Raw genomic sequence first — 225,136 nt, 5'->3', positions numbered from 1 at the left:
GTGCCGCAGGATGCGCGCGTCGCGACCGAGGAAACCTTCGGCCCGCTCGCCCCGATCTTCCGCTTCGAGACGGAGGCGGAAGTCGTCAGCCTCGCCAATGCCACGGAATACGGCCTCGCCGCCTATTTCTACACGCGCGATCTCGCCCGGGCCTTCCGCGTTTCGGAAGCGCTGAAATACGGGATGGTCGGTGTGAACGAGGGACTGATCACCACCGAGGTCGCACCCTTCGGCGGCGTGAAGGAAAGCGGCGTCGGCCGCGAGGGCTCCCGCCATGGCCTCGAGGATTATCTCGACATGAAGTATGTCTGCCTCGGCGGGATCGCCTGATGCGGGAGGAGACCGGGGCGCTGCCGGTCATCCGGCACGCGCTTTACGAAGACGCGCTGGCCATCGCCATGGCCACGCTCTTCGTCGCGGTCGGCATCGCCTTCTACGAGAAGGCGATGCTCGTCACCGGCGGGACGGCCGGCCTCGGCCTGCTGATCCACCATGCCACCGGCCTCGGCTTCTGGCTGGTCTTCTCGCTGCTGAACCTGCCCTTCTATGCGCTGGCGACCTGGCGGATGGGCTGGCGCTTCGCCGCCCGCACCTTCCTCGCGGTCACGCTTGTCTCGCTCTATGCCCGCTGGCTGCAGGACTGGATCGACTTCGCCCGGCTGGATCCGGTCTTTGCCACGATCCTTGGCGGCGGGCTGATGGGCAACGGGCTGCTGATGCTGTTCCGGCATCGTACGGCGCTAGGCGGGATCAACGTGCTCGCCATGTTCCTGCAGGAGCGTCTCGGCTGGCGTGCCGGCTATGTCCAGCTCGGCCTCGACATGATGATCCTCGCAGCCGCCTTTTTCGTGCTGAATCCCGCCGGGATCGCGCTCTCGATCCTCGGCGCCGTGGTCGTCAACCTGATCCTGGCAATCAACCACAAGCCCGGGCGTTATCTCGGCATGTCGTGAACCGGGAGCGGGCTGGCCCGCTCCCGGCCTTTTGCCTCAATCCGCGTAGACACCGGCTGTGTCGATGATCTTCTTCCACGCGGCGATCTCCGAAACGAGATGCTTGCCGAGGAAGGCCGGATCCGCCTGTGCCTCGGTGGCCGGATCGGTAGAGAGCTGTGCGAGCCGCTGCAGGATCACAGGGTCCTTCAGGGCTTCCCTGAGGGCCTTGTTGATCTGGCCGATCACCGGCGCCGGTGTCCCGGCCGGAGCATAGAGCCCGTGCCAGACCGTGGCGCGGAAGCCCGGCAGTCCGGAAGCCGCGAGGGTCGGCAGGTCGAGCCCCTTCACCTTTTCTGTCGAGGTGACAGCGTAGGCCTTGATCGCCTTGCCCTGGATTTGCGGCAGGGCGGAGGTGATCTGGTCGCATAGGACATCGACCTTGCCGGAGACGAGATCATTCATCGCCGGGCCGGTTCCACGATAGGGAATCTGCGTCATCTTGACGCCGAGCTGCCCCATCAGCATCAACCCGCAAAGATGGGATCCGGAGCCGACGCCCGCATGCGCGTAGGTGATCTTGTCCCCGTCAGCCTTCAGCCTCGCGAAGAGCTGCGGCAGCGTGTCGGTGCCGAAATCCTTGCGGCTGACAAGGACGAAGGCACCGTCGGTGACCATGCCGACAGGTGCGAAGGCCTTGATCGGATCATAGGACAGCTTCCGATAGAGCGTGGCGGTCGTTGCGTGGCTGATATGCGAGAGCAGCAGGGTATGCCCGTCAGGATCGGCCTTGGCCACCCGCCCGATGCCGACCGTCGAACCGGCACCGGCCACGTTCTCGACGATAACCTGACCGCCGATCTTCTGGCTCATCGATGCGGCGAATAGGCGCGCGATCGTGTCGCTGGGACCACCGGCGGCAAACGGTACCACGATGGTGATGGGCTTGGTCGGGAAGGCCTGGGCGGCGCCCTGAGCCACGATCCCACCGAAAAGCACCGCCATGATTCGCATGAGAGCGGGCCGAACACGCGTGAAAGCTGGTTTTCTATGCATCATTTCCTCCGATATCGCCGGCGGCCCGTTGCCTTTTCTGGTCTCTCGGATGGAGCGGGTCCGCGCTGAGACTTGAAGTTTCGGCAAAGCCGATGAAGCATGCAAGTGTTTCGTGCTTCAACTGTTCCGGGTCCCATGCGTCGCAACCTTCGTTTCATCTTCCGGGGTTCGCTGGTCGAACTGAATGAGATCGACCCAACGCGCATGCTGCTCGAGTGGCTGCGCGAGGCCCGCCACGCCACCGGCACCAAGGAAGGCTGCAACGAGGGCGATTGCGGGGCCTGCACAATCATCCTGGCCCGGTGGCAGGATGGCGCGGTGCGCTACCAGCCGGTCAATGCCTGCATCCTCCTGCTCGGCATGGTCGATGGCTGCGAGGTCCTCACGGTCGAGGACCTGGCCAAGGGCGGCGCGCTGCACCCGGTCCAGCAGGCCATGGTGCGGCATCACGGCGCGCAATGCGGCTTCTGCACGCCGGGCATCGTGATGAGCCTTGTCGCCGCCTATCTGGCCGAACCCCGCCCGGTCTCCCGCGAGACCATTGCCGAATGCCTCGCCGGCAATCTCTGCCGCTGCACCGGCTACCGCCCGATTTTCGATGCGGCGGCAGAGGCGCTGGCTGATCCTGTCCCCGACGACCCCGGCATCGGAGTTGCCGGCAAGGCAGCCGCCCTGCAGGTACTGGCTGACGGGAGGGATCTGATTCTCGGCCATGATGACCGGTTTTTTGCGGCCCCGGCCCAGCTCGATACCTTCGCGGAGATGGCGGCCAGCCATCCCGAAGCCACTTTGGTCAGCGGCGCCACCGATGTCGGTCTCTGGATCACCAAGAAGCTGCAAGACCTGCCAAAGGTCATCGCTCTCAACCGCATCGAGGCCCTGAAGACCATCGCCGAGGATGAGACGACCCTCTTCCTCGGCGCCGGCGTCACCCATACTGCGGCGATGCCCGCGCTCGCCCGGATCGACCCCGATCTCGATCAGCTGATGAAGCGCTTTGCCTCGCGGCAGGTGCGGGCCTCTGGCACAATCGGCGGGAACATCGCCAATGGCTCGCCGATCGGGGATCTCGCCCCCGCCCTGGTCGCCCTCGGCTGCACCCTCCATCTCCGGCACGGCGCCGAGAGCCGCGACCTGCCGCTCGAGGATTTCTTCATCGCCTACGGGAAACAGGACCGCCGGCCCGGCGAATGGATCAGCGGCCTCACGATCACCAGGCCGGGGCCCGGCAGCCATTTCCGCTGCTTCAAGATCTCGAAGCGCACCGACGAGGATATCTCCACCGTCATGGGCGCCTTCCGGATCGAACTGGATGCCGAGCGCCGCATCGTCTCGGCGCGCATTGCCTTCGGCGGCATGGCAGCGACACCGCGCCGCGCAGCGAAGGCTGAAGCCGCGCTGGTCGGCCTGCCGATCGCCGCCCCGGCCGAATGGGCGGTCGCGCTCCGGGCCCTTGCCGAGGATTACCAACCCATCAGCGACATGCGCGCCACGGCCGCCTACCGCTCCCGCGTGGCCCGCGCCCTGCTCGGCAAGGCCCTGACCGAAATCGGCGGCGCACGCAGCCTGACGCGGATCCAGCCACGCGGCCCCGTCACGGAGGCGGCCCATGTCTGAGACATCGCTCGACGGAACGCCGCAGGAGGGCACGCCCGCCCTGCTGGAAGTGGTGCACCAGCCGCTGCCGCATGACAGCGCGCTTCGGCATGTCCAGGGCAATGCGCCTTACATCGACGATATCCTCGAACCGGAGGGAACATTGCATCTCGCCATCGGCATGGCGCCGATCGCTGCGGGCGAGATCCTGTCGATCGATCTCTCGGCGGTGCAAGCGGCGCCGGGCATCGTCGCCGTGCTGACGGCGGAGGATATCCGGGGCAAGAACGATGTTTCGCCGGCTCTCGGCGACGAACCGATGCTGGCCGCGCGGGAGATCAGCTTCCATGGCCAGCCGGTCTTCCTCGTCGCGGCCACCTCCCGGAAGGCAGCCCGGCTGGCGAGCCGGCTGGCGCGCTACGAGACACGCGCCGAGTCCCCTGTCGTCTCTGTGGCGGATGCCCGGCAGTCCGGCGGCACGGTGCTGCCCGACTATGCGTGGCAGCGTGGCGATGCCGATGCCGCCCTCGCCGAGGCCCCGCACCGGCTCGAGGGCGAGCTGGAAATCGGCGGGCAGGAGCATTTCTACCTCGAGGGCCAGATCGCCTTTGCCATTCCCGGCGAGGATGGCGACATGTTCGTCCATTCCTCGACGCAGCATCCGAGCGAGGTCCAGCATATCGTCGCCCGCGTCATGGGCACGGCCGATCATGCGGTCACGGTGGAATGCCGGCGCATGGGCGGCGGCTTCGGCGGCAAGGAAAGCCAGGCCAGCCACTGGGCCGCCCTCGCCGCCTTCGCGGCACAGCTTACCGGCCGGCCGTGCAAGCTGCGGCTGGACCGTGACGATGATTTCGCCCTGACCGGCAAGCGGCATGACTTCCTCTCCGCCTATGCCGTCGGTTTCGATGAAACCGGCCTGATCCGCGCGCTCGATATCCGCCATGATGCCCGCTGCGGCTATTCGGCCGATCTCTCGCTCGGCGTCGTCGACCGGACCATGTTCCACACCGACAATGCCTATTTCATCCCGGCCTCGCGCATTGCCTCGCGCCGGCTGAAAACCAACACGGTTTCGAACACGGCCTTCCGTGGCTTTGGCGGGCCGCAGGGCATGCTCGCCATCGAGGCAATCATGGATGCGATCGCGCGCCGGCTCGGGCGCGACCCGCTCGATCTGCGCAAGGACAACCTCTACCGCCCCGGCCATCTCGTCACGCCCTATGGCATGGAGGTCTTTGATCACGCGACGATGCTGCCGCTGATCGAGACGCTGGAGACCACAAGCCGCTACCGCGAGCGCCGGCGCGAGGTGGCCGCCTTCAACGCCCAGTCGCCCATCCTCAAGCGCGGCCTCGCGCTGACGCCGGTCAAGTTCGGCATCTCCTTCACGCTCAAGCATCTCAACCAGGCCGGCGCGCTGGTCCATGTCTATTCCGATGGCTCGGTCATGCTGAATCATGGCGGCACGGAAATGGGTCAGGGCCTGTTCGTGAAGGTGGCGCAGGTCGTGGCGGATGAATTCGGCCTGCCGCTCGACCGGGTGAAGATCACCGCCACCAACACGGCCAAGGTGCCAAATACCGGCCCGACCGCCGCCTCCTCCGGTTCGGATCTCAATGCCATGGCGGCCCGGATCGCCGCCCGGACCATCCGCGACCGGATGGCCGGGGAAGCGGCGCGGCGCCTCGGTGACCGGCCCGAACGGGTCCGCTTCCGGCATGGCCGCGTCTTTGCCGGCGAGGCCTCGATGAGCTTCGCCGAACTGGCCAAGGCCTGCGTGCTCGAACGGATCTCGCTCTCCTCGACCGGCTATTACCGCACCCCCGGCATCACCTGGGACCGGGCCAGCAAGACCGGCCGCCCCTTCTTCTATTTCGCCTATGGCGCCGCCTGCTCGGAAGTGCTGGTCGACACCACCACCGGCGAGATGCGGCTCGAGGCGGTGGACATCCTCCATGATTGCGGCCGCTCGCTGAACCCGGCCATCGATATCGGCCAGATCGAGGGCGGCTTCGTGCAGGGCCTCGGCTGGCTGACAACCGAGGAACTCGTCTTCGACCGCGAGGGCCGCCTGCGCACCCATGCGCCCTCGACCTACAAGATCCCGGTCGCCTCGGACATCCCGGCCCGGTTCCGCGTCGATCTCTGGCAGGAGGAGAACCGCGAGGAGTCGATCTATCGCTCCAAGGCGGTGGGGGAGCCGCCGGTCATGCTGGCCATTTCCGCCTTCTCGGCCATTGCCGATGCAATCCATGCAGTGAAGCCCGGCCATCCGACTCAACTGCGCGCGCCGGCCACGCCCGAAGCGATCCTCGACGCGATCGACCATCAATGGAGCCAGCGCTGATGGCGGATTGGGCACGCATCGCCGCGACTTTGGCCCAAGACGGGCAACTGGCCCTCGTCACCATTGACGCTGTTCGCGGGTCAAGCCCGCGCGAGGCCGGGACCCGCATGATGGTGCGCGCCGATGGGCGCATCGCCGGCACGATCGGCGGCGGCACGCTGGAATGGCAGGCCATCGCGCTGGCGCAGCAGGCGATGCAGCGCCACCCTGAAGGCCACGCGCAGACCCGCGGCTTCGCCTTGGGTCCGGATATGGGCCAATGCTGCGGCGGCCATGTCACCCTGCGGATCGAGGTTCTTGCCCGCACCGATCTGGCCTGGCTCGAGCCGCTGGTGGCCGCATTCCGGCAGGACCCTGCAATGGTCATCGCAGCCCGGCCGGATGCGCGCGGCATCCTGCTGCGCGAGGGGCAGGACCCGGCCTTGCCTGTGCCGGCTGGTGCGGTTCTCGAAGCACCGGCGGAACCGGCGCAGCCGCTGCTGCTCTTCGGCGCCGGCCATGTCGGCCGCGCGCTGGTCCTCGCGCTGGCGCCTTTGCCCTTTGCCATCCGCTGGATCGATACACGGCCCGAACTCTTCCCCTCCCATCGCCCCGCCAATACCGTGGCGGTTGCGACGCCGACGCCCGTCGCCGAGATCGCCGCCGCGCCGCCCGGCGCCTTCATCCTCGTGATGACGCATAGCCACGCACTCGACCTTGACCTGATGGCGGCAGCCCTCGACCGGCCGGACCTGCCCTATTGCGGCGTGATCGGCAGCGCGACCAAACGCGCCCGTTTCACGAGCCAGCTCGGCCGGCTCGGACTGGAGCCTCAGGCCATTGCCCGGATGATCTGCCCCGTCGGACGCACCGATCTCGGCAGCAAGCATCCCGCCGTCATCGCGGCGGGCATCGCGGTGGAATTGCTGCAGCGGAAAGCCGCTCTTTCGCTCGCGCAGCCGAGCGATGCGTTCAGGCCGCAGGCCGGCCGGGCGTGAAGGCCGGCAGATCGTTGCCGAGCGCGATCACCTTGCCGGGATTGAGCAGGTTCTTCGGATCGAGCGCCCGCTTGAGCGTGGCCATCAGCGCGAGCGCCACCGGATCCTTGTATTGAGGCAGCTCGTCCCGTTTGATCAGCCCGACACCATGTTCCGCGGCAATAGAGCCCCCGCGCGCCGCCACGGCATCATGCACGAGGCGGTTGAAGCGGTGCCACGTGCCAAGAAAGGCCGTCTTGTCCATGCCCAAAGGCTGGCTCAGATTGAAATGGATATTGCCATCGCCGATATGGCCGAAGGCGCAGACGCGGATACCCGGCATCGCAGCCTCGCAGGCGGCACTGGTCTCGGTCAGGAAATCCGCAACCCGCGAGATCGGCACCGAGACATCATGCTTGATCGACCCGCCCTCATGGCGCTGGCATTCCGAGAGCTGCTCGCGCAGCCGCCAGAAATCCGCCGCCTGCGCCGCGCTGGCCGCGAGGGTCGCATCGAGCACCTCGCCCGCCTCCATGCCTGCCTCGAGCGTCTCGAGCAGGAGCGGTTCGAGCCCCGCTTCAACCTCCGGAGAGGTCAGCTCGACCAGCGCATAGAACGGATAGGCTGCGGCGAAGGGGTCACGCACATTCGGGGCATGACGGAGCACCACATCAAGCCCGAACCGCGGCAGGATCTCGAACGTGGTCAGCCGTTCCCCCGCCCGCCCGCGCAGGCGATGGAACAGCTTCACCACCGCGTCCGGATCGGGTGCGGCGAGGAAGGCCGTCGCGCGGGATTGCGGCGCCGGGAACAACTTGACAACCGCCGCGGTGACGATGCCGAGCGTGCCTTCGGACCCGATGAAGAGATGCTTCAGGTCATAGCCGGCATTGTCCTTGCGGAGGCCGCTGAGCCCGTTCCAGATCTCGCCATTCGGCAGCACGACCTCGAGCCCCAGAATGAGATCCCGCGTATTGCCATAGCGCAGGACAGCCGTCCCGCCGGCATTGGTGGCGATGTTGCCGCCGATCGTGCAGGACCCCTCCGAGGCCAGCGAAAGCGGGAAGAGCATGCCTGCCACCTGCGCCGCCTCCTGCACCGCCTGCAGCACGACGCCGGCCTCGACAATCATCGTCGCATTGACCGGATCGACGGCACGGATCGCCTTGAGGCGCGCCAGCGACAGCACGATCCCGCCGAAGGGCACGCCGCCGCCGACCAGCCCGGTATTGCCGCCCTGCGCCACAACCGGGATCCCGGCCGTATCGGCGAGTTGCATCACGCGGGAAACCTCGGCTGTCGAACCCGGACGGATGACGGCCAGCGCATGGCCCCTGTGCAGGCCGCGCAGTTCCGTCAGGGCCGGCTGCATCGCCGCCTCGTCGACGATGACATGCGCCTCGCCGACAACGGCGCGAAGCTGGTCGAGAAATGCTGACGGCATGGACAATCCTCTGGCAGCCCGGGCGGTTGGACCCGGTGGATGCCCTATCCTATTCCAGCGGGGCAACGCTTTGCCAAGGGTATCGCGGGTCGTGCCCTGTCAGCGCGTCCGCCCGCCGCGCATTCGTACGCCCGGGGCCCAGACCGTGGCCGCGCCCGGTGGAACATAGGGCTGCGTCCGCACCGGACGCGCCGGCGCGGCGGGCAGGCGTGCCCGTTCCTCGCTGTCGAGGATCTCGCCAAGGGTCGGCGAACGCGGGTCGGGGTCGATAGCGAAACCGGCCGCAAAGGCGGGGTGCAGCACAAGGAGGCCGAACAACCCTCCGGCCAGGGGCAAGCGAAGCAGACGCATGACAGAACTCACTCGCTCATGCCGGCCCTGAAACAGAAGGCCAGCCTTCACAAAATATGAGCGAAAAGGGTTCACAACCCGTGACTACGGCAAAGCCTGCACCGGAGTCCCTGCATGAAGCCCACCAACCTCGTCTTCGACATCGGCAATGTTCTGATCCGCTGGGATTCGGAAATCCCCTATCGCCGGCTGATTCCGGACCCGGAAGAGCGGCGCCACTTCCTGACGGAGATCCTGCCGCCGGAATGGAACCTGGAGCAGGATCGCGGCCGGCCGTGGCCGGATGCCGAGGCGGAACGGATTGCCGTGCATCCGGACAAGGCCGAGCTGATCCGCGCCTTCCGCCGCCACTGGCACGAAATGGTCCCCGGTCCGATCGATGCGAATGTCGCCGTACTGGAAGCGGCCTTGGCACGCGGAATTCCCTGCTACGCCATCACCAATTTCGCCGCCGATACCTTCGCCGAGGCGAAAGTGCGCTTCCCGTTCCTTGGCCGCTTCACCGGAACGATTGTCTCGGCTGAACTCGGCGTGCTGAAGCCGGATCCGGCCATCTACAGGGCCTTCCTTGCCACGCATGGGCTCGAAGCGCAGACCTGCCTCTTCATGGATGACAGCGCGAAGAACATTGCCGGAGCGGCAGCACTCGGCTTCGCCACGATCCATGTCACGGATGGTATCGATCTCGGAGCGGAAATCCGCCGCTTCGGACTCGTTCTGTAGCCGACAAAAGGGATGGCGCCCTCGGGCGCCATCCCAAGCAGCCTTCAGATCGTCTGGTTATAGGCCCCCACTTCCGGGTTCTCGCGCAGGATCGTGTCCATCGCCTTGAACATCTCGCGCATGCGCGCTTCCGAGACCGGGCTTTCGACCACGACCACCAGTTCCGGCTTGTTCGACGAAGCCCGCACGAGCCCCCAGGTGCCGTCCTCGGCCGTCACGCGGACGCCATTCACGGTCACGACATCGCGGATCGGCTGGCCGGTAATCGTCTCGCCTTTCGCGGCCATCGCCTGGATGCGCGCCACGACACGGTCGACAACGTCGTATTTGATCTCGTCGTCGCAATGCGGCGACATGGTCGGCGAGCCCCAGGTTTTCGGCACGGCGCGGTAGAGGTCGGCCATCGAGCGGCCGGGATTGCGATCGAGCATGTCGATCACGGCAATGGCCGTGACAATGCCGTCATCATAGCCACGCCCGACCGGCGCATTGAAGAAGAAATGGCCGGATTTCTCGAACCCTGCCAGAGCCTTGAGCTCGGTCACGCGCTTCTTGATATGCGAATGGCCGGTCTTCCAGTAATCAGTTTTCGCACCGAGGCGGATCAACTCCGGATCCGTGTGGAAAAGCCCGGTCGACTTCACATCGACCACGAAGGTCGAGCCGGGATGCAGCGTCGAGAGGTCGCGCGCCAGCATCACCCCGATCTTGTCGGCGAAGATCTCGTTGCCCTCGTTGTCGACCACGCCGCAGCGATCGCCATCGCCATCGAAGCCAAGGCCGACATCCGCGCCGTGCTCCTTCACCGCATGCGCGATGGCATGGAGCATCTCCATGTCCTCGGGGTTCGGGTTGTAGCGCGGGAACGTATGGTCGAGCTTCGTATCCAGCGGGATGACCTCGCAGCCCAGCGCTTCGAGCACCTGCGGTGCGAAGGCGCCGGCCGTCCCGTTGCCGCAGGCCGCAACGACCTTGAGCTTGCGGCCGATCTTCGGGCGGCTGGTGAGATCCTTGAAGTAGAGATCATAGAAATTGTCATGGAAGGTGTAGCTGCCGCCGCCATCAAGCGCGAACGCACCGGCCAGAACAATTTCCTTGAGCCGGCTCATTTCATCCGGGCCAAATGTGACGGGCCGGTTGCAGCCCATCTTCACGCCGGTCCAGCCATTGTCGTTATGCGAGGCCGTGACCATCGCCACAGCCGGCACGTCCAGCGCGAATTGCGCGAAATAGGCCATCGGCGAGAGGGCGAGGCCGATATCGACCACCTTGCAGCCCGAGGCCATCAGGCCGGCCACCAAGGCCAGCTTGATCGAGGCGGAATAGCCCCGGAAATCATGGCCGACAACGATGCGACGCTCGACACCGCGTTCCTTGAGAAAGGTTCCGATCCCCATCCCGAGAGCCTGGATGCCCATGAGGTTGATCTCCGGCGCCTTGGGCGAGGCCGGATGCCCGAACCACCAGCGTGCGTCATATTCCCGGAAACCGGTCGGCTTCACGAGCGGAGTCGATTCGAAGGCACGGGTGTTCGGCTCGATAGCCGTCAGCGGCTTGGGAAAGGAGAACATGCAAGATCCTGTTTGTGGCCTGGCCGTTCTCTACAGGAGAAATCCTGAATTTTCAGCAACGGCATAACCTTGATAACCAGCCTAACGATGAAGGGCTGCGGCGAACAACGTGCGGGTATACTCGGTGCGCGGGCGGGCGAAGAGTTCCGCAGCCGGCCCCTGCTCGACCACCTGCCCGTTCTGCATGACGATGACATGACTGGACAGGGCCCGCACCACCTTCAGGTCATGGCTGATGAAGAGATAGGCGAGCTTTCGCTTGACCTGCAATTCGCGCAGCAGATCGACGATCTGCGCCTGGACGCTCATGTCGAGCGCGGAGGTCGGCTCGTCGAGCACGACGAATTTCGGATCGAGCGCCATGGCACGGGCAATAGCGATGCGCTGGCGCTGGCCGCCGGAGAACTCGTGCGGATAACGGTCCATGGCAGCGGGATCGAGCCCGACATCATGCAGCGCCCGGGCCACGATGCCCCGCGCCGCCTCGTCACTCAGCCCCGGCTGCTGGATATGCAGCCCCTCGGCCACGATCTCCGCCACGGACATGCGGGGCGAGAGCGAACCATAAGGGTCCTGGAAAACAATCTGCATGTCGCGGCGCATCGGCCGCATCGCCTTGAAGCCGACACCCTGCACATCCCGGCCGAGCACACGGATGGCGCCCTCGGAGCGGATCAGGCGCAGGATCGCCTGTCCGAGCGTCGTCTTGCCCGACCCGGATTCGCCCACGATGCCCAAGGTCTCGCCGGCACGGATCGTGAGGTTAATCCCGTCCACCGCCTTCACATGGCCTGTCACGCGCTTCATCAGGCCGGTCCGGATCGGAAAATGGACCTTCAGATCGCGCACTTCGACAACAACCGGCGCCTCGCCATGGGGCATGGCCGGCTCGCCTTTCGGTTCGGCCGCCAGCAGGGCCTGCGTGTAGGGATGCTTCGGCCCCGAGAACACATCATCGACAACGCCCTGCTCGACGATCTGCCCGCGCCGCATGATGGCCACGCGATGGGCGATCCGGCGGACGATGCCGAGATCATGCGTGATGAACAGCATCGCCATACCGGTCTCGCGCTGCAGGTCGCGCAGCAGGTCGAGGATCTTGGCCTGCACGGTCACATCGAGAGCCGTGGTCGGCTCGTCCGCGATCAGCAGGTCCGGCTCGTTGGCGAGCGCCATCGCAATCATCACTCGCTGGCGCTGGCCACCGGAAAGCTCATGCGGATAGGCACCGAGCCGGCTTTCCGGATCGCGGATCCCGACCTTGTTGAGCAGATCGAGAATGCGCCGACGGGCAGCCTCGCCCGACAGGCCGCGATGCAGGCTCAGGATCTCGCCGATCTGCCGCTCGATCGTATGGAGCGGGTTGAGCGAGGTCATCGGCTCCTGGAAAACCATCGAGATGGCATTGCCGCGGATCTTCCGCAGCATGGCTTCCTCGGCCTTGAGGATATCGACCGGGCCCGGCTCACCCTCGAACAGGATCGACCCGCCGGGATGATGCGCCGCCGGGTAATTCAGCAGCCGCACCAGCGAGAGTGCAGTGACCGATTTGCCGGAACCGGATTCACCCACCAATGCGAGCGTTTCGCCGCGATGGATCTCGAAAGAAACGCGGTCGACAGCAAGGCTGTCCTTTCCGCCCTGCCGGAAGGCGACCGAGAGGTCCTGCACCGTGACGAGCCGCGCGCCGGTCATGCGAAACTCTTCCGCGGATCGAACGCATCGCGCACAGCCTCGCCGATGAAGATCAGCAGCGAGAGCATCAGCGCGATCACGGCGAAGCCGGACAGGCCGAGCCACGGCGCCTGCAGGTTGGCCTTGCCCTGCTGGAGCAGCTCGCCAAGGGAAGGCGAACCGGGCGGCAGGCCGAAGCCGAGAAAGTCCAGCGAGGTCAACGTGGTGATCGAGGCATTGAGCACGAAGGGCATGTAGGTCAGCGTGGCAACCATGGCATTGGGCAGCATGTGCCGCATCATGATCTGGCGGTCGGACAGGCCCAGAGCCCGCGCGGCCTTTACATATTCGAAATTCCGGGCCCGCAGGAACTCGGCCCGGACGACACCGACCAGTGAGGTCCATTTGAACAGCAGCAGGATGGTCAGCAGCACGAGGAAGCTGGGCGTGATCACGGCCGAAAGGATGATCAGCAGGAAGAGCAGCGGCATCGATGTCCAGATCTCGATGAACCGCTGGAAGAAGAGATCCACCTTGCCGCCGAAATAGCCCTGCACCGCGCCCGCCGCGATGCCGATCACCGAGGAGGCCAGTGTCAGGATCAGCCCGAACAGCACCGAGATGCGGAAGCCGTAGATCAGCCGGGCGACAACGTCACGGCCGCGATCATCCGTGCCGAGCCAGTTCCATTCGATATCCTTGCAGCCCGTGCCGCCGCGCTTTTTCGCCACCGTGGCACATTGGGCATCGGTGAGCATCCATGTCGGCGGCGCGGGGGCAGCCACCGGAAGGTCGCGCTGGATCGTGCGATGATGGAACCGGATCGGCGGGAACAGCATGAAGCCATGCGCGTTGATCTCATCGGCGATCACCGGATCGCGGTAATCCGTCACAGCCAGGAACCCGCCGAATTTCTCCTCCGGATAATCCACCAGGACAGGAAACAGCCATTCGCCCTTGTAGCGGGCGAGGACGGGCCGGTCATTCGCGATGAATTCCGCGAAAAGCGAAAGCACGAACAGGACCATGAAGATCCAGAACGACCAGTAGCCCCTGCGGTTGGCGCGGAAACTCTGCAACCGGCGCTGGTTCAGCGGCGAAAGTCGGATGAAGCCCCGCTGGGGCGGCAGCGGCGGCGCCTCGGGCGCCCGTGCCCCGGCCGCCAGGCCGTCATCCCGGAGCGCCTGCTCAGACATCACGCGCCTCGAAATCGATGCGCGGGTCGATCAGCGTGTAGGTCAGATCCGTGACCAGCGTGATGACAAGGCCCAGCAGCGAGAAGATATAGAGCGTGGCGAAGACCACCGGGTAATCGCGGTCGAGCGTGGCCGAAAAGGCCAGCAGGCCGAGCCCGTCCAGCGAGAAAATGTTCTCGATCAGCAGCGAGCCGGTGAAGAAGGCATGGATGAAAGCACCGGGGAAGCCGGCGATCACGATCAGCATCGCATTGCGGAAAACATGGCCATAGAGCACGCCGCGTTCCGACAGCCCCTTCATGCGGGCCGTCAGCACATATTGCTTCCGGATCTCGTCAAGGAAGGAATTCTTGGTCAGCAGCGTCAGCGTGGCAAATTGCGAGATCACCATCGCCGTCAGCGGCAGGGCGAGATGCCAGAAATAATCGAGGATCTTTCCGCCGAGGCTCAGTTCCTCGAAATTCGGCGAGGTCAGCCCGCGCAAGGGGAAGAACTGGAAGAACGAGCCGCCGGCAAACAGCACCACCAGCAGCACCGCGAACAGGAAGCTCGGAATGGCATATCCGATCACGATCACGCCGGAGGTCCAGACATCGAAAGCCGAGCCATCCTTCACCGCCTTGCGGATCCCGAGCGGGATGGAAATCGCATAGGCGATCAGGGTCATCCAGAGGCCGAGCGAGATCGAGACCGGCAGCTTCTCCTTGATCAGCTGGATGACCGAGGCATCACGGAAAAAGGACCGGCCGAAATCGAACCGGGCATAATCCCAGATCATCTTGGCGAAGCGCTCATGGGCCGGCTTGTCGAAGCCGAACTGCTTCTCCAGTTCCTTGATGAAGGCCGGGTCAAGGCCCTGCGCCCCGCGATAGGTCGAGCTGGCATCCGCCGCCGCGCTGGCCGCTCCGGAAATATCACCGCCCGTGCCGCCGCCGACCCGGCCGCTCGCGCCCGAATCCTGGCCCTGCAGCTGCGCGATGATCTTCTCGACCGGCCCGCCCGGCGCGAACTGGATGATGATGAAGGACAGCAGCATGATGCCGAGCAGGGTGGGCACCATCAGGGCAAGGCGTCGGAGGATATAGGCCGCCATTACTTGCCGATCCGCTTCGCCTTGTCGGCATCGTACCACCAGGTCGCCAGCGCGGTGGAAGAAGCCCCGCCCGCCAGCGGTGGAATCGGCCCGGGCGCGGAATACATGTCCCAATAGGCGAATTTGTGCTCGGCAGCATACCAGGCCGGCACCCAGTAGCGGCCGGCGCGCAGCAGCCGGTCGAGCGCGCGGGCGGCATGGGTGATATCGGCCTTCGATTTCGCCGCGATCACCTTGGCGATCATCGCATCGACTGACGGGTCGGCAATGCCCGAGAGGTTGCGCGAGGAGGGTGTCCGCGCCGCCTGCGAGCCGAACAGGGTGTTGAGCGTCTCGCCCGGCGTGAGCGACATGACGAACCGCGCCGAGACGACGTCGTAATCGTAATCCTGCACCCGCCGCTGGTATTGCGACGGATCGACCTGCCGGATGGAAAAGCCAATGCCGAGCAGGCGGAGATTCTTGCCGAATGCCTCGACATGCTTGGTCAGGCCGCCATCGAACTCCAGGAATTCCAGCGTCAGGCGTGTGCCGTCCGCAAGCCGCAGGATGCCGTCATCGCCGCGCTTCGCTCCGGCCTGCTGCAGCAACTGCTGCGCCTGCCGGAGAAGCGTACGGTCCTGCCCGGAACCATCCGAAACCGGCGGCACATGCGGCTCGCCGAACACCTCGTCCGGCACCTTGCCGCGGAAAGGTTCCAGCAGGGCCAGTTCCTCCGGCCCGGGCTTGCCGACGGCCTTGAGCGGTGAATTCTCGAAGAACGAAGTCGTCCGCTTGTAGAGCCCGTACATCAGGTTCTGGTTCATCCACTCGAAATCGAAGGCGAGCCCGATCGCCTCGCGGATGCGCGGATCCCGGAATTGCGGCCGGCGCGTATTGAGGAACCAGCCCTGCGTGCCCGAGGGGCGGCCATCGACGGCTGTATCCCGCTTCACGCGCCCCTCGCGGATGGCGGGGAAATCATAGCGCGTCGACCAGATCACCGAGGTGAACTCGTCCCGGAACGTGTAGACCCCGGCGGTGAAGGCCTGAAACGCCGCCTCGCGGTCACGGAAATACTCGTAGCGCACCGTATCGAAATTCGCCTGGCCCACGGCGACCGGCAGATCCTTGCCCCAGTAATCCGCCACACGGCGGAAACTTATCGCACGGCCCTGCTCGATCCGGTCGACCCGGTAGCTGCCGGAGCCAAGCGGGCTCTCCAGCGTGGCGGAGTCGAAATCGCGGTTGGCATAATAGGCTTTCGAGAAGATCGACAGGCCAGCCACGATCAGCGGCAATTCGCGCGAACGATCGGGGGTGAATCGGATCTCCACCTCCTGCGGCGAGAGGGCGGACGCGCCCGTCACCTTCTGCAGGATCAGCCGGTAGGTGGCATAGGCCTTGGCGCTCTTCAGCGTTTCCAGCGTGAACACGACATCCGCCGCCGTGATCGGCGAGCCGTCATGAAACCGCGCCTCGGGGCGCAGCTGGAACCGGTAGACCTGCCCGTCGGCCGAGCGGCGGACGCTGCGTGCCACAAGGCCGTACAGCGCATCTTCCTCGTCCGAGGAGCCGGCCATCAGGCTGTCGAAGATCAACCCCATCCCGGCGGCGCCGTCGCCACGTTGGGAATAGATGTTCAGCGTGTTGAAGGTCGTGAAATTCTGGTTGCCGGCGGTGGAGGAAACCTGCAGCGCGATCTCGCCGCCCTTTGGCGCCTGCGGGTTCACATAGGCGAAATGCTTGAAATCGGCCGGATATTTCAGATCGCCGAAAATCGACAGGCCATGGCTGGGGGGCCCGAGTTCCGCTGCTTCCTGCGCATTCAGCGGGCTGCGCGGCAGCAGCGTCGAGATCCCGGCAAAGGCCCCGAGCGCGAGGGCACCGCGTCGCGTCGGACGCGACAGGAACCGGAACTCATGCGTCATGCTCGTCTCCCCTTGTGATCGAATCACCCACCGAGCCCATGCCGGGAATATGACGCAGCGCGGCTGGAAGGCCAGCACCAAGCCCCGGATTCGGCGTGATTTTCAGGAAGACAGCAAAAAGGGGCCGAAATCCGGCCCCTTGCTCAGGCGGAATGCGCAAGGCTGTTCAGGGCAACGCGGCAGGCGTCTCGGCAAGGCTGCGCAGATAGAAGATGATGTTGGCGCGCTCATCAGCACGATTGATACCGGCAAAGCCCATCGAGGTCCCCGCGACATAGGCCTTCGGGTTGGTCAGGAAGGCATCGAGCGCTTCATAATCCCACTTGCCGCCCTTGGACGCCATGTCCTTCAGGCCGGCCGAGTAATTGAAGCCGGCCGCGGCACCCTTGGCCTTGTTGACGATGCCCCAGAGCGCGGGGCCCTGGCCGTTCTTGCCGTCTTTCTGGAACTGGTGGCAGCTCACGCATTTCTTGGCTGCCGTCTCGCCCTTGGCGAGGTCGGCCGTGGCGAGACGGGTGGCAATCGGCTCGGCCTGCGCGGCGGCCGGGGCGGCCGCGCTGCTCGCAGTGGCGCTGTTGTCCGGCAACTCGTAGCCCGCCTTCGCCGGCGGCTTCGGAGCCATCAGGCCGCTCGAGAGGAAGCCGATGCCCATGGCCAGCGTGAGCATGCCGAGAATGGCACCGGCTACCTTGTTGACTTCGTTCGCATCCATGCCTGCAACCTCTGGGTCTCTCCGGACGTTGCCACCGCGCGCGAGGCAGCGCCACCAAATTCACTGGCTGATTACCCGCTTTCAATAGGGAAAGGCAACCCGTATAAGTGCCTTCCGTTTGCTACTTTTTTTCCCGTCCTTCACAGCCGGTTAGCGCTTCAATGTCCGATCCCGTCGTCGTCATCCCTGCCCGCCTCGCTGCCACCCGCCTGCCCGGCAAGCCGCTCGCCATGATCGGCGATGCCCCGATGATCGTGCATGTCTGGCGCCGCGCCGAGGAGGCCGGCATTGGCCCAGTGGTGGTAGCGACGGATGCACCGGAAATCGCCGCCGCGATCGAGGGCGTCGGCGGCATTGCCATCATGACGCGCGCCGATCATCCCTCCGGATCCGACCGCATTTTCGAGGCCGTCGAGCTTTTCGACCCCGAGGGCCGGCACGATGCGGTGGTCAATGTCCAGGGCGACCTGCCAACCATTGATCCGCGCATCATCGCGGATTCGCTGATCCCCCTCTCCGATCCCGCTGTCGATATCGCCACCCTCGCCTCGGTCATCGTGCGCGAGGAAGAGAGGACGGCTACGCATGTGGTCAAGGCCATCGGCACGCCCGTAGCAGCCCGCCGGCTGCGGGCTCTCTATTTCACCCGCGCCACTGCCCCCTGGGGCGAGGGCGACCTGCTCCACCATATCGGCCTTTACGCGTATCGGCGCCGGGCGCTGGCACGCTTCGTCGCGATGCCGCCCTCGCCGCTCGAACAGCGCGAAAAACTGGAACAGCTTCGTGCGATCGAGGCGGGGATGCGGATCGACATCATCCGGGTTGACACGGTGCCTCTCGGGGTGGACACGCAGGAGGATCTGGAACGGGCCCGGGCCATGCTGGCCGGCGGCCATTGAACGGGCCTTGGGAGCAGCAGGAATGGCGAAGGTGATTTCCTTCCAGGGCGAGCGCGGAGCGAATTCCGAGATCGCCTGCAACGAGGTCTATCCCGATTGGGAGGCCCTGCCCTGCGCCACTTTCGAGGATGCCTTCGCCGCCCTCGCCGATGGCGCGGCTGATCTTGCGATGATCCCGATCGATAATTCGATCGCCGGCCGCGTGGGTGATATCCACCATCTGCTGCCGACCTCCGGCTTCCACATCATCGGCGAGCATTTCCTGCCCATCCATTTCCATCTCATGGCCATCGAAGGCGCGAGCCTCGCCACGCTGAAGGCCGCGCAGAGCCATGTCATGGCCCTCGGCCAATGCCGGCGGATGCTGAAAAAGCTCAACCTCAAGGCGATCGTCGCCGCCGATACCGCCGGCTCGGCCCGGCAGGTCGCGGAAATGCAGGACATTACCCGCGCCGCCATCGCACCGCGTCTCGCCGCGAAGGTCTATGGCCTGAATATTCTAGCCGAGGATATCCAGGACGAGGACCACAACACCACGCGCTTCATCATTCTCTCGCGCGAGGCCAAGGATGCCGCGCCGGATTCCGGCCCGGTCATGACCAGCTTTGTCTTCCGCGTACGCAACGTTCCCGCCGCGCTTTACAAGGCGATGGGTGGTTTCGCGACCAACGGCGTCAACATGGTGAAGCTCGAAAGCTACATGATGGAGGGCCAGTTCACGGCCACCCAGTTCTATGCCGATGTCGAGGGCCATCCCGAAGACCCGGCCCTCAAGCGCGCGCTGGAGGAACTCGAGTTCTTTTCCAAGGAACTGCGCATCCTCGGCACCTATCCCGCGCATCCCTACCGTGCCAAGGTCGTGCCGGCGGCGGAGTGAGCTTGCGCTGCCGGCCCTCAGGCGCCGGCGGCATCCTCCACAAAATGCCGGATCAGATGGCTGGCAATCGACATTTTCGCCGGCACGCCAAGCCCTTCGGGATGCGTTCCGGCGATCATCTGCCGTACCTCGTCGCGGTCGAACCAGCGGCAATCCTCCAGTTCGTCGAGATCGATGGCGATGGTTGTCGAGCGGGCCTCGACATAGGCGCCGATCATCAGGCTGGCCGGGAAGGGCCAGGGCTGGTTCGCCATGATCGTCACCCGACCGCCGAGAATGCCCGCCTCTTCAAAGGTTTCGCGGCGCACCGCATCCTCGATCGTCTCGCCTGGCTCGACAAAGCCGGCCAGCGTCGAATACCAGCCCGGCGGGAACCGGGCCGAGCGGCCGAGCAGGCAGCGGTCGCCATCCACCGTCAGCATGATCACCACCGGGTCCGTCCGCGGGAAATGTTCGGCCGAGCAGGCGGTGCAGATCCGCTTCCAGCCCTGCTCGGCAAGGGCGGAGGGCTGGCCGCATTTCGAACAGAAGCGATGGGTTGCGTGCCAGTGCAGCATCGCCTTGCCCTGCGCGATCGCGCCCATCTGATCAGCCGGGAGGCGCCCATCCAGCGCCAGCGCGCGCAGGCCGATCAGCAGGAATTCCGCTTTTTCCTTAAGGGCTTCCTCGGCATCGGGTGCGATCAGTACCGCGAAGCGGCCGGCCTCGCCCTCGCGGCCGAGAAACACCATCTCCTGATGTTGCCCCGGAAAGGGCAGTTCTTCCGAAGCGAAAAGCGCGATTCCGAGGTCGTTTTCGCGTCTCAGCACGGCATTATCGCCGCAAAAAACGTAAAATCGGGCCTCTGGCGTCTGCCTCAGCGCCTCGACAAGGTCGGGTCGGGTGCGCAATTGCGCCGACCGGTCGAGCGTACCATGCGCGAAGCCGAGCCCCGGCGGCGGCTTCAGCTCCATCAGCGGCGAGAACAGGGCCTCGATCTCCGGGCGACGCCCGGCCTTGCCATCACTCATCGGAATTATCCTTGAAAACCCAATGCTTTGGCGAGCCTGTCCATGAGTGGCCCGGCCATATGCGCCGGATAGGGCACCCGCTCGCCATGGCCCCAGATCGGCCCGGGCCAGGCCGGATCGGACGCGAACCGCGCGACGACATGCACATGCAACTGCGGAACGACATTCCCAAGCGCGCCGATATTCAGCTTGTCGGGCCGGAAATGCGCCCGGACGGCCTCCGAAACACGCAGGATTTCGTCAAATAATTTTTGACGATCAGCTTCGATCAGATCAAGAATTTCAACGATTCCGGCGCGCCGCGGCACCAGCATCAGCCACGGGAAGCGCGCATCATCGACAAGGAAGACGCGGCTCAGTGGCAGATCGCCGAGTACCAGCCCGGTGGCCTCGAGGCGGGGGTCGAGTGTGAAACCGGCTTCCGGCATGAAGGATCCTTTCGAACGTTGCCGCTTTTCTAGGACGAGTCGAACCTGAATGCATCCGCTTCGTTGCACGGCCCGCCTCCCCACAGCGCCCTTGTTTTCGGAAGCGAGATGTCCGATATAGCGAGCGGGAGGTTGGCGATGGACGCATCCCTCGCCAACCGGGTCAGGTCCGGAAGGAAGCAGCCCTAACGAGACCGGGCGGGTCATTGTTCCAGCCTCCCACCGACCACGCCGCGCGAGCACCGCACGGCCTTTCCATTGCGGGGCCAGAGGGAAGAGGCCGTTTTCGACATGGCTGTTCGACATGGCTGACAGCCCGGAACCCGCTTCCCCCGAGAGCCTGCTGCCCGACAGCGCCTATCGCGTCCTCGCCCGGAAATACCGGCCGCAGAGCTTCGCGGACCTGATCGGCCAGGAAGCGATGGTCCGGACGCTCTCGAACGCGTTCACGACGAAGCGCATCCATCAGGCTTATATCTTCACCGGGGTCCGCGGGGTCGGCAAGACGACCACCGCCCGAATTCTTGCGCGGGCGCTGAACTACGAGACAGACACGATCAAGGTGCCGACAATCGACATGCCGGAGCCGGGCATCCACTGCCAGGCGATCATCGAGAGCCGCCATGTCGACGTGATCGAGATGGATGCGGCCTCCAACACCTCGATCGACAATATCCGCGAGATCATCGAGGCCGCGCGCTACAAGCCCGTTTCCGCACGCACCAAGGTCTACATCATCGACGAAGTCCACATGCTGTCGAAGGCGGCCTTCAACGGCCTGCTCAAGACGCTGGAGGAGCCGCCGCCGCATGTGAAATTCCTCTTCGCGACAACCGAGATCCGCAAGGTGCCGGTGACGGTGCTCTCGCGCTGCCAGCGCTTTGATCTGCGCCGCATCGAGATCCCTGTGATGATGGAGTATCTCGAGACCATCATCGCGAAGGAAGGCGTCACCGTCGAGGACGAGGCGCTGATGCTGCTCGCCCGCGCCTCCGAAGGCTCGATGCGCGACGCGCTCTCCCTGCTCGACCAGGCCATTGCCCATGGCAGCGGCACGGTCCGGGCGGAGGAGGTCCGCGCCTCGCTCGGCCTGGCCGATCGCACGCGCGTGATCGACCTGTTCGAGGCGGTCATGTCCGGCGATATCTCGCGCGCGCTGGTTGAATTCGAGAGCCAGTTCAACGAAGGGGCCGAACCGCTCGCCATCCTCACCGATCTCGGCGAATTCGTGCATGTCGTCACCCGGCTGAAACTTGTGCCGGAAGCGGCGCGCGATCCGGCTCTCTCGGAAACCGAGCGGCAGCGCGGCCTCGCCTTCTCGAAGCAGGTGCCGATTCGCGCGCTGACCATGGCCTGGCAGATCATCCTGAAGGGCCTCGGCGAGGTGCAGGCCTCGTCCCGCCCCCGCATGGCGGCGGAAATGGTTTTGGTCCGCCTCGCCTATGCCGCAGACCTGCCGAGCCCGGGCGACATGATCCGCGACCTGCGCAATGGCACGATCGCAGCGGGCACCGTGCCGGCAGCACCGCCCTCGGGCAGTCCAGCCCCGTCCTCCGGCGGACCCGGTGCCAGCCTGCCGCGCCTCGTGGCCGACAATGCCGCCCCGGCTTTGCCGGTCGAGGCCGTCGCAGCCCCCGTGGCGGACGGACGGCCACTTCCGGCCAGCCTGACCGATCTCGTGGCTTTGGCTCGCCAGAACCGCGATATCCGGATGATGACAGCGCTGGAGCGCCATGTCCGGGTGACATATTTCGAACCGGGCAAGATCGATCTCGTCCTCCTGCCGCTGGCCGAGCCGGACCTGCCGAACCGGCTTCACAAGGTCCTGCTCGACTGGACCGGCCGCCGCTGGATGGTTTCGGTCGTCTCGGACATGCCGGCCGGCAACCTTCCGAAGACGTTGCACGAGGAAGCCGAGGCCGCCGAGGCCGAGACGCGGCAGGGCGTCATGGCGCTGCCGACAATCCGGGCCATCCTCAACCGCTTTCCGGGCACCGAGATCGTGGGCATCCGGGAGCCGGCCGAGGAAAGCCTGCCGCCGGCCGAACCCGATGCGCTTGATCGGGAAGCCGAAATCACCGATGACGATCTTTGAGTTATTCGTCCAATGGCCCAGCTCTGCTGGCAATCCCCCGATGACAGGACAGGGAGTTTTTCATGCGTGATCTTATGGGCATGATGAAGGAGATGGGCGGCCTCAAGGCCAAGATGGAGGCCATGCAGGCCGAACTCGAGGCGACCGAGATTACCGGCCGCGCCGGGGCCGGCCTCGTCGAGATCACGCTCAATGCCAAGGGCTCGATGAAGGGCATCGCCATCGATCCCTCGCTCCTCGTGCCGGGCGAGAAGGAAATCCTGGAAGATCTCGTCGTTGCCGCGCATCAGGATGCGCGCGCCAAGATGGAATCGGTGATCGCCGAGAAGACGCAGGGCCTGATGGGGGGCCTGCCGCTCCCGCCCGGCTTCAAGCTGCCCTTCTGACGAGATATCGATGGCGCAATCCCTCGCCGGGCCGGAAATCGAACGGCTGATCCAGCTTCTCGCGCGGATGCCCGGACTCGGGCCACGCTCGGCCCGCCGCGCCGTTCTGCATCTCATGCGCAAGCGCGAGGAATTGCTGGCCCCGCTCGCAGAGGCGATGCGCGTGGCGGCCGAGCGGATCGTGACCTGCACCACCTGCGGCAATCTCGATACGCAGGATCCCTGTACGATCTGCCGCGACCCCCGCCGCGACCGCTCGATCATCGTCGTGGTCGAGAGCGTGGCCGATCTCTGGGCGCTCGAACGGGCAGCGGCCATCCGCGCGAGCTACCATGTGCTTGGCGCCACGCTGTCGCCCTTCGATGGCATCGGCCCGGAGGATCTCGCCCTGCCACGCCTTGTCGAACGCGCCACCAGCGGCGAGGTGCGCGAAGTGATCCTCGCGCTCAACGCGACGGTCGAGGGCCAGACAACGGCGCATTACATCACCGACCTGCTTTCGGAGGCCGGTGTGAAGGTGACGCGGCTCGCCCATGGTGTGCCGGTGGGCGGCGAACTCGACTATCTCGACGAGGGCACGCTCTCCGCTGCCCTGCTCAGCCGGACCCTGGTGTGAGCACGAAGATGGACCGTCCGATGCAGGCTCTGGCGCGTTTCGAAGGGATCGACACCTGGATCTTCGATCTCGACAACACCCTCTACCCGCCTCATTCCGATCTCTGGCCCAAGGTGGACCAGAAGATCACCCAGTATATTTCGGAGTTGCTGGGCGTGGACGGGCTGACCGCCCGCGCGATCCAGAAATATTACTATCAGGTCCATGGCACCACGCTGAACGGGCTGATGAAGGAACATGCGATTGATCCGCATGCCTTCCTCGACTTCGTCCATGACATCGACCGCTCGAACCTGCCACCCGATGCGCGGCTGGCCGAGGCGATCGGCCTGCTGCCCGGGCGCCGCTTCATCTTCACCAATGGCTCGCGCCGACATGCCGAGGCGACGATCAACCAGCTCGGCATTGCCGGCCTGTTCGATGACGTGTTCGACATTGTCGAATCGGATTTCGTGCCCAAGCCCGCCCGCCAGCCCTACGAGAAATTCCTGGCCCGCCACGGAATCACGCCGGTGCGCGCGGCGATGTTCGAGGACATTCCGCGCAATCTCGAAATTCCGGCCGAACTCGGCATGCGCACCATCCTCGTCGTGCCCGATGGCCGCGGCGACCACAAGGATGAGTGGGAGCGGTTCGTCACCGAGGGGCCCGGTGCCATCGGTATCCGCTTCGACGCCGTCACCCCTGATCTGCCGGAATTCCTGACCCACCTCGTGCGGGAACTCGGCCGGGCACCCCCCCGCGCTTGACAAGGCCCCGTCGATCCCGGAACCAGACCAACCACGAACAGCCCCATGAACACAGGAAGAAGCCATGTCCCTCTCGTCGATCATCGATAAGGCCTGGGAAGACCGCGCCAGCATCAACAGCCAGACGCGCGGCGAGGTGCGTGACGCCGTGGAATCGGCCCTCGCCGAACTCGATGCCGGCCGCCTGCGCGTGGCCGAGCGGACACCCGGCAAGACGGGCCCGGAAGCCTGGACGGTGCACCAATGGCTCAAGAAAGCCGTGCTGCTTTCCTTCCGCCTGAGTGACAACGCGATCATGCCGGGCGGCCCGGGCGGCGCGAATTACTGGGACAAGGTCCCGCTGAAATTCGCCGGCATGGGCGCCGAGGATTTCACCGGAGCCGGGTTCCGTGCCGTGCCGGGCAGCATCGTCCGCCGTTCCGCCTTCATCGCCCGCAACGTCGTGCTGATGCCCTCTTTCGTGAATGTCGGCGCCTATGTCGACGAGGGCACCATGGTCGATACCTGGGCCGGCGTCGGCTCCTGCGCGCAGATCGGCAAGAACGTGCATCTCTCGGGCGGGGCCGGCATCGGCGGCGTGCTTGAGCCGCTCCAGGCCAACCCGACGATCATCGAGGATAATTGCTTCATCGGCGCCCGCTCGGAAGTGGTCGAGGGCGTGATCGTCGGCGAAGGCTCGGTCATCGCGATGGGCGTGTTCCTTGGCGCCTCGACCCGCATCATCGACCGCACGACCGGCGCCGTGCATGTGGGCTATGTGCCGCCCTATTCGGTCGTCGTCTCGGGCACGATGCCGGGCAAGCCGATCCCCGGCCAGAACTGGGCTCCGGCCACCTATTGCGCCGTGATCATGAAAACCGTCGATGCCCAGACGCGCTCGAAGACCGGCATCAACGAACTGCTGCGCGACTGATTGCCCGTCACGCAATTGCCACATCCCGTCCCCAGATCAGGGGGCGGAACCCCTGCAGGAGATCGGTGATGTTCGACGCGAAGAAGCTTCTTGATATGCTGGTGCAATCCGGCAGCAATGCCGCGCCGGGCGGCCAGAACCTCAACTCGGTGCTTGGCCAGGTCGGCAGCGTCGTCGGCGCCGTGCTGAACCAGGCTGGCGGCGGCGTGAAGCAGGCCGCCACGGAACTCGACACCCGCACCGGCGCCTCCACCCGCGCCAGCGAGATGGTGACCGGGGCCACCGGCCGCTCGCCGTCCGATTTCCTGGCCCAGGCGAAGGAACTGGCCTCGCGGAACCAGCTTGCCACCGGCGCGGCGCTCGGCGGCCTCGCTGCGGTGCTGCTCGGCACCAAGGCGGGCCGGTCGATCACCGGCTCCGCTGCGCAGATGGGCGGTCTCGCCCTGATCGGCGGGCTCGCCTACAAGGCGCTGCAGAACTATCAGGCCGGCAAGCCCCTGCTCGACCTCCAGGGCGCGGCCGGCTCGCTGACGGGCCAGACTCCGGCTTTGCCGGCCCCGACCGGCGAGCAGGAGCGCGCCTTGCGCCTCGTCCGTGCGATGATCGCCGCAGCCTCGGCCGACGGCATTGTCGATGCCACCGAGCGCGCCGCGATTGCCGGCAACCTCAAGGCCGCCGGGCTCGATGCCGAGGCCGCCAGCTTCCTTGAGCATGAATTCGCCAATCCCGCCGATATCAGCACATTGGCCAGCGGGCTGGCCACGCCGGAACAGGCCGCCGAAGTCTATGCCGCCGCCCGGCTGGCTATCGACCCTGACCTGCAGGAGGAACAGGATTTCCTCGCCGCCCTCGCCTCGGCGCTGAACCTCGAGCCTGGCCTCGTCGCCCATATCGATGCGGCCGCCTCCTCAGCCAAGGCCTGACGAGGCGTGCCGGAAGCGCCAGAACCGACGGCCGGGCCCCGCCGCTGGTACCAGCGGATCGACTGGGGCCTGGGCATCGTGGGGATCCTGTCTTTCGGCTCCGCTGCCTACGTTTTCTTCAAGGAGGGCCCGACCCTCTGGCTGCAGATCCTGATGGAGGATGCCTGGCTCTTCGCGAGCATCCTCCCCAAGGTGGCTTTGGGTTGCCTGATCGGCGCCTTCGTGCGGCTGCTCATTTCCCGCGAGATGATCGAGCGCTATGTCGGGCGTGGCTCGGGCCTGCCCGGCCTCGCCATTGCCGGGCTGATCGGCATGCTCTTCCCGGCCGGCCCCTTCACCATCTTCCCGCTGGCGGTAGTGCTGATGGCCAGCGGCGCGGATCGCGGCGCGGCCGTCACCTTCATCTCGGCCTGGCTGCTCATCGGCATCAACCGCGCGATCATCTGGGAAATGCCGTTTTTCGGCACGGATTTCGTGCTGTTCCGCTTTCTGCTGTCGATGCCCATGCCGATCCTGCTGGGCCTGATGGCGCGGGCGCCGGTCTTCGAACGGCTCTCGCCCACCCCGCCCCGCAGCGACGGGCCCGGAGGCGTGGCATGATCATCGCCTTTTTCACGGTCCTGCTTTTTGCCATCGCCGTGACGCTCGGGGGCGTGGCCTGGCGGCGCGGCCGGCCGCTCTTCGACAAGGGCCTCGCCGATGCCCGGGCGCAATTCCTTCATCTGCTGCCACGGCTTCTGATCGGGATTCTGGGTTCCGGCTTCCTCGCTCACCTGCTCCCGCGCGAGACCGTGCTGGCCTGGTTCGGTCCGAATTCCGGCTGGACGGGCACCCTGCTCGCCACGATTGCCGGCGCGCTGACGCCGGGCGGCCCGGTCGTCGGCTATGCGCTTGGCGCCGCCGCCCTCAAGGCCGGGGCCGATTTCGCGCAGGTCATCGCCTATGTCACCGCCTGGTCGCTGCTGACGCTGAACCGCATGCTGACATGGGAAATGCCCTCGATGCCGATGGGGCTCATTGCGGTCCGCGTGATCGTCTCGCTGCCGCTGCCCTTCCTCGCCGCCTGGCTGACCATGCTGGTGCGCTGACGCATCCGCCCGCAAAGTGGGAACCGGTTTGCGGAGAAAGCGGATGCGTTGAGAAAAGGACCATCCGCCCGCAAAGTGGGAACCGGTTTGCGGAGAAAGCGGATGCGTTGAGAAAAGGACCATCCGCCCGCAAAGTGGGAACCGGTTTGCGGAGAAAGCGGATGCGTTGAGAAAAGGACCATCCGCCCGCAAAGTGGGAACCGGTTTGCGGAGAAAGCGGATGCGTTGAGAAAAGGACCATCCGCCCGCAAAGTGGGAACCGGTTTGCGGATGAAGCGGATGCGTTGAGAAAAGGACCATCCGCCCGCAAAGGGAGAACCGGTTTGCGGATGCGCGACGGCGCTCTTCCCCCGCCGGTAAGCGGCTTGCCCGCCCTCAGGCGAGCCAGCGCTTCCGGCGCTTGTAGCTCTTCACCTCGCGGAAGGACTTCCGGTCGCCTTCGGAGACGCCCAGATAGAATTCCTTCACGTCCTCGTTCTCGCGCAGCGACTTGGCATCACCATCCATGACGATGCGGCCGGTTTCCATGATGTAGCCATAGGTGGCGTATTTCAGGGCCATGTTGGTATTCTGCTCGGCCAGCAGGAAGGACACGCCCTCCTTGGCGTTGAGATCCTTCACAATCTCGAAGATCTCCTCGACGATCTGCGGTGCAAGGCCCATCGACGGTTCGTCAAGCAGGATCATCTTCGGCCGCGACATCAGCGCCCGACCGATGGCGCACATCTGCTGCTCGCCGCCGGAGGTATAGCCTGACATGGATTTCATCCGCTGGCGCAGACGCGGGAAATAGGTGTAGACCATCTCCATATCGCGCTTGATCGCCGCGCCGCCATCGCGTCTGGTGAAGGCGCCGGTCAGCAAATTCTCCTCGATGGTGAGATGGCCGAAGCAATGCCGGCCCTCCATCACCTGGATGCAGCCGCGGCGGACGAGATCGGCCGGGCTCATCGCATCGACGCGCTCGCCCTCGAAAATGATCGAGCCTTTGGTGACATCGCCGCGTTCTGCCTTGAGCAAGTTCGACACCGCCTTGAGCGTGGTCGTCTTGCCGGCACCGTTGGCGCCCAGCAGGGCGACGATGCCGCCGCGCGGGACGGTCAGCGACACACCTTTGAGCACCAGGATCACGTGGTCATAGATGACCTCGATATTGTTGACCGACAGGATCGGTTCGGTCGTCTCGCTGGCAGGCTGCATCGCACGCTCCGGTTGAGGCGGGGAAGAGAAGGAGGGGGCGGACCAGCAGCCCGCCCCGTTTTCGGTCGCAGCCGTGCTTAGGCCGGCGCGTCGCAGGCTTCCGTGCGCTTCGGCCAGCCGGCATCCTTCGAGACATATTCCTTCGCTGCCTGTTCGATCAGCGGGCGGACGATGTTCTTCAGCGGCTCGATCCAGTCCGAGGCCTTCACATACTTGGTGCCATCCCATTGCGAGACGAACACCTTGTTATGGCCGTTATGGTCGGCACAGGTGACCTTGACCGGTGCGGCAAAGCCTTCCATCCCGATTTCCTTGAGGCGGGCCTCGGTGATGTTGAGCGCTTCGAGGCCGCGGCGCACATCGGCACCGTTCACGGCCTTCTTGCCCGTCAGGCGCTGGGCCGTGCGGACGGCCTCGGCGATCAGCATCGAGTTGTACACGCCACGATTATAGAGGTTCTCGCCCACCTGCTCACGCTTGGCCTGGCTGAGATTCTTGTCGAAGACGTGCTTCAGGATGTCCTGCATCACCGGGAACTGGGCCCCGGTATTGTGGAAGTTCAGCGTCTTGTAGCCCTTGGCGCCGGCTTCGCCCGCACGGGCATCGTCATCCCCGCCGGCCCACCAGACACCGACCAGCTTGTTGATCGGGAAGCCGTTCTTGACCGCTTCCTTCACGGCCGTCGGGTTCATGGCACCCCAGCCCTGGTTGTAGATCCAGTCCACGCGGTCGCGGCGGATCGACAGCCAGACCGAGCCCTGGTTCTGCATCTGTGCCGCGGGCACCGGATAGAGCTTCAGGTTGAAGCCGTATTCCTTGGCCAAAGCCTCGAGAACCGGGATCGGCTCCTTGCCGAACGGCGCGTCAAGATGGATCAGGCCGATCGTCTTGCCCTTGATGTTGCCGCCCTCGGCCTGCAGCACGTGGCGGATGAACACCGAAGCGCCATCCCAGTAGGTGACCGGCGGGTTGAACACCCACGGGAAGTTGTTGCCGTCGGCCGAGGCCGAGAGCCCATAGGCCATCGACAGCACGGGAACCTTGTCCACCGCCGCCTTGGGAATGAGCTGCAGGGTGATGCCGGTCGAATAGGGATTGTAGAGAACCGGATTCTTGCCCTTGGTCGATTCGTAGCATTCGACACCCTTCTTGGTGTCGTAGCCCGTCTCGCATTCCTCGATGATGATCTTCGCCCCGCCGATGCCGCCATCGCGTTGGTTCAGCATCTCGAGATAGTCGCGCATGCCGTTGGCGATATGGATGCCCGAACCCGCAAACGGCCCCGTGCGATAGGTCAGCAGCGGCACATAGACCGTGTCCTGCGCAACCGCCGGCGCGGCCAGCGAGGCAAAGCCCGCCGCCGCCAGCGCTGTGAGCGTGAGTTGACGTAACATGTGCACTTCCTCCTTTGCTCCGGCCCTTTCCGGGCCTCTTTCGCTTCCCGATGGCTGGTGCCGCCGGGCATTTCTCAAGGCTGCGCCCTCAATAGGGGAACGGCCAGGTTCTCAGTTTCTGCTTCGTGATCTGCCAGAGGCGCGCCAGTCCATGCGGCTCCACGATCAGGAAGAAGATGATCAACGACCCGACAAAGAGGTGGTTGATATGCTCGGCCGTGGCGCCGGCCAGCGGCAGGCCGATGGCCGGCAGGCCGAATTTCAGGATGATCGGCACGATGTTCAGCAAGGCAGCCCCGAAGAAGCAGCCGATCAGGCTGCCAAGGCCACCGATGATGACCATGAACAGGATGTTGAAACTCTGGTTGATGTTGAACGCATCCGAAGCCTCGCCGCCACCATACCAGAGGAACATCATGCAGGCGCCGGCCACGCCGCAATAGAAGGACGACATTGCGAAGGCCGTCAGCTTGGCCGGCAGCAGCCGGATACCCATCAGCTCGGCGGCAATATCCATGTCGCGGACGGCCATGAAGGTCCGGCCGATCCGGCCATGCAGGACGTTCGAGGCGACCCATGTCATCAGCACCACGATGCCGAGCAGCACCATGTAGCGCACGGTCGGTGTCGCATTCGCGCCGGTGATCGCGACACCGAACAGCGTCCGCTGCGGCACCTCGATCGCACCCGAGGCGTTGTAGTTGAACAGCCACGGTACACGCACGAAGCACCATTCGAGGAAGAACTGCGCCGCCAGCGTCGCCACCGCGAGGTAGAAGCCCTTGATCCGGAGCGAGGGCAGCCCGAACAACGCGCCGATCGCGGCCGAGAACACGCCGGAGGCGAGGATCCAGATGATGATGTTCACGTCCGGGAAATAGGTCGTCAGCTTGTAGCAGGCGAAGGCGCCCACGCCCATGAAGGCGCCGGTGCCGAGCGAGATCAGCCCCGTATAGCCGGTGACGATGTTCAGCCCCATCGCGCCGAGGCTGAAGACAAGGAACGGGATCATCACCGTCGAGATGAAGAAGTTCGATCCGAAGATCGGGATGATGATGGCGGCCGTAGCCAGGATCAGGCCGATGCCGATCCGGTCCTGCAGGATCGGGAACACCGCCATGTCGGCAGAGTAGGTCTTCTTGTACTGGCCCGCCTCGCGGTAGAACATGGGTCAGACTCCGTCTGGAAGGCAGAGGGGAAGGGGCAGTCGGCAGACAGACCTGCCGCCAACACCCGATTGCCGATTGTCGAGTGCCGAGTGCCGCATCGTCAGATCCTCTCGATGATCTTGTCGCCGAACAGCCCCTGCGGACGCACCATCAGGAAACCGAGCGCGATCACATAGGCGATCCAGTTCTCGATGCCGCCGCCCACCAGCGGCCCCCAGTAGAACTCGGCCAGCTTCTCGCCGATGCCGATGATCAGCCCGCCGACAATCGCGCCGGGGATCGAGGTGAAGCCGCCAAGGATCAGCACCGGCAGCGCCTTGAGCGCGATGGTCTGCAGCGCGAAGGACACATCCGAGCGCGCGCCCCACATGATGCCGGTGATCAGTGCCACGATGCCGGCGGCGAACCACACGATGGCCCAGATCTGGTTGAGCGAGATGCCGACCGAGAGCGCGGCCTTGTGGCTGTCGGCCACCGCGCGCAACGCCCGGCCGATCCGCGTGTACTGGAAGAAGACCGCCAGGGCCGCGATCATGATCGAGGCGATCACCGCCGCCGCGATATCGATCTTCTGGAAGGTCACGCGGCCACCCAGCATGGCGACATCGAACGCCCCGCGCGGCAGGCCGAGTTCCTCGGCGATCATCTGCTTCGGCTCGCCGCCGAAGATGAATTCACCGATGCCGATCAGCACATAGGTCAGGCCGAACGTCGCCATGAAGAGAATGATGTCGGGCTGGTTGACCAGCGGCCTCAGCACGACCCGTTCCACCGCCACCGCGAGCGCCAGCATCACCCCGAGGGTGAGCAGCACCGCCAGCCAGGCCGGCACGCCCTTCTCATGCAGGCCGACCAGCGTCAGCCCGGCGAACACCACCATGATGCCCTGCGCGAAATTGAACACGCCGGAGGCCTTGAAGATCAGCACGAAGCCCAGCGCGATCAGCGCATAGAGCACACCGGAGACGAGGCCTTCCCACAGGGTCTGCACCAGCAGGTCTGGCGCGCCGCCCATCTGGAGGAAGGGATCGATGAAAATCTTGAACAGAAGATCCATGCCCGCCCCCGTTTAATGCGCGACGCCCAGATAGGCATCGATGACCTTCTGGTTCTTCTTGACTTCATCCGGCGTGCCATCGGCGATCTTCTGGCCATATTCGAGCACGACCACCCGGTCGGACAGGTCCATCACAACGCCCATGTCATGCTCGATCAGCGCGATCGTGGTGCCGTATTGTTCCTTCGTGTCGAGAATGAAGCGGCACATATCCTCCTTCTCCTCGAGGTTCATGCCGGCCATGGGCTCGTCCAGCAGCAGCAATTCCGGCTGCATGGCCAGCGCGCGGCCCAGCTCTACCCGCTTCTGGAGGCCGTAGGGCAGCTTGCCCACCGGCACCTTGCGGATATGTTCGATCTCGAGGAAGTCGATGATTTCCTCCACGAATTTCCGGTGCTCGATCTCTTCCCGCATGGCCGGGCCATGCCGGAACAGGTGCCAGAAGAACGGCGTCCGCATCTTCAGGGTGCGGCCGACCATGATGTTGTCGAGCGTGGTCATCCCCTTGAAAAGCGCCACGTTCTGGAAGGTCCGCGCAATCCCCTGCGAGGCGGCCACATGCGGTCGCATCTTGCTCCGCGTCTGGCCGCGATAGGTAATCCGGCCTTCCTGCGGGTGGTAGAAGCCGTTGATGACATTGAGCATCGAGGTCTTGCCGGCACCGTTCGGCCCGATAATCGCGCGGACTTCGCCCTTGCGAATATCGAACGAGACATCGGTGATGGCCTTCACCCCGCCGAAGCGGAGCGTGACATTGTCCACCGCCAGCAAGGTCGCGCCAGGGGCGATATCCTGCCGGAACTCGGAATGGTTCATGGCGTTCATGGGGCCCTCCGGCGGTTTCAGGCGGCGCGCGCAGGCTGGGAAGCCGGCGTGGAGACCGGCACGACCTTCGCATCCATCACGCGCACCCGCGCCGAGATGACGCCCTTGCGGCCATCCTCGAAGGTCACTTCGGTCGAGATATCGGCCTCGGTCGATCCGTCATACAACGCCGTGACGAGGGGGCCGTAGCGATCGGCGATGAAGCTGCGCCGCACTTTCTGCGTGCGCGTCAGCTCGCCATCATCCGCATCCAGCTCCTTGTGCAGCACCAGGAAACGCCGGATCTGCGCATGGGCCATCATCGGTTCCTCGGAGAGCTGGCGGTTCACCTCGGCGACATGCCCGGCAATGATATCATAGACCTGCGGGTGTCCGGCCAGTTCCTGGTAGGAACCGTAGGAGACATTGTTCCGCTCGGCCCAGTTCCCTACCGCCGTCAGGTCGATATTGATGAAGCAGGTCACGAAATCCTCGCCCTGTCCGAAGGCAACGACCTCGCGGATATTCGGGAAGAACTTGAGCTTGTTCTCGAGATATTTCGGCGCGAACAGCGCGCCGCTGCGCAGCTTGCCGACATCCTTGGCCCGGTCGATGATGCGGAGCTGGCCGTCCTTCTCGAAGAAACCGGCATCGCCCGTACGCACATAACCGTCTTCGGTCATGGTCTCGGCGGTTTTTTCCGGCTCCTTGAAATAGCCGATGAACTGTCCGGGTGACTTGTAGAGCACCTCGCCATTCTCATCGATACGGATCTCGACATTCGGCGTGGCCGGGCCGACGCAATCCGCCCGCACGCCCCCGTCACTCTGCACCGTGACGTACAGGAACGCCTCGGTCTGCCCGTAGAGCTGCTTCAGGTTGAGCCCGATCGAGCGATAGAACGAGAACAGTTCCGGCCCGATCGCCTCGCCGGCGGTATAGGCGATGCGGATCGTCGTCATCCCGAGCACGTTCTTGAGCGGCCCGTAGACGAGCACCTCGCCCAGAGCGTAATTCAGGCGGGCGCCGATCGGCACCGGCTTGCCGTCAAGGATCTTCTCGCCCCATTTCTTGGCCACGCCGAGATAATAGTGGAACATCTTCCGCTTCAGCCAACCGGCATCCTCCATCCGGATCATGATGCGGGTCAGCATGCTTTCGTAGACGCGGGGCGGTGCGAAGGCGAAGGTCGTGCCGATCTCGCGCCGGTCCTCCACGGCCGTTTCCGGGCTTTCCGGGCAGTTGATCGTGAAGCCGGCCACCAGAGCCTGCGCGTAATTGAGATAATGGTCGCCCACCCAGGCCAGCGGCAGATAGGCGATCACGTTGTCCTGGTCGGTCAGCCCGTCGAATTCGACCGTATCCGTGGCCGCCTTCACGCAGCCTCCCGCCGAGAGCATCACGCCCTTCGAACGGCCGGTCGTGCCGGACGTGTAGAGGATCACCGAGGTATCGCTGCCTTTGCCGGACGCGATGGCATCATCCAGCCTTTTCACGGCGGCCGGGTCGCTCAGAAGGATGCCTTCGCCCTGCGCGATCACCTCGTCGATGGCCTGCAGGCGGGAATGGTCATAATCCCTCAGGCCGCGCGGCTCGTCATAGAAGACGATTTCGATCTTCGGCAGGCGGTCGGCAACGCCGAGGATCTTGTCGACCTGCTCCTGATCCTGCACGCAGGCAAAGCGCACCTCCGCATGGTCGAGCACATAGGCCATCTCGTCGGCCACGGCATCGGAATAGACCGGCACCGGAATCGCCCCGACCGATTGCGCCGCCATGATTGACCAGTAGAGCTTCGGACGGTTGGTGCCGATGATCGCCACCTTGTCGCCGCGCTGCAGGCCATGGGCCATCATCCCCAGGGCGTAGCAGCGCACCTGCCGTGCCACATCTCCCCAGCTCCATTCGCGCCAGATCCCGAGATCCTTGTGGCGCATGGCCGGGCGATGCGGCCGGACAGCCTCATTGCGGAGAAGCAGTTTCGGAAACGTGTCCAATTCGGCGGTGGCATTTGCCGTCACGCACACTCTCCCTTGATCCGTTTCGACCCCGATGCGAAATTTCGTTGAATTCCGCTTTTTCTTGTCTTCACGTTCGCAGCACAGGCCCGATTGCGCAAGATGGGCCTTGACAGACATGCAGGTCTTTTGGTCTTAAGCTATCAAGCCTGCGCGTCATTTTTGCTCAAGATGCCGGGAATTCCCGCAACATCATTGTTCTTGTGCGCTCCGCCTGTTCCGCGGCGCGGCGTTCGGTAGCGTCAGTCAGGCGCCGGAATTGCCGAACCGGACGAGATCCAGCCAGTCACGGATGGCAATGCCGCCACGCTCGACCTGCACCACCCTCGCATGCTCGAGCACTTTCAGCGACTGGTTCGTCACCTGCCGCGACAGGCCGGAGAGCAGGCCGATTTCCTCCTGCGTGATCGCGAGATGCGTGCCGACGCCCGGATTGACCCGGGGGTTGAAGATGCTCGCCAGCGCCCGCGCCACGCGGCCGGTCGCATCGAGCATGCGGTCATTCTCGACCTGGCCGATGAACTGCGCCAGCCGCTCGTTGAACTGGTGGACGAGAAAACGGTTGAACCCGACGCTGTGCTCGAACAGCCAGTTGAAGGTCGGCAGGTCCATCAGCATCAGCCGGGATTCGCGCAGGGCGACGAGATCATAGCGGCGGGGCTCGTTCTTCAGCAGGCTGCCCTCGCCGAACCAGGCCCCCGCCGCCAGCCCGGCGAGGCTGACCTGCTTGCCGGAATCCGACACGGTGGAGAGTTTGACGAGGCCCGACACGATGCCGCCCCAGCAATCGAAGCGGTCCCCCTGATGGCAGATGTAATTGCCCTTCCCATAGGTGCGTTCGACAATGCCGCGCCGCGCCTTCTCCGCCTCTTCCGGTGTCAGGTCACGGGCCCAGGCGGCCATCTGTCGAAGGGCATCGAGAGAAATCACGTGAGATCCCGTCCTCTGGCAAAGACAATTCCGTCCGGTGCCGGCGCCGCTTGACGACTATCGCGCCCGGCGCTCCGGGTGGCAACCACGCCGAAAGGCGCAGCCGATCATTCCGCCGCGAGCTGCGCCGGCATATGCGGGTTCCGGAAGCGGGCCAGCAGGGCCGCCTCGCGCCGGTCCGTCTCCGCTGCATTCCGCGCCCGGACATGGCCGAAACCGCGGATCTGCTGCGGCAAGCCGGCAATCTCGACCGCCAGCGCGTGATTGCCGGTATCGAGCACGGCCAGCAGCGCTTCCACGGTCTCGCGATACCGCCCGACTCGGGCGCGCTCATCCCGCCGCTCCGCCGTATAGCCGAACGGGTCGAGCCGGGTGCCGCGGAACCGCTTGAAGTGCTGCAGCAATCCGAACGCCTTCATCATCCACGGCCCGAAGCTCATCTTGCGGGGATGGCCTGTGGCAGGATCCGGTTTCGCAAGAAGCGGCGGCGCGAGATGGAAGGTCAGGCGCATGTCCTCGCCCTCGAAGGCTTCCTTCAGCTGGCGGCTGAATGCAGCGCCGGCATAGAGCCGGGCCACTTCGTATTCGTCCTTGTAGGCCATCAGCTTGAAGAGGCTCTTCGCCACCTGCTCGGTCAGGGCTGTCACCCCCGGCAGCGCCTTCGCTTCCGCTTCCTGCACCCGCGCCACGAACCGGCGATAGGATTCCGCATACGCCTTGTCCTGATAGGCGGTCAGGAATTCGGCACGCCGGGCGATCGCCTCGTCGAGCGTGGCCGCGAGGCCGGCGCCCGGCACGGCCTGCGCCTTGGCGACCAGCCCCTTCGCGAGTTCAGGGTCATGCGCCACCGCGCGGCCCCAACGGAAGGCCTCGCGGTTCATCGCCACGGCCTCGCCATTGAGTTCGATGGCCCGTTCCAGCGAATCCGCATGCAGCGGCACCGCTCCGCGCTGGAACGCATAGCCCAGCAGAAACATGTTCGCCGCGATCGACTGGCCGAACAGCGTTGTGGCGATCGTGGTCGCGTCGAGGAAATGCGCCAGCGGCTGGCCGGACGCATCCTTGCCTGCGGCGGACGTGATCCCCCGGCGGAGCCGCTCCGTCGGCAGCGAGTAATCCGGGTTGCGGGTGAAATCGCCCGGCAGCACCTCGGCCGTGTTGACGACGAAGAAGGTCTCGCCCGGCTTCACACTGGCCAGAACCTTCTTCGAGCCCGACACCACAAGGTCGCAGCCGAGGATGAGGTCCGCCATGCCGGCCGAAACGCGGATGGCGTGAATATCCTCCGGCGTCTTCGCGAGCCGGATATGCGAGAAGACCGCGCCGCCCTTCTGCGCAAGGCCCGCCATGTCGATCATGCCACAGCCGCGCCCCTCGAGATGGGCCGCCATGCCGAGGATCGCGCCGATCGTCACCACGCCGGTGCCGCCGACACCGGTGACAATGGCCGCCCAGGCGGCCTTGTCGAGATCGGGAATGGCCGGCTCCGGCAGCCGCGGCAGGGCCGTGCCCTTGCTCGACCCGGCGAGCTTGCGCGGCTTCGCGCCGGAAACCGTGACGAAGGACGGGCAGAATCCGTCGAGACAGGAGAAATCCTTGTTGCAGCTTGACTGGTCGATCCGGCGCTTGCGGCCGAATTCCGTATCGACCGCCTGCACCGACACGCAGTTCGAGGCCTTGCCGCAATCCCCGCAGCCCTCGCAGACCAGCTCGTTGATCAGCACGCGCTTGTCCGGATCCGGATAGAGCCCGCGCTTGCGGCGGCGGCGCTTCTCGGCGGCACAGGTCTGGTCATAGATCATGACCGTCACGCCCGGAATGCCGGCCAGTTCCTTCTGGACGGGCATCAGCTCGGAGCGGTGATGGAAGCTCACCCCCGCGGGCCAGGTATATTCCGGGCCGTATTTGTCGGGCTCGTCCGAGACAACGGCGATCCGCTCCACGCCTTCGGCGCGCACCTGCCGCGCGATCATGTCGGGTGTGAGATTGCCCTCATGATGCTGCCCGCCGGTCATCGCCACGGCATCGTTGAAGAGGATCTTGTAGGTGATGTTGGTCTTGGTCGCGATGGCCCAGCGCAGGGCCAGCACACCGGAATGGTTGTAGGTGCCGTCGCCGAGATTCTGGAAGACGTGATCGCGCGTCGAGAACGGCGCCTCGCCGATCCAGTTGGTGCCTTCACCGCCCATCTGGGTGAAGCCCTCGGTCTCGCGATCCATCCACTGGACCATGTAATGGCAACCGATGCCGGCATAGGCGCGGCTGCCCTCGGGCACCTTGGTCGAGCTGTTATGCGGGCAGCCCGAGCAGAAATACGGCGTGCGGGTGGCGAGATCGACCGTCTCGGACAACACGCCCTGCGCACGGCGGATCCGCTCGACGCGCTGCGCGAGATCGGCATCGTCCTGCCGCGCCAGCAGGCGCGATCCGACAGCGATGGCGATGTCATTCGGATCGAGCGCACCCTTGACCGGGAAGAGCCATTGGCCCTGTTCGTCCTTCTTGCCGACAACGACGGGCTGGTATTTCGACCCGTACAGCTCCTCGCGCACCTGCACCTCGATCAGCGAGCGCTTTTCCTCGACCACCATGCAGAGGTCGATATCCTGCACGAAATCCTTCAGCAGGTCCGGATCGACCGGCCAGGGCGAGGCCAGCTTGAGCAGCTTGAGGCCCAGCCTGTCGGCCTTCCCGGCATCGATGCCGAGAATGTCGAGCGCCTGCATCACGTCGAGATAGTTCTTGCCGACCGAGATGATGCCCATCCGGGGCTTCCGGCCGCCGGTATAGATCATCTTGTCGAGCTTGTTCGCCCGGAAATAAGCCAGCACGGCCGCACGCTTGTATTCGTGCAGCCGGGCTTCCTGCTCGAGGAAATTGTCGCGCGGGCGGATGTTGAGGCCGCCCGGCGGCATCTCGAAATCATTCGGGATGGCGATGGAGACGCGGTCGATCCGGCCATCGACGGAGGCGGTCGACTCGACATTGTCCTTCACGCCCTTCACCGCCACCCAGACGCCGGCATAGCGGCTGAGCGCGAAGGCATGGAGGCCGAAATCGAGGATTTCCTGCACCCCCGCCGGGTTCAGAATCGGGATCATCGTATCGACGAAATTGAACTCGGTCTGGTGGGCATTGGTCGAGCTTTCAGCCGTATGGTCGTCGCCCGACAGGCACACGACTCCGCCGAATTTCGACGAGCCCGCCATGTTGGCATGGCGGAACACATCGCCCGTCCGGTCAACGCCCGGCCCCTTGCCGTACCACAGCGCGAACACGCCCTGATATTTGCCCTCGCCGCGCATCTCCGCCTGCTGCGTGCCCCAGCAGGCCGTGGCGGCGAGATCCTCGTTGAGGCCCGGCTGGAAAACGATGTCGTGCCGCTTGAGCTGCTTGCCGGCCCGGAAAAGCTGCTGGTCGAGCCCGCCCAGCGGCGAACCGCGATAGCCGGAAACAAAACCCGCCGTGTTGAGGCCAGCGCGCCGGTCGCGCTCCTGCTGCATGAGCAGCATCCGGACCACCGCCTGCGTGCCCGACAGGAAAACCTGCTCGGCGGCAAGGTCGTACTTGTCGTCCAGCGTGACATCCTTCAGCGGAACAGGCTTGCCCATCCGGCATTCTCCCTTGCCAATCACGGCGCCTTCTTTCGCGACAATCGCGAGTGTGCGCGCTTCTTGTCCCTTCGTATACGTCAGTAATGCTGACCTTTTCAAGAGGGAGTTTCGAAAGGCTCGAAAGTGACCTATTTTTGCCGCAAAACGTGAGGAGACAGGAAAGCCGGCTGAATGGGTGGCCCGTGCGGCCCAGGCCGATTTCTGCTAGACCGATTCGCGAGGGTATGGGGGCTTCGCCTGATGTTCCGGCTACCGGCCATTCTTTTCTGCACTGCCTGCGCATTGGCTGGCGTCACCCTGCCTGCCGCGGCACATCCCCATGTGCTGGTGAGTGTGCGGACGGTGGTTGTGGCCGATGCCGGCGGCGCCATCACCGCCCTGCGCCATGCCTGGACCTTCGACGAGGCCTTCTCCGCCTTCTCGACCACCGGCCTCGACAAGAACAAGGACGGCAAGCTCGACCGCGAGGAACTGGCCGAACTGGCGCAGGTCAATGTCGAATCGCTCAACGAATACGAGTATTTCAGCTTCCTGAAGCAGGGCCGCGCCGCCACGAAATTCAGCACGGTGAGCGACTATTATCTCAGCCATGATGGCAAGGCCTTGACCCTGCATTTCACCCTGCCGGTCGACGGCGCGAAACCCAGCCTGACCGAGGCCCAACTCGAGGTCTATGACCCGACCTTCTTCGTCGCCTTCAATTTCCAGGAGGGCACGCCCGTGACGGTCGAGGGCACGGCCAAGCCCTGCGAAGCGAAGGTCAGCCCGCCCAGTCCCGGCGTGATGGCGCGCCTCTCGCAGATGGGCGAAGGCTTCTTCCAGAGCATGGGCCCCAACGCCAACCCGGATTGGGCGATCCCGGTCCGCTTTTCCTGCAAGTGATTCTTCGTCTGCAAGCGATGCTGCGAAAGCCACGCCATCGCAGCGGGACATTGCCCGGAAGCCGCCCTCTTGCGGCGCTGGTGATGCTGTTCGCGACCCTGCCCGCTCTCGGGCAGACCCGCTCGCCCTTCGGCGCCGGGCCGCCCGCGCCGGCGGCAGAAGTGGCAACCGGGCTTGGCGCCTGGCTTCTCGCCCAGCAGGCGGCTTTCCACAAAGCGCTGACGGCAGCCATCGGCGCGGTCGAGACCAGCCCGGCCGCCCTTGCCACCCTGCTCGGCCTCGCCTTCGCCTATGGCGTGCTCCATGCCGTGGGTCCCGGCCATGGCAAGGCCGTGATTGCCTCCTACCTGCTCGCCAACGAACGGGCGCTGAAGCGCGGCATCGGCCTCGCCTTCGCGGCAGCCGCGGTGCAGGCGATCATCGCGCTCGGCATTGTCGGCATCGTTGCCGGCCTCGCCGGAGGCACAGCCCGCACCATGAATGCCAGCATCGCCTGGATCGAGAAGGGCGGGTTCACGCTGATCGCGCTGATGGGCCTCTGGCTGGCCTGGCGCAAGGCCCGGCTCCTGTTCGCCGGCTTCACCCACGACCCCGCTTGCGCCGATCCGCTCTGCGGCCACCAGCATGGCGGCGATCCACGCCAGCTTGTCGCCGCCTCCCGCCGCGACCTCGCCCTGATGGCGATCGGCGCCGGCATCCGCCCCTGCACGGGCGCGATCATCCTGCTTGTCTTCGCGCTGTCGAAAGGGCTGTTCCTCGCCGGCGCCCTCTCGGTGATCGTGATGGCCATCGGCACCGCGCTCGGCACCAGCCTCTTCGCCCTTCTCGCGGTCAAGGCCAAGCTGCTGGCGCTGAACCTGATCTCGCGCGGCGGGACGAACTGGGCGCGGCTCGGCCTCGTCCTCGAGATGCTTGCCGGCCTCGCTCTCGCCGCCCTGGGCCTGCTGCTGGTCTGGGGCCTGATGATTGCGGGAACCTGATCAGAGCCCCTCGGCGGATCCGTCCGAACGCGGATCATGCCCCGCCTCGATCCGGCCCCGCGCATCCTGCACCAGAAGCCCGGCATGGCCGAACATATCGGCATAAGGCTTGTCGACCAGCTCGATCTGGTGCCCGGCCCGGTCGAGCTTTTCCAGCACGGCACCGTCGAACCGGTTCTCGACCTTGAGGGTCGCCGAGGGCTTGCCCCAGGTCTTGCCGAACAGGAAGCGCGGCCGGTCAAGCGCCTCGGCCACGCTCTGGCCGTAGGCAAAAGCGCGGAAGAACACCTGCGCCTGGAATTGCGGCTGGCCATCACCGCCCATCGCGCCATAACTCGCCACCCGGCCATCATCGAAGACCGCCAGCGGCGTGTTGAGCGTATGGAAGGGCCGGCGACCCGGCTGGAGCGGATTGAGTGAATCCGGGTCGAGCGAGAAGGCGATGCCGCGGTTCTGCCAGATCAGCCCGGTCTTCGGCAGCACCACGCCCGAACCATATTCCCAGTAGAGCGACTGGATGAAGGAGACCGCGATACCCTTGTCGTCGATGGCGCCCATCCAGATCGTGTCACCCTCGGCCGAGGGGATCGGCCAGCCGGCGGCACGGTCGCCCTTCACGGCGGCGGCTTCCTTCGCCAGCGCCCCCTCCGTCAGATAGCGGGCCGGGTCAACGGTGAGATGATCGAAATCGGTCACCACACGGTCGCGGATCGCATAGGCGCGCTTGGACGCTTCGATCAGCCCGTGCAGATGCTCGAAACTCTCCGGCCGTGCTTCCGGCAGGCGGGCGAAGACCCCGTGCAGGATCAGCGAGGCCAGCCCCTGAGCCGGCGGCGGAACATTGAACAGGCTGGCACCGGGAATGCGCGTCTGCAAAGGCTCGCGCCACCGCGCGTGATAGGCTTTCATATCTTCGCGCGTGACGGGCGAACCGGCCCGCTCGAGATCGGCGGCGATCTCGCGGCCGATATCGCCACGATAGAAATCGTCCAGCCCCGCATGGGCCATCTGCTCGAAAACACCGGCCAAAGCCGGCTGGAGCCGCGGTGTCCCGGCCTTCACCTGTCCGCCATCCTCGGCGAGGAAATGCGCCGCGAAGCCAGGGCACGGCCACGATTTCCGCCCGCTCCTTGACGATGTAGCGGCCCTCGCTCTGTGAAACCGGCACACCATCGGCAGCATGGCGGCGGGCATGGGCCAGAAGGTCCGGCACCGGAATCTTGCCGCCGAACGCTGCAGCGAGTTCGAGGGCAGCCTGCCACCCGCCGACAGCACCCGCCACGGTAAGCGCGGCATCGCCCCCGCGCACCGGGATCGCCTCATACCCCTTGGCGCGATACCGGCTGATCGTCGCCTTTGCCCCGGCAAAGCCGCAGGCCTCGATGCAGCGGACCTTCCCGTCCGGCGTGCGGATGGTCCAGAAGCCGTCACCTCCGAGGCCATTCATATGTGGATAGGCCACAGCCACCACGCCGGCCATCGCCACCATCGCCTCGATGGCATTGCCGCCCGCAGCGAGGATATCGCGGCCGGCCTCAGCGGCGAGAAAATGCGGCGCGGCTACTGCCGCGTGTCCGAAAATGGGGGTATCGGGCATGAGGGTCCTGCAGAAATTATGGATCGGCAATTGCGCCGGGTTGCCAAACGCTATACCGCTCCCCACCATCAGGAAAGACGCCTTGCACAAGGAAAAGCCGATGGCCGGAAAATCGCTGAACCGCCAGAACGCGCTGACCGTGATCTGCGCCACCATCCTCGTTGGAACCGAAATTCTCGCTGCTGCGCTCGCGCTCGGCTGGGCCGTCGGCGGCCTGACGGGCTGGGGCGAGGAAGTGACGATGGGACTGATCGGTCTGTCGCTCGCTCTGGGGATCTATCTCTGCTGGCTGTTCGTGAAAGCGGCCCTGAAGGCCGAACCCGTTTACGAATAACCGCGCAAGCCGGTTGCCCTCGTCAATCTGTTACATTATAACGCCAGGCATGTCGGAACCGACGCCCATCCTGGCAAGTCTTGCCACCCCTGCTCCTGCCCGTGATGCGGCGCCTGCACATGGCCACACGCATTCCCATGATCATGCCCATCCGCATGGTCATGCCCATGCCGGTCATCGCCATGCCCCGATCAAGATTCCGACCCTGCGGCGGGAGCGGGCCGATCCACCCCGCTTCTCGCTGATGGCGCTCTCGGCCGGCCAGCGCCTGCTGCTGGCAGTACCGCCGGTCGCGCTGCTCTGGGCGCTCACCCTCTGGGCCATGCGCGATGGCTGATCCGATTCTCGCCTTCGAGGACCTGACGCTCGGCTATGACCGGCACCCTGCCGTCCACCATCTCGACGGCCGCATCGCCCCGGGCACGCTGCTGGCGATTGTCGGGCCGAATGGCGGCGGCAAGTCGACCCTGCTGAAGGGAATTGCCGGACGGCTGGCGCCGCTGGCCGGGCGGATCGTCAACACCTTCCCGCATATGGCCTACATGCCGCAGGTCGGCGATCTCAGCCGCGATTTTCCGGTCACGGTTTTCGATCTCGCTTTGACGGGCCTCTGCGGTCGCCGCGGCATGTTCGGCCGGATATCGCGCTCCGAGCGTGACCGCGCCATCGAGGCCATCGGGCTGGTTGGGCTGGCCGGTTTCGAACAGCGCTCGATCCGCACCCTTTCCGGTGGTCAGTTGCAGCGGCTGCTCTTCGCACGGCTGATGCTGCAGGACGCCCCGCTGATCCTGCTCGACGAGCCCTTCACCGCCATCGACCAGCGCACCATCGATGACCTTCTGGAGATCGTGGCGCGCTGGCATGGCGAGGGTCGGACCATCCTCGCCGTCCTGCATGATCTCGAGCTTGTCCGCCGGCATTTCCCGGAAACCTTGCTGCTCGCCCGCGATCCACTCGGCTGGGGACCGACCCCGGCCGTCCTGACGCCTGACAGGCTGGAAACCGCACGGCAGATGGCGGAAGCCTTCGACCGCAGCGCAGCCGAGTGTCATCGGGCGGCCTGACATGCTGTACGACCTGCTGCTGGCCCCTTTCGTCGAATTCCCCTTCATGCGCCGGGCGCTGGTCGGCGGACTCGCCATCTCGCTTGCCGCGGCCCCGATCGGCGTGTTCCTGATGCTGCGCCGGATGAGCCTGATCGGCGATGCCATGGCCCATGCGATCCTGCCGGGGGCGGCACTGGGCTTCCTGATCGGCGGGCTGTCCCTGGGCATGATGACGCTCGGTGGCCTCGTGGCCGGCTTCGGCGTGGCCATCGCCTCGGGTTTCGTGTCGCGGACAACCCTCGTCAAGGAAGACATGGCCCTCGCGGCCTTCTACCTCGTCTCGCTGGCCCTCGGCGTGACCCTCATCTCCGCCAGCCGCTCGAACCTCGACCTGCTGGCGCTGCTTTTCGGCTCGATCCTTGCGCTGGATGATCCGACGCTCGTCCTGATCGTCTCCGTCGCTTCCGCCACTTTGATCGCCCTGGCCCTCGGCTATCGCGGCGTGGTGATGGAATGCCTCGATCCCGGCTTTGCCGCCGGTGTCACCCGGTTCGGCTGGGTCTTCCATTTCGGCTTCCTCACCTTCGTGGTGCTGAACCTCGTGGCCGGGTTCCACGCGCTTGGAACCCTGCTGGTTGTCGGCATCATGATGCTCCCCGCCGGCTCGGCGCGGCTCTGGACTGACGATGTCTCGACCATGATCGCGATTGCCATCCCCATGGCCATGGTCGCCAATCTCGTCGGCCTTCTGGGGTCCTATCATCTCGGCATGGCCTCCGGGCCTGCCATCATCCTTGTCGCCGGCCTCATCTATGGCGGCTCGCTTGCTCTCGGTCCGCACGGCATCGTGCGGCGTTATTTCCCCCGGCGTCATCTCGAAGCCTGAACAATGGAGGGCCTGCCATGGCCAAGCTCACCCCGCAATTTCGTGATGTTATAACCTGTCGACGGATGATCCTTGCCGGTGCCCTGATCCTCGCGATCGGGCCGGCGACAGCCCTCGCCCAGACCGCTCCAGCGAAGCCGCTGGAAGTCGTCACCTCCTTCTCCATCCTCGCCGACCTGACCCGTCAGGTGGCGAAGGATCGTGCCAATGTCGTGCCGCTGGTCGGGCCCAATGCCGATGCGCATGTCTACCAGGCGAGCCCTGCCGATGCCCGCAAGGTCAAGGATGCCGGGCTGATCGTCGTCAACGGCCTCGGCTTCGAGACCTTCATGCCGCGCCTGATCAAGAGCGCCGGCACCAAGGCTCCGGTCGTAACCGCAACCGCCGGCATCAAGCCGATCAAGACCGATAGCGGACATGGGCATGGCCATGGCCACAACCATGGCGCCGGTGATCCGCATGCCTGGCAGTCGGTGGAAGCCGTGCGGACCTATGTCGCCAATATCCGCGACGGGCTGATCAAGGCCGATCCCGCCGGCGAGGCGGCCTATCGGCGCAACGCCGAGGCCTATCTTGCCGAACTGGCCATGCTGAAGGCCGATCTCGAGGCCAGCTTCGCCGCCCTGCCAAAGGAGCACCGCGTGGCCGTAACGAGCCACGACGCCCTCGCCTATTTTGCGCGCGAATTCGGTTTCACCTTCGAAGCTGTGCAGGGCGTGTCGACCGAAGCCGAACCTTCTGCGAAGGACGTGGCCCGGATCATCCGACTGACGCGCCAGAAGAAGGCCCGCGCGATTTTCGTCGAGAACATGAACTCGCCCCGGATCGCCGAGCAGATCGCGCGGGAGACCGGGGCAAAAATCGGCGGAACGCTGTTTTCCGATGCCCTGTCCGATGAAAAAGGCCCGGCCCCTACCTACATCGCCATGATGCGTCACAATGCGAGGACGCTGCTCGAAGCCCTGAAGGCGGAATGACCTTCGGACTTGAAGCGCCTCGCGTTTCGTTTCAAACACGCGACAACAGAAGCGGCGATTGCGGCCGCGCGGAAGAGCCATGAGCACAACGATGACGGACAAGATCCCTGTAACAGTCCTGACGGGCTATCTCGGCGCCGGAAAGACCACCTTGCTCAACCGGATCCTCTCGGAACCGCATGGCAAGAAATATGCGGTGATCGTCAACGAGTTCGGCGAGATCGGAATCGACAATGACCTTGTGGTCGGTGCCGACGAGGAAGTCTTCGAGATGAACAACGGGTGCATCTGCTGCACCGTCCGCGGCGACCTGATCCGCATCATCGAAAACCTCATGAAGCGGAAGGGCCGCTTCGACGCGATTATCGTCGAGACGACTGGCCTCGCCGATCCCGCTCCCGTGGCGCAGACCTTCTTCGTCGATCAGGATGTCGGCGAGAAGGCCCGCCTCGATGCCGTTGTCACAGTGGCGGATGCGAAATGGCTGGCCGCCCGGCTCAAGGATGCGCCGGAAGCCAAGAACCAGATCGCCTTTGCGGATGTGATCCTGCTCAACAAGACCGATCTGGTCTCGCCGGAAGCACTGCGCGAGGTCGAGGCCCGCATCCGCGGCATCAACCCCTATGCCCGGCTGCACAAGACGCAGAAATGCCAGATCCCGCTGGCCGAAGTGCTCGATCGCGGCGCCTTCGATCTCGAGCGCATCCTCGAGATCGAGCCCGCGTTCCTCGAGGCGGATGACCACCATCACGATCATGACCATGACCATGACCATGACCATGATTGCGGGCCGGATTGCACGCATGACCACCATCATCATGGCCATCACCACCATGGCGGGCTGAAGCATTACCATGACGAGGAGATGCAATCGGTCTCGATCGCACATCCCGGCGATGTCGATCCGGAGAAATTCATGCCGTGGATCAATGATCTTGTGCAGGCCGAAGGACCGAACATCCTCCGCTCCAAGGGTATCCTCGCCTTTGCGAAGGAATCGAAGCGTTTCGTCTTCCAGGGCGTTCACATGATCCTGGACGGCGATCTCCAGCGCGAGTGGAAACCGGACGAGAAGCGCGTCTCGCGGATTGTCTTTATCGGCCGCAATCTCAATGAGGATGCCCTGCGTCAGGGCTTCCTGTCCTGCGTCGCCTGATGCCGGCCGCGCCTGTCCAGACGCTGGTTGACCGCGTCACCACCCTGGCCTTCGACCGGTTTGTCCTGAAGGCCGGCTTCCTCGGCGAAGAGCTGCTCTTCGTCTTTGCCGATGGCGGGATCCAGCTCGGCCGGGAGGCCGCGCCGCTGCGTCCGCATGCCGATGCCATTCTCGTGGCGGCCCATTCCGGCAAGCGGCTCGTCACCGGCGGCGATGACGGACGAGTCGTCGAGACCGGCCCGGATGGCCGCACGATCGAACTCGGCAACGAGAAGGGCCGCTGGATCGATGCCGTCGCGATCGGGCCGGATGGCAGCGCTGCCTGGTCGGCGGGGAAAACGGTCACCGTGCGGGACGGCAAGGGCAAGGTGAAAACGCTGACCGCGCCCTCGACGCCGCAGGGCCTCGCCTTTGCGCCCAAGGGATTCCGCCTCGCCATCGCTCATATCGATGGCGTCACGCTCTGGTTCCCGAATGCCGATGCCGAGCCGGAGCGGCTGACCTGGAAGGGGCCGCATCTCGATACGAGTTTCTCGCCCGACAACCGCTTCCTGATCACCTCGATGCAGGAGAACCAGCTTCATGGCTGGCGCCTCGCGGACAAGGGCCATATGCGCATGTCCGGCTATCCCGCCAAGACGCGCTCCTGGTCCTGGTCGCATGACGGGCTCTGGCTCGCGACCTCCGGCGCCGAGGCCGCGATCATCTGGCCCTTCGCGAAGGAAGGGCCTACGGGGAAGGCCCCCAGGGAATGCGGGATCCGGCCGGCCAAGGTGACCACCGTCGCCTTCCATCCGCGAGCGCTGGTTCTCGCTATCGGCTACGAGGATGGCTGGGTGCTGCTTGTCCGCCTGACCGATGCGTCCGAGCTGCTCGTCCGGGCCGGCGGGGACGGCACGCCGATTACCGCCCTCGGCTGGGACAAGGACGGCAAACGGCTGGCCTTCGGCTCGGAGAGCGGCGGCGCCGGGCTGCTGGCCCTGCCGGTGTGACATGGCTTTGTTCTCCGGCCCCTTCCGCAAGAAGCCGCCGCGGGATGCCGAGGCGCTGGAGCGGGTTCGGGGTTGGTGCCTGTCCGTACTCGGCGGCGCGGCCGATCTCACCATTTCCGAGGTCGAATGCGCAGACCCGGCATGCCCGGGCCTCGAGACCTTCATTCTGGTGATGCGCCCGGGCGAGGCCATGCAGGCCGCCAAGGTGCGGAAGCCCTTGGTCGAGATCGCGCAGGCCGATATTGATGAAGCGCTGCGATATTTGTGAGTGAGGAAACATCCATGGCAAGCGTGCGTCCTGTCACGATCCGCCGCCTGGGCAAGGCCGATGCCCCAGCCTTCCGGGCGGTGCGCCTGCGCGGCCTGACCGACCATCCCGATGCTTTCACCTCCACAGCGAAGGACTGGGATCTGCCGCTCGAGGCCTATATCGAACGGATCGAGGCGGGCCATGTCATCGGCGCTTTCGACCCGGAAACCGGCGCCCTGCTCGGCCATGTCTTCCTGCCGACGCATCTCGCAACCGGCGTGAAGACCTGCCACAAATGCGAGGTCTGGTCGGTCTATGTCGTGCCGGAGGGCCGGGGCCGAGGCATCTCTGAAGCCATGCTTTCCCACGCGATCGAGCTGGCCCGCAGCCTCGGCTTTTCCTGGCTCAAGCTTCAGGTCGGCGAGCACAATGCGCCGGCACGGCAGACCTACGAACGGCTCGGCTTCGAGGTCTATGGCCGGGAGGAGGATTATCTCCGCCTCCCGGATGGCCGCTCGATCACCGAATTGATGATGCAGCTCCGTTTATAAGCCAGCTCATTTGATGGCAAAGACACAAAAAAGGCGGGCTGATGCCCGCCTTTTCGTTACCGGACGAGAATGTTCCGGAACTGCCAGGGATCGGAATAATCCACATCCTCCGGGAACAGCTTCTCGCGCCCGTCGGTCGGCTTCCAATCGGTGTAGAAGCCGCGCACCGGGCCGAGATAAGGGAACTGCACTTCGAGGCAGCGCTTGTAATCCATCTCGTCGGCCTCGACGATCCCGGCATTCGGGTTCTCCAGCGCCCAGACCATGCCGGCCAGCACGGCCGAGGTCACCTGCATCCCGGTGGCATTCTGATAGGGCGCGAGGCGCCGCGTCTCCTCGACGGAAAGCTGCGAGCCATACCAATAGGCATTGCGCGAATGCCCGAACAGCAACACGCCGAGTTCGTCGATGCCGTCGACGATTTCGTGCTCGTCGAGAATATGGTGCTGCTCCTGGATGGTGCCGCCATTGCCGAACAATTCATGCAGCGAGAGGACAGCATCATTGGCCGGGTGATAGGCATAATGGCAGGTCGGACGGTAAATCGGCTTGCCGGCGTCATCCCGCAGCGTGAAGAAATCGGCGATCGAGATCGACTCGTTATGCGTCACGAGGAAGCCGTACTGCGCACCGAGCGTCGGGCACCAGCTGCGGACGCGGGTATTCGCGCCCGGCTGGAGCAGGTAGATCGCGGCGCCGCAGCCGCTCTCATGGGTGCGGCCATTCTCGGGCATCCACTTCTCGTGCGTGCCCCAGCCGAGTTCCGCCGGCTGCATGCCCTCTGACAGGAACCCCTCGACCGACCAGGTATTCACGAAGACATTTGCCGGCTTCGGGTTCTTCGCGCGCTGCGTATCGCGCTCGGCAATATGCACGCCCTTGACGCCGGCTTTGTGCATCAGCGCTGCCCAACCCTCGCGGGTTTTCGGCTCCTCGAAATCAAGGCCCATATCCGAGGCAACATTGACCAGCGCCTGCTTCACGAACCAGGAGACCATGCCCGGATTGGCGCCGCAGCAGGAAACCGCTGTCGTGCCACCGGGATTCCGGCGCTTCGCCGCCAGTACGGTTTCACGCAAGGCATAGTTCGAGCGCGCGGCGGCGCCACCGGAATTGTCCCAGTAGAAGCCCAGCCACGGCTCGACCACGGTATCGATGTAGAGCACACCGATTTCGCGGCAGAATTCCATGATGTCGAGCGACGAGGTATCGACCGAGAGATTGACGCAGAAGCCCTGGCCCTCGCCTTTGGTCAGCAGCGGCTTGAGCATGTCGCGGTAATTCTCGCGTGTCACCGCCGCCTGGATATAGGTGATCCCGCGCTCGTCCAGCAGGCGGCGGTCGGAATCATCCGGATCGATCACCACGAAGCGGGATCGGTCGAATTTGAAATGGCGCTCGATCAGCGGCAGCGTGCCGCGCCCGATGGAGCCGAAACCGATCATCACGATCGGGCCGGAAATGGTGCCGTGGACAGGCCAGTCGGTCATGGTCGCGGTCTTTCCTGATACAGGGTCAAGTGAAAGGAACGCTCCGCCTAATGCGGAGCGGGAACGCCCTCGTCAAGGGCTGAAACGCCGGCCTGCCGGTCAGGCGGCCCGTCGATGGGAAACCGCGCGCTCCGCCGCAACAAGCGGGATCGCACCGGTCGGGCGGACAAGGCCCCTGGCTCCCGCAAGGGCGCCGGGCTCAAGCTCGAGCCCGAGGAACCGTGCCGGATCGACCGGGCCGGGCATGTCCAGCGCCTCCGTGAGGGAGCGGCTGAACCCGAAACGCTGATAATAAGGCGCGTCCCCCACCAGGATCACGGCCTGATGGCCGATCTGCCGGGCCCGATCGAGGCCAAGCCTGATCATGTCTGCGCCAAGGCCCATGCTGCGGAAGAGCGGATCGACGGCGATCGGGCCAAGCATCAGCGCCGGCAGGCCGCCGGCACGGACATGCCAGAAGCGCAGGGTACCGATCAGGCGGTCATCCGCCCGTGCCACGAAGGACAGGCCGTCGGCTGCCAGACGCCCCTCGCGCAGGCGTTCACAGGTTTTCGCGCGCCGATTCGGCCCGAAAGCACGGTCAAGAAGCGCCTCGCGGGCGGGAATGTCGAAAAGTTTCTCGGTATCAATAAAGGCCATGGGATGGTCCTCCCTGGCGGAAGCTCCGCCATTTCAAGAGAGAACCCTCGCACCATGAGCGCAGAAACACCGCGCTCACGCCGAACGGGAGATGATGGAATAAGGTCAGATGACGATCTGGCGAAGGCCGGTCATGCCGTTGAAGTTCTGCGACGAGTAGGTCGTCGTATAGGCGCCAGTCCCCTCGATCAGCACCTTGTCGCCGATCTCGAGGCTGAAGGGCAGCAGATACGGCTCCTTCTCGTACATCACATCCGCCGAATCGCAGGTCGGTCCTGCGAGCACGCAGGGAATGAGGTCATCGCCATCCCGCGGGGTGCGGATCGGATAACGGATCGCCTCGTCCATGGTCTCGGCCAGCCCGTGGAACTTGCCGATATCCAGATAGACCCACCGGAGATCCGAGGGGTCATCGGACTTGTTCGAGACGAGAACGACCTCGGCCTCGATGATGCCGGCATTGCCCACCATGCCGCGGCCCGGCTCGATGATCGTTTCCGGGATGCGGTTGCCGAAATGCGCCCGCAGCGCGGCGAAGATCGCCTGGCCGTAGGCCTTCACGGCCGGAACGTCCTTCAGATACTTCGTCGGGAAACCACCGCCGAGATTGACCATCGACAGCACGATGCCGCGTTCCGCCATTTCGCGGAAGATCGACGCCGCCGAGGCAAGCGCGCGATTCCACATCAGCGGGTTGCGCTGCTGCGAGCCGACATGGAACGACACACCATGCGCCACGAGGCCGAGGCGATGAGCCAGCTCGAGAACGCGCGGCGCCATTTCCGGCACGCAGCCGAATTTCTTCGAAAGCGGCCATTCGGCGCCCTCGCCATCGCAGAGGATCCGGCAGAACACCTTCGAACCCGGAGCGGCGCGAGCGATCTTCTCGACTTCCGCTTCGCAATCCACGGCGAAGAGGCGCACGCCACGCTCATAGGCACGGGCGATATCGCGCTCCTTCTTGATCGTGTTGCCGAAGGAGATCCGGTCTGCCGTGGCACCCGCGGACAGGACCATCTCGATTTCGCCGATCGAGGCCGTGTCGAAGCACGAGCCAAGCTTGGTCAGCAGCTCGAGGATTTCCGGAGCCGGATTGGCCTTCACGGCATAGAACACGCGCGTATCCGGCAATGCGCCGGCAAAGGCGTTGTAATTGTCCCGAACGACGTCGAGATCGATGATGAGACGCGGACCTTCATCACGGCGGGTCCGGAGGAATTCGCGAATGCGATCAGTCATGGCAGCATCCCCTTCTTGCGGGACTCTCCCGCATGGGCGATGGACACTTGGGACGCATCTTCCCTGCATGCCGCACGGTGGAGACGCGGCAAGCGATTCCGATGAGTCCCGTGCCGTGCGGGAACCTGGGCGGTTCCGTTACGGCGGTGACGCTGCGCCGTTGGACGACCATGGGTAATGCCAGCCGCAAAGCCAGACATCACGTCAAGGAAGCCATCGTTTGGAAGGGGAGTACCCGACCGCACGCCCGGCAAGATGGACAAGCCTCTTCAGTTCGCCGGACTTGGAACCCGGCTGAGACCAAAAAAGCCCGCTCCGTCGTTGCTTTGAGCTGCGTCACCCGCTTCGGGCGGGGCCGCCGGTTCGCCTCCGGCTACTGGTCCGTTCTTCAGGGACCAGCGATTTCTCGCTGTCCCCAACGACTGGCGTTTTTCCGGCCTCTTGTCCGGAGATCCGCCGACCAGCACGCAACCACAGGCACGTGCGAAATTGGGCAAGCGCTGTATAGGTCCATCGATCCGGCGATGCAAGAAAAACCGGCACCCTGCGGAGAAAATTTTTCCGCCAGGCTTAACGGGTTCCGACAGGCCGCCAGCGGGCCAGCCGCAGGGCATTCAGCGCCACCGAAATCGAGGACAGGGCCATGGCGGCCCCGGCAATTGCCGGAGAGAGATGGCCGAGAACCGCGAGTGGAATCGCCACCGCGTTGAAAACGAATGCGAGGAACAGGTTTTCGCCGATTCCGCGCCGCACCCGCCGCGCCAGAGCCACGAATCGTCCGACAAGCCGCGGATCCGGCCGGGCGAGAATGACCGAGGCCGCGCCCTTGGCCACTTCGGTGCCGGTTCCCATTGCGAACCCCACCGCAACGGCCTGCAGCGCCGGTCCGTCATTCAGCCCGTCGCCAACGAAACCGATGACCCTGCCCTCGCCGATCCGCGCCTGCAGCCAGCCAAGCTTGTCCTCCGGCTTCATCCCGCCGAGCGCCAGATCGATCCCGAGTTGACCGGCAACCCGGTCGACCACGGCCTGCCGGTCGCCCGACAGCATCACGGTCTCCAGCCCCTCGGCCCGCAATGTGGCGATGGCCTCGCCTGATTCGGGGCGGATCGAATCCCCGGCCACGAAGATCGCGCGCGCCTCGCCATCGACGCCGAGGAAGCTGTTCGGCTGCGCCCTGTCCGCTTCCGGCATGGCGGCAAGCAACGCGTCGAAACGGCCGGTGCCCCCCTGCTGGACAAAGGCCAGCGAGCCGAGCCGGATTTCCATGCCGTTAATGTAACCGCTCAGGCCCCCGCCGGCTTCGGCCCGCCAGCCTTCGACAGCCGGCACCGCAAGCGGGCGTGCATCGGCGGCCTTCCGCAGCGCAAGATCGAGCGGATGGTCCGAACGTTCAGCCAATGCGGCAGCCAGCACCAGCGCGGAATCGGAGTCGCCCTTCGCATGGATAGCCAGCAATTCAGGTTGCCCGCGGGTCAGCGTGCCGGTCTTGTCGAACGCGATGGTATCGATCCGGGCTCCGGGATCGAAAGCGCCCTGATCGACGACGATCAGGCCCAGCCGCGCACCGGCGCGGCGCCCGGCCATCAGCGCGATCGGCGTGGCAAGGCCAAGGGCGCAGGGGCAGGCCACGACCAGCACGGAAGCGGCGATAATGGCGGCGCGCTCGAACCCGACCCCCTGCTGGAGCCAGAACACAAAGGCCGAAGCGGCGATGACCAGCACAGCCGGCACGAAGATACGCGTGACAAGGTCGATCAGCGGCACACGCCCCGAAGCGCCGGAGCCTGCATCCTCGATCAGCCGGGCCAGCCGCGCAATCCGCGTCTCGTCCTCCACGGCCTCGACCCGCAAGGCGAGAGCGCCCCCGCTGACGACCGCGCCGGCCTGGACCCGTTCGCCGGGTCCGCGCCGGATCGGCAGGCTCTCTCCGGTCAGGCTGGATTCATCGAGGAAGGCCACGCCCTCGACAATCTCGCCATCGACCGGCGACATGCCGCCCGGCCGGACCAGGATTACCATGCCCTGGCGAACCTCGCGCCGGGGAATCACCCGGGAGAGCTCGCCATCCCGGATCTCCACCTGTTCCGGAATCAGCGCCTCGAGCGCACCGAGGGCTGCTCCGGCCTCACGCTTGGCGCGCTGCTCCACCAGCTTCCCGGCCAGCACGAAGGCGATGACCGCGACGCTCCCCTCGAAATAGAGCGGCGCACCATGCCCGGCTGACCCGTCGAAGAGGTGCCAGAGGCTGAGCAGGAATGCCGCACCTGTGCCGAGGACAACCAGCACATCCATGGTTGCCGTTCGCCCGCGCACCGCATGCCAGGCCTGCCGGTAGAAGGGCCATGCGCCGAAGGTCTGCACCAGCGTGGCGAGGCCCAGCTGCCAGAAGGGTGGAATCCAGTGATGCCCGTCTGCCTGCAGCGTCTCCACCACCATGGCGATGCCGAACGGCAGGAAGGCGGCCAGGGAAACCGCTGCCCGGAGGAAAAGCCAGCGCGCCTCCGCCCGCGCCTCGGCTTCGCGAAGGGCCCGCGCGCGCCGCCGCTCCTCCAGCGAGCCGCCTCTTGAGAAAGCCCGGTATCCGGCAGCCTCGATCGCCGAGACAGCGCGCCGGCTCGCTTCTTCAATAGCCAGCGTTTCCTTCGGCGCCAGAACGACGCGGTCGGCGGCAAGATCGACCGCAATCGATGCAAAACCACCATCCCGCTCCAGCATCCGCTCGATGCGTTGCGCACAGGCAGCACAGGTCATTCCGCCGATATCAAGAGAAAAAGCCTGATTTGTCATCGTCCTGTCATCGAATTGTGTCGATCGGATGGGAAATCCTCTGGTATTTAGCCAGAGTATCGGAGAAACGAAAGCCAACGGCCTTGGGCTCGATCAAGGCCTTCGAAAAGGTTACGGGCGAACCGGACCGAGGGGGGCGTGGCATGAAGCATCCTGGACGCAAGTCGATCGGGTTCCAGCTTGTCCTGGCGGCACGGCTGCACCGGACGCGCATGGCGACGCTGCTCGGCGAGATTGGCCTCTTCCCCGGCCAGGAACAGGCCTTGCAGATCCTTGCACAATATCGTGACGGCATGTCGATGGGCGACCTTTCGCGCACGCTGCATGTTCGGCCGCCGACGGCGTCGAAAACCATCGCCCGGCTGGCGGCGCAGGGCCTCGTCGAACGCGACGCCAAATCGGCCGATGGCCGTGTCGTCCGCGTCCGGCTGACCGAGGCCGGGATCGACAAGCTCGAGAAGATCGACGCCGCGACGCTCCAGCTTGAGGGCGAGATCTCCGATATCTTCGACAGCAAGGAAGCCAAGCGGCTGCGCAAGTCCCTGCGGCGCATCACCCGGCAACTGGGTGACCAGCTTGATCCCGAGCAGGAGGCCGAAGCCCTTGCCGAGGACGAGGCGGACGACACCGACTAATCCTTCCGGCAAGGTGAAATCCTGCCGCGCCCGGTTGAATTGTCTTGTCCGTCAGGCTCTAGTGGAGCCAACGCCGCCAGAATGAAAGGCGGACAGAGCATTCAAGGGAGAATTCGGGTGTCCGATTTTGAAATCCTGATGACCGGCCCGGTCATGGCCTTGATCCGGGAAGGTCTTGAGGCGCGCTTTACCGTGCACAAGCTGCACGAGATTGCCGACAAGGAAGCCTTCTTCGACAGCCATCGCGACAGGATCCGCGGCATGGTCGGCGGTTCGGGCCATGGCAAGATCGACGGGGCGCTGATGCAGCGTTTTCCCAATCTCGGCATCGTCGGCAATTTCGGCGTCGGCTATGACAGCGTCGATGCGGCCTGGGCCGGGCAGAACGGCATTGTCGTCACCAACACGCCGGATGTCCTGACCGACGAGGTCGCTGACCTCGCCCTCGGCCTGCTGATCGCCACGATCCGCCGCCTGCCGCAGGCCGATCGCTATCTCCGTGACGGACGCTGGGTCAAGGAAGGCCCCTTCCCCCTCACAGCCTCGCTGCGCGAGAAGAAGATGGGTATCCTCGGCCTCGGCCGGATCGGCTCGGCCATCGCGCAGCGCGCCGCCGCTTTCGGGCTGAACCTGTCCTATCACAGCCGCAATCCGAAGGCGGACATCCCCTATCGCTATTACGGCGACCTGGTCGAAATGGCGCGCGATGTCGATATCCTGATGGTCATCGCCCCGGGCGGCCCGGGCACCAAGGGCATCGTCAGCCGCGCGGTGATGGAAGCCCTTGGCCCTGCCGGAACGCTGGTCAATGTCGCTCGTGGCACGCTTGTCGATGAGCCGGCCATGGTGGAACTGCTCGCCTCCGGCAAGCTGGGTGCCGCCGGTCTCGATGTCTTCGAGAACGAGCCGCATGTGCCCGAGGCCTTGTTCGGCATGGAGAATGTCGTGCTGCTGCCGCATGTCGGCTCGGGCTCGCATTACACCCGGAACAAGATGGGCCAGCTGGTTGTCGACAACATCATCAGCTTCTCGGAGGGCAAGGGCCCGCTGACTCCGGTCGCCGAGACACCCTGGCCGATCGGACGCTGACACAAAAAGGGGAGCCGACGGCTCCCCTTTTTGTCTCGTTCAGGCGATCTGGCCGCCGAGTTCGTCCTCGATATGCACCTTGAGGATCTCGTCGAATGTCGCTTCGGCCCGGAAGCCGAGGGCGGCTGCGCGCTTCGCATCGAAATTCCGCGGCCACCCCGCGACGATCTTCTCGATCACCGGATCGGGCTGGCGCCGGATGCGCGCGACGACCTTCTCTCCGCCGACGCGCCGCAAGGCCTCGATCTGATCGCCGACCGTGCAGGACAGACCCGGCATCGTCAGGTTGCGCCTCGGGCCGACCTTGGCCGTATCGATCGTCGCGGCATGGACGAGGAACCCGACCGCCGCGCGCGGCGAGGCATGCCAGTGCCGAACCTCCTCGGAGACCGGGAGCACCGCTTCCTTCCCCGCCAGCGGCTCGCGGCAGATATTGGAAAAGAAGCCCGAGGCCGCCTTGTTGGGCAGGCCGGGCCGAACGCAGATCGTCGGCAGGCGGATGCCGATGCCATCGAAAAATCCCTTGCGGCTGTAATCCGCCAGCAGCAGCTCGCCGATCGTCTTCTGCGTGCCGTAGCTGGTCAGCGGCGTGTTGAAGAACTCGTCGCCGATAGCCTCGGGGAACGGTGAGCCGAAAACCGCGATCGACGAGGTGAAGACGACGCGGGGGTGATATCCGTCGCCGATCCGCCGGATCGCATCAAAGAGCATCCGCGTACCATCGAGATTGATCCGGTAGCCCTTCTCGAAATCCGCTTCCGCCTCGCCCGAGACAATGGCGGCGAGATGGAAGATGACATCCGGCCGCGAGGCCACAAGGCGCTCGGCCCCGCCTGGCAGGGAAAAGTCGGAGGCGAGGCATTCCACCTGGAATGGTGCCCCCTTGGGCGCATGGGGCATGACGATATCATGCAGCACCACCCGGCTGACGGGGATGCCGCCAAGGCGCCCGTCCCGGGCGAGCCGTTCGACCAGCTTCCGTCCAACCATCCCGGCGCCGCCGAGGATCAGGATCTTCATAGCGCAAAGCCTCCATCTGCAAGGTGAATCTGGCCGGTCGTGTAGCTGGCTTCATCCGAGCCGAGATAAACCGCCAGCATGGCGATCTCTTCCGCCGTCCCGAGACGGCCCATCGGCTGGCGGTCGATGAAGGCCTGCCGCACCGCTTCGAGGCTCTGGCCGCTGGCCTTGGCCTGATCGGCGATGCGCTGATCGAGCGAGGGCGACTGGATCGTGCCCGGGCAGATCGCATTGGCGCGAATGCCCTTCTTGATGAAATCCGCCGCGACAGCCTTGGTCAGGCCGATGACCGCGGCCTTGGTCGCCCCGTAAACATAGCGGTTCGGGATGCCACGCACCGAGCCGGCGCCCGAAGCGATGTTGACGATCGAGCCCCGTCCCTTTTCCAGCATGCCCGGCAGGAAGGCCTTTGTCATGCGGTGCATCGACTTCACATTGAGGTTGAAAGAGAATTCCCAATCCTTGTCATCGCAGTCGAGGATGGTGCCGTGGTGCACGAAGCCGGCCGCGTTGACGAGGATATCGATCGGCCCAACCTTCTCCGCAAATCGCGCCACGGCCTTGTCGCTCAGCACGTCGAGCTTCATCTTCCGGGCCCGCGGGATTGCATCCAGCGCCGCCCGGTTGATGTCGGTGGCGAAAACCTGCGCGCCTTCAGCCACGAATGCCATGGCAATGGCTTGCCCGATTCCCGCCCCCGCCGCGGTGACGACCGCAACCTTACCTTTCAAACGCCGTGCCATGTGTCTTCCTCCTACCGGCCCCTGAAGAAGGACTCGAGGCGAGCCCTCTGTTGGCCGTTGCTGTCGAAATTACCGGGATCGAGCCAGGCCTCGTAGCCGGCGCGCAAGGCGGGCCATTCCGGGTCGATCATCGAAAACCAGGCGGTATCGCGGTTCTCGCCCTTGGCCACCATGTGCTGGCGGAACAGCCCCTCATAGGCAAATCCGAACCGCAACGCAGCGCGTTTCGAGGGCTCGTTGCGGTCATTGCATTTCCATTCGAACCGACGGTAGCCAAGCTCGTCAAACGCGTAGGCGGCAAACAGGAACAGCGCTTCGGTGGCTATCCGGCTGCGGGCCATGGCCGGCCCCCAGAGGATCGACCCGATCTCGATCACCCCATGGGCCGGGTCGATCCGCATCAGGGTCTGACGGCCCTCGACGCGGCCAGTGGCCTTGTCGATCACCACGAAGAACAGCGGATCCTGCGAGGCCGCACGCCCCTCGAGCCAGACCTGGAAAGGGGCCCGCTCCATCGGCGCCTCGAAGAGATAGCGGTGCCGCTCCTCGGCACCGGGCGCCATCGAGGCAGCGAAGAGCTGGTCGCCATGCCGGGCAGCATCAAGCGGCTCCAGCCGGCAATAGCGCCCCTCGAGGACGCGGCGCTCCGGCAGCGGGCGGGGTGTCCAGCGGGCAAGGTCGCTCATGATGTCAGCTCCGGTCCTTCAGGAAGAACGACCTCAAGCGTCTCGCCAGGTCGAAGTTCGGCCCGCAATGCGACGGCAATCGCCTCGCCCTCCTGGCGCCACGCGTCGAAATCGTCCCGGCTCGCAAAAGCGGAAGCCTTGGGATCATCCTCGTCGAAGATCGAATCGAACGCGTCCATCCAGTCCTCGATCCGGTCCGCCAGCGGCTCGCTGAACCCCGCCTCCTCCACGCTGACGGCGTCATACGCGCCATCCGCCGGATCGCGGACCCACAGGCCGGATTGCCCGAGCCATTCCGGCATCAGCCGGAACTGGCGCGGAAGCCTGTCGGACTTGCCCGCCATGGCTCAGTGATTGTCCCGTGGCGTGCCATGGGTGCGGACGATCCGCTTGTACTTGACTGCCGGCTTGAGAACCATGCCTTCGGCCAGCCCGCCCACCAGCTTGCGCTGGATGTCCTGCCATGGCGACTGGCTGCGCGGATATTTGTAGCCGCCATTGGCGGCCAGCTCGGCGCGGCGACGATCATATTCCTCCTTGGAAATCAGGATATCGGCCGACCGCTTGTTCAGATCGATCCGCACCCGGTCCCCCGAGCGGAGAATGGCGAGGCCGCCTCCGATCGCCGCTTCCGGCGTCGCATTGAGGATCGAGGGCGATCCCGATGTGCCGGATTGGCGGCCATCCCCGATGCAGGGCAAGGCGGTGATGCCCTTCTTGATGAGATAGGCCGGCGGCCGCATGTTCACGACTTCGGCCGCGCCGGGATAGCCGATCGGGCCCGTGCCGCGCATGAAAAGCACGGCATCCTCGCCCATCTTCAGGGCCGGATCGTCGATGCGGTGATGGTAATCCTCGGGCCCGTCGAACACGAAGGCCGTGCCCTCGAAGGCCATGGGGTCCTTCGGGTTCTCGAGATAGCGCTTGCGGAATTCCTCCGAGATCACGCTCGTCTTCATGATCGCACTGTCAAACAGGTTGCCGGACAGGTTGAGGAAGCCGGATTTCGCCCGGAGAGGCTGCTTGAACGGCCTGATCACGTTCCGGTCGGACGCGAACTTGCCCTTGTTGTTGGCGCCGAAGGTCTTGCCGTTGACCGTGAGCGCATCCTCGTGGATCAGCCCCTCGGCGATCAGCTCTGCCGCCACGGCCGGCACGCCGCCGGCACGGTGATATTCCTCGGCGAGATATTCGCCAGCCGGCTGCAGGTTGACGATCAGCGGAACCTCGTAGCCGATCTTCTCCCAGTCGCCATTATCCAGCGGGACGCCGAGATGACGGGCGATCGCGTTGAGATGGATCGGCGCATTGGTCGAGCCGCCAATGGCAGAATTGACCCGGATCGCATTTTCGAAAGCCTTGCGCGTCATGATCTTCGACGGCTTCAGATCTTCCCAGACCATCTCGACGATACGCTTGCCGGTCTCATACGCCACCTGCTGGCGCTCGCGATAGGGCGCCGGAATCGAGGCCGAGCCGGGTAGCGACATCCCAAGCGCCTCGGCGAGGCTGTTCATGGTCGAGGCGGTCCCCATCGTGTTGCAATGGCCGGTCGAGGGCGCCGAGGAGGCAACCAGCTCCACGAACTGCTCGTAGTTGATCTCCCCTGCCGCCATCATGTTGCGGGCCTTCCAGACGATCGTGCCAGAGCCGGTCCGCTCGCCCTTGAACCAGCCATTGAGCATCGGGCCGGCATTGATCGAGATGGCCGGGATATCGACCGTGGCCGCTGCCATCAGGCAGGCAGGGGTGGTCTTGTCACAGCCCGTCGTCAGCACGACGCCGTCGATCGGATAGCCGTAGAGGATTTCGACGAGGCCGAGATAGGCGAGGTTGCGGTCCAGCGTGGCCGACGGCCGTTTGCCGGTTTCCTGGATCGGGTGCACCGGAAATTCCAGCGCGATGCCGCCCGCCTCGCGGATGCCCTCGCGGATCCGCTCCGCCAGCACGATATGGTGCCGGTTGCAGGGCGAAAGATCCGAGCCGGTCTGCGCGATGCCGATGATCGGCTTACCCGATTGCAGCTCCTCGCGGGTCAGGCCGTAATTCAGGTAACGCTCGAGGTAGAGCGCCGTCATGTCGGGATTGGACGGGTTGTCGAACCAGTCGCGGGAGCGAAGCCGCGCGATCTTCGCCTTCGTGGGTTTCTTCGCCATCTCGTGCCTCCCTGGACGGCGGGTTGCCCCCGCCGCGTCGACGCGGCCGACAATCTCGCCGGCAGCTATCGTATGATGATTGATCTTGTCCGCAAGATCGCTCACGATGACGGCAAAAATCAAGCGCGTCCCGTCGGGATCGTGCAGATATTTTCAGGGGCCCGGAAACAGGAAACTGCCATGCTCGATATCGTGCCGTCCTTCGCCCGCATCGGCGAGGAAAATGCCTTCGCTGTGCTCGCCCGCGCCACCGAACTGGCGCGCCAGGGCCGCGACATCATCAATCTCGGGATCGGCCAGCCGGACTTCCCCACTCCGCCGCATATCGTCGAGGCTGCCATCAAGGCGCTGCGCGACGGCCATCACGGCTATACGCCGGCCACCGGCATCCTGCCCTGCCGCGAGGCCGTCGCCGCCGACCTGCATCGCCGCTTCGGCGCGACCGTCTCGCCCGACCGGGTGATGATCGTGCCCGGCGGCAAGGTGACGATGTATATGGCCATCACGATGTTCGGCGAGCCGGGCGTCGAGATCCTGTATCCCGATCCCGGCTTCCCGATCTATCGCTCGATGATCGAGTTCACCGGCGCCACTCCGGTTCCGGTGCCGATCCGCGAGGAAAACGGTTTCGCCTTCTCGGCCGAGGAAACGCTTGGCCTGATCACCCCGCGCACGCGCCTGCTGATCATCAACTCGCCCGCCAACCCGACCGGCGGCGTCACCCCGAAAGCCGAGATCGACAAGCTCATCGCCGGTCTCGCCCGGTTCCCCCGCGTGGCGATCATGTCGGACGAAATCTACGACCAGATGACCTATGATGGCGAGGAGCATGTCACCCTGCTCTCCTATCCGGAGATCCGGGACCGCCTGATCCTGCTGAATGGCTGGTCGAAGACCTATGCCATGACAGGCTGGCGCATGGGCTGGTCGGTCTGGCCGGAAGCCGCCTACGAGGCCGCGCGCAAACTCGCGGTCAATTCCTATTCCTGCGTCAACGCCCCGGCGCAATGGGCAGGCATCGCCGCACTCACAGGCCCGCAGGATGCCGTGGCCTCGATGCTGGCCGAATTCGACCGCCGCCGGAAGGCCGTCGTTGCCGGGCTCAATTCCCTGCCCAATGTCACTTGCCTGACACCGAAGGGGGCCTTCTATGCCTATCCTAATGTCAAGGCGACCGGCTGGAAGGCCAAGAAGCTCGCCGCGCAATTGCTGGAGGAAGCGGGGGTCGCCACGATTGGCGGGCCCGATTTCGGGGTGCATGGCGAGGGCTATATCCGGCTCTCCTACGCCAATTCGCTCGAGAATATCGAGCGTGCGCTTGCGCGGATGCAGCAATTCCTGGAAACCGTCCGGCCACCCGCCTGAAGGGATAACAAGGCTGTCGCGAGACCGACCGGAGGAACGATGAGCGAGTTTTTCGATTCGGTGGAGACCCGTGCCCCGGAGACTCGGGAACTCGGCCTCCTTGGAGATCTGCGCGATCTCCTCGCCTGGGCGCGGCCGGCCGCGCCGCATCTCGACCGCCAGCTCGCGGGGATCGATCTCGCAAGCCTGACCGAGAGGGCCGCCCTTGCACGGATTCCGGTGCTCAGGAAGGGCGACCTCCTCGGCATGCAGGCCGTTGCCCCGCCCTTCGCCGGGCTGACCACCACGCCGCCGGGCCAGTTGAAGCGGCTGCTCATGTCGCCGGGGCCGATCTTTGACCCCGAAGGCTATGCCGCCGATTGGTGGGGCGCCGGTCGCGCCCTTTTCGCGGCCGGATTCCGCAAGGGCGACATCGTGCTGAATACGTTCAGCTATCACTTCACGCCGGGTGCCCATATCATGGAATCCGGCGCCCATGCGGTCGGCTGCGCCGTGATTCCCGCCGGCCCGGGCCAGACCGAGATGCAGATTGAGGCCATCGCCGCGCTGAAGCCGAACGCCTATTGTGGCACGCCGGATTTCCTCAAGATCCTGCTCGAAAAGGCCGAGGAAGCCGGCAAGCCGGCGCTCTCGCTCCGCAAGGCGCTGGTTTCCGGCGCGGCCTTCCCGCCAAGCCTCCAGCAGGCCATCGCGGCGAAGGGCATCGAGGCCTATCAGGCCTATGCGACGGCCGATCTCGGAATCATTGCCTATGAAACCCCGGCCCGTGCCGGGCTTGTCATCAATGAGGGTATCCTGGTCGAGATCGTCCGCCCGGGCTCGAATGACCCCGTGCCCGATGGCGAGGTCGGCGAGATCGTCGTCACCCGCCTGAACCGGGACTACCCGCTGCTGCGCTTCGGCACGGGCGACCTCTCGAAAATCCTCGACGGCGCCTCGCCCTGCGGCCGCACCAACCGTCGTCTCGCCGGCTGGATGGGCCGGGCCGACCAGCGCACCAAGGTCAAGGGCATGTTCGTCGACCCGGCCCAGGTCGATGCCGTCGCGCGGAAGCATCCCGGCCTCGGCCGCATGCGGCTTGTCGTCCGGCGCGAGAACGAACAGGACGCGATGGTCTTGCGCGTGGAGACGGCACAATTCGGCGAGGACCTTGCCATCGCCATCGGCGAGGCACTGCGAGCCGCGACCAACCTGAAGGGCGATGTCGAATTGGTGCCGCTCGGCTCGCTTCCGAATGACGGCAAGGTGATCGCGGACGAACGCCCTGTCGGCTGAGCGGCCCGGGCCCGCCTTTCGACAAGAATCGACCGGGCAACGAGAAGCCCCTTAACAAATTCACGCATCGCGTTATGTGATGCGGGCATGAACAAGCCTGTGATCCTGCCTGCCGCCACGGCCAACGAGGCCGAGATGCGCCGCATCCGCCTTCCCGAAGGCCACCCGCCTGTCCGCAAGGGCAAGGTCGGAGTGCTCCTGCTCAATCTCGGAACGCCGGACGGGACCGATTACTGGTCGATGCGCCGCTATCTGAAGCAGTTCCTGTCCGATCGCCGCGTGATCGAGGTGCCGCGGCTGCTCTGGTGGCCGCTGCTGAACCTGATCATCCTGACGACGCGCCCCGGCCGCAAGGGCAAGGACTACGCCACGATCTGGAACAACGAGCGGAACGAAGGCCCGCTGAAGACGATCTCGCGCGAGCAGGCCGAGCAGCTGGCCGCCCGGTTCAGCGGCGAGGACAAAGTCATCGTCGATTTCGCGATGCGCTACCAGAACCCGAGCACCGAAAGCCGGATCCAGGCCCTGAAGGACCAGGGCTGCGATCGTATTCTCTTTGTGCCGCTCTACCCGCACTATGCCGCGGCGACCACGGCTACTGCCTGCGACGAGGCCTTCCGCGCCCTGATGAAGATGCGCTGGCAGCCGGCGGTTCGCGTGGCCCCGGCCTATGCCGACGAGCCGGTCTATATCGAGGCGCTGGCAAGGTCCGTGCGCGAGCATCTCGCCACGCTCGACTGGGAACCGGAAGTGCTGGTCGCGACCTTCCACGGCATGCCGCAGAAATATCTGGAGAAGGGCGATCCCTATCATTGCGAGTGCCAGAAGACCGGCCGTCTGCTGCGTGAGGCGCTGGGCTGGGAAAAGGACCGGTTCCGGATCACCTTCCAGTCACGCTTCGGCAATGATCCCTGGCTCCAGCCTTATACCGACGAGACGGTAAAGGCGCTTGCCGAATCCGGCGTGAAGAAGCTGGCCTTGGTCGCGCCGGGCTTCTCGGCCGATTGCCTCGAAACGCTTGAGGAACTCGACGGCGAGAACCGCGAGATCTTCGAGCATGCTGGCGGCGAACATTTCACCTATATCCCGGCGCTGAATGCCAGCGCGGGCGGGATCGACGTGATCGAGGCCGTCACACGGCGGGAACTGATGGGCTGGCTCTGAGCCAGCCCGCCGGCTTCAGGCTTCCCCCGAGGCCAGGAATCGCGCCGCAGCGCGTTGCACCGAAGGCGCCATCAGGATCCTGCGATGCCCGAAGCCGGGCACTGGCAGCAATTGCACCTGCGGCCCGGCCGAGGCCAGCTTCTCGGCATCCGAGAACGGAATTTCCCGATCATCCGGTGCGTGGATGACAAGGGTGGGAATCTGCGTCCCGGCGAGGTAGGCCCGGCCTGAAAAGCTGGCCATCGGCCGCCCTGCCAGTTCGAGTACGCGGTTCTCGAACGCATGATGCCCTTTCTGCGTCAGGCCGACAGCGCGGGAAAACGCCTCGCCATAATCCTGCATCGCATCCGGTGCCGCCACGGTCACGAGGCGTTCGCAGGGCAGGGCCGGAAAATTCTCGACGCCGCCTGCCACCGCCGCCATGGCGATCGCGCCGCCGAAAGAATGGCTGACAATGCCCGCCAACGGCAGGTGATCCCGCACGACCGCACTGACCGCCTCCACCGCCAGCGGCACATTGAGCTGCCGCCCGCCGGAGCCGCCATGAGCCGGAAGATCCAGCGCGAGCACGCGGAACCCCTCCGCCAGCAGCGGCTCGACGAAGCCGCCCATGAAGATCGCCTGCCCGGTCCAGCCATGGATCAGCAGCACCGTGCCGCGGGCGTCACCATCGGGCTCGAACGTGAAGCTGCGGACATAGCCCCGGCAATGGCCGACGATCCGCGTCTCTGCCCGCTCGAACAGCGTCAGGGCCTTGCGAATCGCCGGGCTGCCCGGGTCGACCCGGGCATGGCCGATCGGCGTGCAGAAAAGGCGGAAAGCGAGGCGTCCGGTCATGCGCGGCGAGAGCGCGCTCGACAGACGGATGACAGGACGGATGACCTTGAGCGCAGGGTATGCCATGGTGACGGCCTCAGCTTGTTTGTTCAATGTTGAACATTATTGTTCAACCCTGAACAAAGTCAAGCCACCTTTCCGTGCCTGCCGAACCGTTTTCCGAATCTGCCATGACAGAACCGCCGAAATCCGATCTCCCCTGGGACCGCCCGCGCTTCAGGAACTGGCTCGCCGTCGCCCGGGTGCATTCCCTCTGGGCGCAACGCATGGCACAGGCCCTGCAGCCGCTCGGCTTGCGCATGGCGCAGTTCGATATCATGGCGAACCTGCTCTACGAGCCGGGCATGACGCAACAGCGGCTGGCCGAGAAGCTCTTTGTCGGCCGCTCGAACCTTTCCATGGCCCTGCCGGATCTCGAGGCGAGCGGCTGGGTCCGCCGGGATGCGGATGCAGAGGATCGCCGCGTCCGCCGACTCTATCTCACCGCCGAGGGCGAGGCATTGGCGCGGCAGGCCCTTGCCGAGGAAACAACGCTGCTCGACGAGATGATGCAGGTCCTCACCGATGAAGAGTGCAATCTTGTCGGCACGCTGATGCGGCGCCTCGGCGACAGCCTCAAGCAGGGCGTCATCGTGAAGCCGTCATCGTAATGTGAGGAAACCCGCAGCGTGTGCCGGCGCACTTGTGTGATGTTCGACAAAAGGCGATCAGGGGCACGCTGAAGCTCTGGGCCAGCAAGGAGAGGTTCCGTCATGATTTTCGATACCGGGCAGATTGTGGCCCTGATCTTCCTCGTTTTCGCGATCATCACGCTGGCCGCGATGGTTCGTCAGGTGCCGCAGGGGCGGCATTACACGGTCGAGCGGTTCGGCCGCTACAGCCGGACGCTTACCCCCGGGCTCGGCCTCGTCATTCCCTATATCGAGACCGTCGGCGCCAAGGTCGTCATGATGGAGCAGGTGCTCGACGTGCCGACGCAGGAAGTCATCACCAAGGACAACGCGACCGTGCGCGCCGATGGCGTGCTCTTCTACCAGGTCGTGGATGCCGCGCGGGCCACCTACCAGGTCGCACAGCTCGATTATGCGCTCCTCAACCTCACGATGACCAATATCCGCACCGTGATGGGCGCGATGGACCTCGATTCGCTTCTCTCGCATCGCGATGAGATCAATGTCCGCCTGCTCTCCGTGGTCGATGCCGCGGCCTCGCCCTGGGGCGTCAAGGTCACCCGCATCGAGATCAAGGACATTGTCCCGCCGGCCGATCTGGTCGGCGCCATGGGCCGGCAGATGAAGGCCGAACGCGAGCGGCGGGCGGCCATCCTCGAGGCCGAGGGCGCCCGTCAATCGGCCATCCTCAAGGCCGAGGGCGAGAAGCAGGCCCAGATCCTCGCGGCGGAGGGCCGCAAGGAAGCCGCTTTCCGCGACGCAGAAGCGCGCGAACGTCAGGCCGAGGCGGAAGCCAATGCGACCCGCGCCGTCTCCGAGGCCATCGCCAAGGGCGACACGGCCGGCGTGAATTACCTGATCGCCGAGAAATATGTCGCGGCCTTCGCAAAACTGGCCACTGCGCCGAACCAGAAGGTCGTGATCATTCCTGCCGAGATGGGCGGGTTGGTCGGCACGTTGGGCGGCATCGCGGAACTGGCGAAATCCGCCCTCGGCAATGGCGGCGGCTCCGCCGGCGGCGAATCGCAGCGGCGGCCCTGGTCGGACAAGGGTAGCAAGGAGTAAGCCGCGATGCTCTATCTCGGTATCCCCGCGATCGCGGGCTGGCTCGGGCTCGGCATGATCCTCATCGCGGTGGAGATGCTTGTGGCCCCGGGCTCCTACCTGCTCTGGGTCGGGCTGGCAGCCCTCGCCATGGCGCTGGTTTCCATGCTGGCTTCGCTCGGCCCGGGCATGGAGATGGTGCTGTTCGGCATCCTCGCGCTTGCAGCGGCAATGGTCGGCGTGAAGGTCTATGGCTCCCGCCGGCGCAACACCGCCAATGCGGGGCTGGACGACCCCGCAGCCGGCATGGTCGGGCGCGAGCTTTCCCTTGTCAGCGCCATCGAGAACGGTATCGGCCAGGTCCGCTTCGGCGATTCGATCTGGCGCGTCTCGGGGCCGGACCTGCCGGCCGGGACGCTGGTGGAAGTGAAGGCGCTGGACGGGGCAACCCTTGTTGTGGTGCCGAAGGACGGGCCCACGCCTGAAGCCACCTGAGCATCGCCTTCAGGCGACGCCGATCCGCAGCAGGTCATGCACATGCACGATGCCGACCGGTTTCTGGCCGGCATCAACCACGAAGAGCGCAGTGATCTTGCTCTTGTTGAGCTGGTCGAGCGCCTCGACAGCCAGCATCTGCTCGCGCACGACACGCGGGTTGCGCGTCATCACCTCTGTCACAGGCACCGTCGTGAGATCCGGCCGCATATGACGGCGCAGGTCCCCGTCGGAGATCACCCCGGTCATCCGGCCTTCGCCGTCAACCACCGCCACGCAACCGAACCCGCGCGAGCTCATCTCGACAATGGCCTCGCCCATCCGCACGGTTTCGGCAATCCGCGGCACCGCCTCGCCCCTGTGCATGATGTCCCGGACATAGGCCAGCTTCGCCCCGAGCTTGCCGCCGGGATGGAAGGTGCGGAAATCCTCCGGCGTGAAGCCGCGTGCTTCCAGAAGCGCCACGGCAAGCGCATCGCCGAGAGTGATCTGCATGGTGGTGGAGGTCGTGGGCGCGAGGCCGTTCGGGCAGGCTTCCTCCACCTTCGGCAGGACGAGCGCGATATCCGCCTCGACGGCGAGGGTGGATTCAGGGTTCGACGTCAGTGCCACAAGGCCGACGCCGTAGCGCCGGGAATAGGCGATGATATCGGAGAGTTCCGCCGTCTCGCCGGACCAGGACAAGGCAAGGATGACATCCTCGTTGCGGATCATCCCGAGATCGCCATGACTTGCCTCGCCGGGATGGACGAAATGCGCGGCGGTACCGGTCGAGGCGAAAGTCGCCGCGATCTTGCGGCCGACATGCCCGGATTTCCCCATGCCGGTCACGATCACGCGGCCGGTTGCCGAGGAGATCAACCGGACCGCCTCGGAAAAGGCCTCGCCCATCCCGTTCTCGATCGAGGCGCGCAGCGCGTCCAGCCCGGCAATCTCGGTCCGGATGGTCCGCAAGGCGCTGGCGCGCGCGCCATCAAGCGGATGGGTCATGGTTATGCTCCCCGTCAGGCCTGAGTCCGGACGAGGCAGAAAGTGCCCAGACGGAAACCAAGCGTTAACCCTCTCTGTTTACTTCCTATCAAGGGTTGGACCGATGTCCGGACCCTGTCTTCGCTGGCCGCCCCCGGCCAGCTACCGGGGAAACTGCCTCTTGCCGCGCCGCTCTGATACGCGCTTCGGATCGTTCTGGATAGCCCGCACCCTCCCCGCGGTGTTGACCGGGCTTGCCTTGCTGGGCGCACTGCCCGATCCGGCAACGGCGCAGATCCTCGGCAACCAGACGCCCGGAACGCCCGGCGCCCTTGACGGCGAATTCCGCCCCGCCCGGCCGGCTGCCGCACCGCCCGCGCCGAACCCGGCCGGCCTGCGCGGCCCGGAACCGGATCTGGTCGGCCCGGCAGCCAGCGCGCGCTTCGGGCTCAGGCGCAATCCCAATCCTGCCGCGAAACGCCAGCTCGGTTCCGGCCAGACCCGCTCCGGCGGGTTTGCCGGCGCCTCGCCCAGCGGCAGCAACCCGGGCATTTCGGGCAACGCGGCACCCCGCTCCCCGCGGGACCTCACAGCCACCCGCCTCGGCACCTTGCCCGACCCGGCGGCCGCCGCACCGCCCCTTGGCCGCCCCGGCGTGCCCTACACGGTTGCACCCGGCCTCCCCGCCCCGGCAACGCCGGCTCCGCGCCGCGCCCCGCGCGAGGATGACCCGTATGCCCCGCTCGGGATCCGGGCCGGAGGCTTCATCCTGCGGCCAGCAATCGAGATTTCCGGCGGCTACGACACCAATGCCGCCCGGTCCGCCACCAGCGCGCGCGGCTCGCCGCTTTATCGCGCCGAAGGAGAGCTGGCCGCCACATCGGACTGGACGCGCCACCAGCTCGACCTCACCCTGCGCGGGGCCTACACGGGCTACACCGCGATCGACAATGCCAATCGTCCCGAAGGCGATGTCCGCGCGGCATTGCGCCTGGACGCCACCCGCGACCTCGCGCTCGAGGGCGCCCTGTCTGCGCGGGTCGATACCGAAAACCCGACCAATGTGAACCTGCCGGCCGGCACATCGACGCGGGTTCCCTATTACAATTTCGGCACCGCGCTCGGTGCAACGCAGCGTTTCGGCCGGCTCAGCATCGGCCTGCGCGGCACATTGGACCGGGCCCTTTATTCCGATGTCGAATCCGGCGGGGTTACCGTCTCGCAGGAAAGCCGCAACCTCGTGACCTATGGCCTTCGGCTCCGGGCCGGCTATGAGGTCACGCCCGGGATCACGCCCTTCGCCGAACTCGGTCTCGACAGCCGCGTGCATGACCTTGCCGTCGATGCCGGCGGGTTCCGCCGGGATTCGCGCGGGTTGACGCTGCGGGCCGGCTCGACCTTCGAACTGGCCCGGAACCTCACCGGCGAGGCCGGGGCCGGCTATACGTTCCGCCATTACGAGGATGCGCGCCTCGCCTATCTTCGGGCGCCGGTCGTCGATGCCGCGCTGACATGGTCGGCCTCGCCGCTGACGACGCTCAATCTCCGCGCACAGAGCGAGGTCGTCGAGACCACGCTGGCCAATTCGGCCGGCGGTATCGCCTATCGCGGCACCATGACGCTGACCCATGCCTTCCTGAGGAACTTCACGGCGACAGCCACTTTGGGCCTGTCACGCACCGACTACGAGGGCGTCAACCGTGTCGAGACGGGGCTCAATGCCGGGATGCGCCTCGAATACCGGTTCAACCGGCTCGTGGCCTTGCGCGGCTCGTATGCCTTCGAGCGGCTGAACGTCAACACGCCGGGCGAAAACTATCAGGCGCACACCTTCCTGCTGGGCATGCGCCTGACGCGGTAAGGCCCCGCGCGCCCTCAGAGGCCGAGGATTGCGGCGGCCTGCTTGCGGAATTCCGGGGCGATATCCTCACGGGCCATGGCGTAGGCCACATTTGCCGCCAGGAAGCCCAGCTTCGAGCCGGTATCATAGACCTGCCCGTCAAACCGGACGGCGTGGAAGACCTGGCTCTGGGCCAGCTTGAGCATGGAATCGGTGAGCTGGATCTCGCCGCCCGCGCCCCGTTCCTGCTTCTCGAGCAGGTCGAAGATTTCCGGTTGCAGGATGTAGCGGCCCGAAATCGCGAGATTGGACGGCGCTGTGCCACGCGGCGGCTTCTCGACCATCGCCTCGATCCGCGCGACCTTCTCGCGCGAACCACCGACATTGACGATGCCATATTGATGCGTCTCGTCATCGGCCACGGGATAGACGCCGATCAGGTTTCCACCCTGCCGGTCATGGGCCTCGATCATTTCGGCGAGGCAGGGCTTCGGGCCGAGATGCAACATGTCCGGCAAGAGCAAGGCGAACGGTTCGTTGCCGATCACATCTCGCGCACACCAGACCGCATGGCCGAGGCCGAGCGGCTCCTGCTGGCGGGTAAAACTGGTGGCGCCTGCCTTCGGCGTATCCTGCTCGAGCTTCGCGAGTTCCGCCGTTTTCCCCCGCTGGCGCAAGGTGGCCTCCAGCTCGTACTGGCGGTCGAAATGATCCTCGATCACCTGCTTGTTCCGGCCGGTCACGAAGACGAAATGCTCGATCCCCGCCGCCCTGGCCTCGTCGACGACATGCTGGATCACCGGACGGTCGACAACCGTCAGCATCTCCTTCGGGATTGCCTTCGTCGCCGGCAGAAATCGGGTACCAAGGCCGGCCACCGGAAACACGGCCTTTCGGATACGGTGGGACATCGGATCTTGCCTCATGATCACGACCCGGAGGTCAGGTCGACACATACGGGTGCTAGGGATTACTGCCTTAACGCTCCTTGAACAACAAGGCGCTACGCTCGTTATTCTTAATGCTGCAAAGGACTTGGCATGGCGATTCTGGTCACGGGTGGTGCGGGCTATATCGGCTCCCACATGGTTCTGGCACTGGTCGACCGCGGCGAGACCGTCGTTGTTGTCGACAATCTCTCGACCGGTCATCCCTGGGCCCTGCCGCCGGGAATCGTCCTCCGGGGGGGCGATATCGGCGATGCCGCGTTCCTGGAATCGGTGATCCGGGAATTCGCCATCACAGAGATCGCGCATTTCGCGGCCAAGATCGTCGTGCCGGAATCGGTCGCCAATCCGATGCTCTATTATGGCAACAACACAGCAAAGAGCCGTATGCTGATCGAGACCGCCATCCGCTGCGGAGTGGAACGGTTCATCTTTTCCTCGACGGCCGCAGTCTATGGCGATGTCTCGGGCGATCCGGTGGACGAGACCACCCCGCCCATGCCGGTCTCTCCCTATGGCCGATCGAAACTCATGACGGAATGGATGCTGCAGGATGCTGCGGCCGCCCATGGGCTCAAGTTCATCATCCTGCGCTATTTCAATGTCGCCGGCGCCGACCCGCAGGGGCGCACGGGCCAAAGCTTCCCCAATGCTACGCATCTGATCAAGGTTGCCGTCCAGACGGCCCTCGGCCAGCGCCCGCATCTCGACATTTTCGGCACCGACTATGCCACACGCGACGGCTCCTGCATCCGGGATTATATCCACGTCACGGATCTCGCGACCGCGCATGTCGATGCGCTGAACCATCTCCGCCGGGGCGGCGACAGCATGATCCTCAATTGCGGTTACGGCCGCGGCTTTTCGGTGCTCGAAGTGGTCGATGTCGTTCGGAAGGTGACGGGCGTCAATTTCGAGGCCCGGCTTGTTCCCCGCCGCCCGGGTGATCCGGCGACCATTGTCGCCAAGTCGGAAAAGATCCGTGCCGCGCTCGACTGGACGCCGAAACACGATGACCTCGAGGAAATCGTCTCGAGTGCCTTCCGGTGGGAGCGCAAGCTGGCCGGCCGCAATGGTTGATCCCGCGAGCCGCACGCCTACACTCTGCTGATTCTGTGACGAGGCCTCCCATGACCTTGCCTGACATGACGCTGCCTGCGATGCCTCGCCTGTTCCGGTCGCTGATCCTTGCCGGCAGCCTCGCCCTGCTATCTGCCCTGCCGGGCTCGGCCACGCAGCCGCGTGCATCGGCACCGGCAGCCCAGCCGGATAGAGCGGGCTTCCAGGCGTTCCTGAACCGGCTCTGGCCGGATGCGCAGAAGCAGGGCATCACCCGGCAGACCTTTGATCTGGCCTTCCGCGGTGTCACCCCGGACGGCTCGATTGTCGCGTTGACCCGCAAGCAGAGCGAGTTCGTGCGGCCGATCTGGTCCTATATCGATTCCGCGATTTCCGCCTCGCGCATGGAGCGGGGCCGGGCGGCAGCAGAGCAATATGCCGGAACGCTCGCGGCCCTGGAGCGCAAATACGGCGTCGACCGCCGCGTCGTCCTGGGCGTCTGGGGCATGGAGACCAATTTCGGCTCCTTCACGGGCGACAAGGATGTCATCCGCTCGCTCGCGACGCTCGCCTTCAAGCGCTACCGTGACGACTTCTTTCGCGATGAATTGCTGGTCGCGCTGCGCATCCTGCAGGATGGCCATGTCGAGCGCTCGGCCATGCGCGGCTCCTGGGCCGGCGCCATGGGGCAGACCCAGTTCATGCCCTCCAGCTTCATGAAATACGCCGTCGACGGCAATGGCGACGGTGCTCGGGACATCTGGGGCACGATCCCGGATGCGCTGGCTTCGACGGCCAACTACCTGGCGAGTTTCGGCTGGGAGAGCGGTGTCCCCTGGGGGGTCGAAGTGCGCCTGCCCGAGAGGTTCAATCTCGCCGGTGCGATGGGCATGCATGATTTCGGCAAATGGAGCGAGGCCGGGCTGACCCGCATCGGCGGCGGCGCCCTGCCACGCAAGGGCCAGGCCATGCTCTACCTGCCCGCGGGAATCCGCGGCCCGGCGCTGCTGGTCACCGAGAATTACCGGGTCATCAAGAAATACAATTCCTCGGATGCCTATGCGCTCGGTGTCGCCCATCTCGGTGACCGGCTGCTGGGCGGCGCGGCTTTCCAGGCCGGCTGGCCGCGCAACGAGAAGCGCCTGACGATGGATGAGGTCAAGCACGTGCAGCGCAAGCTGGTCGCCATGGGGCTGCCGGTCGGCAAGGTCGATGGCCGTATCGGCGAGATCTCGCGCGATTCGGTGCGCAAGGCGCAGGCCAAGCTCGGCCTCCCGGCCGATGGCTATCCCGATCACGCCTTGCTGGCCCGCCTGAAGAAGGCCCCCTGAGACCCGGGCATTCCCCTTGCCAGCGCGCCCGCCCCTCGCCAGAGTGCGGGCATGAACCGGATGACGCACGCCATCAGCCGCCTGCTGCTCGCATGGGCCTGCCTCGTTCTGGCCCCGGCGCCACCTTTGCGCGCGGAAGGTGATGCCTCGGTCCAGAGCTGGCGGATCATCCAGGCGGCGCCGCGCGTTGCCCCGGCCCAACCGGGCCAGACCTACCGCGCCCGCCGCCGCTACGATATGCCGCGCAATCTCTATCCCGACGACGCGACGCTCGGACTGATCCTGCCAGAGGTCACAGTGGCCCTGCCCGATCCCGCGGAGGGGACGCGGCCGCGCATTATCGTCATCGGGGATTCCATGGCCGATGCGCTGGCGGCTGGCATGAATGCCGACCCGGCGATCAAGGCGGATCTGGCGTTGTTTCCGAAGACAGTCAGTTCGTCCGGCCTCGTGCGTGAGGATTACCATGACTGGCCGAAGGCTTTTCGAGAGATGTTTTCCGCCGCCCCGGATGCGGCAGCCGCGATCGTGATGATCGGCCTGAACGACAGGCAGGCGATCCGCATCGGCGAGTCCAGCCTTGAACCCCTCGGCGACGCCTGGCTGGATGCCTATCGCCAGCGCGTCGACACGATCATCCGGCTGGCGCAGGAGGCCCGGGTTCCGCTGGTCTGGGTGGGGCTGCCCGTCATGCGCTCGCCTCGTCTTTCACAGGATATGGCGACGCTCAACGCTCTCATCCGCGACCGCGTGACCCAGGCCGGCGAGACCTTCGTGGAAACCTACGAGAGCTTCGCGGATGGCAGCGGGGGCTTCACGGCGACCGGTCCGGATATCATTGGCGATATCGTACGCCTGCGCGGGCCTGACGGCATCCATTTCACACCGGCCGGGCAGCGCAAGCTCGCGTTTTTCGTCGAGAAGCCGCTTCGCCTGCGCATCCAGGACCGGCTCAACGCTGCCTCGGCCGCGCTGGCATCCCCGCTCGCCGTACCGCCGCAACAGGCCCCGGCCGGTGAGGCCATCGCCTCGTTGCCCGCCGGCATCGTTCCGCCGCCGATCGAGCGCGCGATCACGCTTCCGGCGCCGGCAGCTGCTCCGCCTGCAGTGATCCGCCAGCGCCCGGAAATCGGCGAGATCCGCCAGCTCGCAGTTCAGAATGCGGCGCCGGCCCTCGCGGCAAGCCAGGCGCCGGCGATTGCCGACCCCGTCACCCGCGATCTCTTCGACCGTGGCCTCGCCCCCGAGCCCCGCACCGGCCGCGCCGACGATTTCCGCTGGCGCTAACTCTCTCGCCGGGCGAGAAATACGGCCTGCTCAGGCTGCGGCGGCCACGCCACCATCGGCAAGATGGCAGGCCACGATCCGCCCTTCGGACAGGACGGTCCGGCGCGGCGCCTCGACAGCGCAGCGCGGGCCGGCCAGCGGGCAGCGCGGATGGAAATGGCAGCCCGGAGGCGGGTTCAGCGGAGAGGGAATCTCGCCCTTGACGGTCGAAAAGCTGCGCTTGCGGGCATCGAGCCGGGGCACGTTGTCGAGCAGCGCCCGGGTATAGGGATGGGCCGGTTCGCGGAAAATCTCGTCCGTGCGCCCGCTTTCGATGACCCGGCCGAGATACATGATGAAGATGCGGTCGGAAATATGCCGCACCACGCCGAGATCATGACTGATGAACACATAGGCGAGGCCGAGCGCTTCGCGCAGGTCCATGAAGAGGTTGAGCACCTGCGCCTGGATCGAGACATCGAGCGCCGCGACCGATTCATCGCAGACCAGCAGCTTCGGCTTCACCGCCAGTGCGCGGGCAATGCCGATCCGGGCGCGCTGCCCTCCGGAGAACTGGTGTGGAAAACGCCGGCGATAATCCGGATCGAGCCCGACCTGCCGGAACAGGGTGGCGACATACTCTGCCTGCCCGGCCGCATCGACAAGGCCATGCACGCGCGGCGCCTCGCCCACGATCTCGCCGGCGCGGATGCGCGGATTGAGCGACGACATCGGGTCCTGGAAGATCATCTGCGCGCCGAGCGTGAAGGCCTGCCGGTGGGCGGAATCCATCATTGCGATGTCTTGCCCGCGCCAGAAAACGCGGCCTTCGGTCGGCTCGTGGATGCCGGCAATGACGCGGCCGAGCGTCGACTTGCCGCACCCCGATTCACCGACCAGAGCCACAACCTCGCCTTCGGCCACGCTGAGATCCACGCCGTCCACCGCATGGACAACGGCTTCCCGGTTGCTGGCGCCCATCATGTTGGCGATGCGGCCGGCCAGATCGACCGGTTTCACGAAGCGCTTCGAAATGCCTTCGATACGCAGGAGTTCTTGCGCGGCCATTACGCGGCCTCCTCGGCGGGAACAGGGTTGATGCAGCGATAGGCGCGGCCATGGCTGCCCTGCGCGAGGGGCGGCGCACCGGCCCTGCAGGTCTCGACCGCGCGGCTGCAGCGCGGTTCGAAGGCGCAGCCCGGCGGCAGCCGCCCGAGCGAAGGCGTCGAGCCGGGGATCTGCATGAGCCGCTTGCCCGGCATGGAATCGCCTGGAACCGATCCGATCAGGCCATGCGTATAGGGATGAAGCGGCCGGTCGAGCACATCATCGACAAGGCCCTGCTCGACAATGCGGCCCGCATACATCACGGCAACGCGGTCAGCGAGGCCGGCCACGACGGCAAGGTCATGCGTGATCCAGACCAGAGCCGTGCCGCTTTCGGCACAGAGCTTCTGCACCTCGGCGAGGATCTGGCTCTGGATCGTCACGTCGAGCGCGGTGGTGGGTTCATCCGCGATGATCAGCGCCGGCCGGTGGATCAGCGCAATGGCGATGGCAACGCGCTGCCGCATGCCGCCCGAGAACTGGTGCGGATAGGCCGAGAGCCGCTCTTCCGGCGAGGGAATGCCGACCTGCGCCAGCGCCTGCACGGCCCGGTCACGCGCGGCCTTCTCCGACACCTTTTCATGGGCGTGGACAGCCTCCATCATCTGCGTGTCAATGCGCAGGACAGGGTTGAGCGTCATCATCGGGTCCTGGAAGATCATGGCGAGCGAACGTCCGCGAACCGCCCGCATCTCGGCCTCTGTCCGTCCGACCAGCTCCTCGCCCTTCAGCCGGATCGAGCCCGAGACAATGCGTCCGGGCGGGTCAATCAGCCCCATGATCGAGAAGCCGGTCACCGATTTGCCGGAGCCGGATTCCCCGACAAGGCCAAGCACCTCGCCAGGCGCCACGGTGAAGGAGACGCCATCGACTGACTTCACCACGCCGTCACGCGTGAAGAAATGCGTGGCGAGATTGTCGACCGCAAGAACCGGTTCGGCCATGATCATTTCTCCAGCCGCGGGTTGAGCACGTCGCGCAGGCGGTCGCCGACGAGATTGATCGCGACGATGGTCAGCAGCAGCGCGAGGCCGGGGAAAAACGAGATCCAGTATTTGCCCGACAGCATGTACTGGAAGCCGTTGGCGATAAGCACGCCGAGCGAGGGTTCGGTCTGCGGCAGGCCGACACCGAGGAAGGACAATGTCGCCTCGAGGCTGATCGCATGCGCGGTCTGCACCGTGGCGATGACGATGACCGGCGCGAGGCAGTTCGGCAGGATGTGGCGGAACACCGTCCGGGCATGCGAAAGCCCGAGCGACCGTGCCGCCTCGACATATTCCTTGCGCCGCTCCACCAGTGCCGAGCCGCGCACCGTGCGGGCATAGTAGGCCCATTGCACGACGACGAGAGCGAGGATGATCTTGTCGATGCCCTTGCCGAGCAACGCGACAAGGATCAGCGCCACCAGCACCGAGGGGAGCGAGAGCTGGAGATCGACGACACGCATGATCAGCGTCTCGATGCGGCCACCGGCATAGGCGGCGATGAGCCCCAGCACGAGGCCGAGGGTTGCGGCAATCACGCCGCTGAGCACGCCCACGGTCAGCGAGATGCGCAGCCCGTAGAGAATGCTGGAGAACAGGTCACGCCCCATCCCGTCCGAGCCGAGCAGCATGTCGAAACCGTCACCCGCCTTGGCCCCGGGCGGCTGCCGCGAATCCATGATGTCGACCTTGCCGAGATCATAGGGGTTCTGCGGCGAGATGAAGGGCGCCAGCAGCGCCATCGCGACGATGACAAACAACAGGACCAGGCCGAACACGGCGACGCGGTCCTCGGCGAAGCGGGCGGCGAACCGGGCGAATTCGCCCTGCGCCGGAGCCGGGTTCGAAGTCGTTGCGCTCATGACTGGCTCCCCGTGAGGCGGACGCGCGGATCGAGCGCGGAATAGAGGATGTCGACGATCAGGTTGATCGTCACGAAGAGGAGCACCACCACCATCACGTAGCCGACGATGAGCGGGCGATCGAGGCGCTGGATCGCTTCCAGCAGGAGTTTGCCCATGCCCGGCCAGGCGAAGATGGTCTCGGTGACGACGGAGAAGGCCACCAGCGAACCGAATTCCAGCCCGAGCACGGTGACGATGGGGATCATGATATTCTTGAGGATGTGAACACCGATGATGCGGCGCGGAGACAGGCCCTTGGCCCGGGCGAATTTCACGTAATCCTGAAGGCTTGCCTCGCGGGCGCCAGAGCGCGTCAGCCGGATCACCAGGCTGATCTTGAGCAGGGCCAGGTTGAGCGCCGGCAGGAAGAGATGCCGCCAGCCCTCGAGGCTGAACAAGGAGGTCTCGATGCCGAGGATCGACATCACGGGACCTCGCCCCGTGGCGGGGAGCCAGCCCAGCATCACCGAGAACAGCATGATCAGCATCAGCCCGACCCAGAACGTGGGCAGCGAGAAACCGAGAATCGAGACAGCCATGATCCCGCGCGAGACCGGATGTTCCGGCTTCAGCCCGGCGAAGAGCCCGTGCGGAATGCCGATCACGATGGCGAGGATCAGGGCCGCGAGGGCCAGTTCAAGGGTTGCCGGCATCCGGTCGACGATGAGGCCGATGGCCGAGGACCCATGCACATAGGACCGGCCGAACTCGCCCCGCAGCACATCACCGAGGAAGGTCAGGAACTGGATATAGACCGGCTGGTCGAAGCCGAAGGTGCGGCGCACCTCCTCGACCTGCTCCTGCGTGGCATCGCCCGGCACCATCATCCAGACAGGGTCGCCGATCACATAGGTGCCGAAGAAGACGAGAACGACCATGGCGACGACGACGAAGAACGCCTGCGCAAGCCGCCGGATGACAAAAGCCAGCATGGAAAACTCCCCGGGGAGGCAATCGCGCCAGGACAGGTACACGCCTTGAGGAGCAGCGGAGCCGGACGGCCCCGCTGCTTCTTGGCGGTTACGGACGCACCGACATGGCGAGGGTGTATTCGTCGGTCCGCGGCGTGACTTTGAGGCCCTTCTTCGCCGCCCAGGTATTCTTCTGGTAGTGGATCGGGATCAGCCCGACATCGCCCATGACGATCTCGGCGGCTTCGGCCAGCAGCACGTTGCGCTTGTCAAAATCGACCGTGGAGAGCGCCTTGTCGAGCACGGTATCCATGGCCGGGTTCGAATAGCGGCCGCGATTGGCCGAACCGCGCCCGACCTTCGGATCGAACGTGCCGAGCAGGGCGCGCAGCGAGTCACTCGGCTCGCCGGTCCCTGCGGACCAGCCGGCCATTATCATCGAGAATTCCGGCTGCTTGTCCGGACCACCGCTTGAGGCGCGCGAGAAGAACACCGCCGGCGGCAGAGTCTCGACGCTGGCTTCGATGCCGACGCGGGTCAGCATCTGGGCCACGGCCTCGATGATCTTGGTATCGTTGGTATAGCGGCCATTCGGGCCGTGGATCGTCAGCTTGAAGCCGTTCGGGTAGCCAGCCTCGGCCAGCAGCTTGCGTGCGCCTTCGACATCATAGGCGACCGGCTTCAGCTTCTTCGACGTGCCGGCATAGGAATCCGGCAGCATCTGGCTGGCCGGCACGGCCTCGCCTTCCATGATCCGCTCGACGATGGCCGGGCGGTTGATGGCCTTGGTGATGGCCTGCCGCACCTTCAGATCATGGAATGGGTTCTTGATCTGGCTGCCATCCTTGCCCTTCACGAACGGGGTTTCGGCGCGGTAGCGATCCATGTGGAGATAGACGAGGCGGTTCGAGAGCGCACTCGCGACCGACACTTTCGGATCCTTGGCGAGGCGCTGGGCGTCCGCCGTCGGAACCGTCTCGATCACATCGACATCGCCCGAGAGGAGCGCCGCAACACGGGTCGGATCCGACTTGATGAAGCGGAACGTCACCTTTGCCCACGGCTCCTTGTTGCCCCAATAGGCATCGTTGCGCTTGAGGACGAGCCGGTCACCGGGCACGAACTCGACAAACTGGTACGGACCGGTGCCCACCGCGCCCTTGCCGGCATTGATATCCTCGGTCGTCGCATTGGCCGAAGCCTTGGCCGACATGATCTCGATATTCGCGAGATGGTTCAGCATCAGCGCCTCGACCTTGGGCGTCTTCACCCGGAAGGTCAGGTCATCGACCTTCTCGATCGTCTTGCCGCGAATATAGGAGGTCTTCGGCGCCGGGGACTTCGGCACGTTCGGCACGCGATTGAAAGTGAAGATCACGTCATCGACCGTCAGCGGCGAGCCGTCATGGAACTTGACATTGGCCCGGAGCTTGAACTCCCAGGTTGTGTCATCGATGATCTTCCAGCTCGAGGCAAGGCCCGGGCCGATCGCCTGGTACTGGTCCATGAAGACCAGCGTCTCATACATGTGCCGCGCAATCTGGTTGTTCGGCGTCAGGTTGTGGTAATGCGGGTCAGCCGAGCTGGGCTCGGAGGACATCGCGATCTTCAGCTCCTGCGCGGCGGCGGGCAGCGCCCAACCGCAACCGAGCACAACCGCCATCAGGGCGGGCTTAAACAGTGTTCGCATCATCGTCTCCCTGCGGACAGGCCGGGGCTCCTTGAGGACGTCTCCCGGCCGGCAATGCACCATTCTCACGTCAGCCCGGATGAATGTCCAAGCGTAAATTGCGAGGCCGGCACGATAACGTGACACTACTATTCAGTTCAGTTATTGTCACTGAAATTGATATAACTGAAAGGCATGGGTCTATGCAGGAACCCGCAAATCCCGGCCGACGGCCCACCCTCCGGGAACTGGAGGTTCTCCGTACGCTGATCCTTTTCGGCAAGGCCACAGCAGCAGCCAGGAAACTCGGGATCTCGCAGCCCGCCGTCTCGCGGGCGATCCACCAGCTCGAGGAACGGACGGGATTGACGCTGTTCCGGCGCGAGGGCGGGCGCCTCCTGCCGACCGCCGAGGCGCTCGCGCTGCATCAAGAGAGCGAGCCGATCTTCCTGACCTTCGAACGGCTGGAGCGCGTGCGCTGGCGGCCGGAAGATGCCAGCCCGGTCCTGCGGGTCGCAGCACCGCCGACTCTCGCCCATTGGTTCCTGCATCGCCTGCTGGGCGAGTTTTCGCGCTCCGAACCGGAAACGCGAATCTATGTCGAGATCGGATCCGGGCCCGAAGTCGTGACCATGATGGCCAATGGCAACATGGATCTCGGCCTCGTCGATTCCGGGCCTGATCATGCCGGGGTCCGCTATCTCACCTTCCGGTCCTCGGATGCGCATGCGATCCTCCCGCCGGGCTCCCCCCTTGCCGACCGGCCGTTCCTCACCCCGGAAGACCTGCATGACCAGCCCTTTATCGCGCTGGCCCGGCGCTTTCCGTCCCGCACCCAGTTGGAGCGCCTTTTTCTTGGAGCGGGCGTCGAGCCGCGCATCCTGATCGAGGTCTCGACGGCCGTCGCGGCCTATGAATTCGTTCGGGCCGGGGTGGGAATGACGATCATCAACCCCTTCCCGATGTCGTTGCGGCACGACCCGGATATCCGCTTCATCCCGTTCCGGCCCAGCATTCCCTACCAGACCTCCTTCGTGCTGCCCTCGATGATGCCGCCCTCTGCGGTGGCGCGCCGTTTCATCGATTTTGTTCGCAAGCATCAGCTGGAAGACGGATACTCGCTGCCGATTCGCTCTCTCTGAGCCTCCATGCCGGGATCCCTGCCGATGTCGCCCGATTACGAAGCCGAATACAACAACCGGGCCCGCGTGCCGGAACATCCCGGCATCATCGCCGGCTGGTCGTCAGATGCCGCCGCCTACCGCGCCGCCATGCCGCATGAGGCGGGACTCGCCTACGGGCCCGGCGAGCGGCACCGCTATGATCTCTTCCCCGCCGCCGGCGAAGGGCCGGTCCTGCTCTTCATCCATGGTGGCTACTGGCAGGCGCTCGACCGCAGCTTCTTCAGCCACATGGCCGCGGGCCCCAATGCCCGCGGGCTGACGGCCGCGATCATGGAATATGATCTCTGCCCGAACGTCCCGATGGCCGCGATCGTCGAACAGACGCGACAGGCGATCCTCGATCTCTGGCGCCGGACCGGCCGCCGCGTCGTGCCCTATGGCCACTCGGCCGGCGGCCATCTCACCGCGATGGCCCTGGCGGTCGACTGGAAGGCACTCGACCCCGCCGCACCGGGAGACCTTACACCCGCCGGCCTCGCCATTTCCGGGCTTTTCGATCTGCCGCCATTGGTCGGCACCTCGATCAACAAGGCTTTGGGCATGTCCGAGGCCGAGGCCCGGCGCCTCTCGCCGATCGTGCATATGCCGCCCGCAGGCCGCCGCCTCGTCGCTGCAGTGGGTGGCGCGGAAAGCGCCGAATATCTCCGCCAGAGCCGTGATATCTGCCGGGTCTGGCAGAGGCATGGCATCGACACGACCTGCCTCGAACTCGCCGGCGCCAACCATTTCACCGTGATCGCCGGATTGGCTGACCCTGACAGCGAATTAACCGGCCAACTGGTCAGTCTTTGCGGAGCCTGAGCGCAATCAGGCTCACGATCTCGAAAAGGATCTGCGCGCCGGCCTGCGCGGTATTGCTCGTGGCATCATATTGGGGCGCCACCTCGACAACATCGCCGCCGACAATATCGAGCCCCGCCGCGCCACGCAGCAAAGCCATCGCCTCGCGGGTCGAGAGCCCGCCGGCTTCCGGCGTCCCCGTTCCCGGCGCGAAGGCGGGATCGAGGCTATCCACGTCGAAGGACAGATAGACCGGCCCGTCGCCCACCACCTTGCGCATTCGGGCGATGGTCTCGTCCACGCCGAGACGGTGGAATTCCTCGGCATGGATCACCGTCATCCCGCTTTCATAGGAGAATTCCCAGAGATACTCGGCATTGCCGCGGATGCCGATCTGGATCACCCGTTCGGGATCGAGCACGCCTTCCAGCACCGCCTGCCGGAACGGCCCGCCATGATGGAAACGCGTGCCCTCATAGGGCGCACTCGTGTCGCAATGGGCATCGATATGGATCATCCCCACCGGCCGCCCGCGCCCCAGCGCCTTGAGGATCGGCAACGTGATGGAATGATCCCCGCCGACCGAGACCGGCCGGCAGCCCGCCGCGGCGATCGGGCCGTAGAAGGCTTCGATATCCTCGTGGCTCTCGGCAAGGTTGTAGCGGCTGCGGAACGGCACATCGCCGATATCGGCGATCCGGCATTCCGCCAGCGGCACGATGCGATGAACCTCGTGATAGGGCCCGATCCGCTCCACCTGCCGCACGGCCCTTGGCCCGAAACGCGAGCCGGGCCGATGCGTCACGCCGAGATCCATCGGCACGCCGATCAGCGGCACATCCAGCGCGGAAAACGCCTTGTCCGATGCAATCTCGGGCCGGTAAGGCGCATCGAGGAAGGTGGAGATGCCCTCATAGGGCTTGGCCCGGCGGTCCTTGCCGGTGAACAGCAGGTCAACGACCTTCCTGAATTCGGGGTCATGCACATCGGTGGCCCCAGCCCCGCTGTAGCGGGCGCGGAGGGCCTCGAGTTTCTTCGGATCCATGGTCAATCCTCGCGTTGCCGCGAAGAGTGGCAAGCCCGAGTGGCGAAGGCAAGCGCCGTTGGCCCGACCTCAGACCGTGACCTGCGCGCCGAGCTCGACCACACGCCCGGTCGGGATATGGAAGAAGTCCGTCGCATTCGCCGCCGTCCGGGACAGGAAGATGAAGAGATTGTCCTGCCAGAGCGGCATGCCGGACGTTGCCGCGGCCTTGATCGTCCGCTTTCCGAGGAAGAACGACGTCTGCATGATGTCGAAATCCAGCCCGCGGCGGCGCGCCAGCGCGAGGAAATGCGGCACGCGCGGCGTTTCCATATAGCCGATCCGGACGACGATCCGCTTCACATCCTCGCTGAGTTCCTCGATGAGGAGTTTCTCCGATTCCGGCACGCGCGGCATGTCCTCGGTGCGGATCGTCAGCATGATGTTGCGCTTGTGGAGCACCTTGTTGTGCTTGAGATTATGCAGCAAGGCACCGGGCGCGGTCTCCGGATCGGCGGTGAGGAACACCGCCGTCCCGGCCACGCGGACGGGTTTCGATTTCTCGAGCATCTTGATCAGGTCGACCAGCGGCACCGAATCCCTGCGCGACTTCTCGTTGATGATCCGCGTCCCGCGGACCCAGGTCCACATCATCAGGATCAGCACCGCGCCGAAGATCAGCGGCATGTAGGCGCCATCGGGGATCTTCAGGCAATTCGCGCCGAAGAAGATCAGGTCGATCGCAAGGAACGGGATGCCGAACAACGCCACGCGCCAGTTCGGCCATTGCCAGACATAGCGCGCGACGATGAAGAACAGCCCCGTATCCGCAAGCATGGCTCCCGTCACGGCGATGCCATAGGCCGAGGCAAGCGAGCTCGAGGTCTTGAACGACAGCACCAGCGCGAAGACGCCGAGCGCCAGCAGCCAATTGACCTGCGGGATATAGATCTGGCCGAGCGTGGTCTCGGAGGTATGGCGGATCTCGATGCGTGGCAGCAGGCCGAGCTGGACTGCCTGCTGGGTCAGGGAGAAGGCGCCGGTAATCACGGCTTGGCTGGCGATGATGGTCGCCACGCCCGACAGGATGACCAGCGGCAGCACGGCCCATTCCGGGGCGAGCAGGAAGAACGGGTTCTCGATCGCCTTGGGATCGGTGATGTTCTTGAGCACGAACGCGCCCTGGCCGAGATAGTTCAGCGTGAGGGCCGGGAAAACGAAGAGCAGCCAGGCGAGCCGGATCGGGCGGCGGCCGAAATGCCCCATATCGGCATAAAGCGCTTCGGCACCGGTCACAGCGAGGAAGACGGAGCCCAGCACCAGCAGCCCGATCACGCCATGGCCGGCCACGAATTCGGCCGCGTGATAGGGGTTGAACGCGGCGAGGATGCCGATGTCATCCTCGATATGCATGATGCCGAGCACAGCGATCACGGTGAACCAGATCACCATGATCGGGCCGAAAAACCGGGCGACGCTCTCGGTGCCCCGGCTCTGCACCAGGAAAAGCGCGAACAGGATGGCAATCGCCAGCATGATCACGTTCCACTGGTCGGTGAAGGCGGGGTGGACGAGCTTGAGCCCCTCCACGGCCGAGAGCACCGAGATCGCCGGGGTGATGATCGAATCACCGTAGAAAAGGGCTGCGCCCATCACGCCGAGCAGGAAGATGACCGGGCTGCGCCGGCCGAAAGCCTGCTGCGCCAGCGCCATCAGCGAGAGCGTGCCGCCCTCGCCCTTGTTGTCGGCACGCATGATGAAGATGACATATTTGATGGTGACGACGACAATCACCGCCCAGATGAGCAGCGAGACGATCCCGATCACTTCGGCGCGGGTAATCCCGTCCTTCGCGGCGTGATGGACAGATTCCTTCAGCGCATAGAGCGGCGAGGTGCCGATATCGCCGTAGACCACGCCGACGGAACCGACGGCCAGCGCGAAGGTGCGCATGGGGCCCGACAATCCGGCCCCGTGCCCGCCATGATCCTCATGCGGCCCGCCCGTCGACGAATGATCGCCCATGCCGGAATTCCCTTGTTCGATAGGCCGGCAGGACAAGCCGCGCCTGTCTCGTCCGTAACCCGTCCGGGCCTTGCTGCAGCGCAAGGCAAACCGGTCGGGGCGGCGCGCCTTATACACCCATCGCCCGACAGCGGATAGCCCGGTTTTGTCCGCAGGGCGGATAACCGCACCGCCCTTCCGCTTTGGAACCTTTCCCAAGAAGGGGCTGGAATCCGGGCGGCGATTGGCGTAAATCACGGCGCCGCGCGGCGGGAAGCTGCCGTGCCACGCCGCCGCCCTGCCCGGCGACGCGAAGGAGAGATGAGATGAGCACGCCGACCACCCTGTATGACAAGATCTTCGACGACCACGTGGTGGATCGCCAGCCGGATGGAACCTGCCTGCTCTACATTGACCGCCATCTCGTCCATGAGGTCACCTCGCCGCAGGCTTTCGAGGGCCTCCGCATGACGGGCCGCAAGGTCCGTGCCCCGGAAAAGACCCTCGCCGTGGTCGACCATAATGTCCCCACCTCCGACCGCTCGAAAGGCATCGAGGAAGAGGAAAGCCGCATCCAGGTCGAGACGCTGGCGCAGAACGCTGCCGATTTCGGCGTTGAATATTACTCCGAGCGCGACAAGCGCCAGGGCATCGTCCACGTGATCGGCCCGGAACAGGGCTTCACCCTGCCGGGCACGACCATCGTCTGCGGCGACAGCCACACCTCTACCCATGGCGCTTTCGGGGCCCTCGCCCATGGCATCGGCACGTCCGAGGTCGAGCATGTGCTCGCCACCCAGACGCTGATCCAGAAAAAGGCTAAGAACATGCGCGTGCAGGTGGATGGCACCCTGCAGGGCGGCGTCACCGCCAAGGATATCGTCCTTGCCATCATCGGCGAGATCGGCACCGCCGGCGGCACCGGCTCGGTGATCGAATATGCCGGCTCGGCCATCGAGGCGCTCTCGATGGAAGGCCGCATGACCGTCTGCAACATGTCGATCGAGGGCGGCGCCCGCGCCGGCCTGATCGCGCCGGACGAGAAGACCTATGCCTATCTCGAAGGCCGGCCGAAAGCGCCGAAGGGCGCCGCCTGGGATGCGGCCCGCCGCTACTGGGACACGTTGCGCACCGATGCCGGCGCACATTTCGACCGGGTGGTGACGCTGGATGCGAACAACCTGCCGCCCATCGTGTCCTGGGGCACCTCGCCGGAAGACGTCGTCTCGATCACCGGCGCCGTGCCGGATCCTTCCGTTATCCCGGACGAGACCAAGCGTGAATCGAAGATCCGCGCCCTCGCCTATATGGGCCTCGCCGCCGGCACGAAGATCACCGATATCGAGCTGGACGTGGTCTGGATCGGCTCCTGCACCAATGGCCGGATCGAGGATCTGCGCGCCGCCGCCAAGATCCTCGAGGGCAAGACGGTCTCCTCGCGCCTTGATTACGCGATGGTCGTGCCGGGCTCGGGCCTCGTCAAGGAACAGGCCGAGGCCGAAGGTCTCGACAAGATCTTCATCGCCGCCGGGTTCCAGTGGCGCGAGCCGGGCTGCTCCATGTGCCTTGGCATGAACCCGGACCAGCTCAAGCCGGGCCAGCGCTGCGCCTCGACCTCGAACCGCAATTTCGAGGGCCGCCAGGGCTTCAAGGGCCGCACGCATCTCGTCTCGCCGCAGATGGCGGCCGCTGCGGCCATTGCCGGCCGCTTCGTGGATATCCGCACGATCGGCTGAGGCCATAGCTTTTTCCGATCTGACGGAAGCCGGCAGATCGCAGAAAAGGCGTCCGGTCGACAGGGCCGGGCGGAAGACCCGGCCCGGGCACCCGCCTAACCGCAGATGCGCCGGCGCTCGACCCTCACCCCCCAGGGGGTGGGAACGGCATAGGACACCCAGCGGCAGCGATAGGGGCCCAGCCCCGCCCAGCCGGGCCGGATCGGGCGCATCGCCCCCGGGCCCCAGCCCGGCGCCCAGCGCGCGCAGGTGCCGCGCAGATCATGGTACCGGGAGATACAGACCCGGGCTTCGGCCTCGCGCGGGGCCGCGACCAGCCCCGCCGAGAAGGTTCCGCCCGCCAGAACGGCGAGCATCAGGAATGAGCGTTTCATCGGAGCGACCTCCTTTCGCGGCGGGATTGCCGCATGGGAGGAGAATGCCGCGCCGTGGCCTGGCCCGCCGTGTGATGCAGCACCGGCCGAAGGGGGTTGACCTCGGGCCCGGGAAGGCCAACATCGCCCCCATCACCCGAGGTGCCGCCCCATGACCGAAAAACGCCCCGACGATTCCGGCACGTTCCTCTCCTCCTCGCTCGCGCGGGCAGGCGAACATTTCGCGGCGAAGGATGCGGAAAAGGCCGATGGCATCGAGCGCTGGGCCACGCGGATCGGGCGCGGCCTGTCACTGATCGCGTTCATCGGCCTCGCCTGGTATTTCGGCTACCAGCTGAAATGGTGGTGAGCCGGCCCTTCCCCGCACGGGTGCAAAGGGCTAGATAGGGGATGTGCGGCGCAATATGCGCGGCTCCCTGTCGTGTATTATCTTAAAGCGTGCACCCGAAGACCATGGCAACGTCCCGCTTCCCCTCCGCCTCCTGGGCGCCGATGCAGGCCCCCACGCTCGAGGATTTCGAAGCGATGGCCGACGAGGCCTTCCGGCAATTGCCCGAATCCTTCCGCACCCTCTGCGGCACCGTCATCATCCGGATCGAGGATTTCCCGGATGACGAGGTGATCGAGGCGATGGAACTCGAGACCCCGTTTGACATTCTCGGCCTGTTTCACGGCCACGGGATGACGGAAGCCGGTGCCGTGCCGGAAACCGGGCAGGGCCCGAACATGGTCTGGCTCTATCGCCGGCCGATCCTCGATTACTGGGCCGAGAACGAGGAAACCCTCGGCGCCGTCATCACCCATGTCCTCGTGCACGAGATCGGCCATCATTTCGGCCTCTCCGATGCCGATATGGAAAAGATCGAGGCCGCCGCGGGCTGAGCGCGGCGCTTTCAGCCCATCAGGCGCCGCAATTCCCGGTCGAGCTGCTCGACGTCCGGCACGCCGAGCAAGTGGATCACCTTCTCGACCCGATCGCCGTCGTTGTCGCGGAACTGCCCCAGGGACAGGCTGAGCGTGCCGGTCCCTGCTGGCCCCGCCCGCCGGGTGATCTCGACAATGCGCGAGGGCGGCAGGCTCGTCAGGCTGATCGCTTCGCCGAGTTCCGCCGTGATGAGCCGCTTTTCGGTCAGCACATGCACGGTCCGGCGGGCCTTGCGGGCCTCGAGGAAGGGCTTCGCCAGCATCCACAGCCCGATCAGCACGAAAGGCAGGCCGAAAAGCGGGAAAATCCAGATGAGAACCGCCCCGACGCCTTCCGGCCTCTGCCCCGGCTCGGCGGAGAAGAACGCCGCCAGCGCAATCCCCTCCCAGGCCAGCGAGAAGGCCGTCCAGGGCACGGCAAAAAGCCAGAGCAGGGCCGCCCGCCAGAAGGCAAGCCCCGGCGCGGGCTGGCCCGCCCAGAGGATCGGCTCGCCCGCCAGCTCGCGCGTCAACCGCTGGAGTGCCTCCCGCGGAAGGGAATGCATGCCGTTCATCGGATCCAGCCCCCTGAAGGTATCCGCCCGGACCCTGCCAGAGGACCCTTAAGGACCGGCAAAGGCGATCATCGGATGTCCGGCTTCGCCCCGCATGCCCGGAGGCTTGAATCCGCTGCGGAATGCGGTATCACGCGCTGATCAGGAGTTCTGCCATGCAGCCGTTCAAGACGCTCACCTCCACCCCGGCCCCGATGAAGGTGGTCAATGTCGATACCGACATGATCATCCCCAAGCAGTTCCTGAAGACGATCAAGCGCACCGGCCTCGGCAAGTCGCTGTTCTTCGAGATGCGCTATCACGAGGATGGCACCGAGAACCCGGATTTCGTGCTGAACAAGGCGGCCTATCGCAAGAGCGAGATCCTGATCGCCGGCGACAATTTCGGCTGCGGCTCCAGCCGCGAGCATGCGCCCTGGGCGCTGCTCGATTTCGGCATCCGCTGCGTGATCTCCACCAGCTTCGCCGATATCTTCTACAATAACTGCTTCAAGAACGGCATCCTGCCGATCACTGTCTCGCCGGAAGATCTCGACAAGCTCTTCGACGATGCCGATCGCGGCTCGAATGCCACGCTCACGGTCGATCTCGAGGCGCAGGAAATCCGCGGCCCGGATGGCGGAACGGTAAAGTTCGAGATCGATCCGTTCCGCAAGAAATGTCTCATGGAAGGCCTCGACGATATCGGCCTGACCATGGAAAAGGCACCGAAGATCAACAGCTACGAAGCCAAGGCCAAGACCGAGCGCCCCTGGCTGTGAAACGCTGCGGCCCCGCGCCGCGCGGGGCGGAAAACGCCCTCATGGTGAATCTCCGTTAACGACGGCGCCTTATTTTGGCGCCGTTATCGTTGGAGACTGCCCGCATGAAGCGCTTCGGCCGCCTGCCCCTTATCGCCCTTGCTCTGGCTGCGGTCATCGGCCCGGCGCAGGCCGATTTTGCCAGCTGCGTCTCCGGCCTGCGCAGCCATGCCCTCGGGCAGGGCATCAGCGGCGCCACCTTCGACCGGATGATGTCCGGCGTGACGCCCGACATGAAGATCATCGAGGCGATGAGCGCGCAGCCGGAATTCCGCACGCCGATCTGGGATTATCTCGCCACCCTCGTCGATGACCAGAAAATTGCCGAGGGCCGAGCGATGCTGGCAAGGCATGCCTCTGTCCTTGCGCGCATCGAGCAGGCCTATGGCGTCGACCGGCATACCGTGGTCGCGGTCTGGGGCGTCGAGAGCGATTTCGGTCAGGTGCCCGGCCGCTGGTCACTGCCGCAGGCCCTCTCCACCGCCGCCTGCTTCGGCACGCGCAGGCGCGAGTTCTTCCGGACCGAACTCGTCTCGACGATGAAGATCGTGCAGCGCGGCGATCTCGATGCCGAGAAACTGCGCGGCTCCTGGGCCGGCGCCTTCGGGCACACCCAGTTCATCCCCTCGACCTATCTCCGCCTCGCGGTAGATTTCGATGGCGACGGACGCCGCGACCTCGTGGACTCGATCCCCGACGCCCTCGCGTCCACCGCCAATTACCTGAAGAGATCCGGCTGGATCACCGGCGCGAGCTGGGGCTACGAGGTGCGTCTCCCGGCCGGTTATGCCGGGCCCTCCGGCCGCACCGGCAAGCAGGATCTCGCCAGCTGGGCGGGCCGGGGCATCACCCGGATCGATGGCAGCGCGCTGTCAGGCCTGCCGGCGGCGGGTCTGCTTCTGCCGGCGGGACGCAACGGCCCGGCTTTCCTCGTCACGAAGAATTTCGACGCGGCCTATGCCTATAACGCCGCCGAGAGCTACGCTCTCGCCATCTCGATCCTGTCCGACCGGCTGCGCGGCCGCCCCGGCATCCGCACGCCCTGGCCGACCGATGATCGCGGCCTTTCCCGCGCCGAGCGCAAGGAATTGCAGGAACGGCTGGTCCGCGCCGGCTACGATGTCGGCAAGCCCGACGGCGCGATCGGCCCCCTGACCCGCGCCGCGATCAAGGATGTGGAGGCCAAACTCGGCATGCCGCAAACCGGTCGTGCCGGTGGCAAGGTGTTCGACTCCCTGCGCTAGGACCGGCCCTTGGCAGGCCGCCGGCGGTCAGAACTTGATGTAGCCGAAGCCCTGCCGCTGGAGATGGATCAGCTCGGCGACGCCGGCCTGGACCAGATCCGTCTCGCGCACGCCATGCAGCGTATCAAGCCCCACCCGATAGGCGTCGAGCGTATTGGCGCAGACGCGGAAGCGCACGCCACGCTCGCGGAGGGAATCGACCGATCGGGCAAGATTCGGGCTGCTGCTGGCCCGCCGGAGAATATCGATTCCGTCGCCCTGGAGGATCACCTGGATCTCGGCAGGATCCGGTTCGAGCGCCTGGAGGTGGTTGTTGAGCACCGCGATCAGCCGGCGGGCTTCGCTCTCGCGATCGCGCCAGGAGCCCCGGGTCGAGACATGATAAACCACCTTCTGCGGCCCGTAATCGACCATCGGCGCCCGGGAAACCGGCACTGCGGCAGCTTCCGGCGCGAAAGCGAGGACGGAAGGGCCGAAGACGATGGCAGCCCCGGCAAGGGTGACGAGCATCAGCGAGAACGCGGCGCCGGCCAGGAAGGCTCGAATCGGCATGGATCACCTCTTGCCCGCATGCAGCATCCTCTCCTTGTCACAGAGAGCCGGATCGAGCCAGCCAAAGGAAGAATTTACCTTAATCGAAAGGCGCTTGCGGCCAGCCCCGGGCTTCTGTAGTCAACCCGTGCCGCGCCGGGATGGCGCCACTCGGTTTCTGTCGGAAAGGGTTAGACCATGGCCTCCTTCAACCTCCTGCTGCTGCCCGGTGACGGGATCGGGCCCGAAGTGATGGCCGAGGTGAAGAAGGTCGCGGATGCGCTCGGCAAGGCCGGCCTCGGCACGTTCGAGACCGAGACCGATCTCGTCGGCGGTGCGGCCTATGATGCCCATGGCAAGGCCGTCGCCGACAGCACCATGCAACTCGCCCTTTCGGCCGATGCCGTGCTTTTCGGCGCCGTTGGCGGGCCGAAATGGGCAAAGGTCCCCTATGAGCATCGCCCGGAAGCCGGCCTGCTGCGCCTGCGCAAGGATCTCGCCCTCTTCGCCAACCTGCGGCCGGCAGTCTGCTATCCGGCCCTGGCCGAGGCCTCGTCCCTCAAGCGCGAGGTGATCGAGGGGCTCGACATCATGATCGTCCGCGAACTGACAGGCGGCGTCTATTTCGGCGAGCCGAAGGAAGTGGTGACGCTCGAGAACGGCCAGAAGCGCGCCGTCGATACGCAGGTCTACACCACCCATGAAATCGAGCGCATCGCCCGCGTCGCGTTCGATCTTGCCAAGGTGCGCCGTGGCAAGGTCACCTCGACCGAGAAGCACAACGTCATGCGCTCGGGCGTGCTCTGGAAGGAAGTCGTGACACGCATCGGCGCCGAGGAATATCCGGATATCGAGCTGGAACACCACCTCGCCGATGCCTGCGGCATGCAGCTCGTGCGCTGGCCCAAGCAATATGACGTCATCGTCTGCGACAATCTCTTCGGCGACATGCTCTCCGACGTGGCTGCCATGCTGACCGGCTCGCTGGGCATGCTGCCCTCGGCCTCGCTCGGCGCGCCGGATGCTGCAACCGGCAAGCGTAAGTCGCTTTACGAGCCGGTCCACGGCTCGGCGCCGGATATTGCCGGCCAGGGTCTCGCCAACCCGATCGCCATGATCGGCTCGTTCGGCATGGCCCTGCGCTATTCCCTCGGCCTTGGCGAGGCGGCGGATCTCGTTGATGCAGCGATTGCCGATGTTCTGGCTTCAGGCCTGCGCACGCGCGACATCGCGGCCAAGGGCGCCAACGCGGTCGGCACGGTCGAGATGGGCGATGCCATCGTCGCCGCCCTGCGCAAGCGCCTCTGACTGCGCCATTTTGCGCTGCCGGAACGATAAAGGGCGCCGCGAGGCGCCCTTTTTGCTGGAACCCGGTTTGTCGCGCCGCAGATCAGCGCCAGAAAATCGGTGATTCAAACGGGATGCCGCGGCCCGAGGAGAAGCGGTCCGGCAGGAGCGAGGGCGAGCTGCCGCGCGCGCCGAACCGGGCTGCATCGGAGGGGCCCTGCGTATCATAGACATAATTCTGCATGGAACCGACGGGCACCTGCCGGCCGGCATCGAGCCAGGAACGCGGCTTGACCTCGATGACGAGACGGTTCGAGCTCTGCGCGAATGCGGAGCCGGCCAGGAAAACGGTGAAGGCGGCAAGGGCAACGACGCGCATGGAACTCTCCTCGTATGGCTGGATTAACCATGACAAGCAGTGCTTAACACCTCGTTAGCGTAACGCAATTCTGAATCCTGCGCCGGCCGTTATCAAGGTCGCCGCTGTGATGTTTTCAGCGCAGGCAGGGGCGCCTCATGGTCAAGCCAGGTTATCTTCCGGCCCGGCTGGCGCTGGCTCTGGCACCCCTTCCGCTGGCGCTCGGCCTGCGCGAAGAGGCGGCGGAGGGGCTGGTCCTGCCCCGCGCCGACAAGATCGATCCGGTCGATGAAACAGACGAAGCTGACCCGGTCCGCCGGGCGGTCCTTCGTGCCGCAATACCAGCCGGCCAGAACCAGCCCGGACGTATCGTTCCGGCGGAAAGCAAGGCATGCCATGCGGCTGCTGTCCGAGGCGAGATGCGCCTCGGCAACCTCCATCGAGCCGAACTTGGTCATGACATCCTGCGCCGCCTGCAGGCGCTCGATCGAAACGCCGATTTCCGCGGCGCGACGCGCGAGGTCGGGAAACAATGGCCGGGCCGTCGGCAGCCCGTTCTCAAAGCGCTCGATGACGAGATGGATCGCGGGCCGCTGCAGCGAATTCGACTTCGGCTGGCTGTTGGTCCAGAGGAAGCTGTCCTGCCGGGTCTGCCGGTCCTTCGTTGCAACCCGATGGACGAGTTCCGCCTGCTCAATCTCCGGTGCCTCGACATGATAGACGGCGAAGGGCTTGCGGACGGGCATCCACACATCACGGGCCGGCGGTGCGAGCTGCACCCGGAAAGGCTCGGCCGCGGGCTGGGCAGAGAGGACCTGTTGGGACGGATCATTTGCAGCCAGATCCCGGGCAGGCTCGACAGCGGGGGCTGGCCCGGCCGCTGCCGCGTTCGAAGCGGCAGCCGTCGCGATCATGTCCGGCTCCCGCTCGGGAAGGACCATGGCGGCCAGCCACGCCGAGAAGACAAGCGACAGGATGACGGTGATGGTGGTGGCGGCCCGATGGTTCCGTGCCGCCCGGGCGAACATCAGCGAGAACCCGGCAGCCAGCGCGACCAGGGTCAGCCAGCAGGCCGAGGCCATGGCGGCAAGCCGGGAGGCGCGGCGACGTTGGCCCAGCGCCTGTTCGACGGTCATGCTGGGTACCGGCGGAAAATCGGCTACCTCTGCAAGCAGCCTTGCCATGCCCCTCATCTGTTCACGCCCCTTGCAGGCTTCGCCCGCTTTCCCATCCAGCGGCGAAGATGACGCGGAAATGCGAGCAGGGACTTACCGGCGGCGGAGAACCTGCGGGGATGGTAAACAGGCCGTTCCCGATGCGATATTGGAAGGTTGGATTGACTTTTCAGTCCTTTGCGTGTTTCTGCTGACGCATCGGCATTCCAGCCGGGGAAAGCGTTCGATGTCGGCCCTGATGACGAAAAAACCGACGACGAAAACCACGACCGCCAAAGGCGGCTTCGTGCACTAACGCTTGTCCTCGCTCTCGGGCCCTCCCCCGGCGGGGGAAAGGGCGAGACCCGGCCACCGGGTCCACCAACCCGGGGGAGATCTCGATCAGAACAGGAAGTCCATCATGGGTTACAAGGTCGCAATCGCGGGTGCCACCGGCAATGTGGGCCGGGAAATGCTCAACATTCTGGCAGAACGGGCCTTTCCGGTCTCGGAAGTCGTCGCGCTCGCCTCCAGCCGCTCGATCGGCAAGGAAGTCTCCTTCGGCGACCGGACGCTGAAGGTCCAGTCGCTCGAGCATTACGACTTCGCCGACACGGATATCTGCCTGATGTCCGCCGGCGGCGAGATCTCGAAGGCCTGGTCGCCCAAGATCGGCGCGCAGGGCTGTGTCGTGATCGATAATTCCTCGGCCTGGCGCTACGATTCAGACGTTCCGCTGGTCGTGCCGGAAGTGAATGCCGAGGCTGTTCGCGGCTTCACCAAGAAGAACATCATCGCCAACCCGAACTGCTCGACCGCCCAGCTCGTGGTTGCCCTGAAGCCCCTGCATGATCGTTTCGGGATCAAGCGGGTGGTCGTCTCGACCTACCAGTCGGTTTCCGGCGCCGGCAAGGACGGCATGGACGAACTCTTCGACCAGACCCGCGCGATCTTCTCTGCCGGCGAGCCGAAGACCAAGAAGTTCACCAAGCGGATCGCCTTCAACGTCATCCCCCATATCGATGTCTTCATGGAGGACGGCTACACCAAGGAAGAATGGAAGATGATGGTCGAGACCAAGAAGATCCTCGACCCGAAGATCAAGCTCACCGCCACCTGCGTGCGCGTGCCGGTCTTTGTCGGCCATTCCGAGGCGGTCAACATCGAATGCGAAAAGCCGGTCACGGCCGAGGAAGCACGCAACATCCTGCGCGCCGCGCCGGGCGTGCTGGTGATCGACAAGCGCGAGCCCGGTGGCTACATCACGCCGCACGAGTCGGCGGGCGAGGATGCGACCTACATCTCCCGCATCCGCGAGGACATCACGGTCGAGAACGGCCTCACCTTCTGGTGCGTCTCCGACAATCTCCGCAAGGGCGCCGCGCTCAATGCGATCCAGATCGCGGAATGCCTGATCAACCGCAAGCTGATCCAGCCGCGCAGCAAGGCGGCCTGAAACCGGATCTCCCGAGCGACCGAATACCCCGAACAACCTGACGGCCCGCCCATGCGCGGGCCGTTTTTCGTGGCGCAGCCGTCGCCACCCGCTGTTATACGACACAACCACCGATCGATTTTTCGGGGTTAATCACACCATTTTTCCAGATATTGCCCGAAATCGGGGCCTTTGCGCTGGCGAAACCGGAAGTGATGGCTAAGGATCCCGCTCCGCGCCTGCCGCTTCAGAGCAAGAACAGTGCAGCAGGCATGTCGCTGAAGAGAGGAGAGCCACCATGGCCACGCAAGCCGAATTTATCGATGCCTTCGCCAAGTCCGCAGGCCTGACCAAGGCCGAGGCGGATCGCATCGCCCGCGCCTACGCGGAAGTTGCGGTCGCGCAGGCAAAGACCGGTTTCGCGGTCCTGCCGGATCTGGGCCGCTTCAAGGCCGTGACCAAGCCGGCCCGCAAGGCCCGCAACCCGCGCACTGGCGCGATGGTCGATGTTCCGGCCAAGACGACGCTCGTCCTGAAGGTCGGCTGACGCGAACGGGCCGGGAGACGGAATTGTCTGCCCGGCCCGCCCTTTTTCAGTCCATCCGGGTTCAGCTGAGCGGCGCGCAGCGGACATTCTGGATGGGGTTGATCGGCGTGAAGGCCGGCACCCGCATATCGTCGAGCCGCTTGCGCTTCACAAGGTCCACCGCACCTTCATAGGTCCGGCCCGCTTCGGAAAGCGCACGGAACGAGGCGTTCGAGATCGCCGCACAGGCTTCCGTATCGTAGGAAGCCGCGACATGCGCCGAGTTGTAGGTCTGGACCAGGACCGGCTTGCCGTTCTTGCCCGGCATCTCCTCGCCCACAACCACCATCAACGTGGCTCCGGCAAGATGCGGACGCTTGGGATGCACCGGCGCCATCGCGCATTGCATGTCCTGAAGCTCAAGCAACGTGCCCGTCTTCACCAGTTCCATGTAGCGATCCCGGTTCTCCGCCGATTTGAACGCCAGGATCTTGTTGCCGAAGCGCGCCTCGACGCGCTTGCCGCTGTTGTTGATGTCGGTCATCAGCTCCGGCCCCAGCGTCAGCGGGCCATATTTCATCTTGCCATCCGGCTTGAGACGGCCGGTCGCCTTGAGCGCGACATGCACCTCATACAGATCAGCCCCTCCCGCACTCACCCAACCGGTATCGGTCGGCAGCATCCAGTTGGTGCGGCGCGGCAGTTCTTCAGAGAAATCCGCCAAGGTCTCGGAAAACTTCTCGGCGATCGCGGCCGGGAAATTGTCCGTCCTGAAGGAAATTTCATCCTTGATCGTCTTGAAGTACTTCACATTCTGGGCATAGGCATTGTCAGAAAACGAATCCACAAAACTCGGAACGCTTGCGGGCACCGGCTGTGAAGCAACACTCGGTTGCGATGACACGCTCGGCGCCGGGATGGATCCCGTCGTCTGGCTGATGCCATGCTGTGCTGCAGAAACCAGCACGAAAGTGGCGGCCGTTGCGGCCAGGGCGATTTTCCATTCCTTCGATACACGCATCACAGGACTTGCTCCCTCCGGATCCCCTGATCCTTAGTAAACAAATACTTTATGTTGCCAAATATCCAAAGCACTCCATTCATGATTGGTTAACCACGCGAGGTATTGCGACAGAAAAAGGCCGCCCGGAGACAGGCACCGGGCGGCCAAAGCATTGATGTTGAATGTTTATTTTAGCGCTTCCGCGCCTCAACGCGGCAGGACAGAAGAACCCATGAGGAATTCGTCAATGGCCCGCGCCGCCTGTCGCCCTTCGCGGATGGCCCAGACCACGAGGCTCTGCCCACGGCGCATATCCCCCGCAACAAAGACCTTTTCCTGCGACGTCAGGTAATTCTCGTCATTCGCGACAACATTGCCCCGCTTGTCGAGCGCCGCGCCCGACTGAGCGACGAGGCCTTCCTTGACCGGGCCAGCAAAGCCGATAGCGAGGAACACCAGATCCGCCTTGATGATGAATTCGGTTCCGGCGATCGGCCGGCGCTTCTCGTCGACGCGCGCGCATTGCACGCCGGTCACGCGGCCGTTCTTCCCGACCACGCCGAGCGTTGCCGCCTGGAATTCGCGGTCAGCACCCTCGGCCTGGCTGGACGAGGTGCGGAACTTCGTCGGCCAATAGGGCCAGATCACGAGCTTGTCTTCCAGTTCCGGCGGGCGCGGGCGGATGTCGAGCTGCGTCACCGACAGCGCCCCCTGGCGGAAGGCCGTACCAACGCAATCCGAGGCCGTGTCGCCGCCGCCAATCACCACGACATTCTTGCCGCCGGCGAGAACCGGCCGCTCGGCTTCCGGCTCGCCGCCGACCCGCCGGTTTGACTGGACGAGATAGGGCATGGCGAAATGGGCACCCTCAAGCTCCTGCCCCGGCAGTTCAGGATCACGCGGGGCTTCTGCACCGCCGGCCATGAGCACGGCGTCGAAATCCCGCTTCAGATCGTCGACGGACTTGGTGACGCCGATATTGACACCGTAATGGAAGGTCACGCCCTCCGCCGTCATCTGCGCGACGCGGCGGTCAATATGGTGCTTTTCCATCTTGAAATCAGGAATTCCGTAGCGGAGCAGGCCGCCGGCGCGTGGCTCGCGCTCGAAGACATGGACTTCGTGGCCCACGCGGGCCAGCTGCTGCGCGGCGGCGAGGCCCGCCGGCCCGGAGCCGATGACGGCGACGCGCTTGCCGGTCAGCTTTTCCGGCGCTTCGGGGCGGATCCAGCCATTCTTCCAGCCGGTATCGGCAATCGCCTGTTCGATCGTCTTGATCGTCACCGGCGAGTTCTCGAGGTTCAGCGTGCAGGCTTCCTCGCACGGCGCCGGGCAGATACGGCCGGTAAATTCCGGAAAGTTGTTCGTCGAATGCAGGTTGTCCAGCGCGAGCTGCCAGTCATCCTGGTAGACGAGGTCGTTCCAGTCCGGGATCTGGTTGTGGATCGGGCAGCCGGTCGGACCATGGCAATACGGAATGCCGCAATCCATGCACCGCGACGCCTGCTCACGCACGTCCTTCTCGTCCATCGGCAGGACGAATTCGCGGAAATGGCGGATGCGGTCGGAAGCCGGTTGATACTTCGACTCCCGCCGGTCGATTTCGAGAAACCCAGTGACCTTGCCCATATGTCTTCCCTGCCTTGCGGCAGACCTCTGTTCCGGCAGCCTGAAAGCCCCGCTTCCGGCGCCTCGATACCCTGTTTTCGCGTGGATCGCGAGCGGCGCTGCCCGAGCGCCGCCCGACCGGATCGTCCTTATTCCGCAGCCTGGAGCTGGCGCGCCTTTTCCATCTCGCGCAGGGCGCGGCGATATTCGACCGGCATCACCTTGACGAATTTGGTCCGGTACTCGGCCCAATGGTCAAGGATATGCTTGGCGCGCGCCGAACCCGTATAGCGCAGATGGTTGGCGATCAGCTGGTGCAGGCGCTCCTCGTCATGCCGCGACATGTCGCCCATGATGTCGATCCGGCCCTTGAACTCGAGATCGCCGCCATGGTGGTAATCGCGCTCGAGCAGGACTTCCTCCTCCTCGACCGGTTCGAGATCGACCATCGACAGGTTACACCGCGAACGGAAGGACCTGTCCTCGTCGAGCACATAGGCCACGCCGCCGGACATGCCCGCCGCGAAATTGCGCCCGGTCTCGCCGATCACCACCACCACGCCGCCGGTCATGTATTCGCAGCCATGGTCGCCCGTGCCTTCCACCACCGCGATGGCACCGGAGTTACGCACGGCAAAACGCTCGCCGGCGACGCCGCGGAAATAGCATTCCCCGGAAATCGCACCGTAGAGCACGGTATTGCCGACGATGATCGACTTTTCCGGCACGATGGCCGCATCCTCGGCCGGCCGGATGATCAGCCGACCGCCGGAAAGCCCCTTGCCGACATAGTCATTCGCCTCGCCGACGAGATCGAGCGTGATACCCGCAGCCAGCCACGCCCCGAAGGACTGGCCGGCCGTACCGCGCAGCGACACGTGGATCGTGTCATCCGGCAGACCGGCATGGCCATAGCGCATCGCGATCTCGCCCGAGAGCATGGCGCCGGCCGCCCGGTCGACCGAGCGGATGCGATGGCTGAGCCGGACCGGCTTGTGATGCTCGAGCGCCTCGCGGCTCTCGGCGATCAGCTTCCGGTCGAGCACGTCGTCGATCGGGTGCTTCTGCCGTTCGGCATGCTTGCGCGCCACATCGGCCGGCACATCAGGCTGGGCGAAGAGCCGTGAGAAATCCAGGCCCTTGGCCTTCCAGTGCGCGACGCCCTCGCGGGTGTCGAGCAGATCCGACCGGCCGATCAGCGCCTCGAACCGGGTGAAGCCCATCTCCGCCATCAGCGCGCGCACTTCTTCCGCCACGAAGAAGAAGAAGTTGATCACATGCTCCGGCTGGCCCTTGAAGCGCTTGCGGAGCACGGGATCCTGCGTCGCCACGCCGACCGGGCAGGTGTTCAGATGGCACTTGCGCATCATGATGCAGCCCGCTGCGATCAGCGGCGCGGTCGAGAAGCCGAACTCGTCGGCTCCCAGAAGTGCACCGATCATCACGTCGCGCCCGGTCCGGAGACCGCCATCGACCTGCAGCGCCACGCGGCCGCGAAGGCGGTTGCGCACGAGCACCTGCTGCGTTTCGGCAAGTCCCATTTCCCACGGGCTGCCGGCATGCTTGATCGAGGTGAGCGGAGAGGCCCCCGTGCCACCCTCGTAGCCGGAGATGGTGATGTGGTCGGCGCGCGCCTTGGCGACGCCGGCAGCAACCGTGCCGACCCCCACTTCCGAGACGAGCTTCACCGAGACATCCGCCTTCGGGTTGACGTTCTTCAGATCAAAGATCAGCTGGGCGAGATCCTCGATTGAATAGATGTCATGATGCGGCGGCGGCGAGATCAGTCCGACGCCCGGTGTCGAATGCCGGACCTTGGCAATGGTCGCATCCACCTTGTGGCCGGGCAGCTGGCCGCCCTCGCCGGGCTTCGCGCCCTGGGCCACCTTGATCTGCATCACGTCGGAATTGACGAGATATTCCGTCGTCACGCCGAACCGGCCCGAAGCCACCTGCTTGATGGCCGAGCGGCGCGGATTGGGCGAGCCATCCGGCAGCGGCTCAAAGCGCGAGGCTTCCTCGCCGCCCTCGCCCGTATTGGACTTGGCGCCGATGGCATTCATCGCCTTGGCCAGCGTCTCGTGCGCCTCGCGGCTGATCGAGCCGAAGGACATGGCCCCGGTGGCGAAGCGCTTCACGATCTCCACCGCCGGCTCGACCTGGTCGATCGATACGGGCTGGCGGCCGTCATCCGCCGCCGACTTGATCCGGAACAGGCCACGGATGGTCGAGTGCTTGTTCTCCTGCTCGTCGATGCGCTTCGAATAGGCCTCGAACCGGTCCTTCGCATTCAGGCGCACCGCGTGCTGCAGGTCCGCCACCGCATCCGGGGTCCAGACATGGTCCTCGCCGCGCTGGCGCAGATTATACTCGCCGCCGACATCGAGGAACTTCCGCAGGACCGGAAGGTTCCCGAAGGCTTCGCGATGGCGGCGCACGGTTTCCTCGGCGATCTCGGCCAACCCGACCCCCTCGATGGTCGAGGCCGTACCGAAGAAGAACCGGTTGATCAGCTCGCTCGACAACCCGACCGCATCGAAGATCTGCGCACCGCAATAGCTCTGGTAGGTCGAGATGCCCATCTTGGACATGACCTTGAGCAGCCCCTTGTCGACGGCCTTGATGTAGCGCTTGACGATCTCGGTCTCGTCCACCTCTTCCGGGAATTCCATGTCGGCCTTCATGGCCACCAGGGTCTCGAAGGCGAGATAGGGGTTGATCGCCTCCGCGCCATAGCCGGCCAGGCAGGCGAAATGATGCACCTCGCGCGCCTCGCCGGTCTCGATCACCAGACCGACCGAGGTGCGCAGGCCCTTGCGGATCAGGTGGTGATGGACAGCTGCCGTCGCCAACAAGGCCGGCACGGGGATCCGGTCAGGCCCGACCATCCGGTCGGACAGGATGATGATGTTATAGCCACCATGCACCGCCGCTTCCGCCCGGTCACAGAGCAGCTTCACAGCCGCTTCCATCCCCTTCGCGCCCTGCTGGGACGGATAGGTGATATCGAGCGTCTTGGTATCGAAGCGGTCCTCGAAATGGCCGATGCAGCGGATCTTCTCGAGATCGCCATTGGTCAGGATCGGCTGGCGCACCTCGAGCCGCTTCCGGCGGGCATTACCTTCCAGATCGAACAGGTTCGGCCGCGGCCCGATGAAGGAGACGAGGCTCATCACCAGCTCCTCGCGGATCGGATCGATCGGTGGGTTGGTGACCTGCGCGAAGTTCTGCTTGAAATAGGTGTAGAGCAGCTTCGACTTGTCCGAGAGGACGGAAGGCGGCGTATCCGTGCCCATCGAGCCCACGGCTTCCTGGCCGGTCACCGCCATGGGCGACATCAGGAGCTTCGTGTCTTCCTGGGTGTAGCCGAACGCCTTCTGCCGGTCGGTCAGGCTGACATCGGTGCGCGAGGCGCGCGGCTCGACCGGCCGGAGATCCTCCAGCACGATCTGGGAACGCTGCAGCCATTCCGTGTAGGGATTGGCCTTGGCGAGGCTGGCCTTGACCTCCTCGTCGGAGACGATGCGGCCTTCCTCAAGGTCGATCAGCAGCATCTTGCCCGGCTGGAGCCGCCACTTGGTCACGATCTCGCTTTCCGGGAAGGGCAACACGCCCATTTCCGACGCCATGACAACGAGATCGTCCTTGGTCACATAGTAGCGGGCCGGCCGGAGGCCGTTCCGGTCCAGCGTGCCACCGATCTGCCGGCCATCGGTGAAGGCAATGGCGGCCGGGCCGTCCCACGGCTCCATCAGCGCCGCGTGATACTCGTAGAAGGCGCGCCGCTCCTCATCCATGAGCGGGTTGCCCGCCCAGGCTTCCGGCACCAGCATCATCACCGCATGGGCAAGGCTGTAGCCGCCGCGCACGAGGAATTCGAGCGCATTGTCGAAACAGGCCGTGTCCGACTGGCCCTCATACGAGATCGGCCAGAGCTTGCCGATCTCGATGCCGTAGAGTTCGCTGTCGACCGAGGCCTGTCGCGCCGCCATCCAGTTGACGTTGCCGCGCAGGGTGTTGATCTCGCCGTTATGCGCGACCATCCGGTAAGGATGTGCGAGCTGCCAGGTCGGGAAGGTGTTGGTCGAAAAACGCTGGTGCACAAGGGCCAACGCGCTCTCGAAGCGCGGATCGGTGAGATCCTTGAAGTAGCCGCCGAGTTGGGTGGCGAGCAGCATGCCCTTGTAGGTCACGGTCCGGCACGAGACCGAGACCGGGTAATACGAGGCCTTGGCCCGTTCCTGCCCGAGATAGAGCGTATGCGAGACGACCTTGCGCAGGATGAAAAGGCGCCGCTCGAAGCTTTCCTCGTCGGTAATGTCGGGGCCGCGCCCGATGAAAACCTGCCGGTGATAGGGCTCGGTCGGCTTGACGCTCTCGCCGAGATCGCTGTTGTCGACCGGCACGTCGCGCCAGCCGAGCACCTTCTGCCCTTCCGCAACGATGGTCTGCTCGATGATCTGCTCGATCTTCGTCCGCGCCTCGATATCCCGCGGCAGGAAATACTGGCCGACGGCGTAATGCCCCGGCTCAGGCAGCTCAAAGCCGAGCTTCGCGCATTCCTCGCGGAAGAAGCGATGCGGGATCTGCACCAGCATGCCGCAACCATCGCCGGCCTTCGGATCGGCACCGACAGCGCCGCGATGGTCGAGATTTTCGAGGATCTTCAGCCCGTGCTCGATGATCGTGTGGGTCTTGCGGTTCTTGATATCCGCCACAAAGCCGACACCGCACGAATCCTTTTCGTGCGCCGGATCATAGAGCCCTTCCGGCGCCGGGAATCCCGGATCGCGGACCACCTGCGGCCCCCGCGAAACCGACGCGACGGCGCGTTTGGTGGCGCGCGCATTCGCCGCGGGGCGTTGCGTCACGGCATCAAACTTCGTCTCTCTCGTCGTCATGGTCTCGCTCCTGGCTCAAGGCCCAAAGAAATCTGCAGTTCTGTTTTCGCCGCCATGCCTGGCCGGCGCCCTCGTTGGCTTTCAGACACGTCGAGCCCGATTTCCGACGGCGGGCCGGGGGAGACCAGCCGGCCACCGGAAACCGGGCTCGGAGAGTAGGTCAGCAACACTGTCCTATCCGAGCCGCACATAACCAGAAACCAACCGGCCTTACAAGCACTCTTTAGAAGAATTTTATCCCTTTTATTGCGGGAACTGCCTAAATATACGCAATAAAATTACTTTTGCTCCTCCTAAGAAACAATATTGCGTCTAAAACACGAACGGCAAGGGGCTGCGGCCTTCTGGCCCCGAGGGCTGCCGCCGGGCCACGATGCTTGCACCATCGGTCGATTTGCGCCTTGATGACGGCTACCTCTCCAGCCATTCCGGAATCCCATGAACTTCGTCAGTGACAATATCGTTGGCGCCAGCGCCAAGGTCCTCGCCGCTCTCGTCGCCGCCAACGAGGGTGCCGCCGGCTCCTATGGCGCCGATCCCTGGACTGCGCGCGTCGATGCGCAACTCGATGCCTTTTTCGGCCGCAAGGTGACGGCCTTCCTCGTCACGACCGGAACAGCGGCAAATGCTCTTGCCGCCTCGGCCATCTGCCCGCCCTGGGGCTGCCTGCTGACCCACCGCGAGAGCCATGTCATCGATGATGAATGCGGCGCGCCCGAATTCTTCATGGGCGGTGCCAAGCTCGCCGGCCTGCCCGGCATCGGTGGCAAGCTCACGCCGGCCATCATCGAGGCGCATCTCGCGGCGGAACCCGGCGGCACCCGCCGCCCGCCGATCAAGGCGCTGTCCATCGCGCAGGGCACCGAATTCGGACTGATCTACACGCCGGAAGAGGTGCGCGCGCTCACAGACTGCGCCCGCGCCAATGGCATGCGCACGCACATGGATGGCGCCCGGTTCTCCAACGCTCTGGTGGCGCTCGGCTGCACGCCGGCGGAATTGACGTGGCAGGCCGGGATTGATGTGCTCTCTCTCGGCGGCACCAAGAATGGCTGCCTGATGGCGGAAGCCGTGGTCTTCTTCGACGAGGCACTGGCGGAGGAATTCCGATTCCGCCGCAAGCGGGCGGGGCAGACCCTGTCGAAGCAGCGGCTGATCTCGGCCCAGTTCGAGGCCTTTTTCGATGGCGATCACTGGCGCGACCTCGCCACCCATGCCAATGCGATGGCCAAGCGGCTGGCCGATGGACTTGCCGGCATTCCAGGCATCCGCTTCGGCTGGGAACGGCAGATCAACGAGGTCTTCCCGATCGTCAGCGAGGCTCTCTGGAACCATTTGACGGCAGCCGGCCTGAAATGTGTCGACTGGTCAGACCTGTCCCTGCCACCGGAAGCGGCCTTGCGCGAGGGCGAGGTGGTTTTGCGGCTGGTCACGTCCTTCGCCACGCGCCAGGAGGATGTCGACGCCCTGATTGCCGCTGCACGAGGGTTCCGCGCCGCAGCGTGAGCCAACGCACCGCGGGCTCCATCATTTCGCCCCAAAACCATTGCCTGTTCAGCGAAACTTAATCGCCCGTTAGGCATGCTCGCAGAATGGGGCGGCTCGATGCCACGGCATCCAATGGAGAGTTCGTAATGGTGATTGCAAAGGCAACGCGCATGGCTGGCCTCGCCGGCCTGCTGGCTGCGATGGCAGGTTTCGCCGCGACGGAAGCCTCGGCGCAATATTATCCGCGCCCGTTCTTCTACGGCGGCTATTATTCCGGCCCGATCGTCGTGCCGGTTCCGCGGCGTCCGATCGGCGCTTCGGTGGGCGATATCTTCGAAGACCTGCGGGATCGCGGCTATCGCAGCCTCGTCCTGTCCGGCCGCCGCCCGGATGTGCTGGTCGTCGACGCGATCGACCGGAACCGCCAGCCGGTCCGGCTCATTGTCGATGCCTATGACGGTGAGGTTCTGGAACGATTCCAGCGCGAGGCCGGCACCCCGACGCCCCGTGGAACGGCCGCGCTGAACCCCGATCCGCGCTTCCCGCGCGAGGCACCCCGCGCCCGTCCGGAAACACCGGCTGGCGAGACGGCCAATCCGTTGCCGCCGCGCCGCCCGGATGCCGTTGCGCAAGGGCCGGGCTCCGGCGCTGCCGCCAGCCGACCGGCTCCGGTCGCCCCGGCGCGCGACCCTTCGCTCTGGGCCCCGCAATCCCCCGGAACCGGGGCGCAGTAAACGGGGCCGCCCCCGGCACAGGAGGGGACCGGCGCAAGGCGTCGGACCCGCCTTGAAGAGGGACGCATATGAAAAAGGGGCGTCTAGGACGCCCCTTCGCTGTATCGGAAAAGGCCGGCTTCAGGCCGCGAGATGCTCGACAGCCTGACCGGCTGGCGCGCTGATCGGGATCACGCGCGGCTTGCGGGCTTCCGGCACTTCACGCACCAGATCGACATGGAGCAGGCCGTTCTCGAGCCGGGCAGCCGTCACGCTCACGTAATCGGCAAGCTGGAACCGCCGCTCGAACTGGCGCGAGGCGATCCCCTGGAAGAGGTAGGCGCCGTCCCGCGGGGCACCGGTAGCCTTGTCGCCCCGGATGATGAGCGAGTTCGGCTCGGCTTCGATCGTCAGATCGGCTTCAGTGAACCCGGCGACGGCGAGCGAAATGCGATAGGCATTCTCGCCGGTCTTCTCGATATTGTAGGGCGGGTAGCTGGGGGCGGATTGCTCGAAACCGGCAACCTGGTCCATCAGCGAGAACAACCGGTCAAAACCGACGGTCGAACGATAGAGAGGGGCAAGATCATAGGAACGCATGGCATATCCTCCTTGAAGCGACATGCAGTTGAAGTCCGCCCAAAGGGCCGGACCGGGAATGTGCCGCCAGCTCTGGCCGGCACAACAACGAGGTGGGAAGCGGATTTCCGGATTTCAAGGGTAATGGCTCCGCCCGTCGCGGCGCGCGGCAACGATGCCCTTCCCATGAATGCCGGATGAACCTCGGGCTCGCATCCGGTTCAGCCCGCCTCTGCCAGAAGCATCATTATCGGGCACCAGGAAGGCCCGGATCGAGGTTTGCTTCATGCCACGCGCACAGGGCGCCGGCTTCCCGGTTTCGGGCGGCGCGGAGAGAACAGGTTTTTCGGATCGGCTCTGGCCGCGGCACGTCCTTGTGGGCGTGCTTGTGGCAACAATCCTGGGCGGTTTCGGCCTGATGGCCCTGTCCAGGAGCCCCGCCACGACAGATGCACCAGGCGGCTCGCGCCTCGTCGAAAACCGTACCATGGTCGAGCTCGGCACCCTGCCGGGCTTCCAGCGGCGCGGTAACAGCGTCGTCGGCGAAGTCTGCACGCGCGATGGCCAGGCCCTCCGGCTTGTGCTCGACGCCCGCAACCAGACGCTGATCGGTTTCCGGCTGCTGGAACCGAACGAAGCCCGCCCCGGCTGCCTCGCCTCCCCCTTGCCGATCGCCCGGACTCCTGCGAACTAGACACCACGGACCGGAACCAGCGCGCGAGGGCGGGCTTTCGGATTGCCGCCATCGGAAGGGCGAGACGCGCACGGGGCCATGCTTGAGTTTCTAGTCCAGCCGCCAGAAGGCGTGCCCTTCTCGGATCGGATCGAGATTGCCTGCCTGACGGCGGCGGACGGGATCGGCATCCGCGCCGCCTTCGCGCTGCCGGAGGGCAAGCCGGCCGGCACGGTCGTGCTGCTCCAGGGGCGCGCCGAATATATCGAAAAATACGGCGAGGTCTTTTCCGAACTGATGACACGCGACTTCGCGGTCGCCGCGCTCGACTGGCGGGGTCAAGGTGGCTCCGATCGGCAGGTCGGCAACCCGCGCAAGGGCCATGTCGAGGATTTCAACGACTACCTGCTCGATCTCGACGCCCTCCTCGCGGAAATCCGCCGCCGAGGCCTGCCGGAGCCCTACCATCTCCTCGCCCATTCGACGGGCGGAGCCATCGCCCTGCTTGCCCTTGCCCGCCAACCCGTCCTGTTCACACGGGCCATCCTCTCCTCGCCGCTTGTCGCCATCGCCGGCCTCCGCTGGCCGGATGCCAGCCGCGTGCTCGCGCGCATCCTCGCAAGCCTCGGCCTTTCGACCGCTTTCATTCCCGGCGGCCGGCGGATCACGATCGCGGACGGCCCCTTCGATGGCAACCCGCTGACCAGCGATCCGGAACGCTTCGCCCGGATGGCACTCTGGCAGAAGCAGGAACCCCGCCTTGCCATCGGCGATCCAACCATCGGCTGGGTGGATGCGGCCTTCGAGGCCATGGCCCGCTTCGATGATGACCGGTTCGGCCTCGAGAACCGCACGCCCTGCCTGTTCGTGCTGGCCGGCGCCGATCGCGTGGTGGATTCCCGGGCCGCCGCCACCCTCGCCAGGCGGATGCGCGGCACCAGCGCCATCACACTTCTTGGCGCGCAGCATGAAATCCTGATGGAGCGCGGCCGGATCCGGCAGCAATTCTGGGCCGCCTTCGATGCCTTCTGCCGGGAGCCTGTGCTGGGTGACGGCACCCTGCCGGCGCAGGGCGGCGAACCCGCTTCAGCCACCGCGCCGGGCGAGCAGGCCTAAAGCCTGGGCATGGAGTTCGGCATTGGCGGCGGCCACGATGGCACCGCCCTTCGTGGCAGACTCGCCATCCCATGTGGTGATGACCCCGCCTGCTCCTTCAATGACAGGGATCAACCCGACAATGTCATGCGCCTTGAGTCCGGATTCGATGACCAGCTCGACCTGGCCTGAAGCCAGCATCGCATAGGCATAGCAATCGACCCCGTAGCGCGAGAGCTTCACCTGCTTCTCGACGCGGAGGAACGCCTCGGCCTCGTCACCGCGGAACAGGCGCGGATCGGTGGTCATGAGGTGGGAATCGGCAAGCCGGGTCTTGCTGGAAGTCATGAGCGCGCGTTGCCCGCGCGGTCCCTTGAGCTTCGCCTGCCGGCCATCGCCGAAGAACAGCTCGCCGGTATAGGGCTGGTTCATGACGCCCATCACCGGATTGCCATCGCGCATCAGGCCGATCAAAGTCCCCCAGACCGGCAGCCCGCACAGGAAGGCGCGCGTCCCGTCGATCGGATCAACAACCCATTGGTATTCGGCTTCCGGATTGACGTCGTCGAATTCCTCGCCCCGGATGCCATGTGTCGGAAAGGTCGCCTGGATAAGCCGGCGGATCACGGTTTCGGCAGCGCGGTCCGCTTCCGTCACCGGGTCGAACCCGTCACTGCCCTTGTCGAGCACACTGAGTTCGGTGCGGAAGAACGGCAGGATGGCCTCGCCGGATTGCTGGGCAAGCCGTTCGAGAAAGGCCGAGAGATCGACTGGACGCATGGATCCTCGCGGGAGGGACAACCGGTGATTCTCCTTAGCGGAGACCGGATGCCGTGGCCAGAAGCCCGTGCTCTCCCGCGCTTGGCAAAGGGCAGAAAACCCGCCCGGGACAACGCATTCTTAGCGATGAATAAAAAAAGGGCCCGTCGATCACGACAGGCCTTGTCTTTTGTGCGCCGCAATATATATTCGACTTGTCACGACGGTTCGCCCTCGTGACATGCCCTCCTTGGGCGTTTCCTCCCTAGACTTTCAGGCCGCTTCGTGCGGCCTTTTTTTTGGCCGAAATCATGGATTCCGGCGTTTCTGCGGGGCTGCCCTTGATTCGGATGCCCCGTTCGGATCGTTTCGCCACCGGATCAGGCAACGAGCGCCCTTATTCAGCAGCCTTCTGAGAAAAATGCAAGGCCGAATTGCGGGAATCGAATGCCTGCTCTGCGACAAGTTGCGACACGATCTCGCAGAGCGCCGCCGACAGGCCGGCGAACCCGTCATGGGGCACCAGCCGGGCTTCATCCATGTAAAGTGCGCGGTTCACCTCGATCTGGATGGCATGCCAGCCGAGGCCAGGGCGGCCGTAATGCTCGGTGATATAGCCGCCGGCATAGGGCTGGTTCCGCTCCACACGGAAGCCGGCGCAGCGGGCCAGGTGTTCGAGCCGCTCGACCAGCATCGTCGCGGCGCTGCTGCCGAAGCGGTCACCAATGACGAGATCCGGCATGCTCCGGTGCGGGCGCGGCAAGGTCTGCGACGGCATGGAATGCAGATCGAGCAGCAGCACCATGCCATGATCGCGGTGCCGCCGCGCGAGTTCACGGTGAAGCCGGAGATGATAGGGCACGTAATGCGCTTCGATACGGGCCAGAGCCTCCTCGAGCGGCAGCTTTCCGGCATAGATCTCGACCTGGTCGCCGATCACCCGGGGGATGGTACCCAGCCCGCCGGCAACCCGCAATGACCGCGTATTCGCATCGACCGGCAGGTTTCCGGCAATCAGCCGCGGGTCCAGTTCCAGCGGCTCGCGGTTCAGGTCGACATAGGAGCGTGGCAACTGCGCCGACATCAACGGCAACCCTGCCGCGACAAGCGGCCGGAACAGGCTGTCGACATAGAGGTCGGAAGCGCGGCGGAGGGCAGACCTCGCCAATTGGCTCCGGGCCAGGAAATGTGCCGGGAAGAGATCCCCCGAATGGGGCGAATTCAGGAAGAGCGGTGTGGCCCGGTTTTCCTCGCCCTCGAGAATGAAGGGCGGGAGATCAGCCAGATCGAGCGGCACCTGCCCCGCCATGAAAGCCCTTTCCCTGCTGGACGTCCGCGCAACATGGCGCGCCGGCTCCGGGCGGTCCAGCCCCCTTGCGGCTTTGCCGGAAAAATACACCCGATATTTACCATGACGGCCTAACCCTCGTTGCCAGTTTGCGCGGCAAGCCCGAAGAGACCGACATGAGCAAGATTCTCCTCGCCGAAGACGATAACGACATGCGCCGCTTTCTCGTGCGGGCGCTCCAGAATGCGGGCTACGATGTCGCGTCCTTCGACAATGGCCGCTCGGCCTATCACCGGCTGCGCGAGGAGCCGTTCGAGCTTCTGCTCACCGACATCGTGATGCCCGAAATGGACGGGATCGAGCTCGCACGCCGTGCGACCGAACTCGATCCGGACATCAAGGTGATGTTCATCACCGGCTTTGCGGCGGTTGCGCTCAATCCGGAATCAAACGCGCCGAAGGATGCGCGCGTCCTCTCCAAGCCCTTCCACCTCAAGGACCTCGTCAATGAGGTGAAGCGGATGCTCGCCGCCTGATTTGATTTTCTCTTCGGGCGGTTGCCAAAAAGCCTTGCCCTTTCGCCGCGCTCTGACTATACGGGCGCTTCCCAATTTCGACGCGGCGTCTTCGGCTTCGCGTTCGGGCGCGTAGCTCAGCGGGAGAGCACTACCTTGACACGGTAGGGGTCACAGGTTCAATCCCTGTCGCGCCCACCATTTTTAACCGGGTCACCGGATGGAGTTGAGACGATGAAGGTCAGGAATTCGCTCAAGGCGCTGATGAAGCGGCACCGCGACAACCAGATGGTTCGCCGCCGCGGCCGCGTGTACATCATCAACAAGACGCAGAAGCGCTACAAGGCCCGCCAGGGCTGAGCCTTCATTGCATCATGAGGCATGCCGAAGCGCCCTTGCGGGCGCTTTTCGCGTTTTCGTGATGCCCGGTGCGGCTGCCTGAGGCTTGACGCCCCGCCCGGCCGGGCTACCTTCGGATCATGCGCTCATCAGTGATCCTCGCCACATTTCTCGCTTGCCTTTTCCACCCGGCTCTCGTGACCGCGCAGAACAACCCGCCGCCTGCGCCACCAGCCGCATCCGAGGCTCCCGCGCCTGACGCGACGACGCGAGCCGGCCAAAGGCTGGACAAACTCTTCGAGAAGCTCAAGGAATCAGAAAGCCCGACGGCGGCCCGGATCGTCGCGGCCGATATCGTGCGGGCTCTCGAACAATCTGGCAGCCCGACGACCGACCTGCTCTTCACCCGGGCCAAGGACGCGATGACCGCGCGCGATTTCGATCTCGCCCTCGACCTGCTCGACTATATCGTGACGCTCAAGCCGCAATGGGCCGAACCGTTTCACCGTCGGGCCATGATCCATTTCCTGCGCAATGACCGAGATGCGGCCTATCGGGATATTCGTGAGGTCCTGTCGCGGGAGCCACGCCATTACATTGCCCTGTCAGGGCTGGGCGGAATCCTGCGGGCCAGCGGCAACGCAAAGGGCGCCTATAAGGCGTTCACCCGCGCGCTCGAAATCCATCCCTTCCTCGCCGACCTGAAGCAACAGCTCGAACGCATGAAGGTCGAGGTCGAGGGTCAGCCAATCTGAAGCCGGTCAGCTTGCGCCACCGGCTCCCACGAAAGCGATCCGCAGCATGTTGGTCGCGCCCGGCGTTCCGAACGGCACGCCGGCAACAAGGATGACGCGCTGGCCGGGATTGGCGAATTCCTGCTCCCGTGCGACCCGCGCGCCCAGACGCGCCATGTCATCGACATCCGCCGGATCCTCGCCCACCACCGCATGCACACCCCAGACCAGAGCCAGGCGGCGGGCTGTCTGCATGCTGGTTGTCAACGTGAGAATGGGCGGATAGGGCCTCTCCCTCGCGATCCGGAGCGCGGTCGCGCCGCTGGCCGTCCAGGCCACGATGCATTTGAGATCGAGCGTCTCGGCAACGGAGCGCGCTGCCGCCGCGATGGCATCCGCACCAGTCGGCTCGGGCGGGGAACGCTGCCCTGCGAGCAGCACCGTGTAGTTCGGATCCTTCTCGACCGCCTCCGCAATCCGGCTCATCGTCTCGACCGCTACGATCGGGTATTGCCCGGCCGCGCTCTCGGCCGAGAGCATCACCGCATCGGCGCCCTCGAACACGGCAGTGGCCACGTCCGAAACCTCGGCTCGCGTCGGCATCGGGCTCACGATCATCGATTCGAGCATCTGCGTCGCGATGACCACCGGCTTGCCGAGCTTGCGGGCCAGGCGAGTGATCCGCTTCTGGAGGCCGGGAACAACCTCGAGGGGCATTTCCACGCCGAGATCACCGCGCGCCACCATCAGCGCATCGGACAATTCCATGATCTCGTCGAGCCTTTCGATCGCCTGGGGCTTTTCGAGCTTGGACATCACGAGCGCCCGCCCGCGCGCGATCTTGCGCACTTCCGCCACGTCGTCGGGCCGCTGCACGAAGGACAGGGCGATCCAGTCAACTCCCGCTTCCAGTGCGGCGGTCAGGTCGGACCGATCCTTCTCCGTCAGGGCGGAACTGGGCAGCAGGCTGTCCGGCAGGCTAACGCCCTTCTTGTTCGAGATCGCCCCGCCGACCTCGACCATGATCTCCGCCCGCTTGGCCGTGACACTTGTGACGCGGAACAGCAGCTTGCCGTCATCGATCAGCACCCGGTGCCCGGGTTTCAGCGCCTGCAGGATTTCCGGATGCGGCAGATGGACCCGGCGGGAATCCCCCGGCTTTGGATCGGAATCGAGCACGAATTTCTGGCCGGTCTCCAGCATGACCGGCGGCGCGGCGAAGGTGCCGACGCGCAGCTTTGGCCCCTGCAGGTCGGCGAGGATGCCGATCGGACGGCCCAGTTCCTGCTCTATCCGGCGAATCTGCGCTACGCGCTGGTGGAGCACCTCATGGCTGGAATGGCTCATATTGATTCGGAAAACATCGGCGCCGGCCTCGAAAAGCCTTTTGACGACGGCATCATCCTGCGAGGCGGGCCCAAGCGTCGCGATGAGTTTTGTCCGTCTGTTTCGCCGCATGCCGAGCCCCCCGATTCCCCGAATTCATAGGATGATTATACTACCGGTTTGAGACAAGGCCGCCATCGCCAAGTTCAACCGTCCAATCCGGCTGTTGCCCGGTATCCACCTCGATGAACCCGGCCCGGTCAAAGCCGCGGGCATAACAGTCCAGCGGCCCGCGGATGGAAAACTCGACATCCCGGACACAGAGAATATTCGACCCGCTCCAGTCACCGCCGCGGTCATAATCCACGGCATGGATGTAGAAATACCGCGAGGTCAGCCGCCCGCGGACGATCGTCTCGCAGCGATTCGGCTTCAGGTTGAACCAGCCCTCGGTCACCCAGACTGGTCCGTCGAGATAGCCGATTGCCACGCCGACCCGGCCCGATGTGGCATTGCAGACGCGCAGATCGGCCCGCGCCTCGACCGTGCAGGCCAGGCCGGCGAGGAGCGCGAGCACCGCGAGACGCAGCCTGCGCCCGGGAAGGCGGATATCCGGAAGCCTGGACAGGAAGCCCGCGCACATCGGGCTACGATCCCAGCAGGATGACACGGAGATCATTGGCATTGGTCAAGGTTGGCCCGGTCTGGAGCAGGTCTTCCAGGGCCGCGAAGAACGGCGTCGAGTCATTGCGCTCCAGGGCGGCCAGCGGATCGAGCCCGGCCGCCTCGGCCCGGGTGAGCGTGGTCGGATCGACCAGCGCCCCGGCCGGATCGCTGGCCTTGCCGGCACCGCCATCTGTTCCGTCCGTATCCGCCGAAAGCGCCACGATATCCGGGGTGCCGCCAAGCGCCATGGCCAGGGCCAGCGCGTATTCCTGGTTGGGGCCGCCTGTGCCCTCGCCCCGGATGGTCACTGTCAGCTCGCCGCCCGACAACAGGGCAATCCGTTCCCCGCTTTGCGCTTCGCGCAGCGCGACGGCCGCATGCTGGACAGCAACATCGCGAGCCTCGCCCTCGAGGTCATTTCCGAGATTGATGACCCGGTAGCCAAGTGCCTCCGCTTCGGCACAGGCTGCGGTGAAGGCATCGAGCGGCCGCGCCGCGATCACGGCACGAGAGCCGTCAAAGGCGGGATCGCCGGGCTTCAGCGTCTCGTTCGCCGGGTCCTCCAGCGCCAAGCGCACCGAATCCGGCACGGTAATGCGGTAACGCTCGATGATGGCGCGGGCATCAGCGAGAGTGGTAATGTCCGGCAGGGTCGGGCCGGAGCCGATCGTCGCGAGGTCGTCACCCGGCACATCCGACAGGGCGATGGTTTCGAGCCGCGCCGGCGCGATCCGGGCGGCAAGGCGCCCGCCCTTGATACCGCTGATATGCTTGCGCACGGTATTCATCGCATCGATCGGCGCGCCGGACCGGAGCAGCGCCTTGTTGAAAGCCTTCTTCTCCTCGAGTGTAATCGCCCCCACCGGCAGGACGAGATTGGCGGAAGCTCCACCCGAGGCCAGAAACACGACGAGATCCCCTGGGCCGGCCTCGTCTGCCAGCCTGAGCAGGGCATTTGCCGCCATCTCGCTCTGCGAATCAGGCACCGGATGGCCGGCCTCGATCACGGTGACAACGCGCGTCGGCACGCCATAACCATGACGGGTCGCCACCAGCCCGCGGAGGCGCTCGCGCGGGAAACCGAGCGTATCGAGGTAATGGGCTTCCGCAGCGTCGGCCATCGAGGCAGCGGCCTTGCCGGCGCCCATGAGGAAAAGGCGCCCGGTTTCCGGCGGCGCCGGCAGATGGGCCGGCAGGAAACGGGCAGGAGAAACGGCCTGGACGGCCGCCTCGAAAATCGAAAGACAATGGCGGCGGCGCGTGCGGATCTTCATGCCTTCAAACATGCGTCGGACCTTAGCCAATCCCTCGGGCGAGGCCAATGCCTGAAATCGGCCCGATGCGCCGTGCGAGGCTTGCCAGCGCGGCCCGATTGCGGCAGGGCTGGATAGCCAGAGAGGACCAGCCGTGCCCCGGATCGCCGCCCGTTTGAACGAGGATTCCCACGAGATTGTCGAAGGTTCGGCCGAATCCGGCCTTGTCTTCCTCTGTGACCATGCCACGGCGCGGATGCCCGCGGAATATGCCCGGCTTGGCCTCGACTGGCGCGAACTCGAACGGCATATCGCCTATGATATCGGGGCCGAGGCTGTGACACGCAGCCTCGCCCGGCATTTCGACGCGCCCGCCGTTCTGAGCCGGTTCTCGCGGCTTTTGATCGATCCGAATCGCGGCGAGGATGATCCGACCCTGGTGATGAGGATCGCTGATGGTGCGATCATTCCCGGCAATGCGACGATCGGGCCGGATGAGATTCGCCGCCGCATCGACCGCTTTTACCGGCCCTATGACGCGGCGATCAAGACAACGCTCGCCGCCATCGCCGCAACCGGCCAGCCACCGATTGTCGTGGCCATGCATTCCTTCACGCCCGAGATGAAAGGCGTGAAACGGCCCTGGCATGTCACCGTGATCTGGGATTTCGACCCGCGGCTCAACCGCCGCCTGCTTGAATCCCTTGCTGGAGAGCCGGAACTGATTGTCGGCGAGAACGAGCCCTATCAGGGCGGCTACGCTGGCGATACGATCGACCGGCACTGCCTCGGGGCCGGCTATGCGCATGCACTCGTCGAGATCCGCCAGGACCTGATCACGACGCCTGACGGTGTGGAAGCCTGGGGCGAAAGGCTTGCACGCCACTTGCGCCCGCTGGTTTCGCACCCAGATTTACGGGAAGCACGCCGGTTCGGCGCGCATCCGCAGCCCCGCCGCGCGAGAGGAAAGCACCCATGACAGAGACACCGAAGCTTCCGGATGCCGAAACACTCCGCAACCTCGAGGCCGCCGCCTTCCGCCGGCTGCTGCAGCACCTGCGCGACAGGCCGGAGGTCCAGAACATCGACCTGATGAATCTCGCCGGGTTCTGCCGGAACTGCCTGTCGAACTGGATGGAAGATGCTGCGCGGGATCAGGGCGTCCCGCTCGACCGGAACAGCGCGCGCACGCATGTCTATGGCATGCCCTATGAGGAATGGAAGGCCCGCCACCAGAAGGAGGCGAGTGCCGCACAGCAGGCGGCCTTCGCCAGCCGCGATCCCGGCCATTGAGCTTCGCCTGATCCCGATGCGGGCTGGAATGGATGGGCGAAATTCCGGGTTGACCGGACCCCTTCCCCGGGGCCAAGGAAGGGCGGAAAGAAAGGCAAGTCGTGCCTTTTTATCCCAGTTTCGGAGCCCTCCATGGAAGACGTGAACCCCGCCACCGCCGGCCAGCTCAAGGCCTTCATCGAGCGGATCGAGCGCCTCGAGGAAGAAAAGCGCCAGATCGCCGACGATGTGAAGGATGTCTATGCCGAAGCGAAGGCGAACGGCTTCGACGCCAAGATCCTGCGGAAAATCGTTTCGCTGCGCCGGCAGGATGCCGATGAGCGCCGCGAGCAGGAAGAAATCCTCGAGACCTATCTCCGCGCACTCGGCATGGAATGAGTGCGGCTCCGGCCGCGCCTATTCGCCCGACCGGGTGAAACTGGCGCCAAGAGGCCGGATAAAACTTCCGGTGAACCCGGAGGCAGGCGCCGCAGCCGCGCCCACCGCCGCAAGCGGCGAGGCCGTCACCGCGCTGCGCAATTCACGGCCGACCGGCGGCTCGGCAACCTGGACGACCTGGCTCGGCCGGGTCTCGATTGCCGGTTGCGCCGCCACCATCGCCATCGGGTTGGTCGGACGCGGCACGAAAGCCGGTCGCGCCTCACGCGGGCGGACTGGCTGGGGCGGGGCTTGCGTCGCTGCGGGTGGTGGCGGGACGATCGCCGGGGCGGCGGCCGGCAATGACGGCGCAACAGCGGCAGTGGCCGGGGCGGGAACCGGTCGGCTCGGCGGGATCGGCGCCGGAACGGCGGCATAAGCCTGGACCAGCGGTCCAGCCGGGCGCTCCGGTTCGGATGCGCGGCTGACGATGGACGGCAATGCCGTTTCGGGGGCAGCGGCGGCCGGCAGGGCGGAGCGTAGCGGCGGGAGCGGTGCTGAAACCGGGCTTGGTGCGGCCGCCACGACGACAGGCGCTTCCAATGTCGCTGGAGCCGCGGGCCGGAGCGGGGGCATCGGCACATTCGCAACAGCAACAGGGGCAGGCGAAGCAACAGGCGTGGGCGCGGCAACAGGTGGCTGAGCCTCTGCAGCCGCGACAGGTGCTGGCCGGACCGGAGGAAGCGGCATGTTCGGGGCGGCGGCGAGAGCCACCGGCTCGGCCGGTGCCGGAGCCGCGCTGGCCGCGAAGTTGGGGACGGGCGAAGTCAGGCCAAGACCCGAGGGGCGGATCGGCGGAAGCGGCTCGGCGGCGGCGACAAGGCTTGCAAATTGCGTCCCTTTCGGACGGATCGGCGGGATGGGCAGGGACGCCACCTGAAGCGGAGCGCTCTGCGGCTCTGCAACAGCGGGTGATGCAGGCGCAGGTGGCGACGGCGCGGCGGCGGGTTCGGCGTCAGGTGATGGCGTCGCAATGACCGGTGCCCGCGCGACGCGGGGCTGCGAAGCACCCGTAAGCCCCGCGACACCCCAAGCACCGGGACCATCGCCGGAGCTGGGCAGCGCGGCGACCTGTTCGGTTGCCGCATTGCCACGACCCCGCGCGGCCACACGCGCATTGCGGCCGCCACGGCCGACATCGCGGGCGATATCCTCGTCCTCATCACCGCCGAACAGCAGGGCCCAGAGGCTCTTGCCGCGGTTTGTGGTGACGGTCTCGTAATCGAGTGCCGAGCCGCCGCGCGCCTGCACCTCGGCGAGGGCTGCCTGGTAATTGGCGAGCGGAATGCCATCCTTCGGCAGATGCACGGTCTTGCCGTCCGGGAACAGGCGTTCGAGCTGCTCGCGCGGCATGCGCGGCCAGGACCGGACCGAGCCGACATCGAGATGCACGAAGGGCGAACCGGCGCTCGGATAATAGCCGACACCACCGCGCTGGAGCCGCATGCCGATCTCGCGCACACGCGCCATCGACACACCGGGAATGTGGATATCCATGGCGTTGCCGCGCATGTGCTGGCTTTCCTTCGCCACAGCGCGCGACCGCCGCCGGAGCATCGCATTGGTGCCGGGCGAGCGATAGGCCGACATGACCTTGATCGGCTCGGAGGCTCCCACTTCGCGATAGACGAACCAGATCACGTCGAAAAGCTGCGGCGCCATGCTGGTCGGCTCATCCACACGCCAGTCCCTGAGGAACCAGTTGAGCTTCTCGAGCGCGGCGGAATCGAAGGAGCCATCCCGCTTGAAGGTGATGGTGATCAGCTCGTTCGTATGGGCGTGATGCATCGTCAGCGCGCGCGTCTCGCCATTGGCATTCGCATCCTGCGTCGCGGTGGAAAAGGACAGGCAGAGAAGGCTGGCGCAGAGCACGGCTCCGGCCATCCGCAGAGCACGCGAGAGCCCTGCCCCGGATCGGGCCCGGAAGGCAGCAGGTGCGAAACTCAACGGGCTCCCCCCTGACTGAGATGCCGATCCTTCGCTTTGCCGGACAACCATGGCGAAAAAATGCTCACAGCCTCAAGCTTGCCCGGTGATACAGGCAGGCGAAAGGGATGACAAGATTGGAGGAAATCAGAGCTGGAGCGCCGAGCGCACCCGCGCGTCATGGCCGTAGAGATCGCGCCGCTCCTGGAGCTTGCCCTCGGCATCCACGAAAACCGTGAAATAGCTCAGATGCACGGGGATCCTGCGCGGCAGGCGGACCATACGCTCGCCCCGGCCGATCATCCCGCGGAGATAGCCTTCCGAATAGCCAAGGCTCGTCGAGAGCAGTTTCTCGGCAAAGGCGAAGGGCTTGTCAACACGGACGCAGCCGTGGCTGAAGGCACGGAAATCATTGCCGAACAAGGAGCGGTTCGGCGTGTCATGCAGATAGACCGAATGGTTGTTCGGGAACATGAACTTGACGAAGCCGAGCGCGTTCTTCTCACCCGGCGGCTGCCGGATCGAGATCGAATTGCCGCGCCGGACCACCTCGAAGCCGCGCCGGGTCGCATAATCCGGATCAGTGGCCAGCTTGGGCAGGAATTCCTTCTTCAGGATCGACGGCGGCACACCCCAGGACGGATTGACGATGAGATGCTCCATCTCGTCCGAGAAAACCGGCGTCTGTGTCTGCGGCTTGCCGACAATGACGCGCGTCTCGTGCACGCTCCGGCCGTCCTGGACGATCTGGAGCTTGAAATCGGGCACATTCACGAAAACATGGAATTCGCCGAGTTCGACCGGCAGCCAGCGCCAGCGTTCCATATTTGCGATGATGGTGTTGGCCAGAACCTGCTTGTCGGGCTTGCGCTCGGATTCGGTAACCGGCGTCTGGGGATTCTCGAGCGCGGCGCGCGTTTTCGGCGTAATGCGCCCGTTCGGCGTGAGTCCATTCACACGCTGGAAGGCTTCCACAGCCTTGCGCAATTCCGCATCATAGACCTCGCCACCTTCGGCCGGCAGGCCGAGCCGGCTGCGCAGATGCAGCACGCGCGGATCAGGCTTGCCGAAGGCCAGCGCCGGGCCTTCGAGCCATTTGGGCGGCAGGCCCGCCGCGACCGGCTGCGGCGCGCCGGCCAGCCCGGCTACGGAGCCGGTGAGGATCGGTGCGGACATCTCCTCGCGCAACTTCATCAGTTCTGCCCGCAGGGCACGGTAGCCGGCATGGCGCGGATGATAGCTGTGCAGCAACGCCGTGAGTTTATCCGCCGGCTGATCGGTGATCGAGGCCAGCAATTCGGCCGGGTTCGGCAGGGTCAGTTCCGGCGTCAGCATGCCGGAAAGCCGCGAGGGCTCGATCCGCCCGCCACGGGCATCCCGGGCATAAAGAAACGCCGCGACGCTGATGGCGAGATCCGTCTCGATCAGCCGCTCCGCCGGAATGATCCCGTTGGTCCGGACAGGCAGCGCCGAAAGCAGCCGGACGGCATCAAGCCCTTCCTGCTCGGCATCGGCGGCAAGCTTGGACAGGGTCGCCACGCGCGACTGCACGAAGGCACCGTCCGATCGGGCTTCAAGCCAGACCGGGCGGAAATCCCGGGCGGCATAGAAACCGGCCAGCGCATCCATCTCGGTAGCCTTGAACCGGTACCGGGTCCGGGCGGGCTCCAGCGCGGCACGGATCGCGGCCTCGTCGGCCGGCAGCACCAGTCGGGGCGGCGGGGGCAGATCGACCGCGACAGTGACTGTCGGCGGTTCCGGCAGGTCGAGTTTCGGCACCGGCGTTTCGGCCTGCTGAACGGGAGCAGCGGGAGCGCGGAGATCCTCGGAAAGTTCAATTTCGGGCGCCGCAGGCAGGGTGATGTCGGCCTCGGCCGCACGGGAAGGGGTTTCAACGGCATCGACCTGGAGCGTCACATCGGGAACAGGCGGCAGGTCCAGCCGCAGCAGCGCCGAAGCCTCCTTCTCGATGATCGCCTCGGCCGGTGCGGGGCGGGTTTCGTCGCCTTGCGCAGAAACGGGCGCCACCAGCGCCATCAGAGCCAGCGCGGAGGCCAGCGCCAGCGGGGCGGTGCGACACTTTGAGGATCCGTTAACCTTCTGTGCAATCACGTCTTTGGCCCCTCGACGATGCGAATCTTGCTCTCGTGAATTCCGGTTTCCGTCAAGTGCGCTGGCGCACAAACCGGGTCGGTTCTCGGAAAAACGGATGGCCGCGACATTTATGCGACGCGGCTATCCTCCATACCTTCCTCGGAATCCTCGGTCTCGATACCGAGATCCTTCAACTTGCGATAAAGGGTCGACCGCCCGATCCCGAGCTTGCGTGCCACTTTCGACATCTGGCCGCGATAATGCTCAAGCGCGAAGCGGATCGTGTCGCCCTCGACCTGGTCGAGCGGGCGGACATCGCCGGTCTGGTCGAGCAGGGTCAGCGCGCTCGGATCCTTGATCTCGACGCGGACAATCTCGCGCTCCGGCCGGGCCGGCATCAGCGGCGCGGTGGCAAGCGGCGGAATCTCGACCGAATAGCCCTCGACAGCCTGCGCCACCTGCGGGAAATCGGTGAGGGTGAGCGTGTCGCCCTCGCAGAGAATGACCGCGCGGAACATCGCGTTTTCCAGCTGGCGTACATTGCCCGGCCAGTCGAACCGCGAGAGCAAAGCCATGGCCTCCTCGGAAATGGCGCGGATCGGCCGGCCTTCCTCGGCCGAGAACCGGGCCAGGAATCGCCGTGCAAGTGCCGGAATATCCTCGCGCCGGTTGCGCAGGGGCGGAATCGAGATCGGGAATACGTTCAGGCGGTAATAGAGATCCTCGCGGAACCGCCCCTGGCGGACGGCCTCGATCAGGTCGCGGTTGGTCGCGGAGACGAGGCGGATATCCACCTTCACGGTCTTGCGCCCGCCAACCGGATCGACTTCGCCTTCCTGAATTGCGCGAAGGAGCTTCACCTGCGCCTCCAGCGGCAATTCGCTGACCTCGTCGAGGAAGAGCGTGCCGCCATTGGCCTCAACGAACTTGCCGGCGTGCCGTTCGGTCGCGCCGGTAAAGGCCCCCTTCTCATGGCCGAACAGGATGCTCTCGACGAGATTGGCCGGAATGGCCCCGCAATTCACCGTGACAAAGGGCCTGCCGCGCCGGTCCGACGCACCCTGCAGCGCCCGGGCAAAGACTTCCTTGCCAACGCCTGATTCGCCTTCCAGCAGCACCGGAATGCCCGATTTCGCGGCGCGCTCGCCGAGGCGGACCGCGCGCGCCATGTCGGCCGAAGCCGAAGTAAGGTCGGTGAAGGCCAGCGCGCCATTGGCCCGCTTGGCGAGCCGGCGCACCTCCCCTTCCAGCGCATCGACGCGCAGGGCATTCGTCAGCGAGACCTGCAGGCGCTCGGCACCCACCGGTTTGACGACGAAATCGATGGCTCCGGCCCGCATCGCGCTGATCACGGTCTCGATCGAGCCATGCGCTGTCTGCACGACGACCGGCGGCCGGGCCTCCATCTGGGCCAGCCGCTCCAGCACGGCCATGCCGTCGAGTTCCGGCATCACGAGGTCGAGCACCATTGCGTCGACAGGCGCGAGGCTGCGATCCTGCACGCGCTTCAATGCGTCGGCACCGTTGTCGCAGACCTCTGCCGTGTAGCCGGAACGCTTGACCATCTCCGACAGCAGGCGGCGCTGGACGGGATCGTCATCGACAACCAGGATAATTGCACTCATCGACATCATTTCTGCGTTGCCACCCGCAATGACGGGGTGGTGTCTCGTTTCGAGGCAGTGTCGCTGAGCCGCGTAAACAGGTTGTAAATCCTGACGAGAAGAAACCGACCCGATTGAAAGCCCGGCCGGCTTGGGCCATGGATGATGCCGAAGCGGCCCCGTCATCCCGCCGGAGCCGGCCCTGCATCTGGACCCATCATGATCGAACGCGCCCCGCATCCCGTCCTTGCCAGCACCGCTTCCGGCGGCGTCGAACTCGGCGATCTGCCGGTCTGGACGCTCGATCATCTCTATCCCGGCATGACCTCGCCGGAATTCCTGGCCGATCTCGAGGCCATGGCCAGCGAATGCGCCGCCTTTGCCGCTCACTACAAAGGCCAGCTGGCCGGCCTCGCCGCACGGCCGGATGGCGCTGCGGCGCTCTGCGAGGTGATTCGCACTTACGAGGCCATCGAGGACCGGATGGGGCGGATCATGTCCTATGCCGGGTTGATCTATGCCGGTGACACGACCAAGCCCGCCCATGGCAAGTTCTACGGCGACACGCAGGAGAAGGTCACCGCGGCCTCGAGCGATCTGCTGTTCTTCCAGCTCGAATTGAACCAGCTGGATGATGCGCTTGTCGACCGCCTGATGGCCCAGCCGCCGCTGGATCATTTCGCGCCCTGGCTGACCGACCTGCGCAAGGACAAGCCCTTCCAGCTCGAGGACCGGATCGAGCAGCTCTTCCACGAGAAATCGACGACGGGACGCGGCGCCTGGAACCGCCTCTTCGACGAGACGCTCGCCACCCTGCGCTTCGAGATCGACGGCGAAAGCCTGACGCTGGAACCGACCCTGACGCGGATGCAGGATCCGGACGAGAACAAGCGCCGCAGTGCTGCCATGGCGATCTCGAAGACGCTGGCGGCCAATGCCCGTCTGTTCGCGTTGATCACCAACACCCTGGCCAAGGACAAGGAAATCTCGGATCGCTGGCGCGGCTTCACCGATGTCGCCGACAGCCGCCATCTTGCGAATCGCGTCGAGCGCGAGGTGGTAGATGCCATGGTCGCCGCGATCGAGGCGGCCTATCCGCGCCTCTCGCATCGCTATTACGCGCTGAAGGCGCGCTGGTTCGGCAAGGACAAGCTGGAATTCTGGGATCGTAACGCGCCGCTACCGAAAGTCCCGCAGGCGACAATCGGCTGGAAGGAAGCGCGGGCGCTGGTCCTCGATGCCTATGGCGATTTCTCGCCGAAAATGGCCGATATCGCCCGGCGCTTCTTCGACGAGGGCTGGATCGATGCCCCGAGCCGGCCCGGCAAGTCACCGGGCGCCTTCGCCCATCCCACTGTGCCCTCGGCCCACCCTTACGTGCTGCTGAACTATCTCGGCAAACCGCGGGATGTCATGACGCTGGCCCATGAACTCGGCCATGGCGTGCATCAGGTCCTGGCCGGCGGGAACGGCGCCCTGATGGCGCCGACGCCGCTGACCCTGGCTGAAACCGCCTCGGTCTTCGGCGAAATGCTGACCTTCCGCCGCCTGCTCGACCGCACCAAGGAACCGGCTGCCCGCAAGGCACTGCTGGCCGGCAAGGTCGAGGACATGATCAACACAGTCGTCCGGCAGATCGCCTTCTACACCTTCGAGCGGAAACTCCACACCGAACGGCGGAACGGTGAACTGACCGCAGAGGCGATCAACGAGATCTGGATGAGCGTGCAGGCCGGCAGCCTCGGCCCCTCGATCCGCCTCTCGGAAGGTTACGAGGTCTACTGGAGCTACATCCCGCATTTCGTCCATTCGCCGTTCTACGTCTATGCCTATGCCTTCGGCGATTGCCTCGTGAATTCGCTCTACGGCGTCTACCAGAAAGCCGATCCGAAATTCGTGGATCACTATTTCGCCCTGCTCTCGGCCGGTGGTACGAAGCATCATTCCGAAGTGCTCGCACCCTTCGGCCTCGATGCGCGCGACCCCGCCTTCTGGCAGATCGGGCTTTCGGTGATCGAGGGCATGATCATCGAGCTCGAGGGCATGGAGGCCTGAGGCCTGACAGCGCAGGGCCGCCCCGGGGACTCAACAAAAGCCCGGTCGAGCCCCATATCCACCGGATGAGCGATTCCGAACAGAACCGATTCTCCGCCCGCGCCACCCGCTATGCCCGCGTCGGCGCCAATATGGGCGGCGTTGCCGCCCGCATCGCCGGCTCGCTGCTGACGGGCCGGTCGAGCGAGGCCGACCGACGCAATGCCGCAGCGTTGACCCGCGCCCTTGGTGGCCTGAAGGGCCCGCTGATGAAGGTCGCCCAGCTTCTGGCTACGATCCCGGAAGCAATTCCGGCCGAATATGCCGAGGAACTCCGGCAGCTCCAGTCCGAGGCGCCGCCCATGTCCTATGTGTTCGTGCGCCGCCGGATGGCCGCCGAACTTGGCCCCGACTGGCTTTCCCGTTTCGGCAGTTTTGAGAAAGAGCCCGCCGCGGCAGCCTCACTCGGGCAGGTCCACCGGGCGACCTTGCCGGACGGCACCCCCCTCGCCTGCAAGCTGCAATATCCCGACATGGAATCGGCGGTCGAGGCGGATCTCAACCAGCTCAACCTGCTCTTCTCCCTGCACCGGCAGATGGATCGCGCCGTCGACACGAGCGAGATCAAGGTCGAGATCGGCGCCCGCATCCGCGAGGAACTCGATTACGGCCGCGAAGCACGCCATGCCCAGCTCTACGCACATATGCTGGCTGACGAACCGCTGATCCGCGTGCCGTCGATCATCGAACCGCTCTCGACGCGGCGCCTGCTCACCATGGGCTGGCTCCAGGGCGAAAAGATCCTGAACTTCAAGGAAGCCGACAAGGAAACCCGCAATCGGCTCGGCACGGCCATGTTCAAGGCATGGTGGCACCCGTTCAGCCATTTCGGCGTCATCCATGGCGATCCGCATCTGGGCAACTACACCGTCTTCCGTGATGGCGACGGCGTACCCGGCGGGATCAACCTGCTCGATTACGGCTGCATCCGTCTGTTCACGCCGACATTCGTCGGTGCCGTGGTCGATCTTTACAAGGGCATCCTCGAGGATGACCAGGCCCGCATGGTCCATGCCTACGAGACCTGGGGCTTCCGCAACCTCAAGAAGGAACTGATCGACGTCCTGACGATCTGGGCCCGCTTCATCTATGGCCCGCTGCTCGATGACCGTACCCGCACGATTGCCGACGGCATCTCGCCCGGTGCCTATGGCCGGAACGAGGCAGCCCGCGTGCATCAGGAGCTCAAGGCCAAGGGCCCCGTCACCATTCCCCGCGAATTCGTCTTCATGGACCGAGCCGCGATCGGGCTCGGCGGCGTGTTCCTGCATCTCGATGCGGAACTGAACTTCTACCGGCTGTTCAACACCGAGATCGACGGTTTCAGCGTCGATACCGTTGCAGCACGGCAGGCTGACGCGTTCGGCAGGGTGGGTCTCGACCGGATGCCCGCCGGTTGATCCCCGCAAAGCCCGCCACGAAACCCATGGAAACAATTGCGAAGCCGGCCGAGTTCCGCTAGAGGCCAACAATTGCAGGCAACAAACTCGACAACCGCTTTCGGGGGAAAAGATGGCAGCTGATCCGCATCACCACGATGTCCCGGCGATGGACTATGCCGAACACGAGAAAACCTTCGGTCTCTTCGCCAGCCTGGTGAAATGGGGCACGGTTGTCTCGCTGGTCCTGACGCTGCTGGCCGGCGCGGCCACGGGCACGATTTCGTGGATCTTCTTCCTCGCGGTAACGGTTGCGCTGATCGCGATCGTGGTGAAGTTCTTCTGATCGCCTGATCCCTGCATCGCCGGGCCGCCTCTCTCGCGGCCTGGTTCCAGGGAACAGCCCTTTCCCAAACCGAAGGACGGGTAACGGAATGCGCATTGCAGTTCTGGACGAATCCAAGGCCGGCGAACCACGCGTTGCGGTGACCCCGGAAACCATCGGCAAGATGAAGGCCTTCGGTGGCCAGGTCGTGGTGGAAAAGGGCGCCGGCACGGCGTCGTCCATCCCCGATTCGGCCTTCGAGGCTGCCGGTGCCACGCTCGCCAAGAACGCGAATGACGCGCTCAAGGATGCCGATATTATCCTCGCCGTGCGCCGTCCGAAGGGCGAGCTGGCCGGCAAGATGAAATCCGGCGCGGTGCTGCTCGCCATCATGGATCCCTATGGCAATGGCGAGGCCATCCAGCCCTTCGCCAACAAGGGCGTGGCCAGTTTCTCGATGGAACTCATGCCGCGCATCACCCGCGCGCAGGTCATGGACGTTCTCTCGTCGCAGGCCAACCTTGCCGGATACCGTTCAGTGCTCGATGCCTGCGAGATCTATGGGCGTGCCTTCCCGATGATGATGACGGCAGCCGGCACGATCCCGGCTGCGAAGGTCTTCGTCATGGGCGCCGGCGTGGCGGGCCTTCAGGCCATCGCCACCGCGCGCCGGCTCGGTGCGGTTGTCACCGCGACCGATGTGCGCCCCGCGGCAAAGGAGCAGGTGCTGTCGCTCGGCGCGAAATTCATTGCCGTCGAGGATGACGAATTCAAGCAGGCCGAGACGGCAGCCGGTTATGCCAAGCCGATGTCCGCCGAATACCAGGCCAAGCAGGCCGCCCTGGTGGCCGAGCATATCGCCAAGCAGGATGTTGTTATCACCACCGCGCTGATCCCCGGCCGGCCGGCCCCGCGCCTCGTTTCGAAGGCGATGGTCGAATCGATGCGGCCGGGCTCGGTCGTCGTCGATCTGGCCGTCGAGCGCGGCGGCAATTGCGAACTCTCCGTGGCGGACAAGGTGTCCGACCATAACGGAGTCCGGATCATCGCCTGGTCGAACACGCCCGGGCGCCTCGCGCCCAGCGCCTCGGCGCTTTACGCCCGCAACCTGCTCTCCTTCCTCGACACGATGGTCGACAAGAAGGAAGGAAAGCTCGCCATCAACTGGGACGACGAACTCGTCAAGGCAACCTGCCTGACGAAGGACGGTGCCCTCGTCCACCCGATCTTCGCCCCCAAGGCCTGATTCGGACCCTCAGCCCAACGCCGGAGGAGGCGGTCATGTCCACGCAGTCAGCCCAGCAACTCATTGAACAGGCCAAGGCGGCCCAGGCGGCGGCCGATGCCGCCCTCGCCAAGGCGCAGGCCGCGCTCGCCGCGGCAGAGAAACTTGCCGATGCCGGCGGCGCTGCGGCAGCCGCGGCCACAGGCGGCGCCATCGACCCGACGGTTTTCCGCTTCGCGATCTTCGTGCTGGCGATCTTTGTCGGCTATTACGTGGTCTGGTCGGTCACGCCGGCGCTCCACACCCCGCTGATGTCGGTCACCAATGCGATCTCCTCGGTCATCGTTGTCGGCGCCCTGCTATCGGTCGGGGTTCCGCTGCTTTCGGAAGGCACGACAGCTGCCCGCGGTTTCGGCTTCCTCGGCCTGGTCCTCGCCAGCGTGAACATTTTCGGCGGGTTCCTCGTCACCCAGCGCATGCTGGCCATGTACAAGAAGAAGGGCTGAGTCGATGAGCGCGAATATCGCCAACCTTCTGTACCTGGCCTCGGGGGTTCTCTTCATCCTCGCCCTGCGCGGCCTGTCGCACCCCTCCACCTCGCGCCAGGGCAATTTCTTCGGCATGGCCGGGATGGGCATTGCCGGCCTGACGACTTTGCTCCTCTCGCCGCCGGCCGGTCTCTCCGGTTGGCTGCTGACCATTCTCGGCCTCGGCATCGGCGGCGGGATTGGCGCCGTGATGGCCAAGCGCGTCGAGATGACGAAGATGCCGCAGCTCGTGGCCTTCTTCCACGCGCTGGTCGGCCTTGCCGCTGTCTGCGTCGCCGCTGCCGCGCTCTATGCGCCGCAGGCCTTCGGTATCGGCACGATCGGCCAGATCAAGGCGGCCTCGCTCTTTGAAATGGCTCTCGGCGTTGCGATCGGCGCGATCACCTTCACCGGCTCGATCATCGCCTTCCTTAAGCTGGACGGCCGGATGAGCGGCAAGCCGATCATGCTGCCGCAGCGCCATGTCATCAACATTGTGCTCGGCCTGCTGATCATCTTCTTCCTGATCGGCCTGATCTCGACCGAAAGCCGCGTCAGCTTCTGGGCCGTGGTTGTGCTCAGCCTCGCCCTCGGCGTGCTGCTGATCATCCCGATCGGCGGCGCGGATATGCCGGTCGTCGTCTCGATGCTGAATTCCTATTCGGGCTGGGCGGCCGCCGGCATCGGCTTCACGCTCGGCAACCTCGCGCTGATCATCACCGGTGCGCTGGTCGGCTCGTCGGGCGCGATCCTGTCCTACATCATGTGCAAGGGCATGAACCGCTCCTTCATCTCGGTGATCCTCGGCGGCTTCGGCGGGGATACTGCGGCTGCGGCTGGCGGTGCCAAGGAAACTCGCCCGGTCAAGCAGGGCTCGGCCGACGATGCGGCCTTCATTATGAAGAATGCCTCCAAGGTCATCATCGTGCCGGGCTACGGCATGGCGCAGGCCCAGGCGCAGCACGCCCTGCGCGAGATGGCGGATACGCTCAAGAAGGAAGGCGTCGAGGTCAAATACGCCATCCATCCGGTGGCAGGCCGCATGCCGGGCCACATGAACGTCCTGTTGGCCGAAGCCAATGTGCCGTATGATGAGGTCTTCGAACTCGAGGACATCAACAACGAATTCGCGCAGGCGGATGTTGCCTTCGTCATCGGCGCGAATGACGTGACCAACCCCGCTGCGAAAACCGATCCGCAATCGCCGATCTACGGCATGCCGATTCTCGATGTCGAGAAGGCCAAGACCGTGCTTTTCATCAAACGCGGCATGGGGTCGGGCTATGCCGGTGTCGAGAACGAGCTGTTCTTCAAGGACAACACGATGATGCTCTTTGGCGACGCCAAGAAGGTCACCGAGGAGATCGTCAAGGGCCTCGCCCATTGAGGCTTGCTCATTGAGGCTTTCCCCACGCCGATGTGAAGGAGCCGCGCCGTGCGCGGCTCTTTTTTTTTGCCTTGACGTGCCGGGAGCCTGACTTACCTCGTCAGGCATGGATACCGTTTCGACATCCCTTCGCCCCGCCGCCTCGCCTGTGCGGATATGGCTCCGCAGAGGGCTTTTCACCCTGCTGGCCCTCGCGGCCGGCGCCTATCTCACCGCTGCCGCCTATATGGCACTCAACCAGCGCAGCTTCCTCTACAGGCCTGCACCGGGCTGGATCGCGCCCGCCGATCATGGCTTGCCCCAGGCTGAACGGCTGGAGATCCGCGCCACAGATGGGACGCTCCTGACCGGCTGGTTCATCCCCCCGAAACGGCCCGATGCCCTGACCTATCTTTACTTCCACGGCAATGCGAACGGGCTGCAGCGGCGGGCGACGCGGTTCGGCCTGATGACCTCCACCGGCGACGGATTGCTCGCCATGTCCTATCGGGGCTACGGCGGCAGCGAGGGCCAGCCGACGGAGGCGAACCTGCATGCCGATGCCGCCCTTATCCTGACCGAACTGGGCAAGCGCGTTCCGGCAGACCGGATCGTCCTGTTCGGCGAATCCCTCGGCTCCGGCGTTGCGCTGAACCTCGCCCGGCAGCGCCCGGTGCGTGGCGTGATGCTCGACAGCCCCTACCTCTCCGTCATGGCGCGCGGGCAAGCGGCCTATCCATGGCTGCCCGTTTCGTGGCTGCTGGTTGACCAGTTCCGCTCCGATCTCTGGATCCGCGAGGTCACGGTGCCGGTCCTGATCCTCCATGGTACAGAGGATGACCTTATTCCCCTCTCCGACTCGGAAGCACTCGCCGCACTTGGCCGCCCGGGCCTCGTCACCCGGAAGCTCTATCCCGGGCAAAGGCATGTTGTCCCCTTGGATCGCGGGCCCTGGCCGGATATGTCAGAGTTCCTCGCGCCCCTGCGATAAAGTCATTCAGGAGCCAATGATGGACAACCCTGTCATCCGCCCCCTTGCGAGCAAGGACCGCGAGGCGGTGATTGAACTGATCGACCAGCTGAACAATCATGAGGCGGAGATGGGCGCTCGCCGCCGCACCGACCGCCAGGCCGCCATGGACTGCTTCGAGGACGATTCATCGAAGGCCGCGCTTGAGGGAGGCCAGATCGTTTTGGAGGTCGAAGGGCGGGTTGTCGGCTATTCAGCCTATCGGCATGCAGAAGCACCGCCCTTCCTGCCGGAAGCGTTCTCGCCGGGCATCTATGTCGAGAACCTGGTCGTTTGCGCATCGGCCCGTGGCCGCGGCTATGGGCAGGCATTGCTGGAGGCGATCGAGGAGATCGCCCGCAAGACAGGGGCTACGCGCGTGACGCTTGGCGTTGTCCCGGGCAATGCGCTGGCGCTGAAAGCCTATGAACGGGCCGGCTTCAGCCCCATCGCCATCGAGATGGAGCGGCTCATTCGCCCGTCCTCAGAAGAGCCCGCCTGACCGCGCGCCCGAAAGGCCCTGCTTGGCAATCGCATTGCGGCTGTCAAGCGCAAGGGCGCGCTGGAAGCTTTCCTGCGCCTCGCTTTTCTTGCCGAGTTTATCCTCGGCAATGCCACGCAAGGCCCAGCTGTCGGCGTTCCGGTTGTCGACGCTGAGCGCCGCATTGAAATCCTCGAGTGCCTGTTCGTATTTGCCGGTCGCGATCAGGCTCTGGCCACGCGCCTGGTAGGGCGGCGCCACATAGGGGTTGCGGTCGATCGCGGCGTCGAAATCGCCAATCGCGAGGCCGTGTTGGCCCTGCGCCTGATAGACAAGGCCGCGCCCGTGATAGGCCTCGGCGCCCGATGGGTTGAGCTGGATCACACGGCCGAGATCGGCAATCGCCTCACCGGCAGCACCCTGCGCCCGGTAGAGATTGCCACGGCCGAGATAGGCCTGATGGTAGTTCGGGTCTGCCGTCAGAGCGCGGTTGAAATCCGCCAGGGCGGCATCGTTGCGGCCCATCTGGCGGAAGGCAAGCGCACGGTTGGTATAGGCCGCTGCGTAATTCGGATTGAGCTGGATCGCACGGTTGAAATCAGCGATCGCCTCCTGGAACCGGCCCGACCGGGCATAGGCGACGCCGCGCGTGTTATGCGCCTGCGGATCATTGGGATTCGCGCGGATCACATCCGAGAGCGAGGCAATATTGGTCTGCGCCGCCTCACGGCCCTGCGGATCATCCACCTCGGCGATACCGGTCGGATTGATCCCGCCGACGGTCTCGCAAGCGGCAAGGGCGGCAGCCAGCGCCCCGGCAAGCACCACGATGCGCAGGGAAGGCCAGACGCGGGATCGGGCTACGGTCGCGCTGATCTGAGCGTTCATCATCACTGCCTCGTGCATGGCTCCTGCCTCTTGGCCCTTCATGCGGCCTTTTGTCTTTGCCGGTCCCCCAAGACCGCGTTGGGTCGAACGTCGAGATGCGGGACAATTGCAGCGAAAAATTGCCGCAAGCTTACCAGACGATAACCAAAATGAAAAAAGCGCCCGTTCTGCCGAGCGCTTTCCCGATCTTGCCGACGACCGAACCGCGGTCACTTCACCTTCTTGACCGGCATCGGAAGAAGGCCTTCGCGCTGCAGCTTCTTGCGGGCCAGCTTGCGGGCGCGGCGGACGGCCTCGGCCTTCTCGCGCGCCTTCTTCTCGGACGGCTTTTCATAATGGCCGCGCAGTTTCATCTCACGGAAGATACCCTCGCGCTGCATCTTCTTCTTCAGGGCGCGCAAAGCTTGATCAACATTGTTATCGCGGACGAGAACCTGCACGGTAGCTCCAATCTGTGAGTGCATTTTCGGGCGACTAGCCACAAGTATGGCTAATGGAAGCGGCGCCTATAGCAAAGCTGGCCTGCCTTGTCCACCACTGCACATGCTGGATGCCACAAAAACAGGATCTTCATCGATTCAGCAGCCGGTTGACATGGCCCATCTTGCGGCCTTCGCGGATCTCGCGCTTGCCGTAGAGGTGAAGCCGCGCCCGCGGATCGCGCAGCGCATCCATCCAGCCTTCCGCATCCTGCCCGACCAGGTTGATCATCTCCGCCGGGCCAAGGCTTGCGGTTTCGCCCAAGGGCCAGCCGGCCACGGCGCGGATATGCTGTTCGAACTGGCAGGTCACGGCACAATCCATCGTCCAGTGCCCTGAATTATGGACGCGCGGCGCGATCTCGTTGACGACGACGCCCTCGCCGGCAGGTGTCTCGATCACGAAGAACTCGACCGCGAAGGTACCGACATAATCGACCGCCTCGCCGATCCGCTGCGCGATCCGGATCGCATCCTCAGCGGCCGCCGGCGTCAGGGCGGCCGGCACGCAGGACCGATGCAGGATATGGTTCCGATGCTCGTTTTCAGTCGGCGCGAAGGCCGCGAAGGCGCCGTCGCGGCCGCGCGTCGCCACCACCGAAACCTCGCAGCGAAACGGCACGAAAGCCTCGAGGATGCCAGTAGCGCCATCCAGCATGGCGAAAGCGCGCTGGAGGTCGGCCGCTCCGAGCAGCTTGGCCTGCCCCTTGCCGTCGTAACCGAGCCGGGTTGTCTTGAGGATCGAGGGAAAGCCTATCGCCTCGACGCCCGCCGTCAGGTCGTCGAAACTCTGGACCTCGTGGAAATCGGCGGTGCGCGCACCGAGGGACTGCGCCAGCCGCTTCTCGGCCAGCCGGTCCTGCGCCACTTGGAGCGCAAGCGCCCCTGGCCGCACCGTCATGGTCCGCTCGAGGAAGCGGACGCTCTCGACCGGGACATTCTCGAATTCGTAGGTCACGACATCGACCGCTGCTGCGAACCGCGAGAGCGCATCGAGATCAGTGTAGTCAGCAACGGTTGCCGCCGCGGCAACGTCAAAAGCGGGGCTGTCCGTCTCCGGTGCGAGAATATGCGTCCTGAGGCCAAGCCGCGCCGCAGCCAGCGCAAGCATCCGGCCGAGCTGGCCGCCGCCGAGAATGCCGATGGTGGAACCGGGCGCGAGGATCATGCCCGACGCTCAGGCCCCGTCGACCGGAAACTCGGCGACGGATTCGGTCTGCTTGCGGCGCCAGGCCTCCAGCCGCGCGGCGAGGGGCTCGTCGGTCAGGGCCAGGATGGCGGCCGCCATCAACCCGGCATTGATCGCGCCCGGCTTGCCGATCGCCAACGTTCCGACGGGAATGCCGCCCGGCATCTGGACGATGGAAAGCAGCGAATCCTTCCCCGAAAGCGCTTTCGATTCCACGGGAACGCCGAGAACGGGCAAGGACGTCATCGCCGCCGTCATGCCCGGCAAGTGCGCGGCTCCGCCGGCGCCCGCGATGATCACCTTGAAACCCTTGGCTTTGGCGGACGTCGCGAAAGCCACCAGACGGTCCGGCGTCCGATGGGCGGAAACGATGCGGGCCTCATAGGCCACGCCGAGGGATTCGAGAATTTCGGCAGCATGCCGCATGGTCGGCCAGTCCGACTGGCTGCCCATGATGATGGCAACGGCTGGCTTCACGTCCCGCCCCTCCCTGAGGTCGGTCGAAACACACCATTCCGGCACGTTCGCGGCCCGAAGCTGAGCGCGATAGGAGGAACGCCCGCCAAAGGCAAGCCCTATCGTGCGTCTGGCGGGAAAAACACCTCAGGCGATGATGTCGGGCGTCAGGCGGTCGGAGATGGCCGAAACGCGGTCCCTCAGCTGCAGTTTCCGCTTCTTGAGCCGCTGGATCTGCAGTTGGTCATAGCTTCCAAGCAATTCCAGAGCCGCGATCGCCGCATCAAGGTCACGATGTTCGATCTGGAGCCTGTGCCATTCCGCTTCCAGCGCCTGACGCTCCTCGTCCGACAACTGCATCCGCATGGGGTTTTCCACTCTCGACACCAGGGAACGGAACGGATGCCCTCAAAAGGCCCGTCCGATGCGGAACACACCGCACCACGACACTCGTTAACCCACCGCTAACGGCGTTGTCCACAGCCGACATGAAGCGTTTCGACGCCACACGATTCCCCCTTGTGGACGATTGCTTTTGTGACAGACTGATGATCCCCGACATCAGGAACGGAGGTTCTGCACATGTCGATGACGGCACACATTGCCGAACTGGAGCGCAAACATCAGGCGCTCGACAAAAAGATCGCTGATGAGCAGGCGCATCCCAACAAGGACACGGTGAGGATCGCCGCCCTGAAGCGCCAGAAGCTGGTCCTCAAGGACGAGATTTCCCGGCTTCGAACCGGTTCTCCACGACCCTCGCCATCCTTGCATTGAGACGCCGTATCCCGGCCCGGCAAAAGGGCGCCATCCCGCTGGGATGACGCCCGATTGGTCGGCATGTTTGCGTGGCCCTTCAGGTCCGTCTGGACCTTCAGGACCAGCAGCAGCACTTAGCGGTTGTAAGCGCCGCGGGCCGGATCGTTGGTCGGCACGACTTTGCCCGGGCCAACCTCGCGCTGGACCGAGAGGCCACCGAAGCCGGTATTCTGGGCCTGCTCGGGCGGCTGGACAGCGGTCGAGCGGACCTGCACGCCGCCATGGGTGGCTTCGGCGGCTTGGGCGGCACCGGCAAACAGTGTGGCGGCAGCAAAAGCGGCAGCAAGAACGGTCTTCATGGTCAACTCCTGTTGTTGAGAGCCCGCCGACCCCTGAGGCATCGACGGCGCCCTTTCAGTGACCCGAATGTAGTCCGTTGCCGCTGTCACCGGCCAATCAACAGCCGGTGTCGTTTCGCTCACGAAAGCGGTGCGCTTTGTGAACCAGCTTCACGCAGCCGTGAAACGCCATTTCTGGCAAAATCCGCATTCCCGCCCATGGAGGAAGCGGCCCGCCGCCGGTCGGCCATCCTTGCCGTGGTCGTGCCACACAGGCGATGCCGGCCCGAACCGGCGCTCAGAGCTGCCGTGCCCGCTCGCGGAGGATGTATTTCTGGACCTTGCCGGTCGAGGTCTTCGGCAGATCGCCGAACACCACCGTCCGCGGCGCCTTGAATGCCGCCAGATGCTCCCGCGCGAAAGCGATAATCGTGGCGGCATCCGTCGAGGCACCCGGGCGCAACTCGATGAAGGCGCAGGGATGCTCGCCCCATTTCTCGTCCGGACGCGCGACCACCGCCACAAGCATCACGGCCGGATGCTTGAACAGCACATCCTCCACCTCGATCGACGAGATGTTCTCGCCCCCGGAAATGATGATGTCCTTCGACCGGTCCTTGAGCTGGATATAGCCATCGGGATGCATCACCGCGAGATCGCCGGAATGGAACCAGCCGCCCTCGAAGGCCTCGTCGCTGGCCTTCGGGTTCTTGAGATAGCCCTTCATGACAATGTTCCCGCGGAACATCACCTCACCCAGTGTCTGGCCATCGGCCGGAACCGGTTGCATCGTCTCCGGGTCGAGTACGGTGAGGTCCTCGAGGCCAGGATAATTCACGCCCTGCCGCGCCATGAGCGGCGCACGGCGCGCTTCGGGGAGCGCATCCCATTCCGACTTCCATTCATTGACCACGGCCGGACCATAGGTTTCGGTCAGTCCATAGACATGCACCACGTCGAAACCGGCGCCCTTCATGGCAGCAAGCACCGATTCCGGCGGCGGGGCGGCAGCCGTGATGAATTTCACGCGGTGGGTGAAGGCGGTCTTCTCCTCCTCCTTCGCGTTGAGCAGCGTCGACATCACGATCGGCGCACCGCAAAGATGCGTGACGCCATGGTTGCGGATTGCTTCGAAAATCGCGCGGGCGCGGACATGCCGCAGGCAGACATGCGTGCCGATCACGGCCGAGAGTGTCCACGGAAAGCACCAGCCATTGCAATGGAACATCGGCAGCGTCCAGAGGTAGATCGGGTGGCGCCCGATATCCGTGGCAAGGCTGTTGGCGAAGCACATCAGATAGGCGCTGCGGTGGGAATAGACGACGCCCTTGGGGTTCCCCGTTGTCCCTGACGTATAATTGAGCGTGATCGCGTCCCATTCATCCGCCGGGCGCGGGAACAGGGCCCCGGCATCGCCCGCGCTCCGGAAGGCCTCGGCATCCTCATCGAACAGCCGGGGCGGCGCCATCTCGCGCCCGTCCTCCCGCCATTCCGGATCACGGAATTCGATGATGCGCGGCGGATCGGCCATCCCGGCCAGGGCATCCCGGAGCAGGGCCGAGAATTCCGTATCGACAAAGACGATCCGGGCCTCGCCATGCTCGAGGATGAACCGGACCATCGGCGCGTCGAGGCGCGTGTTGATCGTGTTCAGGACGCCGCCGGTCATCGGCACGGCGTAGTGCAGGTCGAGCATCAGCGGAATGTTCGGCAGCAAGGCAGCCACGGTGTCGCCCTTGCCGATACCGGCCTGCTGCAACGCCGAGGCCATCCGGCGGGCCCGCTGCCAGAACTCGGCGTAGGAGATGCGCATTCCGCCATGAAGGATGGCGGAATGGTCAGGGAAGACCTTCGCTGCGCGTTCCAGAAAGGTCACCGGCGAGAGCGGCTGGAAATTCGCGACGCGGCGGTCGAGATCGCGGCCATAGGATTCTGCAGACATTGACGCTCCCTGCCCGTTCATCGGGCCTTTCTTGCCCCGATCCTGTCCCAGCGACCGAGGAAGCACAAGCCGCGCCCGGAAATCGGCGCGAACGCATTGACTCGTCGCTTTTGCCTGATAACGAGGGCGCCGAAAGCCTCCGGTTTTGTTTTCGAAGGACGACCATGATCAACCGCGCCCAGCACAACGCGATGGCCAATGCCATTCGCGCCCTCTCGATGGATGCTGTCGCAGCGGCCAAATCCGGCCATTCCGGCCTGCCACTCGGCGCCGCCGATATCGCCACGGTGCTCTTCCGCGATTTCCTGAATTTCGACCCGGCCGATCCCGCCTGGCCTGATCGTGACCGCTTCGTGCTCTCCGCGGGGCATGGCTCCATGCTGGTCTATTCGCTCCTTCACCTGATCGGGGTGAAGGAAGCCAGCATGGCAGAGCTGAGGGCCTTCCGGCAGCTCGGCTCGAAAACCGCCGGCCACCCCGAATTCGGCCATCTCGCCGGCGTCGAGGTGACAACCGGTCCGCTGGGCCAGGGATTGGCCACGGCCGTCGGCATGGCCTTGTCCGAGCGTGTGCTCAATGCCCGCTTCGGCAAGTCGGTCGTCGATCATTACACCTATGTGCTCGCAGGCGATGGCTGCCTGATGGAGGGCATCAGCCAGGAGGCGCTGACCCTCGCCGGCCATCTGAAGCTCTCTCGCCTCATCGTGCTCTGGGATGATAACGGCATCTCGATTGACGGTCCGGTCTCGATCACCGATTCAACTGACCAGCTGGCGCGTTTCGCCGCTTCGGGCTGGGCGACCATCGCCATTGACGGCCATGATCCCGAGGCGATTGCCGGCGCGATCAGCATGGCCCGGGCCTCGGACAAGCCGACGCTGATCGCCTGCAAGACCACGATCGGCTACGGCTTCCCGACCAAGGCCGGCACCTCGACCGCCCATGGCGCGATCACCGACGCCGGAGAGCTTGAGGCCGCCAAGGCCAAGCTCGGCTGGACGCATGCGCCCTTCATCGTTCCGGATGAGGTCTATGCCCTCTGGAAGGAGACCGGCAAGCGCGGCGCTGCCGCCCATGCTGCCTGGAAGGAGCGGCTCGGCAAGGCCAAGCCGAAGGCGCGCGAGGAATTCCTGCGCGTCACCGCGGGCGCCCTGCCGAAGACGCTCGGCAAGGCGATCCGGCAGGTCAAGGCCGCCGCCCTTGCCAACCCGCAGGAAATGGCCACGCGGAAGGCCGGCGAGATCGTCCTCGACGCGCTGACGCCGCTCCTGCCCGAACTCGTCTCGGGTTCGGCCGACCTGACCGGCTCGAACAACACGAAAACCAGGGCCATGGCCACGATCAAGGCCGGCAGCTTTGGCGGGCAATTCGTCCATTACGGCATCCGCGAGCATGCCATGGCGGCGGCCATGAACGGGCTGGCGCTGCATGGCGGCACGATCCCGGTCGGTGGAACCTTCCTCGTCTTTGCCGATTACTGCCGCCCGGCCATCCGGCTCTCGGCGCTGATGAACCAGCGCGTTGTCTATGTCTTCACGCATGATTCCATCGGCGTGGGCGAGGATGGCCCGACGCATCAGCCGGTCGAACACATCGCCTCGCTCCGCGCCATGCCGAACCTCGATGTCTTCCGCCCCTGCGATCTCATCGAGACGGCAGAAGCCTGGGAATGCGCGCTGGCCAACACCCGGACGCCGACCGTGCTGGCCCTGACGCGCCAGAACTTGCCGCAGCTCCGGCAGGATGCCGGAGCGAAGAACCTCGCGGCCCTCGGCGCCTACGAGTTGATCGGCGCCGATGGCCGTGCCGAGGTGACGCTCTTCGCTTCCGGCTCGGAAGTCGCTTTGGCCGTCTCGGCGCGCAAGACGCTGCTGGAATCCGGCATTCTCGCCCGCGTTGTCTCCGTGCCCTGCCTCGACCGGTTCCTGGCCCAGCCGGAAGTCTATCGCCGCAATGTGATCGGCCGCGCCAGGGTGAAGATCGCGATCGAAGCGGCCGTCCGCCAGGGCTGGGATGCCGTGATCGGCCCCGACGGGACCTTCATCGGCATGGATGGCTTCGGCGCGTCCGGCCCGGCTGGCAAGGTGTTCAACCATTTTGGTATCACGGCAGAAGCCGTCGTTCTGGCCGCCAGGGCAAAATTGAAGCGCTGAGCTTCAGGCAATATTCAGGTCTCCCGAAGCAAGGGGACCGCACAGAGTATGGATCGAGGAGGATGAAATGGCTGTGAAGGTTGCGATCAACGGTTTCGGGCGTATCGGGCGGAATGTCCTGCGCGCCATCGTGGAATCGGGCCGCAAGGATATCCAGGTAGTTGCCATCAACGATCTGGGCCCGGTGGAAACCAACGCGCATCTCTTCCGCTATGACAGCGTCCACGGCAAGTTCAACGGCACGGTGACGGTCGATGGCGATACGATCGATGTCGGCACTGGTCCGATCAAGGTGACGGCCATCCGCAACCCCGCCGAATTGCCCCATGGCGCCCTCGGCGTCGACATCGCCATGGAGTGCACCGGCATCTTCACCTCGAAGGACAAGGCTGCAGCCCATCTGGAGGCCGGCGCCAAGCGGGTCCTCGTCTCCGCCCCCTGCGACGGCGCCGATCTCACGGTGGTGTTCGGCGTGAACCATGGCAAGCTTGCCAAGGATCACCTCGTCGTCTCGAACGCCTCCTGCACCACGAACTGCCTCGCCCCGGTGGCGAAGGTCCTGCACGAAGCCGTCGGCATCGAGCGTGGCATGATGACGACGATCCATTCCTATACCGGCGACCAGCCGACCCTCGACACCATGCACAAGGACCTCTACCGCGCGCGCGCCGCAAGCCTGTCGATGATCCCGACCACGACCGGCGCCGCCAAGGCCGTCGGCCTCGTGCTGCCGGAACTCAACGGCAAGCTTGATGGCTCCTCCATCCGCGTGCCGACGCCGAATGTCTCGGTCGTCGACCTGAAATTTGTCGCCAAGCGCGAGACCTCGAAGGACGAGATCAACGCGGCGATCAAGGCGGCGGCCGATGGCCCGCTCAAGGGCATTCTCGGCTATACCAACGCGCCGAATGTCTCGATCGATTTCAACCACGATCCGCATTCCTCGGTCTTCCATATGGATCAGACCAAGGTCATGGGCGGTACGCTTGTCTCGATCCTGTCATGGTATGACAACGAATGGGGTTTCTCGAACCGCATGTCGGATACCGCCGTGGCGATGGCGAAGTTGATCTGACCACGCGGAAAGAAGGATCGCCGCGCGCAACCCTGACGGGAGCTGAGAATGAACGATCGCATTGAACCGACTGTCGATCCGACTGCCGAACCGGCACCCGCTCCCGCCAGCAAGGCGCCGCCGCGCTCCGCGCTCGACCAGCTCTCCCGCATCGAGGAGAAGGCCGCGCGCATCGAGGAGAAATTCGCCCGCTACGAAGCCCTGTTCGGGCGGGTGGAAAACCGCCTCGATGCCGCCGCTCACCGGGTGGAGGAAGCCGCCCGCTCGGTCGACGCGGTCGAGCTTTCCACGGAAGTCTCCGCGCTGAAAGCGCGGGTCGAGAAGGTGCCGCGCTTCGGTGCGCTGATCGTGACGGCCCTCGTCACGGCTGCGGCCACCACGCTCCTCCTCGTCCTCCTGCTCCGCTTCGCCCCGGGCCTCGTGAAATGACCGCCTTCAAGACCCTCGATGACCTCGCGCCCAAGGGCAAACGCATACTCGTCCGCGTCGATCTCAATGTCCCGATGGAAAACGGGCAGGTCACGGATGCGACCCGCCTTGAACGCATCCTGCCGACGATCCGCGATCTCGCGGGGCGCGGCGGCCGGGTGATCCTGCTGGCTCATTTCGGCCGGCCCAAGGGCGAGACTTTCGAGGAGCGTGCCAGTCCCGGCGAGAGCCTCCGCCCCGTCGCCGTCGCCCTTGCGGGTCTCCTCGGACAGCCGATCGCCTTTGCCGGCAACTGCATCGGCCCGGACGCGGAGACGGCCGTCGCCGCTCTTGGCGATGGCGAGGTGCTCTGCCTCGAGAATACCCGCTTCCACAAGGGCGAGGAAAAGAACGACGCCGCCTTCACCGCCGCCCTCGCCGCGTTGGGCGATGCCTATGTGAACGACGCCTTTTCCGCCGCCCATCGTGCCCATGCCTCGACCGAAGGCCTTGCCCGCCATCTGCCGGCCTATGCCGGCCGCACCATGGAGGCGGAACTCAGGGCGCTCGACGCCGCCCTCGGCGCGCCGACGCGCCCGGTCATGGCGATTGTCGGCGGGGCCAAGGTCTCGACCAAGCTCGACCTGCTTGGCAACCTCGTGGCCAAGGTCGATTGCCTCGTCATCGGCGGCGGCATGGCCAATACCTTCCTCGCTGCGCGCGGGGTCAATGTCGGCAAGAGCCTGTGCGAACATGACCTCGTCGCCACCGCAAGGGAGATCGAGGCCAAGGCCAAGGCGGCCGGCTGCGAGATCCTTCTGCCGACGGATGCCTTGCTCGCCAAGGAATTCAAGGCCAACCCGCTCCATCGCGCCGCGCCGGTCACCTCGGTCGGCCCGGAGGAGATGATCCTTGATGCCGGCCCGACCGCCACCGAGATCATCATCGCGAAGCTCGACAGCATGAAGACGCTGGTCTGGAACGGCCCGCTCGGCGCCTTTGAACTCCAGCCCTTCGACACGGCCACCGTGGCCGTGGCCCGCGCGGCCGCCGCGCTGACCAATGCCGGCAAGCTCGTTTCCGTCGCCGGTGGCGGCGATACGGTTGCGGCGGTCAACCATGCTGGCGTCGGCGAGGCCCTGTCCTACGTCTCCACTGCCGGCGGCGCCTTCCTTGAATGGATGGAAGGCAAGGAATTGCCGGGCGTGAAGGCGTTGTCGGCCTGATTTTTCTCCCAGGGAGCCCAACCATGGCACGCATCACGCTTCGCCAACTTCTCGACCATGCCGCCGAGCACGAATACGGCGTGCCGGCCTTCAACATCAACAACATGGAACAGGCCCTGGCCATCATGGCGGCCGCCGATGCCACCGATGCGCCGGTGATCATCCAGGCCAGCCGCGGCGCGCGGTCCTACGCCAATGACATCATGCTCAAGCACATGATGGATGCCGTGACCGAGATCTACCCGCATATCCCGGTCTGCGTGCATCTCGACCATGGCAACGAGCCCGCCACCTGCATGACGGCGATCCAGGCCGGCTTCACCTCGGTGATGATGGACGGTTCGCTCAAGGCCGATGGCAAGACCCCGGGTGACTGGGATTACAATGTCGGCGTGACCAAGGCCGTGACCGAGATGGCCCATCTCGGTGGCATCTCGGTGGAAGGCGAGCTCGGCGTGCTCGGCAGCCTCGAGACCGGCGAGGGCGAGAAGGAGGATGGCCACGGCTTCGAGGGCAAGCTTAGCCATGACCAGCTGCTGACGAACCCGGACGAGGCGGTGAAATTCGTCAAGGAAACCAAGGTTGATGCGCTCGCCATCGCCATGGGCACCAGCCACGGCGCCTACAAGTTCACCCGCAAGCCGGACGGCAAGGTGCTGGCCATGCATGTGATCGAGGAGATCCACCGGAAACTCCCGAACACGCATCTCGTCATGCATGGCTCCTCCTCGGTGCCGCAGGAGTTGCAGGACATCATCAACACGTTCGGCGGCAAGATGAAGCCGACCTGGGGCGTGCCGGTGGAAGAGATCCAGCGCGGCATCAAGCATGGCGTCCGCAAGATCAACATCGACACCGACAATCGCATGGCGATGACGGGGCAGATCCGCCGCATCCTCGCCGAGGAGCCGGGCGAATTCGACCCGCGGAAATACCTCAAGCCGGCCATGGAGGCGATGACGAAGCTCTGCCGCCAGCGGCTCGAGGAATTCAACACCGCCGGCCAGGCGTCGAAGATCAAGAAGGTCATCCCGCTCAGCGACATGGCGAAGCTCTACGCCAAGGGCGCGCTCGACCCGAAGATCGCCTGATTTTACGCATCACTGCCGACAAGGGCGAGTGCCGGAACCGGCATTCGCCCTTTTCGTCGTTTTATGGCATGGATACCGGCATGATCCCGCAATTCTACCTCCTGACCCCGCCGATCACGGATGTCATGGCCTTCCGGGCGAAACTGGAGCCGGTGCTCGCCACCGGCGCCGTCGCCGTGCTCCGCGCGGTCTTCGCCGCTGGCAACGACACCGAACTCAAGGGTCCGGCTTCGGCCCTGTGCCGCCTCGTTCAGGAAGCCGGCGCGGCCATGCTGATCGACATGCCTGCCGATGCCCGCCTGGTGGCCCGGCTTGGCATTGATGGCGTCCATGTCGCCGGCCCCGGCCCTCGCCTCGACGAGGCCGTGGAGGCCTTGAAACCGGATCGCATCGTCGGTATCGGCGGCCTCAAGGCCCGGCATGATGCGATGGAGGCCGGCGAGCGCGATATCGACTATGTCATGTTCGGCGAGCCCCGGCCGGATGGCACCCTGCCCGCCTTCAGCCAGACGGTGGAGCGGGCGGAATGGTGGGCCTCGATCTTCACGGTCCCCTGTGTCGCCTATGCGCCCGATCTCGACGGCGTCGAGGCCCTGGCCCTGACCGGTGCCGAATTCATCGCCCTCGGCCCGTGGCTGTTCGAGGCGGAGGATCCCGCAGCCCTGCTGGCGGAAGCCCGCCGCAGGGTCAAGGAACGAAGCCTTCGACCGGCAGGCACCTGAGCCGGGAGCCCTCCTGCTTTCCTGCCCCTTGCCTTCCCGCCCGTAATCGCGCAACCAAGCGCAACGCTGTTTCCCAGGACCATCCGACCATGCTTCGCTCACCGCTGATGAACGTGATGACGGCCGCCGCCATCAAGGCCGGCAAGTCGCTCCGCCGCGATTTCCTCGAATTGCCATCGCTGACCATCTCACGCAAGGGGCCGGGCGATTTCGTCTCGGAGGCCGACAAGCGGGCCGAAAAGATCCTGTTCCAGGAACTCTCCCGCGCGCGGCCTGGCTATGGCTTCCTCATGGAGGAGGAAGGCTCGGTCGAGGGCACGGACAAGACCCATCGCTTCATCATCGACCCGCTCGACGGCACGACGAACTTCCTGCACGCCATCCCGCAATTCGCGATCTCGATCGGGCTCGAGCGCGATGACGAGATCGTCGCCGGCCTCATCTACAACCCTGTCAGCGAGGAAATGTTCATCGCGGAGAAGGGCCAGGGCGCCTTCGTGGTCGGGGCAACCCCGCGCGACAATTACCGCCTCCGCGTCTCGCCGCGCACCGATTTCGCCGATTCCGTGATCGGCTGCGGCATCCCGCATGCCGGCCGGGGCGATCATGGCCTCTTCATCCGCGAACTGGCGGGCATCATGCCGCGCTGCTCGGGCATACGGCGCATGGGCGCTGCGGCGCTCGACCTCGCCTTCGTGGCGGCGGGCCGCATGGAAGGCTTCTGGGAACGGAACCTTTCGCCCTGGGATATGGCCGCCGGCATCCTTCTGGTGCGCGAGGCCGGTGGCTTCGTGACCGCACTGGATGGTTCGGCCCGGATCTTCGAGAGCCGGAACATCGTTGCCGGCAACGAAGTGGCGCATCAGTCACTCGTGCGGCTTCTCGGCCAGGCAACCGCCTGACCGGGGCGCGGAACGGGTTGCCAAGCGGCGCCGAACCGGCTTGACTGCCCGCGCGACAGGTTGGGCGTAATAGATCAGGATCGTGGGATGGCGAAAACGCGTTCGGGCCGACGGTTGACATCACCCGGGCTTTTTCTGTTCCGGATGATCGTTTTCCTCGTACTGGGCGGCTTGCTGCTGGCCGTCATGCAGAAGCAGATCCAGGTTGCCTTCTGGGCCAATCCCGGGCTGAACGGCGTGATCGGGCTCGTCCTGTTCCTCGGCATCGTTTTTTCCTTCGCGCAGGTCGGCCGGCTTTTCCGCGAGATCCGTTGGGTCAACAGCCGGATCGAGCCGGATGAGACCCGCCCGCCACCGCCCGAACCGATCCTGCTGGCACCGATGGCCGCCCTGCTGGGAGACCGCATCGGACGCACCGGCATCTCCACGATGACCCTGCGCTCCGTGCTTGACTCGATCGGCGGCCGGCTCGACGAGAGCCGTGAGCTTGCGCGCTACCTCACCGGCCTGCTGGTCTTTCTCGGGCTGCTCGGCACGTTCTGGGGCCTGATCGAGACGGTCTCTTCCATCGGCACCGTCATCGAGAAACTCCCGAGCGCCGGCGAGAACAATGCCCTTTTCGATGAACTCAAGCGCAACCTCGCCGCCCCGCTCTCCGGCATGGGCATCGCGTTCTCGTCCTCGCTTTTCGGGCTCGCGGGCTCGCTCACACTGGGCTTCCTCGACCTGCAGGCCGGGCAGGCGCAGAGCCGGTTCTTCTACGAAGTCGAGGAATGGCTGTCCTCGGCCGTGCAGGACCAGCCTGCAGCGATCGGCGCCAATGCCGATCTCCGCCAGACGCTGGACGGCATCTCCCGCGCGGTGAGCGATGCCGGCGCCGGACGCAATGCCTCGCAGTCCATCTCGAACCTGGCCGAGGGCATCCAGGCCATGGTCCAGCATATGCGCAACGAACAGCAGATGATCCGCAACTGGGTGGAAGCCCAGGCCGCCCAGCAAGCCGATGTGAAGCGGCTGCTGGAAAAGCTGGCGCAGGAGAACCCGGCGCCCCCGGTCGACAAGAAGGCCGAGTAGTGGCGCTGGGTCGGGGCCGGCACCGCGAACGCGGGATCGATTACTGGCCGGGCTTCGTCGATGCCCTGTCGACCCTGCTGCTTGTCTTCATCTTCCTGCTGGCTGTCTTCATGCTGGGGCAGTTCTTCATCAGCCGGGAAATTGCCGGCAAGGATGATTTCCTCCAGCAACTCAACCAGCGGCTGGCCACGCTGACCGATCTCCTCGCCCTCGAGAAGGATGCCAAGGACACTGCCGAACAGCGCCTCCTGGGTCTTCAGGCCACTCTGGCGACCGAAAAGGCCGAGCGGGAGCGCCTGGAAGGGCTGCTTGGCAGTGCGGGCGCGGACCAGGCGCGGATCGGCGCGCTCAACCGCGCCGTCGAGGACGAGCGCAATGCGGCTGCCCGCGCCTTCCGCGAGGTCGCCCTGCTGAACCAGCAGGTGACGGCGATGCGCCAGCAATTGCAGGCGCTGGAAAGTGCGCTGGCCCAGACCGAGACGCGCGAGAAGGATGCCCAGCTCCGGATTGCCGATCTCGGCTCGCGCCTCAACCTGGCGCTGGCCCAACGCGTGCAGGAACTGAACCGCTATCGTTCCGACTTTTTCGGACGGCTGCGTACGGTGCTCGGCAATCGCCCGGATATCCGGATTGTCGGAGACCGGTTCGTCTTCCAGTCGGAGATCTTCTTCGGGTCCGGCGCGGCCGAAATGGAAGCAACGGGACGCGAGGAGCTCGACAAGCTCGCTGCTGCGCTGATCGAACTGGATCGGACAATTCCGCCCGATATCAGCTGGGTGGCGCGCATTGATGGCCATACGGACAAGCGCCCGCTTTCCGGGGCCGGCCAGTTCAAGGACAACTGGGACCTGTCCTCGGCGCGCGCCATCGCGGTCGTGCGCTACCTGCAATCAAAGGGTGTTTCACCGCAACGGCTGGTCGCGGCCGGCTTCGGTGAATATGCACCGCTCGATTTCGGCGATACGCCGGAAGCCCTCGCCCGCAACCGGCGGCTCGAACTGAAGCTCACCGAGCGCTGAAGAGCCGGACGCCTGTCAGGCCGGTGCGTTCTCGGCCGGCTCGTGCCCTGTGAATTGCAGCTTCGCCAGCCCCGCATAGAGTCCGCCTTGCGCAACCAGGGCATCATGGGTGCCATCCTCGACGATGCGGCCCTGGTCGATCACGAGGATCCTGTCTGCATGGCGGATCGTGGCCAGACGATGGGCAATGACCAAAGCCGTCCGCCCCGCCATGGCCCGTTCGAGGGCCTCCTGCACGGCCCGTTCGTTTTCGGCGTCGAGCGCCGAGGTCGCCTCGTCGAGCAGCAGGATCGGCGCATCGCGCAGGATCGCCCGGGCAATGGCGATACGCTGGCGCTCGCCGCCCGAGAGGGTCACACCCCTTTCGCCCACCATCGTGTCGAGCCCCTTCTCCAGCCGGGCGGCAAAACGCATCACGGCGGCTTTTTCGGCTGCGGCCTCGACCTCGGCATCAGTGGCTTCCGGACGCGCAATGCGGATGTTCTCGCGGATCGTCTCGGCGAAGATCACCGGCTCCTGCGGCACGCTGGCCATCAGCCCGCGTAGATCGACAAGCCGGATGCGGTCGATCGGCACGCCATCGATCCGGATCTGCCCCGACTGCGGATCATAGAAGCGCATCAGCAGTTGCATCAGGCTGGATTTGCCGGCACCGGACGGGCCGACAATGGCCACCCGCTCGCCGGGACGCATGGTGAAGCGGATCGGCCCGATGACACGACGTTCCGGTGCGGTCGGATAGGCGAAGCTGACATCCTCGAAAGTGATCTCGCCACGGGCCGGGCGTGCAGGCACGGCCGGATCGGCGGGCTCGACCACGGCTGGCTGTGTGGCGAGCAAGTCGGACAGGCGCTGCGCCGCGCCGGCGGCCTGGCTGAGCTGGCCGAACACTTCAGAGAGCTGGCCGAGCGCCGAGGCGGCAAAGACCGCGTAGAGCACGAATTGCGACAGCCGGCCGGCGGTCATCTCGCCGGCGATCACCGCCTTGGCTCCGGTCCAGAGCACGAAGGTGATGCTTGCAAAGGCGATGAAGATGATCACCGAGGTCAGCACGGCGCGCGCGCCGGTCGCGGCGCGGGCAGCCTCGTAGGCGCTGTCGACCGCGCCGGAGAAGCGCCGGATCGCGGCCTGCTCGCCGGTAAAGGCCTGGACGATCCGCACCGCGCCGATCCGCTCGGTCGCGAAGGAGGCGGCCTCGGCAAGCGTGTCCTGCGCCGCCTGCGACCGGCGGCGCACACCCCGCCCCGCCGCGACGAGCGGCAGGACGATGGCCGGAATGGCCAGCAGTACCAGGATGGAGAGGCTGGGCGAGGTCACGACCATCATGGTGATCGCACCGATCAGCAGGATCGCATTGCGCAGCGCAATCGAAGCCGAGGCCCCGAAGGTGGACTTCAGCTCCGTCGTGTCGGCGGTCAGGCGGGAGACGATCTCTCCCGATCTTGCCTGGTCGTAGAAGGCACCGTCCAGCAACATGACGCGGCTGAACACGGCGCTGCGGATCCGGGCGACCACCCGTTCGCCGATGGTCATGACCATGTAGTAGCGGATGCCGGCCGCCATCGCGAGGCCGATCGTCAGCACCAGGATCATGCCAAAATAGGCGTCGACGAGGCCCCGGTTCTCGGCCGAGAAGCCGAAATCCACCATCCGCCGCACGGCCAGCGGCACAGCCAGTGTCAGCAAGGCCGCCGCACAGAGCGCCAGCAGCGCGATGGCGATCCGCTTCCCCTCGGCTCTGGCGAAGGGCAGCATGACACGCAACGCGGAAAGGTCGAGGCGGGAGAAGCGGCCACCGCTCCGCGCCTTGGCTTCGCCCTTGGGATCACTCATCGTCGACGGTTTCCTCCGCCGGCCCAGGCTGCCTCGCAACCCCGCCGGATGTTTCATGCGTCTTTGGCCGCGAGACGCTTGTCGCGTCAAGCGCTCTCATGTATAGGGGCGCTCTCGCAAAGGAATTTGGCGTTTGGGCGGCCAGCGGAAGCGGCCGGCAAGCGGAGTTTTGAAAGGCTGGTCCCATGAAGGCGGATATTCATCCCGACTATCACTACATCAAGGTCGTGATGACCGACGGTACCGAATTCGTGACCCGTTCGACCTATGGCAAGGCGAACGACACGATGAACCTCGATATCGACCCGACCTCCCACCCGGCCTGGACCGGTGGCTCGCAGCAGCTGATGGATCGCGGCGGTCGCGTGTCGAAGTTCAATTCCCGCTTCAGCGGCCTGTCCTTCGGCAAGAAGTAAGGCGGTCCCGCGCCCGGCGGCGCGGTCGATCCCCGGACAGGGAACAGAGCCCGCGCCCCGCGCGGGCTTCTTGTTGTGGGCTTATGCCAGCTTGGCACCGAAAGCGGCTGCGAGATGGCCGAGCTGGCCGGCAACCGGGTTGCTGGCGGGCGGCGGCGTCTGCCCCTTGAGATCATTGTCGATGCGCTGGATACGCGCCTGGAGAACGAGCGACCGTTCGATCAGCCGCCGCAAGGTCTCTGGCAGCTGCGACAGGACGGCATCACCCAACGTCGTGTCCTGCATGGCTACAACGACACGGCGATGCTCGCGCTCGGCATCGTCCCGCGACAATTCGCCCTCGTTCACCGCCCGCTGGAGCAGGAGCCATGAGGTCATCTGCATCAGACGCGTGGTCAGGCGCATGCTCTCGCTGGCATAGGCCAGCGCGACATTGCGTTCGAGGCCCTTCGATTCCTCGCGGCCGCCGCCATCGAGATAGGCCGCCGTCGCCTCGACGAGTGCCATGCCCTCGCGGAACAGCGCCATGAAGGCATCGGAAGCCAGCATCCTTTCGGTGAAGGAGACCGTGCCTTCGAGGCCGGCCTTGTCCAGGCCGTGGGGTGTCGGTTCGCGTGTCATATCCTGCATGTCCGTCTCCGCATCCTCTGTGCCGCGATGGGACGCGGCCGCTTGATACGGAAGGTTTCTGCAAGACTAACACCAAGCGGGGCGTTCGACAGAACCCGCATGGTCGAATGGTTAACGACGGCAGCCACTGGCCAGGACGTAAAGCCAAAAAAAAGGATCGCCGGAGCGATCCTGGAATGAGTCCAACAGGGAGGCGTCAAACAGAGTAGCAGGAGCCACTCGGGATCCGGCGAACCGGAACGTTTGAAGGTTATGCGAAAAAGCTTAAGGACCTGTTAAATTCGGACAATTTTCATCAAATGCGTCATATCTTTTAATAACCCTATGATTTCACGAATTTTTCCCAGCGCTGTGACTTTCCGGCTACCGTTTGAACAGGGCATCGGCAGCGGCCTGACTGCTCTGCTTCCGCGCATGGGCTTCCTTCAGCCGGATGATTTCGGCCTCGAGCTGCGTGATTCGTTCGGTGATCTCCGTCAGCGAGAGCAGCGAGAGATCCTGGCCGATCTCGTGCACCGGCTTCTTCTTCGGCTTGGCGTCATCATCGAACATCAGCGTGTTTCCCCGGATTGGCCTTTCTGGCCTGTTGCATGCACCAAATCCGGACAGTATAAGGGCGCATTCCCAAATTGGCATCGAGACTTGCTCGCTGCGGGCCGCCCCGGGGAAGGCGGCGCGAACGGGAAGACGTATCTGCACGCCCCGGCGGATGGAAAAGTAGGAGACGTGATCGATGGCAAGCTTGCTGATGCCCAAGGCGACGGCTGTCTGGCTGGTAGAGAATACCGCGCTCACCTTCGATCAGATCGCGGCCTTCTGCAGTCTTCACCCGCTTGAGGTGAAGGGCATTGCCGACGGCGACGTTGCTGCCGGGATGAAGGGTCTCGACCCTGTCCAGGCCGGCCAGCTCTCCCGCGAGGAACTCGAGAAGGCCGAGGCCAACCCGGATTACCGCCTCCGGCTGCTCGAACCGAAGGTGCGCCTGCCTGACCTGAAGCGCACGAAGGGCCCGCGCTACACGCCGGTCTCGAAGCGGCAGGATCGCCCGAACGCGATCCAGTGGCTCATCAAGAACCATCCCGAACTGAAGGATGCCCAGATCATCCGCCTCGTCGGCACCACCAAGTCGACAATCCAGTCGGTCCGCGAGCGGACGCACTGGAATTCCGGCAACCTGCAGCCGCTCGACCCGGTGACGCTTGGCCTCTGCTCGCAGATCGACCTTGATCTGGAAGTCAGCCGCGCTTCGAAGGATCGTCCCCCGGCCCCGGTGGTCGATACCGGCGCGACACTCATCCCCGCCGAACTGACCACGGCAGCGGAAGCGCCGAAGAAGAAGGTCGAGCTGGATGCCGAGCATGTTTTCGCCCGGCTGAAGGACCTGAAACCGATCGATTCCGACGAGGAATGAGGCCAGCCTTCCGCCGGATCGACCGGCAGGAGCAGAAGACGGGCGGCCTCCTGAGGGAGCGCCGCCTTTTTCATGCCCGCAGGGCCGTCTTCAGGCGATGGTTGTCGCCTTCAGCGCCTCGGCGATCTCGTCCAGGATCGCCGGATCGTCGATCGTGGCCGGCATCGACCAGGCATCGCCATCGGCAATCTTCTTCATCGTGCCGCGCAGGATCTTGCCCGAACGCGTTTTCGGCAGGCGGTTCACGACGAGCGCGGTCTTAAACGCCGCCACAGGGCCGATCTTGTCGCGCACCAATGCCACGCATTCCTTGGCGATCGCCGCATGCGCCTGGTTGCTGCCCGCCTTGAGTACCACGAACCCGACCGGCACCTCGCCCTTCAGCGTGTCGCGAGCGCCGATCACCGCACATTCCGCCACGGCCGGATGCGAGGCCAGCACCTCCTCCATCCCGCCCGTAGAGAGGCGATGCCCGGCGACATTGATGATGTCGTCGGTCCGGCCCATGATGAAGAGATAGCCGTCGCCATCGCGATAGCCGGCATCCGCCGTCTTGTAATAGCCCGGGAATTCCTCGAAATAGGCCTCGCGGCACCGTTCGTCCGCCTGCCACAGGGTCGGCAGCGCGCCAGGCGGCAGCGGCAGCTTCACCACGATCGAGCCCATCAGCCCGGCAGGAACCTCCTTGCCGGCTTCATCCACGATATGGATGTCATAGCCCGGCATCGGCACCGTCGGCGAACCATGCTTGACCGGCAGCAAGCCAAGCCCCAGCGGGTTACCGGCGATGCACCAGCCGGTCTCGGTCTGCCACCAATGGTCGATGACGGGCACGCCGAGAACCTGCTCCGCCCATTTCACCGTATCCGGATCGGCGCGCTCGCCGGCCAGAAACAGCGCCTTGAAATGCGCAAGATCATAACGGGCGAGATGCCTGGCCTCGGGATCTTCCTTGCGGATGGCGCGGAAAGCGGTCGGGGCCGTGAAAAGCACCTTCACCTTGTGCTCGGCGATCACGCGCCAGAACGCCCCCGGATCGGGCGTGCCCACAGGCTTGCCTTCATAGAGAATGGTCGTGCAGCCCTTCAGCAGCGGCGCGTAGACAATGTAGGAATGGCCAACCACCCAGCCGACATCCGACGCAGCCCAGTAGACATCGCCGGCCTCGACGCCATAGAGCGCCCCCATCGACCAGTGCAAAGCCACCATGTGCCCGCCATTGTCCCGGACCACGCCCTTGGGCTTGCCTGTCGTCCCGGATGTGTAGAGCACATAGAGCGGGTCCGTCGCCAGCATCGGCTCCGGCGCAAGCGGCCCCTTGGCTTCGGCCGCCCCGGTTTCCACCTGCCAGTCGAAATCACGGCCCGGCGTCATCTCGGCCAAAGCCTGCGGCCGTTGCAGGATGATGCAGCCCTCCGGCTTGTGCGTTGCCTCCTCGATCGCGCGGTCGAGCAGCGGCTTGTAGGCAACGATCCGGCCGGGTTCGAGCCCGCAGGATGCCGCGAGGATCAGCTTCGGCGTGGCATCGTCGATGCGGGTAGCGAGTTCACGCGCGGCAAAGCCACCGAACACCACCGAATGGATGGCGCCGATCCGGGCGCAGGCCAGCATCGCGACCACCGCTTCCGGGATCATCGGCATGTAGAGAATGACCCGATCGCCCTTGGCCACGCCATGCCCCTTGAGCACATGGCCCAGCGTCTCGACCGCGCGGAGCAATTCCGAATAGGTCAGGACCTGCCTGGAATCGGTCATCGCGGAATCGTAGATCACCGCCGGCTGGTCGCCGCGGCCGGACGCGACATGCCGGTCCAGGCAATTCTGCGCGGTGTTGCATCGGGCATCCGGGAACCAGCGGCCATAAAGCCCGGAATCGGCATCGAAGGCGCGCTGCGGCGGCTCGATCCAGTCCAGCGCGCGGGCCGCCTCCAGCCAGAAGGACTCGGGCGATTCCCGCCAGCCGGAATAGACATCGGAATATCGGCTCTGGAGCATGTTTTCCTCCGCAGGCTTCTTTTGAGAATATTGTTTCCCATAGCGCGTTCCACGACCGAATTCTCTTGGCAATTTGTGGAACATGTCATTGTCGGGAACCTTGCATTCAAGCGCTGAAAACCTTGCACATCCGCGTTTCCTCGGTTGACCGGGCGCTCAGGCACCGCATAAGTTTTGCCGTCCAAGCGCCTGTTCGGGCTGGCGCCTCGGGCAGCGCGCATGCGGCACGGGCCGCGATGCAGAATGGAATACACCGGTGAGCGATCCGATACGCGAAGCCCTGGCGCGGATGTCCGCAGCCCTGGACCGCCTTGATGCGGCCTCGCTTCGCCATGCGGACGGGGACCGGGCCCGCCAGACGCTCGAAAGCGAATTGTCGCTCATGCGCGAGGATCGCCATCAGCTGGCCCGCGCCCTTGACGAGGAGAAGGCCTCCCGCCTCCTCGCCGAGACCCATCTCGCCGATCTCGCGCCCCGCATCGACCGCGCCATCGCGGCCCTGCGGCAGAGCCTCGCCCAGGACTGACCGGATGGCGCATGTCACCGTGACCATCGATGGCAAGCAGTTCCGCATGGCCTGCGAGGACGGGCAGGAACAGCATCTCGAAGCGCTGGCCCTCGATCTCGACAACCGCATCCGCATGGTGCGCGAATCCTTCGGCGAGATCGGTGATCTCCGGCTCACGGTGATGGCGGCGCTGATGGTGACGGACGAACTGTTCGAGGAGCGCCGCAAGGGCACGGAGCTGCAGCAAATGGCCGAGCAGGACCGGCATTCCCGCCAGAATGTGCATGAAGCAGCCCTCCAGCGCGACAATGCAATTGCCGCCAGCCTCGACGGCCTGACCCAGCGGATCGACCGCATCGCCCGCATGCTCTCCGCACCGAAGACCGAATCCCGACACGAATGATACGCAAGGAACAGAGCGCCGGGCGCACCTGCAGCTCCCGCGCCGCACTTCGTTCTTGATCCTGTCCGAAACCTCTTTCCCTTGTGCCCAGCAGCGCCTACATTGGTGATGCGGGGCTGCGGGATGCGGCAGGTTATACGTATTCCCCGGGGCCTTAACGATCCTTAGGGAGCTGTACCTATCCGGACTCGTGGGTCCGGGTACACGGCGCCCACCTACTTATGTAGGTTCCCGGGATCGACACTCCACCGGTCTTCGCGGCTCCGCACCTTCCCGCCGTCTTGCGCGGCACGAGTTTCCGCAGGCGGTATCCATGCGTCTACTCTTTCTCGGTGATGTCGTCGGCCGTCCCGGCCGCGAAGCCGTCCAGCGCTACCTCCCGGCCCTGCGCGCCCGGCTGAAGCCGGATTGCGTGGTTATCAACGGCGAAAATGCCGCCGGCGGCTTCGGCATCACCGAGGGCATCTACCAGGAATTGCTGGATGCCGGTGCCGATGCAATCACGCTCGGCAATCACGCATTCGACCAGCGCGAGACGCTCGTCTTCATCGAGCGCGCACCACGGCTTGTCCGCCCGGCCAACCTGCCGCCCGGCACGCCCGGCCGTGGCGCCGCGCTCGTCGAACTGGCCGATGGTCGCCGCGTCCTCGTCATCAACGTTCTCGGACGGATCGAGATGGATGCGGTGGATTGCCCGTTCCGCGCCACGGAGCGCGAGATCGAGCTTTGCCCCCTGCGCGAGATGGCCGATGCCATCCTGCTTGATCTTCATGCCGAGGCGACAGCGGAAAAGCAGGCGCTCGCCTGGCATTTCGACGGCCGCGTCTCCATGGCGGTCGGCACGCATACGCATGTGCCCACCGCCGATCACCGGCTCTTCCCGGGCGGCACCGCATACATGACCGATGCCGGCATGTGCGGGGACTACCTCTCGGTCATTGGCTTCGACTGGCGCGAACCCACGCGCCGGCTGGTTGAGAAAATCCCCGGCTCGCGCTGGGAATCAGCTTCCGGAGAAGGCGCGATCAGCGGCGTCCTGGTCGAAACCGACGATCGCACCGGCCTCGCCCGCCGCATTGCCCCGGTCCGCCAGGGCGCCCATCTCGCCGAAGCCCTGCCCGACTGGTGACGCGCCCGGGCGTGCCAATCCGCCCGCACACTCTTTCCTTGGCCCGCGCTTTTGCTATAAGCCGCGCCCATCTCGAACCTTTCCAGCGCCCGGAGTGAGCCCATGGCCGGTCATTCGCAATTCAAGAACATCATGCATCGCAAGGGCAAGCAGGATGCCGTGCGCTCGAAGATGTTCGGCAAGCTGGCGCGTGAGATCACCGTGGCTGCCAAGCTCGGCCTGCCTGATCCGGCAATGAACCCGCGCCTGCGCATGGCCATTCTCGCCGCGCGCGCCGAGAACATGCCGAAAGACAATATCGAACGGGCAATCAAGAAGGCCGCCGGCGGGGATGCCGAGAGCTACGAGGAAGTGCGCTACGAGGGCCGCGGCCCCGGCGGTGTGATGCTGATCGTCGAGGCGCTGACCGACAATCGCAATCGGACCGGCGCGGCCGTGCGCTCGTATTTCACCAAGGCGGGCGGTGAACTCGGCGCCACCGGCTCGGCCACTTTCATGTTCGACCGTGTCGGCGAGATCACCTATCCTGCGAACATCGGCGATGCCGACCGTGTGATGGAGGCCGCCATCGAGGCCGGCGCCGATGATGTGGCCTCCGACGAGAACGGCCATACCATCCTCTGCGCTTTCTCCGATCTCTCGGATGTCTCGAAAGCGCTCGAGGCCTCGCTGGGCGCCCCTGCCTCGGCCAAGGCGATCTGGAAGCCTCAGAACACGGTCGAGCTCGATGAGGAAAAGGCCCAGAGCATCATGAAGCTCATCGACAACCTCGATAATGACGATGACGTGCAGAACGTCTTCTCGAATTTCGATGTGTCGGAAGAGGTGATGGCGAAGCTGACGGCCTGAAGGCCTCAGCGGATCCAGCCATCCAGCGCCGGCAGCGAGAGGATCGCCGCCAGCGCGACGATCGCATAGGCGATGCGCCGGAACGTCGCCTCGCTGGCCATGTGGTAGCCGCGCGTGCCGAGATAGAGCATCGCGCCATAGGCCGGCATGACGCTGAGCGCGATCAGCAGGGTCTCGACCGTCAGGATACCCCGATAGCCGAGGATGGCTCCGGAAACGAAGGTCGAGAACAGGAAATAGGTCTGCATATCGGCCCGGATCTCGGCCGGCTGGCGGTTCTGGCTGGACAGCCAGAACAGGGCAAGCGGCAGGCCGCTGAGGCTCGCGAGCCCGTTGAACAGCCCGGACAGGCTCCCGACCGACAGGGTGAGCGGAAGGCCCGGCCGGCCGTGATAGCGCCAGCCACTGGCGAGAATCACGACGGCCGCCATGACCAGCCCGGAAATGATCCAGCGGATCACCAGCGCATCGACATGGATGAGCGCGTAGAGCCCGACCGGGAACATCAACGCCGCAGCGGCGAGCAGGGTCAGCACGCCCTTCTTGTCCGCAGCCCGATAAGCGCGCAGGCCAAGGACCAGCGCGAAGGGCGCATCGATGGCCCAGATCACGGCGAGCGCCACATGCGGCGGCAGGACGCTGGCCGCGAGCGGCATGAAGATCATCGCAAAGCCGAAGCCGGTAAAGCCGCGCGTCAGCCCGCCGAGTGCCGCGCCAAGGGCGACGACCAGCCAGTCCTGGGAAGAAAGTGCGGCAAGCATCGGTGGATTTCCGGGGAGTCGTGCCCTCCCGGCTAGCACGCGGCGGCATCCGGCACTACCGATATCGCATGAGCAAATCCGTGCGAATCATCGGCATCGATCCCGGCTTGCGCCATACCGGCTGGGGCATCATCGAGAGCGAGGGGACGCGGCTCTCCTATATCGCCTGCGGTGCCGTGGAGCCGACTCCCTCAGCCGATCTGGCCGACCGGCTGGCCGCCATCCACGAGGGGTTGCGCGTGGTGATCGCCGATCACACCCCGCAGGAAGCGGCGGTGGAGGAGACCTTCATGAACAAGGACCCCCGCTCCACCCTGAAGCTCGGCGCGGCGCGCGGCGTGGCGATGCTGGTGCCGGCCCAGGCGGGGTTGCGTGTGGCCGAGTACGCGCCGAACCAGGTCAAGAAGAGCGTGGTCGGCGCAGGCCATGCCGAGAAAGCGCAGATCCGGATGATGGTGAAGGTGCTGTTGCCCAAGGCCGAGTTTCGCACAGACGACATGGCCGATGCGCTCGCCATCGCCATCTGCCATGCCCATAATCGCGGTCGGGGATAAATCATGATCGGCAAGCTCAAGGGCGTGATCGACAGCTACGGCGAGGATACCGTGATCCTCGATGTCCATGGCGTCGGCTATCTCGTGCATTGCTCCAGCCGGACCCTGCAGGCCCTGCCGCAGGCCGGCGAGGCGGCGACGCTTTTCATCGAGACCATCGTCCGCGAGGACATGATCCGCCTGTTCGGCTTCGCCAGCGCGGTGGAGCAGCAATGGTTCAACATCCTGCTCGGCGTGCAGGGCGTCGGCCAGAAAGTGGCGCTCGCCATCCTCTCCACGCTGCGCCCGGCCGAACTCGCCAATGCCATCGCCATGAAGGACAAGGCCGCCATCGCCCGCACCTCCGGCGTCGGGCCCAAGCTGGCCGAACGCATCTGCGTGGAACTGAAGGACAAGGCGCCCGCTTTCGGTTCTGTCGATCCCGCTGTGGCAAAACTCGCCGGCGAGGCGGATGAAGGCCGGGTGAAGGGTCCGCTGAAGGATGCGATCTCGGCGCTGGTCAATCTCGGCTATGGCCAGCCACAGGCCACTGCCGCCGTGGCTGCCGCGGCAAAGGCTTTGGGCGAGGCGGCGGAAACCGGCCAGCTTATCCGGCAGGGCCTGAAGGAGCTGGCGAAGTGATCATCGCACCCGCCAGCCTCGAGGATCTGCTCGCCGGATGGCGCCAGCATTGGCGCGGCGAGATGATTGTCACCCCCCGGCGGCGCTATGGCCCGGCGGAAGTGCACGCCTTCGCCGCGCGCGATGGCGCCGGCGCCATGACCGGGCTCGTCACCTTCGCTGTGCAGGCCGGCCTTGCCGAGTTGGTCAGTCTCAACACCGAGGCGCAGCAGCAGGGCACCGGCACGGCGTTGATGGACGCCGCTGAGCGCGAGGCCTGCCAGCTCGGCGCGACACGGATGATCCTCGCCACGACGAACAACAATCTCGGCGCCCTCCGCTTCTTCCAGAAGCGCGGCTACCATCTCGCCGCCCTGCATCGCGACGCCGTGGCCGGGATCCGCCGCGAGAAACCCTCCATCCCGATGGTCGACCCGGATGGCCTGCCCATTCGCGACCTGATCGACCTCGAGAAGACGCTATGACCCGCCCCGGCCTCCTCAATCCCGAAAAGCGCGGCGATGATGTCGATCAGTCCATCCGCCCGCTCGCCCTCGGTGAATTCATCGGCCAGCAGCAGGCGCAGGAAAACCTCAAGGTCTTCATCCAGGCCGCCAAGGCGCGCGGCGAGGCGCTCGATCACGTGCTCTTCGTCGGCCCGCCCGGCCTTGGCAAGACGACGCTGGCTCAGATCGTCGCGCGCGAGCTTGGCGTCAATTTCCGCTCGACCTCCGGCCCCGTCATCGCCAAGGCCGGTGATCTCGCCGCGCAGCTGACCAACCTTGACGAGCGCGACGTGCTCTTCATCGACGAGATCCACCGCCTCAACCCGGCGGTCGAGGAAATCCTCTACCCCGCCATGGAGGATTACCAGCTCGACCTGATCATCGGCGAAGGGCCGGCCGCGCGCTCGGTGAAGATCGACCTGCCGAAATTCACGCTTGTCGGCGCCACCACCCGCGCCGGCCTGCTGACAACGCCGCTGCGGGATCGCTTCGGCATTCCCATCCGCCTGAATTTCTACACCGTGGCGGAACTCGAACTGATCGTGACGCGCGGCGCGCGCGTGCTCGGCATCGGCATGAGCGAAGATGGCGCGAACGAGATCGCCCGCCGGGCGCGCGGCACGCCGCGCATTGCCGGCCGGCTGCTCCGCCGCGTGCGCGATGTCGCCATCGTCGAGGGCGCGGACAGGGTGACGCGCGCCATCGCCGACAAGGCCCTGACCATGCTCGATGTGGATTCCATCGGCCTTGACCTGATGGACCGGCGCTACCTCACCACCATCGCCGAGAAATTCTCCGGCGGGCCGGTCGGCATCGAGACCATGGCCGCCGCCCTGTCCGAGCCGCGCGATGCCATCGAGGACATTATCGAGCCCTATCTCCTCCAGCAGGGCTTCCTGCAGCGCACCCCGCGCGGCCGGCTGCTCACCGATGCCGCCTTCCGCCATCTGGGGATGAACCCGCCGGCGCGGGAAGCGCCACAATTCAACCTCTTTGCCGGGGAAGAAGAGTGAAAACCGGCCACCGGGCCGACCCAGCCTCCAGAAGTCCTCGTCCATGCTCTCCCGTCGAACGCTCCTGAAATTCCTCGGCGCGAGCCTGGTCAGCCTGACAGCCGGCGCCGCCTATGCCTTTGGTTACGGCCCCTTGCAGCGACCGCGCATCGCCCGTTACCGGCTGGCGCCCGAGGAATGGCCAAAGGGCACCAATCTCAGGATTGCGGCTTTGGCCGATATCCATGCCTGTGAACCATGGATGTCCGTGGAGCGGATTCATTCGATCGTAGACCAGACCAATGCGTTGAAGCCGGACCTTGTCGTCCTCCTCGGCGACTATGTGGCGGGGATGAAACGATGGCGGCTTGGCGAGATTTCTTCCTCTGAATGGGCCAAGCCTCTTGGTCGGCTTACTGCACCTCTCGGTGTGCATGCTGTTCTCGGAAACCATGACTGGTGGGATGATCGAGAAGCCCAACGGCAAGGGGGCGGTGTAACTATCGCTCGAAGGGCGCTCGAGGGTGTCGGCATCCCCGTCTACGAAAACGGCGTTGTTCGACTGGAGAAAGATGGGAAGGGATTCTGGCTTGCAGGGCTGGCTGACCAACTCGCGATCCTGAAACGCGGCGCGCCAGCTGGACGGCGTGTTGTCGGGCTGGACGACCTGGGTGCGACGATATCGCTTCTGAAGTCCGATGAACCTGCCATCCTGCTTGCCCACGAGCCGGATATCTTTCCTTCTGTTCCGGATCGCTTTTGCTTGACCCTGTGCGGCCATACCCATGGCGGTCAGGTCAACATCCTGGGCTGGCGCCCTGCCGCGGCATCCATTGGCAGCAAGATCTATCCTCATGGACATTTCCAAAGAGGCAAAGTCCACCTCGTTGTCTCCGGCGGGCTCGGTTGCAGCATCGCGCCGGTGCGGGTGGGCGTTGCGCCGGAAATCGTGCTGATCGAACTGGGCGAGGCATGAACGGCGCCCCGCAGCGGCGCACCGGGGTCCGGGAGGATTTTCAGCTTCCGCGCTTCTTGCGCTCGCGGTCCAGTTCCTCGATCACAGCGACAACATCGAGATAATCCTCGTGCTTGGCAGGGGCATAGCCCTTGACCTTGCCATCGGTCAGCGCCTTGAAAACATCCGGCGCCCGGTCCTTCATGCTGACCATGGCATCGCGGACCGCATCCTGGAGCCCGACCGGAAGGTTCGCCCGAACGCAGAACGGGCTGTTCGGGATCAGCGGGGACCGCCAGATGATCCGGGTTGAACCCTTGGCAATCATGCCGCGCCCTTCGAGACGCTGGACCATACCGCTCTCGGCATTCGTCCAGTAGGTGGCCGCGGCATCATACTGGCCCTTGACCACGCCGATGACAGAATTCTCGTGGCTGCCGGAGAATGCCGTCGCGGAAAAATGCGTCGCCGGGTCGAAGCCCTGCTTCTTCATGAAATATTGCGGGAACGCATAGCCCGACGTGGAATTCGGATCGGCGAACAGGAAGGGCTTGCCCTTGAGATCGGCGAGCGACTGCAGGGGGCTGTCCGAGCGGACAATGACGACCGAATAGTAACCTTCGGCACCATTGTTATCGATGTCGCGGAAGATCGGCTTCAGCTTGTCGCCCATGATCCGCCGGCCGAGGGAATAGACTGCCGGCCCGAAGCGCGAGAACTCGATCTGATCGCCGCGCATGGCCTCGACAAGGCCGGCATAATCGGCGACCCGGTAGGTCCGCGTCGGGACGCCGAGTTGATCCGTCAGATACTTCGCAACCGGCTCCCAGCGCGAGAGGGCACCAGCCTCGTTTTCCGCCGAGGAAACACCCACCCGCAATTCCTTGAACTGGCTCCGCCAGTCCGCCTGGGCCTTGACGGCGACCGGCGCAAGAGCAAGACCCAGCATCGTGGCACGGCGCGACAGAACCCGGTTCATGGCAACATCCTCCATCTGGTTTTTCCATGGGATGGATGGCACGACTTGGTGACATTACGCCGACAGCGAACGGACAATCGACAGGTCGAGAGGCGTCGCAATGGAACTCCCCCTCCGCATCTATTACGAGGACACGGATTTCTCCGGCTTCGTCTACCATGCCCGCTACCTGCATTTCTTCGAGCGCGGTCGCACCGAGGCGCTGCGCGAGGCGGGCATCGACCAGCGCGTCCTGTTCGAGGCCCAGGGAGGCCCCTTCGCCTTTGTCGTGCGGCATCTTTCGATCGATTATCACCAGCCCGCGCGGATGGATGACGAGGTCACGGTCGGGACGCGGATCACGGAAATCGGCGGTGCCAGCCTGCGCATGCACCAGCGCCTGCTCCGCGACGGCGCATGCCTCGCCGAAGCCGAAGTCACCATAGCCTTCCTCGCGAAGGGGCGGCCGAAACGGCTCGATCCCGCTCTCCGGGCACAGCTTGTTGCATTGCACAAGCTCTGAATATACCAAAGGTTAACCATAAAGGTCGATGGATAGAACCGGCGTTCCACGCACGGTCCCGGCTGCGGCTTTGCCCGTGCTGCGCCTCAGTTTGGTCGCAAAACGGGGTCAAGAGCCGCGTTCTGTCCCTGTCGGAGCCTCCGGGCGCCGGAAAGAAGGAAGTCTCATGCCCGGCGCCGAAGCCACTCCCGATCTCTCGCTGATTGCCCTCTTCCTGCATGCCCATTTCATCGTGAAACTGGTCATGCTCGGGCTGATGGCCGCGTCGATCTGGTCCTGGGCGATCATCATCAACAAGGCGATGATGCTGCGCGCGATGAAGGCCCGCATGAACGAATTCGAGGATACGTTCTGGTCCGGCCAGAGCCTCGACGAACTTTACCGCTCGCTCCACCAGAAGACGACCGATGGCTTTGCCGCGCTGTTCGTGGCGGCGATGGGCGAATGGCGCCGCACCTTCGAGGGTTCGGGCCGCGGTTTCGCCAGCCTGCAGACCCGGATTGACAAGGTGCTCGACGTCTCGATCTCGCGCGAGGTGGAGCGGCTGGAATCGAAGCTGCTGGTGCTGGCCACCATCGCCTCGGTCGGACCCTATATCGGCCTGTTCGGCACGGTTTTCGGCATCATGACGACCTTCCGCTCGATCGCCGCCTCGAAGAACACCTCGCTGGCCGTCGTCGCGCCGGGCATTGCCGAGGCGCTGTTCGCCACGGCGATCGCGCTGGTGGCGGCCATTCCGGCCAATATCTTCTACAACAAGTTCGTCAAGGACGTGTCCCGCACGCAGGGCCGCCTGGAAAGCTTCGCGGATGAATTTTCCGCCATCCTCTCGCGCCAGATCGACGAGCGCGCCGGCCAGCCGCCGGCGCGCGGCGCAGCCTGAGGAGCGCGGGCCATGGCCATGGCAATGAATGCAGGCGGAGGCGGCGGCAAGAGGCGGCGGTCGCGCCGGGCGGCGCCGATGGCGGATCTCAACATGATCCCCTTCATCGACGTCATGCTTGTGTTGCTGGTGATCTTCATGGTTGCCGCGCCGCTGCTGACCACCGGCGTTCCGGTCGACCTGCCGAAGACCGGCGCCTCGCAGCTCAACATCGATCAGAAGCCGATTTCGGTCACGATCGACGAGCGCGGGCGTCTCTTCCTGCAGGACAAGGAAACCCGCATCGAGACGCTGGCTGCCGAGATCGGCGCCATCGCCAAGCAGGGCTATGACGAGCGGATCTATGTCCGCGGCGCTGCGCAGGTGAATTACGGCCGCGTCGGCGAAGTCATGGGCGTGCTCCAGCGCGCCGGCTACACGAAGATAGGGCTGGTCAACGCACCGGCCGAAACGAAGTAACGGAGGTCTGGCACGGTGCCGAAGGCGCTGGTCGACAATCTGAGGGGGGCCATCTCCTGGCGCGAGCCGGGCACCCTTCTCTCGACCCTTGGCCATGCCCTCGTGCTCGGCCTTGGCCTCTATTCCTTCAGTTCCGCCAAGCCCTTCACGCCGGCGCAGGAAGCCGTCGCGGTCGATGTCGTGAGCGACCAGCAATTCAGCGAGATGATGCGCGGCGACAAGGAATCGAAGGTTGTCGGCCCGGCGCCGGAGCGCCGGATCGACCGCGTCGCCGAGACGAAGGAAGACAAGGATCCCGGCCAGGCCAAGCGCGACGTGCCCGCTCCGCCGAGCCGTTCCGAACCCCAGCAGGTCGAGTCGAAGCCCGAGCCGCCGCAACAGCAGCAACTCGCGGCGATCATCCCGCCGACCCGCCCGCCCGAACTCCGCGTCGCCCCGCCGGTGCCGACCCCGCCCGTCAAGGTGGAGGAGGATGACCGCGAGGACGAGCAGGCCGAACTCCTGCGTCGCAAGAAGATCGAGGAACAGCGCAAGCTCGAGGAGGCCAAGGCCGCCGCCGAGGCCAAACGCAAGCTGGACGAGAAACTCAAGGCCGAAGCCGAGGCACAGAAGCGCGCCGAAGATCTCAAGAAGGCCGAAGAGCTGAAAAAGGCGGAAGAACTGAAGAAGGCCGAGGAACAGAAGAAGGCCGAAGAGCGTCGCAAGGCCCAAGCCGAGAAGAAGGCGCGCGAGGAAAAGGCGCGCCGCGAGGCGGCCGAGGAACAGAAACTCAACGATGCAATCCGAAACCGCCTGCTCACCTCCCGTGAGGCACCCTCCTCAACCGGCTCGACAGGTGCTGCGGTCAATGCCCGCTCGACGGCCGGCACGGCTCAGGCCACGGGCAACAAGCTTTCGCCGAGTGATCGCATGCAGCTGATCGGCATCCTCACCGAACAGATGAACCGTTGCATCAACTATTCCGGCTCCGCGCCAAAGACCGGCCCGCAGATTACCTTCACCCTCGGTCGCGATGGCGCGATTGTCAGCCAGGTCCAGGTGGCAAACCGCTCCGGCGAGCCGAACTTCATGCCTTTCGCCGAGGCCTCGATGCGGGCTCTGCGCAATTGCCAGCCCTACCGCATCCCGGCCCGCTTCATGAACACCTACGAAGACTGGAAGAACGTCCGGTTGAACATCGACACTTCGGAAATGCAATGAGCCCGTTCGCCAGCCCCGCGAGACCGACGCCATGAACCGTCCCTTCCAGCTGTTCCGCCCCGTTTTCTTCGCCTTCGGCCTGATCGCGGCCCTGGCGGCGCCGCTCTATCTCAGCGGCGAACTCCGCGCGCAGGATCGCGGCTGCCGGGCCGGAGAGCTCTGCATCGATCTGAACCCGCGCAATTTCAAGCCGATGCCCATCGCCATCGTCGATTTCTCCGGCGATCCGCAGGGCATCCAGCTGGCCGAGATCATGGCGGCCAATCTCAAGCGCTCCGGCGTGTTCGAGCCGATCGACAAGGCCCGCCACCCCGAACGCAGTCTCGGCTTCGACCAGGTGCCGAATTTCGCCGCCTGGCAGCAGGCCGGCGCGCAGGCCATCGTGAGCGGTCGCGTGGTCCGTGACGGCGCGCGCCTCGCCATCGAATACCGGCTCTGGGATGCAACGACGGGCAAGCAGGTGGTCGGGCAGAAGCATGCCATCGATCCGGCCAACTGGCGGCGCCTCGCCCATCTCGCTTCCGATGCCGTTTTCGAGCGCATGACCGGCGAGACCGGCTTCTTCGATACGCGGATCATCTTCGTCGACGAGACCGGCCCGAAGGAAAAACGCCGCAAGCGCCTCGCCATCATCGATCAGGACGGCGCGAATTTCCGCGCGCTCTCTTCCGGCTCGGAACTGCTGATCACGCCGCGCTTCAGCCCGCGCGGCGATCGCGTCACCTTCATGTCGCTGGAAGAAAACGGTCGCGCCAACGTGCAGGTGCTCGATCTCGGCTCCGGCCGGCGCGCCGTGGTCGGCTCCGCCAACACGACCAGCTTCGCGCCCCGCTTCGCGCCCAACGGCACGCAGGTGGTGATGAGCGTCGAGAATGGCGGCAATACCAACCTCGCGCTGGCCGATATCGGCTCGGGCGGCGTGCGCCCGCTCACCTCGGGCGGCGCGATCGATACCTCACCCTCCTTCTCGCCGGATGGCAGCCAGATCGCCTTCGAGAGCGATCGCGGCGGCGGCCAGCAGATCTATATCATGGGCGCCGATGGCTCCGGCGCACGGCGGATTTCCTTCGGCGATGGGCGCTACTCGACGCCCGTCTGGTCCCCAAAGGGCGATTTCATCGCGTTTACCCGCCAGAAGGCGAACAGCTTTGCCATCGGCGTCATGAAGCCGGATGGCTCGGGCGAGCGGATCCTCACCGAGGGCTATCATAACGAGGGCCCGACCTGGGCGCCGAATGGCCGCTACATCATGTTCTTCCGCGATAGCGGCGCCGGCCCGAAGCTGCATATGGTCGATGTGAATGGCCGGATCGACGTGCCGGTCCCGACCCCGGCTTTCGCCTCGGACCCGGCCTGGTCCCCGCTGCTCTCCACCCGCTGAGGCGAGGCGCGCGATGACCGCCGTTGCCGCGGATTCCGCGCTCGTCCTGTTTTCCGGCGGGCAGGATTCCGCCACCTGTCTCGCCTGGGCCCTGGAGCGCTTCACCAAGGTCGAGACGCTGGGCTTCGAGTATGGCCAGCGCCATGCCGTCGAACTGGCCTGCCGCGACACGCTGAGGCAGGGCATGGCCGGCCTTGACCCAGCCTGGGCCACGCGCCTCGGCGAGGACCATACCCTCGCTGTCCCGACCCTCGGCACGATATCGCAGACCGCCCTCACCCGCGATGTCGAGATCGCCATGGGCGAGGAAGGCCTGCCGAACACCTTCGTGCCCGGCCGGAACCTCCTGTTCCTGACCTTCGCCGCCGCGCTCGCCTATCGTCGCGGCATCCGACATCTGGTGACCGGCGTCTGCGAGACGGATTTTTCCGGCTATCCCGATTGCCGGGACGACACGATCAAGGCGCTGCAGGTTGCGCTCAATCTCGGTATGGAGCGCCGCTTCGTGCTGCATACCCCGCTGATGTGGATCGACAAGGCCGCGACCTGGCACCTCGCTGAGGCTCTTGGCGGGAGCGCGCTCGTCACCCTGATCCGCGAGGAAAGCCATTCCTGCTACCTCGGCTTGCGTGACAAAAGCCATGACTGGGGCTATGGCTGCGGCCAGTGCCCGGCCTGCGAATTGCGCGCGAATGGCTACCGGCGTTACGCGGCGGGGTGCTGAGTTCGAAACAGGGTGGCTGATCCCTCAAAGCCCAAGGGGCCAAAGCGAGTTTCCATGACAGACCGTGATTCCCTGCGCCGCCGCGAAGGCGCGCTTTTCCTTGTCGCCTTCGCCGCCTGCGTGCCGCTGGCCAACTGGCTGATCCAGAATGTCGGCACGTTCTGCGTGCCGAACGGGCCCTGCCTGGTGCCGGTCGCGCCCGGCATCACCGCACCGAGCGGGGTCCTGATGATCGGCGTGGCCCTTGTCCTGCGCGATCTCGTCCAGCGCCGGCTCGGAATCAGCTGGGCGATCGGCGCCATTCTCGCCGGCGGCATGCTCTCGGCCATGCTCTCGCCGCCTGCGCTGGTGATTGCCTCGGTCGCGGCCTTCCTTCTTTCCGAACTGGCGGATCTCGCCGTCTTCACCCCGCTGCAGAAACGGGGCCTTGTCCTCGCGGCCCTGGCCAGCAGCGCGGTCGGCGTCGTGATCGACAGCCTCGTCTTCCTCTGGCTCGCTTTCGGCAGCCTGAAATATCTGGAAGGCCAGATCCTTGGAAAGGCCCTGATGGTGATAGCCGCGCTTCCCCTGCTGCTCTGGCTGCGCGAGCGTGATCGCCGCATCGGTCTCGAACCCGCCTGACCCTGCAAAATTCCGCAAACGACAAGAATTCGTTCACCATTCGCCGCAAAGTCGCCATGCCCGGGTATTCAATGAGCGAGCGAAAAGGCTTTACGGAAGCTTTCGTTAATCCAGCGGATTTTATCTGCTTTCAGGGGCGGCAGGCCCATTGAAGGAGTTTTGGGTATGGAACCCGGTTTTTTGACGTCGCGCGGCGCTCGTTTCGCCGCGGCTTTTGTCGTTGCTTTGACGCTGGGCGCTTGCGCTTCCAAGAATGATGCCGATGCCCTCGGGCAGGGCGGACCACAGACGCCGGGCTCGATCCAGGATTTCGTCGTCAATGTCGGCGACCGGGTCTTCTTCGATTCCGATTCCTCGGAAATCAACGCCACCGGCCAGTCCACGCTGGACAAGCAGGCACAATGGCTGGCGCGCTACCCGAGCTACTCCTTCACCATCGAAGGCCATGCCGACGAGCGCGGCACGCGTGAATACAACTTCGCGCTCGGCGCCCGCCGTGCCGAATCCGCCAAGAACTACCTGATCGCCCGGGGCGTCGGCGCCAACCGCATCCGGACCGTCTCCTACGGCAAGGAACGCCCGGTTGCTGTCTGCAACGACATTTCCTGCTGGTCACAGAACCGCCGTGCCGTGACTGTGTTGGGCGGGGCCGGCAGCTGAGAAGCTGCCACGCACCCTGTCGGGAAGGCGAATCCTGCGCTAAGGTAGTCTCATGCTCGGAATGATGCGTCTCCTGCCGATCGTCGTTGTCGCGCTGGCTCCCCTGGCGATGCCGGGGACCCTGCGCGCGCAGGATGCCGCCGATTTCGTGCTGCGGCTCGACCGGCTGGAGAACGAGAACCGCCGCCTCACTGGCCAGGTGGAGGAATTGCGGTTCCAGCTTCGGCGGGTCGAGGACCAGCTCAAGCGCTTCCAGACCGACGCCGATACCCGCTTCCGTGATCTGGAATCAGGCCGGCCCGGCGGCGCGCGGCCTCCGGCCAGCCCCGCCACGCCGGCCGCCCCGACGCCGCAGCGGCGCTCCGACGCGTTCGACCCGGCAACGACAAAGAATGCCCCCGGCGCGCCGCGGCCGCTCGGCCAGTCTGGCGGTGTTGCCACCGCGCCAGGCGTGCCGCTGCCCGGCGCAAACCTGCCGGCCGGTGCCCTGCCGCCCGGCGGCACCGCGGCGGCAAATGACGATCTCGGTGCCCCGCTCGACGTGACTGGCCAGCGCCGCCCACCGGCGCCGGCACTTGTGGCGAGGGGCAATGCTGCCTCCGACTTCGCCTTTGCGAGGTCGCTCGTCGATCGGGGAGATTATGAACTGGCCGAAGGGGCGTTCCGGGATTTCCTCCGCAGCTACAGCAAGGATCGCCGCGTGCCGGAAGCCACGTTCTGGCTGGGCGAGAGCTACCTCCGCCGGACACGCTACCGCGAGGCCGCCGAACAGTTCCTCAATGTCACAAGCAAGCATGCCAACGCGCCGCGCGCGCCGGAAGCCATGCTGAAGCTGGGCATTTCCCTGCGCGGCCTTGGCGCCACAGCCGAAGCTTGCGGGATTTTTAACAAGGTTACGGCCAAATATCCCAACACCGCACAACCGATCCGTGCGGCCGTGGAACGGGAAAAGGCGCGCGCGCAATGTTAGAGGACGATCTCGAAGGCAATCCGATCGACCAGCTTCCCCTGACGCCGGAGGAAGCTCTGGCCCTCTTCAGGAGCGCCCTCGGGAGCGATGAATGCAATGGCATTCTGCTGGCGGTATCCGGCGGACCGGATTCAATGGCCCTGCTGGGCCTCGCCGTGGCCGCCCGCGCGTTTCTGCCCCCCATTGCCGTGGCGACTGTCGATCACCGGCTCCGGCCGGAATCGGCCGACGAGGCCCGGTTCGTGGCGGAGTTCTGCAAGGATCTGAAGATTGCCCATTGCACCCTTCCCTGGCTTGACGCGCCTGGCCCCGGCACCAGCCAGGAGACCGCGCGGAAGGGCCGCTACGCGCTGCTCGTCGGGCATGCGCGCGCCATCGAGGCCACCCATCTCTTCACCGCCCATACGCTGGACGACCAGGCCGAGACCGTGCTGATGCGGATGGCCTCCGGGACAGGGCTCGTCGGCCTCGGCGCCATGCGCCCGAATGTCGCGCGCGGCGCGATCCGGCATGTCCGGCCGTTTCTGGAAGTCGCGAAGAGCCGGCTGATCGCCACCTGCGAGCAGAACCATTGGGTCTTCTCGAAAGACCCGACCAATGAGGACGCACGCTATGCCCGGACCCGGTTCCGCGCGCTGATCCCGATCCTCGCCGATGAAGGCCTCACTCCCGAACGGCTTGGCACGCTCGCCGCCCGTGCTCGCCGGACCGAGGATGCGATGGAGCAGATCGCACGTCGCACGCTCGACAGCGTCATGGTCCGCCGTGCGCCGGATGGTGGCGCCATCCGCATGAAGGCCGAGCCGTTCTTCACCGAGCCCTTCGAGATGGCCCTGCGGATGCTGAAGAAATCCATGCTGGCCATCGGCGGCGAGGCGCCGCAGGAAACCCAGATTTCCCTCGCCAAGCTGGAGCGTCTGCTCAAGAACCTGCGCATGGCCATCCGCGACCAGCGCCCCTTCCGCCAGACCCTCGCCTGGACGGTGATCGCCCATGGAGGCGGTTTCCTCGAGGTCCGAACGGCCCCGCCGCGGCGCACCCAGCGGGAGAACAGCCGCACGGCGCAGGGGCGCGGCGGGTAACCTTCCGCCTTCACAAAACGTGACGATTTACCGCGAGCGCTTGGCAAGCCGGTCCGGCATGCCTAAATATCCTTGTGAGGTTTTCCGGCAGGGCCGGCGCAACCGTCACCGTGAGAAGTGTCAGAGATGAATCAGAATTTCCGGAATATCGCGCTCTGGGCCATCATCCTCCTGCTGGTCCTCGCGCTTGTCTCCGTCTTCCAGAGCCCGTCGGGCCGAACCGGAGGACAGGAAATTCCCTTCTCCAGCTTCGTCGAGTCGCTCGACAAGGGCCGCGTCGACAAGGTTGTCGTATCCGGCTGGGATGTGCAGGGCTCCTTCAACGATGGCAGCGGCAATTTCGTCACCTTCGGTCCGGTCGATGACAAGATCCGCGAGAAGCTGCGCGAAAAGAACACCAATGTGACGTTCCGTTCGCCCAATGCCGACACGCCCTGGTACATGTCGCTGATCGTCAACTGGCTGCCGATCATCTTCTTCCTCGGCGTCTGGATTTTCATGTCGCGGCAGATGCAGAACGGTGCCGGCCGGGCCATGGGCTTCGGCAAATCCAAGGCCAAGCTTCTGACTGAAGCGCATGGCCGCGTGACCTTCGAGGATGTCGCCGGCATCGATGAAGCCAAGGAAGATCTTTCGGAAATCGTCGAGTTCCTGCGCGATCCGCAGAAATTCCAGCGCCTTGGCGGCCGCATTCCGCGCGGTGTGCTGCTGGTCGGCCCGCCGGGCACCGGCAAGACCCTGACGGCGCGTGCCGTCGCGGGTGAGGCCAATGTGCCTTTTTTCACCATTTCCGGCTCCGATTTCGTGGAAATGTTCGTCGGCGTCGGCGCCAGCCGCGTCCGCGACATGTTCGCCGAAGCCAAGAAGAACGCGCCCTGCATCATCTTCATCGATGAAATCGATGCGGTCGGTCGCCATCGCGGTGCCGGCCTCGGCGGCGGCAACGATGAACGCGAGCAGACGCTGAACCAGCTCCTCGTCGAGATGGACGGCTTCGAGGCCAACGAGGGCATCATCATCATCGCGGCCACCAACCGGCCGGATGTGCTCGACCCCGCCTTGCTGCGCCCGGGCCGTTTCGATCGTCAGATCGTGGTGCCGCTGCCGGATGTCAACGGTCGTGAGCGCATCCTTCGCGTTCATTGCCGCAAGGTGCCGATGGCGCCGGATGTTGACCTGAAGACGCTGGCCCGCGGCACGCCGGGCTTCTCTGGCGCTGACCTGATGAACCTCGTCAACGAGGCCGCCCTGCTGGCCGCCCGCCGCAACCGTCGCCTCGTCACGCATCTCGAATTCGAGGATGCGAAAGACAAGGTCATGATGGGGGCCGAGCGGAAGTCGATGGCCATGTCGATCGAGGAAAAGCGGAACACCGCCTACCACGAAGCCGGCCACGCGATCATCGCGCTGAAAGTGCCCGGCATCGATCCGATCCACAAGGCGACGATCATTCCGCGCGGTCGTGCGCTTGGCATGGTGATGACGCTCCCGGAAAGCGATCGCTACTCGATGTCGCGCGAGAAGAGCCTGGCGCGCCTCGTCATGCTCTTCGGCGGCCGCGAGGCCGAGATCATCACATTCGGCCCGGAAAAGGTGACGAACGGCGCCACCGGCGATATCCAGATGGCAACACAGCTCGCCCGCGCGATGGTCATGGAATGGGGGATGAGCGAGCGGCTCGGCCGCGTCCGCTATGCCTCGAACCAGCAGGAAATCTTCCTTGGCCATTCGGTCAGCCAGTCGACCAACATGTCGGACGAGACGGCAAAGCTGATTGACGAGGAGGTCCGGCGGCTGATCGAGGAGGGCGAGACCGCCGCCCGCAAGATCATCACCGACAACAAGGAACAGTTCGTGGCCATTGCCGAGGCTCTGCTCGAATTCGAGACGCTGACCGGCGATGAACTCCGCGCCCTGATGGACGGCAAGCGCCCGACCCGCGAGGATCCGGACCAGCAGCCGCCGTCACGCGGTTCGGCGGTTCCCTCGGCCGGCAAGCCGCGCCCGCCGGAAGCCGAAGGTGGCGGGCTGGAACCCCAACCGCAGGGATAGTCTGTCAAATCCTGCCTGCCGATTCCGGGAGACAGCAGCCTTCAGGACAGGCCCCTGCGATAAGCTGTTAACCCCTGGACGGGGCAAGGCTTGCCATTGCAGGGCATTTGAGGCACCCCTAGCCGGCTTGGTCAGGGGTGTTTTCACATGAGCAGGAAGTTCTTCGGCACGGATGGCATTCGTGGACGGGCTAACGGCAAGATCACGCCGGAACTGGCCCTGCGTGTCGGGCAGGCCGCCGGCATGGTGTTCCATCGCGGCGAGCACCGCCATCGCGTTGTGATCGGCAAGGACACGCGCCTTTCCGGCTACATGATCGAAAATGCGCTGACCGCCGGCTTTCTGTCGGTCGGCATGGATGTACTGCTGCTCGGCCCGATGCCGACACCGGCCATCGCCATGCTCTCCCGTTCGATGCGGGCCGATCTCGGTGTGATGATCTCGGCCTCGCACAACCCTTACGAGGATAACGGGATCAAGCTGTTCGGCCCGGATGGCTACAAGCTTTCCGACGAGATCGAGACCGAGATCGAACGCCTGATCGACCCCTCGGCGGCTATCCGCCTTTCCGGCTCGCGCGATATCGGCCGTGCCCGGCGCCTCGAGGGCGTCCATGCGCGCTACATCGAATTCGCCAAGCGGACCCTGCCGCGCGCCCTCGATCTCGACGGTATGCGCATCGTCGTCGATTGCGCCAACGGGGCCGGCTATCGCGTCGCGCCCGAGGCCTTGTGGGAACTGGGCGCAGAGGTGATCGCCATCGGCGCCGAACCGGACGGATTCAACATCAACCGCGATGTCGGCTCCACCGCCCCGAACGCCCTGCAGCAGAAGGTGCGTGAGATGCGCGCCGATATCGGGATCGCGCTCGATGGCGATGCCGACCGTGTCTTGATCATCGACGAGAAGGGCCACGTCGTCGATGGCGACCAGCTGATGGCGGTCATCGCCGAGAGCTGGCACCAGGACGGACGCCTCGCCAAGCCCGGCATCGTGGCGACGATCATGTCGAATCTCGGCCTCGAACGCCATCTCGGCAGCCTTGGGCTCGCCCTCGCCCGGACCGCTGTCGGCGACCGCTATGTCCTGGAGCATATGCGCGAGCATGGCTTCAATGTCGGCGGCGAGCAGAGCGGCCACATCATCCTTTCCGATTACTCGACCACCGGCGACGGCCTGATCGCCGCCCTGCAGGTCCTGGCTGTTGTGCGGCGGGAGGGGCGCGCCGTCAGCGAGATCTGCCACCGCTTCGAGCCGCTGCCGCAGATCCTGAAGAACGTCCAGACGCGGGGGGGCCAACCGCTCAAGGACCAGGCCGTCAACCGGGCCATCGACCAGCTGCGTGCACAGCTCGGTGCCGCCGGCCGGCTTGTGATCCGGCCCTCCGGCACGGAACCGGTGATCCGCGTCATGGCCGAGGGCGATGATCGCGATCTCGTCGAGAAAGTCGTCGATGACGTGATCGACGTGATCTCCAAAGCCGCCTGACGGCCTGACTGTCTGACAGCTCGACGCCTCGTCGGGCCGGAAGAACGGGCAACCCTCAGACGCCGTATTTCACCCCCGGTTAGGGATAATTTTTAAGGTTAAGTGCCTCTTAACCAAGCTCTGCGATGCTCTTCCCATTGATTCTGGCGGCTGCGATGCCGCGCGATAGGCTTGAAGGGAAATCACATGCGTCGCTCGACATGGCTCCGCACCGCACAAATGGCGGCCCTCGTCGCAGGAACCCAGTCGCTTCCGGCTTCCGCGGCGGACATGCTCTCCGCTCCTCCGCCGCCGCCCATGATGGCGCCGGCGCCCCATATTGATGCCGGCGGCGGCTTCTATCTCCGCGGCGATATCGGGGTCAGCAACCATGACAATGGCGGCGTCTTCCTGGCACCGGGGGGGGCGAACTTCCAGACCATGTCCTCCAGCCTCGGCAATTCGGTCTTCCTCGGCGTCGGCGCCGGCTATGCTTACAATTCGTGGCTGCGCGGCGATGCCACGATCGAGTATCGCAGTGCGGCCAAATTCCGCATCTCCGAACTCGACACGCGCGGTACTGCCGGCACGGGCGATGACGGCATCAACGTGACGACCGGCAAGGTCAGCGCCGTGGTCGGCCTGCTGAACGGCTATGTCGATCTCGGCACCTGGCACCGAATCACCCCGTTCATCGGCGCGGGTGCAGGTTTCGCGACAATCTTTACCAATGATGTCCGCGATGTCGGCTATGCGGCCTTTGCCGGTGGCACCGGTTCAGCGCCCAGCAAGACCGATACGCGATTCGCCTGGGCCATCCATGCCGGTCTTGGCTATGATCTGAGCACAAATCTCAAAGCAGAAGTCGGATACCGCTACCTCAATATGGGCACGGTCAACACGGCCAACGTGGCTTGTACGATCCCCTGCACGACTTTCAATGCTCGCATCAAAGATCTCAGCTCGCATGATATCAAATTCGGCATGCGGTACATCTTTGCCGATGCCGCGCCAGCTTTTGCCCCAGGCCCTCTGGTCCGCAAATACTGACCCTTTGATTCTTCTTGCTTGAAGCAGGGGCGCAGGAAACTGCGCCCCTTTTGCTGTCGGCCTTCTCTTGCACACAAGGCAAAAATAGCAGCCCATCCCCAGCGAATATTGTTTTCCTCATTTGTTTCAGAGTTGAGGGTTTTGACCTGTCGCCCATTTCTCCTAAAAGTTAATATTGTTTAGAGATTCGCGATGCCCGGTCCCGATTCCGGCGTGCCGCGGGGGCGGATATGGGAAGCCGAGAGTGAAGCCTGAAAGTGCCACGCGCACCGATCGAGAGGCTGTTCCCCGTCCGGGAAACGATCTGACGCGCTTTCTTTCCGGCCCGGAAAAGGCTGCGATCATCCTTCTGGTCCTCGGTGAACGCTACGGCGGCGAGATCTGGTCGGCCCTCGACGAGGAAGAAATCCGGATCGTCTCGCGCGCCATGTCCCGGCTGGGCTCGGTGACGGCGGAGGCTGTCGAGGCGCTGGTCGCGGAATTCCTTTCGCTCATGTCGCAGGGCGGAGCGGTAACGGGTGACTTCGACCGCACGGAAGCCCTGCTGAACAAGATCCTCCCGCGGGACCGCGTGTCGATCCTGATGGAGGATATCCGGGGTCCGGCCGGCCGCAACATGTGGCAGAAACTCGGCAACGTGCAGGAAAACATTCTCGCCAACTGGCTGAAGGGCGAGTATCCGCAGACCATCGCGATCATCCTGTCGAAGATCCACCCGGAACATGCCGCTCGCGTGCTCTCGCTGCTGCCGCAGGAACTGGCGCTCGAGGCAATCAACCGGATGATCACGATGGAGCCGGTGCAGAAGGCGATCCTGAACCAGATCGAGGACACGCTGCGCACGGAATTCATCTCGAACCTGCATCAGGCCAACCGGCGCGACAATCACGAGCTGATCGCCGAGATCTTCAACTCGTTCGACCGCCAGACTGAAATGACCTTCATGGGCCTGCTCGAGGAGCGGCATCGCGAGGCAGCCAACAAGATCCGCTCGCTGATGTTCACCTTCGAGGACCTGACGAAGCTCGATCCGGCTTCGACCCAGACCCTGATTCGCTTCTCCGACCGCGACCAGCTGGCCATGGCCCTCAAGGGCGCCACGCCTTCCGTGAAGAAATTCTTCATCACCCAGATGTCGACCCGCGCCGCCAAGAATTTCGAGGACCAGATGGCCGGTCTCGGCCCAATCCGCCTCAAGGAAGTCGAGACGGCGCAGACAAAGATCGTCATGCTCGCCAAGGAACTCGCTGCCAAGGGCGAGATCATCATCGGCAAGAACCGCTCCGAGGACGAGCTGATCTATTGAGGGGCGGGTTGCCCTTCCCGGCTCACTATCCGGCTGCCCTCCCCCCAAAGTCTCCTTGACGTGCCAGGGCAAAACACTTACGGCTCGAAGCGGGTCATCTCCCCCCAACGGGAGACACCCATCTGGAAGGATGGAGATCACAGATGACGACTGCGCCTGCCGCACGCCCGCGCGTGCCCAATTTCTCTTCCGGCCCTTGCGCCAAGCGCCCCGGCTGGTCCCTCAAAGCCCTCGCTGACGCCCCGCTCGGCCGCTCGCATCGCGCGAAGATCGGCAAGGCGAAGCTCAAGCTCGCGATCGACCTGACGCGCGAGGTGCTGCAGGTTCCCGCCGATTACCGGATCGGCATCGTACCGGCCTCGGATACCGGCGCAGTCGAAATGGCGATGTGGTCGCTGCTCGGCGCTCGCCCCTCCACCATGCTGGCCTGGGAATCCTTCGGCGAAGGCTGGGTAACGGATGCCGTCAAGCAGCTGAAGCTGACCGATTGCGAGGTCATCACCGCGCCCTATGGCGAGCTGCCGAACCTCAACAGGATCGACACGAAAACGCGCGACATCGTTTTCACCTGGAACGGCACGACCTCAGGCGTGCGGGTGCCGGATGCAAACTGGATCGCGGCGGACCGCCAGGGCCTGACCATCTGCGACGCCACCTCGGCGGCTTTTGCGCAGCGCCTCGACTGGGCCAAGCTCGATGTCGTCACCTTTTCCTGGCAGAAGGTGCTCGGCGGCGAGGCGGCGCATGGCATGCTGATCCTCAGCCCGCGCGCCGTCGAACGGCTCGAGAGCTACAAGCCGGCCTGGCCGCTGCCCAAGGTTTTCCGCCTCACCGCCGGCGGCAAGCTGATTGCCGGAATTTTCGAAGGCGAGACGATCAACACCCCGTCCATGCTCTGCGTCGAGGATTACATCGATGCCCTGCACTGGGCGAAGAAGGTCGGCGGGCTCGATGGCTTGGTCAGGCGGGCCGATGCCAATGCCCGCGCGATTGCCACTTGGGTCAAGAAGACCGACTGGGTCGACTTCCTTGCCGTCAAGCCAAAGACCCGGTCGAACACCTCGGTCTGCCTGAAATTCACCCATCCGAGGGTGGCTGCCCTTTCAGCCGACCAGCAGGCGAATTTCGCGAAGGACATTGTCGCCACGCTTGAGAAAGAAGGCGCGGGGCTCGATCTCGGCCATTACCGCGACGCCCCTCCGGGCCTCCGGATCTGGTGTGGCGCGACAGTCCAGACCCGCGACATCAAGGCGCTGATCCCCTGGATCGAATACGCCTTCGCCAGGGAACTCGCGAAGCTCTGACACGCGACCACCAGCCGCGTCAGGCAATAGGAATTCGGCATTCGGCAGTCGCAGGACATCGTTCCCCGACTGCCGACCACCAACGCCCCAGTGCCCACTCCCCCCATTCCCGCTGCCCCTCCGCAGGAGCCATGCCATGACCAGACCCCGCGTCCTGATTTCCGACGCCCTCTCCCCTGCCGCCGTCCAGATCTTCAAGGATCGCGGCATCGACGTGACCTTCGATACCAGCCTCGGCAAGGACAAGGACAAGCTCGCCGCCGTGATCGGCGAGTATGACGGCCTTGCCATCCGATCGGCCACCAAGGTCACGGCGAAGCTGCTCGAAAGCGCACCGAACCTGAAGGTGATCGGCCGCGCGGGCATCGGTGTCGACAATGTCGATATCCCCGCCGCCACCGCCAAGGGCATCATCGTGATGAACACGCCCTTCGGCAATTCGATCACCACGGCTGAACATGCGATTGCGCTGATGTTTGCTTTGGCCCGCCAGATCCCGGCGGCGGATGTCTCCACGCAGGGCGGCAAGTGGGAGAAGAACCGCTTCATGGGCGTCGAACTCGAAGCCAAGACGCTCGGCCTGATCGGTGCCGGCAATATCGGCTCGATCGTGGCACGCAAGGCGATCGGCGTTGGCATGAAAGTCATCGCCTATGATCCCTATCTCTCGGCCGACCGCGCCGTGCAGATCGGCGTCGAGAAGGTGGAACTGGACACGCTGCTCGCCCGCGCCGATGTCATCACGCTGCATGTGCCGATGACCGAGCAGACGAAGAACATCCTGTCGGCCGAAGCGCTGGCAAAAACGAAGAAGGGTGTGCGCATCATCAACTGCGCCCGCGGCGGGCTGGTGGACGAGGAAGCCCTCGCCGCCGCGCTCAAATCCGGCCATGTCGCTGGCGCCGCCTTCGACGTCTTCTCGGTCGAGCCGGCCGAAACCAACCCGCTTTTCGGCCTCGACAACGTGATCTGCACCCCGCATCTCGGCGCCTCGACCAACGAGGCGCAGGAGAATGTGGCCCTCCAGGTGGCCGAGCAGATGGCCGATTACCTGCTCAACGGCGCGATCAGCAACGCGGTCAATTTCCCGTCGATCACGGCGGAGGAAGCCCCGAAGCTGAAGCCCTTCGTCGCACTCGGCGAGAAGCTCGGCTCGTTCCTCGGCCAGCTCACCGAAGCCCCGGTCAAGGCGATCCGCATCCGCTACGAGGGCGAGGTCGGCACGCTCAACGTCCGGCCGATCACCGCAGCCGCCATTACCGGCGTGCTCCGGCCCTTCCTGCCGGAGATCAACATGGTCAATGCCCCGATGACCGCCAAGGAAAAGGGCATCTCGGTCGATGAGGTGAAGCGCTCGGCGGAAGGCGATTACGAGAGCCGCATCTATATCGAGGTCCTGGCCGAAGACATGCCGCGCCACGCGGCCGGCACCGTCTACCAGGATGGCAAGCCGCGCATCATCGAGATCCGCCAGATCCAGATGGATGCCGAATTTGCCCCGCACATGCTCTATGTCCGCAACGACGACAAGCCCGGCTTCATCGGCCGCTTCGGTTCGCTGCTCGGCGAGAAGGGCATCAACATCGCGACCTTCAATCTCGGCCGTGACAAGCCGGGCGGCGATGCGATCTGCTTCGTGGCCGTCGACGAGGCGATCCCGGATGACGTACTGAACGCCATCCACGCCATCCCGCATGTCAAGCGGGCCCGCCGCCTGAAATTCTGATCAACGGCGCTCCGGCCTCGGGCCGGAGCGCTTTTCCTCACCCGCTGCGGCCGCGCTCGGCAATGGCGATGCCGCCGAGAACCAGCACCATCGACACGGCATGGTGCCAGCCGAAGGGCTCGTTGAGGATCAGCACGGCCAGCACGGCGCCGATGACCGGGACGAGATTGGCGAAGAGCCCCGCCCGGCCGGGCCCGATCAACTCCACCGCGCGCATGAAGAAAACCTGCGCCAGGAAGCTCGGCCCGATCGCCACATAAGTCAGGATGGCGAAGCCTTTTGCCCCGGGCCAGACGGCCTTCCCCATGGCAATTTCAGCTGCCACGAACGGGATCGAGACCAACGCCGCCGCGAAAGCCATCCCCGAGAAGAAGGCGAGCCCCGAAATCGCCGGCCGCTTCTTCAAAGCCACCGTATAGCCCGCATAGAGCGCGCAGGCCGAGACCATCAGCACATCGCCGAAATTGATCGCCAGCGCGGCGAGGCGCTCGAGCGAGCCCCCGCTCGCCGTGACGGCAACCCCGACGATGGTGACGATGATGCCGATGATCTGCACACCGCGCACCGCCGTGCCATAGGCGAAGAACGCACCAATCAACGTGAAGATCGGGATCGCGCCCTGAAGCAGCGTGATGTTGACCGCGCTGGTATAATGCCCGGCGACATACATCATCGCATTGAACACGGTATAGCCGAACGTCCCCATCATGAGGGCAAAGAGCCAGCGCTCCCTGAGAACCGGCAGCACTTCCCGCACTTCCTTGCGCAGGAACAGCGCGATGAAGATGACAACGACGAACCAGCGCCCGGCCGTCAGCACCATGGGCGAGATTTCACCGACAGCGAGGCGGGCCGCAATGGCATTTCCGCCCCAGAACAACATGGTGAGGGCTAGCAGGAGATAGGCGTTCGAATAGAGCTTGCGCGCGGGCACGTCGGAAGATCCGCCTGATTGCGCACTGGCCCCGGCGGATGTATCCGGGGAGGCGACTTGATGGAGAGTTGTGAATGTCTCTGCGCTTCCTGATCATCGAAGGCAATACCCGCGAGGTCCGCGAGGGATACCGTGCGGGGCAGGGCGTGACGCCGGCCGAGGGTTACGGCAATGTCATGGTCGGCCTAGCCGGGGATGCGCGCTACGATATCCTTCTCGCCGCCGATGCCGATGCCGCCCTGCCGGCGGGGACCGGCTTCGCCGATTACGATGCCGCGATCATCACCGGCTCGGCGCTGCATCTCTGGCAGCGCGCACCGGAAGCCTTGCGCCAGGTCGAGGTGGCCCGGGAGATCTATCGCGCCGGCATTCCGTTCTTCGGCTCCTGCTGGGGCATCCAGGTTGCGGCGGTGGCGGCGGGCGGCGATGTGCAGCGCAATCCGAGGGGTCGTGAGGTCGGCTTCGCCCGCAAGATCACCCGCAACGCCACTGGTCAGGCCCATCCGCTGCTTGACGGCCGGCCGGACGTGTTCGATGCGCCCTGCTCCCATCTCGACGAGGTTGCAGTCCCGCCCCCCGGCGCCACGATCCTCGCCTCGAATGCCGTCTCGTATGTCCAGGCCGCGGAGTTCCACTTCGAGGGCGGCTCGTTCTGGGGTGTACAATACCACCCGGAATACACGCTGGCCGATCTGGCCTTCCTGATCGACCGCCGCATGGCCACCCTGATCGAGGAAGGCTTCTTCGCCGACGAGGCCGCGAAATCGAGCTATGTCGCGGAATTGCGGCGCCTCGCCGAACAGCCGGCGGCACGCCATCTTGGCTGGCGCCATGGCCTCGGCCCGGATGTCACCGATCCGCATCTCCGCGTCACGGAACTCCGCAACTTCATTGAATCCCGTGTGAAGCCGTACGCCTTCGCGCGGGCAGCAGCCTGATTTCGGCCCGGGAGCGGCCTCAACTTCGCCGCGCCCGGCCCGATGATCCGGATCTCCCGCACCTCCGGAGATTGCCCGAATGACCCCGTTTCCCCGCCTGGCCCTGCTGATGGCCGGCATCGCCCCGATTGCCCTTGCCGCCTCGCCTGCCTTCGCCGCCACGATCGATGCGCCCTCCCGCCTGCAGGACGTCACCGTCTATCCCGATGCTGCCACGGTACGGCGTATGCTGGAGATCGACATCCCGGCCGGCGAGCATGAACTGCGGATCGACGACCTCCCGGCGATGATCGACCCGGCCTCGCTCCGTGTCGAGGGCGAGGGCAGCGACCGGCTGGTGATCGGCAATGTCGACCTGTCGAGCCGAGCCAGAACGGGCGAAGCCGGCAAGCCGGAGACCCGGCAGAAGCTCGCCGCCTTGCGCAGGGAACGCGATCGCCTTCAGGACAGGATCGACGCCGCCGAGGGCAAGAAGCAGATGATCCAGCGCGCCGGTTCCGGCGAGGGCAGCCAGGGTAAGCCGCTCGACCCGGACCAGTGGATGAAGGCATGGGATCTTGTCGGCAAGGGCCTGCAGGGCGTGAACGAGGAAATGCGGGGCCTGCGCGATTCCCTCGAAAAGGTCGAGGCGGAGATGGCCGTGCTCGAGCAGGAATCCGCCCGGATCGCCCCCCGCCATGATACGGCTCGCGTCGCGATGATCGCCGTCCAGGCGTCCGCATCGCTCCGGGCGAAGCTGACGCTGACCTATCGCGTCAATGCCGCCGGCTGGCGGCCGGTCTATGATGCACGCCTGTCGACGCAATCCGGGCAGCCGCAATTCGAATGGGTACGCCGGGCCATGATCCGCCAGCAGACCGGCGAGGATTGGGCCAATGCGCGCGTCACCCTGTCGACCGTCATGGTCCGGCGCGGCACGCAGGCGCCCGATCTGCGCGGCGAGAAGATCGCCTTCTGGGAACGGCCCGTCCCGCGTTCCGCGCCGGTGCCGATGAGCGCGGCCCCTGTGCCGGAGGCCATGGTCGCCGGCCAGTTGCGCATGGACGCCGCCCGCAAGGAAGCGCCCGGCAGCGACCGCAATGTTGCAGCCGAAGAGGCGCAGGCCCGGATGGAAACGGGCGGCTTCCAGACCGAATTCCGCCTGCCCGGCACGGTGACCTTGCCGTCCGGCATGGGTGAGCGCTCGGTCCGGCTGGGCGCGGACAGGCCGGACATCAAGCTGACCCTGCGCAGCGCGCCGGTTCTCGATCCCACCGCCTATCTCGATGTCAGTTTCAGGGCGGCCGGCGAGGCGCCGATCCTGCCCGGCGAGGTGCTGCTGACGCGCGACGGCGCCTTTGTCGGCAAGGGCCGCGTGCCGCTGGTTGCTCCGGGTGATCAGGCCCGCCTCGGTTTCGGCGCCGATGACCGCGTCACCGTTCGGCGGGTACCGGTCAGCCGGCAGGCGCGCGAGCCGGGCCTGCTCGGCTCGACCCGCACCGAGGACAGCCAGTTCCGGACGGTCGTGAAAAACCTGCATGCCTTCCCCGTCGAGATCCATGTCGAGGATCGCATCCCTGTCAGCGAGGACCAGGCCATCACGGTCGAGCGCCTGCCGGAGATGACGAAACCTGATCTGGAAGCACCGGATGACCGCCGGGGCGTTGTCGCCTGGACGCTCGCGCTGAAGCCGCAGGAGGAGCGGGCCCTCGTCACCGCCTACCGGCTCCGCTGGCCGGCGGCGAAGGAGATCAGGCCGCTGCCCCTGCCACGCTGAGCCGCCTCGCCCGGCCGGGTTGCATCCGCCAGCGCCTGTCCGGGGGCTGGCGGAAATACGACAATGGATGGAAAAGGTTCCGGGGTGGCTTTACCCCGGGCAGGGCATTGGCTATCGGAAACCTTTAACGGCGGGTTGGGCGGTTGCGGCCGCCGCGGCTCCAGAACCGGGATGGTTTCACATGGCCAACGTGGTCGTAGTCGGCGCGCAGTGGGGCGACGAGGGCAAGGGCAAGATCGTCGACTGGCTGTCCGAGCAGGCCGATATCGTTGTCCGCTACCAGGGCGGCCACAATGCCGGCCACACGCTGGTCATCGACGGGGTCACCTACAAGCTCAGCCTGCTGCCTTCGGGTATCGTGCGCGGCGGCAAGCTGTCCGTCATCGGCAACGGCGTCGTGATCGACCCTTCTGCCCTCTGTGACGAGATCGACCGGCTGGCCAGCCAGGGCGTGAAGGTTTCCCCGGAGGGGCTGCGCATCGCCGACAATGCCACGCTGATCCTGCCGCTCCATCGCGAACTCGATGCCTTCCGCGAGAGCGGCAATTCCGGCACGAAGATCGGCACCACGAAACGCGGCATCGGCCCCGCTTACGAGGACAAGGTCGGCCGCCGCGCGATCCGCGTCCGCGACCTTGCGGAGCCGGAAGCCCTCGCACCGAAGATCGACCGCCTGCTCGCCCATCACAACGCATTGCGGCGCGGCATGGGCCTCGACGAGGTCGATGGCGGCGCTCTGCTCGCATTGCTGACCGCGATCGCACCGCGCATCCTGCCCTATATGGACCGTGTCTGGGAAACCCTCGACCAGGCCCGCCGCGAGGGCAAGCGCATCCTGTTCGAAGGGGCGCAGGGCGCCCTGCTCGATGTGGATCACGGCACCTATCCCTACGTCACCTCCTCCAACACCGTGGCGGGCCAGGCCTCGACCGGGTCCGGCCTCGGCCCGGGCGCGATCGGCTATGTGCTCGGCATCGTGAAGGCCTATACGACCCGCGTCGGCGAAGGCCCCTTCCCCTCCGAGCTGTTTGACGAGACCGGCCGCCGGATCGGCGAGCGCGGCCGCGAATTCGGCACGGTCACCGGGCGAGCCCGGCGCTGCGGCTGGTTCGATGCGGTGCTGGTGCGCCAGACGATCAAGACCTCCGGCATTAACGGTATCGCGCTGACCAAGCTCGACATCCTAGACGGCTTCGCCGAGATCAAGGTCTGCACCGGCTACAGGCTCGACGGCGAGATCATCGACTATCTGCCGGCCAGCGAATCGGCACAGAAGCGGCTGGAACCGGTCTACGAAACCATTCCCGGCTGGGAAGGCTCGACCGCCGGCGCCCGCTCCTGGGCACAGCTGCCGGCCGAGGCGATCAAATACGTCCGGAGAATCGAGGAATTGATCGGTGCGCCGGTCGCCCTGCTCTCGACCAGCCCGGAACGGGATGACACGATCCTCGTCAAGAATCCCTTCGAGGCCTGATCCCGCATGGTGGATTATCATTCGCTCCTCAACCGTGCGATCGCAAGCCTGGGCAACCCCGATGCGGAGGCCAGGGCGTCGATCTACGGTCGGGCGCGCGACGCCTTGCAGCGGCAATTGCGCAGCTTTGACCCGCCGCTCGCCGAGGACGAGATCCGCGCCCAGCTGGACGCACTCGAGGCGGTAATCATCCGGGTCGAGGCCGAGCAGGCCACACTGGCACTGCCGGACACGCCTGAAGCGCCGGAGCCCGGAATGCCGGCCCCCCCGGTCGAGGACGAATCAACATCACTGCCGCCTGCCGATCCGGTGATCGAACCGATCCTGCGCCCGCGTATGCCCAATCGGGGCGAAGCGACAGGTCTGCCCCGGAAGCGGCTTTCGGTCTTCGTGGGCATCGGCATCGTCGCCATGCTGGCCATGGGCCTTCTGGCCCTGACGCGGAACGGCAAGCCGGTTGCACCGGCCGGTCCGCCCGTGGTCACGGCACCGGCAGAATCAGGGTCCGACCCGGCCAAGACCGAAGGCCGGCTGTCCGGCGCAGAACCACAGCCCACACCGGCCGACCCCGCGCCGTCACAGCCCGCAGCACCGGCCCAGAGCCAGGCCGCAAGCCCGCCGGCAGCCACACCGCCGGCAGCCACGCCGCCGGCAACGAACGGCGCCGTCGTCACCGCGCCGGCAACCGGCCGCGCCTTCATGGTGCTGGAACCGGCGCCGGGCGCGCCGAACCAGTTCGAGGGGCGTGTCAACTGGTCCTACCTGCCGGACACCACGTTGGGCGGCCAGAAGAGCCTGCGCGCCGTGATCGAATTCGCCGGATCGACCCTGTCGATCGACTTCTCGATTGCCCGCAATGCCGATGCCGCACTGAGTGCCTCGCATACGGTGATGGTGATTTTCGACGGTCAGAACGGCCTCGGCAATGTGCTGGAAATGAGCGCTGTCGAATGGCGCGAACGCGAGGATCAGGTCGGCGGCGTGCTCGCCGGCATTGTCGTGCCGATCCAGACCAATGTCTTCATGATCGGGCTCGACAAGGCCGAGGCCACCGTCACCCGTAATCTTGACCTGCTGCGGACGCAGAAATGGATGGTCTTCGAATTCCGGCTGGAGACGGGTCGTCGCGGTGCGGTCCTTGTCGAGAAATCGGCGGCGGGCGAGAGGGCCATTGCCGAAGCCCTGCGGGACTGGCGCCAGTAAGCAGCCATGAGAAAGGGCGCCCGGAGGCGCCCTTCATTGCATGTCATGCATCCGGAATTCAGGCGGCCAGGGCTTCGATCTCGGCCAGATTGCGGCGTACTGCGCCCTGAACTTTCTCGAAGGCCCGGGCCTCGATCTGCCGGACACGCTCGCGCGAGACGCCGAATTCCTCTGACAGCTCTTCCAGCGTCAGCGGGTCTTCCAGCAGGCGGCGCGCCTCGAAGATCCGCCGCTCGCGCGGGTTGAGGATCTCCAGCGCCTTTCCAAGCGCCTGATGGCGGTTCGCCGCTTCCTCGGTCCGGGTCAGGATGGCTTCCTGGTTGTCCGTATCGTCGACCAGCATATCCTGCCATTCAGCGGTGCCGTCATCGCGCATCATCACGTTGAGCGAGGAATCCCCGCCGAGACGGCGGTTCATCTCGATGACTTCCTGCTCCTCGACGCCGAGCTTGGTCGCGATCGCCTTCACCTGGTCGGGGCGCAGATCACCCTCTTCCAGCGCGGAAATCTTGCCCTTCGCCTTGCGCAGGTTGAAGAACAGCTTCTTCTGGTTGGCGGTGGTCCCCATTTTCACGAGGCTCCATGACCGCAGGATGTATTCCTGGATCGACGCCTTGATCCACCAGATCGCGTAGGTCGCGAGCCGGAAGCCCTTGTCGGGGTCGAAGCGCTTCACGGCCTGCATCAGGCCGATATTGCCCTCGGACACGACATCGCCGACCGGCAGGCCGTAACCGCGATAGCCCATGGCGATCTTCGCCACGAGCCGCAGATGCGACGTGACGAGGCGATGGGCCGCCTGCGCATCCTCATATTGCTGGTAGCGCTTGGCGAGCATGAACTCTTCGTCGGCGCTGAGAACCGGAAACCGGCGAATTTCAGCCAGGTACCGGGAAAGTCCCCCCTCACCCGAGAAAACGGGCATCGTGGCGATTGACATCCTTACCTCCTTTGAGCCCCCGAACGCGGCAGGCTCGTCCGTCGCGGTGAAACACCCATCGACGCTGTTGGCGCTTATACCACATCGAATCCGTGGCGAAAAAGCGGCAATCATCACAGTTTGGCGAGGGCGGCCTGCAAACGCTCGAAATCGGCCGGCGGCGCGGTTTCAAAGCTCATGACATCGCGCGTGCGCGGATGCTCGAAAGCCAGCCATTCGGCGTGAAGCGCCTGCCGGTCGAGCGCGGCAAGGGCCAGCTGTGCCTCCTCCGGCAACCGGGCGATCCGGGTGCGGAAGCCGCTGCCATAGAGGGAATCGCCCAGAAGCGGATGGCCGATATGGGCGAGATGCACGCGGATCTGGTGGGTCCGCCCGGTCTCGAGCGTGCAGCGGATGAGGCTGGCCAGCGCATCCTCGCCCGCCGGATAGCACGCGCTCACGGCATAATGGGTGATCGCGAAGCGCGCCCGCTCGCTGTTCGAGACGACCATCCGCTCGCGATTGGCAGTCGAGCGGGCAATGCCGGCCTCGATCGTCCCGCTCTGGCGCGGCAGCCGGCCCCAGACCAGCGCCTGGTAGCGCCGCTCCAGCGCGCCTGTCCGGCCGTGATCGGCGAATTGTGCCGCGAGATGGCGATGTGCCCGGTCATGCTTGGCCACGACGAGGATGCCGGACGTGTCCTTGTCGAGCCGATGGACGATTCCCGGCCGGAGAATACCGTTGATGCCGGACAGGCTGTCGCCGCAATGGGCGAGCAGGGCATGAACCAGCGTGCCGCGCTCATGGCCGTTCGACGGGTGGACGACCATGCCCGCTGCCTTGTTGACAACGATCAGGTCGGCATCCTCGTAGAGAATGTCCAGTGGCAGGGCTTCGGGCAGCGGCCCTGCCGGCTCGGGCGCGGGCAGGTGCAGGGTCACGGCCTCCCCGCCCCTGAGCTTGCGCGCGGCATTGGTCTCGAGGGCGCCGTCGATCCAGACCTGGCCATCGGCAATCAGCGTCTGGAGGCGGGCCCGGGAGAAATCAGGCAGGTGGTCGGCAAGGCAGCGATCGAGCCGTTTCGCCTTGTCCTCCGGGGGCAGCACGAGCTGCATCGGCGGGCTGGCGGTCATGAGGGCTCCGATCTGCCGGGAAAAGCGGGACGGCCCGGTGTGCCGGGCCGGAACCGCCGCGTCAAGTCAGGCCGAAGGTCAGGCGGTGTAGCCCGGGCAAGTCCCGGTCGGCGGCGGGTTGAACTGCACCTTGTTGGCCTGGCGTGGCCGCATGTAGAGGTTGTCGCCCATCTTCACCTTGCCGCCGGCAAAGGCGCCGCCGAACAATTCGTTGACGACCTGCGTCGCAACCGAGGCGGCATAATTCATCTCGACTTCCGCAAGCACCACGAAGGTGCGCGGAATCTTGAGACCGGCCGGCAGCTTCTTGAATTCGGTGCAGCGGGCAACGGTCGAGAACGACCCCTTGATCGATGAATCCGAGGGCACGACAGACCAGTCGACAAAGGCCTTTCCGGCCCCGTCAATATCGATCGCGATCACCCGCATGCCGAGCCCGGTCGAGGGATGCGGCCAGAGGACGGCCTCCGTCGCCTTGAAGATGCTGTCCATGTCAGCCTGGCTGACAGCCACCATCTGGGTGGTCATGTCCGCGAGGGTCCGGGCCAGCAATGTCACCTTCTTCTCGGCATTCAGGGCATCGGTGGAAACGACCATCCCGACCCAGACTGTCATCATGACCGGGACCATCAGCGCGAATTCGACAGCCGCGACGCCGCTCTGGGACAGGTTGAACCGCCGGAGCAGCGCGCGGGCGCGGAGACGGGAATGGCGGAGAAAGCGTTGGCTGCGGCGAAGCATGGAGGCCTTCATCATCATCACTCCTCAGCACGCGCCATAGGGTTCGTTCTTGAAGGCCGCCGATCCGACCAGCAGAACCTTCCCGTTCGACAGTTGCGAAACATCGTTCCGGATCAGGGCGGTTATCGACGAGACCTCGTAATAGGCCCGGATCACCACGATCTGGCAGGGCTTGCCCGGATCGAATTGCAGGTTCGACGGGTCGAAGACCCCGCTCTTGACCGGGTTGGGCATGGCGGCATCGCCGAACACCGTGAAGGCCCGGACATCGAATTTCACATCGCCGCAGCTGATCAGCCAGCTGATCCGCTCGCAGAAGGCGGTCTTGAAGGCGGAGAGCTGCTGCGGCGCGCCGCCGGAACCGGCCACCTGCCCGGTGAGCGTCACCCGCTTGGCATCCTCCACGCCGGTTTCCAGCGCGGTGACGCGCAGGTACAGCGTGCCCGTCTCCATGATCGCGAAAAGCGAACCGAAGAACATCGGGGCAATCATCGCGAATTCGACGGCGGTCGCGCCGCGGCGATCACGCCGGAAACACCGGAGGAGACGGCCCAGCAGCGAAACCTCGGGTTTCGTGCGATCGGCCTTGGCAACGGACATGGACAACTCCCGAAAACTGGGCCAGCCGGCGCTGCAGGACGACCGACTTCCTGCTACGGGTATACACAAGAGAGCTTGCTGTTCTGTTTCGCTTTTTTCCACAAATCCGATGCGCGGGCTTAACCGGGGCTTAACCCTGTCCGTTGCCCGCCGCAGGCGCCTCACGCGCCCGCACACGTGCCGTATCTGCTGGAACAGCACCTCACCTCGGGGAGGCAGCATCACGCGGTGGACGGTCGAGAGCTTACTTCTTGGCGCCCGGCGCGGTCGCCGACTGGTTGGCCATGCCGTCACGCCGCTGCGCCTGGTCAACCGAGCGGTTGAAATGCTTTTCCTCGTCGCCAAGCGCCACGGTGGGCAGGCAAAGCGGTGCGCAATCATAGCTGCTCGGCTCGAGACCGCGCTGGACGAGCACCCGCCCGGCGCTCGGCACGGTCACCGTGACCATGGATTCCGAGATGATGTTGCCGGCGGCGTTCAGCGCGATGAAGTTGGTGCGCCCGGCCGCCCGCCCTGTCAGGACCAGCACGCCGTTTTTCTGCACGGTGACATCCGCGATGGCCGGGTTGCCGATCACGATCGTATCCGCGCCACCAGGCAGCTTCACGAGCTTGGCGTGGTCCATCACCAGGCTGATCGTCTCGACCGCCGGCTGTTCAGCCTGGGCCGGAAGGCTGGCCAGCGTGAAGGGGATCAGGCCTGCCGCAAGAAACGCCATGGCCCGAATTTGCCGAGAGGTCGAACGCACAAAACCGAACATCACTGTCTTTCCCGCAAGGCCGGGGGCACGAGACCCTGACCGGATTCCTTCCAATCTGCCGCAACAGGGTGAATGTTCGGTAAATTCCGGTGCTGCCCCTGGATCTCGCCCGGAGATCAATCAAATTTGACGGAAATGAATCCGGGCTTGCGCGGGCAATTCCATCGCGATCGGCAGGCCCGGACTCCGGCTTCCGTGAAGAGAGCGGCGCTGCAGCGAGAATAAGGGCGGACATGTTTGTCCGAAAATTCAGAAGTCTATCTTGTTATGTATCAATCAATCCGATGATAACAGTCAGTATTCGAATTCTTTCACTTCCCATTAACCAACCTATTGAGCGTCAGGTATTGAGTATTGGTTGGATTTTATCATTTTTAATGATGTCGATGACCGCCGTGATTACATGGTGGAATCATTTTCTAAATTAACCGCGGCGAAAGAATCGGCCGCTAATGTCGGCTTCGGTTCAGACGCACTGGTTCGGAAAGAGCAGGCGATCGGAAACCTGGAGCAACAGAGTAAGGAGCCTACCATGTCGATTTTCAACCGTTTCGTGAAGGATGAGTCCGGCGCCACCGCGATCGAGTACAGCCTCATCGCCGCCCTGATGGCCGCCGCGATCATCACCGCCCTCGGCACTTTCGGCGGCGACCTGAAGACCGCCTTCACCAACATCGGCAACACGCTGAAGAACAACACCAAGTAAGGTTTTCCCGCTTCAGCCGGTTCCGAAAGGCAGGGCTCGCGCCCTGCCTTTTCTTTTCGGCCCACCATCAGTTCGACGAAAATCACTGACCGCCGATCTATTCACGAAGCGAAAACGCTGCTGGCAGGCCGGGCGACGGCTACCGGCCCCTCGCCGATCGAATTAAGAAATTCGCCAGAAATCTGCCCGATGAGTGATGCCGCTTCCAGGAACTGGGAGCGATTTTCATCAAGAAATTGGGATTTCATCATGTTGCTCGTCCACCGTTTCCTCCGCGATCGTTCCGGCGCCACTGCCATTGAATACAGCCTAATTGCCGCCCTGATGGCCGCGGCGATCATCACGGCGCTCGGCACATTCGGCGACAGCCTGAAGACCGCCTTTGCGAATATCGGTACGAAGCTGGGCACGGCGTCCCAGTAAAATCGAAGCTCCTAGCTTCTTGAACCACGAAGGCAGAGGAAACTCTGCCTTCTTTTGTTTGCACGATTTTCAAACGCGATCTTCATCAAGCGGAAACCTTGCTCCGAAACGCACCTCTGTTTTTTGGCTTTCAGCTATCCCGTTAAGAATTTCAGACAATTCGAATGTTACAAAGACCGCATCTTCCTTGGAGCGGAAGAGGCCTTCTGGAAAACAGAAGGATCGTCAAACAAGATCTGGAGCAAGACAATGTCAGTTTTCAAGCGTTTCGCCGCCGATGAATCCGGCGCCACCGCGATCGAATACAGCCTCATCGCCGCCCTGATGGCTGCGGCGATCATCACCGCGCTTGGCACTTTCGGCGGTGACCTGAAGACCGCCTTCACCAATATCGGCAATACGCTGAAGACCAAGACCAAGTAAGCGGAAACCGATCAATATTGCCGATCATCGGCAACAGAGGAGCGGCCCGAAGCGGCCGCTTTTTTGTTGCCGGGCCTTCTCCGGGGCGGATCGGAATGGCTTTCCTTTCATGAAGCACCATGCCATGGCCTCGCCGGACACCGAGCGGAGGGAAAAGGTAGCCGGATATGCAGCATGAACCCGGGTTTCTCGAACGTCTCACGCCGGTCATCGAGGCCTATCTCGCGCAAACCGCCGAACCCGGCGAGCATCTCTCGCTGCTGCGCTGGCAGATGGCCGAGCGGCACCGGCTTGAAAGCCGGGAAACCTATCCCGGCCACCTGACCACGAGCGCGATCATCGTCTCGCCCGATCTCGGCTCGACGCTGCTGATCGACCATCTCACCCTGAAACGGTGGCTGCAGCCGGGCGGCCATTATGAACCGGCAGAGCAATTCTGGCATTCCGCCCGGCGTGAGGCGGAGGAGGAGACCGGCCTCGCCGCGCTCGTGCTCCATCCCTGGCATGGTGGCGGCGACAAACCCTTCGTGATCGACAGCCATGATGTGCCGGGCAAGGCGGCGCGCGGCGAGCGCCCCCATATCCATCACGACCTGCAATTCGTATTCGTGGCCGATCGACACGCGCCACTCGCCGCCCAGCTGGACGAGGTCGCCGCCGCACGCTGGCACCCGATCGGCGCGCTGGCCGAGGTGTCGCCCCGCGCCTTCCGGCGGCTGGACCGGCTTTCAGCCTGAACCGGATTGTGCGCCAGCGCATGGCTCAGCGGGCATGGACACGAAAAAATCCGGCTACCCCCTGAAATTTGTCAAAATGCGTCTCTATGTCTTGGGTCGCGTTGTCAGGGAGAGACAACCGAGCCAGGGAGCATTCTGATGAATCCGCAAGAGCGTGCCGTGATCGACGGGATTTTCGAGCGCCTTCGCAATGTCGCGAACCAGCCGCGCGATCCCGAAGTGGAACGCTATATCGCCGACCTTCTCCGCCAGCAGCCTTACGCACCCTATGCGATGGCACAGTCCATCTACGTGCAGGAGCAGGCGCTTCTCAACCAGCAGCAGCAGATCGAGCAGCTTCAGGCCGAAAATACGCGCCTCCAGCAACAGGCGCCGGCCGCAGCGCCCGCCCAGTCCGGCGGATTCCTGTCCGGCCTGTTCGGCGGCGGGGCCCAGCCCCAGCCACAGCGCCAGCCTGCCGGTGCCGAGCCGGCCTATGGCCAGCGCAACCGCGAAATGGCAGCAGCCCCGGGCCCGTGGGGTGGCCAGCAGAACCAGCCTGCTCCGGCAGCCGGCCCATGGGGCCAGCAGGCCGGCGCCCAGCGCCAGGGCATGGGCTTCCTCGGCACGGCGGCCGCAGCGGCAGCCGGTGTGGCCGGCGGCATGATGCTCGGCAACATCCTGTCGAGCGCGTTCGGTGGTGGCGGAGCCCATGCGGCAAGCAACCCGGCCCAGAATCCCGCCGCCGCGCCGGCAGCACAGCAGGGTTCGGAATCGGCCCCGCAGGAGCCGGGCTATGACGATGCCAACTACGACGATGGCGGCGATTTCGGCTTCGATGACGGCGGTGGCGACAGCTACGACGTCTGAGCCCCTGATCGCCGGGCGATGAAACAGGAAGGGCCCCGGAAACGGGGCCCTTTTTTGCTGGTGGCAAGCTGAAAACGCCGCCGGCGTCAGATCACGACGACCCTCGTGCCCACGCGAACGCGGCCATAGAGGTCGATCACATCCTCGTTCCGCATGCGGATGCAGCCGGACGACACTGCCCGCCCGATCGTCTCCGGCTCGTTGGTGCCGTGGATACGGTAAAGCGACGAACCCAGATAGAGTGCCCGCGCGCCGAGCGGGTTTTCCGGCCCGCCCGCCATGTGGCGCGGCAGGTCAGGGCGACGCTTGAGCATCTGCGCAGGGGGCCGCCAGTCGGGCCATTCCCGCTTCATCGAGACGGTCTTCATGCCAGCCCATTCGAAGCCAGGCCGGCCGACGCCAATGCCATATCGGAGCGCGCGGCCATTGCCCTTCACCAGATAAAGGAACTTGTTCGGCGTATCGATCACGATCGTGCCGGGCGCATGGTTGCCGGGATAGGACACTTCCTGTTTCTCGTAACGCGAATCAAAGCCGGGCTCGATCGGCGCAGGGGATCGGTCACGGCGCGGCCCGCGCGGGGCGAGGCCCGGCTGGAGCAGCGGCTCATCCTCGAGATAGGGGTTGGCCAGCGCATGCTGCTGGGCGGGGCGAGCGGGAACCGGCCGCGTGTAGCCCGGCTGCGGCGGCACATTGTAGATCGCACCGCCATGGCGCGGACCCGGCGCCGCGCCGGTCATCATGAATTCGATGAAGCCGCCGCCAAGATTGTTGCCGCCACGATAGGGATCGGCCTCGGCCGGCAGCGAAACGGCCAGGGCAAGCGGCAGCAGGGAGACGAGGGTCAGGGCCATGGACGCGCCGGCGGCCCGGGCCCGGGGAGCAGCGGCAGTGCATAATCTGGGGTGTTTCATCATTCATCCTCGCAACCAGGGAGACCCTTTCTGGCTCTCCTGACCGACAGAACATGCGGTCTTCGCCGAGATTTCGCGCAAGGAGCCAACTGTTTGGCTAATTTTGTTGGATAATGGAAAGTAAACATGGAATTTCCTGTAAACCATTGCCTTTAGGGTTAATTTTTTATTTTCAGAAAACCATGTCATTTCACGCCATATTTATGATTAATGAATTATTTCAACAGAACAATGAACGCATGAACCTAAGTTTAACTTGTGAAGGAAAAGATCAGCCTGAGTGATGCAGAAGGCAAATCCCTATGAGCGATAGTGCACGGCGTTTCCGTATCGAGGGCGGCACCCCCCGGCCGGCCATCAAGATCCCCGCGCCTTCTTTCGTGATGCCGGAGGCGATCGATCTGGCCCCGGCTGAGCCGATGGCCATTGCCGCCGGCCAGCAGGCTGAAGCTATTTCGGGGCCGATTCTCGAAGAATTGCGGGCACTTCGCTCTCTGGTCGCGCCGCTGCGCGGCATTATCGAGAACCTGAGCGACAATTACCGGACCGAGCTGAAGAGCGTCACCAATCTCCGCGCCGATATCGGCGAGATCGACGAAGCGATCCGCGGCACCAAGAAGGAGCTCGCCGCGATCAAGGTTGGCAGCAATATCGGCGGTGTCGATATCGCGGCTCTGGAACTGACCACCGTCGTCAGCCAGACGGAGCAGGCCACCAACGACATCCTCGCGGCGGCCGAAAACATCGAGACCATTGCCGGCGCCATCCAGAGCGAGACCACCTTGGACAATGCCAAGGCACTGGCGGCGGATATCGCGGACCGGATCACCACGATCTACATGGCCTGCAACTTCCAGGATCTGAGCGGCCAGCGCGTCAGCCGCGTTGTCGACACGCTGAATTTCATCGAGAGCCGGATCCACCGGATGATCGATGCCTGGGGCGGGCTGCAGGCCCTGCATGACCTCATTGAGGCGGAAATCCAGGTGAAGGAGGAAGAGCGCGCGACCGAAGGCAGCGCGGCGCTCCTGACCGGCCCGGTTCCGGTCAATTCCGAGGATCATGTCGACCAGAGCGCGATCGACGCCCTCTTCAACTGACAGCGCGGCGCGGCAGGCGGACCTGCCGCAACCCGGCGAGATCGACAAGCCAGGCGGCCATCCCGAAACCGGCCGCCCCGAGTGCCATTGCGGCGAAGGCCCCGGGCAGGCCGCCGCTCCATTGCCGCAGCAACGCCACCGGCAGCACCATGGCGAGCAGAGCCACGGTCAACCGGCCGAGAAAGCGCGGCGACGGCGCCTGATAGCCGGGGCTTCTCGCGGCCAGGAACAGCAGCCCCGCTGCCATCGAGCCGGCAAGAACCAGCCCGATCCCGGCTATCCCGGCCCCACTCATGCCTGTTGGCCACAAGGCCAGCACCCCGCCGCCCATGGCCGCAAGCACCACGACAGCCAGCGCCGTGACCGGCAGGGTTCCGGTCCGCTCCGCCAGCTGCGCATAAGGGTGCACCGCATACTGGATGAGCGCATAGAGGAAGATGCCCGGCGTCAGCAGCATCACGGCATGCCCGAACAGGCCCCGGAAATCCGGCCGCACCAGCAGCACCTCCAGCGCGTCGATCACCAGGAGCAGCCCGAGCGCCATCGCCAGAAGAAGCGACAGCACCATCTCCTGGTTGCGGCCGAGCTGCGCCTGCCCCGCTTCGGAGCCGCTCTCGCGTGATGACTGCACGGCCCGCTGGAACAGCCAGAGGTCGAGCGCGGAACCGAAGGTCGTGAAGAGTTTCAGCACGAAATCCAGCGCAAGGCTGACCTGCCCCGCCAGGGCAAGGCCACCGGTCAGGGCTGCCCAGCTCCGTAACCCGAAGAACAGGGCGAGATAGAGGAGATTCGTCACCACGACCGGCCCGGAATAGCCAGCCATGGCGAAAAGCGATGGCAGCGGGGGCGCCGGCTCCACCGCCTCCTCCGGCTGGAACCGAACCGCTTCGAGGCGCCACGCCGCGATGGCCGCGACCAGGAGGCTCGCAAGAAGCGCCGAAGCCGCCGCTTCGGCCGTTCCCCCGAGGCCGGCGGCCAGCGGCACGAGGGTGATGCCAAGCGCGTTCCGGACGAGCAGAACGCGCGCATAATCCGCCTCGCGGAACCGCGCGCGCAGCATCGCCGCGACGAGATCGAGGAAGCCGGCCCCGAGCGCCAGCCCGACGCCGAGCGCCGCAAGGCCGGGCCGCCCGCCGGGCAGCAACGGCAAGGCGAGCCCAGCCAGAAGCAGTGCCAAGGCCATCGAGGCGAGAAAGGCCAGGACCAGCCGGCGCCGCAGCCCGGCTGCCCCGGCATGGAAGAACCGCGTTGCTGCGAGGCGGAGCCATTCGAAACACAGGGTCTGCAGCAGGATGCCCGCAGCCACGGCCAGCGCATAGGCGCCGAATTCCGCCGGGCCGAGCAGCCAGGCAACCACCAGCCCGAGCAGGAACTGCACAAGCGCGGACAGGACGAAGGCGGCAGACATTCCCATATCGTCAATCTCCCCTTTGGGCCACAAATGGCAAGCCCGGCGCGGGCCCCGTCCACCGCTCCGGTTGCATGGCCCCCGGCGAGCGCCTAGAAAGACGGCAACGCACGTTTTCGCACTGGTTCCCCCGTGACCTTTCCCGCGCTTCTTCAGGAAGGCGTGATGCGCTTTGCGCCCGATCCGGTCTTCTGGATCGTCGGGCTCGGCACCATCGCCATGATCGCCTTCTCCAAGGGCGCGTTCGGTGGCGGCGCGGCCTCGCTCGGCGTGCCGATGCTCTCCTTCTTCATCGATCCGATCGGCGCCGCGATCATTGTCGCGCCGCTCGTCGTGCTGATGGACATGTTCACCCTGCGTGCCTTCGGACCCTCGAGCTGGTCCAAACCCGATCTCCGCCTGCTCGTTCCCGGCCTGATCGCAGGGCTGGGCCTCGGCTGGTGGCTGTTCGAAACAGTGGATCCGCGGCTTGTCGGCCTGCTGATCGGGGTAATCAGCCTCGTTTTCGCCGCCCAATGGTTCTGGAAGCGGCAGGCCGGGCAGATCGCCGGGGGCAAGCCACCGCATCTCGGCCTCGGCCTGCTGGCCGGCGCGGCCTCCGGCTTCACCACCTTCATCGCCCATGCGGGCGGGCCGCCGATCGCGATCTATCTCGTCCGACGCGGCGTCGACAAACGCCTTTTCGTCGGGACCAACACGGCGATCTTCACGATAGGCAACCTGATCAAGCTCGGGCCCTACGGCCTGCTGATGGCGGCGCGGCCGGAAACCGCCGCAGCCGCCCTGCTGCTGGCACCGGTCATTCCGCTGGCCGTGATGCTCGGCATCCGGCTGCATGAGCACCTCTCCCGCGAGGCGATCCTGCTGATCACGAACATCCTGCTGGTGCTCGGCGGCGCGCGGCTGATCTTCGTCTCGGTGAAGGCGCTCTGGCCATGATCGCCCGCCTGCCGCCCATGGCCTTGGCCATCCTCGCCATCGGCGTGCTGAGTGCCATGGATGTGCTGATCAAGATCGTCGGCGCGCGCTATCCGACCGTGCAGCTCGTCTTCCTGCGTTTCGCTTTCGGCCTCGTCGTCGCCGGCAGTCTCTGGCTCTGGATGCAGCCCGGCAGGCCCAGCCGTGAGGCGGTGAAGGCCAACCTCCTGCGCGGGGTCATCGGGCTCGTCACGGCGACGAGCTTCTTCTACGCTCTTCAGACACTGCCGCTCGCCGAGACCATCGCCTTCTCCTTCCTCTCGCCGCTCTTCCTGACGGCTTTCGGCATTTTACTGCTGAAGGAGCAGCTTGTGCCGCGCCTGCTGGTTGGCCTCGCCATCGGCTTCGGCGGCATGGTTGTCATGGTGCTCGGCCAGGGCGCCGGCGGCCGCACCCTGCCCTTGCCCGGCGTGCTCGCCGCCATCGGTTCCGCCGTCACCTATGCGCTCTCGCTCACCTTGCTGCGCCAGCGTGCGCAGCAGGATGCGCTGATCACCATCGTCGCTTTCCAGCATATCGTTCCGGCAGTGCTGATGGCAGCGCCCGCTGCCGCCTTCTGGGTTCCGCCGCCCGGATGGGACCTTGCCATCTATGCCTGCATCGCGGTCATGGGCGTGGCCGGGCATCTGCTGATGGGGATGGCCTTCAAGCGCGCCGAAGCCTCGAAGCTCGCTGTCGCCGAGTATTCTGCCCTGATCTATGCCGCATTGCTCGGGTTCCTTGTCTTCGGCGAAATTCCCGGCCTGGCCACCCTTGCCGGCACGCTGCTGATCGTCGCCGGCACGGCGTTAGCCATGCGCGAACAAAAAACCGCCGGCGTGCCGCCCATCGCTCCCGGCCCGTGATATCGGCTCTTGACTCCGCGATTTCACGATCCCATATCGCGTTAGCACTCGTTCAGAGTGAGTGCTAAAGATCCAGGCTGCTCCCCGGCAGCCGGCCGGGCGGAACGGTTCCGCCAGCCGGCGCCAGCCGGGAAAGCCCCCGAAAGTGAAACCCTGAGAGGACACCATGACGAAGTTTCGTCCCCTGCATGACCGTGTCGTCGTGAAGCGCATCGACAGCGAAGAAAAGACGAAGGGCGGGATCATCATTCCGGACACCGCCAAGGAAAAGCCCCAGGAAGGCGAAGTGATCGCCGTCGGTGCCGGCGCCCGTGGCGATGACGGCAAGCTGATCCCGCTCGACGTGAAGGTCGGCGACCGCATCCTGTTCGGCAAGTGGTCGGGCACGGAAGTCAAGATCGATGGCGAGGATCTCCTGATCATGAAGGAATCCGACATCATGGGTGTGATCGAAACCGGCGCGGCCTCCAAGAAGGCTGCCTGAGGGCTTCGGACCACCCCCCGTTACAACAATTCAGGAGTAAAGACCTATGGCTGCGAAAGACGTTAAGTTTTCGAGCGACGCCCGCGACAAGATGCTGCGCGGCGTGGATATCCTCGCCAATGCCGTGAAGGTGACGCTCGGTCCGAAGGGCCGCAACGTCGTCATCGAGAAGTCCTTCGGTGCCCCGCGCATCACGAAGGACGGCGTGACGGTCGCCAAGGAAATCGAACTGCAGGACAAGTTCGAGAATATGGGCGCCCAGATGGTTCGCGAAGTCGCGTCCCGTCAGAACGACCATGCCGGTGACGGCACCACCACCGCAACCGTTCTCGCCCAGGCGATCGTCCGGGAAGGCGCCAAGTCGGTGGCCGCCGGCATGAACCCGATGGATCTGAAGCGCGGCATCGACATGGCGGTTGACGCTGTCGTTTCCGACCTGAAGAAGAACTCCAAGAAGGTCACCTCGAACGACGAAGTGGCCCAGGTCGGCACCATCTCGGCCAATGGCGACACCTCGGTCGGCAAGATGATCGCGGAAGCGATGCAGCGCGTCGGCAACGAAGGCGTCATCACCGTCGAGGAAGCCAAGACCGCCGAGACCGAACTCGATGTCGTCGAAGGCATGCAGTTCGACCGCGGCTATCTCTCGCCGTACTTCATCACCAACGCCGAGAAGATGATCGCCGAACTCGACGATCCCTACATCCTCATCTTCGAAAAGAAGCTCTCCTCGCTCCAGCCGATGCTGCCGGTGCTTGAAGCGGTCGTCCAGACCGGCAAGCCGCTCGTCATCGTCGCCGAGGACGTGGAAGGCGAAGCGCTTGCCACCCTCGTCGTCAACAAGCTGCGCGGCGGCCTGAAAGTCGCGGCGGTGAAGGCTCCGGGCTTCGGCGATCGCCGCAAGGCGATGCTCGAGGACATCGCGATCCTCACCAACGGCCAGATGATCTCCGAAGATCTCGGTATCAAGCTCGAGAACGTGTCGCTCCCCATGCTCGGCCGCGCCAAGAAGGTGCGCATCGAGAAGGAGAACACCACGATCGTCGACGGTGCCGGCAAGAAGAAGGAAATCGAGGCCCGCGTCTCGCAGATCAAGGCCCAGATCGAGGAAACCACCTCCGATTACGACCGTGAGAAGCTCCAGGAGCGCCTGGCCAAGCTCGCGGGCGGCGTCGCGGTGATCCGCGTCGGCGGCTCGACCGAGATCGAGGTCAAGGAAAAGAAGGACCGCGTGGATGACGCGCTGAACGCCACCCGCGCTGCGGTGGAAGAAGGCGTGCTGCCGGGCGGCGGTGTGGCTCTGCTGCGTGCTGCTGGCGCGATCGGCAAGCTGAAGCCGGCTAACGAAGACCAGAAGATCGGCATCGAGATCGTCAAGAAGGCGCTCACCACGCCGGCTCGCCAGATCATCGACAATGCCGGTGACGACGCTGCCGTCATCGTCGGCAAGCTCGTCGAGGCCAAGGGCTACAATGACGGCTACAACGCCCAGACGGGCGAGTTCGTCGACATGGTCAAGGCCGGCATCATCGACCCGACCAAGGTCGTCCGTACCGCGATCCAGGATGCCGCCTCGGTGGCCGGCCTGCTGATCACGACGGAAGCCATGATCGCCGAAGCCCCGAAGAAGGACAGCCCCGCCCCGGCCATGCCGGGTGGCGGCATGGGCGGGATGGATTTCTAATCCATCCGCCCAAGTCAGGGTCAATCCAATCCCGGCAACAGCCGGGATTGGTGCGGGATGGATTTCTGATCCATCCGCCCACGGCATCCGGGCGCGAAAGTGGAAACCGGTTTCGCGCGGAAAGGATGCCGGGAAAAAATCAATCCAATCCCGGCAACAGCCGGGATTGGTGCGGGATGGATTTCTGATCCATCCCCCGACGGAACATATGGAAAGGCCCGGGAAACCGGGCCTTTTTACATTTGACCGATGGCGCCGGCCACCCGCTCACGCAACCGGCTTCGCAAACCTTTCCCACGCTTCACGCGTCGGCGTCGTGCTGGCACCGGGCAGTTGCGGCAGCAGGAAATGTCCGTCCCGCACCTCGGCCGGTTCCTCGAAGGCATCCTTGATCCAGGGAATGTATTCCAGCACCGGCGTGCCGGAATGCCAGTAGGCCAGATGCACATGGACCTGGCTCATCTCGCCGGCATGCGGCGCCACCGGCAGGCGATAGGCCGTGGCAAGATCGGCCACCTGCAGGTATTCGGTGATGCCCCCGAGCCGGGTCACGTCCGGCTGGACCCAATGCACCGCACCGGCAGCGATGAAGGCGCGGAAGGCATCGACCGTATAGAGCTGCTCGCCCAGCGCCACCGGGATCGCCGTATTGCGCGCCAGCTCGGCATGCGAGCCAATATCATCATACCACATCGGCTCCTCGAACCAGAGCAGGTCAAGATCCTTTGCCAGCGAACAAAAGCGCTTGCAGGTGGGCAGATCCCATTTGCCATTGCCGTCAATCGCCATGGTCACATGCGGGCCGATCGCCTCGCGCACGGCCTCGAGCCGGCGGATATCGACCACCGGATCGGCATGGCCGACCTTGACCTTGATCCGCCGGAAGCCCAGCACCTCGATGGCATGGCGGGCCCCGTCAATGATCTCCGGCAGGCTGAGCGATAGCCACCCGATATCGGTATTGTAGGCTTCCTGCCGCGGCCGCGCCGCACCGCCGAGCAACGCCCAGAGCGGCTGGGCGGCGGCCTTCGCCTTGAGATCCCACAGGGCAACATCCACCGCCGCCAGCGCGAGATGGGTGATGCCGGCCCGGCCAACCCATTGCAGCGCCGGAAAGCGCGCCAGCTTCATCCAGAGCCTGCTGATATCGGCCGCCTCCTCGCCGATGAGCAGCTCGGCATAGCAATCCCGGATGCAGGACGTGATCAGCCGGTCCGAAGGCAGATGGGCATGGGTGCCGGTATAGCCATAGCCCTCGAGCCCGTCCTCCGTCACGATCCGCACGCCAACCACGCCCCAATGCGTGACGGTGTGGGTGGAATCCCGGATCGACCCGCCCGTGACGGGGACATGAAGAATGAACGGATCGACGCGGGCAATGCGCATGGGAAGGCTCCGGTTCGGTGTCAGGTCGGCATATCTGGCGAAGACGCGGGCAAAACGGCAGGGCGGGGAAAGGCCACGGCCTCGATCTCCTCCCGTGCATGTTCGATCATCTGTGTCAGGTGCCGGGCCGCGCGGTCGCCATCGCCCGCGGCGATGGCCTCTGCCACGGCGCGATGCACCGGCAGGGCCTGCTCGACCGCCTCGAGGCTCCCTGTCGACAGCCGGAACGACACCCGCAGCACCGAGGAGATGAGCGGCACCAGCGAGAGGAAGAACTGGTTGCCGGTGGCCCGCAGAATGCCGACATGAAAGGCAAGATCCGCCTCCATGTGATCCTCGCGGAAGGTCTGGCTGGCGGCCGCCTGCTCCATGCGTCGGTAGAGATCACGCACCAGGCCTCGCTCGGAGGCCGGCTCGCGCCGCGCGGCAAGCCGGGCAGCGGCCGGCTCGATGGCGAGACGCAACTCCATCAGGTCCTTCACGAAAGCTGCATCGACCCCGCATTCGAGCCGCCACTCGATCACCCGGGCATCGAACAGGTTCCAGCAGGATTGCGGCAGCACCTTCGTGCCGATCCGGGGCCCGGTGGAGACCAGCCCCTTGGCGACCAGCGTCTTGATCGCCTCCCGCACGACCGTGCGGCTGACCCCGAGCTCGGCGCAGATGGCTGGCTCGATGGGCAGGTTCTCACCCACCGAAAAGCGTCCATTGATGATCCAGCCCGCGATCGTCTCGACCGTCTGGGTATGGATACTCCTCCCGGTTTTCATGGGGAATCATCGTATGATACGATGATTCACTGTCAAGCGGCGAGGGCTCGCCTCAGCGAAGCGGAACCAGCCGGAACAACTCACCCCGTTCACCGGCAAGGATCAGCACGCCCTGCCCGACCGGTTCGACCCGCGTGACTTCGCCAAGCGCGGACAGGAACCTTTGTTCCTGCGCCATCAGGCCGGCAGGACAGGCCATCCGCGTGCCGGCGGCTTGCGTGAAGCGCAGGCGTTCGCCCTCGCGGACATAGCTGGCCATGAAGCGGTTGCAGCCGGTGCTTCCCGAAACCCGCCCTCCCGCCTCGAACTGGAAGGTCGCCGGCGGCTGTAGCGCCAACTCCCCGCCGGCCATCGAGACGACCAGCCAGGATTGCCCGGAAAGGTCTTGGGCGGGAACCGAGAGAGTGGCGGAGAACGAAAGGCCGGCAGCAAGGATGAGGCGTGCGAGGGCGGGCGTCATGGAAGGGATCCGCAGGCAGGACAGGCATTTCGCCGAATTGGTTGCTCGTGGACAGGTTGCGCGATTCAGGCCGGAGGTCAATCACATGGACGCGAGGTGGGCTGATACATTCGAATATAAATCATGCAAAAATGCAATTTTAAAGGTTATTTTATCGCTTGAATTTTGCAAATTTTCTGCTTTCTTCGCGCCAGCTACGACTTTCCGCCAACACCTTCTTCAGGAAATCCATCATGAACAACCCCGCTCTCACCAACCTCGCCCTTCTGGCTGGCCGCATCCTTGTCGCGATTCCCTTCGTGCTCGGTGGCTACAACAAGATCGGCGGTTTTGCCGGCACCCAGAAATACATGGAAGCCTTCGGCGTGCCGGGCATGCTGCTGCCGCTGGTGATCGCCCTCGAACTCGGCGCCGGCCTGCTGCTGATCATCGGCTACCAGACGCGCCTCGCCGCTCTGGCCCTGGCCGGCTTCACGCTGATGGCTGGCGTGCTCTTCCACGGCAAGCTGTCGGATCCGATGCAGGCGATCCTGTTCTTCAAGAACGTCGCCATGACCGGCGGCATGCTGGCAATCTTCGTGGCCGGCGCCGGCGCCTTCTCGCTGGATGCCCGCCGCCGCTGACCGGCTCTTCAGCCCGCCAGGGTCCAGACAACGGTGCGCTTGATGGCATGGTCCTCGAGCGCACCGACCACCGGCACCTCGTAGGCGGCGAGTTCCGACAGCCCCTGCTTCGGCAGGTAGCTCCGTCCGGGATCGCCCAGCAACACGCGGGCGCCGCGCTGCCGGAGCCCTTCGAGCCAGTCCAGCACCCGAGCCGCCATGGCCTGCTCGTAGCAGACATCGCCGGCCAGAATCACCTCCCAGCCCTCGTCCAGCCCGATCACGTCACGCTGTGCAGCCTCGATCGTCACGCTGTTCTCCGCCGCATTGAGGCGGGAAGCAACCACGGCGAACGGGTCGATATCGACCGCCAGCACGGACCCGGCACCCGCCATCGCCGCCGCAATGGCCACCAGCCCGGAGCCGGTGGCGAAATCCAGCACGCGCCGCCCGGCCACCTCTGCCGGATGATCGAGCAGGTAGCGCGCCAGCCCCTGCCCGCCGGCCCAGGCAAAGGCCCAGAAGGGCGGTGGCAGGCCCATTTCCTGCAACTCCTCCTCGGTTTTCTGCCAGAGGGCGATCGCCTCATGCGCCACATGCAGCCGGATCTCCGGCACATGCGGGACCGGGCTGATCCCGGTCTCGGCCCGGATGAAGGCGGCGCGCTCGGCCTCGGTGGCGCAGGGCAGGACTGTCATTTCTGTCTCCCGCCGGAGCTCGGACAAGTTCCGGCCATCTTTCACCATGATAGCAAACAAAACCGCACCGTCCGGACCCGCAATGTCATGTTCGCCTGACACTGCGCGCGAGGCGTGATAACGGATCGATCGCTGGCGATCGGTTGAACCCGTGCGGCCAGGCTCGATTCCTGTCAAGAAAGGCCCCCGATGTTCTGGGCGCGCGTGACCGCTCTGACCGTTGTTCTCCTGACCGGCCTCTGGATCGGCTCGGGCTATCTGCGCCCCTCCACCTATGCGCCGCCGGCCCGGACCGATTCCGGCAAACCCGCTTTCCGGGTGAATGTCGCCGATGTCGGCGTGTCCGAACACAGCCGCCGCTACGTGATCACCGGCCGGACGCAGAGCGACCAGCGCGTGATCGTCTCCGCCCGGACCAACGGGCTCGTCACCCGCGTCGCCGTGCGGCGCGGCAGTCTCGTCAAGCCGGGCGATCTCATCGCCGAGCTTTCCGATGAGGCGCGCGAGGCGAATGTCACGCAGGCCCGCGCCCGCCTGGCCCAGCGGGCGGCCGAACTGGAAGCCCGCGAATCGCTGGCGAAGCGCGGTAATTACCCGACGCTCAATCTCGAGCAGCTCCGCGCCGAGAAACAGGCTGCCGAGGCGCTCCTGGCCACCGCCGAGGCGGAATTGCTCCGCGCGGCTATCCTCGCCCCAATCGCCGGCCTGGTGAATGACCTGCCGGCAGAAGTCGGCCAGACCATGCAATCCGGTGCCGCGGTGGCCGAGCTGATCGCGCCCGATCCGATGCTCGCCGTGGTGGAACTGCCCGAGCGGCGCCTTGCCGGTGTGCGTGTCGGCGATCCCGCCGAGATCCGCCTCGTCACCGGCGAGACCCGGCAGGGCAAGGTACGCTTCGTCGCCCGCCGTCCCGGCGGCGTGACGCGCACCTACCGCGTCGATGTCGAATTCGCCAACCCGGATGGCGCTATCGCCGATGGGATCGCCGCGGAGGTCGCGCTGGTGCTCGCGCCGGTGCCGGCCGCGCGCGTGCCGCGCTCCGCGCTGACCTTCTCAGCGGAAGGCCAGCTCGGCCTCCGGATCGTCGATGCCGGCAATATCGTGCAATTCGTCCCTGTCACCCTTGTCGATGATGAGGAAACCCATCTCTGGGTCTCCGGCCTCTCCGGGACAACACGGGTGATCACCCGAGGGCAGGAGTTTATCCGCGAGGGCCAGAAGGTCGAGGCCGTGCCGGAATCCGGGACGTGACCGCATGAACGGCCTGATCCAGTATTCCATCACCCATGCGCGGCTGACCATCGCCGCCATGCTTTTCCTGCTGGTGGCGGGTATCTCGGCCTATCTCTCCATTCCGAAGGAAGCCGAGCCCGATGTGCAGGTGCCCATCGTCTATGTCTCGGTCACGCAGCGCGGCATCTCACCGGAGGATGCCGAACGGCTGATCCTCCGCCCGCTCGAGACGCAGCTGAAATCCGTGGCCAATGTCAAGGAGATGCGCGCTTCCGCCTTCGAGGGCGGCGGCTTCGTTCTGCTCGAGTTTCAGCCCGGCTTCGATTCCCGCCGCGCCATCGCCGATGTCCGCGCCAAGGTGGATGATGCCAAGCGCGACCTGCCGCGCGATGCCGATGAGCCGAAGGTGGTCGAGGTCAATCTCTCGCTCTTCCCGGTCATCATCGTGGCCATGAAGGGAGAGGTTCCGGAACAGACCATGGTCCGGCTCGCCCGCCAGCTCCGCACCGCCATCGAGCAGGTGCCGGGTGTGCTCTCCGCCGAACTGAAAGGCGCGCGCGACGAGGTGGTCGAGATCATCGTCGAGCCGACCCTGCTCGCCGCCTATGGCGTGTCGCTGGACGATCTGATCCGCATCGTCTCCGGCTCGAACACGCTGATTGCTGCCGGCTCGCTGGAGAACCAGTCCGGCCGCTTCGCGGTCAAGGTGCCGAGCCTGATCGAGCGCCCGCAGGATATTCTCGACCTTCCGATCCTCGCCAATGCCGGCGCGGTGGTCCGGCTGGGCGATGTCGCCGAGGTCCGCCCGACCTTCAAGGATGCGACGACCATCACCCGCGTTGACGGCAAGCCCGCCATCACGATCGAGGTGGCCAAGCGCGCCGGCGCCAACCTGATCGACACGGTCGACGGGGTGAAATACGTGCTCGAGAAGGCGCGGCCGCTCCTGCCCGCCACGATCGAGCTCTCGACCACGCAGGACCGCTCGATCACCATCCGCACCATGCTGGGCGACCTGCAGAATTCCGTGATTTCCGGGGTGTTGCTCGTCGCCATCGTGATCCTCGCCACACTCGGCTTCCGCGCCTCGCTGCTGGTCGGGCTGGCCGTGCCCTTCTCCTTCCTCGCCGGAATCCTGGCGCTTCAGCTCTCCGGCCTGACGGTGAATATCGTCGTGCTGTTCTCGCTCATCCTCGCGGTCGGCGAGCTGGTGGATGACGCGATTATCGTGACCGAATTCGCCGAGCGCCGCATGGCCGAGGGTGTCGCACCCAAAGAGGCCTACGCCCTTGCCGCCAGCCGGATGACCGGCCCTGTCCTCGCCGCCACCACAACCCGCGTTGCCGCCTTCTCGCCGCTGCTCTTCTGGCCCGGCATTGTGGGCGAATTCATGAAATATCTGCCGCTCACGCTGATCGCCACGCTTGCGGCAAGCCTTGTCTATGCGCTGTTCTTCGTGCCGGCCATCGGCGCGCTGATCGGGAAGTCCGGCACGCCGGAGGATGGCGCCGCCTTGTCACGCCGGGGCCCCTATATGCGTGCCGTCAGCCTCGCGCTCGACCATCCCGGAAAGACGATCCTGCTCACCATCGCGATGCTGGTCGCCATTCCGATGATCCATGCCAAGGTGGGCAAGGGCGTCGAGTTCTTCCCGGAGGTCGAGCCGGATTACGCGCTGGTGCAGGTCCGGGCGCGCGGCAATCTCAGCCTGATGGAGAAGGACAGGATTGTCCGGCAGGTCGAGCAGCGCCTGCTCGGCATGAGCGAGATCCAGACCGTCTATACCCGCCTCGGCGAGATGGCGCGCGGCGGCAATGACGAGCTTTCCCCGGATACGATCGGGCTGATGCAGTTCGAGCTCATCGACTGGCAGAAGCGCCGCAAGGCCACCGAGATCATGGAGGATATCCGCCAGAAGACGGCCGATATTCCCGGCATCGAAATCGCGGTCACCAAGCCAAAGGCCGGCCCACCCACCGGCAAGCCGATCCAGATCGAATTGTCCGCCTTCGACCCCGCCTTGCTGGATGGCGCGGCAAAGAAGGTCGCGTCCATGCTCGCTGCCCGGCCTGACATTACCGATCTCGATAACGGCCTGCCCCTGCCCGGCATTGACTGGACCCTGCGCCTCGACCGCGGCGAGGCCGCCAAGGTCGGTGCCGGCGCCGGCACGGTGGGCACGGCAGTCCAGCTCGTCACCAATGGCGTCAAGCTGACGGAATATCGCCCCGCCACGGCCGACAAATCCGTGGATGTGCTGCTGCGCTTCCCGCCCGGCCGCCGCTCGCTCGACCAGCTCGACGAGATGCTCGTCAACACGCCGGCCGGCCCGGTGCCGATCGGCACCCTCGTCAAGCGCGAGGCGACGCGCTCTGTCGGGACGCTGAACCGCGTGAACGCCACCCGCGTCATCAACATCTCGGCGAATCTCGCTGCCGGGGCGCAATCGGCCGAGGTGCAGAAAGAAGTGACCGAAGCGCTCGGCAAGCTCCAGCTCGGCGATGGCGTCTTCTTCCGGCTCAAGGGCGAGGATGAGGAACGGGCCAAGGCCTCCGCCTTCCTCACCAAGGCCTTCGGGGCGGCGTTGTTCATGATCTTCGCCATCTTGCTGGCGCAGTTCAATTCCTTCACCAGCGTCGGGCTGATCCTCTCCTCGGTGGTGCTGGCGCTGATCGGCGTATTCATCGGGCTGATCGTGATGGACCAGCCCTTCGGCGTGGTGATGACCGGGCTCGGCATCATCAGCCTGGCCGGCGTGATCGTGAACAACAACATCGTGCTGATCGACACCTACGACATGCTGCGCCGCGACGGGCTGGCCGCCCGAGAGGCCATCCTCAAAACCTGCGCCGAGCGCGCGCGCCCGGTCGTAATGACGGCCGCCTCCTCGGTACTCGGTGTTGCGCCGATTGCCTTCGGCATCAATATCGACTTCGTCCTGCGCGATATCAGCGTCGGCGCGCCCGCCACGCAATGGTGGGTGCAGCTCTCGACCGCGATGCTGTTCGGCCTCTCCTTCGCAACCGTGCTGACGCTGATCGTCACCCCGGCGGCGTTGCAGCTGGTGGCGAATGGCGCCGCATGGCGCGCCCGCCGGCGCGCGCGCCGCCTCGCTGCGGTCACAGCCTGACGCTGACCAGGATCGCCTACCCCTTCGCGCTCCGAAGGAGGGCAGCGATATCGAAGGTCGATTCCCGGCCGATCGCGTCGAAATGTTTCGCCAGCCAACTTTCCCCGGCTTTCCGGCCCCGGGCAAAAAGCAACTCGATAAACCCCTTCTCGGCATTCACCTTCGAGGATGCGGCGAGATCTCCGAGGGCCTTGTCCGCATCGATCCGGTGCAGCAGCAGGTTGCGGTAGCGCTCTGTCGGGACACGGTTCTCCTCCAGCAGGCGCTGCACGAATTCGATGGCGCGATACTCCGCCAGCAGGGGCGCGTTGAACGTGATCTCGTTCAGGCGGTTCTCGATCGCCCGCGCCGTTTTCGGCAATTCCTTCCGGATCATCCGGGTGATCTGCACGATCAGCAGGTCGCGGCTGTCATTGGCCTGGAAGAGCGGGAACAAAGCCGGGTTGCCGGTATAGCCGCCATCCCAGTAGGGCACGCCGTCGATCTCGATCGCCTGGAACAGCGAGGGCAGGCAGGCCGAGGCCAGCACATGCTCGGCCGTCAGCTTTTTCTGGTCGAAGATCGTCACCCGCCCGGTATGGACATTGGTGGCGGCGATGAAGAGCTGCGTCTGCCCGCAGGCGCGCACCTTGCCGAAATCGATCTCCGCCTGCAGCACATCGCGCAGCGGGTTGAGGTCGAGCGGGTTGGTCTCGTACGGGCTCGCGACCCGCGTCATCCATTCGAACCACAGGAAGCCGGGCGTCTGCTCGATATCCCAGAGGCCGAACAGCCGGTCCGCCAGCGTGCGCTGGATCGGCGAATAGCGGGCACCATCGGAAATGCGCGTCCAGAAGGCGCGGAGCTGCTCGCGCGCGCCCTCGCGGCCGCCTTCGCTCATGCCCTCGGCGAGGGCGACAGCATTCATCGCCCCGGCACTGCTGCCGCTGATCGCGCGGATCTCGAGACGCTCATCCTCGAGCAGCGCATCGAGCACGCCCCAGGTGAAGGCGCCATGGGCGCCCCCACCCTGCAAGGCGAGATTGAGCGACTTGCGCGCGCTCATTGCGCTGTCCAGCCGCCATCCATCGAGATGGTCGTGCCGGTAATCGAGGCCGCGACCGGCGAGGCGAGATAGACCGCCAGGGCCGCCACCTGCTCCACGGTGACGAATTCCTTCGTCGGCTGGGCAGCGAGCAGCACGTTCTTCTTGACCTCGTCCTCGGTCATGTTGCGGGCCTTCATCGTGTCCGGGATCTGGCGCTCGACCAGCGGCGTCCAGACATAGCCCGGCGCGATCGCGTTCACGGTGATCTTGCTCTGCGCGAGTTCGAGCGCGACCGTCTTGGTCAGGCCGGTCACCCCGTGCTTGGCCGCGACATAGGCCGATTTGAACGGCGAGGCGATCAGCGCATGGGCGGAGGAAAGATTGATGATCCGCCCGCCGCCGCGCGCCTTCATGCCCGGAACCGCAGCCTTGATCGTGTGGAAGGCGGAGGAGAGGTTGATGCCGATGATCTGGTCCCATTTCTCGTCCGGGAAATCCTCGACCGGCGAGACGAACTGGATGCCGGCATTGTTGACGAGGATATCGAGCCGCCCGAGCTTCGATTCCGTCCCGGCCACGAGGTCGCGGATCTCCGCCGGCTTGAGCATGTTGGCGCCGTGATAGCCGGCCTTCACGCCGAATTCCGTCTCGATACCGCGCCGGATCGTCTCGATCTCGGCGGCATCGCCGAGGCCGTTGATCATGACATCGGCACCTTCGGCTGCGAAGGCCCGCGCCATGGCAAGGCCGATACCGCTCGTTGACCCCGTCACCATGGCCACCTTGCCCTGGAACATTCCCGCCATTTCCTGTCCTCCTTCAATGGATCGAGGCGTTTTATCATGCTGCGCCGCAATATCCATGGCGACGATCTCGCTTTGCCGCGATTTCGGCATTATAGAGAAACCATGGCTTCGCGCGCTGCCCAATCCCACGCTCCCCACCGCCATGATCATGCCCATGATCACGCCGGCGAGGCGGCCTGCTGCGCCGGCCATGCCATTCCGGCCGCGGAAACCGTGGCGCGTGCCGAGGAAACCTGCCGCCAGCGCGGCTTGCGGCTCACCCCGCAGCGCCGGGCCGTGCTCGAGGTGCTGGCCGAAGCGAAACGCCCGCTCGGTGCCTATGACATTATCGAGCAACTGCGCCCCGGTGGCGGCAGAGGCCCGGCCCCGATCGTCATCTACCGCGCGCTGGATTTCCTGCGCGAGAACGGCTTCATCCACCGGCTCGAATCGCTCAACGCTTTCATCGCCTGCCCGCATCGTCATGGCAGCGGCGAGAAGGTGGTCTTCCTGATCTGCGAGGCCTGCCAGCACGTCGAGGAAGCCGTCGCCGCCCCGCTTTCGGAGGCGATGGCCCGCCTCGCACAGGGCCATGGCTTTGCCGCACGCCGGCAGGTCATCGAGCTGGCGGGCATCTGCCGCCATTGCCAGACCCACCCGTCAGACGAGGACCGAACGCCGTGAATGACAGCCGCCCCCTGCCGCCGCTGGCCGCTTTCGGAGCCGCCCCGCGCCACCGCACAACCGGCGTCCGCGTCGGCGAGGTCCAGGTCGGCGGTCTGGTGGCCGGCCAGCCGGCTCCGGTCGTCGTGCAGTCCATGACCAATACCGATACGGCCGATATCGACGCCACGGTGAAGCAGGTCGCCGCCCTTGCCCGGGCCGGCTCGGAAATCGTCCGCATCACGGTCGACCGCGACGAGGCCGCCGCCGCGGTGCCGCATATCCGTGAAAAACTGCTGCAGCGCGGCGTCAACGTGCCGCTGGTCGGCGATTTCCACTATATCGGCCACAAGCTGCTGGCCGATCACCCCGCCTGCGCCGAGGCGTTGGACAAATACCGCATCAATCCCGGCAATGTCGGCTTCAGGGAAAAGAAGGACCGCCAGTTCGGTGCCATTGTCGAAGCCGCGATCCGCTACGGCAAGGTGGTGCGGATCGGCGCCAACTGGGGCTCGCTCGACCAGGAATTGCTGACCGCCCTGATGGACGAGAATGCCCGGTCCGCCCAGCCGCTTGAGGCCCGCGCCGTCCTGCGCGAGGCGATGGTGCAATCGGCCCTGTTGTCGGCCGAACGGGCCGAGGAGATCGGCCTCGGCGCGGACAGGATCATCCTCTCCGCCAAGGTCTCGGCCGTGCAGGATCTCATCACCGTGTACCGCATGCTGGCCCAGCGCTCGACCTATGCGCTCCATCTCGGACTGACCGAGGCCGGCATGGGCTCGAAAGGCATCGTCGCCTCCTCGGCCGCGCTCGGCATCCTGCTGCAGGAAGGCATCGGCGACACGATCCGCTTCTCGCTGACGCCGGAACCGGGTGGCGACCGCACCCTCGAGGTGCGCGCCGCGCAGGAACTCCTGCAGACCATGGGCTTCCGCACCTTCGTGCCGCAGGTCGCGGCCTGCCCGGGTTGTGGCCGCACCACCTCCACCGTGTTCCAGGAACTCGCGCGCGACATCCAGGACTGGATCGTGGCCTCGATGCCGGAATGGAAGACGCGCTATCCCGGCGTCGAGACGCTGAATGTCGCCGTGATGGGCTGCATCGTGAACGGCCCCGGCGAATCCAAGCATGCCGATATCGGCATCTCCCTGCCCGGCACCGGCGAGACCCCGGCCGCCCCGGTCTTCATCGACGGGCAGAAAGCCATGACCCTGCGCGGCCCGGCCATCGCCGCCGAGTTCAAGACCTTGGTCGGCGAATATATCGAGAAGCGCTTCGGGGTGTGAGGCGGCCTCAGCCCGCCACGGCGAGGCTGGCGAACAGGCCTTGCCCGTCCGTGCCACCCACAAGCGATTCCACGAGGTTTTCCGGATGCGGCATCATGCCGAGCACGCGGAGATTCTCCGAATAGATGCCGGCAATCGCATGGCGGGAGCCATTCGGATTCTCCCGCATGATATCACCCGAGGCATCGCAATAGCGGAAGGCAATGCGATTCTCCGCTTCGAGCCGCATCAAGGTTTCGTCGTCGCAGACATAATTACCTTCGCCATGCGCGATGCAGACCTTGATCACCTGCCCGGCCGCATACTGGCGCGTGAAGGCGGTATCGACCCGGCCAACCCGCAGATGCTGCATGCGGCAGACGAATTTCAGCCCGGCATTGCGCATCAGCACGCCCGGCAGCAGCCCCGCCTCGCAGGCGATCTGGAACCCGTTGCAGACGCCGAGCACATAGCCGCCACGCGCCGCATGGGCCCGCACCGCATCCATGATGTTGGCGCGCGCGGCAATCGCACCGGTGCGCATGTAATCGCCATAGGCGAAGCCGCCCGGCAAAACGACGAGATCGGTGCCCGCCGGCAGGTCATGGTCGGCATGCCAGCTATGGATCACCTCGGCCCCGGCCATCCGGAGCGCGCGGGCGATGTCGCCATCGCGGTTGGTGCCGGGAAAGGTGATGACAGCGGCGCGCATTACCCCAGCACCTCGACCGTGTAATTCTCGACCACGAGATTGGCGAGCAGCTTCTCGCAGGCCTGCTTGAGCAGGGCCTCGGCGCGGCTCCTGTCCTGGGTGGCGATTTCGATATCGAACACCTTGCCCTGGCGGACGCTGTCGATCCCCTCGAGGCCGAAGCTCTTCAGCGCGCCTTCGATCGCCTTGCCCTGCGGATCGAGAACGCCGTTCTTCAGGGTCACCGTCACGCGCGCTTTCATGGCATCCTCGTCTGGCAGACTTTCCGCGGCGGCGGCCCGGAAACAAAACGGGACGCCTGATGGCGTCCCGATTAATCGCTTGTGCGGCGCGAAGCAACCCGGAGCGGGGGTTACTGCACCAGTTTCGGCCCGGAGGATTTCGGATTGTCGCCCTCGGTCAGGATGCCGAGGCGGCGCGCCACTTCGGAATAGGCCTCGATCAGCCCGCCCATGTCGCGGCGGAACCGGTCCTTGTCCATCTTGTCGGCTGACTTGATGTCCCAGAGCCGGCACGAATCCGGCGAGATCTCGTCGGCGACGACGATGCGCATCATGTCGCCCTCGTAGAGCCGGCCGCATTCCATCTTGAAGTCGACCAGGCGGATGCCGACGCCGAGGAACAACCCGGTCAGGAAGTCATTGACACGGATGGCAAGCGCCATGATGTCGTCGATTTCCTGCGGCGTCGCCCAGCCGAAGGCGGTGATGTGCTCTTCCGAGACCATCGGGTCGTTCAGCTTGTCATTCTTGTAGTAGAATTCGATGATCGAGCGCGGCAACTGCGTGCCTTCCTCGATGCCGAGGCGCTGCGACAGCGAGCCCGCGGCGACATTGCGCACCACAACCTCGAGCGGCACGATCTCGACCTCGCGAATCAGCTGCTCGCGCATGTTCAGCCGGCGGATGAAATGCGTCGGCACGCCGATCGCATTGAGCTGGTTGAAGATGTACTCGGAGATGCGGTTGTTGAGCACGCCCTTGCCATCGATCACTTCGTGTTTCTTGGCATTGAACGCGGTCGCGTCATCCTTGAAATGCTGGATCAGCGTGCCCGGCTCCGGACCTTCAAAGAGGACCTTCGCCTTGCCCTCATAAATGCGACGGCGACGATTCATCGGGATGTACCGTGGTTTCATGAAATCCATTGGTGCCGTGGCTCCTTTTCTGAATGAGCGCCGGCAACGGCGATGGCTCGGGGGATTTTGGCGCAACGTCGCGTCGGTAAAGCCCCCGGCTGATCCGGACCCTAGCCGATCCGGCCTGCGGTTACAATGTTGCGACGCCGAATAACCGGATTTAACAACCATTGATTTCCGGGCATCGGATCCCTATTCCCAAGCACAGCCCGATCGTGCGTGCCCCGCACCGGAGGCTCAGCGTCCCTTTGGCCTAACGAGAGAAACCCTGACATGACGACATTCGACAATCGCAAGGATGCCGCCGAGAAGAAGTTCGCGCATGACGCGGAGCTCCAGTTCAAGGCCGCTGCCCGCCGCAACAAGCTGCTGGGCCTCTGGGTCGCCGGGCAGCTCGGCAAGGACGGCGCCGATGCCGAGGCCTATGCCAAGACCGTGGTCATGGCCGATTTCGAGGAAGCCGGCGACGACGATGTCTTCCGCAAGGTGCGCGCTGATCTCGATGCCGCGAAGCTCGATGTATCGGACCACGTCGTCCGCCGCACGATGGACGAACTGATGGCGAAGGCCATCGAGGAAATCCAGGCCGGCACCTGACGACGCCACCGGCCTTTTGGGGCTGGTCAGCATTTCAAATCTCGGCATGATGGGCGCCTCCCTCCCGGGTGGCGCCTTTTTGCTGCCCTCCCTTCCCGATCACGGCCAGCGCGCCTGCACTCGCCCGGATCGACCGAACCTGGACGCCGTCATGTCTGCCAACCCGATCCTCTCCTTCGCCCGGCGCCTCCATGCCGGCCCTGCCTCCTTCTGCGCCTGGTCCGGCATGCGCGATCCCGCCATTATCGAGGCCCTTCTGCGCGAAGGCTTCGATTGCGCCGTCCTCGACTGGCAGCACGGCTTCCATGATTTCTCGTCGATCCAGGCCGGAATCCTCGCCGCCCATGCCCATGGCGCCGCCGCGATGGTGCGGATCGGCGTCGGCCAGTTCGCCGAGGCGGCCCGCTTTCTTGACTGGGGCGCCGCCGGCATCATCGCCCCGATGATCAATTCGACGGCCGATGCGAAGGCCTTTGTGGACTATGTGAAATACCCGCCGAAGGGCGCCCGCTCCTGGGGGCCGGCCCGCGCGGCCAACCTCACCCGCACCGCGCCGATCGAACATCTGCACGGCGCCAATGGCTTCACGCTCGCCATCGCCATGATCGAGACCAAGGAGGCGCTCGCCGCCCTCGACGATATCCTCGCGGTCGAGGGGATTGATGGCGTACTGGTCGGCCCGTCCGATCTTTCCATTACCCTGACCGGTGGCGAAACCGTCGATGCCGCCCATCCGCTGGTCGACGAGGCACTGACCCGCGTCGCGGCCTCGGCCCGAGCGCGCGGCAAGCTCGCCTGCGCCTTCTGCATGGACGGCACGCGGGCAGCCGAACTCGCCCAGCGCGGGTATCACCTGCTCTCGATCGGGCAGGATCAGATCCTGCTGCGCCTCGCCGGCCGGCAGGAACTGGCCAAGGCGAAGCTCGGCCTGCCTGCCGCCGGGAAGGGCTCGGGCTACTGAGCCCGCCGCCCCGCCTCAGCGCAGGTTCTGCGCGAGGAAGAGCCCGCCATGATGCAGGCCGCCGGCATCGATCCCGTGGGCGGTGCCGACGGAGAGATGCCACTGGCAGGGAATCTCGGCCTTGCCGAGCTGGTCCATCGCATCGAACAGCGCATCGACCGGGATGATCTCGTCCCGGTCACCATGGACGAGCAGGATCGGCGGCTTGCCCTTGGCCTCGGCCTGGAGATGCTCCGGTCCGACGAGATGGCCGGAATAGCCGATGATCGCCCCCGGCATCGCGGCGCGGCGCAGCCCGACATGCAGCGCCATCATCGCGCCCTGGCTGAACCCGACCAACGCCATCCGGTTGGGCGCGAGCCCGGTCCGGGCAAGCTCCTGGTCAAGGAAGGCCGCAAGATCGGGCCCGGCCTGCTGGCAGCCGCGCCAGCGTTCGGACGGATCGCGCATGGTCAGCGGCCACCATTGCCGGCCGGTCGGGGCCATGCCGCAGGGCTCGGGGGCATGCGGCGAGACGAAGGCCGTATCGGGCAGGAGATCGGCCCAGCTCTGGCCGAGATCGATCAGGTCATTCCCGTCCGCACCATAGCCGTGCAGGAACACGACCAGCGAACGCGTCGTGCCGGATTTCGGCTTCAGGCGCGGACCATCAAGCGGGCGGGGCATGGCAGACCTCGGCAAGCAATCCCGGAAGCGGGCATGCTCTCCCTTCGCCGAAGACAGCGCGGCGCGCAAGAGGCCGGCATCACCGGGTCAGGCGCATGGCACCGGCGCGGCGGCAGATCTGTCAATGACGGCGGTTCTGGTTGAACACCATGAGCGCGACCAGCGGTTCCGCCACCGCGCCGAATACCGCCTCGACAGCCGCGATGCCGCCGGCGCTGACCCGCTCCACCTCGCTCCGGGCCGCCTCGATGCCGAGCAGGCTGACGAAGGTGCCCTTGCCGGCGGCAGCATCCTTGGCGACGGCCTTTCCCACCAGGGCGGCATCACCCTCGACATCGAGAAGGTCATCGCGGATCTGGAAGGCGAGGCCCAGAGCCTCGCCATACCGGGTCAGCGCGTCACGCTGCTGCGGTGTCGCCTCCGGCGCCATCAGCGCCCCGGCCTCGACAGCGAATCGGATCAGCGCGCCGGTCTTCAGCGCCTGAAGGTGCCGGATCGCCGCAAGGTCCAGTGGCTTCGGCTCGGCCTCGAACCGGCCTTCCGCCGCGAGATCGAGCAATTGCCCGCCGACCATGCCGTCAATGCCGGAAGCCCGGGCCAGGGCGGAGACAAGGCCCACCTTCACCGCCGGCGGCAGGGCGACATGGTCCGAGGCGACCATCTCGAAAGCCAGCGTCAGCAGGCCATCCCCCACAAGGATCGCGGTCGCCTCGTCATAAGCGCGATGCACCGTCGGCTGGCCACGGCGCATGTCGTCATTGTCCATCGAGGGCAGGTCATCATGGACCAGCGAATAGCAATGAATCGCTTCCAGGGCGGCCGCGACCTGCAGCGGGGCCTCGCCGGTCACGCCGAAGAGCCGGGCCGATTCCAGCACCAGATAGGGCCGCATCCGCTTGCCGCCGGCAAAGGCGGCATGGCGCATCGCCGCGACCAGGCGCGGCGGCCGGCCCGGCCGGTCAAGCCAGCCGGCAAGGCAGGCATCGACCGCGCGGGCATGGCTGTCGAGCCGGCCGGCAAGGGCGGAGAGGATGGCGTCGGTTTCGGTCATGCGATACTTCCGGCTGGCGAGACATTCCGGGCGGATCCGGCCCCGTTCCGATTAAGCGCGAATCCGCCACGGCAACAAGCATGACGTTTTGGGCTGGCTTTTCCCGTCGAAAGCGATTATGGACCGCGCTTCACGATTATCCCGGATCGAAAATCTGGCAGGTCCGCCAAGCGGACATCCGCAGGAGTTGAGAAAATGGCTGTTCCGAAAAAGAAAGTCTCGCGCATGAAGCAGGGCCACCGCCGGTCGGCCGATGCGCTGAGCGCCCCGAGCTATATCGAGGACAAGAATTCCGGCGAACTTCGCCGCCCGCATCACATCGACCTGAAGACCGGCATGTATCGCGGCCGCCAGGTTCTGACTCCGAAGACCCAGGCCTGACGTTCCGCCCCGCAAGGGGTCGTGACGCGGCGTTTTCGAAATCCAGCCCGCAGCGTTTGCTCGCTGCGGGTCTTTTCGTGTGCCCGGCAGGGTCCCGGCCGGCCCGTTCAGACGGTCTCGACGAGCCGCAGGAACGAGAGCGGCCGCGCCGAGGGCCGGCTCGCCAGCGCGGAGCCATAGGCGTTCAGCCGCTGCTCGGCGAGATCGCGCCGGCCGAGCGCCTTGCGCAGGTCGGCATCGCCGCCGACCAGCATCTGGACAAGGAAGGCCGGCTGGCGCCTTTCCTCGCGCGGGGCACGGGGCTGGCGCGGCGCCTGCCCCTGGCCATCGCGGGACGGGTTCTGCCCGCTCTGGCGGCCGAATGTTTCAGAATGATACGGAACGAGGGCTTTGATCGTGCTCATGCCCCAACACCGGCAAGGGCCATGCCAGCGACGCGCCCGGCTTAGCCAAACCTTTACCCTTGGTCGGCATAGTTCCATCGCTGCGGTTCCGGCCCGTTGACGGCCATGCTGCGCGATATCGGGATTGAGCAGGGGCCGGACCGGCACATGAACACGCAGAATGGCCTTCGGCCGGATCCCGCCGACCCAGCCGCGGAACTGTCACCGGAGGCCGCCACCGGCGGCTTCGATGTGGCCCATGCCGGTACCGATCTCGGCGAGGCGACCTATTCCTGGAATATCGAGACCGACCACGTGACCTGGAGCGTCGATGCGGCGCGGATCTTCGGTGTCCGGGATCTCGCGCCACTCAGCACCGGCACCGTCTTCGCAACGCTGGTCGACCAGGCGAGCCCCGCCTCCCGCCATGCCGAGATCTTCGAGAGCGAAGGCCGCGACCCCGGCACAGGCGTCAATTTCTCCGCCCGCTACCTTGTGAACCCCGCGCCGGGCACCCGGTTCTGGATCGAGGATAGCGGCCGCTGGTTCGCGAACGAAGCCGGACGGCCCCGCCTCGTCCACGGCGTCTGCCGGCGCATCCTCGCGCCGACCGCCGAGGAGATGGCGCTGGTGACCAAACGCCATTACGACCCCGCGACCGGCGCCCTCACCCGCGCCGATTTCTGCAACGCCCTCGCCCATGCGATCGACGGCACCGCGAAGGATACGCGCGGCCTCGTGCTGTTGATGGTGGCCATCAACGACCTTGCCCAGCTGAACCGGCAATATGGCTACCAGGTCGGTGACGAAGTCATCGCTGCGATCGTCCGGCGCCTGCGCGGCATGATCCGCCGCCGCGATACGCTCGGCCGCTACGCCACCAACAAGATCGGGCTGATCCTCGCGCCCAGCCTGGCCGAACACATGGATTTCGTGGCCAACCGCCTCGCCTCGGGCATCCGCTCGCAGCCGATCGAGACCAGCGCCGGATCGATTTCGGTCTCGGTCCATATCGGCGGCGTCGCCGTTCCGCTGGAAGCGAAGACGACGATGGAAGCCCTCCATGCCTGCGAGGAAGCCCTGACCGATGCGGGCGAGCGCGGCGACACCACCTTCGTGGCCTTCTCCCGCAATCCCGATATTGCCTCGCAGCGCTCGACCAACCGCGAATCGACCGATCTCGTCCTCTCGGCGCTGAACGAGCGCCGGATCCGCCTCGCCTTCCAGCCGATCGTGTCCTCGAAGACCGGCGATATCGCGATGTACGAATCGCTCGTGCGCATGGTCACGCCCGAGGGCGAATGGCTGGGCGCCTCGCAGATCGTGCCTGTTGCGGAACGGCTCGGCTTCCTGCATCTCGTCGACCACCGCGTGATGGAACTCGCCATCGAGACGCTGCGCGAGCGGCCGGACATCACCCTCACCTTCAATGTCGGGGTCGACACCGCTCTCCACCATGACTGGATGGCCGCCTTCCGCGCACAGATCGCGCTGGATCGCAGTGTCGCCGAACGCCTGATCGTGGAGATCACCGAGACCTCGCTCATCGAGGATATCAATGCGGCACGCAGCCTGATCGAGGGGATCAAGGAATGCGGCGCCCGCGTCGCCATCGACGATTTCGGTGCCGGCCATACCTCGTTCCGCAACATGCGCCTGCTGCCGATCGACATCCTCAAGATCGACGGCACCTTCATCAAGAATCTCGCCCGCTCGGCGGATGACCGGTTCTTTGTGCAGACCCTGCTGCAGCTCGCCCGTCACCTGAAGATCGAGACGGTCGCCGAATGGGTGCAGGACGAGGAGACAGCCTCGCTGCTCACCTCCTGGCGGGTCGAATACCTGCAGGGCGATTTCCTCGGCACGGCGATGGATGGCATGCCCGCCCGGAAAACCGAAGCGCCGGCGCGGCGCCTCGCCTGAAGGCGAGGGCCAGCCCCGTCAGCCGCCATTGATTCGCGCCGCCGCCTTTCCCCCTGGTGGAGAGGGCAGCCCGAGGCCGGGTTCGGGGCGCCGGGCGCGATCAACAGGGCCGCGCGAACGCCTTACTTGCCCTTCTTGCGGGCCGGGTCGGCCTCCGCCTCACCGGGCTTGCCGGCGGCGAAGGGCGTGAAGGCCCGCATGGCCTCCTGGAAAATCGCCATGTTGTTGCGTACCTGCTCCTCCATGGCCGCGGCCATGGGGTTCTGGCCGAACGCACTGGCCGTGAAGGCATTGGTGCCGAAGCCCTTGGCGAATTGCTCACGCAGCTTCTGCTGGTCGGCCATGAACTGGCCGAGGGAGAATTCGAGATAGCGTGGCACCAAGGCCTGCATGTTGTCGCCGTAGAACTGGATCAGCTGGCGCAGGAACGCGATGGGCAGCAGGAACTGGCCCTTGTTCTCCTGCTCGAAGATGATCTGCGTCAGTACGGAGCGGGTGATGTCCTCGCCCGTCTTCGCATCGGTCACCTGGAATTCCTCGCCCTGGCGGACCATAAGCGCCAGGTCCTCCAGCGTCACATACGAGCTGGTGCCCGTATGATAGAGGCGCCGGTTCGCGTATTTCTTGATGACCGTCGGTTCTTTCGAGCCCTGCTCCGCCATGCCGTCTCCCTGTGCCGGTTCTGCGCCACGCCACGCACTCGCTCTGCGAACATAGTGGCCCAGGCGGCACCTATCACGCAAACGCAACGTTCGTATGCCCTTCTTACTCTTGTTTCTGGCTTGACGATAGTTTCTTGGCAAGTCTGATAGAGGGAACAGTCAAGCCCGTAGCCTGATGATCAGGTCGGGCCAAAACGAGGCGAGGAGAGCCAAATGTCGAAATCGATTGTCATCGCGAGCGCGGCCCGGACCCCCGTCGGGTCCTTCAATGGCGCTTTCGCCGAAATGCCCGCGCACCAGCTCGGTGCCCTCGCCATCCAGGGCGCACTGGACCGCGCCAAGGTTTCCGGCGAGGAAGTCGACGAAGTGATTCTCGGCCAGGTTCTCTCGGCCGGCCAGGGCCAGAACCCGGCCCGCCAGGCGGCGATGGCCGCCGGTATTCCCCAGGAAAAGACCGCCTGGGCGCTGAACCAGCTTTGCGGTTCGGGCCTGCGCACCGTGGCGATCGGCATGCAGCAGATCGCCAATGGCGATGCGCGGATCATCGTGGCCGGCGGGCAGGAATCCATGACGCTGTCGCCGCATGTCTCCTATCTGCGCGCCGGCACCAAGATGGGCGACATGAAGATGCTCGACTCGATGCTGAAGGACGGCCTGCTCGATGCCTTCCACGGCTATCACATGGGCACCACGGCCGAGAATGTCGCCGCCAAATGGCAGCTCACCCGCGACGAGCAGGATGCTTTCGCCGTGGCCTCGCAGAACAAGGCCGAGGCCGCCCAGAAGGCCGGAAAGTTCAAGGACGAAATCGTCGCCGTGACCGTGAAGACCCGCAAGGGCGACATCGTGGTCGAGGCCGATGAATATCCCCGCCATGGCGCCACGCTCGACGGCATGGCCAAGCTGAAGCCGGCCTTCTCGAAGGATGGCACCGTCACCGCCGGCAATGCCTCGGGAATCAATGACGGCGCCGCCGCCGCCGTGCTGATGAGCGAGGAGGAGGCCGCCCGCCGCGGCATCACCCCGCTGGCCCGGATCGTCTCGTGGGCCACCTGCGGCGTCGACCCGGCCATCATGGGCACGGGCCCGATCCCCGCTTCCCGCCGGGCGCTGGAAAAGGCCGGCTGGAAGGTGTCGGATCTCGATCTGGTCGAGGCCAACGAGGCCTTCGCGGCGCAGGCGCTCGCGGTCAACAAGGATATGGGCTGGGACCCCTCCATCGTGAACGTCAATGGCGGCGCCATCGCCATCGGCCATCCGATCGGGGCTTCGGGCGCCCGCATCCTGAATACCCTGCTTTTCGAAATGCAGCGCCGGGGGGCCAAGAAGGGTCTCGCGACGCTCTGCATCGGTGGCGGCATGGGCGTCGCCATGTGCGTCGAGCGTTGATTACTTATATTTTTCAGGAGATTGAATGGAAAAGACGACAACGCTGTATCGCTTCCTGACCGGACCGGATGATGCCAGTTTCTGTGATCGCGTCAGCGAAGCGCTCAGCCGGGGCTGGCAATTGCATGGCAGCCCCAGCCTGACCTACGATGCCGGGCGCAAGCAGGTCATCGCAGGCCAGGCGATCATCAAGGTCAGGGCCGGTGGCTATTCGCCGGATCTCGATCTGAAATCCGAATAGGCGGAAAATCCCGCCAGAACGACCGGGCGGGGGCAACCCCGCCCTTCTCATCGGCGAGGGGCCTTCCCGCAAGGGCCGGCCTGCCCGTCGCACCAACCAGACGCTGTCCGGGCGCGAAGAACCGGCAGCAAAAAAGGCCGCAGCGTTCGAGGAGGAACATCATGGCACGGGTAGCATTGGTTACGGGGGGTTCGCGCGGGATCGGCGCCGCCATCTCGAAGGCCCTCAAGGCGGCGGGATACACGGTGGCGGCCAGCTATGCCGGCAATGACGAAGCCGCAGCGGCTTTCACGAAGGACACCGGCATCCCGACCTACAAATGGGATGTCTCGGATTTCGATGCCTGCGCCGCCGGCGTGGCGAAGGTCGAGGCCGAGCTCGGCCCGGTCGACGTGCTGGTCAACAATGCCGGCATCACCAAGGACGGCATGTTCCACAAGATGACGAAGGACCAATGGTATGGCGTCATCAACACCAACCTCAATTCGCTGTTCAACATGACGCGCCCGGTCTGGGAAGGCATGCGCGCCCGCAAGTTCGGCCGCGTAATCTGCATCTCGTCTGTCAATGGCCAGAAGGGCCAGATGGGCCAGGTGAATTACTCCGCCGCCAAGGCCGGCGATATCGGCTTCGTCAAGGCCCTCGCCCAGGAAGGCGCCCGCGCCGGCATCACCGTCAATGCGATCTGCCCCGGCTATATCGCCACCGAGATGGTCCGCGCGATTGATCCGGCCGTGCTGGAAAAGGCCATCCTGCCGCAGATCCCGGTCGGCCGCCTCGGCGAGCCGGAGGAAATCGCCCGCGCGGTGGTGTTCCTCGCTGCAGACGAAGCCGGCTTCATCACCGGCTCGACCCTCTCCGCCAATGGCGGCCAGCTGATGAGCTGAGGCTCAGGCCAGATCGGCAAGAACGGCTTCGTGGTCCACCAAGAAGCTGGTCTTGCCTTTCTGCCCGATCCGATGGCCTTCCGCTTCGAGGAAGGCCGCCTGGAGCCGGATCCCGCCGGGATATTTCGGGTTCAGCGCCCCGTCCGCGCGCAGGGCCCGCCAGAACGGCGTCACGGCTTCCGCCCCCAGCTCCCGCATTTCCAGCGCCGCCCGCGCGGCAAGACCGATGAAGATCGCCGTCGAGACCGGACAGGCGATGGTCGTGCCGTGCCGGCGCGCGAGACAGTGGCGGATATCGTCGAGCGTCGTGACTCGGCCGGGCGGCACCTGCCGGAGAATGGCATCGACCTCGCGCGGGGTCGAGACGATCATCGAGGCGCCGGGCGGGCCCCAATGCCGGACGCCCTCGGGCAGGGTATCGACCCGCTTGGGCCGCCGTTCCTTCTGCATCTGCTCGATTGCTGATCTCGCCATGGCTCCTCCTGCCGGATTTCTCTGAATCGCGCCGATCCTGCCGCGAAGGCGGCGTCCGGACAACGGGCCTTTCGGGCGCTGATTTCTATCTCCGGTTGAGCACCGAAAGCCGCGCCGGCTCCCGCCGCGCGGATAGGGAAGGAAAGCGGGGTTCCGCTGGCCTCGTCGCCAGTTCGGACAATGGGAGGGGGTGGGCGTGAACCGGCCCGGAAGGCAGGGCGGAACCCCGTTCCGGCGGGGGCTGCGAGATCTCGCGGCTTCCCCCGCCGTTTACCGCAGGGAGGGACGGTCCGGATCCGGCCCTGATCCTGCGGCAATGCAGCGAGAATAACCCCGTCCCGGGTTCCGGGGAAAACCGGCCGCTCCGGGCGGGCACGGAAAATCCCACGCCTCTGAAACATTTTCGGTTTTCAGCCCAGGACGCACAGGGGCGTACGCTGCCGCGACATTTTCTGTCGCGCCGGGCTTTTCAGCCGGCAGCGGCGCGCGTATCCCCTCCGTCATGACCAAGCCTGATCGTGCGGCCAAACCGGCCCTTTCCCTCCCCACTCTGGCCGGCCTCGGCGCCATCCTGCTCTGGGGCCTTCTCGCCCTGCTGACGGCCTCGACAGCCGGCGTGCCGCCTTTCCTGCTCACGGCGCTGACCTTTGCGATCGGCGGCGGGCTCGGCCTCATCGTCCTGGCCCTGCGCGGACAGCTCGGCCGG

General features: G+C 65.2%; 221 protein-coding genes, 1 tRNA gene, 2 other RNA genes and 2 pseudogenes (2 of these 226 only partly in view). 134 read left to right on the top strand and 92 right to left on the bottom strand.

Going from position 1 to position 225,136, the window contains the following annotated elements:
* A protein-coding gene (locus tag P0652_RS05645) for an NAD-dependent succinate-semialdehyde dehydrogenase (protein WP_284177791.1) crosses the window boundary here: on the top strand, positions 1-330 show its end. 1,122 nt of this gene lie to the left of the window's left edge; only the last 330 of its 1,452 coding nucleotides appear in the window; its start codon lies beyond the left edge, outside the window; the stop codon is at positions 328-330.
* A complete protein-coding gene (locus P0652_RS05640) occupies positions 330-953 on the top strand; it encodes a YitT family protein (protein ID WP_284177790.1) in 624 nt (207 codons plus the stop codon). Before P0652_RS05645 ends, P0652_RS05640 begins: the two co-directional genes overlap by 1 nt.
* A gap of 36 nt (positions 954-989) precedes the next feature.
* Here P0652_RS05640 and P0652_RS05635 read toward each other — a convergent pair whose 3' ends face one another.
* Positions 990-1,946, bottom strand: coding sequence for a tripartite tricarboxylate transporter substrate-binding protein (locus tag P0652_RS05635; RefSeq protein ID WP_502947475.1), 957 nt, complete (start codon positions 1,944-1,946; stop codon positions 990-992).
* 177 nt (positions 1,947-2,123) lie between these two features.
* Between P0652_RS05635 and xdhA the strand changes: the two genes are divergently transcribed.
* Genes xdhA through xdhC form a run of 3 tightly spaced genes read left to right on the top strand, consistent with a single transcriptional unit; the run spans position 2,124 to position 6,911 of the window.
* Positions 2,124-3,605, top strand: a complete 1,482-nt coding sequence (gene xdhA / locus P0652_RS05630; RefSeq protein ID WP_284177788.1) for a xanthine dehydrogenase small subunit — start codon at positions 2,124-2,126, stop codon at positions 3,603-3,605.
* Positions 3,598-5,934: a xanthine dehydrogenase molybdopterin binding subunit gene (xdhB, locus tag P0652_RS05625; RefSeq protein ID WP_284177787.1), complete on the top strand. Its 2,337-nt coding sequence runs from the start codon at positions 3,598-3,600 to the stop codon at positions 5,932-5,934. Before xdhA ends, xdhB begins: the two co-directional genes overlap by 8 nt.
* Positions 5,934-6,911 (top strand): xanthine dehydrogenase accessory protein XdhC, encoded by a 978-nt coding sequence (gene xdhC / locus P0652_RS05620; RefSeq protein ID WP_284177786.1) that lies wholly within the window; start codon positions 5,934-5,936, stop codon positions 6,909-6,911. The genes xdhB and xdhC overlap by 1 nt, the downstream gene beginning before the upstream one ends.
* Here xdhC and P0652_RS05615 read toward each other — a convergent pair.
* A complete protein-coding gene (locus tag P0652_RS05615) occupies positions 6,886-8,334 on the bottom strand; it encodes an FAD-binding oxidoreductase (protein WP_284177785.1) in 1,449 nt (482 codons plus the stop codon). The genes xdhC and P0652_RS05615 overlap by 26 nt on opposite strands.
* A gap of 99 nt (positions 8,335-8,433) precedes the next feature.
* Positions 8,434-8,685, bottom strand: coding sequence for a hypothetical protein (locus P0652_RS05610; protein ID WP_284177784.1), 252 nt, complete (start codon positions 8,683-8,685; stop codon positions 8,434-8,436).
* 114 nt (positions 8,686-8,799) lie between these two features.
* On the opposite strand from P0652_RS05610, the gene P0652_RS05605 reads away from it, so the two are divergent.
* On the top strand, positions 8,800-9,408 hold the full coding sequence (locus P0652_RS05605) for an HAD family hydrolase (RefSeq protein ID WP_284177783.1): 609 nt from the start codon (positions 8,800-8,802) through the stop codon (positions 9,406-9,408).
* A gap of 44 nt (positions 9,409-9,452) precedes the next feature.
* Here P0652_RS05605 and P0652_RS05600 read toward each other — a convergent pair whose 3' ends face one another.
* From P0652_RS05600 to P0652_RS05575, 6 genes are all read right to left on the bottom strand, one after another.
* Entirely contained in the window at positions 9,453-10,979 is a 1,527-nt protein-coding gene (locus tag P0652_RS05600; RefSeq protein ID WP_284177782.1) for a phosphomannomutase/phosphoglucomutase, read from the bottom strand.
* Positions 10,980-11,060: 81 nt separating this feature from the next.
* Positions 11,061-12,674, bottom strand: coding sequence for an ABC transporter ATP-binding protein (locus P0652_RS05595; protein ID WP_284177781.1), 1,614 nt, complete (start codon positions 12,672-12,674; stop codon positions 11,061-11,063).
* A complete protein-coding gene (locus P0652_RS05590) occupies positions 12,671-13,849 on the bottom strand; it encodes an ABC transporter permease (RefSeq protein WP_284177780.1) in 1,179 nt (392 codons plus the stop codon). The genes P0652_RS05595 and P0652_RS05590 overlap by 4 nt, the downstream gene beginning before the upstream one ends.
* Positions 13,842-14,942 (bottom strand): microcin C ABC transporter permease YejB, encoded by a 1,101-nt coding sequence (locus P0652_RS05585; RefSeq protein ID WP_284177779.1) that lies wholly within the window; start codon positions 14,940-14,942, stop codon positions 13,842-13,844. The genes P0652_RS05590 and P0652_RS05585 overlap by 8 nt, the downstream gene beginning before the upstream one ends.
* The gene (locus P0652_RS05580) at positions 14,942-16,852 is read right to left on the bottom strand and encodes an extracellular solute-binding protein (RefSeq protein ID WP_284177778.1); all 1,911 of its coding nucleotides are present in this window, start codon (positions 16,850-16,852) and stop codon (positions 14,942-14,944) included. The genes P0652_RS05585 and P0652_RS05580 overlap by 1 nt, the downstream gene beginning before the upstream one ends.
* 166 nt (positions 16,853-17,018) lie before the next feature.
* Entirely contained in the window at positions 17,019-17,564 is a 546-nt protein-coding gene (locus P0652_RS05575) for a c-type cytochrome (protein ID WP_284177777.1), read from the bottom strand.
* A gap of 161 nt (positions 17,565-17,725) precedes the next feature.
* Here P0652_RS05575 and P0652_RS05570 point away from each other — a divergent pair, with 161 nt between their 5' ends.
* Positions 17,726-18,463 (top strand): 3-deoxy-manno-octulosonate cytidylyltransferase, encoded by a 738-nt coding sequence (locus P0652_RS05570; protein WP_284177776.1) that lies wholly within the window; start codon positions 17,726-17,728, stop codon positions 18,461-18,463.
* 22 nt (positions 18,464-18,485) lie between these two features.
* Positions 18,486-19,340, top strand: coding sequence for a prephenate dehydratase (locus P0652_RS05565; RefSeq protein WP_284177775.1), 855 nt, complete (start codon positions 18,486-18,488; stop codon positions 19,338-19,340).
* A gap of 17 nt (positions 19,341-19,357) precedes the next feature.
* On the opposite strand, the gene nudC is transcribed toward P0652_RS05565, so the two are convergent.
* On the bottom strand, positions 19,358-20,350 hold the full coding sequence (gene nudC, locus P0652_RS05560) for an NAD(+) diphosphatase (protein ID WP_284177774.1): 993 nt from the start codon (positions 20,348-20,350) through the stop codon (positions 19,358-19,360).
* Positions 20,351-20,355: 5 nt separating this feature from the next.
* On the bottom strand, positions 20,356-20,778 hold the full coding sequence (locus tag P0652_RS05555; RefSeq protein WP_284177773.1) for an HIT domain-containing protein: 423 nt from the start codon (positions 20,776-20,778) through the stop codon (positions 20,356-20,358).
* Between the two features lie 127 nt (positions 20,779-20,905).
* Here P0652_RS05555 and ffs point away from each other — a divergent pair.
* The 9 genes from ffs (at position 20,906) to P0652_RS05510 (ending at position 27,548) form a co-directional block, all read left to right on the top strand.
* An RNA gene (gene ffs, locus P0652_RS05550) (signal recognition particle sRNA small type) lies at positions 20,906-21,001 on the top strand.
* Positions 21,002-21,082: 81 nt separating this feature from the next.
* A complete protein-coding gene (locus tag P0652_RS05545) occupies positions 21,083-22,873 on the top strand; it encodes a DNA polymerase III subunit gamma/tau (protein ID WP_284177772.1) in 1,791 nt (596 codons plus the stop codon).
* Positions 22,874-22,935: 62 nt separating this feature from the next.
* Entirely contained in the window at positions 22,936-23,259 is a 324-nt protein-coding gene (locus P0652_RS05540; protein ID WP_284177771.1) for a YbaB/EbfC family nucleoid-associated protein, read from the top strand.
* Positions 23,260-23,269: 10 nt separating this feature from the next.
* Positions 23,270-23,875, top strand: a complete 606-nt coding sequence (gene recR, locus P0652_RS05535) for a recombination mediator RecR (RefSeq protein ID WP_284177770.1) — start codon at positions 23,270-23,272, stop codon at positions 23,873-23,875.
* Positions 23,872-24,624, top strand: a complete 753-nt coding sequence (locus P0652_RS05530; protein ID WP_284177769.1) for a pyrimidine 5'-nucleotidase — start codon at positions 23,872-23,874, stop codon at positions 24,622-24,624. Before recR ends, P0652_RS05530 begins: the two co-directional genes overlap by 4 nt.
* Positions 24,625-24,688: 64 nt before the next feature.
* The gene (dapD, locus tag P0652_RS05525) at positions 24,689-25,537 is read left to right on the top strand and encodes a 2,3,4,5-tetrahydropyridine-2,6-dicarboxylate N-succinyltransferase (protein WP_284177768.1); all 849 of its coding nucleotides are present in this window, start codon (positions 24,689-24,691) and stop codon (positions 25,535-25,537) included.
* A 68-nt stretch (positions 25,538-25,605) separates the two neighbouring features.
* Positions 25,606-26,460, top strand: coding sequence for a tellurite resistance TerB family protein (locus tag P0652_RS05520; protein ID WP_284177767.1), 855 nt, complete (start codon positions 25,606-25,608; stop codon positions 26,458-26,460).
* Between the two features lie 6 nt (positions 26,461-26,466).
* Positions 26,467-27,060: a permease gene (locus P0652_RS05515; protein WP_284177766.1), complete on the top strand. Its 594-nt coding sequence runs from the start codon at positions 26,467-26,469 to the stop codon at positions 27,058-27,060.
* Entirely contained in the window at positions 27,057-27,548 is a 492-nt protein-coding gene (locus tag P0652_RS05510) for a permease (protein WP_284177765.1), read from the top strand. Before P0652_RS05515 ends, P0652_RS05510 begins: the two co-directional genes overlap by 4 nt.
* 375 nt (positions 27,549-27,923) lie before the next feature.
* Here the strand turns inward: P0652_RS05510 and P0652_RS05505 are convergent, their stop codons facing one another.
* The 8 genes from P0652_RS05505 to P0652_RS05470 form a co-directional block, all read right to left on the bottom strand.
* Positions 27,924-28,748 (bottom strand): ABC transporter ATP-binding protein, encoded by an 825-nt coding sequence (locus P0652_RS05505; protein WP_284177764.1) that lies wholly within the window; start codon positions 28,746-28,748, stop codon positions 27,924-27,926.
* 77 nt (positions 28,749-28,825) lie between these two features.
* Positions 28,826-30,142: an ABC transporter substrate-binding protein gene (locus P0652_RS05500; RefSeq protein ID WP_284177763.1), complete on the bottom strand. Its 1,317-nt coding sequence runs from the start codon at positions 30,140-30,142 to the stop codon at positions 28,826-28,828.
* Between the two features lie 88 nt (positions 30,143-30,230).
* Positions 30,231-31,310 carry a branched-chain amino acid ABC transporter permease gene (locus P0652_RS05495; protein WP_284177762.1) on the bottom strand — a complete coding sequence of 360 codons (1,080 nt, stop codon included), beginning with the start codon at positions 31,308-31,310 and terminating at the stop codon, positions 30,231-30,233.
* 101 nt (positions 31,311-31,411) lie between these two features.
* A complete protein-coding gene (locus P0652_RS05490) occupies positions 31,412-32,368 on the bottom strand; it encodes a branched-chain amino acid ABC transporter permease (RefSeq protein ID WP_284177761.1) in 957 nt (318 codons plus the stop codon).
* Between the two features lie 12 nt (positions 32,369-32,380).
* Entirely contained in the window at positions 32,381-33,193 is an 813-nt protein-coding gene (locus tag P0652_RS05485; protein WP_284177760.1) for an ABC transporter ATP-binding protein, read from the bottom strand.
* 17 nt (positions 33,194-33,210) lie between these two features.
* Positions 33,211-35,193, bottom strand: a complete 1,983-nt coding sequence (locus tag P0652_RS05480; RefSeq protein ID WP_284177759.1) for an AMP-binding protein — start codon at positions 35,191-35,193, stop codon at positions 33,211-33,213.
* A 243-nt stretch (positions 35,194-35,436) separates the two neighbouring features.
* Entirely contained in the window at positions 35,437-36,120 is a 684-nt protein-coding gene (locus P0652_RS05475; RefSeq protein ID WP_284177758.1) for a Crp/Fnr family transcriptional regulator, read from the bottom strand.
* A gap of 107 nt (positions 36,121-36,227) precedes the next feature.
* Entirely contained in the window at positions 36,228-39,731 is a 3,504-nt protein-coding gene (locus P0652_RS05470; protein ID WP_284177757.1) for an indolepyruvate ferredoxin oxidoreductase family protein, read from the bottom strand.
* Between the two features lie 243 nt (positions 39,732-39,974).
* Here P0652_RS05470 and P0652_RS05465 point away from each other — a divergent pair, with 243 nt between their 5' ends.
* Both P0652_RS05465 and P0652_RS05460 read left to right on the top strand, forming a co-directional pair.
* A complete protein-coding gene (locus P0652_RS05465) occupies positions 39,975-40,616 on the top strand; it encodes a DUF1007 family protein (RefSeq protein WP_284177756.1) in 642 nt (213 codons plus the stop codon).
* Between the two features lie 83 nt (positions 40,617-40,699).
* Positions 40,700-41,596: a nickel/cobalt transporter gene (locus P0652_RS05460; RefSeq protein ID WP_284177755.1), complete on the top strand. Its 897-nt coding sequence runs from the start codon at positions 40,700-40,702 to the stop codon at positions 41,594-41,596.
* Here P0652_RS05460 and P0652_RS05455 read toward each other — a convergent pair.
* A pseudogene (locus P0652_RS05455) lies at positions 41,597-43,193 on the bottom strand (gamma-glutamyltransferase family protein).
* 100 nt (positions 43,194-43,293) lie between these two features.
* Here P0652_RS05455 and P0652_RS05450 point away from each other — a divergent pair.
* The 9 genes from P0652_RS05450 to P0652_RS05410 all read left to right on the top strand — a co-directional run bounded on the left by P0652_RS05450 (position 43,294) and on the right by P0652_RS05410 (position 49,385).
* Positions 43,294-43,527 (top strand): hypothetical protein, encoded by a 234-nt coding sequence (locus P0652_RS05450; RefSeq protein ID WP_284177754.1) that lies wholly within the window; start codon positions 43,294-43,296, stop codon positions 43,525-43,527.
* Between the two features lie 49 nt (positions 43,528-43,576).
* Positions 43,577-43,864, top strand: coding sequence for a hypothetical protein (locus P0652_RS05445; protein WP_284177753.1), 288 nt, complete (start codon positions 43,577-43,579; stop codon positions 43,862-43,864).
* Positions 43,857-44,591, top strand: a complete 735-nt coding sequence (locus tag P0652_RS05440) for a metal ABC transporter ATP-binding protein (protein ID WP_284177752.1) — start codon at positions 43,857-43,859, stop codon at positions 44,589-44,591. Before P0652_RS05445 ends, P0652_RS05440 begins: the two co-directional genes overlap by 8 nt.
* A 1-nt stretch (position 44,592) precedes the next feature.
* A complete protein-coding gene (locus tag P0652_RS05435) occupies positions 44,593-45,459 on the top strand; it encodes a metal ABC transporter permease (protein WP_284177751.1) in 867 nt (288 codons plus the stop codon).
* A gap of 17 nt (positions 45,460-45,476) precedes the next feature.
* Positions 45,477-46,436, top strand: coding sequence for a metal ABC transporter substrate-binding protein (locus tag P0652_RS05430; protein WP_284177750.1), 960 nt, complete (start codon positions 45,477-45,479; stop codon positions 46,434-46,436).
* Between the two features lie 91 nt (positions 46,437-46,527).
* Complete coding sequence (locus P0652_RS05425; protein ID WP_284178019.1) at positions 46,528-47,592, top strand: CobW family GTP-binding protein; 1,065 nt, start codon at positions 46,528-46,530, stop codon at positions 47,590-47,592.
* Positions 47,592-48,584: a WD40 repeat domain-containing protein gene (locus P0652_RS05420; RefSeq protein WP_502947462.1), complete on the top strand. Its 993-nt coding sequence runs from the start codon at positions 47,592-47,594 to the stop codon at positions 48,582-48,584. Before P0652_RS05425 ends, P0652_RS05420 begins: the two co-directional genes overlap by 1 nt.
* A 1-nt stretch (position 48,585) precedes the next feature.
* Complete coding sequence (locus P0652_RS05415) at positions 48,586-48,852, top strand: hypothetical protein (protein ID WP_284177749.1); 267 nt, start codon at positions 48,586-48,588, stop codon at positions 48,850-48,852.
* Between the two features lie 14 nt (positions 48,853-48,866).
* Positions 48,867-49,385 carry a GNAT family N-acetyltransferase gene (locus P0652_RS05410; protein WP_284177748.1) on the top strand — a complete coding sequence of 173 codons (519 nt, stop codon included), beginning with the start codon at positions 48,867-48,869 and terminating at the stop codon, positions 49,383-49,385.
* A gap of 56 nt (positions 49,386-49,441) precedes the next feature.
* On the opposite strand, the gene P0652_RS05405 is transcribed toward P0652_RS05410, so the two are convergent.
* From P0652_RS05405 to P0652_RS05390, 4 genes are all read right to left on the bottom strand, one after another.
* Positions 49,442-50,875, bottom strand: coding sequence for a homospermidine synthase (locus P0652_RS05405; protein WP_284177747.1), 1,434 nt, complete (start codon positions 50,873-50,875; stop codon positions 49,442-49,444).
* 99 nt (positions 50,876-50,974) lie between these two features.
* Positions 50,975-51,514: a GNAT family N-acetyltransferase gene (locus P0652_RS05400; protein ID WP_284177746.1), complete on the bottom strand. Its 540-nt coding sequence runs from the start codon at positions 51,512-51,514 to the stop codon at positions 50,975-50,977.
* 105 nt (positions 51,515-51,619) lie between these two features.
* The gene (locus P0652_RS05395; RefSeq protein ID WP_284177745.1) at positions 51,620-52,753 is read right to left on the bottom strand and encodes a type III PLP-dependent enzyme; all 1,134 of its coding nucleotides are present in this window, start codon (positions 52,751-52,753) and stop codon (positions 51,620-51,622) included.
* A 570-nt stretch (positions 52,754-53,323) separates the two neighbouring features.
* Positions 53,324-55,543 carry a heavy metal translocating P-type ATPase gene (locus tag P0652_RS05390; protein WP_284177744.1) on the bottom strand — a complete coding sequence of 740 codons (2,220 nt, stop codon included), beginning with the start codon at positions 55,541-55,543 and terminating at the stop codon, positions 53,324-53,326.
* A 143-nt stretch (positions 55,544-55,686) separates the two neighbouring features.
* Between P0652_RS05390 and P0652_RS05385 the strand changes: the two genes are divergently transcribed.
* Positions 55,687-56,178 carry a MarR family winged helix-turn-helix transcriptional regulator gene (locus P0652_RS05385; protein WP_284177743.1) on the top strand — a complete coding sequence of 164 codons (492 nt, stop codon included), beginning with the start codon at positions 55,687-55,689 and terminating at the stop codon, positions 56,176-56,178.
* Between the two features lie 117 nt (positions 56,179-56,295).
* On the top strand, positions 56,296-57,267 hold the full coding sequence (locus P0652_RS05380) for a 2-hydroxyacid dehydrogenase (RefSeq protein WP_284177742.1): 972 nt from the start codon (positions 56,296-56,298) through the stop codon (positions 57,265-57,267).
* A gap of 39 nt (positions 57,268-57,306) precedes the next feature.
* On the opposite strand, the gene denD is transcribed toward P0652_RS05380, so the two are convergent.
* The 5 genes from denD to P0652_RS05355 are packed head-to-tail and all read right to left on the bottom strand — an operon-like array spanning position 57,307 to position 61,872.
* Positions 57,307-58,287: a D-erythronate dehydrogenase gene (denD, locus tag P0652_RS05375; RefSeq protein WP_284177741.1), complete on the bottom strand. Its 981-nt coding sequence runs from the start codon at positions 58,285-58,287 to the stop codon at positions 57,307-57,309.
* Positions 58,284-59,030 (bottom strand): SDR family oxidoreductase, encoded by a 747-nt coding sequence (locus P0652_RS05370; protein ID WP_284177740.1) that lies wholly within the window; start codon positions 59,028-59,030, stop codon positions 58,284-58,286. Before P0652_RS05370 ends, denD begins: the two co-directional genes overlap by 4 nt.
* A gap of 11 nt (positions 59,031-59,041) precedes the next feature.
* A complete protein-coding gene (locus P0652_RS05365; RefSeq protein ID WP_284177739.1) occupies positions 59,042-59,716 on the bottom strand; it encodes a GNAT family N-acetyltransferase in 675 nt (224 codons plus the stop codon).
* Entirely contained in the window at positions 59,713-60,060 is a 348-nt protein-coding gene (locus tag P0652_RS05360; protein WP_284177738.1) for an immunity protein CdiI family protein, read from the bottom strand. Before P0652_RS05360 ends, P0652_RS05365 begins: the two co-directional genes overlap by 4 nt.
* A gap of 3 nt (positions 60,061-60,063) precedes the next feature.
* Positions 60,064-61,872 carry an IlvD/Edd family dehydratase gene (locus tag P0652_RS05355; protein ID WP_284177737.1) on the bottom strand — a complete coding sequence of 603 codons (1,809 nt, stop codon included), beginning with the start codon at positions 61,870-61,872 and terminating at the stop codon, positions 60,064-60,066.
* 180 nt (positions 61,873-62,052) lie between these two features.
* On the opposite strand from P0652_RS05355, the gene P0652_RS05350 reads away from it, so the two are divergent.
* The 3 genes from P0652_RS05350 (at position 62,053) to hemH (ending at position 65,676) form a co-directional block, all read left to right on the top strand.
* Positions 62,053-63,237, top strand: a complete 1,185-nt coding sequence (locus tag P0652_RS05350) for a pyridoxal phosphate-dependent aminotransferase (RefSeq protein WP_284177736.1) — start codon at positions 62,053-62,055, stop codon at positions 63,235-63,237.
* 39 nt (positions 63,238-63,276) lie between these two features.
* A complete protein-coding gene (locus P0652_RS05345; protein ID WP_284177735.1) occupies positions 63,277-64,512 on the top strand; it encodes a phenylacetate--CoA ligase family protein in 1,236 nt (411 codons plus the stop codon).
* A 135-nt stretch (positions 64,513-64,647) separates the two neighbouring features.
* Positions 64,648-65,676, top strand: coding sequence for a ferrochelatase (gene hemH, locus P0652_RS05340; protein WP_284178016.1), 1,029 nt, complete (start codon positions 64,648-64,650; stop codon positions 65,674-65,676).
* 15 nt (positions 65,677-65,691) lie between these two features.
* Here hemH and P0652_RS05335 read toward each other — a convergent pair whose 3' ends face one another.
* Positions 65,692-66,579, bottom strand: a complete 888-nt coding sequence (locus P0652_RS05335; protein WP_284177734.1) for an alpha/beta fold hydrolase — start codon at positions 66,577-66,579, stop codon at positions 65,692-65,694.
* Between the two features lie 104 nt (positions 66,580-66,683).
* On the opposite strand from P0652_RS05335, the gene P0652_RS05330 reads away from it, so the two are divergent.
* From P0652_RS05330 to P0652_RS05320, 3 genes are all read left to right on the top strand, one after another.
* On the top strand, positions 66,684-67,163 hold the full coding sequence (locus P0652_RS05330) for a MarR family winged helix-turn-helix transcriptional regulator (protein ID WP_284177733.1): 480 nt from the start codon (positions 66,684-66,686) through the stop codon (positions 67,161-67,163).
* Positions 67,164-67,265: 102 nt separating this feature from the next.
* Positions 67,266-68,249, top strand: coding sequence for an SPFH domain-containing protein (locus tag P0652_RS05325; RefSeq protein ID WP_284177732.1), 984 nt, complete (start codon positions 67,266-67,268; stop codon positions 68,247-68,249).
* Positions 68,250-68,255: 6 nt separating this feature from the next.
* Positions 68,256-68,723 (top strand): NfeD family protein, encoded by a 468-nt coding sequence (locus tag P0652_RS05320; RefSeq protein WP_284177731.1) that lies wholly within the window; start codon positions 68,256-68,258, stop codon positions 68,721-68,723.
* Positions 68,724-68,732: 9 nt separating this feature from the next.
* Here the strand turns inward: P0652_RS05320 and P0652_RS05315 are convergent, their stop codons facing one another.
* A complete protein-coding gene (locus tag P0652_RS05315) occupies positions 68,733-69,713 on the bottom strand; it encodes a KpsF/GutQ family sugar-phosphate isomerase (protein WP_284177730.1) in 981 nt (326 codons plus the stop codon).
* A 160-nt stretch (positions 69,714-69,873) separates the two neighbouring features.
* Between P0652_RS05315 and P0652_RS05310 the strand changes: the two genes are divergently transcribed.
* Entirely contained in the window at positions 69,874-71,553 is a 1,680-nt protein-coding gene (locus P0652_RS05310; RefSeq protein WP_284177729.1) for an outer membrane beta-barrel protein, read from the top strand.
* A 14-nt stretch (positions 71,554-71,567) separates the two neighbouring features.
* Here P0652_RS05310 and galU read toward each other — a convergent pair whose 3' ends face one another.
* Positions 71,568-72,443: a UTP--glucose-1-phosphate uridylyltransferase GalU gene (galU, locus tag P0652_RS05305; RefSeq protein WP_284177728.1), complete on the bottom strand. Its 876-nt coding sequence runs from the start codon at positions 72,441-72,443 to the stop codon at positions 71,568-71,570.
* A gap of 129 nt (positions 72,444-72,572) precedes the next feature.
* On the opposite strand from galU, the gene galE reads away from it, so the two are divergent.
* From galE to P0652_RS05290, 3 genes are read left to right on the top strand one after another with little or no spacing between them, the layout of a single operon-like run.
* Complete coding sequence (galE, locus tag P0652_RS05300; protein WP_284177727.1) at positions 72,573-73,559, top strand: UDP-glucose 4-epimerase GalE; 987 nt, start codon at positions 72,573-72,575, stop codon at positions 73,557-73,559.
* A 50-nt stretch (positions 73,560-73,609) separates the two neighbouring features.
* Positions 73,610-74,869 carry a lytic murein transglycosylase gene (locus P0652_RS05295; RefSeq protein ID WP_284177726.1) on the top strand — a complete coding sequence of 420 codons (1,260 nt, stop codon included), beginning with the start codon at positions 73,610-73,612 and terminating at the stop codon, positions 74,867-74,869.
* A 51-nt stretch (positions 74,870-74,920) separates the two neighbouring features.
* Complete coding sequence (locus P0652_RS05290; protein WP_284177725.1) at positions 74,921-76,156, top strand: SGNH/GDSL hydrolase family protein; 1,236 nt, start codon at positions 74,921-74,923, stop codon at positions 76,154-76,156.
* Between the two features lie 30 nt (positions 76,157-76,186).
* On the opposite strand, the gene P0652_RS05285 is transcribed toward P0652_RS05290, so the two are convergent.
* The 5 genes from P0652_RS05285 to P0652_RS05265 all read right to left on the bottom strand — a co-directional run bounded on the left by P0652_RS05285 (position 76,187) and on the right by P0652_RS05265 (position 81,734).
* On the bottom strand, positions 76,187-77,203 hold the full coding sequence (locus P0652_RS05285; protein WP_284177724.1) for an ABC transporter ATP-binding protein: 1,017 nt from the start codon (positions 77,201-77,203) through the stop codon (positions 76,187-76,189).
* Positions 77,203-78,186, bottom strand: coding sequence for an ABC transporter ATP-binding protein (locus P0652_RS05280; protein WP_284177723.1), 984 nt, complete (start codon positions 78,184-78,186; stop codon positions 77,203-77,205). The genes P0652_RS05285 and P0652_RS05280 overlap by 1 nt, the downstream gene beginning before the upstream one ends.
* A 2-nt stretch (positions 78,187-78,188) precedes the next feature.
* Positions 78,189-79,091 (bottom strand): ABC transporter permease, encoded by a 903-nt coding sequence (locus P0652_RS05275; protein WP_284177722.1) that lies wholly within the window; start codon positions 79,089-79,091, stop codon positions 78,189-78,191.
* Positions 79,088-80,065: an ABC transporter permease gene (locus P0652_RS05270; RefSeq protein ID WP_284177721.1), complete on the bottom strand. Its 978-nt coding sequence runs from the start codon at positions 80,063-80,065 to the stop codon at positions 79,088-79,090. The genes P0652_RS05275 and P0652_RS05270 overlap by 4 nt, the downstream gene beginning before the upstream one ends.
* An 88-nt stretch (positions 80,066-80,153) precedes the next feature.
* On the bottom strand, positions 80,154-81,734 hold the full coding sequence (locus tag P0652_RS05265; protein WP_284177720.1) for an ABC transporter substrate-binding protein: 1,581 nt from the start codon (positions 81,732-81,734) through the stop codon (positions 80,154-80,156).
* 182 nt (positions 81,735-81,916) lie between these two features.
* Between P0652_RS05265 and P0652_RS05260 the strand changes: the two genes are divergently transcribed.
* Both P0652_RS05260 and P0652_RS05255 read left to right on the top strand, forming a co-directional pair.
* Complete coding sequence (locus P0652_RS05260) at positions 81,917-82,855, top strand: LysR family transcriptional regulator (protein WP_284177719.1); 939 nt, start codon at positions 81,917-81,919, stop codon at positions 82,853-82,855.
* A 6-nt stretch (positions 82,856-82,861) separates the two neighbouring features.
* A complete protein-coding gene (locus tag P0652_RS05255; RefSeq protein WP_284177718.1) occupies positions 82,862-83,698 on the top strand; it encodes an alpha/beta hydrolase in 837 nt (278 codons plus the stop codon).
* Here P0652_RS05255 and speB read toward each other — a convergent pair.
* On the bottom strand, positions 83,679-84,728 hold the full coding sequence (gene speB, locus P0652_RS05250; protein ID WP_284177717.1) for an agmatinase: 1,050 nt from the start codon (positions 84,726-84,728) through the stop codon (positions 83,679-83,681). The genes P0652_RS05255 and speB overlap by 20 nt on opposite strands.
* Before the next feature lie 63 nt (positions 84,729-84,791).
* Complete coding sequence (locus P0652_RS05245; RefSeq protein WP_502947461.1) at positions 84,792-86,726, bottom strand: potassium transporter Kup; 1,935 nt, start codon at positions 86,724-86,726, stop codon at positions 84,792-84,794.
* A gap of 305 nt (positions 86,727-87,031) precedes the next feature.
* Here P0652_RS05245 and leuC point away from each other — a divergent pair, with 305 nt between their 5' ends.
* Complete coding sequence (gene leuC, locus P0652_RS05240; RefSeq protein WP_284177716.1) at positions 87,032-88,441, top strand: 3-isopropylmalate dehydratase large subunit; 1,410 nt, start codon at positions 87,032-87,034, stop codon at positions 88,439-88,441.
* 95 nt (positions 88,442-88,536) lie between these two features.
* Here leuC and P0652_RS05235 read toward each other — a convergent pair whose 3' ends face one another.
* Positions 88,537-88,815, bottom strand: coding sequence for a hypothetical protein (locus P0652_RS05235; RefSeq protein WP_284177715.1), 279 nt, complete (start codon positions 88,813-88,815; stop codon positions 88,537-88,539).
* Between the two features lie 151 nt (positions 88,816-88,966).
* Here P0652_RS05235 and P0652_RS05230 point away from each other — a divergent pair, with 151 nt between their 5' ends.
* Both P0652_RS05230 and P0652_RS05225 read left to right on the top strand, forming a co-directional pair.
* Complete coding sequence (locus P0652_RS05230) at positions 88,967-89,164, top strand: hypothetical protein (RefSeq protein ID WP_284177714.1); 198 nt, start codon at positions 88,967-88,969, stop codon at positions 89,162-89,164.
* 104 nt (positions 89,165-89,268) lie between these two features.
* Positions 89,269-89,697, top strand: coding sequence for a metallopeptidase family protein (locus P0652_RS05225; protein ID WP_284177713.1), 429 nt, complete (start codon positions 89,269-89,271; stop codon positions 89,695-89,697).
* Between the two features lie 11 nt (positions 89,698-89,708).
* Here the strand turns inward: P0652_RS05225 and P0652_RS05220 are convergent, their stop codons facing one another.
* Positions 89,709-90,284, bottom strand: a complete 576-nt coding sequence (locus P0652_RS05220) for a hypothetical protein (protein ID WP_284177712.1) — start codon at positions 90,282-90,284, stop codon at positions 89,709-89,711.
* A 164-nt stretch (positions 90,285-90,448) separates the two neighbouring features.
* Between P0652_RS05220 and leuD the strand changes: the two genes are divergently transcribed.
* Positions 90,449-91,054 carry a 3-isopropylmalate dehydratase small subunit gene (leuD, locus tag P0652_RS05215; protein WP_284177711.1) on the top strand — a complete coding sequence of 202 codons (606 nt, stop codon included), beginning with the start codon at positions 90,449-90,451 and terminating at the stop codon, positions 91,052-91,054.
* 104 nt (positions 91,055-91,158) lie between these two features.
* Positions 91,159-92,337, top strand: a complete 1,179-nt coding sequence (locus P0652_RS05210) for a lytic murein transglycosylase (protein ID WP_284177710.1) — start codon at positions 91,159-91,161, stop codon at positions 92,335-92,337.
* 27 nt (positions 92,338-92,364) lie between these two features.
* Here the strand turns inward: P0652_RS05210 and P0652_RS05205 are convergent, their stop codons facing one another.
* Positions 92,365-92,889 (bottom strand): DsrE family protein, encoded by a 525-nt coding sequence (locus P0652_RS05205; RefSeq protein WP_284177709.1) that lies wholly within the window; start codon positions 92,887-92,889, stop codon positions 92,365-92,367.
* 177 nt (positions 92,890-93,066) lie between these two features.
* On the opposite strand from P0652_RS05205, the gene leuB reads away from it, so the two are divergent.
* On the top strand, positions 93,067-94,176 hold the full coding sequence (leuB, locus tag P0652_RS05200) for a 3-isopropylmalate dehydrogenase (RefSeq protein WP_284177708.1): 1,110 nt from the start codon (positions 93,067-93,069) through the stop codon (positions 94,174-94,176).
* A gap of 82 nt (positions 94,177-94,258) precedes the next feature.
* Here the strand turns inward: leuB and P0652_RS05195 are convergent, their stop codons facing one another.
* Entirely contained in the window at positions 94,259-94,534 is a 276-nt protein-coding gene (locus tag P0652_RS05195; RefSeq protein ID WP_284177707.1) for a hypothetical protein, read from the bottom strand.
* 92 nt (positions 94,535-94,626) lie between these two features.
* On the bottom strand, positions 94,627-95,697 hold the full coding sequence (locus P0652_RS05190) for a hypothetical protein (RefSeq protein WP_284177706.1): 1,071 nt from the start codon (positions 95,695-95,697) through the stop codon (positions 94,627-94,629).
* A 391-nt stretch (positions 95,698-96,088) separates the two neighbouring features.
* Between P0652_RS05190 and P0652_RS05185 the strand changes: the two genes are divergently transcribed.
* Positions 96,089-97,123 carry an aspartate-semialdehyde dehydrogenase gene (locus tag P0652_RS05185; RefSeq protein WP_284177705.1) on the top strand — a complete coding sequence of 345 codons (1,035 nt, stop codon included), beginning with the start codon at positions 96,089-96,091 and terminating at the stop codon, positions 97,121-97,123.
* Positions 97,124-97,400: 277 nt separating this feature from the next.
* Positions 97,401-97,649, top strand: coding sequence for an HU family DNA-binding protein (locus P0652_RS05180; protein WP_284177704.1), 249 nt, complete (start codon positions 97,401-97,403; stop codon positions 97,647-97,649).
* Positions 97,650-97,710: 61 nt separating this feature from the next.
* On the opposite strand, the gene P0652_RS05175 is transcribed toward P0652_RS05180, so the two are convergent.
* The 3 genes from P0652_RS05175 to gltB form a co-directional block, all read right to left on the bottom strand.
* Positions 97,711-98,649, bottom strand: a complete 939-nt coding sequence (locus P0652_RS05175; protein ID WP_284177703.1) for a hypothetical protein — start codon at positions 98,647-98,649, stop codon at positions 97,711-97,713.
* A 189-nt stretch (positions 98,650-98,838) separates the two neighbouring features.
* The gene (locus tag P0652_RS05170; RefSeq protein WP_284177702.1) at positions 98,839-100,260 is read right to left on the bottom strand and encodes a glutamate synthase subunit beta; all 1,422 of its coding nucleotides are present in this window, start codon (positions 100,258-100,260) and stop codon (positions 98,839-98,841) included.
* A 128-nt stretch (positions 100,261-100,388) separates the two neighbouring features.
* Positions 100,389-105,140, bottom strand: a complete 4,752-nt coding sequence (gene gltB / locus P0652_RS05165; protein ID WP_284177701.1) for a glutamate synthase large subunit — start codon at positions 105,138-105,140, stop codon at positions 100,389-100,391.
* Between the two features lie 438 nt (positions 105,141-105,578).
* On the opposite strand from gltB, the gene P0652_RS05160 reads away from it, so the two are divergent.
* Together P0652_RS05160 and P0652_RS05155 are read left to right on the top strand one after the other, a co-directional pair.
* A complete protein-coding gene (locus tag P0652_RS05160) occupies positions 105,579-106,646 on the top strand; it encodes a threonine aldolase family protein (protein ID WP_284177700.1) in 1,068 nt (355 codons plus the stop codon).
* Positions 106,647-106,774: 128 nt separating this feature from the next.
* On the top strand, positions 106,775-107,362 hold the full coding sequence (locus P0652_RS05155; protein ID WP_284177699.1) for a hypothetical protein: 588 nt from the start codon (positions 106,775-106,777) through the stop codon (positions 107,360-107,362).
* 120 nt (positions 107,363-107,482) lie between these two features.
* Here the strand turns inward: P0652_RS05155 and P0652_RS05150 are convergent, their stop codons facing one another.
* Positions 107,483-107,941 (bottom strand): Hsp20 family protein, encoded by a 459-nt coding sequence (locus P0652_RS05150; RefSeq protein ID WP_284177698.1) that lies wholly within the window; start codon positions 107,939-107,941, stop codon positions 107,483-107,485.
* Positions 107,942-108,206: 265 nt separating this feature from the next.
* Here P0652_RS05150 and P0652_RS05145 point away from each other — a divergent pair, with 265 nt between their 5' ends.
* A complete protein-coding gene (locus P0652_RS05145; RefSeq protein WP_284177697.1) occupies positions 108,207-108,614 on the top strand; it encodes a hypothetical protein in 408 nt (135 codons plus the stop codon).
* Between the two features lie 78 nt (positions 108,615-108,692).
* Positions 108,693-109,709, top strand: a complete 1,017-nt coding sequence (locus tag P0652_RS05140) for an alpha/beta fold hydrolase (protein WP_284177696.1) — start codon at positions 108,693-108,695, stop codon at positions 109,707-109,709.
* On the opposite strand, the gene hisN is transcribed toward P0652_RS05140, so the two are convergent.
* Together hisN and P0652_RS05130 are read right to left on the bottom strand one after the other, a co-directional pair.
* A complete protein-coding gene (gene hisN / locus P0652_RS05135) occupies positions 109,680-110,468 on the bottom strand; it encodes a histidinol-phosphatase (protein WP_284177695.1) in 789 nt (262 codons plus the stop codon). The genes P0652_RS05140 and hisN overlap by 30 nt on opposite strands.
* Before the next feature lie 376 nt (positions 110,469-110,844).
* Entirely contained in the window at positions 110,845-111,756 is a 912-nt protein-coding gene (locus tag P0652_RS05130) for an N-formylglutamate amidohydrolase (protein WP_284177694.1), read from the bottom strand.
* A gap of 155 nt (positions 111,757-111,911) precedes the next feature.
* On the opposite strand from P0652_RS05130, the gene cpdR reads away from it, so the two are divergent.
* From cpdR to P0652_RS05110, 4 genes are all read left to right on the top strand, one after another.
* Positions 111,912-112,271 carry a cell cycle two-component system response regulator CpdR gene (gene cpdR / locus P0652_RS05125; RefSeq protein WP_284177693.1) on the top strand — a complete coding sequence of 120 codons (360 nt, stop codon included), beginning with the start codon at positions 111,912-111,914 and terminating at the stop codon, positions 112,269-112,271.
* Positions 112,272-112,376: 105 nt separating this feature from the next.
* Positions 112,377-112,451, top strand: a tRNA-Val gene (locus tag P0652_RS05120).
* A 33-nt stretch (positions 112,452-112,484) separates the two neighbouring features.
* Positions 112,485-112,610 (top strand): type B 50S ribosomal protein L36, encoded by a 126-nt coding sequence (gene ykgO, locus P0652_RS05115; protein ID WP_284177692.1) that lies wholly within the window; start codon positions 112,485-112,487, stop codon positions 112,608-112,610.
* 119 nt (positions 112,611-112,729) lie between these two features.
* Positions 112,730-113,344, top strand: a complete 615-nt coding sequence (locus P0652_RS05110; RefSeq protein WP_284177691.1) for a hypothetical protein — start codon at positions 112,730-112,732, stop codon at positions 113,342-113,344.
* Positions 113,345-113,350: 6 nt separating this feature from the next.
* On the opposite strand, the gene pyk is transcribed toward P0652_RS05110, so the two are convergent.
* Genes pyk through P0652_RS05095 form a run of 3 tightly spaced genes read right to left on the bottom strand, consistent with a single transcriptional unit; the run spans position 113,351 to position 116,589 of the window.
* The gene (gene pyk / locus P0652_RS05105) at positions 113,351-114,781 is read right to left on the bottom strand and encodes a pyruvate kinase (RefSeq protein WP_284177690.1); all 1,431 of its coding nucleotides are present in this window, start codon (positions 114,779-114,781) and stop codon (positions 113,351-113,353) included.
* Positions 114,782-114,821: 40 nt separating this feature from the next.
* Positions 114,822-115,292, bottom strand: coding sequence for a DUF1036 domain-containing protein (locus tag P0652_RS05100; RefSeq protein WP_284177689.1), 471 nt, complete (start codon positions 115,290-115,292; stop codon positions 114,822-114,824).
* A 4-nt stretch (positions 115,293-115,296) separates the two neighbouring features.
* Positions 115,297-116,589 carry a glycerate kinase type-2 family protein gene (locus P0652_RS05095; protein WP_284177688.1) on the bottom strand — a complete coding sequence of 431 codons (1,293 nt, stop codon included), beginning with the start codon at positions 116,587-116,589 and terminating at the stop codon, positions 115,297-115,299.
* 133 nt (positions 116,590-116,722) lie between these two features.
* On the opposite strand from P0652_RS05095, the gene P0652_RS05090 reads away from it, so the two are divergent.
* From P0652_RS05090 to P0652_RS05080, 3 genes are all read left to right on the top strand, one after another.
* Positions 116,723-117,547: an N-formylglutamate amidohydrolase gene (locus P0652_RS05090; protein WP_284177687.1), complete on the top strand. Its 825-nt coding sequence runs from the start codon at positions 116,723-116,725 to the stop codon at positions 117,545-117,547.
* Entirely contained in the window at positions 117,544-117,861 is a 318-nt protein-coding gene (locus P0652_RS05085; RefSeq protein WP_284177686.1) for a DUF1244 domain-containing protein, read from the top strand. Before P0652_RS05090 ends, P0652_RS05085 begins: the two co-directional genes overlap by 4 nt.
* A 132-nt stretch (positions 117,862-117,993) precedes the next feature.
* Positions 117,994-118,239: a DUF2312 domain-containing protein gene (locus P0652_RS05080; protein WP_284177685.1), complete on the top strand. Its 246-nt coding sequence runs from the start codon at positions 117,994-117,996 to the stop codon at positions 118,237-118,239.
* Between the two features lie 18 nt (positions 118,240-118,257).
* On the opposite strand, the gene P0652_RS05075 is transcribed toward P0652_RS05080, so the two are convergent.
* From P0652_RS05075 to P0652_RS05065, 3 genes are all read right to left on the bottom strand, one after another.
* On the bottom strand, positions 118,258-120,225 hold the full coding sequence (locus P0652_RS05075; RefSeq protein ID WP_284177684.1) for a peptidoglycan L,D-endopeptidase MepK: 1,968 nt from the start codon (positions 120,223-120,225) through the stop codon (positions 118,258-118,260).
* A gap of 126 nt (positions 120,226-120,351) precedes the next feature.
* Complete coding sequence (locus P0652_RS05070) at positions 120,352-122,316, bottom strand: L,D-transpeptidase family protein (protein ID WP_284177683.1); 1,965 nt, start codon at positions 122,314-122,316, stop codon at positions 120,352-120,354.
* 110 nt (positions 122,317-122,426) lie between these two features.
* Complete coding sequence (locus P0652_RS05065) at positions 122,427-123,923, bottom strand: sigma-54-dependent transcriptional regulator (protein ID WP_284177682.1); 1,497 nt, start codon at positions 123,921-123,923, stop codon at positions 122,427-122,429.
* Positions 123,924-124,121: 198 nt separating this feature from the next.
* Between P0652_RS05065 and P0652_RS05060 the strand changes: the two genes are divergently transcribed.
* The 8 genes from P0652_RS05060 to P0652_RS05025 all read left to right on the top strand — a co-directional run bounded on the left by P0652_RS05060 (position 124,122) and on the right by P0652_RS05025 (position 132,329).
* The gene (locus P0652_RS05060) at positions 124,122-125,957 is read left to right on the top strand and encodes a M3 family oligoendopeptidase (RefSeq protein ID WP_284177681.1); all 1,836 of its coding nucleotides are present in this window, start codon (positions 124,122-124,124) and stop codon (positions 125,955-125,957) included.
* A 65-nt stretch (positions 125,958-126,022) separates the two neighbouring features.
* Positions 126,023-127,396: an ABC1 kinase family protein gene (locus P0652_RS05055; protein WP_284177680.1), complete on the top strand. Its 1,374-nt coding sequence runs from the start codon at positions 126,023-126,025 to the stop codon at positions 127,394-127,396.
* Positions 127,397-127,508: 112 nt separating this feature from the next.
* Positions 127,509-127,721, top strand: a complete 213-nt coding sequence (locus tag P0652_RS05050; RefSeq protein ID WP_284177678.1) for an aa3-type cytochrome c oxidase subunit IV — start codon at positions 127,509-127,511, stop codon at positions 127,719-127,721.
* Between the two features lie 88 nt (positions 127,722-127,809).
* A complete protein-coding gene (locus tag P0652_RS05045; protein WP_284177677.1) occupies positions 127,810-128,946 on the top strand; it encodes a Re/Si-specific NAD(P)(+) transhydrogenase subunit alpha in 1,137 nt (378 codons plus the stop codon).
* 35 nt (positions 128,947-128,981) lie between these two features.
* Positions 128,982-129,431 carry a proton-translocating transhydrogenase family protein gene (locus P0652_RS05040; RefSeq protein ID WP_284177676.1) on the top strand — a complete coding sequence of 150 codons (450 nt, stop codon included), beginning with the start codon at positions 128,982-128,984 and terminating at the stop codon, positions 129,429-129,431.
* Positions 129,432-129,435: 4 nt separating this feature from the next.
* Positions 129,436-130,839: an NAD(P)(+) transhydrogenase (Re/Si-specific) subunit beta gene (locus P0652_RS05035; protein WP_284177675.1), complete on the top strand. Its 1,404-nt coding sequence runs from the start codon at positions 129,436-129,438 to the stop codon at positions 130,837-130,839.
* 106 nt (positions 130,840-130,945) lie between these two features.
* Positions 130,946-131,809: an alpha/beta hydrolase gene (locus P0652_RS05030; RefSeq protein WP_284177674.1), complete on the top strand. Its 864-nt coding sequence runs from the start codon at positions 130,946-130,948 to the stop codon at positions 131,807-131,809.
* A 19-nt stretch (positions 131,810-131,828) separates the two neighbouring features.
* On the top strand, positions 131,829-132,329 hold the full coding sequence (locus P0652_RS05025) for a GNAT family N-acetyltransferase (RefSeq protein ID WP_284177673.1): 501 nt from the start codon (positions 131,829-131,831) through the stop codon (positions 132,327-132,329).
* Here the strand turns inward: P0652_RS05025 and P0652_RS05020 are convergent.
* From P0652_RS05020 to P0652_RS05000, 5 genes and pseudogenes are all read right to left on the bottom strand, one after another.
* Entirely contained in the window at positions 132,312-133,196 is an 885-nt protein-coding gene (locus tag P0652_RS05020) for a tetratricopeptide repeat protein (protein WP_284178014.1), read from the bottom strand. The two genes, P0652_RS05025 and P0652_RS05020, sit on opposite strands and share 18 nt — an antisense overlap.
* A 215-nt stretch (positions 133,197-133,411) precedes the next feature.
* Positions 133,412-133,636 (bottom strand): annotated as a pseudogene (gene rpsU / locus P0652_RS05015) (30S ribosomal protein S21); the annotation flags it as partial.
* Positions 133,637-133,766: 130 nt separating this feature from the next.
* On the bottom strand, positions 133,767-134,843 hold the full coding sequence (locus P0652_RS05010; protein ID WP_284177672.1) for a 5-(carboxyamino)imidazole ribonucleotide synthase: 1,077 nt from the start codon (positions 134,841-134,843) through the stop codon (positions 133,767-133,769).
* Between the two features lie 9 nt (positions 134,844-134,852).
* Positions 134,853-135,341, bottom strand: a complete 489-nt coding sequence (gene purE / locus P0652_RS05005) for a 5-(carboxyamino)imidazole ribonucleotide mutase (RefSeq protein ID WP_284177671.1) — start codon at positions 135,339-135,341, stop codon at positions 134,853-134,855.
* Between the two features lie 126 nt (positions 135,342-135,467).
* Complete coding sequence (locus P0652_RS05000; RefSeq protein ID WP_284177670.1) at positions 135,468-135,686, bottom strand: YdcH family protein; 219 nt, start codon at positions 135,684-135,686, stop codon at positions 135,468-135,470.
* 216 nt (positions 135,687-135,902) lie between these two features.
* Between P0652_RS05000 and P0652_RS04995 the strand changes: the two genes are divergently transcribed.
* Positions 135,903-136,097, top strand: coding sequence for a YdcH family protein (locus P0652_RS04995; protein ID WP_284177669.1), 195 nt, complete (start codon positions 135,903-135,905; stop codon positions 136,095-136,097).
* Between the two features lie 116 nt (positions 136,098-136,213).
* On the opposite strand, the gene P0652_RS04990 is transcribed toward P0652_RS04995, so the two are convergent.
* Positions 136,214-136,438 carry a hypothetical protein gene (locus P0652_RS04990; protein ID WP_284177668.1) on the bottom strand — a complete coding sequence of 75 codons (225 nt, stop codon included), beginning with the start codon at positions 136,436-136,438 and terminating at the stop codon, positions 136,214-136,216.
* Positions 136,439-136,715: 277 nt separating this feature from the next.
* Entirely contained in the window at positions 136,716-138,359 is a 1,644-nt protein-coding gene (locus tag P0652_RS04985) for an acyl-CoA synthetase (protein ID WP_284177667.1), read from the bottom strand.
* 164 nt (positions 138,360-138,523) lie between these two features.
* On the opposite strand from P0652_RS04985, the gene tkt reads away from it, so the two are divergent.
* From tkt to P0652_RS04940, 9 genes are all read left to right on the top strand, one after another.
* Positions 138,524-140,512 carry a transketolase gene (tkt, locus tag P0652_RS04980; RefSeq protein ID WP_284177666.1) on the top strand — a complete coding sequence of 663 codons (1,989 nt, stop codon included), beginning with the start codon at positions 138,524-138,526 and terminating at the stop codon, positions 140,510-140,512.
* Between the two features lie 67 nt (positions 140,513-140,579).
* Positions 140,580-141,587, top strand: a complete 1,008-nt coding sequence (gene gap / locus P0652_RS04975; RefSeq protein ID WP_284177665.1) for a type I glyceraldehyde-3-phosphate dehydrogenase — start codon at positions 140,580-140,582, stop codon at positions 141,585-141,587.
* 48 nt (positions 141,588-141,635) lie between these two features.
* Positions 141,636-142,016, top strand: a complete 381-nt coding sequence (locus tag P0652_RS04970) for a hypothetical protein (RefSeq protein ID WP_284177664.1) — start codon at positions 141,636-141,638, stop codon at positions 142,014-142,016.
* Positions 142,013-143,221: a phosphoglycerate kinase gene (locus P0652_RS04965; RefSeq protein ID WP_284177663.1), complete on the top strand. Its 1,209-nt coding sequence runs from the start codon at positions 142,013-142,015 to the stop codon at positions 143,219-143,221. Before P0652_RS04970 ends, P0652_RS04965 begins: the two co-directional genes overlap by 4 nt.
* Before the next feature lie 23 nt (positions 143,222-143,244).
* Entirely contained in the window at positions 143,245-144,312 is a 1,068-nt protein-coding gene (gene fba / locus P0652_RS04960; RefSeq protein ID WP_284177661.1) for a class II fructose-bisphosphate aldolase, read from the top strand.
* 80 nt (positions 144,313-144,392) lie between these two features.
* Positions 144,393-145,034: a thiamine phosphate synthase gene (locus P0652_RS04955; RefSeq protein WP_284177660.1), complete on the top strand. Its 642-nt coding sequence runs from the start codon at positions 144,393-144,395 to the stop codon at positions 145,032-145,034.
* 89 nt (positions 145,035-145,123) lie between these two features.
* Positions 145,124-145,936: an inositol monophosphatase family protein gene (locus tag P0652_RS04950; protein WP_284177659.1), complete on the top strand. Its 813-nt coding sequence runs from the start codon at positions 145,124-145,126 to the stop codon at positions 145,934-145,936.
* Between the two features lie 87 nt (positions 145,937-146,023).
* A complete protein-coding gene (locus P0652_RS04945) occupies positions 146,024-147,010 on the top strand; it encodes a flagellar motor protein MotA (protein ID WP_284177658.1) in 987 nt (328 codons plus the stop codon).
* On the top strand, positions 147,010-148,029 hold the full coding sequence (locus tag P0652_RS04940; RefSeq protein WP_284177657.1) for a peptidoglycan -binding protein: 1,020 nt from the start codon (positions 147,010-147,012) through the stop codon (positions 148,027-148,029). Before P0652_RS04945 ends, P0652_RS04940 begins: the two co-directional genes overlap by 1 nt.
* A 15-nt stretch (positions 148,030-148,044) precedes the next feature.
* Here P0652_RS04940 and P0652_RS04935 read toward each other — a convergent pair whose 3' ends face one another.
* The gene (locus P0652_RS04935; RefSeq protein ID WP_284177656.1) at positions 148,045-149,862 is read right to left on the bottom strand and encodes an ABC transporter transmembrane domain-containing protein; all 1,818 of its coding nucleotides are present in this window, start codon (positions 149,860-149,862) and stop codon (positions 148,045-148,047) included.
* Positions 149,863-150,047: 185 nt separating this feature from the next.
* Here P0652_RS04935 and rpmE point away from each other — a divergent pair, with 185 nt between their 5' ends.
* Positions 150,048-150,278 carry a 50S ribosomal protein L31 gene (gene rpmE / locus P0652_RS04930; RefSeq protein WP_284177655.1) on the top strand — a complete coding sequence of 77 codons (231 nt, stop codon included), beginning with the start codon at positions 150,048-150,050 and terminating at the stop codon, positions 150,276-150,278.
* A gap of 81 nt (positions 150,279-150,359) precedes the next feature.
* Here the strand turns inward: rpmE and rcdA are convergent, their stop codons facing one another.
* Positions 150,360-150,908, bottom strand: a complete 549-nt coding sequence (gene rcdA / locus P0652_RS04925) for a protease adaptor protein RcdA (RefSeq protein ID WP_284177654.1) — start codon at positions 150,906-150,908, stop codon at positions 150,360-150,362.
* Between the two features lie 363 nt (positions 150,909-151,271).
* Positions 151,272-151,460: a DUF1192 domain-containing protein gene (locus P0652_RS04920; RefSeq protein ID WP_502947460.1), complete on the bottom strand. Its 189-nt coding sequence runs from the start codon at positions 151,458-151,460 to the stop codon at positions 151,272-151,274.
* Positions 151,461-151,641: 181 nt separating this feature from the next.
* On the opposite strand from P0652_RS04920, the gene P0652_RS04915 reads away from it, so the two are divergent.
* Complete coding sequence (locus P0652_RS04915) at positions 151,642-152,319, top strand: DUF1013 domain-containing protein (protein ID WP_284177653.1); 678 nt, start codon at positions 151,642-151,644, stop codon at positions 152,317-152,319.
* 90 nt (positions 152,320-152,409) lie between these two features.
* On the opposite strand, the gene P0652_RS04910 is transcribed toward P0652_RS04915, so the two are convergent.
* Positions 152,410-154,314 (bottom strand): propionyl-CoA synthetase, encoded by a 1,905-nt coding sequence (locus tag P0652_RS04910; protein ID WP_284177652.1) that lies wholly within the window; start codon positions 154,312-154,314, stop codon positions 152,410-152,412.
* A gap of 256 nt (positions 154,315-154,570) precedes the next feature.
* On the opposite strand from P0652_RS04910, the gene P0652_RS04905 reads away from it, so the two are divergent.
* The 5 genes from P0652_RS04905 (at position 154,571) to P0652_RS04885 (ending at position 157,203) form a co-directional block, all read left to right on the top strand.
* Positions 154,571-154,840, top strand: coding sequence for a DUF4164 family protein (locus tag P0652_RS04905; protein WP_284177651.1), 270 nt, complete (start codon positions 154,571-154,573; stop codon positions 154,838-154,840).
* Between the two features lie 4 nt (positions 154,841-154,844).
* Positions 154,845-155,225 (top strand): cell division protein ZapA, encoded by a 381-nt coding sequence (locus P0652_RS04900; protein WP_284177650.1) that lies wholly within the window; start codon positions 154,845-154,847, stop codon positions 155,223-155,225.
* 110 nt (positions 155,226-155,335) lie between these two features.
* Positions 155,336-155,493, top strand: a non-coding RNA gene (gene ssrS, locus P0652_RS04895) — 6S RNA.
* Between the two features lie 45 nt (positions 155,494-155,538).
* Positions 155,539-156,354 carry a TIGR00282 family metallophosphoesterase gene (locus tag P0652_RS04890; RefSeq protein ID WP_284177649.1) on the top strand — a complete coding sequence of 272 codons (816 nt, stop codon included), beginning with the start codon at positions 155,539-155,541 and terminating at the stop codon, positions 156,352-156,354.
* 102 nt (positions 156,355-156,456) lie between these two features.
* Entirely contained in the window at positions 156,457-157,203 is a 747-nt protein-coding gene (locus P0652_RS04885; protein ID WP_284177648.1) for a YebC/PmpR family DNA-binding transcriptional regulator, read from the top strand.
* A gap of 5 nt (positions 157,204-157,208) precedes the next feature.
* Here the strand turns inward: P0652_RS04885 and P0652_RS04880 are convergent, their stop codons facing one another.
* Positions 157,209-157,964 (bottom strand): sulfite exporter TauE/SafE family protein, encoded by a 756-nt coding sequence (locus tag P0652_RS04880; RefSeq protein ID WP_284177647.1) that lies wholly within the window; start codon positions 157,962-157,964, stop codon positions 157,209-157,211.
* Positions 157,965-158,032: 68 nt separating this feature from the next.
* Between P0652_RS04880 and ruvC the strand changes: the two genes are divergently transcribed.
* From ruvC to P0652_RS04855, 5 genes are read left to right on the top strand one after another with little or no spacing between them, the layout of a single operon-like run.
* Entirely contained in the window at positions 158,033-158,518 is a 486-nt protein-coding gene (gene ruvC / locus P0652_RS04875; protein WP_284177646.1) for a crossover junction endodeoxyribonuclease RuvC, read from the top strand.
* Between the two features lie 3 nt (positions 158,519-158,521).
* A complete protein-coding gene (ruvA, locus tag P0652_RS04870; RefSeq protein ID WP_284177645.1) occupies positions 158,522-159,139 on the top strand; it encodes a Holliday junction branch migration protein RuvA in 618 nt (205 codons plus the stop codon).
* Positions 159,136-159,603: a GNAT family N-acetyltransferase gene (locus P0652_RS04865; protein WP_284177644.1), complete on the top strand. Its 468-nt coding sequence runs from the start codon at positions 159,136-159,138 to the stop codon at positions 159,601-159,603. The genes ruvA and P0652_RS04865 overlap by 4 nt, the downstream gene beginning before the upstream one ends.
* Positions 159,600-160,637, top strand: coding sequence for a Holliday junction branch migration DNA helicase RuvB (gene ruvB, locus P0652_RS04860; RefSeq protein WP_284177643.1), 1,038 nt, complete (start codon positions 159,600-159,602; stop codon positions 160,635-160,637). Before P0652_RS04865 ends, ruvB begins: the two co-directional genes overlap by 4 nt.
* 43 nt (positions 160,638-160,680) lie before the next feature.
* Entirely contained in the window at positions 160,681-161,592 is a 912-nt protein-coding gene (locus tag P0652_RS04855; RefSeq protein ID WP_284177642.1) for a metallophosphoesterase, read from the top strand.
* Between the two features lie 40 nt (positions 161,593-161,632).
* On the opposite strand, the gene phnD is transcribed toward P0652_RS04855, so the two are convergent.
* Positions 161,633-162,550 carry a phosphate/phosphite/phosphonate ABC transporter substrate-binding protein gene (gene phnD, locus P0652_RS04850; protein WP_284177641.1) on the bottom strand — a complete coding sequence of 306 codons (918 nt, stop codon included), beginning with the start codon at positions 162,548-162,550 and terminating at the stop codon, positions 161,633-161,635.
* A 100-nt stretch (positions 162,551-162,650) separates the two neighbouring features.
* Here phnD and ybgC point away from each other — a divergent pair, with 100 nt between their 5' ends.
* The 16 genes from ybgC to serA all read left to right on the top strand — a co-directional run bounded on the left by ybgC (position 162,651) and on the right by serA (position 179,937).
* Positions 162,651-163,052, top strand: a complete 402-nt coding sequence (gene ybgC / locus P0652_RS04845; RefSeq protein ID WP_284177640.1) for a tol-pal system-associated acyl-CoA thioesterase — start codon at positions 162,651-162,653, stop codon at positions 163,050-163,052.
* Positions 163,053-163,218: 166 nt separating this feature from the next.
* Positions 163,219-163,935 carry a protein TolQ gene (gene tolQ / locus P0652_RS04840; RefSeq protein WP_284177639.1) on the top strand — a complete coding sequence of 239 codons (717 nt, stop codon included), beginning with the start codon at positions 163,219-163,221 and terminating at the stop codon, positions 163,933-163,935.
* A 12-nt stretch (positions 163,936-163,947) separates the two neighbouring features.
* Positions 163,948-164,394 carry an ExbD/TolR family protein gene (locus P0652_RS04835; protein ID WP_284177638.1) on the top strand — a complete coding sequence of 149 codons (447 nt, stop codon included), beginning with the start codon at positions 163,948-163,950 and terminating at the stop codon, positions 164,392-164,394.
* Between the two features lie 15 nt (positions 164,395-164,409).
* A complete protein-coding gene (tolA, locus tag P0652_RS04830) occupies positions 164,410-165,594 on the top strand; it encodes a cell envelope integrity protein TolA (protein ID WP_284177637.1) in 1,185 nt (394 codons plus the stop codon).
* Positions 165,595-165,625: 31 nt separating this feature from the next.
* Positions 165,626-166,975, top strand: a complete 1,350-nt coding sequence (tolB, locus tag P0652_RS04825; RefSeq protein ID WP_284177636.1) for a Tol-Pal system beta propeller repeat protein TolB — start codon at positions 165,626-165,628, stop codon at positions 166,973-166,975.
* Between the two features lie 13 nt (positions 166,976-166,988).
* Positions 166,989-167,699: a 7-cyano-7-deazaguanine synthase QueC gene (gene queC, locus P0652_RS04820; protein WP_284177635.1), complete on the top strand. Its 711-nt coding sequence runs from the start codon at positions 166,989-166,991 to the stop codon at positions 167,697-167,699.
* Positions 167,700-167,753: 54 nt separating this feature from the next.
* Positions 167,754-168,320, top strand: coding sequence for a VUT family protein (locus tag P0652_RS04815; RefSeq protein ID WP_284177634.1), 567 nt, complete (start codon positions 167,754-167,756; stop codon positions 168,318-168,320).
* Positions 168,321-168,485: 165 nt separating this feature from the next.
* Positions 168,486-168,980 (top strand): peptidoglycan-associated lipoprotein Pal, encoded by a 495-nt coding sequence (pal, locus tag P0652_RS04810; protein WP_284177633.1) that lies wholly within the window; start codon positions 168,486-168,488, stop codon positions 168,978-168,980.
* Between the two features lie 52 nt (positions 168,981-169,032).
* Positions 169,033-169,950, top strand: coding sequence for a tol-pal system protein YbgF (gene ybgF / locus P0652_RS04805; protein ID WP_284177632.1), 918 nt, complete (start codon positions 169,033-169,035; stop codon positions 169,948-169,950).
* Complete coding sequence (gene tilS / locus P0652_RS04800) at positions 169,944-171,032, top strand: tRNA lysidine(34) synthetase TilS (RefSeq protein WP_284177631.1); 1,089 nt, start codon at positions 169,944-169,946, stop codon at positions 171,030-171,032. Before ybgF ends, tilS begins: the two co-directional genes overlap by 7 nt.
* Positions 171,033-171,158: 126 nt before the next feature.
* Positions 171,159-173,084, top strand: coding sequence for an ATP-dependent zinc metalloprotease FtsH (gene ftsH / locus P0652_RS04795; RefSeq protein ID WP_284177630.1), 1,926 nt, complete (start codon positions 171,159-171,161; stop codon positions 173,082-173,084).
* A gap of 147 nt (positions 173,085-173,231) precedes the next feature.
* Positions 173,232-174,572, top strand: a complete 1,341-nt coding sequence (glmM, locus tag P0652_RS04790) for a phosphoglucosamine mutase (protein ID WP_284177629.1) — start codon at positions 173,232-173,234, stop codon at positions 174,570-174,572.
* 186 nt (positions 174,573-174,758) lie between these two features.
* A complete protein-coding gene (locus tag P0652_RS04785; protein WP_284177628.1) occupies positions 174,759-175,601 on the top strand; it encodes an outer membrane protein in 843 nt (280 codons plus the stop codon).
* A 244-nt stretch (positions 175,602-175,845) separates the two neighbouring features.
* On the top strand, positions 175,846-176,907 hold the full coding sequence (fliG, locus tag P0652_RS04780) for a flagellar motor switch protein FliG (protein ID WP_284177627.1): 1,062 nt from the start codon (positions 175,846-175,848) through the stop codon (positions 176,905-176,907).
* A gap of 143 nt (positions 176,908-177,050) precedes the next feature.
* A complete protein-coding gene (locus tag P0652_RS04775) occupies positions 177,051-178,211 on the top strand; it encodes a phosphoserine transaminase (RefSeq protein WP_284177626.1) in 1,161 nt (386 codons plus the stop codon).
* Between the two features lie 136 nt (positions 178,212-178,347).
* Positions 178,348-179,937: a phosphoglycerate dehydrogenase gene (gene serA, locus P0652_RS04770; RefSeq protein ID WP_284177625.1), complete on the top strand. Its 1,590-nt coding sequence runs from the start codon at positions 178,348-178,350 to the stop codon at positions 179,935-179,937.
* A gap of 37 nt (positions 179,938-179,974) precedes the next feature.
* On the opposite strand, the gene P0652_RS04765 is transcribed toward serA, so the two are convergent.
* A complete protein-coding gene (locus P0652_RS04765) occupies positions 179,975-180,871 on the bottom strand; it encodes a DMT family transporter (RefSeq protein ID WP_284177624.1) in 897 nt (298 codons plus the stop codon).
* Positions 180,872-180,945: 74 nt separating this feature from the next.
* Here P0652_RS04765 and P0652_RS04760 point away from each other — a divergent pair, with 74 nt between their 5' ends.
* The 4 genes from P0652_RS04760 (at position 180,946) to P0652_RS04745 (ending at position 186,242) form a co-directional block, all read left to right on the top strand.
* Positions 180,946-181,809 (top strand): type 1 glutamine amidotransferase, encoded by an 864-nt coding sequence (locus P0652_RS04760; protein ID WP_284177623.1) that lies wholly within the window; start codon positions 180,946-180,948, stop codon positions 181,807-181,809.
* Positions 181,810-181,888: 79 nt separating this feature from the next.
* Entirely contained in the window at positions 181,889-183,565 is a 1,677-nt protein-coding gene (locus P0652_RS04755; RefSeq protein ID WP_284177622.1) for a mucoidy inhibitor MuiA family protein, read from the top strand.
* A 181-nt stretch (positions 183,566-183,746) separates the two neighbouring features.
* The gene (locus tag P0652_RS04750; RefSeq protein WP_284177621.1) at positions 183,747-185,039 is read left to right on the top strand and encodes an adenylosuccinate synthase; all 1,293 of its coding nucleotides are present in this window, start codon (positions 183,747-183,749) and stop codon (positions 185,037-185,039) included.
* Positions 185,040-185,045: 6 nt separating this feature from the next.
* Positions 185,046-186,242, top strand: coding sequence for a hypothetical protein (locus tag P0652_RS04745; RefSeq protein WP_284177620.1), 1,197 nt, complete (start codon positions 185,046-185,048; stop codon positions 186,240-186,242).
* Between the two features lie 58 nt (positions 186,243-186,300).
* On the opposite strand, the gene rpoH is transcribed toward P0652_RS04745, so the two are convergent.
* The 5 genes from rpoH to P0652_RS04720 form a co-directional block, all read right to left on the bottom strand.
* On the bottom strand, positions 186,301-187,182 hold the full coding sequence (rpoH, locus tag P0652_RS04740) for an RNA polymerase sigma factor RpoH (protein WP_284177619.1): 882 nt from the start codon (positions 187,180-187,182) through the stop codon (positions 186,301-186,303).
* A 113-nt stretch (positions 187,183-187,295) separates the two neighbouring features.
* Positions 187,296-188,294 carry an RluA family pseudouridine synthase gene (locus tag P0652_RS04735; RefSeq protein ID WP_284177618.1) on the bottom strand — a complete coding sequence of 333 codons (999 nt, stop codon included), beginning with the start codon at positions 188,292-188,294 and terminating at the stop codon, positions 187,296-187,298.
* 78 nt (positions 188,295-188,372) lie between these two features.
* Positions 188,373-189,050, bottom strand: coding sequence for a TadE/TadG family type IV pilus assembly protein (locus tag P0652_RS04730; RefSeq protein ID WP_284177617.1), 678 nt, complete (start codon positions 189,048-189,050; stop codon positions 188,373-188,375).
* 9 nt (positions 189,051-189,059) lie between these two features.
* Positions 189,060-189,635, bottom strand: coding sequence for a TadE/TadG family type IV pilus assembly protein (locus P0652_RS04725; RefSeq protein WP_284177616.1), 576 nt, complete (start codon positions 189,633-189,635; stop codon positions 189,060-189,062).
* A 244-nt stretch (positions 189,636-189,879) separates the two neighbouring features.
* Positions 189,880-190,353 carry a pilus assembly protein N-terminal domain-containing protein gene (locus P0652_RS04720; RefSeq protein WP_284177615.1) on the bottom strand — a complete coding sequence of 158 codons (474 nt, stop codon included), beginning with the start codon at positions 190,351-190,353 and terminating at the stop codon, positions 189,880-189,882.
* Positions 190,354-190,927: 574 nt separating this feature from the next.
* Between P0652_RS04720 and P0652_RS04715 the strand changes: the two genes are divergently transcribed.
* Positions 190,928-191,101 carry a Flp family type IVb pilin gene (locus P0652_RS04715; RefSeq protein WP_284178012.1) on the top strand — a complete coding sequence of 58 codons (174 nt, stop codon included), beginning with the start codon at positions 190,928-190,930 and terminating at the stop codon, positions 191,099-191,101.
* 101 nt (positions 191,102-191,202) lie between these two features.
* On the opposite strand, the gene P0652_RS04710 is transcribed toward P0652_RS04715, so the two are convergent.
* Entirely contained in the window at positions 191,203-191,352 is a 150-nt protein-coding gene (locus tag P0652_RS04710; protein WP_284177614.1) for a hypothetical protein, read from the bottom strand.
* On the opposite strand from P0652_RS04710, the gene P0652_RS04705 reads away from it, so the two are divergent.
* From P0652_RS04705 to P0652_RS04690, 4 genes are all read left to right on the top strand, one after another.
* The gene (locus P0652_RS04705) at positions 191,348-191,524 is read left to right on the top strand and encodes a Flp family type IVb pilin (RefSeq protein ID WP_502947474.1); all 177 of its coding nucleotides are present in this window, start codon (positions 191,348-191,350) and stop codon (positions 191,522-191,524) included. The genes P0652_RS04710 and P0652_RS04705 overlap by 5 nt on opposite strands.
* 249 nt (positions 191,525-191,773) lie before the next feature.
* Positions 191,774-191,947, top strand: a complete 174-nt coding sequence (locus tag P0652_RS04700) for a Flp family type IVb pilin (RefSeq protein ID WP_284177612.1) — start codon at positions 191,774-191,776, stop codon at positions 191,945-191,947.
* Positions 191,948-192,114: 167 nt separating this feature from the next.
* Positions 192,115-192,684 (top strand): NUDIX hydrolase, encoded by a 570-nt coding sequence (locus P0652_RS04695; protein WP_284177611.1) that lies wholly within the window; start codon positions 192,115-192,117, stop codon positions 192,682-192,684.
* 138 nt (positions 192,685-192,822) lie between these two features.
* Positions 192,823-193,533 (top strand): DUF2076 domain-containing protein, encoded by a 711-nt coding sequence (locus P0652_RS04690; RefSeq protein ID WP_284177610.1) that lies wholly within the window; start codon positions 192,823-192,825, stop codon positions 193,531-193,533.
* 86 nt (positions 193,534-193,619) lie between these two features.
* Here the strand turns inward: P0652_RS04690 and P0652_RS04685 are convergent, their stop codons facing one another.
* A complete protein-coding gene (locus P0652_RS04685) occupies positions 193,620-194,387 on the bottom strand; it encodes a L,D-transpeptidase (RefSeq protein WP_284177609.1) in 768 nt (255 codons plus the stop codon).
* Positions 194,388-194,749: 362 nt separating this feature from the next.
* On the opposite strand from P0652_RS04685, the gene P0652_RS04680 reads away from it, so the two are divergent.
* Entirely contained in the window at positions 194,750-195,547 is a 798-nt protein-coding gene (locus P0652_RS04680) for a protein phosphatase CheZ (RefSeq protein WP_284177608.1), read from the top strand.
* Here P0652_RS04680 and P0652_RS04675 read toward each other — a convergent pair.
* Positions 195,540-196,955 carry a polysaccharide biosynthesis protein gene (locus tag P0652_RS04675; protein WP_284177607.1) on the bottom strand — a complete coding sequence of 472 codons (1,416 nt, stop codon included), beginning with the start codon at positions 196,953-196,955 and terminating at the stop codon, positions 195,540-195,542. The genes P0652_RS04680 and P0652_RS04675 overlap by 8 nt on opposite strands.
* 165 nt (positions 196,956-197,120) lie before the next feature.
* On the opposite strand from P0652_RS04675, the gene P0652_RS04670 reads away from it, so the two are divergent.
* From P0652_RS04670 to groL, 4 genes are all read left to right on the top strand, one after another.
* Complete coding sequence (locus P0652_RS04670) at positions 197,121-197,894, top strand: sulfite exporter TauE/SafE family protein (protein WP_284177606.1); 774 nt, start codon at positions 197,121-197,123, stop codon at positions 197,892-197,894.
* Positions 197,891-198,778 (top strand): DMT family transporter, encoded by an 888-nt coding sequence (locus tag P0652_RS04665; RefSeq protein ID WP_284177605.1) that lies wholly within the window; start codon positions 197,891-197,893, stop codon positions 198,776-198,778. The genes P0652_RS04670 and P0652_RS04665 overlap by 4 nt, the downstream gene beginning before the upstream one ends.
* Before the next feature lie 166 nt (positions 198,779-198,944).
* Positions 198,945-199,262: a co-chaperone GroES gene (gene groES, locus P0652_RS04660; protein WP_284177604.1), complete on the top strand. Its 318-nt coding sequence runs from the start codon at positions 198,945-198,947 to the stop codon at positions 199,260-199,262.
* Positions 199,263-199,308: 46 nt separating this feature from the next.
* Positions 199,309-200,946, top strand: coding sequence for a chaperonin GroEL (gene groL, locus P0652_RS04655; RefSeq protein ID WP_284177603.1), 1,638 nt, complete (start codon positions 199,309-199,311; stop codon positions 200,944-200,946).
* Between the two features lie 267 nt (positions 200,947-201,213).
* On the opposite strand, the gene P0652_RS04650 is transcribed toward groL, so the two are convergent.
* From P0652_RS04650 to P0652_RS04640, 3 genes are read right to left on the bottom strand one after another with little or no spacing between them, the layout of a single operon-like run.
* Positions 201,214-202,332, bottom strand: coding sequence for a mandelate racemase/muconate lactonizing enzyme family protein (locus tag P0652_RS04650; RefSeq protein WP_284177602.1), 1,119 nt, complete (start codon positions 202,330-202,332; stop codon positions 201,214-201,216).
* Between the two features lie 20 nt (positions 202,333-202,352).
* Positions 202,353-203,102, bottom strand: coding sequence for a FadR/GntR family transcriptional regulator (locus tag P0652_RS04645; protein WP_284177601.1), 750 nt, complete (start codon positions 203,100-203,102; stop codon positions 202,353-202,355).
* A 52-nt stretch (positions 203,103-203,154) separates the two neighbouring features.
* Positions 203,155-203,562, bottom strand: coding sequence for an META domain-containing protein (locus P0652_RS04640; RefSeq protein ID WP_284177600.1), 408 nt, complete (start codon positions 203,560-203,562; stop codon positions 203,155-203,157).
* Between the two features lie 233 nt (positions 203,563-203,795).
* Between P0652_RS04640 and P0652_RS04635 the strand changes: the two genes are divergently transcribed.
* Complete coding sequence (locus P0652_RS04635; protein WP_284177599.1) at positions 203,796-204,185, top strand: DoxX family protein; 390 nt, start codon at positions 203,796-203,798, stop codon at positions 204,183-204,185.
* Between the two features lie 8 nt (positions 204,186-204,193).
* On the opposite strand, the gene P0652_RS04630 is transcribed toward P0652_RS04635, so the two are convergent.
* Positions 204,194-204,862: a class I SAM-dependent methyltransferase gene (locus P0652_RS04630; protein ID WP_284177598.1), complete on the bottom strand. Its 669-nt coding sequence runs from the start codon at positions 204,860-204,862 to the stop codon at positions 204,194-204,196.
* Between the two features lie 189 nt (positions 204,863-205,051).
* Here P0652_RS04630 and P0652_RS04625 point away from each other — a divergent pair, with 189 nt between their 5' ends.
* Both P0652_RS04625 and P0652_RS04620 read left to right on the top strand, forming a co-directional pair.
* Positions 205,052-206,113 carry an efflux RND transporter periplasmic adaptor subunit gene (locus tag P0652_RS04625; protein ID WP_284177597.1) on the top strand — a complete coding sequence of 354 codons (1,062 nt, stop codon included), beginning with the start codon at positions 205,052-205,054 and terminating at the stop codon, positions 206,111-206,113.
* A gap of 4 nt (positions 206,114-206,117) precedes the next feature.
* Entirely contained in the window at positions 206,118-209,225 is a 3,108-nt protein-coding gene (locus P0652_RS04620; RefSeq protein WP_284177596.1) for an efflux RND transporter permease subunit, read from the top strand.
* 16 nt (positions 209,226-209,241) lie between these two features.
* Here P0652_RS04620 and P0652_RS04615 read toward each other — a convergent pair whose 3' ends face one another.
* Both P0652_RS04615 and P0652_RS04610 read right to left on the bottom strand, forming a co-directional pair.
* Positions 209,242-210,270, bottom strand: coding sequence for a patatin-like phospholipase family protein (locus tag P0652_RS04615; protein WP_284177595.1), 1,029 nt, complete (start codon positions 210,268-210,270; stop codon positions 209,242-209,244).
* Complete coding sequence (locus tag P0652_RS04610) at positions 210,267-211,049, bottom strand: 3-hydroxybutyrate dehydrogenase (protein WP_284178011.1); 783 nt, start codon at positions 211,047-211,049, stop codon at positions 210,267-210,269. The genes P0652_RS04615 and P0652_RS04610 overlap by 4 nt, the downstream gene beginning before the upstream one ends.
* Before the next feature lie 45 nt (positions 211,050-211,094).
* On the opposite strand from P0652_RS04610, the gene P0652_RS04605 reads away from it, so the two are divergent.
* Positions 211,095-211,721, top strand: a complete 627-nt coding sequence (locus tag P0652_RS04605) for a Fur family transcriptional regulator (RefSeq protein ID WP_284177594.1) — start codon at positions 211,095-211,097, stop codon at positions 211,719-211,721.
* On the top strand, positions 211,718-212,986 hold the full coding sequence (ispG, locus tag P0652_RS04600; RefSeq protein ID WP_284177593.1) for a flavodoxin-dependent (E)-4-hydroxy-3-methylbut-2-enyl-diphosphate synthase: 1,269 nt from the start codon (positions 211,718-211,720) through the stop codon (positions 212,984-212,986). The genes P0652_RS04605 and ispG overlap by 4 nt, the downstream gene beginning before the upstream one ends.
* 7 nt (positions 212,987-212,993) lie before the next feature.
* Here ispG and purQ read toward each other — a convergent pair whose 3' ends face one another.
* The 3 genes from purQ to purC all read right to left on the bottom strand — a co-directional run bounded on the left by purQ (position 212,994) and on the right by purC (position 214,824).
* Entirely contained in the window at positions 212,994-213,677 is a 684-nt protein-coding gene (purQ, locus tag P0652_RS04595) for a phosphoribosylformylglycinamidine synthase subunit PurQ (RefSeq protein WP_284177592.1), read from the bottom strand.
* Positions 213,677-213,919, bottom strand: a complete 243-nt coding sequence (gene purS / locus P0652_RS04590; RefSeq protein ID WP_284177591.1) for a phosphoribosylformylglycinamidine synthase subunit PurS — start codon at positions 213,917-213,919, stop codon at positions 213,677-213,679. The genes purQ and purS overlap by 1 nt, the downstream gene beginning before the upstream one ends.
* Positions 213,920-214,029: 110 nt before the next feature.
* Positions 214,030-214,824, bottom strand: a complete 795-nt coding sequence (gene purC, locus P0652_RS04585) for a phosphoribosylaminoimidazolesuccinocarboxamide synthase (RefSeq protein WP_284177590.1) — start codon at positions 214,822-214,824, stop codon at positions 214,030-214,032.
* A gap of 264 nt (positions 214,825-215,088) precedes the next feature.
* Between purC and P0652_RS04580 the strand changes: the two genes are divergently transcribed.
* Positions 215,089-215,412 (top strand): DUF1476 domain-containing protein, encoded by a 324-nt coding sequence (locus tag P0652_RS04580; protein WP_284177589.1) that lies wholly within the window; start codon positions 215,089-215,091, stop codon positions 215,410-215,412.
* 151 nt (positions 215,413-215,563) lie between these two features.
* Complete coding sequence (locus tag P0652_RS04575) at positions 215,564-216,373, top strand: HpcH/HpaI aldolase family protein (RefSeq protein ID WP_284177588.1); 810 nt, start codon at positions 215,564-215,566, stop codon at positions 216,371-216,373.
* Positions 216,374-216,388: 15 nt separating this feature from the next.
* Here P0652_RS04575 and P0652_RS04570 read toward each other — a convergent pair whose 3' ends face one another.
* Entirely contained in the window at positions 216,389-217,039 is a 651-nt protein-coding gene (locus P0652_RS04570) for an alpha/beta hydrolase (RefSeq protein WP_284177587.1), read from the bottom strand.
* Between the two features lie 121 nt (positions 217,040-217,160).
* Positions 217,161-218,090: a polyprenyl synthetase family protein gene (locus tag P0652_RS04565; RefSeq protein WP_284177586.1), complete on the bottom strand. Its 930-nt coding sequence runs from the start codon at positions 218,088-218,090 to the stop codon at positions 217,161-217,163.
* Positions 218,091-218,285: 195 nt separating this feature from the next.
* On the opposite strand from P0652_RS04565, the gene rpmF reads away from it, so the two are divergent.
* A complete protein-coding gene (rpmF, locus tag P0652_RS04560) occupies positions 218,286-218,471 on the top strand; it encodes a 50S ribosomal protein L32 (protein WP_284177585.1) in 186 nt (61 codons plus the stop codon).
* A 107-nt stretch (positions 218,472-218,578) separates the two neighbouring features.
* Here rpmF and P0652_RS04555 read toward each other — a convergent pair whose 3' ends face one another.
* Positions 218,579-218,875 carry a hypothetical protein gene (locus P0652_RS04555; protein ID WP_284177584.1) on the bottom strand — a complete coding sequence of 99 codons (297 nt, stop codon included), beginning with the start codon at positions 218,873-218,875 and terminating at the stop codon, positions 218,579-218,581.
* 147 nt (positions 218,876-219,022) lie between these two features.
* Here P0652_RS04555 and P0652_RS04550 point away from each other — a divergent pair, with 147 nt between their 5' ends.
* Complete coding sequence (locus P0652_RS04550) at positions 219,023-220,777, top strand: EAL domain-containing protein (RefSeq protein WP_284177583.1); 1,755 nt, start codon at positions 219,023-219,025, stop codon at positions 220,775-220,777.
* Positions 220,778-220,899: 122 nt separating this feature from the next.
* Here the strand turns inward: P0652_RS04550 and phaR are convergent, their stop codons facing one another.
* Positions 220,900-221,439, bottom strand: coding sequence for a polyhydroxyalkanoate synthesis repressor PhaR (phaR, locus tag P0652_RS04545; protein WP_284177582.1), 540 nt, complete (start codon positions 221,437-221,439; stop codon positions 220,900-220,902).
* 213 nt (positions 221,440-221,652) lie between these two features.
* Here phaR and P0652_RS04540 point away from each other — a divergent pair, with 213 nt between their 5' ends.
* The 3 genes from P0652_RS04540 to phbB all read left to right on the top strand — a co-directional run bounded on the left by P0652_RS04540 (position 221,653) and on the right by phbB (position 223,956).
* A complete protein-coding gene (locus tag P0652_RS04540) occupies positions 221,653-222,828 on the top strand; it encodes an acetyl-CoA C-acetyltransferase (RefSeq protein ID WP_284177581.1) in 1,176 nt (391 codons plus the stop codon).
* Positions 222,829-222,853: 25 nt separating this feature from the next.
* Positions 222,854-223,069 carry a DUF1737 domain-containing protein gene (locus tag P0652_RS04535; RefSeq protein ID WP_284177580.1) on the top strand — a complete coding sequence of 72 codons (216 nt, stop codon included), beginning with the start codon at positions 222,854-222,856 and terminating at the stop codon, positions 223,067-223,069.
* A 161-nt stretch (positions 223,070-223,230) separates the two neighbouring features.
* Positions 223,231-223,956: an acetoacetyl-CoA reductase gene (gene phbB / locus P0652_RS04530; protein ID WP_284177579.1), complete on the top strand. Its 726-nt coding sequence runs from the start codon at positions 223,231-223,233 to the stop codon at positions 223,954-223,956.
* A gap of 3 nt (positions 223,957-223,959) precedes the next feature.
* Here the strand turns inward: phbB and P0652_RS04525 are convergent, their stop codons facing one another.
* Positions 223,960-224,430: an MGMT family protein gene (locus P0652_RS04525; protein WP_284177578.1), complete on the bottom strand. Its 471-nt coding sequence runs from the start codon at positions 224,428-224,430 to the stop codon at positions 223,960-223,962.
* Positions 224,431-224,932: 502 nt separating this feature from the next.
* Here P0652_RS04525 and yddG point away from each other — a divergent pair.
* On the top strand, positions 224,933-225,136 hold the start of the coding sequence (yddG, locus tag P0652_RS04520) for an aromatic amino acid exporter YddG (protein ID WP_284177577.1). It continues 678 nt past the right edge of the window; the window shows 204 of its 882 coding nt (coding positions 1-204); the start codon lies at positions 224,933-224,935; the stop codon falls past the right edge of the window.

Source organism: Rhabdaerophilum sp. SD176 (assembly GCF_030143245.1).
In the GTDB taxonomy this organism is placed as follows: domain Bacteria; phylum Pseudomonadota; class Alphaproteobacteria; order Rhizobiales; family Beijerinckiaceae; genus Rhabdaerophilum.
This window is presented reverse-complemented; position numbering and strand designations above follow the sequence as displayed.

Coding starts and splice junctions, on each gene's coding strand:
- P0652_RS05640 (WP_284177790.1), top strand. CDS start 330: ATGCGGGAGGAGACCGGGGCGCTGCCGGTCATCCGGCACGCGCTTTAC.
- P0652_RS05635 (WP_502947475.1), bottom strand. CDS start 1,946: ATGCGAATCATGGCGGTGCTTTTCGGTGGGATCGTGGCTCAGGGCGCC.
- xdhA (WP_284177788.1), top strand. CDS start 2,124: ATGCGTCGCAACCTTCGTTTCATCTTCCGGGGTTCGCTGGTCGAACTG.
- xdhB (WP_284177787.1), top strand. CDS start 3,598: ATGTCTGAGACATCGCTCGACGGAACGCCGCAGGAGGGCACGCCCGCC.
- xdhC (WP_284177786.1), top strand. CDS start 5,934: ATGGCGGATTGGGCACGCATCGCCGCGACTTTGGCCCAAGACGGGCAA.
- P0652_RS05615 (WP_284177785.1), bottom strand. CDS start 8,334: ATGCCGTCAGCATTTCTCGACCAGCTTCGCGCCGTTGTCGGCGAGGCG.
- P0652_RS05610 (WP_284177784.1), bottom strand. CDS start 8,685: ATGCGTCTGCTTCGCTTGCCCCTGGCCGGAGGGTTGTTCGGCCTCCTT.
- P0652_RS05605 (WP_284177783.1), top strand. CDS start 8,800: ATGAAGCCCACCAACCTCGTCTTCGACATCGGCAATGTTCTGATCCGC.
- P0652_RS05600 (WP_284177782.1), bottom strand. CDS start 10,979: ATGTTCTCCTTTCCCAAGCCGCTGACGGCTATCGAGCCGAACACCCGT.
- P0652_RS05595 (WP_284177781.1), bottom strand. CDS start 12,674: ATGACCGGCGCGCGGCTCGTCACGGTGCAGGACCTCTCGGTCGCCTTC.
- P0652_RS05590 (WP_284177780.1), bottom strand. CDS start 13,849: ATGTCTGAGCAGGCGCTCCGGGATGACGGCCTGGCGGCCGGGGCACGG.
- P0652_RS05585 (WP_284177779.1), bottom strand. CDS start 14,942: ATGGCGGCCTATATCCTCCGACGCCTTGCCCTGATGGTGCCCACCCTG.
- P0652_RS05580 (WP_284177778.1), bottom strand. CDS start 16,852: ATGACGCATGAGTTCCGGTTCCTGTCGCGTCCGACGCGACGCGGTGCC.
- P0652_RS05575 (WP_284177777.1), bottom strand. CDS start 17,564: ATGGATGCGAACGAAGTCAACAAGGTAGCCGGTGCCATTCTCGGCATG.
- P0652_RS05570 (WP_284177776.1), top strand. CDS start 17,726: ATGTCCGATCCCGTCGTCGTCATCCCTGCCCGCCTCGCTGCCACCCGC.
- P0652_RS05565 (WP_284177775.1), top strand. CDS start 18,486: ATGGCGAAGGTGATTTCCTTCCAGGGCGAGCGCGGAGCGAATTCCGAG.
- nudC (WP_284177774.1), bottom strand. CDS start 20,350: ATGAGTGATGGCAAGGCCGGGCGTCGCCCGGAGATCGAGGCCCTGTTC.
- P0652_RS05555 (WP_284177773.1), bottom strand. CDS start 20,778: ATGCCGGAAGCCGGTTTCACACTCGACCCCCGCCTCGAGGCCACCGGG.
- P0652_RS05545 (WP_284177772.1), top strand. CDS start 21,083: ATGGCTGACAGCCCGGAACCCGCTTCCCCCGAGAGCCTGCTGCCCGAC.
- P0652_RS05540 (WP_284177771.1), top strand. CDS start 22,936: ATGCGTGATCTTATGGGCATGATGAAGGAGATGGGCGGCCTCAAGGCC.
- recR (WP_284177770.1), top strand. CDS start 23,270: ATGGCGCAATCCCTCGCCGGGCCGGAAATCGAACGGCTGATCCAGCTT.
- dapD (WP_284177768.1), top strand. CDS start 24,689: ATGTCCCTCTCGTCGATCATCGATAAGGCCTGGGAAGACCGCGCCAGC.
- P0652_RS05520 (WP_284177767.1), top strand. CDS start 25,606: ATGTTCGACGCGAAGAAGCTTCTTGATATGCTGGTGCAATCCGGCAGC.
- P0652_RS05510 (WP_284177765.1), top strand. CDS start 27,057: ATGATCATCGCCTTTTTCACGGTCCTGCTTTTTGCCATCGCCGTGACG.
- P0652_RS05505 (WP_284177764.1), bottom strand. CDS start 28,748: ATGCAGCCTGCCAGCGAGACGACCGAACCGATCCTGTCGGTCAACAAT.
- P0652_RS05500 (WP_284177763.1), bottom strand. CDS start 30,142: ATGTTACGTCAACTCACGCTCACAGCGCTGGCGGCGGCGGGCTTTGCC.
- P0652_RS05495 (WP_284177762.1), bottom strand. CDS start 31,310: ATGTTCTACCGCGAGGCGGGCCAGTACAAGAAGACCTACTCTGCCGAC.
- P0652_RS05490 (WP_284177761.1), bottom strand. CDS start 32,368: ATGGATCTTCTGTTCAAGATTTTCATCGATCCCTTCCTCCAGATGGGC.
- P0652_RS05485 (WP_284177760.1), bottom strand. CDS start 33,193: ATGAACGCCATGAACCATTCCGAGTTCCGGCAGGATATCGCCCCTGGC.
- P0652_RS05470 (WP_284177757.1), bottom strand. CDS start 39,731: ATGGGCAAGCCTGTTCCGCTGAAGGATGTCACGCTGGACGACAAGTAC.
- P0652_RS05465 (WP_284177756.1), top strand. CDS start 39,975: ATGTTCCGGCTACCGGCCATTCTTTTCTGCACTGCCTGCGCATTGGCT.
- P0652_RS05460 (WP_284177755.1), top strand. CDS start 40,700: ATGCTGTTCGCGACCCTGCCCGCTCTCGGGCAGACCCGCTCGCCCTTC.
- P0652_RS05450 (WP_284177754.1), top strand. CDS start 43,294: ATGGCCGGAAAATCGCTGAACCGCCAGAACGCGCTGACCGTGATCTGC.
- P0652_RS05445 (WP_284177753.1), top strand. CDS start 43,577: ATGTCGGAACCGACGCCCATCCTGGCAAGTCTTGCCACCCCTGCTCCT.
- P0652_RS05440 (WP_284177752.1), top strand. CDS start 43,857: ATGGCTGATCCGATTCTCGCCTTCGAGGACCTGACGCTCGGCTATGAC.
- P0652_RS05435 (WP_284177751.1), top strand. CDS start 44,593: ATGCTGTACGACCTGCTGCTGGCCCCTTTCGTCGAATTCCCCTTCATG.
- P0652_RS05430 (WP_284177750.1), top strand. CDS start 45,477: ATGGCCAAGCTCACCCCGCAATTTCGTGATGTTATAACCTGTCGACGG.
- P0652_RS05425 (WP_284178019.1), top strand. CDS start 46,528: ATGACGGACAAGATCCCTGTAACAGTCCTGACGGGCTATCTCGGCGCC.
- P0652_RS05420 (WP_502947462.1), top strand. CDS start 47,592: ATGCCGGCCGCGCCTGTCCAGACGCTGGTTGACCGCGTCACCACCCTG.
- P0652_RS05415 (WP_284177749.1), top strand. CDS start 48,586: ATGGCTTTGTTCTCCGGCCCCTTCCGCAAGAAGCCGCCGCGGGATGCC.
- P0652_RS05410 (WP_284177748.1), top strand. CDS start 48,867: ATGGCAAGCGTGCGTCCTGTCACGATCCGCCGCCTGGGCAAGGCCGAT.
- P0652_RS05405 (WP_284177747.1), bottom strand. CDS start 50,875: ATGACCGACTGGCCTGTCCACGGCACCATTTCCGGCCCGATCGTGATG.
- P0652_RS05400 (WP_284177746.1), bottom strand. CDS start 51,514: ATGGCCTTTATTGATACCGAGAAACTTTTCGACATTCCCGCCCGCGAG.
- P0652_RS05395 (WP_284177745.1), bottom strand. CDS start 52,753: ATGACTGATCGCATTCGCGAATTCCTCCGGACCCGCCGTGATGAAGGT.
- P0652_RS05390 (WP_284177744.1), bottom strand. CDS start 55,543: ATGACAAATCAGGCTTTTTCTCTTGATATCGGCGGAATGACCTGTGCT.
- P0652_RS05385 (WP_284177743.1), top strand. CDS start 55,687: ATGAAGCATCCTGGACGCAAGTCGATCGGGTTCCAGCTTGTCCTGGCG.
- denD (WP_284177741.1), bottom strand. CDS start 58,287: ATGAAGATCCTGATCCTCGGCGGCGCCGGGATGGTTGGACGGAAGCTG.
- P0652_RS05370 (WP_284177740.1), bottom strand. CDS start 59,030: ATGGCACGGCGTTTGAAAGGTAAGGTTGCGGTCGTCACCGCGGCGGGG.
- P0652_RS05365 (WP_284177739.1), bottom strand. CDS start 59,716: ATGAGCGACCTTGCCCGCTGGACACCCCGCCCGCTGCCGGAGCGCCGC.
- P0652_RS05360 (WP_284177738.1), bottom strand. CDS start 60,060: ATGGCGGGCAAGTCCGACAGGCTTCCGCGCCAGTTCCGGCTGATGCCG.
- P0652_RS05355 (WP_284177737.1), bottom strand. CDS start 61,872: ATGGCGAAGAAACCCACGAAGGCGAAGATCGCGCGGCTTCGCTCCCGC.
- P0652_RS05350 (WP_284177736.1), top strand. CDS start 62,053: ATGCTCGATATCGTGCCGTCCTTCGCCCGCATCGGCGAGGAAAATGCC.
- P0652_RS05345 (WP_284177735.1), top strand. CDS start 63,277: ATGAGCGAGTTTTTCGATTCGGTGGAGACCCGTGCCCCGGAGACTCGG.
- hemH (WP_284178016.1), top strand. CDS start 64,648: ATGCGCCGCATCCGCCTTCCCGAAGGCCACCCGCCTGTCCGCAAGGGC.
- P0652_RS05335 (WP_284177734.1), bottom strand. CDS start 66,579: ATGGCATACCCTGCGCTCAAGGTCATCCGTCCTGTCATCCGTCTGTCG.
- P0652_RS05330 (WP_284177733.1), top strand. CDS start 66,684: ATGACAGAACCGCCGAAATCCGATCTCCCCTGGGACCGCCCGCGCTTC.
- P0652_RS05325 (WP_284177732.1), top strand. CDS start 67,266: ATGATTTTCGATACCGGGCAGATTGTGGCCCTGATCTTCCTCGTTTTC.
- P0652_RS05320 (WP_284177731.1), top strand. CDS start 68,256: ATGCTCTATCTCGGTATCCCCGCGATCGCGGGCTGGCTCGGGCTCGGC.
- P0652_RS05315 (WP_284177730.1), bottom strand. CDS start 69,713: ATGACCCATCCGCTTGATGGCGCGCGCGCCAGCGCCTTGCGGACCATC.
- galU (WP_284177728.1), bottom strand. CDS start 72,443: ATGTCCCACCGTATCCGAAAGGCCGTGTTTCCGGTGGCCGGCCTTGGT.
- galE (WP_284177727.1), top strand. CDS start 72,573: ATGGCGATTCTGGTCACGGGTGGTGCGGGCTATATCGGCTCCCACATG.
- P0652_RS05295 (WP_284177726.1), top strand. CDS start 73,610: ATGACCTTGCCTGACATGACGCTGCCTGCGATGCCTCGCCTGTTCCGG.
- P0652_RS05290 (WP_284177725.1), top strand. CDS start 74,921: ATGAACCGGATGACGCACGCCATCAGCCGCCTGCTGCTCGCATGGGCC.
- P0652_RS05285 (WP_284177724.1), bottom strand. CDS start 77,203: ATGGCCGCGCAAGAACTCCTGCGTATCGAAGGCATTTCGAAGCGCTTC.
- P0652_RS05280 (WP_284177723.1), bottom strand. CDS start 78,186: ATGGCCGAACCGGTTCTTGCGGTCGACAATCTCGCCACGCATTTCTTC.
- P0652_RS05275 (WP_284177722.1), bottom strand. CDS start 79,091: ATGAGCGCAACGACTTCGAACCCGGCTCCGGCGCAGGGCGAATTCGCC.
- P0652_RS05270 (WP_284177721.1), bottom strand. CDS start 80,065: ATGCTGGCTTTTGTCATCCGGCGGCTTGCGCAGGCGTTCTTCGTCGTC.
- P0652_RS05265 (WP_284177720.1), bottom strand. CDS start 81,734: ATGCGAACACTGTTTAAGCCCGCCCTGATGGCGGTTGTGCTCGGTTGC.
- P0652_RS05260 (WP_284177719.1), top strand. CDS start 81,917: ATGCAGGAACCCGCAAATCCCGGCCGACGGCCCACCCTCCGGGAACTG.
- P0652_RS05255 (WP_284177718.1), top strand. CDS start 82,862: ATGCCGGGATCCCTGCCGATGTCGCCCGATTACGAAGCCGAATACAAC.
- P0652_RS05245 (WP_502947461.1), bottom strand. CDS start 86,726: ATGGGCGATCATTCGTCGACGGGCGGGCCGCATGAGGATCATGGCGGG.
- leuC (WP_284177716.1), top strand. CDS start 87,032: ATGAGCACGCCGACCACCCTGTATGACAAGATCTTCGACGACCACGTG.
- P0652_RS05235 (WP_284177715.1), bottom strand. CDS start 88,815: ATGAAACGCTCATTCCTGATGCTCGCCGTTCTGGCGGGCGGAACCTTC.
- P0652_RS05230 (WP_284177714.1), top strand. CDS start 88,967: ATGACCGAAAAACGCCCCGACGATTCCGGCACGTTCCTCTCCTCCTCG.
- P0652_RS05225 (WP_284177713.1), top strand. CDS start 89,269: ATGGCAACGTCCCGCTTCCCCTCCGCCTCCTGGGCGCCGATGCAGGCC.
- P0652_RS05220 (WP_284177712.1), bottom strand. CDS start 90,284: ATGCATTCCCTTCCGCGGGAGGCACTCCAGCGGTTGACGCGCGAGCTG.
- leuD (WP_284177711.1), top strand. CDS start 90,449: ATGCAGCCGTTCAAGACGCTCACCTCCACCCCGGCCCCGATGAAGGTG.
- P0652_RS05210 (WP_284177710.1), top strand. CDS start 91,159: ATGAAGCGCTTCGGCCGCCTGCCCCTTATCGCCCTTGCTCTGGCTGCG.
- P0652_RS05205 (WP_284177709.1), bottom strand. CDS start 92,889: ATGCCGATTCGAGCCTTCCTGGCCGGCGCCGCGTTCTCGCTGATGCTC.
- leuB (WP_284177708.1), top strand. CDS start 93,067: ATGGCCTCCTTCAACCTCCTGCTGCTGCCCGGTGACGGGATCGGGCCC.
- P0652_RS05195 (WP_284177707.1), bottom strand. CDS start 94,534: ATGCGCGTCGTTGCCCTTGCCGCCTTCACCGTTTTCCTGGCCGGCTCC.
- P0652_RS05190 (WP_284177706.1), bottom strand. CDS start 95,697: ATGGCAAGGCTGCTTGCAGAGGTAGCCGATTTTCCGCCGGTACCCAGC.
- P0652_RS05185 (WP_284177705.1), top strand. CDS start 96,089: ATGGGTTACAAGGTCGCAATCGCGGGTGCCACCGGCAATGTGGGCCGG.
- P0652_RS05180 (WP_284177704.1), top strand. CDS start 97,401: ATGGCCACGCAAGCCGAATTTATCGATGCCTTCGCCAAGTCCGCAGGC.
- P0652_RS05175 (WP_284177703.1), bottom strand. CDS start 98,649: ATGCGTGTATCGAAGGAATGGAAAATCGCCCTGGCCGCAACGGCCGCC.
- P0652_RS05170 (WP_284177702.1), bottom strand. CDS start 100,260: ATGGGCAAGGTCACTGGGTTTCTCGAAATCGACCGGCGGGAGTCGAAG.
- gltB (WP_284177701.1), bottom strand. CDS start 105,140: ATGACGACGAGAGAGACGAAGTTTGATGCCGTGACGCAACGCCCCGCG.
- P0652_RS05160 (WP_284177700.1), top strand. CDS start 105,579: ATGAACTTCGTCAGTGACAATATCGTTGGCGCCAGCGCCAAGGTCCTC.
- P0652_RS05155 (WP_284177699.1), top strand. CDS start 106,775: ATGGTGATTGCAAAGGCAACGCGCATGGCTGGCCTCGCCGGCCTGCTG.
- P0652_RS05150 (WP_284177698.1), bottom strand. CDS start 107,941: ATGCGTTCCTATGATCTTGCCCCTCTCTATCGTTCGACCGTCGGTTTT.
- P0652_RS05145 (WP_284177697.1), top strand. CDS start 108,207: ATGCCACGCGCACAGGGCGCCGGCTTCCCGGTTTCGGGCGGCGCGGAG.
- P0652_RS05140 (WP_284177696.1), top strand. CDS start 108,693: ATGCTTGAGTTTCTAGTCCAGCCGCCAGAAGGCGTGCCCTTCTCGGAT.
- hisN (WP_284177695.1), bottom strand. CDS start 110,468: ATGCGTCCAGTCGATCTCTCGGCCTTTCTCGAACGGCTTGCCCAGCAA.
- P0652_RS05130 (WP_284177694.1), bottom strand. CDS start 111,756: ATGGCGGGGCAGGTGCCGCTCGATCTGGCTGATCTCCCGCCCTTCATT.
- cpdR (WP_284177693.1), top strand. CDS start 111,912: ATGAGCAAGATTCTCCTCGCCGAAGACGATAACGACATGCGCCGCTTT.
- ykgO (WP_284177692.1), top strand. CDS start 112,485: ATGAAGGTCAGGAATTCGCTCAAGGCGCTGATGAAGCGGCACCGCGAC.
- P0652_RS05110 (WP_284177691.1), top strand. CDS start 112,730: ATGCGCTCATCAGTGATCCTCGCCACATTTCTCGCTTGCCTTTTCCAC.
- pyk (WP_284177690.1), bottom strand. CDS start 114,781: ATGCGGCGAAACAGACGGACAAAACTCATCGCGACGCTTGGGCCCGCC.
- P0652_RS05100 (WP_284177689.1), bottom strand. CDS start 115,292: ATGTGCGCGGGCTTCCTGTCCAGGCTTCCGGATATCCGCCTTCCCGGG.
- P0652_RS05095 (WP_284177688.1), bottom strand. CDS start 116,589: ATGAAGATCCGCACGCGCCGCCGCCATTGTCTTTCGATTTTCGAGGCG.
- P0652_RS05085 (WP_284177686.1), top strand. CDS start 117,544: ATGACAGAGACACCGAAGCTTCCGGATGCCGAAACACTCCGCAACCTC.
- P0652_RS05080 (WP_284177685.1), top strand. CDS start 117,994: ATGGAAGACGTGAACCCCGCCACCGCCGGCCAGCTCAAGGCCTTCATC.
- P0652_RS05065 (WP_284177682.1), bottom strand. CDS start 123,923: ATGAGTGCAATTATCCTGGTTGTCGATGACGATCCCGTCCAGCGCCGC.
- P0652_RS05060 (WP_284177681.1), top strand. CDS start 124,122: ATGATCGAACGCGCCCCGCATCCCGTCCTTGCCAGCACCGCTTCCGGC.
- P0652_RS05055 (WP_284177680.1), top strand. CDS start 126,023: ATGAGCGATTCCGAACAGAACCGATTCTCCGCCCGCGCCACCCGCTAT.
- P0652_RS05050 (WP_284177678.1), top strand. CDS start 127,509: ATGGCAGCTGATCCGCATCACCACGATGTCCCGGCGATGGACTATGCC.
- P0652_RS05045 (WP_284177677.1), top strand. CDS start 127,810: ATGCGCATTGCAGTTCTGGACGAATCCAAGGCCGGCGAACCACGCGTT.
- P0652_RS05040 (WP_284177676.1), top strand. CDS start 128,982: ATGTCCACGCAGTCAGCCCAGCAACTCATTGAACAGGCCAAGGCGGCC.
- P0652_RS05035 (WP_284177675.1), top strand. CDS start 129,436: ATGAGCGCGAATATCGCCAACCTTCTGTACCTGGCCTCGGGGGTTCTC.
- P0652_RS05030 (WP_284177674.1), top strand. CDS start 130,946: ATGGATACCGTTTCGACATCCCTTCGCCCCGCCGCCTCGCCTGTGCGG.
- P0652_RS05025 (WP_284177673.1), top strand. CDS start 131,829: ATGGACAACCCTGTCATCCGCCCCCTTGCGAGCAAGGACCGCGAGGCG.
- P0652_RS05020 (WP_284178014.1), bottom strand. CDS start 133,196: ATGAACGCTCAGATCAGCGCGACCGTAGCCCGATCCCGCGTCTGGCCT.
- P0652_RS05010 (WP_284177672.1), bottom strand. CDS start 134,843: ATGATCCTCGCGCCCGGTTCCACCATCGGCATTCTCGGCGGCGGCCAG.
- P0652_RS05000 (WP_284177670.1), bottom strand. CDS start 135,686: ATGCGGATGCAGTTGTCGGACGAGGAGCGTCAGGCGCTGGAAGCGGAA.
- P0652_RS04995 (WP_284177669.1), top strand. CDS start 135,903: ATGTCGATGACGGCACACATTGCCGAACTGGAGCGCAAACATCAGGCG.
- P0652_RS04990 (WP_284177668.1), bottom strand. CDS start 136,438: ATGAAGACCGTTCTTGCTGCCGCTTTTGCTGCCGCCACACTGTTTGCC.
- P0652_RS04985 (WP_284177667.1), bottom strand. CDS start 138,359: ATGTCTGCAGAATCCTATGGCCGCGATCTCGACCGCCGCGTCGCGAAT.
- tkt (WP_284177666.1), top strand. CDS start 138,524: ATGATCAACCGCGCCCAGCACAACGCGATGGCCAATGCCATTCGCGCC.
- gap (WP_284177665.1), top strand. CDS start 140,580: ATGGCTGTGAAGGTTGCGATCAACGGTTTCGGGCGTATCGGGCGGAAT.
- P0652_RS04970 (WP_284177664.1), top strand. CDS start 141,636: ATGAACGATCGCATTGAACCGACTGTCGATCCGACTGCCGAACCGGCA.
- P0652_RS04965 (WP_284177663.1), top strand. CDS start 142,013: ATGACCGCCTTCAAGACCCTCGATGACCTCGCGCCCAAGGGCAAACGC.
- fba (WP_284177661.1), top strand. CDS start 143,245: ATGGCACGCATCACGCTTCGCCAACTTCTCGACCATGCCGCCGAGCAC.
- P0652_RS04955 (WP_284177660.1), top strand. CDS start 144,393: ATGATCCCGCAATTCTACCTCCTGACCCCGCCGATCACGGATGTCATG.
- P0652_RS04950 (WP_284177659.1), top strand. CDS start 145,124: ATGCTTCGCTCACCGCTGATGAACGTGATGACGGCCGCCGCCATCAAG.
- P0652_RS04945 (WP_284177658.1), top strand. CDS start 146,024: ATGGCGAAAACGCGTTCGGGCCGACGGTTGACATCACCCGGGCTTTTT.
- P0652_RS04935 (WP_284177656.1), bottom strand. CDS start 149,862: ATGAGTGATCCCAAGGGCGAAGCCAAGGCGCGGAGCGGTGGCCGCTTC.
- rpmE (WP_284177655.1), top strand. CDS start 150,048: ATGAAGGCGGATATTCATCCCGACTATCACTACATCAAGGTCGTGATG.
- rcdA (WP_284177654.1), bottom strand. CDS start 150,908: ATGCAGGATATGACACGCGAACCGACACCCCACGGCCTGGACAAGGCC.
- P0652_RS04920 (WP_502947460.1), bottom strand. CDS start 151,460: ATGTTCGATGATGACGCCAAGCCGAAGAAGAAGCCGGTGCACGAGATC.
- P0652_RS04915 (WP_284177653.1), top strand. CDS start 151,642: ATGGCAAGCTTGCTGATGCCCAAGGCGACGGCTGTCTGGCTGGTAGAG.
- P0652_RS04910 (WP_284177652.1), bottom strand. CDS start 154,314: ATGCTCCAGAGCCGATATTCCGATGTCTATTCCGGCTGGCGGGAATCG.
- P0652_RS04900 (WP_284177650.1), top strand. CDS start 154,845: ATGGCGCATGTCACCGTGACCATCGATGGCAAGCAGTTCCGCATGGCC.
- P0652_RS04890 (WP_284177649.1), top strand. CDS start 155,539: ATGCGTCTACTCTTTCTCGGTGATGTCGTCGGCCGTCCCGGCCGCGAA.
- P0652_RS04885 (WP_284177648.1), top strand. CDS start 156,457: ATGGCCGGTCATTCGCAATTCAAGAACATCATGCATCGCAAGGGCAAG.
- P0652_RS04880 (WP_284177647.1), bottom strand. CDS start 157,964: ATGCTTGCCGCACTTTCTTCCCAGGACTGGCTGGTCGTCGCCCTTGGC.
- ruvC (WP_284177646.1), top strand. CDS start 158,033: ATGAGCAAATCCGTGCGAATCATCGGCATCGATCCCGGCTTGCGCCAT.
- ruvA (WP_284177645.1), top strand. CDS start 158,522: ATGATCGGCAAGCTCAAGGGCGTGATCGACAGCTACGGCGAGGATACC.
- ruvB (WP_284177643.1), top strand. CDS start 159,600: ATGACCCGCCCCGGCCTCCTCAATCCCGAAAAGCGCGGCGATGATGTC.
- P0652_RS04855 (WP_284177642.1), top strand. CDS start 160,681: ATGCTCTCCCGTCGAACGCTCCTGAAATTCCTCGGCGCGAGCCTGGTC.
- phnD (WP_284177641.1), bottom strand. CDS start 162,550: ATGAACCGGGTTCTGTCGCGCCGTGCCACGATGCTGGGTCTTGCTCTT.
- ybgC (WP_284177640.1), top strand. CDS start 162,651: ATGGAACTCCCCCTCCGCATCTATTACGAGGACACGGATTTCTCCGGC.
- tolQ (WP_284177639.1), top strand. CDS start 163,219: ATGCCCGGCGCCGAAGCCACTCCCGATCTCTCGCTGATTGCCCTCTTC.
- P0652_RS04835 (WP_284177638.1), top strand. CDS start 163,948: ATGGCCATGGCAATGAATGCAGGCGGAGGCGGCGGCAAGAGGCGGCGG.
- tolB (WP_284177636.1), top strand. CDS start 165,626: ATGAACCGTCCCTTCCAGCTGTTCCGCCCCGTTTTCTTCGCCTTCGGC.
- queC (WP_284177635.1), top strand. CDS start 166,989: ATGACCGCCGTTGCCGCGGATTCCGCGCTCGTCCTGTTTTCCGGCGGG.
- P0652_RS04815 (WP_284177634.1), top strand. CDS start 167,754: ATGACAGACCGTGATTCCCTGCGCCGCCGCGAAGGCGCGCTTTTCCTT.
- pal (WP_284177633.1), top strand. CDS start 168,486: ATGGAACCCGGTTTTTTGACGTCGCGCGGCGCTCGTTTCGCCGCGGCT.
- ybgF (WP_284177632.1), top strand. CDS start 169,033: ATGCTCGGAATGATGCGTCTCCTGCCGATCGTCGTTGTCGCGCTGGCT.
- tilS (WP_284177631.1), top strand. CDS start 169,944: ATGTTAGAGGACGATCTCGAAGGCAATCCGATCGACCAGCTTCCCCTG.
- ftsH (WP_284177630.1), top strand. CDS start 171,159: ATGAATCAGAATTTCCGGAATATCGCGCTCTGGGCCATCATCCTCCTG.
- glmM (WP_284177629.1), top strand. CDS start 173,232: ATGAGCAGGAAGTTCTTCGGCACGGATGGCATTCGTGGACGGGCTAAC.
- P0652_RS04785 (WP_284177628.1), top strand. CDS start 174,759: ATGCGTCGCTCGACATGGCTCCGCACCGCACAAATGGCGGCCCTCGTC.
- P0652_RS04775 (WP_284177626.1), top strand. CDS start 177,051: ATGACGACTGCGCCTGCCGCACGCCCGCGCGTGCCCAATTTCTCTTCC.
- serA (WP_284177625.1), top strand. CDS start 178,348: ATGACCAGACCCCGCGTCCTGATTTCCGACGCCCTCTCCCCTGCCGCC.
- P0652_RS04760 (WP_284177623.1), top strand. CDS start 180,946: ATGTCTCTGCGCTTCCTGATCATCGAAGGCAATACCCGCGAGGTCCGC.
- P0652_RS04755 (WP_284177622.1), top strand. CDS start 181,889: ATGACCCCGTTTCCCCGCCTGGCCCTGCTGATGGCCGGCATCGCCCCG.
- P0652_RS04750 (WP_284177621.1), top strand. CDS start 183,747: ATGGCCAACGTGGTCGTAGTCGGCGCGCAGTGGGGCGACGAGGGCAAG.
- P0652_RS04745 (WP_284177620.1), top strand. CDS start 185,046: ATGGTGGATTATCATTCGCTCCTCAACCGTGCGATCGCAAGCCTGGGC.
- rpoH (WP_284177619.1), bottom strand. CDS start 187,182: ATGTCAATCGCCACGATGCCCGTTTTCTCGGGTGAGGGGGGACTTTCC.
- P0652_RS04735 (WP_284177618.1), bottom strand. CDS start 188,294: ATGACCGCCAGCCCGCCGATGCAGCTCGTGCTGCCCCCGGAGGACAAG.
- P0652_RS04730 (WP_284177617.1), bottom strand. CDS start 189,050: ATGATGAAGGCCTCCATGCTTCGCCGCAGCCAACGCTTTCTCCGCCAT.
- P0652_RS04725 (WP_284177616.1), bottom strand. CDS start 189,635: ATGTCCGTTGCCAAGGCCGATCGCACGAAACCCGAGGTTTCGCTGCTG.
- P0652_RS04720 (WP_284177615.1), bottom strand. CDS start 190,353: ATGGCGTTTCTTGCGGCAGGCCTGATCCCCTTCACGCTGGCCAGCCTT.
- P0652_RS04715 (WP_284178012.1), top strand. CDS start 190,928: ATGTCGATTTTCAACCGTTTCGTGAAGGATGAGTCCGGCGCCACCGCG.
- P0652_RS04710 (WP_284177614.1), bottom strand. CDS start 191,352: ATGATGAAATCCCAATTTCTTGATGAAAATCGCTCCCAGTTCCTGGAA.
- P0652_RS04700 (WP_284177612.1), top strand. CDS start 191,774: ATGTCAGTTTTCAAGCGTTTCGCCGCCGATGAATCCGGCGCCACCGCG.
- P0652_RS04695 (WP_284177611.1), top strand. CDS start 192,115: ATGCAGCATGAACCCGGGTTTCTCGAACGTCTCACGCCGGTCATCGAG.
- P0652_RS04690 (WP_284177610.1), top strand. CDS start 192,823: ATGAATCCGCAAGAGCGTGCCGTGATCGACGGGATTTTCGAGCGCCTT.
- P0652_RS04685 (WP_284177609.1), bottom strand. CDS start 194,387: ATGGCCCTGACCCTCGTCTCCCTGCTGCCGCTTGCCCTGGCCGTTTCG.
- P0652_RS04680 (WP_284177608.1), top strand. CDS start 194,750: ATGAGCGATAGTGCACGGCGTTTCCGTATCGAGGGCGGCACCCCCCGG.
- P0652_RS04675 (WP_284177607.1), bottom strand. CDS start 196,955: ATGTCTGCCGCCTTCGTCCTGTCCGCGCTTGTGCAGTTCCTGCTCGGG.
- P0652_RS04670 (WP_284177606.1), top strand. CDS start 197,121: ATGCGCTTTGCGCCCGATCCGGTCTTCTGGATCGTCGGGCTCGGCACC.
- P0652_RS04665 (WP_284177605.1), top strand. CDS start 197,891: ATGATCGCCCGCCTGCCGCCCATGGCCTTGGCCATCCTCGCCATCGGC.
- groES (WP_284177604.1), top strand. CDS start 198,945: ATGACGAAGTTTCGTCCCCTGCATGACCGTGTCGTCGTGAAGCGCATC.
- groL (WP_284177603.1), top strand. CDS start 199,309: ATGGCTGCGAAAGACGTTAAGTTTTCGAGCGACGCCCGCGACAAGATG.
- P0652_RS04650 (WP_284177602.1), bottom strand. CDS start 202,332: ATGCGCATTGCCCGCGTCGATCCGTTCATTCTTCATGTCCCCGTCACG.
- P0652_RS04645 (WP_284177601.1), bottom strand. CDS start 203,102: ATGAAAACCGGGAGGAGTATCCATACCCAGACGGTCGAGACGATCGCG.
- P0652_RS04640 (WP_284177600.1), bottom strand. CDS start 203,562: ATGACGCCCGCCCTCGCACGCCTCATCCTTGCTGCCGGCCTTTCGTTC.
- P0652_RS04635 (WP_284177599.1), top strand. CDS start 203,796: ATGAACAACCCCGCTCTCACCAACCTCGCCCTTCTGGCTGGCCGCATC.
- P0652_RS04630 (WP_284177598.1), bottom strand. CDS start 204,862: ATGACAGTCCTGCCCTGCGCCACCGAGGCCGAGCGCGCCGCCTTCATC.
- P0652_RS04625 (WP_284177597.1), top strand. CDS start 205,052: ATGTTCTGGGCGCGCGTGACCGCTCTGACCGTTGTTCTCCTGACCGGC.
- P0652_RS04620 (WP_284177596.1), top strand. CDS start 206,118: ATGAACGGCCTGATCCAGTATTCCATCACCCATGCGCGGCTGACCATC.
- P0652_RS04615 (WP_284177595.1), bottom strand. CDS start 210,270: ATGAGCGCGCGCAAGTCGCTCAATCTCGCCTTGCAGGGTGGGGGCGCC.
- P0652_RS04610 (WP_284178011.1), bottom strand. CDS start 211,049: ATGTTCCAGGGCAAGGTGGCCATGGTGACGGGGTCAACGAGCGGTATC.
- P0652_RS04605 (WP_284177594.1), top strand. CDS start 211,095: ATGCTGCGCCGCAATATCCATGGCGACGATCTCGCTTTGCCGCGATTT.
- purQ (WP_284177592.1), bottom strand. CDS start 213,677: ATGCGCGCCGCTGTCATCACCTTTCCCGGCACCAACCGCGATGGCGAC.
- purS (WP_284177591.1), bottom strand. CDS start 213,919: ATGAAAGCGCGCGTGACGGTGACCCTGAAGAACGGCGTTCTCGATCCG.
- purC (WP_284177590.1), bottom strand. CDS start 214,824: ATGGATTTCATGAAACCACGGTACATCCCGATGAATCGTCGCCGTCGC.
- P0652_RS04580 (WP_284177589.1), top strand. CDS start 215,089: ATGACGACATTCGACAATCGCAAGGATGCCGCCGAGAAGAAGTTCGCG.
- P0652_RS04575 (WP_284177588.1), top strand. CDS start 215,564: ATGTCTGCCAACCCGATCCTCTCCTTCGCCCGGCGCCTCCATGCCGGC.
- P0652_RS04570 (WP_284177587.1), bottom strand. CDS start 217,039: ATGCCCCGCCCGCTTGATGGTCCGCGCCTGAAGCCGAAATCCGGCACG.
- P0652_RS04565 (WP_284177586.1), bottom strand. CDS start 218,090: ATGACCGAAACCGACGCCATCCTCTCCGCCCTTGCCGGCCGGCTCGAC.
- rpmF (WP_284177585.1), top strand. CDS start 218,286: ATGGCTGTTCCGAAAAAGAAAGTCTCGCGCATGAAGCAGGGCCACCGC.
- P0652_RS04555 (WP_284177584.1), bottom strand. CDS start 218,875: ATGAGCACGATCAAAGCCCTCGTTCCGTATCATTCTGAAACATTCGGC.
- P0652_RS04550 (WP_284177583.1), top strand. CDS start 219,023: ATGAACACGCAGAATGGCCTTCGGCCGGATCCCGCCGACCCAGCCGCG.
- phaR (WP_284177582.1), bottom strand. CDS start 221,439: ATGGCGGAGCAGGGCTCGAAAGAACCGACGGTCATCAAGAAATACGCG.
- P0652_RS04540 (WP_284177581.1), top strand. CDS start 221,653: ATGTCGAAATCGATTGTCATCGCGAGCGCGGCCCGGACCCCCGTCGGG.
- P0652_RS04535 (WP_284177580.1), top strand. CDS start 222,854: ATGGAAAAGACGACAACGCTGTATCGCTTCCTGACCGGACCGGATGAT.
- phbB (WP_284177579.1), top strand. CDS start 223,231: ATGGCACGGGTAGCATTGGTTACGGGGGGTTCGCGCGGGATCGGCGCC.
- P0652_RS04525 (WP_284177578.1), bottom strand. CDS start 224,430: ATGGCGAGATCAGCAATCGAGCAGATGCAGAAGGAACGGCGGCCCAAG.